Genomic DNA, 230,686 nt, shown 5'->3' with positions numbered 1-230,686 from the left:
CATATACGCTTGGGCGGAAGAAGGTACGGCCGGAATGAATGCGCCAATCAGCGTTCTTGCCGCAATCAGTAAAACAAGAAGAAGACCGCCGTTCAACAGATCGCGGAGTCCCGCATACATGACGGCGGTGAAGCACACATAGCTAATGAACATCCCGGCGAAACCGGCGAGAATGACCGGTCTTCTGCCGAATTTATCGCTCCATCTGCCCCATAACGGCGACATGACGGCCATGGCGACGGAGCCCAGCGAGATGATGATCCCGGAATGAACTTCGTTCAACCCCAACTCCCGCACGAGCGAGGGCATCACCGGCGCGATGATCATCAGCCCGACCATAGCGACGAATACGCTAAAAAACATGCCAAATCGAATATTCCCCATCTGTTCACACCTCCGGTATTCCGGCTGGCAGGCGACGCTTCGGAGCCGATAAAGGCCCCGTTTTCCGCTACATGAATGCGAATATACTCATTCATGTAGCGGAAAGCGCCCTACTGTCGCCGTTATACCTTCATTGTACGGAAACGGGCTTCGACTCCGCCGCTCCCGGACGGATTATCTTTAACGGTCGGCGGATTTATTTATTCGCCGCCGTCTTTCCGTTCCCCCTCAGACATTCGCTTGGATTGTGGCCGAACGTCCTACGGTAGGCAGCCGCAAAGTGGCTCAGATTCAGGTATCCAACGCGAAAAGCCGCTTGGCTGACCGTAGCTTCCCCCCCTTCCAATAAACGGCGGGCCTCGTTCAGCCTTAAGTGCCGGATATAACCGAACACCGTCGTGCCGAACAACTCTTTGAATCCCGCCTTCAGTTTGTAATCGTTGAGGCCTGCCGACCGCGCCAGCTCCAGCAAGCTGGGTGGCGTTCTCCAGCTATGGGCGAGCATCCCGCGGGCAAAGTGCAAGCAGCGGATATCTTCCGCACTCAATTTGGAACTCGAACGTCCTGAAGAAACGTTCATTTCCGCTTGATCGAGATAGGTGGCAATCAGTTCATAACATTTACCTTCAAGATAGAGATGGCGCAGCGGGCCCGCGTACGAACAATCCCTAATCTGCTCGAACAGCTTCACGATTTGCGGATGGCCGGGCAGTTGGCGGCTGAAAAATCCGCCGGGCGATCTGCGCGAAAGCTCCGACTTCAACGCTTCGAAACGGTGCAAATCGATACGAATCTCCATATGGGACAATGGCTCGACCGGGCTCAACTCCGCATTCAACCGATGATCCGACATGTACGCGAGCGTTGAGACGCCGGGAGCCAATTCGAATCCGGCCGAACCGTCCCCTGACCAGTTTCCGCAACCTGACATCGTATAAGAAATTTCCAAATGAGGGTACATCGTTTGGAATTGAAGGGAAAGCGGTTTGCTCAAGAAGCCTTCGTAGCTGCTAATCTCCAACCCGCTGCGCAAGTTTGTGCGAGTCGCTTTGACGGAACAGAAGGGAGCTTTCAGCGCATACGATCGCTGATTTTTGACCCGATCCTCATCCAACCGCCGAACGTTCGGGTACTCATACAAAGAGTCCAAATTATGAGTGATCACTTGAATGTTCAAAACAAACCCGCCCTTCCCCTCTCCTGACTGATGCTCAAATCATTTTGCATTTTTTTCGCCTCCTGTTGCCATGGCAACCGAGTTATCTCATACTCTCTACTACAATCCGCCTAAATGAGAACCATTCTCATCATTGTTCTTAATTATATCAAATGGGGGGAATCCTTCAATAGAAACTGGAGGGAACATGAACGAGATTATTTGCCTGATTTTAATCAAGCCCTACTTTGTACACGCGGTCGCACAGCCGATGAAGCAGGCTCTGCTCATGGCTGACCACAACGACGCCGATGGACCGGCTTTGGCAAATGTTCAAAAACGCGTGCCAAATTTGCGCTTGTGTAATGGCATCCAGCATGGTGGTCATCTCGTCGGCAATAATATATCGGGTATCAGGATGGAGCGCGCGAACGATGCAAAAACGCTGCTTCTCGCCTCCCGACAGCTCAAGCGGCCAGCGGTCCAGCCACTCCTTACGGATTTCAAAAGCCTCGAGAATTTCTGGGGAGGGGGTATAGGATTCGTTCAAAACATCCTTCATCCTCCACTTTGGATTGATCGCCTTTTCCGGATGCTGATAAATCAATTGCACCGGGCAAAAAGTGCGCCGCGCAAGCGGCTTCCCGTCCAGCATTACGCGGCCGGCGCGCGGCGGAACATAACCGGCGAGCATTCGGGCCAGCGTGGTTTTGCCGCATCCGCTGTAGCCCGACAATCCCAGTACTTCACCCGGTACAATCGTGATGTTTATGTCCTGCAGTATCCAGTTATCTTTCCGATAATAATAGCCCAGATTCTCTCCAACTAAAGCCAAGCTCGCTCAACTCCCCTTTCCTTCCATTCCAGATCGAAATCATTCTGCGGTAAAGCCCTCCAAAGCCGGCGCGTATATTCGGACTGGAGAAGTTCCCCGCTACCGTTAAATGCCGCCGCATCCGAAATTTCCACCGTCGTTCCGTCCCTCAAGACCGCCACCCGATCCGCAATTTCGAGTGCCGACACGATATCATGGGTAATCAGCATCACACCCGCCCCGTCGATCGCGAATTGCTTCAATTGCCGCAAGATTTCGGAGAGAGCCTGCGGATGGATTCCCGGTGTGGGCTCATCGGCGATCACCAGCTTGACTCCCTCACGAACGCTTGTAGCAAACAGCACTCTGCGCAGCATGCCACCCGACAATTCAAACGGAAAAAGGCGCCCGTCCCTTTCTTGCAGGCCGTATTGCGCGAACAATTCCTTCTGCTTTTTCTTTGCGGTTTTCCGGTCGAGCCCGATCTGAACCTGCCGCCCTACGCGCATCAGCGGATCGAGATAATTAACGGATTGCGGGATGAACGAAATTTCACTCCCCCTCAGGCGCTTCTTTCTTTCTTCCGTCAATGCTTCCCCTCTGTACAAGATTGTTCCGCTGCAGATCGCATTCCCGGGCAATATCCCCAACACGGCGTGAGCCAGCAAGCTTTTGCCGGAGCCGCTAGCTCCGACAACGGCCACGATTTCCCCCTCGCCAATTTCCACATGCATATTCGCTATGGGACGAATAATTCGCTTTTGTGCCCCCTTCAAATATTGTGAAAATCCAATCGACAAATCCTCCACTTTCAACAAAACATTTTTCTGAGCGCCTCCCATGATAACCTCCTAAAAGTTTTGTGAGCGTTACTTCCCTGATCAACTTCGTACAAGACTCGCTTCGGAAGCGTCGGCTCATTCGTGGGAACTGACCGGTTCCGTTAAAATGCGGAACTGTTCGCCGATACTGTCAAAGCTTTTGATGACCGTGACCAGCAGCAAGCCGGGAAACACGACCAACCACCATTTTCCGGTTGATATATGGTTCATCGCTTCCGACAGAATAATGCCTACAGCCGGCGTTTGCGGAGACAGGCCAAAGCCCAAAAAGGTCAGTGCCGCTTCATGCAGGATCACGTGAGGAAACATGAGCAGAAAGCCGATCATCATTTGCGGAAAAATCGCCGGCAGCATATGCTTTCTGGCTATATACCAAGAAGATTTTCCGAAGCTTTTGGAGATTTGAATATATTCGGCGTTTTTGATTTGGAGCACCTCCGCTCGGACGACTCTGGCCAGCGCCGTCCAATGCGTCAGCGAAATCCCCAATACGATGCCATACATGCCCCCGCCGGCTATAAAACAAATTAGCACCATAAAGACAAGATGGGGCATGCCGATAAACAAATCGATGACCCACGAAATGACCGCATCCACACCTTTACCGAACGTTGCCGCACAAATCCCCACGACTACGGCAATCAGCACACTGAGCAGGGAAGTAAACGCGCCGAGCGCCAGCGACAGACGCAAGCCTTTGATCGTCCGCGTGAACATGTCTCTTCCCAGCCAATCGGTTCCAAACAGATGATTGAAGCTTGGAGCCAGGTTTTTACCGCCTGCGCCCAAACGAAGATTGTCGTTACTCAGCAGGAAGCTGAGCAAGAGCAGCACAAACAGAAAACCGATCGAGGCGGCGAGCATCCGGATCATTTTTTTGCGAGCATTAAATCCTGCTTGTACGGACTGCATTACCGCGCCTCCTTCGTTCGGGGATCGATTACATTGTTCAGTACATCGGCAATCAGGTTTCCGGCAAAAACAAACAAGGAACTGATAAGAATGATCCCCACCATCAGCGGAAGATCGCCCTTCAAACCCGCCGTCGTTAAAGTGCTGCCGAGCCCGGGATAGGAGAATACCTGCTCGGCAAGCATAGAACCTCCGAACAGCTCGCCAAAATAGGCAAACTGGAGCGAAATCGCCGGAAGAATGGAGTTGCGGAAGCCGTGGTTTTTGAAGATTTGCCACCCGCTCTCTCCCCTGGCCCTGGCAAACACGACGTATTCCGAATTCAGGATGTCGATCATTTTCTCACGCGTGTGCATGGCGACATTGGCTACGCCCAAAATGCTTAAGGTTACCGCCGGCAAAACAAAGTGATGCAGCCGATCGATGAACCGCACCTCGCTTTCCATAACTCCCGCCGGCACAGCCAGACCAACGGGAAACCAATGAAGCCAAACCGCAAAAACGATCATCAGAATCAGACCCATCCAGAAAATGGGCGTTGACACCAGCGTATAGCTGTACCATTTGATCGCTCTGTCAATCATTTTCCCTCGGTTCATGGCGGCAATGCTGCCCAGAGCATATCCGATGACTCCGGACAGTACCCACGCCGTTCCCATCAGCGCCAGCGATGTTAAAAAGCGGCTTTGAATGATATCGAAAACCGGGCTGCGATACAGCAAAGAAGTGCCGAAATTGCCTTGCAATAACGCCCCCGCCCAGGAGAAATACTTCTCCACCGGACTTTGGTCGACGCCCCAATAAGCTTTGAACTTCTCGATTTGCTCCGGTGATGCCGAGCTGTCCCCGCCGATATAAGCATTCACGGGATCGATCGGCGAAAGTTGGACAAGCGAGAAGGTCAAAATGGATAATCCAATCAGCAGGGTAACTACACGAATGCAACGAATAGATATACTTCTGATCAAGCGAATCCCCCTTCTTTACAGATGATCATCGGCAGCGGACTAGTTCCCCCATGTCCATTCGGTTATATTGCCGAACAACGCCCATTCATGACCATGAGAGTGAACCGGCTGTTTGCCGAGATCCAGCTTTTCATCGGCCAGATACAAGTGGTCTACACGGAGCAGCCAAACGATCGGGGCGTCCCCGATTCCGCTGAAACCTGTCTGTCCGTCCCATTGCGCCAGCTTCCAGTATTTATTGGCCTCCTCCTGCGTGGTTGCCGTAAGCGCATGATCCAGGTACTCATCCACTTTGGCATTGCGGTAGTTGGACATATTGTTGTAGCCCGTGTCGATGACCTTGGAGGAATTCATGGTATACAGCTGGTGAGGATGATGCCTTCCGCCTCCCCATGCTACTGCGGCGGTTTTGCCTTTAACGTAAATTTCGTCCCAGGTGGCGCCGATCAGATTGATCTTGATGCCCAGTTCCCTGGCCTGGTCGGCAACGGCCAGCGAAAGGTCGGTGCGAAGCTGGTCGCCGGAACTGTAGAACATGTCAAACTCCGCCTTCAGGCCGTCTTTTTCCACAATGCCATCCTGATCGGCATCCGCCCAGCCGCCGCGGCCCAAAATTTGCTTCGCCGCTTCAATATCGCCGTCTTCTACAACCGTCTCTTCGTTAAACCAGGGCATATTATCACACAGGCAGTATGCTTTTTGACCGTATCCGCCCAGCGCTACATCCAGCAATTTCTGGCGGTCAAGCCCGATATTCAGCGCCTGGCGGATAGCCAGATCGGAAGTTACATCATTCCCGGCTTCCACTTCTTTGTCATTCGTTTTTCCCTTGCCGCCGCTTGGCACGGTGGGCAGCATGATTCCCCGGGAATCGATGCTTTCGAATGTGCGAAGCGTCATCCCTGGAACCTGTTGTTCCGCAAAGGTTGGCGGGACATAAACAATGTCCGCTTGCCCGGCTTTTGCCGCGGCCAGAGCCGCGTCTTCCTCCAGCAGCAGAAAGGTCAGTTTTTTGAACTGAGGCTCTTTCCCATACCAATACGGGTTATAGTCCATAATGATTTGTTGACCGTCATTATATTGAACGACCTTATAGGGCCCCGAACCGATCGGATTGTCGGAATATCGGTCGTTATAGTGAGCCTTGGGAACAATCCCGATCTCGGTAAGTTGGCTGACAAAGGTGGATCGCGGCTCGTTCAGATGAATGACGATGGTATTCCCGTCCGCGGCTTCGATCGACTTGACGAAAGACAAATCGAATTTGATGCCGTCTTCCTTGAGCATTTCGTACGTAAACTTGACATCCTCGGCCGTTACGGATTCGCCATTGGAGAATTTCACGTCTTCACGGAGCGGAAAAGTCCACGTTAGTCCATCCGCGCTGACGGAATAGGATTTGGCCAGATCTCCAATGAAGTTCAACTCGGAATCAATGGTCAGCAATGAACTGTGAGTCAGACGAATCTGGGCGTGCGTTCCCCAGCCCTTCTTCGGGTCGAACATCCCGATATCCACTTTTCCTACAGCTAACACTAATTCCTCCTTGACCGTATAATCATTGGGGCGCGCAGACGCATTTTCATGCCCGGTTGGTTCGGAAGAGCAAGCAGTAACAAGCAATAACATAATCAATAAGTACGCGAAATCAGGCAACGCCCTTCTTCCAAGGAACTTTCTTTCCAATATTCTCATATCTTCCTCCATGGGATAAATTTTTGTAGAGCCGGCATGGTCAAAGACGCAGAAATTCTGTTGCCCCCTCCATAATAGTAATAATTACGATTTAACGACTTAATTGTAATTATTACTATTATTAGTGTCAATCATTATTTCTTGTCTACCACAAAGGCGATGTCCCAGCCCCCGGTAAAACATAGCTCCCTTGCAGATGATCCCGGCCGTAACAGGAACCAACAAAAAAATAGCACCCCCGCCTGTTTTAGGTTGAGGTGCTATTCACGACTTTTTATATCAAAACACAACGGGTTATCAGCGCCTCATCCTACGTCCGCCACTTCATGAATCGGTAGTCCAGCAGGTCCACCAGCAGGAACAGGACGAAGCCCACCAGACTGAACAGCAGGATACCGGCGTACATTTGCGGATAATCCAGCCTCAGCCAGGCATCCATAATAAAGAAGCCCATTCCATGTTCGGTGCCGTAGATTTCAGTAAAGAACAGGACCGAAATGGCCGTGCCAAGCGAGATGCGGATCGTGCTGAGGATCACGGACAACGCGCCGGGCAGGGTAATATGCCAAAATTTCTGACCTGCCCCTGCGCCAATGCTTGTCAGGACATCATAGGTGCTCGCCGGAATGGCTTTTACCCCGTCCCGTACGGAAATGATAATCTGGAAAAGCAGGATCAGCATAATCATGAGAATCTTAGAAGTCTCGCCAAGCCCGAAGAACAGCATCGCCACCGGGAGCAAGGCGATCTTGGGCACCGGATAGGTCAAATACACCACTGGGTCCAGCAGCTTGTTCCAGAGCGCCGAACGCCCCATCAGAAGCCCGATCATCAGGCCGACGACCAGCGCCAGCAGGACTCCGGCAAAAATACGCATCAGACTATAGCCGACATTCAGCACAATATCCCTTCCGCCGAGTTGTCCCATCGCCTGATAGACCCCCAGCGGACTGGGCAGCATCGGATGATGCACCAGCAAATACGCCGCGTACCAGACCGCATTCATTCCCAAGAACACAAGCAATATTCTAAAAATATAGTTGAGCCGCCGTTTATTCACCATTTCTCCTGCATTACCTTTCTGATTCTCTTGATCTGGGTAAAAAAGGCATCACTAGCCCGCTTCTCCCCATGCTCCAGCCCAAATACCGCCTCATTGTCAATCATCTCCGGCGCCTCGCTCTTGCTTGACGGGAGCACGATGATTTTCTGCCCCAGCAGAATGGCCTCATCCACATCATGCGTCACGAACAACGCTGTGGCCGGGTTCGCCTGCCAATGCTCCAGGAACAATTGCTGCAGCGTTTCCCGCGTCATGGCATCCAGCGCAGAGAACGGCTCGTCCAGCAATAAAATAGACGGCACAATCGCAAACGCCCGCGCAATGGCCACCCGCTGCTGCTGGCCCCCGCTCAGCGACAGCGGATAACGCTCCGCCAGCTCCTGAATGCCCATCGCAGACAACCAGCGGTCAATCTGCGCCTCTTGGGCCTGCCTGTCCTGCCCCTTAGGATTAGCGATCTTCATCGCTACCCTGATGTTGGCCTTCACCGTCTTCCAGGGCAGGAGGCCGTAATTTTGCGGCACCAGACCGATCAGAACGTCCTGTCCGCGCAGGGACTGTCCATTGAACAGCAGCTCGCCCCGGTATTCCGGCAGGAGGCCGGACACGGCGCGCAGCAGCGTGGATTTCCCGCTCCCGGATGGCCCCAGAATGGTATAAATCCCATGCTCCGGCAGGGTGAAATCCACTCTGCCAAGCGCCAGCTCCCCGCTCTTGTATTCAACCTCAAGCTCCTTTACGCACAGTCCGTTATTATTTCTTGAACTGGACATCGGAGATCACTTCTTCGGGGGTGATGTTTTTGGTCAGCAGGCCCTGCTCGCGGGCCCAGGCAAACGCCGCCTCGACCTCTTTGACATCGACCTGATTGGCCGGGATGTAAGCCGGCACCTCGATTTGGTCCTTCAAGGTTTCCGGGTAGCCGACCTCTTTGATCACCAGGTCGATGTAATCCTTCTGGTCATGGGATTGCATATACGCTACCGCATCGTCATAGGCCGCGTACATGGCGCGGATCGCTTCCGGCTTAGCAACAATCGCGCTTTGCGGGAAAGCCAGCACAAACGGGTTCACCTGGGCCTGGTTCGTGGAGCTAAGCACGCGTAAGCCTGACGCTTTCCCCATCGTGACGAACGGCTCCGGCAGAATCGCGGCGTCCGCTTTGTTATTTTTCAGCAGCTCCAGCCGGGTGGGAATTTGCGGCACCTCCGTTATATGGATATCCTTCTCCGTCAGACCGGCCTGCTTCAGCATCATGGCAACGGTGTACTGCGTGGAGGTGTTTTTGGATAGAATCACGGTTTTCCCCTTCAGATCTTTCACATCCTGAATCTTGTTATTGCCGGTCAGCAGATCGAATTCCCCGAAGGTCGTGCTGGTGATTTTTACGTTCAGCCCTGCTTCATTGTAGATCGAAATGGCGACCAAATCGGCGCTTAGCCCGTCAACTTTCCCTGCTTGAAAAGCTACGTCGCGGTCTTTGGCGCTTTTGAACGTCTGAATGTTCAGGTTCACCCCACGCTTCTGATCAAAGCCCTGCTCATGGGCAATAATAAACGGAATCGCATCAATCGAAGGCAGGAGGCCCAGCGACAGCTCCGGCAACTCCGCCGTTGTATCTCCCGTATTCCCCGTCGCCGCCGCGGCGTTGCCCGCGCCGCCCGTGTTGGCATTCTTCGTCTTGCTTCCGCACGCCACGCCCACTATGCTGACGACAAGCACCAGCGCCAACAACATCATCATTTTTCTTGTTGCCCCAAACTTCATGGTTGTCCCATCTCCCCTATATGTCTATGTAGATTTGGCATAGCGATATGCCCGCTTTACTTGAGACCTCTCCCGCTAACTTGCACTTTTATTCACAAGCAGTATTACAAATAGACCATTCGTCCAGTAGCCTCAAGTAATGCCATTTTACACCCATCACTGCATTTTGTATATTTGCAAATTTAAATAGTTTACAAAAAAACAGATTGGGCCACGAAATGCTGCTCATCAGCTTTCCCCGATAAAATTCTGCGGATGTCATCCTCATGATGAAAAATGGTATGATTATTGAAAAAGGAACCCTTAAAGAGTTCCTTTCCGAAGATACCTTCTATGCGGATTTATATAACAGCCTAGTATACTTGTACAACTTCTTTAATATCATCGATTTCCTCAAGAATTGCGCGCTCAATAGCGGCCTTTAACGTAATCGTAGCACTTGGACAACCGTGGCAAGCTCCCAAAAATCTTAATTTGGCTACACCGTTCTCAGCCTCAACCAGTTCAGCATCTCCACCGTCACGCAGTAAGAAAGGACGTAATTTGAGAAGCACTTCCGAGACTTCATCGAATAAAATTCCATTCTCCTCCATTATGCCACCCTCCTCTCATTGTTTTAACAACAGTCAATTCCTTTTTCATTCCGGAGCGAGCGTAATGCCGACAAGCACCTGCGGTCCGGGGAGTTCGGCATGCCGCCACTCCAATTCAATCGAGCATTGCTCGCCTTCTTCCTGAATCCGCAAGGTTTCCGGAGGGCACATTTGCTTATAACGCACCATTCGGTTCAGCGCATCCCGGTAGTCGCGGGCGTGAAAGGTCGCCAAAGCAGCCGGCGGATACTGAGCGGTCTCGTACGCGGTCGCAAGTTTAACGTTCCCTTAGCGATGTTCCCGACTAATTCGGAATAGGCTTGCCAGATGGAATAATATTGTGCGGTCGTGACGAACGGTTCGGTGATGACGGTTAGCGGCAGACGTGCTTGGCGCGCTACCGCAATGGGTTCTACCCCTATTCCCCCCAGGCTGGTCCAGAAATCCGGCGCAATCTTGATTCGGTCTACAGAAGGAGCGTTCATAGTTGGTAATCGACCTCCAAGGACAATGTCCAATTGCATTCATCCACGGAGACCGTGGACCCTTAATTCTTCTGATTATAGCCTAAGCGTACGGGTGAGGCCACCCGGTTCATTCCGAGTAGATCACTGACAAGTCATCGACAGAAAATCATATATTCCGATTTTAGATCACTATGTTATATTGAATGACTTTCAACCAAATTTTCCGAAGAGCCAGAAAATAAAAGCTGCGTGAGGAATAAACAAAGGGGCCAAGCCTTTTTAGCTCGCGCCCCCCACCCTATTAATGATCTGCTATCCTTAAGCCTTTCAATTTCACTCCCGCTCAAGCCCTTGTCCATCCACGCGATGGCTCTCGATTAACTGCATAACCCACGTTTCATCAAATCGAAGCTTATCCAGCCGATGCCGGAAAAAGATCTGAATATATTTCTGCTCCCCGCCGGGAATCCGTTCGTCTTTGCTCGCATATTCCAACCGTTCTTCCTCGTGGCGGATTTCATAACGCAGGTAATCTTTGTATTGATGCAAAATTAAAAACTGCAATTCCTTGCTGATCAGTTCAAAATTTTTCAGTTTCGTATAAAAATGCAGTTCGTAATCCGGCGAATATGGAATCGGTTCTTCCATCAACCGAAAAAAACGTATTCTGCCTTCGTCCGTAAGTTTATAAGTCTTTATTTTTTTTCCTTTTCCTTGTTTGGCACCCTCCGGTTGCTCATCGGGAACCTGTTCGATCAGCCCATCCGCAAGCATGCCGTGGATCAGCGGATAAATCGCCCCCCAGCTGACTTTTCGCGTAGGACCAACGATCCCGTTCAAAATCTGATGCAGCAAATAGCCGTGCATCGGGTTATTCATCAATTCGCCGAGTATGAACAATTCGTACAAACGAAAGGCCCCCCCTTGTAAGTTTACTGCTTTTAAGCAAACAACAGTATAACATACGGCTGCCTGAAAAAACAGAAAAGCCGCAGGTCGCGGCTTTTCCAGGCCGCATCCGTTTGCGGCCGGTTCCGGTATTTCGCTTTATTACCCTGCCGTTACGCCGAATGCTGCTGCGCCATCACTTGGCGGTGTTTCGGCAAGAATGATACGGCGAGCAGGTTCGCAATCGCGATCCCCAACATGAGCAGAAAAACGGCATGCATTCCGGCAGTCAGCTCCGTTTTGGAGCCGATTATGGTTACATACTGGTTGTAAATCATGCCGAATACCGCGATGCCGACCGTTTGGCCCAGCGCACGGGCCAGCATGCTGGAAGCGTTGGCGACGCCGCGTTTTTCCCAGCCGACGACCGATTGCACGACAACGGTGGAGGGCGTCGCAACGAACCCCATTCCCAGTCCGATTAGCACGAGGATACCGATCCAAAATACGTAGGGCGAGTTCATCTGAAGCGCAATCAGCCAGATGGAGCCTGCCATGACCAGCGAAGAGCCGAATACGATCGATGCCTTCACCCCGACCCGGTACATGAGCCGGCCGGCGATGTTGGAGGCGAGCGGCCAGGCCAGCGACATCGGCATAGCGATCAGGCCCGAGCTTGTCGCGGAATTGCCGAGCACGGATTGAATCCAGATCGGCGAGTACACCGTCAACCCCGTCGTAATGCTGAACGTCAGAAAACCGCTGACATTGGTGACGTTCAATACGCGGATCCGGAAAATCGATAACGGGATCATCGGTTCCTCCGCCCGTTTTTCAATCCAGAGGAACAACATAAAACATACGGCCGATGCCGCGAACAGCCCCACGATCACCGGGGAATCCCAGGTATGCCGGGACCCGCCGCTCAGTAGCGCATACAACAGCGCGGAGAAGGCAATGGTAAACATAATCGCGCCGAGGTAATCGATTTTTTTCGCCTGACGTTCGATCGGCTGGTGCAAAAATACGACGACCAGCAGCAGGGCGATGATGCCGATCGGCACATTGATGTAGAAAATCCATCGCCAGGAAACTTGATCGACGAAGTAACCTCCGATTAGCGGGCCGAGAAGGCCAGCCACGGACCAAACGGACGAAAAGACACCCATCATTTTGCCGCGCTGCTTGCCCGAGAACAAATCGCCGATGACGGTAAAGCACACGGGCGCAAGCGCCCCGGCGCCAAATCCTTGCAAAGCCCGGAACCCAATGAGCCCCGTCATCGATTGCGCGGCTCCGCACAAGATGGAACCGAGCACGAATAAACCGATGCCGGCGGCGAACACGGGTTTGCGCCCGAACAAATCGGCGAGCTTGCCGAAAATGGGCGTCGCCACGCAGGTGGTCAACGTATAAATCGCAAACACCCAACTAAACAGCGTCTCGCCGTGCAAATCCTTGATCATATGCGGGGTAGCGGTGGCGACGACGGTCGCATCCAAAGCGCCAATAAACATCGCCGCCAGCAGTCCGGCGACAACCATGTTGACGTTGGTTTTCGAGGCCATGCGGAAAACGCCTCCTTACATTTTCTTTATGCCGCCCTTTGGTTTAACGATTGCAAACCAAGTAAAGGGTATTGCCTTCAGGATCGTTGAAATGCACGACATTGGCCGCCTTGCCTTCCACGGAATCGTGGAATTGAACGCCGCGGGATTTCAGCGTTTCGATGGCTGACTCCATGTCCTCCACCTCAAATCCTATGGACATGCTGCCCGATTTTTCCGGAAGGGAACCTTGTTCTCCGGCAAGATGCAGGAGACCGATCGTCAATCCAGGTGCCGCGATTTGCGCAAAATGCCCGTCACCGTGCTGCAGCTCCAATCCCAAGGTTTCGGCGTAAAATTTTACCGCCTTTTTCATATCCGCTACCATTACAGTCACATTGCCGCTTTTGAACATCTTATATTTCCTCCTTATTCGTTTGATCGATTTTATTATATCAAAATAATATAATAAGTAAACATATCTTTTTGATATATTCTATGAAAAAATGGTGAGGAGCTACGTAATAAAGAGAACGCCAAAGGGCGCTTTGTCTATCCGGGCAGCCTTGCGTCGCCCTCGATCCTGCTGGACGTGATGTGCCTTTCTCAATGATGGGAGACGTATGCTAGACTAAAACAGCCTTAGCCCGATGAGAAACTCGAGCTAAGGCTGCTGACATTTTGTTTTATTCCACCGTCTACTTGACGATATCACTAAAGGACGGCATTCAATCTTGACGTTATCCCATCATTACTGTCTTTGGAATGCGACCTTTAGGCCAAGTCCGATATAGATTGCTCCGACGAATTTGCTGCTTAGCCGGCTTATCCGGCTTATCCGGCTTATCCATGTCTTCCGTTTAACCAGTTTTCCAAGCGCAGAGATACTTAGTACAATTGAGGTTGTATACAATGCACTTAAGATCACAAAGACGACACCAAGGATCAAAAACTGCGTGGTGACTTGACCTCGTTCGTGATGAACAAATTGAGGCAAAAACGCCAGAAAAAACAGAGCCGTCTTTGGATTAAGAACTTCTGCAACAGTTGCCGAAAAGAATGACTTTAAAGCTCCTGCCGTTTTAACCATTGGAAGTTGCGGATCTGATGGCTTACTCATCATTTCGCGAACTCCCAAATATAGTAGGTATACCGCTCCTGCATATTTAACAATATTGAAAGCTAGAGCAGAGGTCATCAGTATAGTGGAAAGCCCGACAGTAGCAAATAAGGTGTGAAGAAAATCCCCGATTGCGATGCCAAGCCCTGCCATAATGCCTCCTTTTCGCCCGTTTTGAACTGTACGAGTAATGGTAAGAAGAACGGCTGGTCCTGGAATTAAAAATAGAAGAATGACAACGATAACATATGCCAATAACGTTGAAAAATCCGGCATCGGGCCTCCCCCTTCAAAAGCACTCAAAGTGAGATATTGTTACGGCTTTGCAACCATTGTTCGAATTCTTCGGGTGTGCTCACTTTATGGTCTAATACAGCCGTATAGATATCAAAGCTTTTCACCTGTTTACCATACTCGGCTCTCGATGCCCAGACGGTTTTGATCCGCAGGATAGAGAGAATCGCCTCTTCATGAAGACGACCGGGCAACGTACGAATATGCCGCAGATCAGGTTGTTTCTCAGGATCATCAACGAACCAAATATCCAGTGACCATTGGTTCTCGCTTTTAGATAAGTAATCCAATCCAATAAAATACCCGTCCGGGTAAGCCGGATCGGTGTTCCAGCTACCGGTATCGTTCATAAATTTCATCCGCCGAATCTGGGGATTCAATATCAATTGCGAAGCAATTCGAGAGATTACAGCAATGTCCAACTTGGAACAAACGACCGTCATATCAAGGTCTCTCCAAGTCATTAAACCGAGTGCCGCACTTCCAACTTTGACCGGCATGCCGGCTGCTTTTAGCGACTGGATAAGGTTCAATTCTTCCGCCACTGCAGCGGCCTCCGCTTGCAGCTGAAATTGACGAGCAAGCAGATCTTCACGTTCTACCATTTGTTCACTCCCTCTTGACGCGCTCATGCCATTTGTTCCTATAGTTTTTGGCTATAGTGGTCAACCGCAAAGCCAAAGATGACTTTCAACATAAATAAAAGACAAGTGATCAAAATATAAGGCGGGACGTGTCAATAGAATAACCGTTAAAAAAGGTGCCCCTTAAGCTGATCGATTGTAAAACCGTAAAATCATAGCACAGTCCAGTCAGCTCATACTGGGACGAAACCCATTCATGCTCCAGATGAGAATTCACGGTTTCGAAAAATATAAAATTGCCGGCAACGCCACATGATCAACAATCTCTTCCAATTTCTGATGCGACACCCATCCATTTTCAAGCATAAACGTATAGCGAATTTGCTCAAAAAGAATGAGTTTGGTCGCTTTAGGTGGGAGCATTGTGATTTCTCCCCGTTGTACGGCCTGTTGAAGAACGTAATCCATAATCTTAATATTGGAATCCGTTGCTTCGGCCAACATCTGGCTTGTCCGTTCTCGCTCCTGCTGGCTAATCATCTCGGAAAACAGCATTTTAAATAATTTAAACGGTCCATTGTCGGACTCCAAAATAAAATGCTGACCAACAGATACTAAATGATCACGGAGACTGCCCCTGTCGAAATCCAGACTCTTGAATATCCCTTCCGATTGTTGCATCCGTTGTTGGACAGCTGCAAACACTAAATCAAACGGAGTTTCCCAATAACGATAAACCACCGAGCGACTGGTATTCGCCTCACGAGCAACACGCGCAAAATTAATCGCACTGTACCCTTCCGTCTCCAGCAGACGATACGTTGCTGCATAAATATCATTTTGTAATTGGTCGCCGCGGCGGCGGCTTTTATTTGATTTCGTCATCACTCTTTCTCTCCTTGTACGTTCATTATACAGCAAACTGTATCTTAAATAAATAAGATCCAAACGTGTATCTAATTGACTTTTTAAGATACATTAATGTATCCTAATTATAAAATAAGATACAGTCATGTATTTAAGGGAGAGATAATCATGAAAGTTATTGTTTTAGGAGCATCGCACGGGGGGATTGAAGCGGTTGAAGCGTTACGGTTGATGTGTCCGAAAGCGAACGTTCAATGGTATGACAAAGGAGACTTCTCCTCCACTTCGGCCAAGGATCTTGAAGCCATTCAACAACAAGGAGTATCCATCTTCAGCAACACTGAAATAACTAAAGTAGAACCTGGCAAACACCAAGTGGAAATATTCAATCATATGACAGGGGATACGCGAACGGAGGGTTATGACAAAATCATTTTAAGTCCTGGTGCAAAGCCATTTATTCTTCCTGTCCCTGGACAGCATTTAAAAAACATCGGTACGATGAGCAGTCGACAAGATCTATTCAATATGAGAAAACATGCTGCAGATCCAGATATTAAAAACGTTGTAATTGTTGGCGCAGGATACATTGGGACGGGAGCAGCTTCATTATTTGCCGAATCAGGGAAAAAGGTTACGTTAATGGACATCAACAATCGTCCTTTAAGCTCCTATTTAGATCAAGAATTTACGGATGTACTTGAAAAAGAAATGAAAGATCGAGATGTGGAATTGGCACTAGGCAACTCGATCATCGAATTTGTCGGTGATGAAAATGATCGAGTCATCGAGGTTGTAACTAAAAAAGGCACCTATTCAGCTGACCTGGTCATCTTGTCTGCCGGCAATCGTCCCAACACGGAATGGTTGCGAGGCGCAGTGGAATTATTGCCGGATGGCAGAATTAAAACAGATGAATACATGCGTACAAGTGATCCCGATATTTTCGCCATTGGGGATGCAACAACGGTTTGGTACAATCCCGGTAAAATGCGGATGAATGTTTCATTAGGAACCAACGCGCGTCGTCAAGCACATTATGCAGTAAAAAACTTATACGAAGCCATTCATCCGCTTCCTGGTGTACAAGGCTCTTCAGGTGCGCATATTTTCGATTATTATTTCGCTACAGTTGGTTTGAATGATAAAACGGCAAAAAAGCTTGGCATTGAAATAAAATCCGTCTACTTGGAACAAGGGACAGCCCTGTTTTCTCCGGGGACGACCGTTATGTTCAAGCTGGTTTACGATCCAACAACTTTAGAGATTTTAGGGGGACAAATCATGTCTAAAGTTGATTTGACTGCTAATATCAATACGGTCTCCCTTGCGATTCAAACCGGATGCACATTAGAACAATTGGCCTATGCCGACTTCTTCTTTCAGCCAGAATTAAACACACCATGGAATGTAATAAATACGGCAGGATTAAAAGCATTACTACAAGAGAATTAATAGGTTATGGATTACCCGTTTGCTTCATGATCTTCCCTGACCCTGCATCATGTTGCCGCTCAGTTCCCCTGTCGGGAAACGAGCGGCTTTCTCTTGACCTTACAAAAGTTATTTACTTTAATTAAATTCCTTCTTAACAAAGTCAATAAGCTTGGACTTCAAGGCATCACCGTGCTCTCCCCTATGGTACATATCTGTTCCGTGATAACCACTCTCATCCACAATTAGCTCTTTATCCGTTGCTCCGGATGCTTGATATAATTTGCGCACTTCTTGTTCAATTGAGCCTCCATAATCGCCAGGTGAAAAAACAAACATGGATGGTGCTTTAATCTTCTCCACGCTCGGAATGGCATCAAGGGGCCCACATTGTGCAGGAGAAGAAAGAATAATCAGCCCCTCAATAGGCAGCGCCTGACGAACGCCTGCAATGATTGCTGTACTACCGCCACATGATGCTCCCGCCAAAAACACTCTTTTTGCACCCCATCGTTCGAGTTCACTTAAGGCAGCATCTGCATCACGATCTATATTCTGATTATCCTCCGGAAAATCCTGTGAGGCACCATGATTACGATATTCAGGAATAACCACCAGATACCCGCTGTCAGCCAGTTCAGTTCCCATGTCAAGAAAAGAGCAAATGTTATAGCCTTGCTCGTGTGCAAGCAGGACTCCTTTATCTCCGCTGCCAAGCACAAGTGCAGACAGATACACCCCATCACTGGTTGTTAAGGTAGTTGCTTTATCGCGCAGCTCATCCGGAACACAACTATTCACAAGATGCCCGTTAGAAGACTTCACCGAACGATCCGGCCAGGCAGGATCATATTCAACCGGTTTGTTTGGGGGGATGTTCTTCACTTCGGCAACTGGTGTTTCAGGCACAGCATTTTCTACAGGTTTCGTATCTTGAGGTTGATGAGATAGAGATTGATTTTCATTTGAAGATATCGGCATTGGGGTGGTGCATCCTGTAATCGTGACTAGTAAAAGGAGCAATCCAAATACCATTTTTGTTCCTTTAGAAAATACGTTCATTGATTTTTCTACACCTCCAACCATTACTGAAATTATAAGTGATTATTGAGCTCACCTACAAATCGGTTTCGTGCTGAACCTATCCCAAACACAAATAGGAAGACAGAAGCACTCAGTAATATAAGGAGTGGCAGGGTCCAGTTCTTCGTTATGTCATGCAAAAAACCAATGAGGGCCGGCCCGCTTGCCGCAAAGAGATATCCGATCGATTGCGCCATGCCGGATAGTTCAGCAGCCTGATGAGCATTCTCAGTACGTAAGCCAAAGAACATCATAGCCAAACCAAAGGCGAATCCTCCGCCAACTCCGAGCATGATGACCCATAACAAAAGAATAGAAGAACTTCCGTAAAGCAGCCCGAGTATTCCCGTTATAAGCAAAATCGCCGTGATGATCACTAACGATCGTTGGTTAGACATGCGACCAGCAATAACGGGCACAATAAAGGAAAATGGAAGAGGAGATAATTGCATGATCGAGAGATACCATCCAGATCGACTGGAGTCAATCCCCTGCCCATGTAAAATTTCAGGCAACCACGCGATAAGCACATAGAATATCATGGACTGAATGCCCATAAACATCGTTACTTGCCAAGCAAGGGAGGAACGCCAAACATTCACCTCTCTCTTCACCGTGTGCTCACCGGAAATCGTTGTTGGCTTGATTTGATTTCTTAACTGCGGTAACCAACAGAGGATGGACACAACACAGAGGATCCCCCAAATTCCCAACGCACCTTGCCATTTCAAACCTGCTCCAACTGCTAAGGGCACACTGATTCCTGAAGCGATGGCTCCGCATAAGCTCATTGAAATCGAATATACGCCTGTGATGGCGCCGATTTGATGAGGGAAATCACGTTTGATGATGCTGGGTAATAATACATTACAAACTGCAATTGCAGATCCAAGTATGGCTGTCCCAAGATATAAGTCTGCTGCCCCTGATAAAGAACGTATTACAATGCCAACGATTAAGAATAGGAGGGCAATCAATATGATGAGCTCAGCTCCAAATTTCCGTCCCAATTTAGGAACTAGAGGCGATAATAAGGCAAAAGCAAGTAAGGGTACCGTCGTAATCAAACCTGCCAGAGTATTTGAAATCTGAATGTCGTTCCGTATAAAGCTCACTAAAGAACCGACTGAGGTTAACGGTGCGCGTAAATTAGCTGCAATAACAATAATCCCCAGAACCATCAGCCATGTCGTAGCGGCTTGATTTTTCCTAACTTTCTTGATTGGATTCGGCATTTTTTCCTCCTGAATGTCATCTCATGATGAAGAAGAGTTCTCTTTCGACGATACCTTCTTATCGTTCATTGAAATTTAGAATACTTGTACAACCTCTTTAATATCATCAATTTCCTCAAGAATGGCGCGTTCAATAGCAGCCTTTAATGTGATCGTCGCACTTGGGCAACCGTGACAAGCTCCCAAAAATCTTAATTTGGCTACACCGTTCTCAACCTCGACCAATTCTGCGTCTCCCCCGTCACGCAATAAGAAAGGACGTAGCTTGAAAAGCACTTCCGATACTTCGTCGAACAAAATCCCGTTATCCTCCATAATGCCAGCTCCTCTCATTGTTTTAACAACATGAATTCATGCCTTTATCGTTCCGGATGGTCGGATTGATCCTTTGCCTTTTTGGTAAGAGAGGCCTCTTGATCTGAAAGTTCCATTAAAATCTTATAAATGGGATCCGTAGGTATCATCACACCACAACTGGCACTCAGTCCTAGGAGCATATTCAGATAGAATTGAATTTTCTTTTTCTCGCGAGTAATTTGCTCTAATTCTGAGATGTCCGAGTTATTTTTCTTCATTAAAACACACCCCATGCCACCTAATAAGTAAAACGCTTGATGGGTGTAAGGAATAAATTAACCGATGCTTCCTTCCATCTCAAATTGAATCAGCCGATTCATTTCAACGGCATATTCCATTGGCAATTCTTTGGTAAACGGCTCAATAAAGCCCATTACAATCATTTGTGTGGCATCCTGTTCTGTAAGCCCTCGGCTCATTAAGTAAAATAATTGCTCCTCGGACACTTTGGATACGGTTGCCTCGTGCTCCAAAGTAATCTGATCGTTTTTAATTTCATTGTACGGAATGGTATCTGATGTTGAGAGATTATCCAAAATCAACGTATCGCACTTAATATTGGATTTGGACCCTGCGGAATCGCGGCTGAAGCTGGACAACCCCCGGTAGTTGACTTTGCCGCCCTGTTTGCTGATAGATTTGGATATGATCGTAGAGGTTGTCTCGGGAGCAAGGTGAATGACCTTCGCGCCGGCATCCTGATGCTGATCTTTACCGGCTACGGCAATGGAAAGGATGGACCCCTTGGCTCCCCGTCCTTTCAAGATTACAGCCGGATACTTCATTGTTGCCTTGGAGCCGATGTTGCCGTCCACCCATTCCATTGTGGCGTTTTCCTCTGCCACAGCCCTTTGGGTTACCAAGTTGTAGATATTAGGAGCCCAATTCTGGATGGTTGTGTAACGGACACGGGAATCTTTCCGGCAAATAATTTCGATAACTCCGCTATGCAGGGAACTGGTACTATAAATAGGTGCTGTACATCCTTCAACGTAATGGACAAAACTCCCCTCTTCGGCAATAATTAATGTCCGCTCGAATTGGCCCATATTTTCGGAATTGATACGGAAATACCCTTGTATCGGAACCTCACACTGAACGCCCCGCGGAATGTATACAAAGCTGCCGCCCGACCAAACCGCACTGTTAAGCGCCGCAAATTTATTGTCGGCGGGCGGGATGATCGTACCGAAATATTGCTTGAACACTTCAGGATATTGCTTTAAGGCCGTATCCGTATCAAGGAAAATAACGCCCTGCTCCTCCAGTTCCTTCCGCATACTGTGATAGATGACTTCCGACTCGTATTGAGCGGATACGCCCGCCAGGAACTTTTGCTCCGCCTCAGGAATCCCCAGCTTGTCAAAGGTGGCTTTAATCTCGGAAGGAACCTCCTCCCAGGTCTTCCCCTGTTTTTCAGAAGGGCGAACGTAATATTGGATGTCATCCAGATTTAGCCCGGCCAAATCCGCTCCCCACCCAGGCATTGGCATTTTGTAGAATTGTTTCAAAGCTTTCAGCCGAAAATCGAGCATCCATTCCGGCTCTTCCTTGATTCGGGAAATTTCCCGGACAATCTCTTCAGTCAGGCCTTTTCCGGATTGAAAAATAGACTGGTGCTGGTCTCGAAACCCATACTTATATTCGCCCATATCCGGCGCTTTTTTAGCCATTAGTAACACTCCTTTTAACCTTTCAGGACTCATTTGATTTGCTAGGATCTGCCAAGCTTGCTCTCCACCAAATCTTGCAGACGACCGCGAACTCCCTCCAGCGGAATTTCCGAAATGACAGGAGCGAGGAATCCGAAAATAACAAGATATTCAGCTTCACTCCGTGATATCCCGCGCGACATCAGATAATAGATTTGTTCCGCATTGACCTGCCCCACGGATGCAGCATGGCCAGCGGTTACATCATCCTCATCGATCAGCAGGATCGGATTGGCATCGCCGCGCGCTTTAGGACTTAACATAAGCACGCGTTCGGTTTGCTGACCATCGCAATGGGTAGCGCCTTTTTCAATCTTTGTAATTCCGTTGATAATGGCGGTAGCTTCCTCAAGCATGACGGCACGCGTAATCATCTGGCTCACCGAGCTTCTGCCAAAATGCTGGGCTTGCGTGGTGTAGCTCGATTTTTGAATGCCCGTGCCAATCGCAATCACCTTCGTGTCGGATACCGACCCATTGCCTTGAAGCAATGTCTTGGTATCGCTGGCGGTATTCCCCTTATTCATTTCGCCGATAATCCATTCCACCGCGCCATCGGCAAGAACAACCGCTCGCCGCTCGGTGAAATCCGTTGTTCCTGCAGCAAGCTGATGAACCGAAGCGACTTGCACCTTTGAGCCTGCCCCCGCGAAGACTTCAACCACACCGTTATGCAACGCCTTAACATCATCCCCGCTCGACAAACAATGATCCACATAAGTGACCTTGCTGTTGCTCCCGGCCACAATTAAGACGTGAGGAGCGAAACGCACCCCGCTGGTATCGTTAAGAAAGATCGCCTGAATCGGCGCTTCAACCTCGACACCGTCCGGGACATATAGGAAAACGCCGCCACTCCATAAGGCGCTGTGTGCAGCAGATAAACGATGCTCTTCCGGCTTCACTGCCTGATAGAGATAACGTTGAACCAATTCCTCATGCTCTTTTGCCGCAGTGTGCAGGTCCGTTAAAATAACTCCCCGGGCGGCTAAGCTCTCGGCCAATTCCGTATACACTACATCCGAATTGGCCTGAACGATCAGTCCGCCTTTCACTGGAGAAGCAGCCAAACCTCGAACAACCTCCGGCGCCTCTTCCAAACTTGACCACGGCTTCTCCGCTTTGTAATCTCCGGTTTCGTAGAGATCCCATTTCTCAAGTTTCGTTTTCTCCACTTTAGGCAGCTCCAGCGTCCCTGCCAGCTTGAGTGCCTGAATCCGGCGTTCCAGCAGCCAATGAGGCTCACCTATAGCACTTGACCAAGCACGTAAAGCGTTCGCGTTCATTAAATTTATGGCTTGTGTCCCCACTTGCTTTTCCTCCTCAGCTTTTAAACTTCTTCTGCCACTGTCTCATCCGTAATCCCAAGCTCCTCTTTGACCCAATCGTACCCTTCAGCCTCCAGACGATGGGCAAGCTCCGGGCCGCCGGATTTGACAATCCGGCCTTGCATCATGACATGCACAAAATCCGGAGTGATATAATTCAACAGGCGTTGATAGTGGGTAATGATTAAAAAACCTCGATCCGGGCTGCGCATCTCATTAACACCATTAGCCACAATACGCAGAGCATCAATATCAAGCCCGGAATCCACTTCGTCCAGAATCACAAACTTGGGTTCAAGCAGCATCATTTGCAAAATTTCATTCCGCTTTTTTTCGCCGCCGGAGAATCCCTCATTCAAATAACGATGCGCGAATTCCGGATTCATCTCCAGCCCTTTCATTTTGCTCTCCATTTCACGGATAAAACGGATTAGGGAGATCTCATCGCCTTCTTCACGCCGTGCATTGATGGCGCTTCTGAGAAAGTCCGAGTTCGTTACGCCGGCAATTTCACTAGGGTATTGCATCGCGAGAAACAAGCCCGCCCGGGCACGCTCATCCACCTCCATCTCCAGAAGGTCTTCATTGTCCAGCGTCACCTTGCCATCCGTAACTTCGTATTTGGGATGGCCCATTAAGGCCGAAGCCAATGTGCTTTTTCCCGTCCCATTAGGTCCCATAATCGCATGAATCTCTCCGCCATGAATCTCCAGTGTGAGCCCTTTTAAAATCTCTTTCCCTTCAATCTTGGATCTCAAATCCTCAATCTTTAAGGTCGTCATTCTCCCTAACTTCCCTTCCGTAGAGTTGTTCGGCACGCGCCAGCAAATCACTCATAAATTTTCCGATCGTCTGTAACTCCGTCTCAGAATAGGATTCGATAAATCGGTAGAACCCCTCTTCTTTCTCTTGATGCAGCTTTTTATGCAAATGATAAACACGTCTTCCCTTATCCGTTAAGCTAAAATAAATCTCCTTCCGATTGTTGTTCAGTTGACTTTTCATAATAAAGTCCGTTTCCAGCAGCTTTGAACAAATATTAGTAATGCTTGCTTTGGACAAATCCATTTTCTTCACAATTCCGGTATGGTTTATAGGTTCATAATCACCAATGCAATCGATAACGTGTACACTTGTAATATTGTTAGAAAGCATGTCGATCTGGTGCTCTTTGGCTTGTTGCCGAAACAGGTCAATTTCATGTTCCGTATACAACTCGTTCAGATGCAGCATTTTTATATACTGCTCGTAAAGATGACCTTTAAAATGATTTGGAAACTCCAATTTCGCAATCCCCCTCTCTTATAGTTAGCAGACCAAGTTCAGTGACAGCACCAGACTGTTATCCTTTTTGTTCAGTACTGAACAAAATTTATATTAGCATATATGATAATGATAATCAATATCATTTGTGTTCCGTAAGACAAAATTCTGAAGACGTTTTTCATTGGTTCGTTATCATTGTCATCGGCCCGCCAAGGGAGCGTATTTCTTCGGTTTCATCACCAACGTCCTTCTGTTAGGCAGGTCTCCTGCCAAGAATGAACCGACCAAACAACAGCAGCAAGATACCCTCCGCCAGATCAAAACTGTGAAAAGAGGAAATCGGAAAGATTTTTGAATTTGAAGATCAGCTAAGTCTTATTCGTAGCACGGTAGTCTGAGATTAACTCCGTATTGGAGTTTAAGGAATTGCGAGGAGCAAGCAGTACGGGATGAGCCGGAGGATAAGCAACAAGCTGAAAATTTGGGTAAATCCGAAAGAATGGAACACTGATCCCTGATAAAAAAGAAAACCGCTCCAAAGGAACGGAATTTAGTAAGCTTGCTTATGTCAATCTTCAATAGTTCGGACAGAAAATTCGGCAGCTTCGCCAATGGATGAACCATCTATCCCCATCCTAATTTACGCTTTAAACACATCTCGCAACAACAGCCAATAAATCCCCCTACTTGGGGTATAGCGCAAAATGTCTATGTCTTCCGCTCAGACGATGGCCGGAAAACTAAATATAAAATAAAAAAAGCTCATCAGAGAATTTAATTCTCTAAATGAACTAATTATGGATGAAGTATGATGCCGGTGAAGGGACTCGAACCCCCACGGTTTCCCTCACGATTTTGAGTCGCGCGCGTCTGCCAATTCCGCCACACCGGCAAAAAATACGCGCCCTAAGAGATTCGAACTCCTGACCTTTAGATTCGTAGTCTAACGCTCTATCCAGCTGAGCTAAGGGCGCAAATCATGGAGCGGACGACGGGAATCGAACCCGCGACCCTCGCCTTGGCAAGGCGATGCTCTACCGCTGAGCCACGTCCGCATATCAAATTAACGTGAGCCATGAAGGACTCGAACCTTCGACACCCTGATTAAAAGTCAGGTGCTCTACCAACTGAGCTAATGGCTCGTACAAAACAAATTTCTCATCCCTTTTCAAGGATGAAATGGCGGAGCCGACGGGATTCGAACCCGCGGTCTCCTGCGTGACAGGCAGGCATGTTAGGCCTCTACACCACGGCTCCACACTTGGATAATAACATGGGGTCCCCGGAAAGTAATCGGAATAAGCTGCAAAGCATTGCTTCACTTTTTGGGGATAAGTTGCGGGGGCAGGATTTGAACCTGCGGCCTTCGGGTTATGAGCCCGACGAGCTACCGGGCTGCTCCACCCCGCGTCGATAAAAATGTTCTTATGGTGGAGGCTAACGGGATCGAACCGCTGACCCTCTGCTTGTAAGGCAGATGCTCTCCCAGCTGAGCTAAGCCTCCATGGGATACTTTAGTTTTCCCTACTTGATGCACTAAGCATTAATGAAAGCAATGACCCGTAGGGGATTCGAACCCCTGTTACCTCCGTGAAAGGGAGGTGTCTTAACCCCTTGACCAACGGGCCGCAATATAAATCCAAGCTGGCGGAGAGAGAGGGATTCGAACCCTCGAGACGCTTGTGACGCCTACACGATTTCCAATCGTGCTCCTTCGGCCAACTCGGACACCTCTCCATAAGAGTTGGTCTCCCCGGAAAGCACCGGAATGTCGATCCGCTTGCTTTCCGGGATAACTCCCCGAACAGGACTCGAACCTGTGACAACTCGATTAACAGTCGAGTGCTCTACCGACTGAGCTATCAGGGAACATTGCTTGGCGGCGTCCTACTCTCCCAGGACCCTTCGGTCCAAGTACCATCGGCGCTGGAGGGCTTAACGGTCGTGTTCGGGATGGGTACGCGTGGAACCCCTCCGCCATCGCCACCAAACGATTCAAGGTTAATCCTTGAAAACTGGATACGAAACTTGATTTGCGTGTTAGCCCCTATTCAGTTCCCGGGGTCCCCGAAAAGTAATCGGAATTACCTACGAAGCCTCGCGTCACTTTTTGGGGTATATTTTTGGGCCCCGCCAAAGTACTCGGACTCAGCTTCGAAGCTTCACGTCACTTTGGTGGGTAGAGTTTTGGATAAGCCCTCGACCGATTAGTACCTGTCAGCTCCATGCATTGCTGCACTTCCACCTCAGGCCTATCAACCTCGTCGTCTTCAAGGGGTCTTACTAATTGGGAAATCTCATCTTGAGGGGGGCTTCACGCTTAGATGCTTTCAGCGCTTATCCCGTCCGCACTTAGCTACCCAGCTGTGCTCCTGGCGGAACAACTGGTACACCAGCGGTGCGTCCATCCCGGTCCTCTCGTACTAAGGACAGCTCCTCTCAAATTTCCTGCGCCCACGACAGATAGGGACCGAACTGTCTCACGACGTTCTGAACCCAGCTCGCGTACCGCTTTAATGGGCGAACAGCCCAACCCTTGGGACCTACTTCAGCCCCAGGATGCGATGAGCCGACATCGAGGTGCCAAACCTCCCCGTCGATGTGGACTCTTGGGGGAGATAAGCCTGTTATCCCCAGGGTAGCTTTTATCCGTTGAGCGATGGCCCTTCCATGCGGTACCACCGGATCACTAAGCCCGACTTTCGTCCCTGCTCGACTTGTCAGTCTCGCAGTCAAGCTCCCTTTTGCCTTTGCACTCTGCGAATGATTTCCAACCATTCTGAGGGAACCTTGGGGCGCCTCCGTTACTCTTTAGGAGGCGACCGCCCCAGTCAAACTGCCCGCCTGACACGGTCCCCGTACCGGATCACGGTACCGGGTTAGAACTCCGATACGATCAGGGTGGTATCCCAACGGCGCCTCCATGGAAGCTTGCGCTCCCACTTCTTAGGCTCCCACCTATCCTGTACAAATCGTATCAAAGTCCAATATCAAGCTGCAGTAAAGCTCCATGGGGTCTTTCCGTCTTGTCGCGGGTAACCTGCATCTTCACAGGTATTAAAATTTCACCGGATCTCTCGTTGAGACAGCGCCCAAGTCGTTACGCCATTCGTGCGGGTCAGAATTTACCTGACAAGGAATTTCGCTACCTTAGGACCGTTATAGTTACGGCCGCCGTTTACTGGGGCTTCGGTTCACAGCTTCGGGTTTAACCCCTAACCGCTCCCCTTAACCTTCCAGCACCGGGCAGGCGTCAGCCCGTATACTTCGCCTTGCGGCTTCGCACAGACCTGTGTTTTTGCTAAACAGTCGCTTGGGCCTTTTCACTGCGGCCCCCTCGGGCTATAAACCCTACCGGGGCACCCCTTCTCCCGAAGTTACGGGGTCATTTTGCCGAGTTCCTTAACGAGAGTTCTTCCGCGCGCCTTAGAATTCTCTTCTCGCCTACCTGTGTCGGTTTGCGGTACGGGCACCTTCTCCTGGCTAGAGGCTTTTCTCGGCAGTGTGAGATCATGACCTTCGGTACTGTAAATTTTCCCTCCCCATCACAGCCCAGCCTTACGGTGTGCGGATTTGCCTACACACCAGCCTCACTGCTTGGACGGGGCATTCCATCGCCCCGCGTCACTACCCTCCTGCGTCACCCCATCGCTCATAGCGGATTACGGTGGTACAGGAATTTAAACCTGTTGTCCTTCGACTACGCCTTTCGGCCTCGCCTTAGGTCCCGACTTACCCTGAGCGGACGAACCTTCCTCAGGAACCCTTAGGCTTTCGGCGGATCAGATTCTCACTGATCTTTTCGTTACTCATACCGGCATTCTCACTTGTATGAAGTCCAGCGCTCCTTCCGGTACACCTTCAACCCTCATACAACGCTCCCCTACCCCTGAATCGACTTCACTCCTGCTTCGAAGTCCTGTGTTTAACCCCGAGGTGCATTTGGCCGAAACCTTTGAACAATATTCATCGGTTGCTTTCGGCAAAAATGTACCTGGTTATCACCGCCTCAAAGAAGCAGTGAAGTCGATTCAAGCCATAGCTTCGGTGGTGTGTTTAGCCCCGTTACATTTTCGGCGCAGAGTCACTCGACCAGTGAGCTATTACGCACTCTTTAAATGGTGGCTGCTTCTAAGCCAACATCCTGGTTGTCTGTGCAACTCCACATCCTTTCCCACTTAACACACACTTGGGGACCTTAGCTGATGGTCTGGGCTGTTTCCCTTTTGACAATGGATCTTAGCACTCACTGTCTGACTCCCGGTGAATCAGTCTATGGCATTCGGAGTTTGACTGAGCTTGGTAACCCTTGCGGGCCCCGCACCCAATCAGTGCTCTACCTCCACGACTGTCACACCGAGGCTAGCCCTAAAGCTATTTCGGGGAGAACCAGCTATCTCCGAGTTCGATTGGAATTTCTCCGCTACCCCCACCTCATCCCCGCACTTTTCAACGTACGTGGGTTCGGGCCTCCAGTGCGTGTTACCGCACCTTCACCCTGGACAGGGGTAGATCACACGGTTTCGGGTCTACGCCTGCAAACTAAATTCGCCCTATTCAGACTCGCTTTCGCTGCGGCTCCGCTTTCTCAGCTTAACCTTGCTTGCAAACGTAACTCGCCGGTTCATTCTACAAAAGGCACGCCATCACCCCTAAAATGGGCTCTGACTTCTTGTAAGCACACGGTTTCAGGTTCTCTTTCACTCCCCTTCCGGGGTGCTTTTCACCTTTCCCTCACGGTACTGCTTCACTATCGGTCGCTAGGGAGTATTTAGCCTTACCAGATGGTCCTGGCGGATTCATACGGGGTTTCACGTGCCCCGCACTACTCGGGATCCGTCTCGGAGGGCGGAGACTTTCGATTACAGGGCTTTTACCTTCTCTGGCCGGCCTTTCCAGACCTGTTCGTCTAACCTCCGCCTTTGTAACTCCATGTGAGACGTCCCACAACCCCGAAGAGCAAGCTCTTCGGTTTAGGCTAATCCGCGTTCGCTCGCCGCTACTGACGGAATCACTATTGTTTTCTCTTCCTCAGGGTACTTAGATGTTTCAGTTCCCCTGGTATGCCTCTTCACCACCTATGGATTCAGTGATGAGTGACTAGGTATTACCCTAGCCGGGTTTCCCCATTCGGACATCCCCGGATCGATGCTTGCTTACAGCTCCCCGAGGCAGTTTCGTTGTTCGCCACGTCCTTCTTCGGCTCCTAGCGCCTAGGCATCCTCCGTGTGCTCTTAGTAGCTTAACCATGATTTTTCCCGAAGGAAAATATCAAACCACTAATATCTTCACTTGTGTTGACACAAGTTCAGCTAAAAGGATTGTTCTAAAACGCAAATTTCGTTTCGTTATCCAGTTTTCAAGGATCAAGTTTCTTCGCCGTTTTACCGGCAGAATAATATCTTATCATCTCCTGCCTTACCGTTCAACCGGTAAGTGTTGGGAAGATAAGCTTGAGAGTTGAACTCTCAAAACTGACCAACGAGTGAGTAACAGGCCTAAGACCTGATTTTGTATTTGTACCGTTCCGTAACAGGAACGAGGTACTCCATAGAAAGGAGGTGATCCAGCCGCACCTTCCGATACGGCTACCTTGTTACGACTTCACCCCAATCATCTACCCCACCTTCGGCGGCTGGCCCCTTGCGGTTACCTCACCGACTTCGGGTGTTGTAAACTCTCGTGGTGTGACGGGCGGTGTGTACAAGACCCGGGAACGTATTCACCGCGGCATGCTGATCCGCGATTACTAGCAATTCCGACTTCATGCAGGCGAGTTGCAGCCTGCAATCCGAACTGAGACCGGCTTTTCTAGGATTCGCTCCATCTCACGACTTCGCTTCCCGTTGTACCGGCCATTGTAGTACGTGTGTAGCCCAGGTCATAAGGGGCATGATGATTTGACGTCATCCCCACCTTCCTCCGGTTTGTCACCGGCAGTCACTCTAGAGTGCCCAACTTTACTTGCTGGCAACTAAAGTCAAGGGTTGCGCTCGTTGCGGGACTTAACCCAACATCTCACGACACGAGCTGACGACAACCATGCACCACCTGTCTCCTCTGTCCCGAAGGAAAGCCATATCTCTACAGCGGTCAGAGGGATGTCAAGACCTGGTAAGGTTCTTCGCGTTGCTTCGAATTAAACCACATACTCCACTGCTTGTGCGGGTCCCCGTCAATTCCTTTGAGTTTCAGCCTTGCGGCCGTACTCCCCAGGCGGAGTGCTTAATGTGTTTACTTCGGCACCAAGGGTATCGAAACCCCTAACACCTAGCACTCATCGTTTACGGCGTGGACTACCAGGGTATCTAATCCTGTTTGCTCCCCACGCTTTCGCGCCTCAGCGTCAGTTACAGCCCAGAGAGTCGCCTTCGCCACTGGTGTTCCTCCACATCTCTACGCATTTCACCGCTACACGTGGAATTCCACTCTCCTCTTCTGCACTCAAGCCGTCCAGTTTCCAGTGCGACCCGGAGTTGAGCCCCAGGATTATACACCAGACTTAAACAGCCGCCTGCGCGCGCTTTACGCCCAATAATTCCGGACAACGCTTGCCCCCTACGTATTACCGCGGCTGCTGGCACGTAGTTAGCCGGGGCTTTCTTCTCAGGTACCGTCACTCTCCTGGCAGTTACTCCAGAAGACGTTCTTCCCTGGCAACAGAGCTTTACGATCCGAAAACCTTCATCACTCACGCGGCGTTGCTCCGTCAGACTTTCGTCCATTGCGGAAGATTCCCTACTGCTGCCTCCCGTAGGAGTCTGGGCCGTGTCTCAGTCCCAGTGTGGCCGTTCACCCTCTCAGGTCGGCTACGCATCGTCGCCTTGGTGAGCCGTTACCCCACCAACTAGCTAATGCGCCGCAGGCCCATCCGTAAGTGACAGCCCTGAATAAATTCAGAACCGCCTTTCCCAAGCCTCTCATGCGAGAAGCTTGATTATCCGGTATTAGCTACCGTTTCCGGTAGTTATCCCGGTCTTACGGGCAGGTTGCCTACGTGTTACTCACCCGTCCGCCGCTAAGTTAATCAGGAGCAAGCTCCCGATTAACTCCGCTCGACTTGCATGTATTAGGCACGCCGCCAGCGTTCGTCCTGAGCCAGGATCAAACTCTCCAATAAAGGTTGTTTGACTTGCTCATTTAGAAAAACTGACGAGAATTTTAATTCTCATTTATACTCACTCGTTGTTCAGTTTTCAAAGATCAACTTCGCTTTTCGTTCATCACCGTTGTTTCAGCGGCGACTTAAATAATATAACACACTGCCGAAAGTAATGCAAGCTTTTTTTAAAAATAATCTTAAATCAAATGCTTTCCCTGCGAGATTAATATTATCGCATTTCGCGGGGACATTTAATATAGCACATTACTAGGTTATACTCAAGCTATTAAGCATGTTAATTTTCGGAAATAAGAAAAAATAAAGAAGAGCGAGGGATTACCGCCCTCGCTCCATAAATCTTTAAGCATTAATCCACGGATTCCGGCGGCCGGACGTTTTGAGTTTGCCCGAGCTTTTTTTTCCGGCCCCATCTGATCTGGACTTGCCTTGCTTTTTGCGAGGTTTTACCGAATCCGGGCCGCCCGAGATTTTAACATTTTTAGCGGGGCCTGCTTGCTGGATTTCCGATGTTCCTGCCGGTTCGGCTTCCGCCTGGATTTCCGCCGTATGCGCCTCCCTCTGAGAATAACCTTTCATACTTTCCAGCGGGCTAACTTCGCCTTTAAGCGGTTCATTCCCCCAGGACGCCCCTTGAGTCAAAGGAGCCGGATAGTTTAAAGGATACCCCGGCATAAACGGCGCCGCTTGGGCCAAGGGTGAAACCGCAGACGGGTATGCCGGCATCGGCTGTCCATAATACGGCAGAGTTCCTGGGCCATGATGCCAGGGCGCTCCTTGAGAAAACGGCGCATTGGCATAGGATTCGGGAGACACATACTGCGGTTCAGGTGTCGGATAATGGTGCATGCTAAACATAGGATAATTGTTTTCTGCCGGGCTGGTATTCCCGCCTGCTTCCGGCATCGTGTACATCGGTGCGCCTGCATTCGATAACCCCGGATACTCCCCTTCCGGAATATGCCCCATTGCAGCCTGCACCTGCGGAAACTGCGGAATATTGGAGGAAGATACGGCTTCCGCGGGTACATTGTATTGGTAAAAAGGATGGTAGCTCTCCGGCTGCTGGTAGGTATGCGGGACATTCCCCGAACATCCGCATGGGGATTGAGTTGGATAAGCCATTGCGGGGAATACGGACGTAGGCTGAAGCGGTTGATAGTGCGGATATTGAGGGTTTGCATATTCAGGCAGCTGTGCCGTCGGATATTGGGCAGTTAAAGGTGCGTATGCCTGTGGCTCTGACTTCATCGGTTCATAGGCAGATGGACTTACCGGCCCATAACCGTACGGTTCCGATTTCATTGGCTCGTAAGAGATCGGGCCAAGGCCGGTCGACTCCGATTTCATCGGCTCGTAAGAGATCGGGGCGAGATTGGCCGGTTCGGATTTCATCGGCGTGTAAGCTACAGGCTCATACTTGGCGGGTTCATAATGCATGGGCTCATATTTTGCCGGCTCATACTTGATGGGTTCATACTTGATCGGCTCGTGTTTGATCGGCTCGTGTTTGATCGGCTCAACCTTCATAGGCTCCAGTTTGGTCGTTTCGTATTGGATCTGCTCGACCTCGATTTTAATCTCCATCGGCACCGTCTTCGGCTGCTCCGCCTGTATCGGCTGCAAATTTACAGGCTCCACATTCATCGGCTTAGGAACCTCCTCCTTCGGAGCTTCCTTGGGGGCGGGCTTAACGGCTTCCGGCGCGATATTGGTTTTGGGTGCCATTTCCGCCCCGGTAATAGGAGCCGTGCTCTTTTTGCCGGCCATGCCTGCGATGGGCGCCGTGTTTTTCTTGCCGGTTTGGGCCGGCATTGTCCCGATATTCTCCGGATTGGGATTCGGATTCGGATTGCCGTGCTCTCCCCAGGCCTGGCCTGCCCCCGCGGGAATGTTGACGATTTCGCCAACCGTCAGCTGGTTCGGATCTTTCAATTGCGGATTCGCGGCGATCAATGTCTGCAAGGAAAGTCCCCATGCATTCGCCAGCTTCCACAACGTATCGCCCTGCTTGACGACATGCTTATAAATTTTGCCCGTCTCCCCGCCGATCGGCACCGCCTCGGCAGGAATCTTCACCTTGTCGCCTACGTTCAATACGTCGGGATTTGCGATTTGCGGGTTGGCATCGATCAATTTCTGCAGAGGCACATTATACTTTTTTGAAAGCTCAAACAAAGTATCGCCTTTCTTGACAATATGAATTTTCACGCGCTAAAGACCTCCTAGGTATCTTCTCCGGAACGTGATTATCGCCCGGGGCCCATTTATAACATCCTATGCAGGAGCCCGGTTTTTGACATCCAACAAAAAGAAAAAATCCTACCTCCCTCTAAAAAAAGGAAATAGGATCGAAACGCTCCAAACGGAGCCGCGATTACCAGACTTTCAAACCGTCCTGATCGACGATCGCCCGGAACTCCTCCAGGAGCTTCAACGTCACCGGACCGGCATGTCCCTCGCCGATGATCCGGCCGTCCACTTCGCGAACGGCGATGACTTCCGCCGCGGTGCCGGTCAGGAACACTTCGTCGGCCACATACACGTCATGCAGCGTAAACGGTTCTTCTTTGAGTTTATAGCCTTTTCTTTCGCAAATTTCGATGATCGCCTGGCGGGTAATCCCTTCCAATGCGCCCAAATAACATGGAGGCGTTGTGATAACCCCGTTTTTGACGATGAAAATATTGTCGCCCGAGCCCTCCGTTACGTAACCTTGAGCGTTCATCATAATAGCCTCGCCCGCCCCGGCCAGGTTCGACTGGATTTTCACCAGCACATTGTTCAAATAGTTCAGCGATTTGATTTTCGGGTTCAGCGCGTCGGGCACGTTTCTGCGCGTGGAGACCGAGACGGCTTTCAAGCCGGTTTTGTAAGCTTCCTCCGAATAAATCGCCAGCTGCTCCACAATGATGACGACCGTTGCTTTGGGGCAGCGGTTCGGATCCAGGCCCAAATTGCCCGCCCCGCGGGAAACGATGAGCCGTATGTAGCCGCTCCGCAGCTCATTGCGGCGCAGCGTCTCCACCAGAGCATCCTCCATTTCTTGATAAGTCAGCGGAATGTCCAGCATGATCGATTTCGCGGAATCGTAAAGGCGATCCAAGTGCTCTTTGCACTTGAAAATATTGCCGTTATAAATCCGAATCCCCTCGAAAATCCCGTCCCCGTACAAAAAGCCATGGTCAAACACGGAAACCTTTGCTTGATCCTTTGTTACGAATTCTCCATCCAAGTAAATAACTTGTTCTGCCATTAATTTTGCACCTCCGCTGTTTGCTCTTCAAAAGAATAACTGGGGTAGCTCCCCAGCACGCGCACTCCACACCCCAAAGCCTCGATTTCGCCGATCGCCGAGCTGAGCAGCACCGATTCCAGCGGTTCAAGCACATCCATTAAAAAATAATAATTTCCCAATTTCTTTTTTGTTGGACGCGACTCGATCCGCGACAAATTCAGTTTGCGCCAAGCAAACGCAGACAATACCTGATGCAATGCCCCCGGAAAATCCTCAGGCAACGCAATCACCAGGTTCGTTTTGCTTTGGACGTTTTTGTTGTTCCCGCCGATCTTCAGCGGCTGCGGGCCGATCAGGACAAAACGGGTATAGTTGTTGTCATGGTCCGTCACTTTGCCGGCCAGTACATCCAACCCGTGATGCTGCGCTCCCAATCTCGTACCGATGGCGGTCCATCCCAGGCCGGGATGCTGCTTGACCACCTCTACCGCCTCCGACGTGCTGCCGACGTGCTCCAATTCCGCCTGAGGCATGCGGGAGCGGATAAACTGCAGGCATTGGGCCATCGCCACAGGGTGGGAAAGCACTTTGGTTACTTTGGAAAAATCGATGCCGTCGCCATCCGGTGTCCCGGCGCCGAATTCTTCCCGCCGGCCGATCAAGTTCTGAATCGACGGATATACCCATTCCACCTGCATCGGAATATCCACTTCGTGGACAAGCCAATCCATATGCAGGCTGACCGATCCTTCGATCGTATTTTCCACCGGAATGACGCTATAATCGCTTTTTCCGCTGGCCGTGGCTAAAAAAACATCGGAAATTTGCTTGAAATGAAGCAGTTCCACCGGCTCTTCCCCAAACAGGTGCAGCGCCGCTTCGTGGGAAACCGATCCTTCAGGCAGCAATGCTATACGTTTCATGTCCTGACTTCCCCTTTGATGTAATCCATAAATGAACCTTCCTTATCCATAGTAAGCTCCATCGCCCCGAATGTGCAAGGTTCGAGCCAGATCGTCCTAGCCCGGATTCCGTGCCCGGCAAGAACGTCCAAAAGGAAAACCTCCAGGTTCTGCCCCGTACGCTGCCGCCGATCGGCCAATGCCAGCAGAGTTGGCCCGGCGCCGCTCAAAGCGGCCCCGAGCGCTCCGTGTTCGGTCGCTTCCGCCAAAATCCGCGCCATGCCGGGAACCAGTTGAGCCCGGTAAGGCTGGTGAAGGCGGTCGCGCATCGCGGCCGGAATCAGATCGAGCCGGCCCGCGGCCAAAGCCGCGGTAAGCAGCGAAGTGCGGCTGACGTTATATACCGCGTCCTGCAAACTTACCTCGCGGGGAAGCGCTTCGCGAGCCTTGGAAGTGGACAGCTGAAAATCAGGAATTGCCACCAGCACCTCGAGATCGGCCGGAGGTTCAATCCGCAGCACATCCGCGTGGCTGCCGTCCCATACGGCCGTGATAATGCCGCCAAACAAGGAGGCCCCGACATTGTCGGGATGCTTCTCCATTGCTGTAGCCATGTCAAACAGCTTGGCCCGGTCGAGCGGCGAGCCGATCAGCAGATTGGCGGCGAACAGCGCCCCGACGATGGCCGAAGCGCTGCTCCCAAGCCCGCGGGTCAGGGGAATTTCCGAGTACATCGAAATATCCAGTTCAGGCAGCTCCACGCCGGCTTCGGCAAACACCGTTTGCGCAACTTGATACACCAGATTGCTTTTGTCTTTCGGCAGCCCGCCCATCTCGTCGCCGTAAAGATGAAACACGGTCGTCTCCGCCGGCTTCATTTCAATCCAGGAATACAGGGAAAGCGCCATGCCCAGCGTGTCGAATCCGGGACCCAGGTTGGCGGTGCTGGCCGGCACCTTGACCCGGACCCCGCCCTCACGAATCATGCGCGCGCCCCTTGCAGCTTGGCGATCGCATCCATGACCGCTTCCTCCGTATCCTGTACGACAAGCGGTTCACTGCCGATGCTCTTGATCGCGATATTCGGGTCCTTCAAGCCGTGGCCGGTAAGGACGCAAACTACGGTTTCGCCGCCTTTGAAATAACCTTCGCGCTTTAGCTTGTATACGCCGGCGATGGAAGCCGCCGAAGCCGGTTCGGCGAAGATGCCTTCACGGGCGGCAATGGTCCGGTACGCTTCGAGAATTTCGTCGTCCGTCACGTAATTGATTTGCCCGCCCGACTCTTCGGCTGCCGCTACCGCGGTTTTCCAGCTTGCCGGGTTGCCGATCCGGATCGCGGTGGCGATCGTTTCCGGCTCCAAAATCGGCTCGCCCTTGACGATGGCCATGGCGCCTTCGGCCTCAAAGCCGACCATGCGCGGCAGCGAAGATGATTTTCCGCGTTCGTGGTATTCCTTAAAGCCTCTCCAGTACGCGGAGATGTTGCCGGCGTTGCCTACCGGAATCGCCAGCACGTCCGGCGCCTTGCCAAGCTGATCGCAAACTTCGAAAGCAGCGGTTTTTTGCCCCTCGATGCGGTACGGGTTCACGGAGTTTACCAGCGTAATCGGATGTTTGGCGGTAATGTCGCGGACGATTTCGAGCGCCCGGTCGAAGTTGCCTTCGATGGCGATCACTTTTGCGCCATAAATCATCGCCTGCGCCAGTTTCCCCAGCGCGATGTTGTTGTTGGGAATCAGCACGATGCAGTCGATACCCGCGCGAGCGGCATAAGCGGCTGCGGCCGCCGAGGTATTGCCCGTGGAGGCGCACATGATCGTACGGCTGCCCTCTTCGATCGCTTTGGCGACGGCCATCACCATGCCGCGGTCTTTAAACGACCCGGTCGGGTTCAGCCCCTCATATTTGAAATATAGATCAAGCCCGAGCTCCCGCGACAAATTTTCCGCCCGCGTGAGCGGCGTATTCCCCTCCTGCAGCGTAAGCTTCGGCGTTTTGTCGGTAACGGGTAAATATTCTTTGTAGGTTTCCAGCAGTCCGAGGTATCTCATGGGATGAACTCCTTTTTTAAAAATAATTTTATCCTTCAACGCGGTAAACGCTTTTGATCCGATGAATCACATCAAGCGACTCGAAATGGTTGATCACCTTATCCATGCTCGCTTTGCTGGCGTAATGAGTAACGATCATGATCTCCGCCCCGTTCACGTTCGTGTTCGGCGACTGAACGACCGAATCCAGGCTGACCTCGTATTCGGCAAACACCTGGGTGATCCGGGCCAGCACGCCCGCTTTGTCGTCGACATGGAGCAGCAAGAAGTTTTTATAGGCGATCTGCTCGTCGGTTTTCAGCTTCTTCGGCTTGTAAGGTACGATTTGCTTCAGACCGTTGACGCCCAGCTTCAAGTTTTTGACGACGGCGACCAAATCGGCGACGACGGAGGTGGCCGTCGGCATCTCGCCGGCTCCGGCGCCGTAAAACATCGTCTCTCCCACGGCTTCGCCGTATACATAGACGGCGTTGTAGACTCCGCCCACCGCAGCGATCGGATGCGTATTTTTGACCATCGTCGGCTGCACGGTGATGCTGAATTCGTCATCCTGCCGCTCGGCGATCCCCAGCAGCTTCATTTCATAGCCAAGCCGTTTGGCATACAAAATATCCTCCCGCGTTACCGAAGAAATACCGCGGACATGAACGTCGCTGAGCTCGACATTGGTCCTGAAACCCAACGTGGCGAGAATCGCCATCTTTCGGGCGGCGTCAAGCCCCTCCACATCGGAGGTCGGGTCAACTTCCGCATACCCAAGCTGCTGCGCTTCCGTCAGCACATCCTCGTAAGAAGCGCCTTCTTGGCTCATTTTGCTCAAAATGTAGTTGGTCGTCCCGTTCACGATCCCCATAATTTTCATGATCCGGTCGGAGGAGAAGCCTTCGATCAGCGTCCGGATAATCGGAATGCCGCCGGCTACGCTGGCCTCGTAAAACACGTCGCATTGATTATCCAACGCTTTGGCCAAAATTTCCGAACCGTACAGCGCCATCAGATCCTTATTGGCCGTAACGATATGTTTGCCGCGTTCCAGCGCTTCTAAAATGTAAGTTTTCGTCTGTTCGACGCCGCCCATCACTTCCACGATGACATCGATCTCCGGATCGCGGATCACTTCCCACGGATCCTCCGTCAGCTTGGCCCGATCGATCGCGATGCTGCGGGGTTTCTCCAGATTTTTCACCGCAATCTTCTCGATCCGTATCGGAGACCCCACTTGACTGCTCAGATCCTCCTGATGCCCTTCCACGATCCGAACCACGCCGGTTCCCACCGTGCCAAGCCCAAGCAATCCAACTTTCACTGGTTTCACTTCCGATCCCCTCCTGTTATCCAATGCGCCTTAGGCACAAGCATTTTCTATGGTTTCGCTTCGCCCTCCCGCGCTCGTCAGCCTTAGCTTTGTCCGACGATTTGCGTTCTCCTGACGCCGGAAATGGTCTGAAGCGACTGCAGCATCGCATCCAGTTCCTCGGTGAGCCGGGAGGTCTCCACGGAAATCACGACATTGGCCCTGCCCTGGAGAGGAATGCTTTGGTTAATCGTCAGCACGTTGCCTCCGGAGCCCGCAATCGACGCAAGCACCTTCGACAAAATTCCCGAGCGGTGCTCAAGGTCAAAGGAGATGGTCACAATGCTTTCCCGATCAATTTGATTCAATTGATGAATGCCGTCTTTATACTTATAAAAAGCGCTGCGGCTCAACCCCACCTGCGCCACCGCCTCGTGAACCGTCCTGGCTTCGCCGGCGGCGAGCAATTGCTTGACTTGGAGCGTCTTGACCACCGCTTCGGGCAAAATGTCCTCGCGAACCAAATAATAATGCTCTTTCACAAAACGTCCTCTCCTTAGAGACTTTTGTTTTTACATAGTGGACATTATACCGGAAAGTCGAACAGGTGGCAATGCTTTTACCGTAAATACCGCGAATTTCCGCAGGTGCCGCTGATAGCAAGAAAAGCACCCCAAAGGTGCTTTCTTGATCAATAATAATAACTGCTGCCTTCCACAAACTCGAATTCGAAGTCGCCGATGCGTACAGGCGTACCGTCCTTGGCGCCGCGCTTGCGCAGCTCCTCGTCGACGCCCATGTGGCGCAGCGTCCGGGCCAGCTTTAAAATCGCGTCATGCGAATTGAGCTGCATCCGCTTCATCATCCGCTCGATTTTTACGCTTTCCACAATAAAAGTCTCGTTTTCCCGCCGGATCGTGAGCCCTTCGTCCTCGCGCTTGTCGAGCTTGTAGATTTTCCGCTCCTCAAGCTCAGTCACTTCTTCGATCGCCGGAGCTTCCGGAATTTGGTCGAGCAAATCGGCCGCGCGATAAACAAGCTCCTGCACCCCTTGGCGGGTTAACGAAGAGATCGGCATAATTTCCAGGTCCCCGCGAACCTCGCTGACCTGCTTGCGGAATTTCTCCAAATTTTCCGCCGATTCCGGCATATCCATTTTGTTGGCGGCGACGATTTGCGGACGATGCTCCAGATCGGCGTTATATTGTCTGAGCTCGTCGTTGATCTTCTGCCAATCGTCAAACGGATCGCGCCCTTCCGAGCCCGCCATGTCGACGACGTGGATAATGAGACGCGTCCGCTCCACATGGCGCAAAAATTCATGCCCCAGACCGACCCCTTCATGGGCTCCCTCAATCAGTCCCGGCAGGTCGGCCATCACGAAGCTGCGCCCTTCGCCGACTTCGACCACTCCGAGATTCGGCGCGATCGTCGTAAAATGGTAGGCGCCGATTTTCGGCTTGGCCGCCGACACGACCGACAGCAGCGTCGACTTTCCGACGCTCGGAAAACCGACCAGCCCAACGTCGGCCATCACCTTCAGCTCCAGCACCACCCAGCGCTCTTCGCCTTCTTCGCCGTGCTCGGCCAGCTCCGGCGCCGGATTGTTTGGCGTGGCGAAGCGAATATTGCCGCGCCCTCCGCGCCCCCCGCGGGCCACGATAATCTGCTGGCCATGGCGCGTCAAATCGGCGAGCACCTCCTGCGTATCGTCGTCGATCACGACCGTACCCGGTGGCACGCGGACGATCATGTTTTCCGCATTGGCCCCGTGCTGGCTTTTGTTCCGCCCTTTCTCCCCGCGCTGCGCCTTGAAATGGCGCTGGTAGCGGAAATCCATCAGCGTTCTTAAGCCTTCGTCCACCCGGAAAATGACGTCCCCGCCTTTGCCGCCGTCGCCGCCGGCCGGACCGCCCTCGGGCACGTATTTCTCCCGCCGGAAGGCGACGATCCCGTCGCCGCCGTCGCCTCCCTTGACATATATCTTCGCTTTATCTACAAACATGCATTCACCTCATTTAAGTTCCCGCAGGAAATCCGTAGCCGAAAAGCGGAAAATTCCGATTCAATCTGTTCGGCCCGAACCCGTTTGCCCTCTGCCCATTCCTCAATATGGCGCCTTAACGCTTCCTTGTTCCCCGATGCGCTCAGCGGATCGAAGCGGACCAGCACCTCACCGTTTTCCCTGGCGATGGACATTTTCAACTGAAGTATTTCTCCCCACGAAGACCGGCCGGCATACTGATAAGCTCTGACCGTTTCCACGATGGCTTCCGTCAGTTCCTCCGCGTCATCCGCCGTAAGCAGGCAGCCGAGCTGCAGGTCGTCCTCGATATCAACCTCCAACTGCACCGATCCGTTCACTTCGCGGAACGACTGCAAATAAAACACGAGCGACGGAATGCCGAGCCGCGATATTTTGCTCTCCACGGCCATTCGTCCTTTTATTCTTTCCACGCAGCCCGCCATTTTATCAATTTTGCCCATCTTGATATATCCGTACAAAATCTGCAGATCGTTCATCCAATCATGGCGATGGTGGCTAAGCGTCGCCGCAGCCGTCCGCTGCACGGATTCCAGCAAATGCTTCCGCTCGCTCTCCGCCTGTTTGCGGATATGCCGGACATACATCCAAAACAAGACGAAAAGACAACCGCTTATTACCGCATGTCCGATCGGCGACTTCACGAAATAATGGAGGGCCAGACTCGCGATCGCAAGCAGCACGCCGATCGTCGGCACCGTGAACCGATGTTTCATCATTTCCCCGTTCCCCTAACGAATTGGGTGAGCTTGCCACCCTGGCATCATAACCCAGTATAACATAAACCCGGCCTGAAAATCGCTCGACTTATGTCGTCCATGACATCAAAATACCGACATATTTAAAAAAGCCCTGGCACTTGATTGTGCCAGGGCTTTGCAGCTGCGTTCCGTACGGTCTTCGCCGCTTAGGCTTCAACCGTAGCCGCTACCGGAGCGGTTTCTACAGGGTAGACGCTCACTTTCTTGCGATCGCGACCCCAACGCTCGAATTTCACAACGCCGTCGACTTTGGCGAACAGCGTATCGTCGGAACCGATGCCTACGTTCGTTCCCGGATGAATTTTCGTACCGCGTTGACGAACGAGGATGCTTCCGCCCGTCACGACTTGACCGTCAGCACGTTTCACGCCAAGGCGTTTCGCGATGCTGTCGCGTCCGTTTTTCGTGGAGCCTACGCCCTTCTTCGAAGCGAACAACTGGAGATCCAATTTCAACATTGTAGTCTACCTCCTTCTTTAAATGATGACGTCCTGTATCTGAATATACTTCCCGTATGATTCTTCGATACTCTTCAGCATAACGACAAGGGAAGCAAGCAGCAATTGCACCTGTTCCTCGGCTTCCGGCCGAACCACGGAAGGAAGATTCGCGCTGAGAAAGCCGTTCTTCATCCGGGAATCCATCACGACCGCCGTCAGCTCCTCAATGGAGTTGACCGTACCTACGGTAATCGCCGATACGCCGGCGCATACGATGTCCTCCCCGGCCTTCGCGTAGCCGGCATGGCCTTCCACTTCAAAGCCTGCAATGCCGTTATCCTGCCTGCGCAAAATGGAGACGATAATCAATTACCGCACCTTCTTACGCCTGGATTTTCTCGATCGTTACTTTCGTGTACGGCTGGCGATGACCTTGTTTTTTGTGGTAGTTCTTTTTCGGTTTGTATTTGTAAACGACCACTTTTTGGCCTTTGCCGTGTTTTTCGACTTTCGCCGTAACAGTAGCGCCGGATACGAGCGGAGTTCCCGCCACCAAACCTTCGCCTTTGGATACTGCCAATACACGGTCGAACGTTACGCTCGCGCCGTCCTCTGCGTTCAATTTCTCGATGTAAAGCACATCGCCTTCTTGAACACGGTATTGTTTACCGCCGGTTTCGATAATTGCGTACATTTGCTTGCACCTCCTCATGTCTCAGACTCGCCTGATTCAGGTGCCGCCGTCCGAAGGAAAGCGGACTTGTCGACCCGACCGGAGCGGTTACAGCATGTGCACAAGACTGTACTTAGTGACACATACCTTACTATAATAGCATGTGATGCGAACAATATCAATTTGTTTTTCAGCCAAGATCATAACGAATTTTCCGCACGAATCCTTTTTCGCGTCATCTCCAACAGTCCGAGCCGCGTCCAGCCCAAAATATGATGCTGCGTCCGGTCGCCATACATCGATTGCTCCAGCCGCTCCCAAACGGCCGCACGATGCTCATCGCGGTCCATGTCGATGAAATCGATGATAATGATCCCGCCGGTGTCCCGCAGACGGACAAGCCGGGCGATTTCCTGGGCCGCCTCCAAATTCGTCCGATACACCGTGTCTTCCAAATCGGCGCCCCCGATGTATTTCCCCGTATTCACATCGATGACAGTTAGAGCTTCGGTCGTGTCCCAAACGAGATAACCTCCGCCGGGCAGCCAAACTTTCCGCTGGAAATCCTTGTCAAGCTGCGGCTTGACCCCGTAATGCTCAAACAGAGGCGGTTCGCCTTCGTATACGATGATCCGCGGCGATTCTCCGGGCAGCATTTTGCGCAAAAAAGCCAGCGCTTCGTCGGCCTGTTCCGGACAATCCACAATGAGCTCGTCCGTTTCCGGACTGTAGACGTCCCGCATCAACCGCTGCACGACGCTTAAATCCTGATGCAGCAAAGCGGGAGCCACAGCGTCCCCGGCTTCCTGCAGGATCGAGGTCCACTGCCCCCGCAGCAGGTCCAGGTCTTCACCGATTACCTCGCCGGCTTCGTCCTCGGCCACCGTCCGCAGAATGAGTCCTTCCTCCTCTTTCCTTAATTCCTCGCCAACCGTTTTCAGCCGGAATCTTTCTTCCTCGCGGCCGATTTTTTTGGAAACGGCGACGTAACCGGCGGTCGGCATATAAACCAGCCAGCGTCCGGGCAAGGAATAATGGGTCGTCACCCGCGCCCCCTTATTGCCGATCGCTTCTTTTACGACCTGAACGACCAACTCGTGACCGGGCTTCAACAGCTCAGTAATGGCCGGCTTCGGTTTTGGCTGTTTTTCCAAATGCGGATGAAGCACGTCATCAATATACAGAAACGCGTTTTTTTTCTGTCCTATATCCACAAAAGCGGCCTGCATGCCGGGAATGACATTAACGACTTTTCCTTTAATAAAGCTGCCGACCAGTCCTCTGTTCTGAGAACGCTCCGCCGCATACTCCACCAGCTTGCCGTTTTCCAGAAGCGCCACCTCGGTAGAGCCGGATCCGCAGTGAACAATCATCCTTTTCATGATCTCACCTTTCTAACGTTCTAGCAGAATCATACCTGTATCATTATATCAAAGAATCATTCAGCCGCGCTGAGACTAAAGATTCTTTAATCTTAAAAAGGAGGAAATGACGCGCTGTTCCGGTACAACGGCAACGATATTCCCTTGATGATTCATGACGTATATAAAATGGTATTTTTCTCGTTTAAATAGACGCAAGATATGGTCCAAAGGTTTCGCTTTTTCGGCAACAATCGGCTGGGCTAAAGTCCCGTTCATCAGATGCCTGGAAAAGCTCCGGTCCCGGTTCACGAGAAAGCGCAAAAACCGGTAAGGAATGTTCCGGTAATCGACGGCATTCGAATAGAACAAAAAAATGCCGATCATCAGCATGTTAAGCTGCGGTCCTTCCTTAAGCAGCAGGAGCGGCAGCAGCGCGTAGGCGATCAGCATGGCGCTGAACAGCAGGCTGATGCGGTGCGACCAGACCAGCGTGGCGTGGTAAGGAAGCAGGAGGCTGCAGAAGGCTTGGCTGATTTTTCCGCCGTCCAGCGGCAATATCGGCAGCAAATTGAACAAAGCGATCAAAATATTGCTTTGGATAAAATAGTCCAGAAAAGGCCCGTCCCACAAACCGGCCGCGTGCAGGAGCAAAGACGCGAGGATGAGCAGCGCGTTTTGCAAGGGCCCCGCCAAGGCGATGGCGATTTCCCGCCCGGCCGTCAGGTCTCCCGCATCCTCCATGACGGCAACGCCGCCGAAAGGAAGCATTTGCACGGACAGCACGCGGATTCCGTACATTCGCGCCGCGGTCACGTGGCCAAGCTCATGGATAAAAACGATCGCAAACAAGGAAAGAAGCTCCAAAAAATGACCGGTCAATACCGACATGAGCATAATGATGACAAACAGGGGATGAAAGGAAATCGTTATTCCGCTCCATTTAATCAAACGGGATCACATCCGTCGGATCAATATACCGGTCATCTTTTTGCAGTGCAAAATAGAGGGTAGGAAGCGGCGGTACCGTTCCCGTTGGAAGCGTGCCGACGATATCGCCCCCTTCCAGCCAATCCCCTTGTTCGACGGCAACCTGCTCCAGGCGGCCGTAGACGGAGATGAATCCATCGGCATGCTGGACCGTGACGGTCTCGCCCGTCGCCGGATCCCGGGTTACGCTGAGAACCCGGCCGGTTCCTATGGTTTTTACCTGAACCACCCCGTTCTCCGCCCGCTCGGGAATTATTTCCACCCCCTTCAAGCTGAGCGCAAACGAGCCGGCAGGGCTCCCGGAGACAGGAGCAACGAATCCGCTCGCTGCCCCGACCTTAACCCCGTTGTCTTCATGATGCTTAAAAATCGGAATAAACGACGGCGCGCCGCCGAAATAACGTTCATACCAGGCTTCTGCCGCCGAAAAATCCATCTCCACGGTAAGCGATTGCGCGACAAACGCTCGAATCGGAAGCGACCAGGAAGGTTCGTACCGTTCTATTCCCCAAATTCCCAGAAACAGCAGCGCGCTGATCACAAGCCGAGCAAACATCGTCGTCCAAAAAGAAGAACGGCCCCCTGCAGGGGACGGAGGATCCTCTTTGCCGCCAAAACCGCCGTAAAGCTCCTCCCAGCGCCCTTGCCCGCGTTTCCACAGCAATTCGGGATCGCGTTCGGGGCCGAATCCTGAAGTCCCGGTTGTTCCGGTTGTTCCGTTTCCGGTTTTCCCGGTTGCCCCGGTTGCCCCGGTTTCGCCGCTCTGCGGATGTCCTCCAGGACGGGCTCCTGCTTTGCCTCCCATCGAGCCCCCCGGCCCAGGCCGAGCCGTGCCGTAACTGCCGGAGTCCCGTCCCCCATCCGGGAGGAGAGGACCGGCCTCCATCGTCAGCTGTCTAATCCGCTCCGCTCTCCGTTTTTTCACATTTGATTTCACGTCCATCGCTTCAGTCCCCCCGGTCAAGTCAGGCGTTTCGTTGGGTGGCGTCCCCGAACCGCAGTAGCCCGCTCGAAATATCTGGTACTAGTATTTTTATGAAGGGCTTGGCCGGAATATGAACAAGAGACTATACGAAACGCAAAAGTGCAGGCGGTTCTTGTCGAAGCCTAGCGAAACAGGCGGTTCAAATACAGAAGTGCATTTGATATCCAGTCAAAGGATGCTTTTTTAGCGGATAGCCGTAAATCAGATGCACTTTCGGGGCTTTTGCATTTCGCCAGCTCGAAAATGGGGTTTGGGCGGAAAATCAAATGCATTTTTGCAGTTGATTCACTCCAGGGCGTACACAGCAAAAAAACCGGCGCCAGGCACCGGTTTGTTCACTCCACCTTATACTTTTCCTGATGCAGCATAATGCTGAACACCAGCCCGATACACAGCATGTTGATCAACAGCGAGGTCCCCCCGTAGCTGATAAACGGCAGCGTAATGCCGGTAATCGGCATCAGACCGATCATCATGCCGACGTTTTCGAAGATTTGAAACAGGAACATCGCCACAATCCCGACGATGATGTAGGCGCCTCTTTTGTCGATGCAGCGCAGCGCGATGAGGATCATCCTGTAAATAAACAAAAAATAAAGCAGCAGCAGCAGCGAAGAGCCAAGGAACCCAAACTCCTCGCCCACCACGACAAATATCGAGTCCGAGTAAGGATACGGCACGAATTTTTTGTTTTTCAGTTCGCCCTTCATGTACCCGTCGCCGAGCAATCCCCCGGAACCGATGGCGATCTTGGCATAGTTCGATTGGTGTTTGTCGTCGTTTGAAGCCTGGTCCGGATTGATAAACGTATTGATCCGCTGATACCAATGCACCTTCTTATGGCTTTCCAAATAATCGCGGATCTGTTCATTGTACGCGTTAAACAGCGTCACAAACACAATCAAGGCCGCAACGGCGGCCGTCAGGGCGATCAGCACATGGCTGTATTTTGCATTGCCGATCCACAGCATGCCAACCAATACCACCAGATAGATAATCGCGTTGCCGAGGTCCGGCTGGATAAGCACCAGAAAAAATGGGACCAGCGAGATTACTGAAATCGGCACGATATCGCCGCGGAAGCGTAAGGCCTGACCCTGCCTCTGGCCAAGCAGATACGCCGTGACCAGAATCAGGATGACCTTAACCAGCTCGGCCGGCTGAAACAGCAGGCTGCCGATCCGAAACCAGCTTCGCGCCCCGTTGATTTCCGGCGCAAGCAAATACACCAAAATAAGCAGCAGACAACCTGCCCCGTAACCATACCAACTGTAACGAAGCAGGAAACGATAATCGACCAGCGCCATCCCGAACACGACAATAAAGCCGAGGATATAAAAAATAACGGTTCTTAAATCATAGCCTTGAAATTCCGAATCGTACGGAGCAATGGCACTGCGGACCAAGAGGGTGCTGAATACCATGAACAAGGCCAAAATTCCGACCATCACCCAGTCCAGCTTTTTCAGTTTAAACAACAACGGAGATCAACCCATTCCGAAAAACTTCTTGAAGCGCGTAAATACGCCCTTCTTTTGATCGAGCAGCATCAGGGGCACCGTATCTCCCAAAATGCGCCGCGCGATGTTGCGATAGGCGATGGCCGCCGTCGAATCGGGGTTCATGACCGTCGGTTCGCCGCTGTTGGCCGCTTTGATGACTTTCTCGTCATCCGGTACGATGCCGATCAGATCGATGTTCAGCACCTGCAAAATCCCTTCGATATCCAGCATATCCCCGGCCTTCATCATGTTCACCTTGATCCGGTTGACGATGAGCTTGGGCGCGCCGATATGCGAATTTTCCAGCAGGCCGATAATCCGGTCTGCGTCACGGACGGCGGCGTGCTCCGGCGTCGTCACTACGATCGCCTGATCCGCTCCGGCAATCGCGTTTTTGAAGCCCTGCTCAATGCCGGCCGGGCAGTCGATAATGACATATTCGAAGTCCTTCTTCAGCTCAAGCACGATGTCTTTGACCTGCTCGGGCGAGATGGCGTTTTTGTCTTTCGTCTGGGCGGCAGGCAGCATGTACAGCTCGTCGAACCGCTTGTCCTTCACTAGCGCCTGGTTCAACCGGCAGCGGCCTTCGGCTACGTCGATCAAATCGTAGATGATCCGGTTCTCCAGCCCCATGACCACGTCCAAATTCCGCAGCCCGATGTCCGTATCGACCAGGCACACTTTTTTGCCCAGCAGCGCAAGCGCGGTTCCGATATTGGCCGAGGTCGTCGTTTTGCCGACGCCGCCTTTGCCGGACGTAATTACGATAGCTTCTCCCATCATTCACACCCCTTTAAACACGTTAAAATCCGGTCTGATCCGGGTCATATTGACGATTTTGTCGATTTGCATTTTCCCGTCCCGCAAAAAAGCGAACTCCATACTCGTCTCCCGGTTTTCCCATTCATCCGGAGGCCGGCTGATCGTCTCGGCGATCCTCAGCTGCGTAGGGGCCAAAAAGGAAGCGGCGATAACCGCTTTCTCGTTGCCGCTAAAGCCGGCGTGGGCCATCCCCCGCAGGGCGCCGAGGATCAAAATGTCCCCGGTAGCGCAAATCGTCCCGCCGGGATTTACGTCTCCGATAAACAGCAAATTCCCGTCATGGTGAAGCATCTGCCCCGACCGGACGATCCCGGCGAGCGTCTTCACCGCGCTTTCGTCTTTTTCCTGCGCGATCGCGGGCATTTCGATGGAACGGACAAGCAAATTGCCTTTTTGCTTCAATATATCAAGAATCATTTCTTTCTGATCTTCGGTAACGAGCCTCATGCCAAGCTTCACGTCCACGTGGATGATCGGCCCCGTCAAAATATGCTGATGGCTAAACTCCAATTTATAACGGAGTTCCTCCAGAAGACTTGAGAAATCGCACTTGTCGTCCAGCAGGAAAACCAGGCCGTCCTTGATTCCTTTGATCGTCACGTGGTTCGATTTCACCGTCATTAGCCTGTCCCTCCCTCCTAATCAATTCGTGCAGGAGCGGAAAAGTTCCTGCTTGGGCGGCAAGGAAAAGTACGCGGACGTCAAGCCTTCTCCTCGGGGGAACGCCGTTTGGCCATTAGTTCGAGCTGCTTGCGCAGGGGGACGTAAATCGCCAGCGCAAACAGAAACTGAACGAACAGATTGGGGATGATATGGTTCTGAAGCGCCCAGGTATACGGCCGATGCGTTAATTCGAACAGGGAATAAGTGCCGAACAGAATGGAATCAAACAGCAGGCTGCCGAAAATTACGATAATCATCATAAGCGGCATAGGCGCCCGCTGCGAACGGGATAAAAGGCCCATCAAATAGCACGACAATCCCATGGCGAAGGAATACGCCCCGATCAGCGCCCCGTAATAAACGACATCGTGAAGCAGCCCGAAAATGAGCCCCATAACCATTCCCGCATGCCGATGGTCATACACCGAAACGAACAAAAGGCAGATATAAACCAAATGGGGGACGATCCGCGCATGCCATGGGCCGGGAATCAGCCAAGGCACGATGGTTCCTTCCACGATAAACAAAACGAAGAGCAGCAGGATCAAAATATACTTTCGTTTATTCACTGCCTTCACCTTCCGGCATTTCCGGCATTTCCGGCGTGAACACGACGAACAGCTCCTTCCAGTCGGTAAAGCTGGCCGCCGGCTTAACGGTCGCCGTATACGTCAGGCCGTATTCGCCAACCTGAATATCCTTCACCGTGCCGATGATCATGCCGCGGGGAAAAGCGCCGCCGACGCCCGAGGATACGATAAGATCCCCTTTTTTAAGCGGAGTCCCGTCTTCAATCCGGGTCATGAGAAACATGCCCTTCTCCTTGTCATATGTTTCAATCATCCCAAACACGTCGTTTTCTTTGCCTTGCGCCGTCACGGCGATTCCGTTCGAATTCGGGTCTTTGGCGTCCATCGAGGTCGCCAGCCTTACGGTGGAAGTAAAGTTGCTCACGCGGCTAATCACGCCGACCAGCCCTTGATCCGAGTGAACAGCCATCCCTTCTTTAACGCCTTCGCGGGCGCCGATATCCAATACGATCGTGTTGTTCACCGGATCATCGTTGACACTGATAACATGGGCGATTTTCCAGTCATAGTTGTAAAGCTCTTTTTGCGCATTTGTAAAATCCAGTTCTTTCTGTAACCGCTTGTTCTCTTGATCAATCCAGTTATAAGTTGCCTTATCCCGGGTATAATGGGCTAATGCAATTTTAAGCTGCTCGTTTTCTTCCTGCAGCGCGCGCAGGTTCGCGATATCTTCAAACAAGCCCGCTATGTAGCTAGCGGGCTTGTAGAACACGTATTGCACGAAGCCAACCGTGTCTTTGACGAATTTTTCCGGCCAGGACAAGGAGGTTCTCGGCCCCAGCGTAAAACCCATAACCGCAATAAACAAAATAAGTCCCATGAGCAAAATGAACAATCTTTTATTGCCTAGCAGCTTAAACAGTTTCAGCACCCTCCAACCTTACGTTTTCTTGATTAAAACGGCATAGGCCGCCCAATTTTACAAGGACGGCGCCGCTTCGTGATAAGGGGTGTTTGCATCGTTATGGCGATGGATCAGCGTCTGGAGCGAAGAGCGGAACTGCTCTTGGATTTGAACAAGTGGATGTTGTCCAAAGCGCGGCCTGTGCCGATCGCTACGCAATCCAGCGGATTTTCGGCCACGATGACGGGCATTCCCGTTTCTCCGGCCAGCAGTTTGTCCAGATTGCGGAGCAAGGCGCCGCCGCCGGTTAACACGATACCCCGATCCATAATATCGGCGGCAAGCTCCGGCGGGCATTTCTCAAGCGTAACCTTGACGGCTTCGACAATCGCGCCGACCGTATCGCCGAGCGCTTCGGAGATTTCGTCCGAGGTGATCGTGATCGTCTTCGGAAGCCCGCTCACAAGATCGCGCCCGCGAATTTCCATCGTCTCCACCTGCTCGAGAGGCATAGCCGAACCGATGTCCATCTTCAGTTGTTCCGCGGTTCTTTCCCCGATCATTAAATTATATTGACGTTTGATGTATTGGATGATCGCTTCATCCATTTCATCCCCGGCCACACGCACCGATTTGCTCGTGACGATGCCGCCGAGCGAAATGACCGCCACTTCGGTCGTGCCTCCGCCGATATCGACCACCATGCTCCCGGTCGGTTCCCAAACCGGCAGATCGGCCCCGATCGCCGCGGCAAAAGGCTCCTCGATCGTATAGGCTTCGCGGGCTCCGGCCTGCTTCGTCGCGTCCTCGACGGCGCGCTGCTCAACCGCCGTAATTCCCGACGGCACGCAAACCATTACATTCGGATGGCGTTGGAACAGCGAACGCTGCTTCTGCGCCTGGTTGATAAAGTATTTAATCATCGTCGCCGTCGTATCGAAATCGGCGATAACCCCGTCTTTCATCGGTCGAATCGCCCGAATGTTGCCGGGTGTCCGGCCGATCATCTTTTTGGCGGATTCACCGACGGCGACGATATTTTTCGTGTCGGTATGTATCGCCACTACCGAAGGTTCTCTTACGATAATTCCTTTACCGCGCGTATAAACGAGCGTGTTCGCCGTCCCCAAATCGATTCCCAAGTCTTTCGTAAAGCCACCCAACATGCTGTTTTCTTCCTTTCCTTCTGTATCTAAACTATTATATTACATCAAGCCCTGCTCCTTCAAACTGACAAATTTTCCATCTCCGATAACGATATGATCCAGCACGTCGATGCCTACGATCTCTCCGGCTTCGCAAAGCCGGTTGGTCATCCGGATATCCTCGGCGCTCGGGGTCGGATCGCCGCTCGGGTGATTGTGCGCGCAGACGACCGAGGCGCTGCCGCATTTGATCGCGGCGCGAAACACCTCGCGCGGATGAACGATGGAAGCGTTAAGGCTTCCGATGGAAAGCGTCTCTTGAGCAATGATATGATTTTTCGTATTCAAAAAAAGACAAACAAAATGTTCCTTCTGCAAATAACGCATCTGTTCCATCAGCAGCTCCGCCGCAATATGCGGGCTGCGGATCGTTTCGGACTCCGGCAGCCTTGATTTGGCCAGCCGCCGTCCCAGCTCGATGCCCGCTTTGAGCTCGATCGCTTTCGCCGGGCCAATTCCCTTGAGTTGGACCATTTCGTCCAAGCTAAAATCAACAAGACCGCGAATGCCGCCGATTTCCGACAACACGCGCTGGGCCATGTGAATCGCCGATTCGCTGCGCGTGCCCGTTCGAAGCAATATCGCCAGCAGTTCCGCGTTGCTGAGCGCTCCCGGGCCAAACTCCATCATGCGTTCTCTTGGCCGTTCCTCCACGGGAAGGTCCCGGAGCATGTAAGAAGTGGATTTCATGCACAATCCCTCGCTTCCGATAGTTTATAAGCTAAGCCCGGGAATTCCCGGGCATGGCTTCAAAGCGTCTCGCGGAAGGATATGCTTTACCACTTCCAGGCGGCCTTTCGGCAAAAGTACGGTTGACCGCCGATCTCATTTAAATAAGTGTTCAAAAAGTCAGGTTTTCAGCACCGAGAAGGTTGGATGAAGCCAGGGACGTCAGGAGCGGAGCGTACGTTTTGGGTACGTGAGCAACGGAAGGCCCGGCTGAATTCAAGATTCGATGTCGAATCCGCATCATGACCTGCTTCGTGATCAAAAGATGACTTATTGAACTACCTCTTAAAGTACGCGAATGCCGAAATCCGCCAGCATGTCTACAAGCAAAGATAAAGGTAAACCAACGACATTAAAGTAGCATCCCTCAATGCCGGTCACGATCGTGGCCCCCAGGCCTTGAATGGCGTAAGCCCCGGCTTTGTCCAGACCTTCCCCGCTTCGGGCGTAGGCTTGGACCTCCGCTTCGGTCAACGCCTTCATCGTCACCAGGGTCGAACGGTATTCGACCTTCCTTCTGCCGGTTAAACCGTCCACGCAAGCCACGCCGGTAAATACGGTATGGCTGCGGCCCTGCAGGGAATGCAGCATCTCGGCCGCCTCGGCTTCATCCTTGGGCTTGCCAAGAACAGCCCCGTCGCGGACGACGATCGTGTCGCTTCCGACAATCACCGCATCCCGTTCGGACGATTCCAGCGCATGATAAACCGCATCCGCCTTTCGGCCGGCAAGCTCCATAACGATTTGCTCCGGAGCCCATCCCGGCGGCGTCGATTCGTCCGCATGGCTGGGTACGACTTGAAACGGGATTTGCAAGGAAGAGATCAATTCACGCCTGCGAGGTGATGTGGAAGCGAGAATAATCCGGCGTAATTGTGCGGTTTCCAATAGCGGACTCTCCTTCAAGGTTTCACAGGGCGGGGACAATCGACAACTTCCCGTTGTCAACCTCGCCATTTTTTGACACTTCCTTATTATAAGATTATTTGATGCTCAATACAAACAGAAAAAAGGCAGGGGAAAGTATTTCCATCCCTCGCCTCGAATATGCTTCAGCGGTTCTCCCCAGGGTTTACGCCGTGAATGATAACCTGTTCCGCCATGATGAAGCGCATCATCTCGTTTTGCACTTCCCAAAGCAGCGTTTTCGCTCCGCTTTTATTGAATTCTCCCAGGGCTTCTACCGCCCCGTTCATCGCCTTTTCCATCTCCCCGGCATAAGTTTCCAGAGCCGCCGGCCATTTACCCCGCACCGCGGCCGCGCTCTCAGTCCAGGATTGGTGCATGCGGCCCAATTGCTTAACCTCCTCGTCGCTAAGCGGCTGCGGACTCGCTTCGCTCAGCAGGGATGCCGACGCGGTACTCAGCAAACGCACGAGCTCGGCGCTTTGCGCCATATACCCTTCGAGCGCTTCCCGGTCGCCCGCAAACTCCGCGCTGGCTGTAGCGGGCAGAGCCACCTCATGCAAAATCAGGTGTACGCCGGCGGCTTTCAATTGGCCGCTCAGCAGTTTGGATTGTTCCCGGTCCGTCGATACGCCCGCGTAGACCCTCTTCTCATCGACCGTATCGCGCGCGGCCGCCAGCCCGGAAGCCTGCAGTTCCTCCTGCGCCAGCTGCACCCCTTGGGCCGTGCTGAACACCCCGTATTGGAGAAAATAATACGTCTGCTCCGGAAGCGCAAAGCTGATCCGAGGAAGCGATTCCTCTATTTTCTTTTCTTCCGCTCCGGTTTGGGCCATCGCCGGAACGCTGGCCGTCTGATCGGCCGCGCTTTGCTCCGGCGTGCCGATCCCTGGCAGCGGGAGCTGCATTTCCTGGTTAAACAGGGACAATACGACATAGCCGAATAAAGCGCCGGTAACGATCGCTCCGGTTAAGGAGCCCGCCACCTTCCAGCCGGACGATCTTGTGGGACGGGTGTAATAGGGCGTGTCCTCATACCGTGGGCCCCATGGATCGTCACCGTCGTCCCGTATGTTGTATGGCTCCGCCGTCTCTCCTCGCTCAAAATCGTCCGCTTCCCTCAGCAAATCGCCCTTGGCCCGCCCCCCCGGAAAAACCGTCAATCCCATGCCGGTATGATCGGTAAAAGGGTCGCCCCACGAATCCACGGTCTCCACCGCGCGGTATCGGGCAGGTCTCTCCGGCGGTACGACCTCGGGTTCTTTGTTCCATAACGCATCCTCTGTCGGCGCATCTTCTGTTAACGTATCCCCTGTTGGCATATCCCTTGTTGGCATATTTCTTGTTGGCGTATCTATTGCCGGGAGTTCAACCGTATGCCGCCACGCGGCCCCATCGTTTTTTGCATTGTCTTGATCCGGGAGTACGGCACGAACCTCCCGCCCGTTTTGGTCAAACCGGAATGTCATTTTCGCTTTGTTCACGGTCCGCACGCTCCTTGTCCATTCATCTATCCTACTTTATGAGAAAAGAAAGAATGATATGCCTTGGAGTTTGCTAAGACCTCCGTGGATCAAGTCAAGAAAAACCGCCGCCGATAATTCTTTGTCCGACGAGTGTTTGACGTTTCGGCACGAGGCGGTGCTCTCATTGTATTGATGCCGAATAAATAGCTGCAAAAAGCCAGTTTTCCTGAGAATCTACTGCGAAAAAAATAGGAGAAAAAATGCCGTTATTCCGGCGATAACAGTCATCTGAGAAATAGTGGGGATTTTTATCGCTATTTCCCTCGTGGCAAGAAAATTCCCGCTTTCCGGACCATTCTCAACCATCCACAGGAAAATAAGTGCATAAATTGTCCTTATTCCAGCGATACCAGTACATTTGGGAGAAATAGAGGCATTTTATACCGCTATATTCCCTCGTCGCAAAGAAATACCCGTTTTTCGGTCCATTTATTAGGAAATAAGGACATAAAATGCCTCTAATAGAGATAAACATACCTGGTCCCGCACAATAAGTACATAAAATGCCGCTATTTTGATGGCCAACGGTCGATCGTTCCATTAGCTCATTTTCAGCAGCTCATTCTCAGCAATTCATTCCAGCAGCCGGCTGTCCAGCGCCGGGTCCAGTGCCGGCCTCCGGGTTGAGCCGTTTTAAACGTAATGACCGTGGCTTCTGCACCGCTCGCAATATAACCGCGCCCTCCCTCTCCCCCGAATTTGACGAATTCCATAAATGTAAAAATGCTCCCCTAAGGGAGCACTTCTAGTGTTTTACGGTATTGCATGATGTTCCGCTTGGCCCAGCTTGGCCGTTAGCTGGACAATCCTTTGGCCAGCTCGTAGCCAACTTTATAAATATCCCCGGCGCCCATCGTGAGCACCAGATCGCCGGGTTGCAGCCGGCCCTGCAAATCCTCAAGCACGTCCTGCTTCGTCGGCAGGTAGCGGGCACCGGAGTTGCTGTTTTCCTTGATCAATTCCACCAGCTTTGCGGAATGCACCCCTTCAATCTCCTTCTCCCCGGCCGGGGAGTAGATGTCGGTGATGATCACTTCATCCGCGTCGCCAAACGCCCGGCTGAACGCATCGAGCAGGAAGAAGGTCCGCGTATAGCGCTGCGGCTGAAAGACGGCGATAATCCGTTTGCCCGTCGCTTTGGCCGCTGCGATCGTGGCCTGAATCTCCGTCGGATGGTGGGCGTAATCGTCGATGATGAGGATGCCGTCCATTTCCCCCAGCACCTGAAAACGCCGCTTCGCCCCATGGAATTTCCGCAGCGCCTCGGTAATATCCGCGAACGGAATCCCCGCCTCCAGGCAGACGATGATTGTTGCCATCGCATTATACGCATTATGCCGGCCCGGAACGGACAATTCGACCGTGCCGAGCTCCTCGCTGCCGCGTCTCATCTGGAACGTGACACAGCGATCGCCCAGCTCAATGTCATGGGCCGAATAATCGCAGGCCGTTTCGATGCCGTAAGTGATCATGCCGCACGAAAGGCTTGGCATCAGCTCCTGCACATTCCGGTCATCGCCGCAAACGACCGCCCTGCCTCCCGGTTTGATCTGGTTCAGAAATTGAACATATGCTTCCTTAAGACGGCCGAAATCGCCGCCGTAATTTTCCAAATGATCGGCCTCAATGTTGGTCACAACGCCAATCCAAGGATGATACTGCAGGAAGGAGCCGTCGCTCTCGTCCGCTTCGGCGACGACGAACTTGCCCTGCCCCGCTTTGGCGTTCGTACCGACATCCATCAGTTCGCCGCCGATAATGTAAGTGGGGTCCGCCCCGCAACTCTCCATCACCAGCGCGATCATCGACGAGGTCGTCGTTTTGCCGTGCGTCCCGGCAATCGCGATCCCGCTCCGTTCATTCAGCAGCCGGGCGAGCATTTGCGAGCGATGCAGGATCGGGATTCCCTGCTCCTGCGCTTCGATCCGCTCCACGTTGTCCTGCGGCAGCGCCGTCGAGTAGACGACCAGGTCTGCTCCGTGCACCTGCTCGGCCGTATGGCCGATATAGATTTTCGCTCCTTTGGCGGCAAGCTTCTCCGTTAACTCCTGGGCTGCGACATCCGATCCGGTGACGGTATAGCCCATTTCCAGCATGACGCGGGCAATGGCGCTCATGCCATAGCCGCCGATGCCGATAAAATGTACATGTTGTTCCGTAGTATTTAACAAAATGGTCACCAGCCTTTTTCAGAATCGGTTTGATGCAAAAGGGCCGCCCGCACGTCCGAAATCAAATACAACGTGCCCGTCACTACCCCAAGATCCTCCCGTTCCGTCCGTGACTCCAAAAGCGAAAGGGCCTTTTTCCAGTCACGTTCCACGATGATTTCCAACTCCGCTTTCGCTTCCGATCCCTTAAGTTCGGTCACGAGCTCATTTAACGCGTCGGCATCCATTTTTCGGCGAAAATCGGGCTCGGTCAGAATAAGCGTATCCACTATTGGTAATATATGCTTGAAGTAGCCGAGATGATGCTTGTTGGCTAACATCCCCATCATCATATGCAGCTTGCGGTAGCGGTAAACTTCCGGAAGGCTTTTCGCCAACGCCTCCGCGCCTTCCGGATTATGGGCTCCATCCAGCACGATGCGCGGCTCTTCCTTTACCAGCTCAAGACGCCCCGCCCAAAAAGCGGTGCGAAAGCCGTCCAACAGCGGCTCGTCTTCCAAAATAAAGGCCAGATACTGCCGCAGCACTTCGAGGACCATCATCACCCCGGCCGCATTTTTGCATTGATGCTCCCCCTGCATGCCGATGGCAATGTCCAGCTCGCGGAATGGGCCGCAGAAACGCATGGTTTGCGCGGTCGCCCCGACATCAAGACGCTCAAACTTGAACTGTTCGCCAAGCAAATAGAGATTCGCCCGCTTGCCAAGGGCCGTTTCCTTCAGCACGGCAATCGCTTCCGGCTGCTCCACGCAGCTTACCACCGGAACCCCGGGTTTGATAATGCCCGCCTTCTCGCGGGCGATCTGCTCGATGGTATCGCCAAGCACGTCCATATGATCATAACCGATATTCGTAATCAGCGAAACGATCGGCGTGACGATATTGGTAACATCCATCCTTCCCCCAAGGCCGGTTTCCCATACCACAACATCAGGATAACAGACCTCGGCGAAATAAAGGATCGCAATGGCCGTGCTGACCTCAAACATCGTCGGCGAGCCGAGCTCGGTTTCGGCAATTTCCCGCACGAGCGGCAACACCCGGCGCGCCAGCTCAAGGAGCGTCTCTTCGGGAATATCCGCTTCGTCGTATTGAAAACGGTTCGTAAATTTCGTGATATAAGGGGACGTAAACGTCCCGACATGGTATCCGCATTCGCGCAGCGTCCGGGTGAGAAAAGCGCAGGACGAACCTTTGCCGTTTGTCCCGGCGACATGTATAAATTTCAGCCTCCGCTCGGGATTTCCCAAACGCTCCATCATCAGCTCGATGCGTTCCAGTCCCGGGCGGATTCCGAACGGAATCAGCCCGTTTATCCAGTCGACCGCTTCTTCGTAGCTGCCCAGCGCAAGCGGCAGTATATCTTCGTCTGTAAGATCCCCCATGGTCTTCACCTTCATTTGAATAAATTTGCCCTTAGCCTAGCCCTTCAGTTCCTCGATCCGGGCCAGCACTTTGCCGCGTTTTTCGGCGTAATCGGCCATTTTGGCGCGTTCCTCTTCGATGACTTTTGCCGGCGCTTTGGATACGAACCCTTCGTTGGCGAGCTTCTTCTCCACCCGTTCCACTTCCTTGTTCAGGTGATCGAGCTCTTTGTTCAAACGTTCGATTTCCTGCTGGATATCGATCAGCCCGGACAGCGGCAAATACAGCTCGGCCCCGGTCACGACGGCGGTCATCGCCTTGTCCGGAACGGCCGCGGTCAAGGACGCTGCATATTCCGAAGCGTTGCAGAACCGGCATATATAATGTTCGTTGCGGGCGATCACTTCGAGCGTTTCGGAACTGCCCGGCTTAACGACAAGCTCGATCTTTTTGCTCATCGGCACGTTCACTTCGGCGCGGATATTGCGCACGGCGCGAATGATGTCGATCAGCAGATTCATTTCTTGAACGGCGTCCGGAGCTTCCAGAGCCGGATCGTACTCAGGCCATGCAGCCAGCGTAATCGTCTCGCCTTGATGCGGCAAATGCTGCCATATTTCCTCGGAAATAAACGGCATGAACGGATGGATCATCCGCAGCGTACGATCCAGCACAAAGGCCAGCACGCCTTGCGTTTTCCGCTTAGCCGCGGCATCTTCGCCGTAAAGGGACAGCTTGGCGAATTCGATGTACCAGTCGCAAAGATCGTCCCAAATAAAATTATACAGCAGGCGTCCGGTTTCCCCGAACTCGTATGCATCGATCAAACGGGTAATCTCTTTGGCCGTCTCGTTGAAACGGTGCAAAATCCAGCGATCGGCCGTCGCCAATTCTCCGCTGATATCGATATCTTCGTAAGCCACGCCGTCCAGATTCATCAAAGCGAACCGGGAGGCGTTCCAGATTTTGTTCGCGAAATTGCGCGCCTGTTCGACGCGTTCCCAACGGAAGCGCAAATCCTGCCCCGGCGTGCTGCTCGTCGAAATCATATAGCGCATCGCATCCGCGCCGTATTTCTCGATCACTTCGAGCGGATCGACGCCGTTGCCCAGCGATTTGGACATTTTCCGCCCTTCGCTGTCGCGCACGAGCCCGTGAATAAGCACGTCCTTAAACGGAATTTCGCCTTTAAATTCGAGCGACGTAAAAATCATCCGCGCTACCCAGAAATAGATGATGTCGTATCCGGTCACAAGCACATCGGTCGGGAAATACCGCTTCAGGTCCTCGCTGGATTCGTCCGGCCAGCCCAGCGTCGAAAACGGCCACAAGGCCGAGCTGAACCACGTGTCGAGCACGTCCTCGTCCTGCTTCAGATCGTCGCGGCCAAGTTTGGCGCGGGCTTCCTCCTCGCTGCGGGCCACGACCATCTCGCCCGTCGCCTCGCAGTACCAGGCCGGAATCCGGTGCCCCCACCACAGCTGACGGGAAATACACCAGTCGCGTACGTTTTCGATCCAGTGCAAATAAATTTTTTCGAAGCGGTCCGGTACGAAATTGACGCCTTTCCCGGATTTTTGCGCGGCGATGGCCGCTTCCGCGAGAGGTTTCATTTTCACGAACCACTGCGTCGACAAATACGGCTCGACCACCGCGCCCGTACGTTCGCTGTGTCCGACCTGATGCACGTGATCCTCGATTTTGACGAGAACGCCGAGTTCCTGCAAGTCCTTAACGATTTGCTTGCGGCATTCGCTGCGGTCCAGCCCCTGGTATTTGCCGGCTTCCCCATTCATCGTGCCGCTTTCGTCCATGACGCTTATTTGCGGCAGATTATGGCGGAGACCTACCTCGAAGTCGTTCGGGTCATGCGCCGGTGTAATTTTAACCGCGCCGCTGCCGAACTCCTTCTCGACATATTCATCCGCGATAATCGGGATTTCCCGGCCGACGATCGGCAGGCGCAGCGTTTTGCCGACCAGCTGCCGGTACCGTTCGTCCTCCGGATGGACCGCTACGGCCGTATCGCCGAGCATCGTCTCCGGACGCGTAGTCGCTACGGTGATGAAGCCGCTGCCGTCGCTGAGCGGATACTGCAGGTGATATAGGTGTCCGTTAACTTCTTTATATTCAACCTCGATGTCGGACAGCGCGGTGCGCGCGGCCGGATCCCAGTTGATGATATATTTGCCGCGGTAGATCAAGCCTTTTTCGTACAGCTTCACGAACACTTCGCGAACTGCTTGGGAAAGCCCCTCGTCCAGTGTAAAGCGCTCGCGCGAATAGTCAAGCGAAAAGCCCATTTTCGCCCATTGCTCGTGGATCGTGGCGGCGTATTGGTCCTTCCATTCCCAGACGCGTTCCAGGAACTTCTCGCGCCCCAAATCGTAACGGCTGACGCCTTGCTCGCGTAGTTTTTGCTCCACTTTCGTTTGCGTGGCGATCCCCGCATGGTCCGATCCCGGCAGCCATAATGCGTCATAACCCTGCATCCGTTTTGTCCGGATCAAAATATCCTGCAGCGTGAAATCCAGCGCATGGCCGATATGCAGCATGCCGGTCACGTTTGGCGGCGGGATTACGATCGTGTACGGCTGCGCGTCCTGACGCTGGCCGGCTTTGAAAAAGCCCCCCTCCATCCAATAACGGTACCACTTCCGTTCGGCCGATTTCGGGTCGTACGTCGTTGGCATTTCCGTTTGACTTTGTTGACCTTGGTTTTCCGTCATACCATTCAACCTCCGTTACAAATAAGCATCGCCTTCGCTTGCCGAAGATAATCCGCGTCCCATGAGACCGCGAGTATTCCCGGCAGCTTCCTGCAAAGCGCCCTTTGCGGCGGGACCTCGCTTTCTTCGGACCTTCGCCGCAAAAAACAAAAAAAGCCTTTCGTCTCAAAGGACGAAAGGCTTTACTTTCGCGGTACCACCTTTGTTTCGCGGCATTCAGCCTTCCTTCGCCGGCCCCATTGATCCGGCAAAAAAGTTGACTCCGCGACACTCAAGCAGATAACGGCTGCTACCGGTCCGTTCTAACGGCTATCTCCGCTCAAACGGACGACTCCCGGGCGACTTCGGCCAGCTAACATCCTGCGGAATCTTTCAGCGTGTGGGTTCCGCTCTCTGAAGGGTTCACTGCCCTACTCTTCCCATTCCAAGTCGTTGACGCAATCATTTTGCTTGAATCTATATTATCATAACTTGGAAACCCGCGGGAGTCAATATTTAGCCCTGCATAACGGATCAAACGCCTACGGAATGTACAAAATTTGCCCTTCGGCCAAGTGGTTTTCGGACAGGCGATTGTACAACTGCAGTTCGCGGGAGCTCAGGTGATAGCGCTCAGCGATGTCATCCAGCGTTTCTTCCCGCTGTACGATCACCAGCTTGACCTTGCGGAACGGGGTTTGTTCCTCGCCTCCGTGAACAAAAAGATTTTTCCACAAGAGCTCCTCGCCATCGCCAATCTCCGCCTCGTCAGACGCCGCCGGGGAATACGCCGCTTGCGACTGCAGATCGTTCTGCGGCCGCGAAGAAATCAGTTTCTTGAGGCCAAAAGGCTCGCTTTCTTTTTCTTCGGTGCTTTTTTTGCTGCCTAGCGCGATCTTCAGTTCTTTTTTCTCCTCCTGGTGCTGCAGCAAAGAATTTTCCGCTTCGGCCTGCGCCAGACTTTCCGACAACACGTTTTCCGGTTCCTGGACGGCCTCGGCTGCGGCTTTATCCGGCCCGGCCGCAGCTTTTTCCTCTACGGCTTCGGAGAACGAAGGAAAGGCAGCTTCTTGCGGTTCCGCCTCGCTTGCCGCTACGTTTGCCAGCTCGTTTTCCGGCGCTTCGAAATGCAGCGGTTCTTTTTTCGCTTCCTTTTTGGCGGCGTCGGTTTTTGCGGCTTCGCTTTTCACCGGTTCTTTTTTGGCGGCTTGGACGGGGGCGGCTTCGGGTTTCGCCGGTTCGCTCAAACGGTCCGCGGATTCCGGCTCGATAAAGGGGAGCATTTCCTGTTTGAACCATGCGTCATTAAACTGCTCAAACTCCGTTTGCTGCAGTATGCCTTGAACCGGGAGGGCGTATTCCTTGTCCGTCCACGGCCCGGCAGACGGTTCTGCGCTTTCCTCCTCCAACCATAGAGAGGTCGGCTCCGGCTCCGGCTCGGGGGCCGGCTTCGGTTTCGGCTCGTCCGGGCTCCGCTTCTCTTTCAGCGCTTCCTCCGGAAACGCCTGCCATTCCGTAAGTTTCGGGACTTCGGGTTCGAAACGGATCTCTTCTTGCTCCGCAAAAGAGAGGCCGCCCGCCTCCTCCTCGGGACTAACGCCCGGAACGACGTGTGCGGTCGTAAATTCCCGATCCTTCCAGCTATCGGCTTCCACCGCCAGCGAAGATGTCTCGACGCCCTTGAGCGACAAGACGCCGGTAATGTTCAAGCTGCGCGCGCTAAGCAGATCCACATCGAAGTTTTCAATTTCCACCGTGATATCCTCCAACCGGTTCACCCGGCTGAGCGGAATCGTAATTTCTACGGGGATCCAATGCTCCAGGCTGCGGGTCTCTCCTCCCCCCCGATACAAACCGGCCAGTAGCAAATGACCTCTTAATGAAGCATAGTCCTGTCCGGGAATGACCTGAATTTTCGGGAAAAGTTCAATTTCCTCCAGCTCTTCAATGCCGATCACATCTTCCGATAAATGAACGCGCTCGTAAATATCGAAACGAAGACCATAGGATTGATCAGCCAAAACGCTACCTCCTTTCAGCATATCCAAACATGATTCAGCATGCATATGTCATGATCCAAATCATCCTCGTTTTATCTATATGCCTTCGAAAAAGAGTGCATGCCAGCTTTTTGCTACCCGCGGTTTCTGCTCCTGGCCGCATTCATTAGCGTGTACTGCCCCTCACTGACCGCCCGAAAAACTCTTTTTGCCTGTTAACCTATAGAGTACGGGAATCAAGGCCAGCCCGATTGCGGCTACGGCCGTTATGCTAACCGCCTGTTCCGCCGTGAATCCTGCCTTGAAGTTATGAAGCACGGGATTAAACCATTGAAACACCCGCGAGACAATCCAGTACCGGGCAAACGTTTGAGATGCTTCCGGAAGCACGCTGACGCCGATAAATCCTCCGGTTCCGAAAAAGGTTGCGATCGACAACACGATGACGGTCGGTTGCAGCACCCGGTAATTTTTCAAAACCTGAGCCAACCATAGCCCGGCGCAAGCGCAAGCGATCATCACCGGAATCATCATCAGATAAACCTGAAGCAGCGGCGAGGTGTATATTTTCATTTTAAAGGCGAAAACCGCAAGCAACAAGGAAGGGATCGAACAGATAACGGCGGTGGTTACGGCCGCAGCTACATTCCCCAGACCAGCCAACCATAACGGCTGCGGGGTCAGAAGGATTTCCTTCTTCGTTCTGTTCTCGTTTTCAAAAGCATGCAGATTGCCCGCCGTTATCGTCGCCCCCATAAAGAGAGAAAGCAGCAGGCAGCTTCCGGCGATGTAAGATACTCTCCAAACATCATGCGGTTTTTCCGTGATCAGTTTCGGCACTACTCTGAGACCGCCGTTTAAAGCCAACTCATCCAAAATACTGTGCTCCAATCGCAGCCGTACATTTTTCATCATATCGCTATTGATGTTAAACGTCTCAATATAAACGTCTTTTGATTTCGCGTAGTCGGAAGGGATCCGTATCAGCAGTTGCAGGCGTCCTTCTCTGACTTTGGCTCTCGCTTTCTCCAAATCCCTCTCCACCACATTGTAATACTTCGTTATATTGGAATGACTTTGCTCGATGCTCCGCACAAGGGACTTCGATTCCGCGTTATTGGCCTCATCGACTAGCCCTACAGGCCACTGATCGCCCCCCGCTCCCATAATAACCGCCGTCAGGTACATTAAAATCAGCGGCAGTAGTAAAGGAGCGATGATTAGCTGTTTCTGCCTGCTTAAAATCTTCAAATTACGTACATACATTCCGACTGCCGCATATAAAGAAGTTTTCATTTTTCTAAGCCGCCTCTCCTACTGTCCTTGAGAATAAGACAAGTTTCTCTTTAACCGGAACACCGCCATGAAAACGAACAGCGCCGTGAGCGCAAGCATGAACAGCAAACCCTTAAACTCATACGCTGCCGCAGATGCAAGAAAGGTATTCCGCATATTTTCCACCACATCGGAAACCGGAATCCGGCTCGATAATCGCCACAACCATTCGACCGGTCCGCCGTAAGCGAACCCGCGAATGGAGGATTCATTGCCGCAAACCAAATAGAGAAAAATTCCAATCACGGCGGACAGAGTGATGATCGGCATCGACTTGCGCAGCCACACCCCGAGCATACTGCCGACCGCTCCGCCGAACAGGAACAACAGGGCAATCCAAAACCACAAAACGGGGGCCATTCGGGTAACCGGAAAAGACAGCGTAACACTCATAATCCCCAATACGAACAGGACGCTGATGAGCGTCTGCAAAAAGGCGGTAATCCATTTTCCCAGTACAAAAGGAAGAAAGCCGATGGAAGTAAGCACGATTTCCTTGCTCGTCCTTTCCTCCCATTCCCGCGCAATGAGCATTCCGGTATTGACCATGGATGTATACGATACGGCGAACATGAGCAGCCCGATGGAAATGTACAGTTTCATCGACACGTCCCGGGGAAACTTCGCGTATTGCTGGACGATCTCGATGTTATGTTCCGGGGCCGTTGCCTGTTGAAACAGATAGATGGCGTGCGACAACCGGATTTGAAAGTTTTTGGTGGCGTCCGAGTTGATATTATGAACATAGAGTTTAACTTCCGGAGCCGAGGTTCGCTGCTTGAGATCTTGGTCAAAAGCCGCCGGGATCTCGATCAGCGCTTCCGCTTCCCCGTTTTCATACCGCCGGAAAGCTTCGTCCGGGTCGGTCGTTTGGACAATAAAGTAGGGTCCGTCGACCGAACTCATGTCCGTCAACATCCGCACAAACCGGTCGCTGAACTCCCCTTCCGATTCCCGGGCGATCACGACGGGATTGGTAGCGGACACTTGAGTAATCAACGAATAAAGAAAAACGAATACAACGGGCACGATAATGCTAAGTACCATTAACGAAGGATTCCTCCAGGTCATTTTGAGATCCTTCCAAACGATCGCCTTGGTTCCTTTCAACATGGCTTTGCCCTCCGATCAGTTCCTTAATTGGCGTCCGGTAAAATGCAGAAAGACGTCGTTTAATGTCGGTTCCTTCCACTCAAAGCTGATGAGCCCGTCGTTCTCGGCATCAAACGATTTCAACATGCGCAGAGCGGTCTTTTTATCGGCAACGTTGACCAGCACCTTATTCGCTTCGAGCACCGCCGAGCATTTTCCGCCCAGCCGCACAAAGGTAGTCCGGGCATCATTTTCCCGTTCGAAAATCAATGCCATGGAATTATCGGTGATCCTCTCTTTCAACTGCTGTGGTGAACCGGAAGCCACGACGCTTCCCCGATCGATAATAACAATCCGGTCAGCCAGCGAATCCGCTTCCTCCATGTAATTTGTAGTCAAAAATACGGTTTTGCCTTCCCCGGTCAACTCCCGGATGCGGGTCCATATCGAGTTCCGCGACTGAACGTCAACGCCTAAGGTGGGCTCATCAAGCAAAATCAGATCGGGCGAGGTCAGAAGGGCCCGGGCTAACGCGAGCCGCCGCTGCATTCCCCCCGAATACGTTCCCACACGGTCATTCTGCCTTTCGCTCAGGCCGACCAATTCCAGCAGCTTGCCGATTTGCGAGGTCCACATCCGTTTTTCGATCCCGTAATACTGAGCGTGAAACAGCAGATTTTCTTTGGCCGTCAGATCATTGTACAGTGCAGTCTCCTGGGGGACGACGGACAGTTTGCGGCGGACGGTCCGCATCTCTTTCGCGGGATCGAGCCCAAACACTCGGACGTCCCCCCGGGTCGGCCGGGAGAGTCCATTGATGAGATTAATGGTCGTCGTCTTGCCGGAACCGTTCGGACCGAGCAAGCAGAAAACTTCACCCTGATTAACTTCAATGGATAACTGCTCCAGGGCGTAGAAGCGCTCCCGATTTTTTCGGGGATAGGACATTTCGACATGATTCAATGCAACAATACTCACAAAAGCTCATCCTTTCCATTTTACTTACTAAGTACTCACTCAATAATATAATTAAAAAAAATTAACCCAAGATCTTTAAAAACTGCTGGACCGTCGTACGAATATAAATTTCTCTTGTCTCTGCGTTCCGGGTAAACCGGTCATACAGCAGGAAATACATGACCATGGCCGTTTGGATGTTTCTTACCGCCAAACGCAGTTCTTCTTCATCCATGGCGGTACGGTCTTTTAACAGAAAATACAGCGGTTTGAGCCCCTCTTCAATCAGGCTGACAAGATATTCCCGGATTTGCGGTTTGCGCTGCGCCTCTCCGAAGAACATTACGATCAGGTCGGTCTTCTCATTCAGCCTGTGCAGGAGTTGTCCGAAGTATTTCGTCAGCAGCGATTCGAGCGGCACATCGGAATCCGCCTGAGCGGCGGTGTCTCTTAGGGACGGTATCAGCGAATGTTTGTCGACGACAGCCCACAGCAGCTCTTCCTTCGATTTGAAATAGTGATAAATCAACCCGTCCGTAGTTCCCGCTTCCTTGGCTATATCCTTCGTCGTGCTTGCATCGAAGCCTTTTGCGGAAAAAACTTTTAAAGCGGAATCAATTAATCTGTTTTTCGTTTCCAGACCTTTTTGCTGCCGTAAATTGAGTTTTTCCATTCGTTTCACCACTTCATTTCGCTTAATGATTACTCAGTAAGTTTAAATCAAATGCTTTTGCTCGTCAATAAAAAAAGCTGCGGCTAGCGAAGCTTCGCACGCAGCTTTTGCAGCCCGTCGGGCCAGGGATCTTCAACTTCCACGGTCTCTCCCGTGAGCGGATCGGGAAACGCCAGGCGTTCCCCGTGCAGCGCCTGGTTCGGCAACCGTGCCGTGCTTCCTCCATAAAGCGCGTCGCCGATAAGCGGATGGCCTGCGGCGCTCAGGTGAACGCGGATTTGATGCGTTCGTCCCGTCTCCAGCGTAAGCCGGACCAGACTGGCGCCATGAGCCGGATACACCTCGACGAGTTCCACCCGGGTCAGCGCCGGCTTGCCGGTTGGGGAAACCCGGCGCCGCTGATTGTGGTGGCGGTCCCGGCCGATCGGCTGATCGATCACCTGTAGCTCGGGGCTGACGATGCCGTGGACGAAAGCGATATACGTCCGCCCGATCACCTTGCGGCTCATCGCCTCGTCCAGTTTGAGCTGGGCGTATTCGTTTTTGGCGAACAGCACCGGCCCGGACGTGAAATCGTCCAGGCGGTGGATATGCGCGGCCGCCACCGCTTCTCCGCGGCCAGCGTACAGCGCGGCGACCATATTGGCTAATGTGGCTCGCGGGGCCCCCGGCTTCGCAGCCGCGCCAGTTCCGCTGCCGTCCGGATGGACCTTGACCCCGGCCGGCTTATGTACGACGAGGCTAAAATCGTCCTCGTACAAAACCGCAAGCTGCTCAGCTTCCGCTTCTAGCGGAGCGAATCCGGACTCTCTTGGCGGAAATACCCGCAAGCGCAGCCGATCCCCGGCCAGCTTGACGCCGCCTTCGGCCTGCAGCCGCCGCAGCAGCTTGGGGGGAGCGCCGTAGCTCCCCTCAAGCCAGGCGAGGGCGGCGGTAAGCCGGTCCTGCCCCTCGGCTGGCACCAGCTTGCCAGGCATCAGCTCCAGCCACTCGCCCCGGCGCACGGCGGAAATCCGCGCGTTCACAGCTTTTGCAGCGCGCGGCGGTGCGCTTCGATCGTCAGCTCGATATCCTCGTCGGTATGCACGCCGGATACGAACATGCCTTCGAACTGCGAAGGCGCCACATTGATCCCTTCCTCCACCAGCGCGGCGAAATAACGGCGGAACAGATCGAGGTCGCTGCTTCTCGCCGTTTCATAGTTCACCACTTGCCGGTCCGTGAAAAACGGGCACACCATCGAGCCCACGCGATTGATCGTGCACGGAATGCCGCGCTCCTTGGCGTTTCGCTCGAATCCGTCCGCCAGCTTGGCGGAAAGCCGCTCCAGCCGCTCGTACACCTCCGGCGTCAGCAGCGACAGCGTCGTGTAGCCGGCGGCCATCGCCAGCGGGTTGCCGCTCAGCGTGCCGGCCTGATAAATCGGTCCCGTCGGGGCGATTTGCTCCATGAATTCGCGTTTGCCGCCGTAGGCGCCGACCGGCAGACCGCCCCCGATCACCTTGCCGAGGCAGGTCAAATCCGGCGTAACGCCAAAACGCCCTTGGGCGCAGTTCATATGGACGCGGAAACCCGTCATGACCTCGTCAAAAATCAGCAGGCTGCCGTACTGGCTCGTGATTTTACGCAGTCCTTCCAGGAAGCCGGGCTGCGGCGGTACAACGCCCATGTTGCCGGCAACCGGCTCCACGATCACCCCGGCGATTTCTTCGCCAAAACGCTCGAAAGCCAGCTTCACCGATGCCAGGTCGTTATAGGGCACCGCAATCGTGTTCGCGGCAACGCCTTCCGGCACGCCGGGGCTGTCCGGCAAGCCAAGCGTGGCTACGCCCGAGCCCGCCTTGATCAGCAGGCTGTCGGCATGGCCGTGATAGGAGCCTTCGAACTTCATGATTTTGCTGCGTCCGGTATAGCCGCGAGCCAGCCGGATCGCGCTCATCGTCGCTTCCGTTCCCGAATTGACCATGCGCACGACGTCGATCGAAGGCACGCGTTCCGCGACCAGTCTCGCCATCTCCGTTTCCAGCAGCGTAGGCGCCCCAAAGCTCGTCCCTTTCGCCGCCGTCTCCTGCAGCGCTTTAACGACCTCCGGGTGTGCGTGCCCCATAATCAGCGGGCCCCAGGAGCCCACATAGTCGATAAAGCTGTTTCCGTCGATATCGTACACGCGGGAGCCGATCCCGCGGTCGATGTACATCGGCGTCAAGCCGACCGATTTAAACGCCCGCACAGGGCTGTTTACGCCGCCGGGCAGCACCTTTTTCGCCTCTTCAAAAGCCTGCCGGGAACGCTCTTCGCCCCGCCGTCCGATCGTGTGATTCATGCCGAATCCCCTCCTATGGATCTTATCTTCCTAACCAACAACCATCCTGATTAACATCCGGTTAACGTTTCTCGCGCAGCCACCGCGCCATGTCTTTGGCAAAATAAGTGATAATGATGTCCGCGCCGGCGCGTTTCATCCCAAGCAGCATTTCCGTGACGATCGCGCGTTCGTCGATCCAGCCTTTTTGCGCGGCCGCTTTCACCATCGAATATTCGCCGCTGACGTTGTAGGCCACCAGCGGCAGATCAAACTCGTCCCGCAGCATGCGCAAAACGTCCATAAACGCCAGCGCCGGTTTGACCATCAGCATATCCGCACCTTCCAGCACGTCTGATTCCGCCTCGCGCAGCGCTTCCCGCGCATTGGCCGGATCCATTTGATACGTTTTGCGGTCGCCGAACTGCGGCGCGGAATCGGCCGCTTCCCGGAACGGCCCGTAAAAAGCCGAAGCGTATTTGACGGAATACGACATGATCGGCACATGGGTGAAGCCCGCTTCATCGAGCCCCGTGCGGATCGCCTGCACGAAGCCGTCCATCATGTTGGACGGAGCGATGATGTCCGCGCCCGCCTTCGCCTGCGAAACCGCCGTCTTCACGAGCAGCTCCAGCGACTCGTCATTCAACACGTCCCCGCATACATGCCCATCCCGTTCATAAGTGTGCACCATTCCGCAGTGGCCGTGATCGGTAAATTCGCAAAGGCAGGTATCGGCGACGACGAGCAGATCGGGGTAACGTTTTTTGATCACCCGCGTAGCCTCCTGCACGATGCCGTTATCGACAAATGCGGATGTGCCCACGGCGTCCTTCGTTTCCGGAATGCCGAACAGCAGCACCGCCGGAATGCCCAGGTCGACGATTTCCTTTACTTCCTCCTCCAGCGTATCCAGCGAAAAATGAAACACACCGGGCATAGAAGGAATCTCGTTTTTCACGCCGCTGCCGTACGTCACAAAAATCGGCTGAATAAAGTCGTCCACCGTCAGCACCGTCTCGCGCACCATTCCGCGAATGGCGGCCGATTGCCGCAAACGGCGATGTCTTACAAATGGGTAGTTCATCGCATTAACCTCCTGTATTAAAATGGGAGCCTATCCCGTCAGTGCATTAAAAGCTGGATTTGAACAAAAGAATCGGCCGGTCTTTGAACCTAGCCCGGACCGGAGCGCCGTTTTTCTGCGGAATCTTAAGAACTGGAGCGCTCCACAAAACGATTCTAACGGTTGCCACAAACGCTATTTGTTCCAGAAACGTTGATTTCAAACTCTAACGGTTGCCACAGTGCTTATTTCACTTAAAACCGGCTATTTTGGCCCAGATTAAGGCAAATAACGTCGCTCACAACCGTTAGATTTCCGGCAGGCCCAGTTCTGGCTCGAAAACCTGAACTTTTAGGTCCGATCTGCCACCGCACCAGCCATCGAGCGCATACGGCCCGATCAATCACCAGACTGGCTGGACTGGCTGTTTTCACATGCTCCCTGATCATTCACCTTACTGGCCGATTACCGGTACGCTCCCTGATCATCCACCTTACTAGTAGAATGATCCGGAAATAATATGGCTTATCTACGGACAGGGGCCATGAATCACTTCGTTCTATATTAGACTTGTGCTCAGTATCGTCCCCATAAAATAGAGGAACTTTAGGGTCTTATATTCCGAATTTAAGCCTATTCATCACCATAGGGGAACTTTTGGGTCTTATTCTTCGATGAGCAGGTCGAAAGGCGGCCTTTCGCTACTAAATCGTGAAAATAGCGCCATAAAATTCCTCTATATCACGCAACATGGAGGATATCGCTGAAATAGCGCCCTTTTTTTCCTCTATGCTGTCACCCGAGATCTTTAATAGACTAATTTTGCCGTTTTCTCAAGTCTTCACTTGCCATCATGCTAACGTTATTTCCAGAATCGTCTACTAACCGTTAACCGCACGCTTCTTGATCATCCACCTTACTGACGATTACCACATGTTCCCCGATCCTCCGCCATCATAACCGACCGATCGCTTCGTGCCGGCCGCTAGACCGAGGCGCCCCGCTCTTTCCAATCGCAAAGGGCCTCGATCAGGCTGGGGATCGTCGCCTCCTTGGCCAGGATCGACACGCGCAGCCCCGCTTCCTCCGCCGTGCGCGCGGTGACCGGCCCGATGCAGGCGATTTCCGCGCCCCGCAGCGCCGCCACCGGATCGGCTACGCCCATGCCCGACAGCGCGGCCAAAAGATGGGTCACCGTCGAGGAGCTGGTGAAGGTCACGGCATGGATCCGGCCCTTCTCCAGCAGCTTGATGAGCTCTTCATCCTTTTCGCCGGCCGGAACCGTCTCATACATGACCGCCTCGGTGACGGCCAGCCCTTGATCGCGCAGCGCCTCCGGCAGCCACGCCCGGGCAAGATCCCCGCGCGGCAGCAGTACGCTTTGGCCGGGCACAAGCTCCGGGCCGTACGCTTCCAACAGGCCTTCGGCTTGAAACCGGCCCGGCAACTCCTCGGCAGCGATGCCGCGCTCGCGCAGCGCCGCCAGCGTGGCCGGCCCTACGGCCGCAATGCGCGCCTTATACAGCGCGCGAATGTCTTTTCCCAGTCTCTCCAGGTGCTTGAAGAAATAGTCGACGCCGTTGACGCTGGTGAAAAACGCCCAGTCGTACGTCTCCAGGCGGCTTAGCGCCTCGTCCGTCCGTTCCAGCGCCGCGCCGCTCGGCATCGAAATCTGGATGACCGGGAACTCGTACGGCTCGCCGCCCAACTCCTCGATGCCGCGGACGAGATCGCTCGCCTGGGAGCGGGAGCGCGTCACTAATATCCGCTTGCCGAACAAAGGCATGGCCTCCGCCCACAAGAGCTGCTCGCGCTGATTCACCACCTCGCCGACGACAGTGACCGCCGGCGGCTTAAAGCCGGCGTCAAGCACCTTTTGCTCGATGTCGGCCAGCGTCCCGGTCAGCGTCTCCTGCTCCGCCCGGGTTCCCCAGCGCACCAGCGCCACCGGCGTCTCCGGGGGCCGGCCGTGGGCGATCAGCTGCTTGCTGATATAGCCGATATTCGCCACGCCCATCATAAACACGAGCGTGCCCGTCGCGTTCGTCACCTTTTCCCAGTTGATGGACAAGTCCAGCTTATCCGGGCTTTCATGGCCGGCGATGATCGATACGGAGGAGGCCAAATCGCGGTGGGTAACCGGGATGCCGGCATAAGCCGGAACGGATATCGCCGCGGTGATGCCCGGTACGATTTCATAAGGAATCCCGTGCTTGCGCAGCAGTTCGGCCTCCTCGCCCCCCCGCCCGAAAACGGTAGGGTCCCCGCCCTTCAAACGCACCACGGTTTTCCCCGCAAGCGCCAAATCGACCAACAGCCGGCTAATATCCTCCTGTTTCATCGTATGCCGGTCGGTCCGCTTGCCAACGTAAATTTTCTCGGCTCCCGGCTTCGCTTTTCTCAAAAGGCTTGGATTGGCCAGGCGGTCATATACGATAACATCTCCCTTTTCGATGCAATCCAGCCCCTTTAGCGTAATCAACCGCGCATCCCCCGGGCCGGCGCCGACCAAATATACTCTCCCCGTCATGTCCATTCACTCCTCGGCTTCCTTAAGTAACGCGTCCGCCCCTTGGGCCAGCAGCAGCCCGGCAATTCGCTCGCCCAAGGCCACCGGATCTTCCCCTACGGCACTCTCCTTCAAAATAACCCGGCCGTCCGCCGAGCCGACCATGCCGGTCAGCCTGATCCGCGGAGCGCGGCCGGAGCCTGGCTCGCCGCCGCCCGCGCCGCCTTCTTCCGGCGCTTGTCCGCCCGCCCGCTCCAAATTCGCGTAAGCGCCGATCGGCACCTGGCAGCCGCCGTTCAGCACGGCGAGAAAACGGCGCTCCGCCGCCACGGTAAGCGCGGTGTCCGGGTCGTTGTACAAGGATAACAGCTCCCGCAGCTCGGCATCGTTTTCCCGGCATTCGATCCCAAGCGCGCCCTGGCCGACCGCCGGCAAACAAACGTCAGCGGACAGGTAAGCCGTGACCCGATTCTCCCAGCCCATCCGCTGCAGGCCCGCCGCCGCCAAAATAATCGCGTCGAACCCCTCCTCTTCAAGCTTGCGCAGGCGGGAATCGATATTTCCCCGGACCGGCTCGAGCACGAGATCCGGGCGGTAGGCCAGCAGTTGGCTGGAGCGGCGCAAGCTGCTCGTGCCGACGCGCGCGCCTTGCGGCAGCTCGTGCAAGTGAAGACCGCTGCGGGAGATAAGCGCGTCCCGCGGGTCCTTCCGCAGCGGCACTCCCCCGTTGATCAATCCTTCCGGGAGCACGGACGGCATATCTTTCATGCTGTGAACCGCCATATCGATTTCCCCGTCCAGCATCGCCTGTTCGATCTCCTTGACGAACAACCCCTTGCCGCCGATTTTCGACAGGGTCACATCCAGGATGCGGTCGCCTTTGGTGACGATTTTTTTGATCTCAAACTCAAACGGAAGTCCATGCGCCCGGCACAGTTCCTTCAAATCGCCGATCACCTGTTCCGTTTGCGTTAATGCCAGCTGGCTTTGTCTTGTCCCTACCACAATCGTACGCTTCGTCATCCGCTATTCCTCCGTTGTTCTTCTTCGATCCAGGCCGCGATCTCCGCTTCGCTCCACGGCGTGAAGCCGCCTTGCCGGATCGACGGCAAAATATCCAGCTCACCCAGCCTGGCCAGTAGCCGTTTGCGCCGCTCTTTATCTTCAACCTGCTGCTTGACCCGAGTCCGGACCAAGCTTAGAAATTCGACATATTGTTCATATGTATCGCCAAAACGCCGGTCGATCTCGCGGCATAATTCCCTGGCCGCCGCAGGTCCCGCTCCCGAAGTGGACACCCCGATCACCAGCTTGCCGCGGCGGACGACGCTGGGGGTGATAAAACTTCCCCGCGCTCCGTCGGCGGTATCGTTTACCGGAATCCCGAGCATTTCCGCCTCCTTCACGATACTATCGTTCACCTGCCGGGAATCGGTAGCCGCAAACACGAGAAACGCCCCTTTCAGGTCCCCTTCCCGGTACTCGCGCGCCAACCAGGCGATCTCCCCTTCCCGAACGCGGTCCTGAAGCCAGGCCGTCACGCCGGGGCTAATCACCGTAACGACCGCGCCGGCCTCCGTCAAAGCGGCCGCTTTGCGTGCGGCGACAGTACCCCCGCCGACGATCACACAGCGGCGGCCTTCCAAATTCAACATAACGGGCATATAATGGGGCATCGTTTTATCCACTCCCGGACATTTGGTTCATCACGTTAATAGCATACCCTACCCTGCCGTATTTTGCCATTGCCAGCCTAAAAACCGAGCTTCTCCGCACAAGAAAAAGCCCCGCGCCCCCCGCTTCTTTTCGAATTCCAGCCATGCAATTCGAAAAACCAAGCAGAGGGCTCAGGGCATTCCCGAGGGCCGTTTCTCTCCCTTATGCAAATGTTAAACCGGCACCTTCGCCAAAGGAAGTTCGGCTTCGCGCACAATAGGCGCTTCGGTCGGCCCGACATCTTCGTTTTCAAGGGAGGCGGCGCTTTCCTCTCCCGACGGCGCGGCCGCGCCCGCTTCCAGATGCTTCTCAAGCGCAAAGATCTGCGTAAACATCTCCAACGCTTCGGCCCCCTGTTTCCCGCCGGCCATTTCCTTGATCCGGTTGATCGGATCATGCATCATCTGGTTCAGGATGCTTTTGGTCAGCCGCCGGATCACCTTGCGCTGGCGTTCATCCAGCTCAGGCAGCTTATTAAACATACTGTCCAGCGTGCTTTCATGAATATGGGCGGCCTTTTCCTGCAGGGCGCGGATCACCGGTTTGACGCCAAGCGTTTGCAGCCAGTTCGCAAACACCTGCATTTCCTCTTCGATCATCTTATCGATTTTCACCGCTTCGGCCCGGCGCATCTCCAAGTTGTTCTCCACGATACCCTCCAGATCGTCGATATCATACAAAAACACGTTCTCAAGCTCGCCGATCTCCGGCTCGATATCCCGCGGCACCGCGATATCGATCATAAAGAGAGGACGGTCCGGGCGCCGCTTCATGCTGCGCGCGACCTGCGCCGACGTGATCACGTATCCTTCCGCTCCGGTGGAGCTAATCAGAATATCCACGTCCGCCAGCCGCTCCATCGCTTCCTGCATCGTGCACGGCGTGCCGTCAAACTTGGCGGCGAGCTCCTGGGCGCGGGCATAGGTCCGGTTGGCGACGATAACTTCGTCCGCTCCGCCCCCGCTTAAGTGCTTCGCGGTGAGCTCGCTCATCTTGCCGGCGCCGAGGATCAGCACCCGCTTGCCGCTAAAGCTGCCGAAGATCCGTTTGCCCAGCTCCACCGCCGCATAGCTGATGGAAACGGCGCTTTCGCCGATGGCGGTTTCCGAATGGGCGCGTTTCCCGAGCGTCACGGCTTGCTTAAACAGCATGTTGAACCAGGTCCCCGTCCCCTTCTCGCGCTGCGACAGCAAAAACGCGCTTTTAACCTGGCCAAGGATCTGCGTTTCGCCCAGCACCATCGAATCCAGGCCGCAGGCGACCCGGAACAGATGGCGTACGGCTTGTTCATCCTCATACATATATAAATGGCGGGTAAATTCTTCGCGCGGAACCCCAAACCAGCGTTCCATAAAGCTGCGGATAAAATACCCGCACATGTGCAGTCGATCGACCACCACATAAATTTCCGTCCGATTGCAGGTCGCGATAATAACGCCTTCCAATACACTTTTGGTGCGTAAGAGCTCCTGCAGCGCTTGCGGCATGTCTTTCTCCGCGAAGGAGAAGCGTTCTCTGACTTCCACAGGCGCCGTGCGATAGTTTAACCCGACTACGACAATGTGCATTGCAAGTTCACCTGCCTTCTTTTTGATGTTCAATCACCAACCGTAAACAAACTATGTTAATTATATCACAGAGGACGTCCATAACTCGTTCATTTCCGTGAGTTTTTTATGAATTATTTATGAAGTCGGCGATAACAAAACAAATAACCATGGAATTGTTCCATGGTTATCTTATTTTTCCCATATTTCCAAAATCTATGATGGATTACGCAAATTCCGCTTTTTTGGCAGGCGAATCTTCGACTTCCAGTTCGCCCAGCCCGCGAACCAGCTGCTTTGCGTAAATTTTCTCCGGTTGCAAAACGGACACCAGGTAATCGACGGCCAACCCGGGCTCCACCATTTCTCCGCAAGTGTAGCAATCGATGGCGGCAAACCCTCTCTCAGGATACGTATGGATCGAGAGATGGCTCTCCGACAGCATCACAAGCACCGTAGCGCCTTGTGGTTCGAACTGTCTCGATTGTATGGACAGCACCGTGGCTCCGCAAGCTTCGGCGGCTTCCACCAAATGAGCTTCGAGGAGATCCGCGTTGTTCAGTACATCGAAGTCGACTCCCCAAACATCAGCAGCAACGTGTCTTCCGAAAGTTGAATGTTCCATCTTCCGGTTCCCCCTTCCTAGGAATAAAATGTTTGGAAAAATTTCATCCGCTAGGACCTACGTCATTCACTTCCCGAGGGAAAAATCTCTCGCAACATCTCCATGTCCTGAGTGAATCCTGGTTCCTATATTCTTTTCAACGAGATTAAAAATAACATCTCCCGGGGACAATTGCAACCTTTTTTTTAAAAAAGCGCCGCGATCCCTCCTCCCCGCCCTTACCTGAAAAAAGCTACCCATAATCCGGGTAGCTTTCCTTAGTACTTTATGCCGTTATCAGATCAAGGGTGACTTGCCGCCGCACCGGCGAACCGAAAAAATTCAAGCCTCCAGCACAAACAATCTCCGGGAGCAGTCCCGCAATTCCGCGTCGATCCGCTCCACTTCCCCCGCATCCTGCGCGATAAAGCGGGCATCCAGCAAAGCGTTGATATTCCTGTGGATTCGGTCAATCTCGATCTCCGCCTCATTGCTGCGATAGATGCGCGCCAGCTCTCCCGCCGTATCCTTGAGTTCAAAAACAAGCTTGTAGGAATCCCGGGAATATTCGACGATTTTGCGAACTCGGCCTTCCTGATAATAATACATCATCATGAATCCATTATAAATTCTCGTTACCATGCCGCTGCCTTTGAAAGCCGCGAACAGCAGTCTCATCACGTTCGTGAGATGGGGTTGTTCCAAGCGGAAAGACAATTCACAGACGTAATATCCGTCTTTACGGTCAAAAGGCAGATGCACTTCCTCCCCGCCGTCATCCTCCAGCACCACCTCTTGCCCGCCGTTTTCGAGCACCTTCACCCGCTGGCGCACATGAGGATCGTACACTTTGTGAATAAACTGCGACATCTGAACTTCCGACAAACGCAAACTGGCGTTAACATACTCTGTGGCTAACCGCTGAGCCATAAAAATCTCCTCAATTCTTTTACAATCGCTTTATCATAATTATACACTACGATCAAAAGTGTTTGCTCAGCGGCCAAAACGTGAATTCACGCCATTTTTCAGAAAAAACCGGATTCAGCCGTTTTTAACCGCAAAAATCCCGCTTCATGCTCACTTTCCTGCGGAAACTGCTTCAAATCCCTTCCATATCCGTTGATTTGTTTATCAGCCCCCACAGCTCATCCTTCCCGATGCCTTCCTCCGAAGAGAACAGGATGACGGGATCTCCGGCCCGCAGGACCAGCGCTTCCTTAATGATTTTCAAATGCTTCGGCCAGCGCGTTTTCGGCACCTTGTCCGCCTTAGTGGCCACGACGCAAACCGGAAGCTCATACGCCTTCAGCCAATCGTACATCAGTTCGTCGTCCTTGGAAGGCGGATGCCTTAGATCGACGATCAGGATCACGAGCTTCAGCGTTTCCCGCTCCATTAAATACTTTTCGATCATTTTGCCCCAGGCTTCACGCTGCGATTTCGATACTTTGGCGTAACCGTAACCGGGGACGTCCACGAAATAGAGCTGGTCGTTGATGCGGTAGTAATTCAAATGCTGCGTTTTTCCGGGAGTTGAACTCGTGCGGGCCAAATTTTTGCGGCCTATCATGCGGTTGATCAAAGATGATTTGCCGACATTGGAACGCCCTGCCAGAGCGATCTCCGGCAAGGCGTCGTCGGGATATTGGTTTGGACCCACGGCACTGATCACAAATTCTGCTTTTGTCACTTTCATCGTTCCAAATCCTCTCTACAAGCGCAGTGATATGCTATTGGAGCAATATAAGGTTGAACTATTGATTATACGTGATAGGGCAGCCGTGTGAAATGTTCTTATGATCGCTGTTGTTCACGGATTTCTTTCCACTAAATTCGGAAGTTGTAGAAATCCGTTCACAAAGGCGACCACTGCCGTTTCTTCAGAATCATTTCCCACTCTTGCCTAACTCCAGCATTTCTTTAGTTCAACTTATACAGGATCTTAATCCAGGATCACAACCCAGCAGCTTAAGCCGCGTTAATGCACTTCGGGATGCTCCACAAGGGCGTGCTCAAGCACTTGATCCATATGGGACACCGGCACGAACTCGACCTCTTCCTTGACGCTTTCGGGGATATCCCGCAGATCGCGCTCATTGTCTTTGGGAAGCAGGATTTTCCGGTAGCCGGCCCGGTGGGCGGCCAGCGATTTCTCCTTCAGCCCCCCGATTGGCAGCACGCGGCCGCGCAGCGTAATTTCTCCGGTCATGGCCACGTCCTTAGAGACATGACGGTTCGTCAGCGCGGAAATGAGCGCCGTGGCGATCGTAATCCCGGCCGACGGGCCGTCTTTGGGGATCGCGCCTTCGGGAATATGGATATGGATATCGTTTTTCTCGTGAAAATCCAGCGGGATGCCGAGCTCCGCCGCTTTGGAGCGGGTATAGCTGAACGCGGCCTGCGCCGACTCCTTCATCACGTCACCCAGCTTGCCGGTCAAGGTCAGCTTGCCGCTGCCCGGAACGACCGTGACTTCGATCATCAGCGTCTCCCCGCCGACCTCCGTCCAGGCCAGCCCGGTGACCGTGCCGATCTGATCCTCCAGTTCGGCGATGCCGTAACGGTATTTCGGCACGCCCAAATAATCTTTGATATCGTCGGGTCCGATCGCGATCTTCTCCTTGCCCTCGGACACGATTTGCTTGGCCGCTTTGCGGCACAGCGCCGCAACTTGCTGCTCGAGACCCCGTACCCCCGATTCGCGCGTATATTCGCGGATCGTCTTAAGCAGCGCATCCTCCCCGATTTCCAGCTGTTCGGCCGCAAGGCCATGCTCTTTCTTCTGCTTCGGCAGCAGGTAGCGGGTAGCGATCTGCAGCTTCTCCAGCTCCGTATATCCCGGAATGAACAGCGTTTCCATCCGGTCGAGCAGCGGGCGCGGAATATTGTGCACCGCGTTGGCCGTCGTAATAAACATCACGTTCGACAAGTCGAACGGCACCTCGATAAAATGATCGCTGAACGTGTTGTTCTGCTCGGGATCAAGCACTTCCAGCAGCGCCGCAGAAGGATCGCCGCGAAAATCGGAGGCCATCTTGTCGATCTCGTCCAGCAGGAACACCGGATTCAGCGTCCCCGCCGACTTCATGCCCTGGATGATGCGCCCCGGCATGGCCCCGACATACGTGCGCCGGTGGCCGCGGATCTCCGCTTCGTCCCGCACGCCGCCGAGCGAAATGCGGACGAACTCCCGCCCTAGCGAACGGGCGATCGAACGGGCCAGCGAGGTTTTGCCCACCCCGGGCGGCCCGACAAGGCAGAGGATGGGACCCTTGAGCTTTTTGACGAGCTTTTGCACGGCCAGATATTCCAGCACCCGCTCCTTCGGCTTATCCAGCCCGTAATGGTCCTCGTCCAGCACCTGCTCGGCTTTGGCCAAGTCCAGGTCGTCTTCCGTTTTTTCATGCCACGGCAGGCTCAGCAGCCAATCGACGTAATTGCGGATTACGCCGCCCTCCGCCGAACTCGGGGGCATTTTCTCCAGCCGGTCGATTTCTTTCTCAGCCTTTTCCCTGACCTTTTCCGGAAGCCGCTTCTCCTCCATTTGCGCGCGCAGTTCCTCGGCCTCTCCGGCCCGGCCTTCTTTCTCGCCAAGCTCCTTTTGGATCGCTTTCATCTGCTCGCGCAAGTAGTATTCCTTCTGCGTCTTCTCCATCTGTTTCTTGACGCGTTGGCTGATCTTCCGTTCCAGTTCAAGCACTTCGCGTTCATTATTCAAAATGTCCAGCAGCTTCTCCAGCCGTTTCCGGACATCGATCGTTTCCAAAATTTCTTGCTTGTCCTTAATCTTCAAGGACAGGTGGCTGGTGATCACATCGGCGAGGCGCCCCGCCTCTTCGATATCCGATACCGCGGCGAGCGTCTCCGGCGTGACCTTCTTGGACAGATTGATATAATGTTCAAATTGGGTTAAAACCGTGCGCATCAGCGCGTCGATTTCCGGATCGACCGTTTCCTCCTCCGGACGCTCCTTGGCGATAACCTCGTAATATTCGTCATTATCCAGGTATTCGATAATTTCGGCGCGCTCCATTCCTTCCACCAACACTCGAATCGTGCCATTGGGCAGCTTCAGCATTTGGCGGACTTTCGCAACGGTCCCGATACGAAAAATATCTTCTTGCGTTGGTTCTTCAATGTTCACTTCGGATTGAGAACAGAGGAGAATCAGGTTATCTTCGACCATCGCTTTTTCCAGAGCTTTTACGGACTTCTCGCGGCCCACGTCCAAATGCAGAACCATGCTCGGGTAGACGAGAAGGCCCCGTAAGGGTAGCAAAGGAAAGCGCCGGCCTTTTGATTTATGCGGTCCCATCGCTTATGCACCTCCAAACGTTCTCGTTAGATATCATTGCTATTTTAGCAAATGTTACATAAAAACACCAACGAGGAGCGGCCGCTTAAGCAGCAGCCGCCCCCCGGAGCGCCATTCCCGGCAAGCCGCGGACGCGCGCCTACATCGTCCCGCCTTGCGACGGGGATTCCGCGTGCAAAAACGGCGCGGGCGCCGGAGTCGGGGCAAACAGCTCCCCGCCGGTCGAAAATCCCAAGTTTTTCTCGGCTTCCGGACCGAACACATGGCGGAACACCTCGGCCACCGTCTCGACGGGGATGACGCTTAAGCCTTCCAGCCCCTCGAACAGCGACTGCCAGTTGTCCTTCGGGATCAGTACGGTCGTCGCTCCCGCCTGGAACGCCGCTTCCACTTTGGCCACGACCCCGCCGACGGGCTTCACCTTGCCGTGGATTCCCAGCTCGCCGGTCATGGCGATCTGATGGTTCACCGGCACCCGCTTGATCGCCGAGGCGATGGCGGTGGCGATGGCGAGGCCCGCGGACGGTCCGTCGATCGGCGTTCCGCCCGGGAAATTAATATGAAGATCGTAATTGGAAGGGTGCAGGCCCATGCGCTGCAGAACGGTCAGCACGTTCTCCACCGATCCCTTGGCCATGCTCTTGCGCCGCAGCGTCCGGCTGCCCCCGCCGATTTCCTCTTCGTCCACCATACCGGTGATATTGTAGGTGCCCCTTCCTTTTTCCGCCGGTACCGCCGTCGCTTCGATTTCCAGCAGCGTTCCCATATTCGCGCCGTACACCGCCAGCCCGTTGACGACGCCTACTTCCGAACGCTCGGGGATTTTGCGGTCCGGCCGGGGCGCAAGCTGACTGCTGGTGGCCACCCACTCCAGATCCGAAGCGAGCAGGTGATCGCGTTTCTCCGTCAAGGCCAGCCCGGCGGCGAGCTGCACCATATTGACGGCTTCGCGGCCGTTGGTCGCGTACTTTTTAATGACGTCCACGGCTTCGGGACAAGGCTGAAAGCCGATCCGCCCCACCGCGTCTTCGGCGATCCGGGCGATTTCCTCCGGCAGCAGCGGGCGGAAATAGATTTCCATGCAGCGCGAACGCAGGGCCGCCGGAATTTCCTGCGGCGATCTTGTCGTTGCTCCGACCAGCCGGAAATCCGCGGGCAGTCCGTTTTGAAAAATATCGTGAATATACGCCGGCGTATTCGTATCTTCGGAATTGTAATAAGCGCTCTCGAGATACACCTTGCGGTCCTCCAGCACTTTAAGCAGCTTGTTCATCTGGATGGAATGCAGTTCGCCGATCTCGTCGATGAACAAAATCCCGCCGTGCGCTTTCGTTACGGCCCCCGGTTTCGGCTGGGGGATGCCGGCGACGCCCATCGCTCCGGCCCCTTGATAAATCGGGTCGTGCACCGACCCGATCAACGGATCGGCGATGCCCCGCTCATCAAAGCGGGCGATCGTCGCGTCGATTTCCACGAATTTGGCGTCGCTCTTAAACGGGGACACCGGATTTTTTTTCGCCTCTTCCATCACGACGCGCGCTGCCGCGGTTTTACCCACGCCCGGCGGCCCATAGATGATGACATGCTGCGGATTGGCGCTGCACAGCGCAGCTTTTAACGCCCGCAGTCCGTCCTTTTGCCCGACGATATCGTTCATCGTGGCCGGACGCGTCCGCTCCGCCAACGGCTTGGTGAGCGAAATGGCCCGCAGCTTGCGCAGCTTCTCCATCTCCTTCCGCGATTCCCGGTCCACCGCCACCCGGTTCCCTTTCTGGCTGCGCAGCTGATTCCAGAAATAGAGTCCGATCACGACGGCAAAAAACATTTGAACGGACATCAGGATGAGATTTAAATCCATAACGAACGCCTCCCTCACTTTTGACTGATACTTGGTAGTATAGCCTTTTCGCACCAAGGTAAAACGAGGTTTTTGCGGAGAGTTTGGAAAAAGAAAAAACTCCACTGAAAAATATAGAGGCAAAAAAGGTCGCTATTCCGGAGGTAACAGTCAATTTGAGAGAAATAGGGGAAATTTATGCCGCTATTTTCCCCGTCGCAAGGAAAACGACCACGTTCTGAACCATTCTTAAGAAAATAAGTACAAAAAATTCCGCTAATGAGGATGAACATGCCAGGCTAAGGGTAATAAGAACATAAAGTTCCGCTATTTTGAAGGTTGGCCAATAAGAAAAACGTAAGTTATACTTCCTGATATCAAAAAAACCGCAAGCCGCCTTGTCATCGGCAGCTTGCGGGTGGATTGTTATGATTTCACGCGGGCACGGTGTTCTTTGCGTCCGGGAATTTCCCCGGTCGCTTCGTACACTTCCACGATATGATCGATTTCTTTCTTCAATTCGTTAAGCAGTTCGGCTTCCGGCACCTTGCGGATCATTTCGCCGTAACGGAACAAGAGGCCTTCGCCCCGGGCGCCGGCGATGCCGATGTCGGCTTCGCGCGCTTCGCCCGGTCCGTTGACGGCGCAGCCGAGCACGGATACCTTGATCGGAACCTTCAGATTGGCAATGTAGGCTTCCACTTCGTTGGCGATGGAAAACAGATCGATATCCAGCCGGCCGCAGGTCGGGCAGGACACCAATGTAGCCGCATTGGAAATCAGACCAAACGTTTTGAGCAGTTCGCGGGCAACCTTCACTTCCTCCACCGGATCGGCGCTCAGCGAGATGCGCAGCGTCGAGCCGATGCCCATCGACAGCAGCGCGCCGATGCCGGCCGCGCTCTTCACGGTTCCCGAGAACAGCGTTCCGGCTTCCGTGATCCCCAAATGCAGCGGATAAGGAATCGCCTCCGCCGCTTTCGTATAAGCCGCGATCGCCATCGGGACGTCGGAGGCTTTCAGCGACACGATGATGTCGTGGAAGTCCAAGTCCTCCAGGATGCCGATATGGAACAAGGCGCTTTCCACCATCGCTTCCGGTGTCGGATAGCCGTATTTCTCCAGCAGGTGATTCTCCAGCGACCCGGCGTTGACGCCGATCCGGATGGGGATCCCCCGCTCCTTGCAGGCCTTCACGACGGCCTCCACCTTCTCGCGGCGGCCGATATTGCCCGGATTGATCCGCACCTTGTCGATGCCGTTCTCGATCGCCATAAGCGCCAGCTTGTAGTTGAAATGGATATCGGCGACGAGCGGGATGTGGATTTGCTTCTTGATTTCCTTGATCGCCGCAGCCGCTTCCTCATTATTCACCGTCACGCGCACCAGTTGGCAGCCCGCTTCTTCCAAACGGTGGATCTCGGCTACCGTAGCGGCCACATCCGCCGTTTTGGTCGTGCACATGCTTTGGATGATGACTTCGTTGCTGCCGCCGATCGTCAGATTTCCGACTTTGACCGGCCGCGTATCTTGTCTCAAGAATGTCATTTCAGGTCTCTCCCAAACGATCAAAGCTCCACCCCTGCAAAGGGACGCTCATGGAAGCGACCCTTAACGCAAAGGTGGAGAACCTTGACATCTATTTTGTCGCGCTATCCGGCCGCATCAGCCTTACGCGCTCTCTTCCTGCTTTTTATTTTTCTTCTTGGCCAGTTCCGGGCTGGTTTTCTCCACAACGACTTTTTCGGTGATGACGCAGTCCGCAATATCGTCGCGGGACGGCACTTCGTACATCACGTCCAGCATAATGCCTTCGATGATGGCGCGAAGTCCGCGCGCGCCGGTATTGCGTTTGATCGCTTCGCGCGCAATCGCCTCAAGCGCTTTGGGCTCAAACGTCAAGTTGACGTTGTCGAGTTCAAGCAGCTTCTGGTACTGTTTGACCAGCGCGTTTTTCGGTTCGGACAAAATTCGTACAAGCGTTTTTTCATCCAGCGGCTCGAGCGTCGAGATGACCGGCAAACGCCCTACGAATTCCGGGATCAACCCGAATTTGAGCAAATCCTCCGGCAGCACCATCGACAAATATTCGCCCGGCTTCAATTCTTTTTGACCGTCGTTAACGGCATTGAAGCCGATCACTTTTTTGCCGATCCGGCGTTTGATCATCTGCTCCAGGCCGTCAAACGCGCCTCCGCAAATGAACAAAATGTTCGTCGTATCGATTTGGATAAATTCCTGATGCGGATGCTTGCGACCGCCTTGCGGAGGAACCGAAGCCACGGTGCCCTCCAAAATTTTCAGCAGTGCCTGCTGAACGCCTTCGCCGGAGACGTCGCGGGTAATGGACGGATTCTCCGATTTGCGCGCCACTTTATCGATTTCGTCGATGTAGATGATACCGCGTTCCGCTTTTTCCACATCATAATCTGCCGCTTGAATCAGCTTCAGCAAAATGTTCTCCACGTCTTCGCCAACGTATCCCGCTTCCGTCAGGGACGTCGCATCGGCGATCGCGAACGGAACGTTCAAAATTTTCGCCATCGTTTGCGCGAGCAGCGTTTTGCCGGAACCGGTCGGCCCGAGCAGCAGGATGTTGCTCTTTTGCAGCTCCACGTCTTCGATCTTGCTTTGCGTGTTGATCCGTTTGTAATGATTGTAAACCGCTACGGACAACGATTTCTTCGCTTGCTCCTGGCCGATGACATACTGGTCCAAAATATCGCGGATTTCCTTCGGTTTCGGGATTTCCTTGAGGTCCAGCTCCTCTTCGTGCCCGAGCTCCTCCTCCACGATCTCCGTGCACAGCTCGATGCATTCGTCGCATATATAAACGCCCGGTCCGGCTACAAGCTTGCGTACCTGCTCCTGCGATTTGCCGCAGAACGAGCATTTCAATTGTCCTTTTTCGTCATTGAATTTAAACATGTAAACACCCCTTTATGATTTAATGGGCTGATGTGATGACCTTGTCGATAATCCCGTAGTCCTTAGCCTCTTCCGCGCTCATGAAAAAGTCACGGTCTGTATCACGCTCGATTTTCTCAAGGGGCTGACCCGTCCGCTCCACATAAATCTGGTTGAGCTTCTGTCTCGTCTTGATAATCCAGTCGGCATGAATTTTAATATCCGTCGCCTGACCGCGAACGCCTCCAAGCGGCTGATGAATCATAACTTCACTGTTGGGCAGGGCAAAACGCTTGCCAGGCGCCCCGGCCGTAAGGAGCAGCGATCCCATGCTCGCAGCCATTCCTACGCAGATCGTGGACACGTCAGGCTTGATGTATTGCATCGTATCATATATACCCATCCCGGCAGTGACAGAACCACCCGGCGAATTAATGTACAGGTGAATATCTTTCTCAGGGTCTTCGGCCGCCAAAAACAACAGTTGGGCAATCACGAGATTGGCAACTTCATCATCAATAGCGTTGCTGAGAAAAATGATGCGATCTTTAAGAAGTCTTGAATAGATGTCGTAAGATCGTTCTCCCCGATTCGTTTGTTCTACGACCATAGGTACCAGACTCATGCGACCAACCTCTTTTCTTTTTCAGATTCACTTTCGGTTTACAGAAACATTCTACCATGTTCAAAGCCTCATGTCATTTTTCACACGATACAGTTTATGTTGATTTCTACACATTATATAACCGCCGGCTTGTCAGGTGCCAATTGGAAATAAATGTATCGGCAAATGATGAAAAATTAAGGCACGCATTTGTATACGTGCCCTAACGTTTATCTTGATGTATCTCATGGGAGGCTTGTCTGTCTATAACCGAGAACGCCTCGCGGCGAGACTATTCCTCGTCCTTAGCCTCTTCCGCTTCTTTTTTGTCGGCGTCGGCTTTCGATTCGGCCGCCTTCGTCGATTTTTTCGCCGTTTTCTTGGCTGCCGGTTTGCTTCCTTCTTTCGCTTTCGGCGCTTCCGCTTGATCGGCCGGAACTTCTTTGCTGTTCTCCAGCAGGAAATCGATCGTCTTGCGGATGAGAATTTCATCATTCAAGCTGTCCAGCGAACGGTTGGCCGCCAAAATGTTGCGAATTTCTTCCGGCGTGCGTTTGTAAGCTTCGGCCATTTCCGCCAGCTCTTTATCAACGTCTTCTTCCGTCACTTTGAGCTCTTCGGCTTTGGCAATTTGCTCCAGCACCAAATTGTTGCGAACGCGTTTTTGAGCGTCGTCTTTCATTTGAGCTCTCATATCGTCAACCGTTTGACCAGAGAAACTCAGGTACATCTCCAGATTCATGCCCTGGGAACGAAGACGGTTGTCGAAATCGCGCAACATGTTCTCCACTTCATTGTTAATCATCGCTTCCGGAATTTCCACTTCCGCGCTTTCTCCGATTTTGTCGACGAGAGCCGCTTCACGGGCGCCCTTGGCTTCTTGTTCCTTGCGGGTTTGCAGCTGTTTCTTCAAGTCCTCTTTGAACTCGTCCAGCGTATCGAATTCGCTGACATCCTTCGCAAATTCATCGTCAAGCTCCGGGAGCTGTTTGCGTTTGATCTCATGGACTTTAACTTTAAATACAGCTTCCTTGCCGGACAATTCTTCAGTATGGTAAGTTTCCGGGAAAGTTACGGTAATGTCCTTGAAATCGCCGGTAGCCATGCCCACGACTTGATCCTCGAAGCCAGGGATAAACGAATTGCTTCCAAGCTCCAGGGAATGACGCTCTGCCTTGCCGCCTTCAAACGGAACTCCGTCAACGAAACCCTCGAAGTCGATAACAGCGATATCGCCATTCTTCGCAGCTTCTTCATCGATGACAATCAGTTCGGCATGGCGCTGCTGCAGACGCTCAAGCTCTTCGTTCAGCTCATCTTCGGTAACTTCCGCGTTGACCGCAGGTACTTCGACGCCTTTGTAATCGCCAAGCTTCACTTCCGGTTTAACCGTCACTTTCGCTTTAAACTTGAACGGCTGCCCCTTGGCAAACTGCTCAACGTCCACTTCTGGACGATCCACCGGGAAAATCTCCGCTTGGTCGACGGCTTCGCTGTATACTTCAGGAAGCAAAATGTCGATGGCGTCCTGATACAGACTTTCCACGCCGAAACGTGCTTCAAAGATCGGGCGAGGCACCTTGCCTTTACGGAAGCCAGGTACATTCGCTCTTTTCACCACTTTTTGAAACGCTTTATCGAGTGCGGCGGCTACACGTTCCGCTTCCACTTCGACCTCGAGAACGCCGAGGTTCTTCTCTATCTTTTCCCAGGTTGCTTTCATTTTATGCCTTCCCCTCCAAATTTCACATATACTAAAATACTGAAACCGAATCGCGTATAAAACAGCTATCATGGTTCCAGTATAGCTGTCCCTATGAACACGATCAGAATAACCATTATATTATAAACAACAATACATCTTTTTACAAGAGCCGATCGTAAAGCCGATCGTAGAGCCGGTCATTCGCCCGCGCCTATCTTTCCTGAACACCGCTCACCGCCACAACCTGGCGGATGGACCGGCTAACCTGCTCAAACCGAAGCCTATGTTCATCGGTAATCCCGTACAACGCGCGGATTTCCTCGTCGGTTTTGCCGTCCGGCAGGCTGTCCGCGACCAGTTGGTGAAGCGCCGCCGCCCAAATGTCGATAACCGTATCGTCACCGTCGATCAGCGAACGATAGTCCCTTCCGCCGTACAAACCCATCACAATTTGCGACCACAGCTCCTGGGCAAAATAAAACAATGTTGGATCGTGCACCTGAGTCTGCTCACCCACCCTTTCGGGCACTTCCTGCACGGCCGGAGGGAAATCATCGGGTTTCAGCGGAACCGACTCGATGTCAATCTCCACCTTTTCCCCTGCGCGCTCGATGGCAAGCGTCCCCACCGTGCCGCGGCGGCGCAGCGTCTGCAGCACCCGATACTGAAGCAGCGGATGGAGCTCCTCTTGATGCAACCATTCGGTCAGCGCCTCGTCCACTTCCGGACGATCCAAATAAGCAAGCTGGTCCAAAGCCAAAAGGGTTTGCTCGGACAACGGCTTATCTATTACCGCGCTCAGCAGTTTACCGGCATATTCCTGATCCTGTTCGAGCTTTGCCTCGACATGACGTCTGGCCAACGCTTCTTCCGTCTCATAGCCGTCATCCTCCGCGGCCGGGGAACCGTTCTGAAGCTCGGGAAAAGCGTCGGTAAGCCACTCCAGCAGTGCCCGCCATTCTTCATAGTGGCGCGGATCTTCCCCCTGGCACTGCAGCAGAAACCGCAAAAGATCCGCGGCTTCCCCGTATCTCTCGGTTTCCAGCATCCGGGTCAGTTCGATTTGGTAGTAATCGAGCGTTTTCGGAAACAATACGATGTTGTCCTTCTCATCGGGTCGAAAATGGCTGATAAGGGCACCTCCTTTCTTCCGCACTGCATTAATTGAGATTATAGCATAGACCCGGTCCAAGGCAAAAATCCCGGAGTTAAACTCGCCGCCGCCCCCCTCGTCCAACAAATTCATCGGGTAAACCGAGGGGGCGATAAACAACAGGTTGCTGAAAAAGTTGGGTCCGAAACAATGGGGGATGATACGGGAAGGCGCAGCTTCTCGAGTGGCCCTCTCAAGCGGATAACTAGCGAACATTTCGAGTGGATCGTATTTCTAACGGTTGCATTCACCGTTATTTCTATTAAATCAAGAATGGATTGGTCACCAGGTCTTGTGGTCAACACCGATTTATCGAGGTTGAGCCAAAAAACTGCGATCAAGTGCAAAATTTATATTGCTAACCCAAGCATCCTGTGATACAATAAATTTTGCTTGTAAATTTTATTTTATTTTGTCTCAGTAGCTCAGCTGGATAGAGCAACGGCCTTCTAAGCCGTCGGTCGGGGGTTCGAATCCCTCCTGGGACGTATAAAAGCTCTCTTCGGAGAGCTTTTTTGTCGTACAAAGGGATAAGAACTTCTTGAGAAGGTTCGCCGTAGTAAACCAACCGCGTTAGCTGGTGGAGTCTTGATCGGCAGCGAGAGCACACCAAATGGGACAATAATCATATTACGAGTGTATGTTCCTGTCCGGTACACTATTCATGTTGCCGTAACGAGGAATTGTCCGCGCGTTTCTTCATATATATCCTGGCGTTGAAGCCCGCCTGCTTCCGAAACCACCTTTGCGGTTTTCTTTTAAATTCGGCATATCCCAATTTCTCATACAAACGTACCGCTGCCGTGTTGGTGTCTACAACCTCCAAAATATATTCATCAAAATCCAGAACAGCGTGAAGGTGGTCATGCAAACGGGTGGCAACCCCCTTGCCTCTGGCCGCTTCCGCAGTTGCCACCGCTTCGAAATAGCACTGCCGGTCCTTCAAGCCCAGCGGCTTTTCCAGCTCCTGCCGGACGAAAGCATGGAACAGGCTTCCTTTCAGCCAGCCTAGTTCTTTGCGCAAAACGTCCCGATCCAACCGAAACGCCCGCAGCCGGCCCGCGGAAAACGCAAAAATACCCAACACTTTCCCATCCATTAACGCCACAAAAAAACGCTCCTTGACCAAAGCGTGCTCCAGCGCCCTAACCAACCTCGCCCGATCCTTGGAAAAAAACTGCAGAGATTGAAAAAAGCCGTCCACGAAAACTTCCGTCGCCTGCCTTAAACCGTCCTGTCCAAGCTCGGCCAGATTCCGGATGACAATTCCATCCATGATCCCATCGCTCCCATTTATTTTTTCTAACTATATAACAGGGAGCAAAAAGGTAGAACCGCCGCAGGAAGGAGCGAGCCATCCACCGTCGGGCTTACGCCGACCGGCTGACTTGCGCACTTGCTTAGTCAAAAAAACAACCGCCTCAAAACTAAGGCGGATGTCCCAAAAGTTAAACCGGCTTATAAGTGATTACCGCCGCTGCAAACTTTGGATCGCAGATTTAAGTATGCCGCAGGAATGCTCGAATTTATGCCGCTCCTCCTCCGCCAAATTCAGCTCCAAAATCTCCACAATACCGCCACCGCCGATAATGGCCGGCACCCCGGCGCATACCCCGGATTGCCCGTATTCGCCATCAAGGACCGCGGACACGGCGATAATTTTGTGCTCGTCGTTCAGAATCGAACGGACGATAAAGCTAAGCGCGTTGCCGATGCCGAATTGTGTATTGCCTTTACGGGTAAAAATCTCCCAGCCGGCATCCTTCGTTTTCTTGGCGATTTCGTCCAAATCGACATGGCGAAAACGCTCTTTGTGCTGGTCGAGAATGTGCAGCAACGGTTTGCCGCCGATCGTCACATGCGACCATGCCACAAACTGCGAATCGCCGTGCTCACCCAACACATAGCCGTTAACGCTGCGCGGATCGATGGAAAACACTTCCGACAGCAGCGTTTTAAGCCGGGCCGAATCGATCGAAGTGCCGGTGCCGATCACCCGGTTCCGCAGAAAACCTGACACCTGGCGTACAATATACGTAACAATATCAACCGGGTTGGCTGCGACGACAAAAATGCCGTCAAACCCTCCGTCCACAAGCCGGCTAACGATATCCCGAGTAATTTTTTCCGCGTCCCCAAGCACGTCCAGCCTCGTTTGCCCCGGCTTCGGATTAGCTCCGGCCGTAAGTACCACCACATCAACGTCACGACAGTCCTCCAAACGCCCGGCAACGACCTTCGTGCGCGTCGAGGTAAAATCCATGCAATGAGACAAATCGAGCGCATGCGCCACCGCGCGGTCATAGGTCCGGTCGATCATCATAATTTCCTCGCTGATGGATTGGTTAATCATGGAATAGGCACAAGCCGTGCCGACCAATCCGGAACCCACAATGGCCACCTTTCTGAACTTTTTTTCCATCTCGCCGCCTCCTGCCCTTCTCTTTGCTATATCTTATTCTCTAAACTATAACTGGAAGCCCAATATATGTGAAAATAATTGACATCATATTATCTTCCCTCAAATGCTCTTCAAAATGATGGGGGAAAGTTGACATAGAGTAGCCAAGCATCAGGAGAGTATAAGAAAAACGCCTGACGGCGCCCTTTTATGGCTCTGATTTCTACTTTGGAACGACTGGAGGCTCTTCCTAAGCTTTGGAGGCCGCTCTAACGGACACCAGCGACCTTATCAGCTCATTTCCCCGGTATTTCCCAGCCTGACGGTATCACATGACCCTGATCGGCTTTTTGGGCTGCTTCGTTGGTCAAGTCGAGCAGCTGTTGTAAGTCAACCAGCCAATCAAGTAGGCACCAGGTGAGGGGCTGTCTAAAGGGTCCGTGTCTTGGTGGTACCCCTGACTGCTGCCTGCCTTTGCACGATTATCCCTTTCGTCCAGGGAGCAGGGAGCAAGGGGACTAGAGTAAGGGTTCCAAAAAAAGAGAGAAGAAAAAAACAAAAAAGATGAGGAAAAAATGAGGCGGTTCAGGTGAGATTTTCGGCTTGATAAGGGAACATACGTTTGGTATAATGAAATAAATGGAACCTATGTTCGTATATTCTTGATTTGGGGGCGAGCCGATATGGAAGCCAATACGGGAACGGAACTTCAGCCATTCAGCAGCCGTTTTAACAGCGAACAGGACTGCATGGAGGCGCTGATCGCGATGAAGTGGCCAAACGGCTTTGTCTGCCCGCGTTGCGCTCACACCCGGTGCAGCCGTCTGACCTCCCGGCATATCCCCTTGTTCGAGTGCGGAAAATGCAAGCATCAAACATCGCCTTTGGTCGGCACGATTTTTGAAGGAACGCATCTGCCCTTGCTCAAGTGGTTCGAGGCCCTGGATTTATTCCTGCTGGAGGGCGGCATCTCGGCGCTGCGGCTGCGCCAGGTGATCCGGGTCACCTACAAGACCGCCTGGTCGATGCTGCACAAAATACGCCATGCCGTGGGGGAGTTCGATGCCCGGGAACTGCTCTCCGGAGACGTGAAGGTGAACAGCGATCAGTATGGGCGTAATCCGTCCCGGTGTCAGCTTTCGCATCCGTACGCCTCGGCGGTCGTAGCCGGCTGCACGGTCACGGAGTCGGGCGAGCCGGAGCACGTCAAAATCCGCCTGGTGCCGCATAAGCGGGGAGGCGAAAAGAGGGCAAACCGTCACGATCTAACCGCGTTTATTGGCGGGCATGTGGATGTCCGTACATCGGCGGTACAGTTGTTCCCTCAGGCCTTTCGGCTGTATGCGCCCTTGCGGAGAGTGGTGAGAGAGGCGTGGGAATCGCTGAAGAGTACGTATGGAGCCTTGGGACTGAAGCATCTGCAGGCGTACCTGAACGAGTACACCGTACGCCGCCGGCTGCGCCTGCCCAAAGCGGAAGAAACGATGCGGCAGAAGTTGCTGCAAATGTGTGTGGCGATTCCGGCGATCCCTTACCGCCGGCTGATCGCACGCCAACCGAACCAGCCCCTTGCGGCTGCGGCCTGATCGTGATGTTTGAACGGTGGGGGTTACTTGATGCGGATCAACTTAATTGGGTGTTGATTAGCATGAACAGTGCGGGCGTTGCTGCAGGCGGAAGAGTTCAGGCTATAGCAACATCACGGTCTTTTCGTTTCCCTCGCGTCCTGTCCTTGATCTCCTGTCTCGATCTCCTTCCGGTCTGCTTCACCTTCTATAAACCTGATTTCTTCTCCTATACCTGTCTAAATTATCTCGAACCTATCTACTTCTCCACGGATATTTTTTTCTCCCGAGCTTGCCTGTTTCTCTGCTGCCTGATCAAAAGGGATAATCGTGCAAAGCACCCGGACAAGGAGTGCTGATCTGCCGCCCACCTCACTTCCCTATCCTCAAGCTTTCAACGCAGGGGCCTAAGCTGATTTTTGCTCTACGAAAGTTGAGTTATGAATCTATAATGTCAAAAAAAACCGCCGGGATCCCTCCCGGCAGTTAAGCTAAATGATCAAGATTCCTATTAATTTTTCATCCGCGGGTCCAAGGCGTCGCGCAAACCGTCGCCCATCAAGTTGAAGGCAAGCACGGTGAGCATGATCGACACCCCCGGGAAAATAACCGTCCACGGAGCCGTGGCGATAAATTGCCGCGAGTCGGACAGCATTTTACCCCATTCCGGTGCCGGCGGCTGCGCGCCGAGGCCAAGGAAGCCAAGTGCGGCGGCTTCAATAATCGCCGTGGCGATGCCGAGCGTGCCCTGCACGATGATCGGCGTTAAGCTGTTCGGCAGGATGTGCCGCAGCAGAATGCCGCTGTTCTTCATCCCGATCGCCCGCGCGGCCGTAATGTACTCTTCGTTTTTCAAGCTGAGCACCTTGGCGCGGACCAGGCGGCCGTACGTCGGAATGTTGACGATCGCGATCGCGTACAGCGCGTTTTGCAGCGACGGGCCGAGGATGGCGACGATGGCGATCGCCAGCAGAATGCTCGGAAACGCGAGCAGGATATCAAACAGGCGCGAGATGATCATATCGATCCATTTCCCGTAAAACCCGGCGAGAATCCCGAGAATCGTGCCGAGGATAATCGATCCGATAACGGAAAACGTGCCAACCCACAGGGAAATCCGCGCCCCGTACAGTACCCGGGTGAACAGGTCGCGCCCCAGGTCGTCCGTGCCGAACCAATGCTCGGAAGACGGGGGTTTTAAGCGGTTCCCCAACTCCTGGGCCTTAAAATCATAAGGCGCGACCACGGGAGCCAGCAGCGCGATGATGACAAACAGCACAATCATGATCAGACCGATCATGGCGATTTTATTTTTGCGGAACGTTCTCCACGCATCGCGCCAAGGCCCGGAAACCTTTTCGGCCTGAATGGCGGAGTTGCCGCCTGTGCTTGCAGTGATTTGAGCCATGGTTTCCCTCCTTTACCGATAGCGAATGCGTGGATCGACCGCGGCGTACAGCAAATCCACAATCAGATTGATGAAGACGAAAATAAAAGCGATGATCAGAATGCCGGATTGAATGACCGGATAATCGCGCGAGCTGATCGCATCGTAGATATAACGTCCTACGCCCGGCCAGGCGAAAATCGTTTCCGTCAACACCGCGCCGCCGAGCAGTGCCCCGGTTTGCAGGCCGATGACCGTCAGCACCGGAATAAACGCATTTTTAAGCGCATGCTTGTAAACGACGACGAATTGCGATAACCCCTTGGCTTTCGCCGTGCGGACAAAATCCGAATTCATGACCTCCAGCATGCTCGAGCGCGTCATCCGGGCGATCACCGCCATCGGAATCGTGCCCAGCGCCACGCTCGGCAAAACCAAGTGCTTGATCACCGTCCACAGCTGATCCCAACGGCCGGCTATAATCGTGTCGAGCACATACAGATTCGTCACGGTTTCCACCGGATCACGCTGATTCATGCGGCCGATCGAAGGGAGCCAGTGGAGCTTCAAGGAGAAGATCCACTGTTCCATCAGACCGAGCCAGAAAATCGGCATCGACACCCCGATGAGTGCAATCAGCATGCAAATGTAGTCAAACCAGGAGTTTTGCTTCCACGCGCTAATGATCCCGGCGTTTACCCCAACGATGATGGCGAACAGCATCGCCGAAATGGTCAGCTCCGCGGTGGCGGCCAAATACGGCATGATCTCTTGGGAAATCGGCACTCTCGTGCGGATCGATTGCCCCAGGTCGCCCTGCAGCAAATCTCCCATATACGTAAAGTACTGCTGATACCACGGATTGTTTAAACCCAGTTGTTCCCGAAGCGCCTCTTTGGACTGCTCCGTCGCTTTCTGCCCCAGAATGGTTTCCGCAGGATCACCGGGAATCGCATGGATAATGGAGAATACGATAATCGTCATTCCGATCAGGACAGGAACCATGATTAACAATCGTTTAAAAATATAGGCTTTCAAGTTAAGGCTCACCTGCCAGAGGCGTTAACAAAAACGCCCGTTATTCGAAATAAATGTTGCTGTAGTACTCTGTCCCTGTCGGAGACGGAACGTATCCTTTTACATTGGCTTTGGCTGCAAGCAGCGGCGTCGTATGCACGAGCGGAATCCACGGTGCATCGGCTTTGATGATTTCCTGGGCTTTTTTGTACAGCTCTTCGCGTTTCGATTGCTCGGTTTCAACTTGCGCCTGCTTCAAAATCTCGTGCAGCTCATCGTTGGCGTAATAGCTGTAGTTGTTGGACGGAATGGCGTCTTTGTCCAGCAGCGTGTACAGGAAGTTGTCCGGGTCGCCGTTGTCGCCTTGCCATCCGAGCATGTAGATGTCGTCTTTGTCACCGGCTTGCGCATCGTCAATATAAGTCGCCCATTCCGGAGATTCGATGTTCACTTTAACGCCGATTTTTTCGAAATCCGCTTGAATAACTTCGGCTACTTTCTTGCCGTCAGGCATGTAAGGACGGGATACCGGCATCGCGTAGAACGTATACTCGCCCGGCAGGCCGTTCGGGTAGCCGGCTTCCGCCAGCAGTTGCTTCGCTTTTTCCAAATCGTATTCGTAATCCTGAATGCTGTCGTTGTAGCCCCATAGGGACGGCGGCATCGGGTTTTTGGCCGGCTGGGCCTGGCCCGCGAAGAAAGCGTCGATGATTCCTTGTTTATTTACGGCATAGCTAAGCGCTTGTCTTACTTTTACGTTGTTAAACGGTTCTTTCTTCAGGTTGAAGCCGACGTAACCCACGTTGTTGGACGGACGTTCGATTTTTTGCAGATCCGGGTTGCTTTGCAGCGTAGCCAGATCGTCTGGGGTCAAGTCTTCCATCAGGTCGATTTCACCGCTTTGCAGTGCATTAAAGCGCGCGGAGTTGTCCGGGATCGAACGAACGATAACTTTGTTCAGCTTCGGAAGCCCTTCCTTCCAGTAGTTCGGGTTCTTTTCCAAGGTAATCGAATCGTTGCGTTTCCACTCTTTGAACACAAACGGCCCTGTGCCGACCGGTTCGTTTTTGAAGTTTTCCTTCTTCTCTTTAATTGCCGTTGGGCTGGCAATCCCGAACGAGGTCATGGCCAGATTTTGCAGGAAAGGCGCCTGCGGCTGATTCAGCGTGAATTCCACCGTATTGTCGTCGATAGCTTTGACTTCTTTAATGACGCGTTTGCCGTCCGGACCAAACATCGAGTCATAATAATCGAAAGAGTCCCCTTCAAACTTGTATTCGCTTTTCGGATCGGACCAACGCGTGAAGTTAAAGACGACAGCTTCGGCGTTGAAGTCGGTTCCATCATGGAACTTGACGCCTTGGCGCAGCTTGAACGTGTATTTGAGGCCGTCTTCGGAAACCGTCCAGCTTTCGGCGAGGGACGGCTGCACTTCCGTTGTTCCTTCCTTGTACTCCAGCAAGGAATCAAACACCTGGTGCGTAATTTTAAGCGATTCGCCGTCGGTGACGATCGAAGGATCCAGGGATGCGGAATCGCCGCCGCGTCCGACGATCAATGTATCCTGCGCGGATCCTGCCGGAGCTTCCGCTCCCGTGTTCGCCCCCGTATTTGTGCCCGCGGCTTTGTTGCCTCCGCCGCCGTTGCCGCCGCAGCCCGTCAAGGCAACGGCCATGCTCAGCATCAATAGCAAAATGACACTGCTCCATCTCTTTGCTTTCATAAGTGTGGCTCCCTTCTTGACATTGAATATATATGGGTTTGTTTATATGAAGCCGGACGTTTATGCCGGCTATAAACCATTTATGCCTCTTGAGTAAACAGGTGGCAGGCCGTCAGATGGCCGGCTTCCGTTTCCGCGAGGTCGGGCCGTTTCGAACGGCAAACGTCCATCGCCATCGGACAGCGCGTATGAAAGGCGCAGCCGACCGGGGCATTCGCCGGACTTGGCACTTCTCCCTGCAAAATAATCCGCTCGGGCTTTTTGTCCGGATCCGGTTCCGGCACCGCGGACAACAGCGCCTGGGTATATGGATGCTGCGGCGCGGAATACAGCTTGTTTTTCTCGGCGATCTCCACAATCCGTCCGAGATACATCACCGCGACCCGATCGCAAATATGCTTCACCACGCTGAGATCATGCGCGATAAAAATGTAGGTCAGGCCGAATTCCTCCTGCAAATCCTGCAGCAGGTTGATCACCTGCGACTGAATCGAAACATCCAGCGCCGAGACCGGTTCGTCCGCGACGATCAGCTTCGGCTGGAGCGAAAGCGCCCGGGCGATGCCGATCCGCTGCCGCTGTCCGCCGGAAAATTGGTGCGGATACCGCTGCAGATGGCCTTGCGTCAAACCGACGACATCGATCAGCCGGTCGATGATGTTCCGGCGTTCTTTCGCGTCGCCGACGCCATGCACAATGAGCGGCTCCTCCAAAATGCGCTGTACGGTGTGGCGGGGATCCAGCGACGAAAACGGATCCTGGAACACGATTTGCATATCTTTGCGTTTTTTGCGCAGTTCCTCCGGGGAAAGCGCGGTGATATCCTCGCCGTTAAAAATGACGCGCCCGTCCGTCGGTTCGATCAGCCGCAGCAGCGAGCGGCCGGTGGTTGATTTGCCGCAGCCGCTTTCGCCGACAAGCCCAAACGTTTCGCCTTTTTGCACCGTAAACGAAATATCGTCGACCGCTTTGACGAACTGCTGTTTGGACTTACCGAACATCCCCCCGCCGATCGGGTAATATTTTTTCAGATGCTCTACTTGCAGTAATGGTTCGCTCATACGACATCCTCCTGTGGCGTTTCATGCAGCCAGCACCGGCAGCTGTGGGCCGTTTCGTATTCCCGCAGCTCGGGAAGCTGCGTGAGGCATGCCGGCATTGCATGCGGGCAGCGATCGGCGAAGCGGCAGCCCTGCATTTGCGTGCTAAGCACAGGAACGTTGCCGGGAATCGAAAACAGCCGTTTCCGCTGCTCATCCATGCGCGGCACCGATTTGATGAGCCCTTGCGTGTACGGGTGCAGCGGGTTTTTGAAAATATCGTGCACGCTGCCTTCCTCGACGACCTTCCCCGCGTACATGACGGCCACGCGATGGCACATCTCGGCCACGACGCCGAGGTCGTGGGTAATCATCATCACAGCCGTTCCGTTTTCCTCGTTCAGGCGCCGGATCAGGTCCAGAATCTGCGCTTGGATCGTCACGTCCAGCGCTGTCGTCGGTTCATCGGCGATCAGCAGCTCCGGGCTGCAGGAAATCGCCATGGCGATCATCACCCGCTGGCGCATCCCCCCTGACAACTGATGGGGATATTCGTCGATAATCGCTTCCGGCCTTGGAATGCCGACCTTTTTCAGCATATCGATCGTATGCGCCCGGGCTTCCTTTTTGCTGAGCCCCTTGTGCAGGCGAACCGCTTCCCCGATTTGCTGCCCGATCGTATACAGCGGATTCAGGGACGTCATCGGCTCTTGAAAGATCATCGAGATCGCGTTGCCGCGGATCGAACGCATTTCACGCTCCTTTAGCGGAACGATATCCCGGCCTTTGAAAAAAATCGATCCTCCGACGATTTTGCCCGGAGGTTGCGGAATCAGTTTGAGCACAGACAACGAGGTCACGCTTTTTCCGCAGCCCGATTCGCCGACGACCCCCAGCACTTCGCCGGGATTCACATACAAATTCACACCGTCCACAGCGGGGATTTCGCCGCGGTCGGTGAAAAAATGAGTATGCAAATCCTCAATTTGCAAAATGGGTTGAATCATGTAATAGCCTCTTTTCATGAAAAATTAAAGCTTGCAGCTACTTGAAAAATTTTGCGGAGCTTCATGAATATTTTTCATAATGTCCACATATAAAGGACTAGTGTTTATGTACCCTAACTTGCTGCAATTCGTTAAAGTAGCAGGATGCCCCTTCCCGATAGCTGCTTGTTTGACAGCAAAAACCACCGCCGATAAGTCCTTCATTGGTGGACACATGTTTACGGATACTTCTTCGCTGCATTCAAGTAAAGCGAAATTGTGACAAACAATCGAACTATGGTCAATTGAAGGTTAAAAAAATCCGCTAAACGAACAAAAAAACGGCTTGTTTAGTAACTTTACAGTATTTTTACATGATAGACAATAGAAAATTTATAAGATGTCAAGTCTGTGGAAGGTTTTTTCTATCGAAGCTATAATCGTTGGTGACGTAAATTGAGTTGTCCGCCCCATTTAGGTAGAATAAAGAAGAATGCTGTTTTGGCGTATGTTTCGCCATATTTTACGGAGGAAGGTGAGAAGATGAACATCTATGATTTTGAAGTTCGGACGATTGACGGCAAAGCCATGACCCTTAAAGCTTTCGAAGGGAAAGTGCTGCTGATCGTAAACACGGCCAGCGCCTGCGGTTTGACTCCGCATTACGAGGGCCTGCAGCGCCTTTATGACACGTATAAAGACCAGGGGTTTGTTGTGCTCGGTTTTCCTTGCAATCAATTTGCCGAACAGGAGCCGGGGACGGAGGAAGAAATCAAAGCTTTCTGTGAGACCCGATACCAAGTCACCTTTCCGCTTTTCAGCAAAATCGACGTTAAGGGAGAGCAAGCCCACCCGTTGTACCGATACTTGGTCGAAAATACACCGGAGCCTTACAAAACCGGAGATATCGAATGGAATTTCGTTAAATTTTTGATCGACCCAAAAGGCCGGATCATCAAGCAATACAGCGCACGCACCGAACCGGCCGCGGTCGAACCGGATATCCGCGGGCTGCTGGGCGCCGCTGAGACCGAGTAACTTCGACGCCGAATCCACTTCTTGACCTGCCTCGTGATAAGAAGATGGCTTTTTGAACAATCTCTAAAATTTATAAGAAGACAATCCGCCCGGATTTCGATATAATTTGAGATATATCGACAGAGCTGGGGGCCATCATTTTGATGTCTACAAAAAGAACTGATCCTTTTCGCTACACTTTGACGCCGCCTTTGGCCTGTAAGATGGAGATTACGCATATCGACGATATGCCTCTTCAAAGCAAGCCGGCAACGGTCGATCTCATCGACATCAACAAATCGGGATGCCGAATCGGGACCGGCCTTAATTTGCACGCTTCCACCCACCATATCCGGGCGGCCGTTCACGTTCAACTGAACGAGCACCTATGCGTGTACAACGGCGAAATTCGCTGGCAGGAGGAGATCGAGCCGGCCGTGTTCCATTATGGACTGTCTCTGGAGCTAAGTCCTGACGAGAAGGAGCAGTTAAACATCGAACTGCGCTCGCTGGCTGCTTCCGGACGGATTGTCGTTCTCTAAACGCGCCTGGCGGATGCTGTGGGAGGATATACTTGATCTTCCCACGGCAAAGGTGTATAATACTTATTGCTCGGCAAAATGCGGGTGTAGTTCAATGGTAGAATGCCAGCTTCCCAAGCTTGAGGCGAGGGTTCGATTCCCTTCACCCGCTCCATAATTGACTAAAGATAAGCACACTAACTGATGGTTACTCAACTATTAGAAGGTGTGCTTTTTTGGTACGCTTGCAAACCTGTTAGCGGCACCATGCTGCTTCTATGGGAAAATATGCTATAATCCATAATAAGAGTGATAGAAAAGGCTTGCAAGGGCGGTCGGCGCATCTTCCGGAAAGGGAGGTGAGGCCATGGAGGTGTAGCTTTGCTGACTTACCTCAAAAAGAAATTGACCGCCCTAGGGGAAGGTTGCGGTCTAATTTTCTAAATCATCCCTATTTAATCTGCCGCCCTTAAAAGCGGCTACTGCACGAAGGAGTCGTATCGCAAGTACGGCTCCTTTTAATGTCTTCATTTTTGCATTTCATGTAGTGTCTTTCAATGACACATGATATTTTTTACCTAGTTTATATAAATAAGGAGAGCGACGATGGAGCAACGCATTCTTCTGGTGGACGATGAAACCGGCATTCTCGATATGTTGGAAACGATCTTGAACAAAGAAGGGTTCCGATCCATTGAACGGGCGGAAACAGGGCAAAGGGCGCTGCAATTAGTTGAAGAGTTTGAGCCGCAACTGATTGTCCTTGATGTGATGCTGCCCGATATGAGCGGGCTGGAGCTTTGTATGGAACTGCGCAAGAAAACGGAGGCGCCCGTGCTTTTTTTGACGGCGAGAACCTCGGACTACGATAAACTCGTGGGATTTGCCATGGGCGGCGATGACTATATCACCAAACCTTTTAACGCCCTGGAGGTTGTTGCGCGGATTAAGGTCCAGTTAAAACGCTGGCAGATGTGTTTGAGCCAGGGACGGCCAAAAACATTGGAATTTGCGGATTTTGGCATCAACACCGAGTCGTGCGAAGTGATCCGAAACGGACAGCCTTTGGAAATGACGGCATTGGAATATTCGCTGCTGCTCTTTTTTGCCGAGCATCCGAACCGGATTTTTACCGCGGCCCAATTATATGAAAACGTATGGGGACAGCTGAATATGGGCGATGACAAAACCGTCGTGATGCATATTTCCAAGATCCGCAAAAAAATCGAGCCCGACGCCCAGGTGCCGAAATATATCAAGAACATTCGCGGACTAGGGTATAAATTCATCCCGCATAAACAGGGAGAGACCAGACAATGAAAACCTCGCTGAAAATGAGCATAAAAATCCTTGCCTTGATGGTAATCCCATTGATGGTTTATTTCCTTAGCTTAGGTTTGCTTACCAATCTTTTTAGTTTTGTCAAGCAAGCGATCCCCGTACTCCGGGCTATGGACTGGGGAATTTTTCGCCACACCGCAACGCTTCTTTCCGGGGCGGCTGTGGCTTACTTGTTTTTTCTGTTAATCATAAAGCCTATTCTGCACATTGTTCATTGGATTCAGGCGCTGTCGCAAGGAACTTTTCAGGAACCTGCCGCAACCGGTTTTTTATTTAGCGGAACCCCGATTTTTCAGAAAAGCAAACAGTTTTTATACAAAGACCTCCTCATCCAGATGCAGATTTTGACGGACAAATTAAAACAAAGCGAAACGGACCGAAGGACGCTGGAAAAAAGCCGCCGCGACTGGCTGGCCGGGATCACGCACGATCTGAAGACGCCGCTGTCCTATATTCAGGGGTATGCTTCGATGATTGCCGCCGAGCGGTACAACTGGTCCGAACGCGAAGTGAAAACGTTTGGCGCCAAGATCGAACAAAAATCCATGCATATTCAAAAGCTGATCGACGATTTAAACGCATCCTTCCAATCCGAAAACGGGAAAATCGCTTTGCAAAAAACGCGCACGGAAATGGTTGAATTTCTGCGGCGCATAACGTTGGATACGGCCAATTCTCCGCGCTCCGCAGAGTATGCTTTTGCTTATGAAACCGAGTTGGACACATGTTTTCTGGAAGCGGACACCGCGCTGCTGCAAAGGGCAATGCAAAACATCCTTGTCAATGCCGTCATTCATAATCCTCCGGGCACGGAAATTCGCGTATCGGTGAGCAAGAAGCCCCTTGTTTTTTGTATCCAGGTTGCCGACAATGGGACGGGAATGGACGAGCAAACCCGGAACAATCTGTTTGAAAGCTATTATCGGGGAATGCCAACGCACCAGCCGGCGGAGGGGTCGGGGCTCGGTATGGCGATCGCCCGCCAATTGATCGAGCTGCATGGCGGTTCGATCCGCGCGGAAAGCGCGCCGGAGCGCGGAACCTCCATTCTGATCGAATTGCCGCCGCCATAATACGATTTTACTTAGATTTTACTTTCGTTTACTTGAGAAAAAGACTCATGCGCAATACTCCTGCTATAACAAGAAAAACAGGAGGAGAAGCTTGTGTCCGGATATATCATTGAAACAGGCGGCCTGACGCGGCGTTTCGGCGAACGCGTTTCCGTCGATCAGCTTAACTTGCGTGTTCCGGAAGGGAAAATCTACGGATTTTTAGGGGCGAACGGCGCCGGGAAAACAACGACCATTCGCATGCTGCTCAGCTTGATCCGGCCGGACGAAGGCACGATTCAAATCATGGGGCGCTCGCTTTCGCATCACCGCGAAGCCATTTTGCGAAATATCGGTTCATTGGTTGAAGCGCCTTCCTATTACGGGCATTTATCGGCCTATCAAAATCTTAAATTGATTGCGAAGCTGTTGGACTTGCCGGAAAGCAACATTCGCGAAGCCCTGGATACCGTTCGGCTCACTCCCTATGCCAAGCAGACGGTCAAAGGATATTCGCTTGGGATGAAGCAGCGGTTAGGCATCGCGCAAGCCTTGATCCGCAAGCCGCGGATATTAATACTGGACGAGCCGATCAACGGCCTTGATCCGGCCGGGATTCAAGAAATCCGCCATTTGCTGCTGTCGTTATCCCGCGAACAGGGGATAACCATTTTTTTGTCCAGCCATATTTTGAGCGAGATCCAAGCCGTATCCGACTACGTGGGGATTATCCAGAACGGGAAATTGATTTTTCAAGACCGGATTCAGGAGCTTGAAAAGAGAAATAAGGTACGGCTGGCGATTATTGCGGACCGGACCGATGAAGCGTACCGGGTGCTTGCCGGCGGCGGGGCGGAAATCGAGCGCTACGGGAGCCAGCTGCTGATTACGGTTACCGAGCGGATGAGCCAAGCTGACATCTTCAAGCTGCTTCAACCGTTCACCTTACACCAGGTCAAGGAAGTCACCGCATCCCTGGAGGAAATCTTTTTGCAGCTGACGGGGAGAGGGGAAAGCTTATGATGCAAAGGGCGCTTTCCGCCGAGTATCTGAAGATGAAAAAAATCTGCCTATGGATTCCGGTCATCAGCGCGGTAATTTTGCTGTTGTTCAGCTGCATGGAATGGTACCTGTATTTTCGTCAGGGAGAAGCTGGCGTCTATACGGGGTTTAATGTGCTGTATATGTTTTTGTCCTTTACGATGCTGCTGACCATCTCCTTGTTGTGCAGCACCATGTCCGAACCGGAGCATCAAGCGCAAGGATTAAAGCTGCTGTTTTCCCTGCCCGTCAACCGAACGGCTTTCTATTTTGCCAAGGCGATCTGGATCGGGGCCTTGATGCTGGGATGCTGCGCGCTCATTATTGGCGGAACGGCAGGGATATGGCTCGCTTACACCGATTTGACACTTCCCTTCCCGTTTTTGGTTAAGCAGGTCCTGGGCTGCTTTGGCGCGTCCCTGCCGGTCCTGGGAATACAATTATTTCTGTCGCTACGCTTCTCCAATCAGACATTCCCGCTGGCGGTCGGCGTGCTTGGCGCCATCTCCAGTCTGTTTATCGCCAGATTCGGCGGAACACTCTTATATGTCCTGCCGTGGGCCTACCCTTCCATGGCCAGCCCTTTTATCGGCGGGTATACCCATTGGATCATGCTGGGAGCCGGGTTAGGATTGGTTTTGCTTTGGGGCGGAGCCGTAGGCTTTCGCGCCATGGAGATCAAATAGGAGGAAGATGGATATGCTAAGTTTATTTTTTGCGGAAGCCGGAAAAGTCAGATGGCTGTTGATTTTATTGTTGGTTCTCATGGACATAACGGCAAGCTTTGCGCTGGCCGCGGAACATGTCGCGTCTTTGACCGATTACTTTGCGCCCGATTGGACCACCCTTTATTTTCAAGCGGTTTCCTTACACGGGATGTTTATTCTGCCTCTGTTCGCCGGCATATTTGCGGCATTCCTCTGCTTCTATGAACATAAAAACGGAGCGTGGAAGCAGCTGCTCACCCTGCCGTTTCCGCGCTGGAAAATCTATTTGTCCAAGTTTTTGATGCTGGTCGTTTTATTGGCGATCGCACAGCTTGCCTTTTTGGCCGGGTACCTGGCAACCGGAAACCTCATTCATGTAGAGGGCGTTATTCCCTGGAAAACCGTGCTGACCGGCGTGACCGGCGGATGGCTGGCAGCTTTTCCCCTGGCCATGCTGCAGATTTACCTGTCGACCCGTTTCAAATCTTTCGGAATCGCCCTGTTGTTCAGCATCTCGGCGGTGATCCCGAATATCGTCATTACGGGTTTCGAAGGATTTATCGGGGCATGGTTCCCCTTCGCCCCGCCGTATTATGCCATGTTTCCGCAAGGACTGCCTCTCTCTCCAAGGCTGGAGCCCGGTTCGTTTGTCCTGATTCTCGCCTTCACCTTCCTCGTCTATCTTGCGGCCGGTCTGCGGCATTTTGTGCGCAGGGATTGGATGTGAGCAACTATAAGCTAAAAAGAGGCCCGTATCTACGGGCCTCGAGAAATATCGAAGGAAACGTCCCAGGAACGATTCGAACGCTCGACCGACGGCTTAGAAGGCCGTTGCTCTATCCAGCTGAGCTACTGGGACACAAATATGAATAAAAAAGGATGCGTTAATTATTATAGCGCATCCTTTTTATTTTTTCAAAGCCGTTTTTACAAAAAAATCCGTCATTTGGGAGGAAGCTCATTAATCTTTGCCGCGATCGCCTCGTGGGCAAGCAAATTTTCCAGGAATAGCCGGCGCTGCTTAGCTGGCTCAGGCCAGCCGGTATCCCCGAAGTTTTCTTCGGCCACTTCCGCATAAGCCTGGTGCATGTTGTTGTCGTACCAATCGATTTCCGGCTGGGCGTCGCTTCGGATCATGCGGATGATTTCCCAGCCAGCGCCTTGATCGGAACGGGCAATATAGACGAACAGATCGGGATCGCCTACCGCCCCCGGCCGCACCTGGATGACGGCGCAAGGACGCCCCAAATGCTCGTCCATCCGTCTGAATTCCGCGTCTTTGATGTAATACATGCTCGGTATCGTTCCTTTCCCGGAGCTTTAAATGGGCCAGAGCTTGCCCGGGTACCCCGCCCGCTCCAGCTGCTCCCTGGTCTCCGCCGTGCCCAGCCGGTAAATTTCCCGAAACAGGCCGCTCACAACGCTTTGATAGCTTTGGTTGACATCGCCTTCCGGCGTATCCGGCCAAGGAAAGGTGAAGGCCAAAAAAGTGCTTTCTTCCTTCTCGTCAAGCTGACCGAGCAGGTGCTTTAACGTATCGGCTTCCTCCGAGGTTGCCTCGACCGCCCATTCATAGGCCGCCGCGCCGGGATCGTCGAGCACCGAACGACCCTGCACGGAAACGTAGTACCGTTTCTTTTCCAACGCCATATCTCCCCTTTCTCCTGCTTGACGGTCATAGTTTTCCATGATGGACAGACATTTTATGCCTTTGTTCGGCATAATTTGTTAATACTTTTCGCCCGGTCGGCAAGCGGGGAACGTAAAGCAATGCAGAAAGGAGATTGCAAAAATGTGCGGAATAACCGGCTTTATCGAATGGAACCGGGATTTGACCAAAGAATCGGACCTTGTACAGACCATGACATCCTGTCTGGAAAAACGGGGCCCCGATGCGCAGGGAACCTGGATTTCGGGCCCTTGCGCTTTTGGCCATCGGCGCCTTAGCGTCATGGATCCCGAGAACGGAGCCCAGCCGATGATCATCCATGAAGAAGACGCGGTGTTCACCATCGTATACAACGGGGAGATTTATAACGCGCCGGAATTAAAGGCCGAGCTGCAGCGGCGGGGCCGCAAGTTCCAAACGACCTGCGATACGGAGGTGCTGCTGCAATCGTATATCGAATGGGGGCCGGATTGCGTATACCGGCTTAACGGCATTTTCGCCTTTGCCGTCTGGGACAGCGTTAGACAGCATGTTTTTTTCGCCCGCGACCGCCTTGGCGTCAAGCCGCTGTTCTACAGCGAGGTGGACGGAACGTTGATTTTCGGCTCCGAACCTAAAGCCATTTTGCAGCACCCCAAAGTCAGACCGGTCGTGGGAGCGGAAGGGCTTGCCGAAATTTTCGTCATCGGGCCGGCCCGAACCCCCGGCCATGGCGTCTACAAGGATCTCAAGGAGCTGCGCCCCGGCCACGTCATGATTTACAACCGGTCCGGACTGCGGAAATACGCCTACTGGAAGCTGGAGGCGGAGCCTCATACCGATGACGTGGAAACGACGGCCGCCGCCATCCGCCGGCTGCTGCAGGATACGCTGGAGCGGCAGCTGATTTCCGACGTGCCGGTCTGCACGCTGCTGTCGGGAGGCCTGGATTCCAGCGCGCTGACCGCGCTTGCCGTCGATTACTACAAGCGGACCGGCCAAGGCCGGGTGCACACCTACTCGATCGACTATGTGGATAACGACAAACATTTTAAAGCCCACAGCTACCAGCCGGGCGCGGATGGCCCGTGGATCAAGCGGATGGTCGAGGAACTGGGCACGGAGCATCACGCGATTACGTTCGACACTCCCGAGCTTGTCGCCGCCCTGCCCGACTCGACCGTCGCCCGCGACATGCCGGGCATGACCGATATCGACGCGTCGCTGCTGCTGTTTTGCCGGGAAATCAAAAAGGGGGCCACGGTGGCCATTTCCGGCGAAGCGGCGGATGAAGTATTTGGCGGCTACCCCTGGTTCCACCGCGAGGAGCTGCTGAACTCCGGGACGTTCCCCTGGTCGGTGGCGACCGGGCTGCGCGCGGATCTGCTGGCCCCGGAAATCCGCGAGTGGATCAAACCGGAGCAGTATATCGCGGACCGCTACAGCGAAGCCGTGGCCGAAGCCCCGAAGCTGGAAGGCGAATCCGGGGAGCGGGCCCGCATGCGCATCATGTCCTATTTGAACATCACCCGCTTCATGCCGACGCTGCTCGACCGCAAGGACCGCATGAGCATGGCCGCCGGCCTGGAGGTTCGCGTCCCTTACTGCGACCACCGGCTCGTGCAGTACGTATGGAATATCCCCTGGGAGATCAAGACGACCGGAGGCCGGGAAAAAGGCATCCTGCGCAAAGCGCTCGAGGGCATTTTGCCGGAAGACGTACTGTACCGCAAAAAAAGCCCATATCCCAAAACCCATAATCCGAACTATTTAACCGCCGTCCGCAGCGAAATGCTGTCCATTTTGGATGATCCGTCATCGCCGATTCTGCCGCTGATCGATAGCGGCAAAATCCGCTCCATCGCCGCTTCCGAGGAATCTTCCTCGAACCTGCCGTGGTTCGGCCAACTCATGTCCGGACCGCAGCTGTTCGCTTATTTGTCCCAGGTTAACCACTGGTTAAAAACTTATGGCATCGAGTTCCGCTAACGGAACTGACTGGATATCCGGATGAATAAGTGTACCTTTTACAACTACTGACCAGTAACCTCAAAAAAGAACGGGTCACGGGGGCAATTCCCCGTGAATCCCGTTCTTTTTCCCTTAAAATCCGTTTTTCCCGGTTTAGCGGGCTCGGACGTCAAATCAAGCCAAGTCAAATTTTTCCCACGGATTCGCCTTTGATCAAAGTAACGTAAATCCGTTCGTGTTCAACCTGCTCACCCGCCAAAATTTTGATTAACTGCTCGGCGGCGAGCGCCCCCCATTTGCGTTTCGAGTAATTGATCGTGGCCAGGCGCGGCTGCATATAGTTCGTCAGCTCGATATTGTCGAAGCCGATCAGATGAATATGCTCGCCGATCCGGTAGCCGGTTCCCTCCAAACGGTTCCAGAAGCCGATCGCCATTTCGTCGTTCAGGCAAAAAACGGCCGCCGGTCCGGAGTATTCCCGGATCACCTGCTCGGCGGCCCGCTCCCCGCCGCTTTTTTTGAAATCGCCGGCGATTTCGATCCATTCCGCTTCCCGGGCGCGGTCCGCCACCATTTTAACCGCCTTCATCCGCTGAGTCGAGTCGAACGAACCCTCCGGACCGGACACCACATATATCTTCCGGTGCCCTTGCTCCAGCAAATATTCGGCAGCCAACGCGGCGCCCGCTTTGTTGTCCAGCAGCACCTGATTGATGTTGGGATGGTCCAGCTCCCGGTCGAGCACGACGATTTTATGGTTGCGGTCCGCATACTTGAGCAGCTCTTCATTTTTAAACGTCTGGTCCAAAATAACGGCCCCGTCGATCATCCGCTCGGGAAGCATCCGGTGCGCCCTTTTGCCGCTGCATACGATCAGATCGTAACCCCGGCCGTTGCATACCTCTTTCATTCCGTCCAGCAGGTCGCCGTAAACATCCCCCTTGAAATCCGTTAAAAACACGCCCAAAATTCCGGACTCCCGCTTCTTTAACGTTCTCGCCGCCGCATTCGGCACATAATTCAGTTCCTTGGCAACCGCCAAAATTTTCGAGCGGGTCTCATCCGTCACCTTGCTGCTGCCGTTTAGGGCGTATGACACGGTTGATATGGAAACCCCGGCTTTTTTCGCGATATCCTTAATGCTTACCAATGCTCCTCGCTCCTTACGTTGTCACACCCTGCCTTGCGCCATTAGACTCGTTGATTTGTGCCAAAAAGTTCCGTTATCCTAACCTTAAATATTTTACATAAAAATCTCAACTATATTGTTATTTCTTCAGCCCTGGTCGGATCTTTTGCCGCGGCTTTCCCGTTGAACTGCCGGAGGACCTTCAGTTCAGCCGCCACAAGCGCATCCGTAACGTTAAAGTCCCCGGCCAACAACCACGGCGCCCCCGGCGATCTCCCGGATGCGTTTTTTGATGAAAACGCGCTTTGCTCAGAGGCAATTTTATACAACAACCCTAGCCGTATTGTCCCCTCATGTTCATATGAAAAAGAAGCACAGCACCGGTTTACCCGATTACTGTGCTTCTAAAACATCTGCCGCTCACGGGACCAGCTTGGCCGCCAGGTTGCGCAGCGCAGCGCCGCGGTGGCTGACGGCCTGCTTCTCCTCCAGGCTGAGCTCCGCGAACGTCTTCTCGTAGGCGGGCAGGTAAAACAGCGGATCGTACCCGAACCCGCCGCCTCCGGCCGGCTCGGACGTGATCCAGCCCTCCGCTTCGCCGGAGGCCTCCACGAACCGCCCGGTGGCCGGGTCGTACAGCGCCAGATGGCAGACGAACCGCGCCGGACTGAGCAGCGGCTGCTCGGTATCTTCCCCGAGCCGCTCCTTCTCCAGCTCCGCCAGCAGCTTTTCGTTGTTGTCCTCGTCGGAAGCGCGCTCGCCGGCATAACGGGCCGAATAAACGCCCGGCGCCCCGCCCAGCCGGTCAACGCATAACCCCGAGTCGTCCGCCAGCACCGGACGTCCCAGGTGATCGCCCACCGTTTTGGCCTTCTTGCGGGCATTTTCGGCAAACGTCTCGCCATCCTCGACGATTTCCGGAATATCCGGGTAATCGGCCAGGCTCCGCACCTGCTTGTTCAAGGCCTCCAAAGCATGGGCGAATTCCCGGACCTTGCCCGGATTCCGCGTGGCCACGACGATAACCGGTCCTTCAATCATCGTTTACACCGCCGATCCAGGCTGGCCGCTTTGAATGTGCAGGGCGACGGGGCCAAGCGCTTCGCGCTGCTGCTCGATCATCTCCCGGATTCCTTTTTCGGCCAGCGCCAGCATCCGGTCCAGGTCCTCCCGGGAGAACGGGTTTTCTTCCCCGGTCCCCTGCACCTCGACAAATTGGCCGCGGCCCGTCATTACGACGTTCATGTCGACCATCGCCTTGGAATCCTCGTCATAATTCAGGTCAAGAAGCGTCTCCTGCCCGACGATGCCTACGCTGACGGAAGCGATATAGTCGGTGATCGGAAAGACCGGCAGCGCATGCTTTTGGACGATCTTGTGCATCGCCAGCGCCATCGCTACGAAAGCCCCGGTAATCGACGTCGTCCGCGTCCCTCCGTCCGCCTGAATCACGTCGCAGTCAATCGTGACGGAGCGCTCGCCCAGCGCCTGCAAATCGACAACTGAACGGAGCGAGCGCCCGATCAGGCGCTGGATCTCCATCGTCCGTCCGCTCAGCTTTCCCCTTGCCGATTCACGCTGATTCCGGGTCTGGGTCGCCCGGGGGAGCATCGAATATTCGGCCGTCACCCAGCCTTTGCCTTGCCCCTTCATAAACATCGGCACTTTCTCTTCCACGGTCGCCGTACACATCACTTTCGTGTCGCCGACCTCAATATATACGGAGCCCTCCGCATATTTGTTGACGTTTACGGTCAACTTCATCGGGCGGCGCTCGTTCGCTTCACGTCCGTTACTTCTCATTCTGATGGCCTCCTACATTTTCTTGCTGTCCATATGCTTTTCCTATTCTACCAAAGTGTGGTCATAAAAGCATCATTCCATTCCTCCGGACGTGGTCCGCGCATGCCTTTCGCCATATAAAAAAACCCTGCGCCGCAGGGTTTTTCGTTCATGTTTTCATCCTCAAATCAGGCTGGAGTCTACAGCGGAATGGCGTTAATCGTTTCGGGCCGCATGACGGGTTCGCTGTATTTTTGGTTGTCCATGCCAACGACTTCCTTTTGCCCGTTGACCCAAATGCGCACTTTGCTGTCCTCGGCGTTTTGCGCCACGGTCAGCACGAGCGACTGCATCATCTGCGCCGGAAGCTTCTCGCCGGCTTCAAACATATCGTCCTGCAGCGATATCGTCACGACTCCATCCTGGGATTTTTCCACGCTTTCCAGTTTGGTATTGTCCGTCACGACTCTTTCCAGGCCATCGCCCCGCTGCGGACCTTGGAGCAGTTCGCCAAGCGCCGCCTTCACCGGGTCGTTCCCGGCGGGAACAAAACGTGTGACCGGCACAAAATACTGCACCCCGTCCGGCGTCGCCGCGGAAAAATACACGACCACCGGGCTCGATTGCGACAAGCTGGAGCCGTCGTTCAGCTGCAAATTGATGCCGATGCTGCGGCTGAGCGGGCGATCCAGCGGTGTGCCGCCGACCGGCATTTCGTTCAGCTTTTCCCCGTCCACCCAGAGCTGGACCTTCTCGACGCCGGGAGTTTCGGTTAACGTCCAGGTCAAAGCTTCGAGGATTTTCCGTTCATCCTCCTTCGCATAATCGGCAAACGCCCCGTTGAATTCGACGACAGCCAGCTTTTCGTCTTGCTTGACGGTCACGGCTTTGACCTCGGTCCCCGCCGGAAGCACCCCGGCAAAACCAGCCGGAATCAGGCTGTCGTACGGCCCTTCCTGTACGATCGTTTCCAGCATCCGGTTCAGTCTCAAGGATGCGTCGCCTTCCGGCAAATGCAGCGCCACCGGGGCAATCAGGCCGTGCTCGTTCTCCAAATAAACCGTCGAAAGCTCCTTCTCCGTCATGAAGCTTGTCTGCTCCGAGCTTGCCTTCTCGGCGCCGATCGACTCCAGCATTTGCGCCTCCACGTCCGCGGGCGGCGGATCGATTTGTGCGGATGAGCTGGCTCCGAACAGACTGCATCCCGACAGCAGCAGCGGGAACGCTAATACGCTGACGGCGGCCGTGTTCCGAAAACGGCGGTTCCTATTCATCGTCTTATTGGCTCCTCCCTAACATTTTTCTTAGGTTTGTATTACTATATATACGAGCCCTTCTTTGAAAAATAACTATATTTTTCCGGGAAGTGGACAAACTGCTTCATATCTGTGCCAAGAAGAACCAGATAGCGAGGGATATTATATGGGGATGGAACAACCAAAACAAAAAGCGCCTTATAGCCTGAACAGCAAAAAAGTCGCCGACGCCACCAAGGCATGGCTGCACAAACGGGGCGTTACGACCGAACAAATCGCGGAACTCGTGATGTTCCTGCAGCAGAAATATTATCCGAACCTGACGATGGAAGAATGCGTACACAACGTGGAGCAGGTGCTGACCAAAAGGGAAGTGCAAAACGCGGTATTAACCGGCATTCAGCTTGATGTCCTGGCGGAACAGGGGCTGCTTATCCCCGAACTTCAGGAGATGATCGCGAACGACGAAAGTTTGTACGGCGTCGATGAAATTTTGGCTTTTTCGATCGTTAACGTATACGGCAGCATCGGATTTACCAATTACGGTTATGTGGACAAGCTGAAGCCGGGCATTTTGGAAAAGCTGAACGATAAAACCCTCGGGCCGATAAACACATTTCTGGACGACATCGTCGGCGCCATCGCCGCTTCAGCCAGCAGCCGGATCGCCCACCGCAAGCAGGCCGAACGGGAGCACGGCGAGGACACGCTTGATGACGAGCGTTGATGCGGAGAATTCGCGAGCCTTATGTAGTTGAAAAAAGCCGCCGCAATCCATTGCCGGAGTTGACGCTGAATCGGAGGCAAACAGTGTCTTCCCGGCTTTTGGGGCTGCTTCGTTGATCAATCAAGCAACTGTTGTAAGGCAACCAGCCAATCGAGTGCGCCAACTTCGTCGCATAGCAAATAAAACAAGCCGCTATAAGGAACGTGCGTTGGACTTTACCGGGTTCGTGTCTTAATGTTCCTACCTGCTGCCTGCTGCCTGCTGCCTACCTTTGCACGATTATCCCTTTCTTTCAGGGAACAGGGGACGGAGGCTAGAACAAGGGTTCCAAAAAAAGTGAGAAGAAAAAAACAAAAAAGATGAGGAAAAAATGAGGCGGTTCAGGTGAGATTTTCGGCTTGATAAGGGAACATACGTTTGGTATAATGAAATAAATGGAACCTATGTTCGTATATTTTTAATTCGGAGGCGAGCGAATATGGAAGTCAATACGGGAACGGAACTTCAGCCATTCAGCAGCCGTTTTAACAGCGAACAGGACTGCATGGAGGCGCTAATCGCGATGAAGTGGCCAAGCGGCTTCGTCTGCCCGCGATGCGCTCATACCCGGTGCAGCCGTCTGACCTCCCGGCATATCCCCTTGTTCGAGTGCGGAAAGTGCAAGCATCAAACATCGCCTTTGGTCGGCACGATTTTTGAAGGAACGCATCTGCCCTTGCTCAAGTGGTTCGAGGCCCTGGATTTATTCCTGCTGGAGGGCGGCATCTCGGCGCTGCGGCTGAGCAAGGTGATCCGGGTCGCCTACAAAACCGCCTGGTCGATGCTGCACAAAATACGTCATGCCGTGGGGGAGTTTGATGCCCGGGAGCTGCTCTCCGGAGACGTGAAGGTGAACAGCGATCAGTATGGGCGTAATCCGTCCCGGTGTCAGGTTTCGCATCCGTACGCCTCGGCGGTCGTAGCGGGCTGCACGGTCAAGGATTCGGGCGAGCCGGAGCGGGTCAAAATCCGCCTGGTACCGCATAAGCGGGGAGGCGAAAAAAGGGCAAACCGTCACGATCTAAACACGTTTATCAATGGGCATGTGGATGTCTGTACATCGGAGGTGCAGTTGTTCCCTCAGGCCTTTCGGCTGTATGCGCCCTTGCGGAGAGTGGTGAGAGAGGCGTGGGAATCGCTGAAGAGTACGTATGGAGCCTTGGGGCTGAAGCATCTGCAGGCGTACCTAAACGAATACACCGGACGCCGCCGGTTGCGCCTGCAAGGAGGACGGCCCGGAGCGGCAGAAACGATGCGGCAGAAGTTGCTGCGCATGTGTGTGGCGATACCGGCGATTCCTTACCGCCGGCTGATCGCGCGCCAACCGAACCAGCCCCTTGCGGCTGCGGCTTGATCGAGACGCTGAAACGATGGGGAGGGAGTTTGATGCAGATCAACTTAATGGGTCCTTGATCTCTTGTTTTGATCTCTTGTCCTGTCTGTTTCATCTTCCCTAAACCTGATTCCTTTCCTAAGCCCGTTTAAATTATCTCGAACCTATCTGCTACTCCACTAAGTATTTTCTTCTCCCAAGCTTGTCTTTCTCTCTGCTGCCTGATTAAAAGGGATAATTGTGCAAAGTCTCCGGACAACAAGTGTTGATCTACGAAAGTTGAGTTATAAATTAAATTAAAAAACGGCCATAGGCCGCTTTTTGTATGTTTATCGCATCGTAAGATGAAATTCCACCGCGGCTTCCCCGCTTGTCAACCGCTCCCTGGCACGCCCGCGGCGTACCAGTTCGACCAGATGGGCCAGCGTTTCGGCCATGGCAAAGCGCATTTGGTGGATGCCAAGGTCGGTGCCGAACAGCGCGGCGCAAACCTCGAACCCGGTCTGCGGCCGCGGCCGCAGCAGCCCTTCGATCCGCGCCAGCCGCTCCTCGTGATGCTCCAGCAGCATGTGGACGCGTTCAGGGAAATGCTCGAACGGATGGCGATGCCCCGGAAAAGCGATCCTCACCTCATAGCTCGCAAACCGTTCGAGTGATGTGAGGAACGATTGCAGCGGCTGCGGGTCGCTGCCGGGCAAAAAGCTGATATTGGGGGAAATTTGCGGCAGTACGGCGTCGCCGCAAAACATCAGCTTGCGCTCAGGGTCATAGAAGGACAAATGCCCCGGGGCATGTCCCGCGCTTTCGAGCGGCAGCCAGCATCGCCCGCCCATCACCACCGCCTCCCCTTCCCGGATAAAGTCAACCTCGGGCGCCGGGGTCACCTGCGAAAAAAAGCTCCGGAGATGCGGCGGCAACTGGCCGCTCCAAACAGGCGGCATGCCGTGGCGCCGGAATAGGCGGGGCAATTCCTCGTTCATGACGCTGTCCTTCCCCCACATCAGCTGTGTCTCTTCGTAAGCGCGCCGGGACATGCGGACGGCCGCCCCGGTTATAGACTGCAAATATCCCGCCAGTCCGTAATGGTCGGGATGGTGATGGGTCACCATGATTTGCGCCACATCGCCCGGAGCGATGTCAAGCTGGCGCAGGGCGAGCAACCATTCCCGCTCGGTCTCGGCGGTCCTCGGCCCCGGATCGATGATTGTGATCCCCTCCGGACCGCGCAGCATATAGCTGTTCACCCAGCGCAGCGGAGGAGCCATCGGCAAGGGTACCCGGATAACGCCTTCTTTGTCCCAGGTTTGAATCGCAAGCATCGTCTTCATGGGCGGCTACCCGCCAAAATCATCCGAGGCGACGTTTCGGGGTCATAGCCGTCTTCGCCATAATCCCCATGGATTTGCTCCAAAACCAGTCCGGCCTCTTCCAGCATAACGGCAAATTCCTCTTTCGAGTACAGTTTGATCCGTTCCATGTATTCCCTTGCCCAGGCTCCGTCCGCTCCCGCTCCCGGGCCATTCTCCTTTGTAATCGTGATGTGCTTTTTGACATAACCGTCTTCGATGACGCGGCGTTCGGTGATGAGCTGACCCTCGTCCATTCGTTCGGACCGGGGCACGAGATGCACCGCCGTATAAGCCGGGTTCAAATAATCGATGACAAAGCGGCCCCCGGGCTTCAACATCCGCGCCACCTCCCGCAGCACCTGGATATGTTCATGATCGTCGTGAAAATAACCGAAGGAAGTAAATAAGTTCAAGACGGCGTCAAAACCTCCCGCGAGCGGCAGGTTCCGCATATCGGCCCGCACCCAGCGCACGATCCGCTTGGCATCGTTCCGCTTCGCCTCCCGCAGCAGCACCTCCGACAAATCGACCCCGGTGACCTCATAACCCGCCTCCGCGAAGACGAGGGAATGCCGCCCCATGCCGCAGCATAAATCAAGCACTTTAGCGCCGGGCGGCAGGTTCAGCCAAAAGATCAGCTTTTCCGCCTCGCGCCGGGCTCCCCACTGATCCCGATGCTTGTAGACGAGCAGATAATCTTCCCCGAAGCTCCGTTCATACCAATCCGACATGTCTTTTGCCTCCCATACAGCACCAGCCGATACTGCATTGCTCTATCCTTATTATACTCGAAAAAAACCGCCGAAACGTTATTGCTTCGGCGGCTCCATCCAACAAACTTGCGACATTTTCATATTATTGCGCTGCAGCGGCGCCGTTCGCGTCCGTGAGCGTATTCGTAATCTTCGATTTGCTGTGAAGGTTTTGCAGCCAGGCGTCCGACATTTGCGAAACCTGCTGGCTTACCAGCATTTTGCGGATTTTTTCCTTCTCCTCTGCCAACGTAGCCGTGTGCGCTTCCTTGCGGTCGGTTACCTTGATAACCTGATAACCCCCGCTTGTTTTCACCGGATCGCTGATTTCGCCCTTGGCCAGCTTAAAAGCCGCATCCTCGATGGCCGTTTCTTGCTGCCCGCGGGCAAAGAAGTCGATATCCCCGCCTTTGTCCTTCGTCGCCGTATCCAGCGATTTGCTCTTCGCCAGTTCCGCGAAGTCCGCGCCTCCATTCAACTGTTTGATGATGTTCTTCGCTTCGTCTTCCGTTTTCACAAGAATGATCGATGCCCGAACCTGCTCCGGAGTATTGAAGGATTCTTTATATGTCTCAAACATCTGCTTGATTTGGTCGTCGGTGACTTTCACTTGCGGCTCGAGCAGTTTGGTCAGCTTCAGCTGATTGGCAATCTCGCTCCGCAAATTGTCCATCGTCATCCCGTATTGAACGAGCGCCTGTTTCAGCGCTTCCTCGGAACCGAACTGAGCGATATAGGTATCTTTGATTTCCGCGTCGATATCGGCGTCGGTGATCGTAATATTCTGTTTCTTGGCTTCCTGGTCGATCAGTTCCTGGTCGATCATGCCGGAAAGCACCTGCTCGCCGCCTTGCGCCGCCATTTTGTTATACAATTGGTCTTTCGTAATTTCTACGCCGTTGACCGTAGCGACCGCTTCGGCTTTTTTCGCCGCGAACGGTGGCTTGATCAGTACGACGACGAGCAAAACGGCCAGCACCAGCGAAACGATCGGCCAAAGCTTGCCCCCATTTGACGTCTGCACTGGCGTTCCCTGCTCCGAAAAATCCTCGGCCTCCATCACCGGAACGTCTCCGCCATCGCGCCCGCCGGCATCCTCGGCGGTATGCTGCAAGCCGAGAGCCGGGTCGTATTCCGCTTTCGTCAGCTCTACGGCGCCGCCCGTTGTTTGGCCCTCGCCTTCTTGCTCACGCTGCCCAGCCGGTTCATCCGCGCCGCGGGCTTGTCCTTCAGCCTTATCGGCTGTATCCGCTGTTTTTGCAGTTTCTGCAGTTTCCGCCGTTTCGTCCTCCGGCCTTGGCGCCGCCTCGTCGGCCGCTTCCAGCTCCTTCTTCTCTTTGTCTTCCATATGTTCTTTACTCCCTTCTTCAAATAGCAGACTTTTTAACCATATTCTTGACTTTAACAGAAATCGTTGGGGTATACCTTAAATAAGGATAAAAAAACAGAGAGCGATTTTTAAGTTATTTTTAAGCTATCCGCCAAAAACCCCCCAAAATCCTGTTTCCGTCATTCGTGTTCTTGGCGAAAAAGGTGTAGAATATACTGGTAAATCCAGTTCGGGAGGAACAAAAAACGATGGACTACCAATCTTACTTTAGCAAGCATCGAGAACAACATTTGAATGAGCTGGGGGAATTGCTGAAAATCCCCAGTGTTTCGGCGCTGTCCGAACATAAAGGCGATGTGCTGAAAGCGGCCGAATGGATCGCCGACGCGCTTCGCCGGGCCGGCATGGAAGGCGTGGAAATCCACCCGACCGCCGGGCATCCGGTAGTTTACGCCGAGCATTTGCACGCTCCGGGCAAGCCGACCATCCTGGTCTACGGGCATTACGACGTCCAGCCGGTAGACCCGCTGAATCTGTGGGAGACGCCTCCGTTCGAGCCTTCGATCCGGAACGGCAAGCTGTACGCCCGGGGCGCCACCGATGACAAAGGGCAGGTATTCATGCACATCAAAGCGGTGGAAGCGCTCCTCAAACAGGAGCAGCAACTGCCGGTCAATATCAAGTTTTGCATCGAAGGCGAAGAGGAGATCACCAGCCCCAACTTGCCTTCCTTCCTGGAAGCGAATCAGGAGAAGCTGGCGGCCGATTGCATTCTGATTTCCGATACCGCGCTCTTGGCCCCGGGCAAACCGGCGATCTGCATCGGCCTGCGCGGATTGTGCGCACTGGAGATTTCCCTTTATACGGCCAACACCGATTTGCATTCCGGCACATTTGGCGGCGGCGTACCAAACGCCTTGCATGCGATGGCCTCTCTGCTCGCCTCTCTCCATGACGAGAAAGGCCGCATTACGGTAGAAGGGTTTTATGAAGGGGTGCCCGAGCTGACCCCGGAATTGCGGGAAGAATTCGCCAAGCAGCAGTTTGACGAAGAGAAGTTGAAACATGACCTCGGCTTGGAGACCCTGTACGGAGAAGAAGGCTATTCCTTCGTGGAACGGACAGGCGCCCGTCCGACGCTGGAGCTGAACGGGGTGTGGGGCGGATTCCAAGGAGAGGGCACCAAAACGGTGCTGCCGAAGGAAGCCCACGCCAAAATCACCTGCCGGCTCGTAGGAGATCAGGACCCGCAGGCCACGATTGACCGGATCGAACGCCACCTGCGCGCGCATTTGCAGCCTGGCGCGACCTTGAGCGTCAAGGCTACCGAAAAAGCCCGCGCCTTCTCGATCGATCCGTCGGACCCGATGCTGCAAAAAGCGGCAGACGCCTACGCCGCCGTATACGGGACCCGCGCCTTGTTCACCAAAGACGGCGGCTCGATTCCGATCGTCGAAACGCTGTCGCGCGTGTTGTCCGCCCCGGCCGTCATGATGGGCTTTGGGCTGCCGGATGAAAACCTGCACGCCCCGAACGAACATTTCAACCTGGAGAACTTCGACAAAGGGCTGCTGACGATCGTCCATTACCTCAAGTCGCTGTAAGCCAAATATCCAACAAAAGCTGTCCGGACCTGGACGGCTTTTTTGTTTGCGACAATATGTCGGTTCAAAGGGAGGGCTAGCGGCCACCCCCGACAAAACAAAAAAACCTCCTCTCCCTCCCGCTTCAAAGACGGAATGAAAAAGAAGGTTTACGGTTTTCTGTTCAGCCATATAGAATACCGTTAGATTTTTAGCTCCCCAAGCTTGATCAGCTCGACAACCGCCTGCGCACGACCTTTGACATTCAACTTTTGCATGACATTCGAAATGTGATTACGTACGGTTTTTTCGCTGATAAACAGCTGCCCCGCGATGTCGCGCGTCGTTTTATCCTGCACGAGAAGCTCGAAAACCTCCCGCTCACGATGAGTCAACAGAAATTTGCTGTTACGATCGCTGCTCTTCATAATGCGTCACCCCTCCTTGCTCGGGTTTTATGGTTTAACAAGGTTAAGGGATACAGTCAACACATCTTATGAAGAAACCGTAGTAATGGTGCGGTGCTGCGGCAAAATGGGCGATGCCCTACTTGAACGCCATGGTACATGGTATATAACATCATAACCCGGCGGCCCGAAGCGCGCCAGACCGGCGATGCCCCATTTAATTAAAATTTTTATTGACGCCGAAATCGCTTCTGATTAAGATGTTAGTTGGTGAAAGTGATAATCATTATCATTCGTAGTTTTGATGGCTTTTTCTCATAGCCATTCGACTAAGAAACTTTAGGTTAACCGATAAGGGGGCATTTTTGATCATGAATTATCGTTATACGGTTTCCACCGCTTTGATCTTATCCGCGGCATTGCTTTTGTCCGGCTGCGGGGACGGAAAACAAGCCGAAAACGGCAGCCTTGCCCAGACGGCGAGCGGCGGTGCGGCGAGCGGCGGCGCGGCCGGCGGGAATGGCGCCGACAGCCATAACGTCGCAAACGGAAACGGCGCGGAGTCCGCCAAGCCGGATTTTCAAACGGCCATCGGGCAATACCGGGAATACGTCATTCAGGAATGCGACGCTTTCGTTACCGAAACGGGTAAATTCGTTGAAGCCGTAAATGGCGGGGACATCGAAACGGCCAAAGCGCTGTATGCGCCGGCCCGCATGCATTATGAACGCATTGAGCCGATCGCCGAGGCGCTGGGCGACCTCGATCCAAACATTGACGCGCGCGACGGTGATGTCGACGCCGCGGAATGGCGCGGCTTCCACCGTATCGAAAAAGCGCTGTGGGAAGACGGATCGACGGACGGGCAGAAGGAGTTTGCCGACCGCCTGCTCAGCGACGCCAAACAGCTGCGGGCTTTGGTGGAGACGGTCGATATCCAGGCTCCCCTGCTCGTTACCGGAGCCGTCGAACTGTTGAACGAAGTGTCCACATCCAAAGTAACGGGCGAAGAGGAGCGGTACTCCCGCACCGACTTGTACGATTTCGCCGCCAACGTGGAAGGCGCGAAAAAAATCTACGAGCTGCTGTCGCCGCAGCTGGCGAAGCAGGACGCCGAACTGGATAAGCAAATCGCCGAACGGTTTGCCGCCCTGGAGCAAGAGCTCGCCCAGTTCAAAGAGGGTAAAGGATATATGAACTACGATCAGCTCAAGGAAGAGGATGTCCGCAAGTTAAGCCAAAATCTAGACGCCCTGGCCGAACCTTTGTCCAACATGGGCACGCTTTTGGGAGTTTAGAACGATGAAGAAAACGGACCTGAAAATAGACGTCCGGCAAGGCGCCCAAAAAAGCTCGGACGATCCTGCCGGCGGCTCCGGAAGCGGCGGCCTGCTTAACGAGCGGCTTAGCCGCCGCGATGTGTTGAAGCTGGCCGGTGCGGGCGGACTGGGCCTGCTGCTCGGAGGCGGCGGCGCGTACGGCGTGATGGCGGCCCAAAAAGCGCTGGCCCGCAAAGGCGGATCGTCAGCCGCGGCGGCGGGCGGCCGGGTGCCTTTTTACGGGAGCCGCCAGGCAGGCATCGTCACGCCGGCTCAAAACTTCCTTTGCCTAGCCGCCTTCGACCTGACGACCGGCTCACCCGCCGACGTGCGCAAGCTGCTTCAGGCTTGGACGAAAGCCGCGGCGGCGATGGCCAAAGGCGCGATGATCGGCGACAGCAACAACAAGCTCAACCTGCCCCCGTCCGACACCGGCGAGGCGGCCGGCCTATCCCCATCCAGGCTAACGCTGACGTTTGGCGTCGGCCCTTCCTTTTTTGACGGGCGCTTCGGCCTGGCCGTTAAACGCCCGGCCGCCTTCGCCGACTTGCCGGCGTTTAACGGCGACGCCCTGCAGCCGGAGTGGTGCGGCGGCGATTTGGCCGTGCAGGTGTGCGCCGACGATATGCAGGTGGCGTTCCACGCCGTTCGCAACCTTGCCCGGATCGGGCGGGGCACCGCCGTGCTGCGCTGGATGCAGGAAGGCTTCCAGGGAACGGTCGCGGTGGATCCGTCCGGTGGGACGCCGCGCAACCTGATGGGATTCAAGGACGGGACCGGCAATCCCGACGCTTCGGATGCCGCGGCGATGAACGAATCCGTTTGGGTGCAGCCCGGGGACGGTGCCGGCTGGATGGAAGGCGGCAGTTATATGGCCGTCCGCCGCATCCGGATGCGCATCGAGATCTGGGACCGCTCGTCGCTCGCCGACCAGGAGCAAACCTTCGGACGGTACCGGGATACAGGTGCGCCGCTGGGCTCGGCCGACGAATTCGCCCCGCTTGATCTTGCGGCCAAAGACGCCTCCGGACAACCTCTCCTGCCGATGACTTCCCACACGCGCCTGGCGCATATGGATGGGAAGATCAAAATATTGCGCCGGTCGTACTCCTACACCGGGGGGATCGACGCCAAAACCGGGCAGCTCGACGCCGGGCTTATTTTCATCAGCTTTCAAAGAAACCTGCTGCAGCAATTCGTCCCGATCCAGCAAACGCTGGCGCAGAGCGATAAATTAAACGAATATATCCTGCATATCGGCAGCGCCGTATTCGCCTGCTTCCCCGGCATCCGCGAAGGCGGATACATCGGGGAACAGCTGATCTAGGAAAGGAGGGCCATGTTTTATGTCAATTACACCGTACGCGCCGCAGCCTAGTCCGGTACGTTTTCGGGGCGATCGCCGGCTTTCTTCCCGTGCGCTGCGCCTCGCGGTATGCCTTATGGTGCTCGCAACCGTCTGCGCCTGCCTCGCGTCCGGGGCCGGGGCCGCCGCCGAAACGCCGAAGTCCGCCGCATCAGATTCGCTGCTACCGCTGGTCGGCGGCGCCCTCGTCGAAGCCGGCGGCGGCAATTGGGACGAGGCTTCCGCCGAACTGGAGAAGTTCGAGGCAGCGTGGGGACAAATCGATTCCGCTCCGGCAGGCGAGGCGGCAGCGGCGGTTTCCGAGGCGTTGACCGCAGCCAAGGAGGCGGTCCGGAACGAGGACGCGGACGACGCCAAAACCCGGCTCTCCACGTTAGCCAAGCAGGTTAACGAGTTTATCCAAAGCGGCGGGGATCGGGCGGAAACGGACGCTATGGGAAAAGAAGCTGCCGGGCGGCTGCTGAAGATGGTCAATAACACGTTAAAGCCGCTGGAAAACGGGAATCCCGACGAAGCCCAAAGCCGCTTCAAGCAAATTTTGGACGGCTGGAGCAAAATGGAGGGCCCGATCCGCAGCGGGCATTTCGGCGTGTACAGTGATGTGGAGACGCATATGAGCCTGGTCCGCATCGCGCTGCAAGCAGACCCTGTGAAAACGGAGCAGGCGGCTGGCGAATTGCAAAAGCTGGCGGATCTGCTGCAAAACTATATCGGCGGCAAGCTGGACGATTCGGCCGCCACAGCCCTCCCCGCGGCCGGACAAACCGGCCTTAAGGATGCGATCGCTTTGCTTAAGGCGGCGGCCCAGGCGGCCGCTGCCGGCGATGCCGCGGGGGCGGCGGAGCAAATGCAGGCCTTCATCGTCATGTGGCCCCGCGTTGAAGGCGAGGTTTCGATTTCCTCGCCGGCGGCATACACGGCTACGGAAAACCGTATGACCGAAGCGCAAAGCTATCTGCTGTCCAGCCCTCCCGATTTTATGCGCGCCGCGAACATCATCAGCCAAATGCTGAGCGATCTGGAGCCTCTGGCCGCTAAAACCTCCTATACCGCCTGGGACGCAGCGCTCGTTCTGCTGCGGGAAGGGCTGGAGGCCATCCTTGTGCTGGCCGCGCTCCTCGCTTTTGCGAAGCGGGCGAACCAGCCGGCCGCACGCCGGTTTATTTGGGCGGGGGCCGGGTCGGGCCTGGCGTTGTCCGCCGCGTTGGCAGTTGTGCTTACCTATGCCGTCGCCCAGGCGGTGTCGGGAGGCGCGCGCGAACTGCTGGAAGGGTTCATCGGCCTGGCGGCCGTCGTCATGATGCTGGCGGTCGGGCATTTTTTGCACAGCAAATCCAGCGCGCAGGCCTGGAACCAATACATCGCCAAACAATTCGGGGGCGCGATGGAGCGCGGAAGCTTGTGGTCGCTGTTTGTTTTGTCGGGGCTGGCGATCTTGCGCGAAGGCGCGGAAACCGCCGTCTTTTATATCGGAATGGCCCCCTCCATCGAGCTGTCCCAATTGCTGATCGGCATGCTTGGCGCGTTGGCCGCGCTTGCGGTGCTCGGCTTTGCGCTTATTCGGTTTAGCGTCAGGCTGCCGATCAAGCCTTTTATGCTGATGGCCAGCCTGTTCATCTATTTCCTGGTCATTCGCTTCACGGGAGAAAGTTTGCACGCCCTGCAGGTGGCGGGGGTGCTCCCCGCGCACAGCCGGAGCTGGCTGCCGGCCGCCGGATGGGTCGGCGCCTACCCGACCTGGGAAACGTTTTTGCCGCAAAGCGTTTTGCTGCTGTTTGTGCTTTGGCGTTTGCTGGCCGGGGAGAAGCAGGAGAAGCAGAAACATAAAAGAAACGTCTACCAACACACTCCTTAAGAGAAACAGACCGGGCTTTGGCGGCAGTTTTTCCCTGCGATTGAAAGAAACTGCCGCACCTGCTTTACCGAAAAGACCGCCGGATCAACCTTCCGGCGGTCTTTTGCATCTCCTCTTCTTACTCCCTTACTTGCCTTTTGTTCTTGCTGAATTTCTCCAGAATCCCCACCAGCACGTCCAGCTCATGCCGGTCCAATACGGACAAATGGGCTTTCAGCACCTCCCGGGACCTCTTCCGGGCTTCTTCGCATACCTCGGCGCCCCGCGTTGTCACCGACAGCAGAACCGACCTCCGGTCTTTTTCGTCATGCCGGCGTTCGACATATCCGTTTTGCACGAGCCGGTCGATCATCACCGTAATGGCGCTGGGCTTCACCTCGAGCTTGTCCGCCAAATAGCTGACGTTGCACGTCTTTTGCCGGTCGATCAGCGCCAGCATGTGAAATTGCGGTCCGGTCAGCCCCAGCTCCTGATGATGCATCAGCTCGCTTTTCATTTTGCGGAACGTGCTCGACCAAGCGGCTTCGATACGCTCGATGTACGTGTCGAGATCATCTTTTGACACAGGATTCCTTCCTCCCCCCACAGGGTCCAACCTAATTTAAGTGTATTATGCGGCCAGGCAGAATTCAAGGAAACTCTCCAGCTTTCGTCAACAAACGGCCTTGAAAACCGGTGAAGAATCCATTATGATGGAATCGAAATGATTTTCATGTATTATGTATGATATTTAAAAATAATTTTCACACTATCTACAGGAGGGGGTCTTTTTGACGCCAATACTGCACGCACTCTCCAGCCATTTGGACACGCTGCCGCCGCAGGAGCGCAAACTCGGGGAATATATTCTGGAATCGCCGGCGGCCGTTCTTCATTTGGGCATTACGGAATTGGCCAATACGTGCGGAGTCAGCCCTTCGACCATAACGCGTTTTTGCAAGACGTTTCATTTTAAAGGGTTCCCCGATTTTAAGATGAAGCTGGCCGGAGAGCTGGCGCATAAACCGGCGGACACGCAATATCAGGACATTATTGCCGGCAATGACCTGCAAAAAATCGTCGAGGCCATGGAAGCGAACCACCTCGCCTCCATTACCGACACCACCCGCTTGCTGGACATGAACCAGCTGGCTCAGGCGGTAAAGGCGTTGTGCGGGGCCAAGCGCATCGATTTGTACGGCGTGGCCACCTCATCGGTGGTGGCTCAGGACTTCTATCAAAAACTGATCCGCATCGGCAAAAACTGCACCGCTTTCGCCGATTCCCATATGCAGATCACCTCCGCGTCTTCGCTGGGAGCGGGCGATGCCGCGCTGGCGATTTCCTATTCCGGGGAAACGCCGGAGACGATCGATGCGCTGCGCTGCGCCAAAGACAGCGGGGCGGTGACGCTCTCCTTGACGCAATACGGGCAAAACCGCCTGGCGTCTTTGGCGGACATCGCGTTATTTTCTTCCTCCTTGGAGGAAGGAATGCGCCGGGGCGACATGGCATCGCGGATCGCCCAACTTCATGTCATCGATATTTTATTTACGGGAATGGTTAGCCTGGAGTTTGAAGACTATATTCCCAAGCTGGAAAGTTCATATCAAAACGTGCAGATTTACCGCAAAACACAAGGAGGGCAAAACTTATGCTGAACATCATCAAAACAAGCAGCGAGGACCATTTTAACGAAACCGGCGCAGGCATTATCGCCAGCCTGCTGCAATCCAATCCGCGGGCGATTCTCGGCCTGGCGACCGGTAGCACGCCGGTCGGCGTTTACGGGAAATTGATCGAGCTTTACCGGAAGGGCAGCGTAAGCTTCAAGCAGGCCACGACCTACAATCTCGACGAATACATCGGCCTTCCGGCCGATCATCCGGAAAGCTACCGCCGGTTCATGGACGAGAAGCTGTTTAACCATATCGATATTTTGCCCGAAAACACCCATGTTCCATCCGGCGTGGAAGCCGATCCGCAAAAAGCGGCCGAAGATTACTCGCGTCTGCTGGATGAAGCCGGCCAGATCGATTTGCAGCTGCTCGGTCTGGGCCACAACGGTCATATCGGCTTCAATGAACCGGGCGAGGAGCTGCAGGGACCGCCGCATATCGTCAAGCTAGATGAACGGACCCGCCTGGCCAATGCGCGTTTTTTCAACTCCATCGAAGAGGTGCCGACGCACGCGATCACGATGGGGATCGGCTCCATTTTGCATGCCAAGCAAATTTTGCTGATGGCCAAAGGCGAAGACAAAGCGGAAGTGATCGCCCGGGCGCTGAAAGGACCGATTACGACGAAATGCCCGGCTACGTTCCTGCAAACCCACTCCAATGTCGTTGTCGTCGTAGATCAAGCTGCAGGGAAGTGGCTATAATGAGCGGCCGGAATTTTATCCTGACCCATGCCGAAGTCGTTACGCCCCGGGGAATCATTCACGACGGAGCGGTTGCCGTAGAGAACGGACTCATCGTTTATGTCGGCTCCGCATCCGGCGCGCCGCTTTCGCTCCCGGCCGAATGTGAAACGATCGACGCAAGCGGCCATTACGTGCTGCCCGGTTTTATCGATGTTCATGTGCACGGCGGCATGCTCGAGGATTTCTCCGCACCCAGCCAGCGCGGCTTTGATGCGATTACGAAGCTTCATTGCAGCCAGGGCACGACCTCGATGCTGGCCACCACGATGACGATGCCGAAGCACGTAATCGAACACGTACTCGAGGAAGTGCATCAATATATGCAGGGCGATATGCCTTATGCCCAACTCGTCGGCGTCCATTTGGAAGGGCCGTTTATCAGCCCGAAATGGCCTGGAGCGCAAAATCCGGAGCATATCGTGCCGCCGAACCGGGAATGGATCGAAGCATGGGATACGCGCTATCCCGGGCTGATCAAACAGGTGACGTTCGCGCCGGAACGGGAAGGCTCGCACGAGCTGATCCGCTATTTGCGCAAGCGGGGCATCGTGGCGGCCGCCGGACATACGGACGCAACCTACGAGCAAATGATGGCCGCGTATGAAGTCGGGCTAAACCACTCCGTGCATATGTTCAACGCCATGACGCCGCTCCATCACCGGAAGCCCGGCACCGCCGGCACGATTTTAAGCACGCCCGGCATCAGCGCGGAAATTATCGCCGACGGCATCCATGTGCACCCCGCCGCAATCCGGCTGCTCGCCAGCGTGAAAACCGGCAGCAACCTGATGCTGATCACGGACGCGATGTCGGCAGCCGGTCTTGGGGACGGCGAATATATGCTCGGCGATCTGCCGGTCGTTGTGAAGGACCGGGTTTGCACCCTCAAAGATAGCGAAGGCACATTGGCCGGCAGCACGCTGACAATGATCCGCGGCTTCCGTTATCTGGTGCAGGAAGTTGGCTTGTCCGTGGAGCGTGCCTCCGAACTGGCCAGCGGCAACCCGGCCAAGCTGATCCGGATCGATCATTTGACCGGCGCGGTGGAAACCGGAAAACAAGCCGACCTGCTGCTTGTAAGCGGCGATCTGGAGCTGCAGCGGGTTTGGGTGAAAGGGCGGCTGCTAAACGGCGAAGCCGAAGAAGCCGAATAAGTCTTTAAAATCGTGATGGAGAGGGCTGTCTGACTACAAGTCGCATATTATAACTAATCAGAACTGCAAATATAGTAAACAACCCTTTTATTACCTGTACGGGTCGAAGGGCTTCCTGCCACATTCCTATATAGGGAAGGGGTATCCCACCATGAAATGCAAAAGTGCAGGCGAATTTCGTCGAAACTCCCTGAAACAGGCGGTTCAAATGCAAATGTGCAGTTCATTTCCGGTTAAAAGTCACTTTTTTATCAAATCGCGGATATTCAGATGCATTTTTGCATTTCAAACGCTCTAAAAGGATGAACTACGGAAAATAGAATGCACTTTTGCAGTTGATCTCAACGACCCGTCCTAGCAAACGACGAATCACCTTCAGTCTTGATGTCTTAATGTAATGGAAATACTTATGAGCAAACCACATAGTACATCAGCATAAAAATGAAGCCGCCTGGTTTTTAACAACCATTAGCGCGCTGGCGGTACGATTAGATTACGTTAGATTTCGTTAGCTTCGTTAGATTACGTAAAATTCCATCTGCGGGTTCTCGGCTACAATAATTAGGCCCCCTTCTGGCGAGAAAGGGGGCCTAGCCTGCATTGCTTTAATTTAGCCGGTTTCTCCGTTAACGGGTCGTGCCGCCCGAAAAACCGCCGTTGGTGCCGGTGCGAAGACCTCCACCGGTTCCCGTCATGCCTCTCGTACCGTTGCCCATGCCGGCATTCGGGCCGGTAGGCGTATACCCGTTCGGGCCGGTCATCGTCCCGGTGCGCCCCGGGAAAATCCGGTTGATCAACGTTTGGAAATCGCCGATGACGTTGTTCAGCGTCCCGCCTCCGCGCGTTTGGGTAGCATAGTTCCCCATGCTGGTTACGAAGTCGGGATTCCCGGAAACATACACGTTGCGGATATGAGGGGCCGTTTGCTTCACGACATGGGCAATACGGTCCTTAACGTCCTGAGGGACGTTATCGGTAACCGCGCCGTTGACATTAAAGCGGCCTGCGCCTACACCGTCATAAGTTCCGGCTCCGCTGCGCGTGCCGGTACCGTAAATCGTAGTGCCGCGGTTTACGCTGCTCATCCCCATATTCCCGGCGCCATTGTACATGGTCCCGGTTCCGGTTGTCCCATAACCTGTCGTTCCATAGCCGGCCGGACCATTTCCGGCGGTGCCGTATCCGGGTGTCCCGGTGCCGGTCGTGTTCGTTCCACCCATGCCGAACAAATTGTTGCCGCGAGTTCCGAAAAGACCGCCGGCTCCGTTAGGGGCCGTCAGCCCGCGGCCAAGCCCGTTGTCATAGGCGCCGCGCGTTCCGTAGCCGGCACCGTAAGGTCCGCCGAGATTCGTCGTTCCCGTACCGATGCCGGTGGAACGCATGCCGTAAGTGTTTGTCCGGCCCGCCGTATTCCCCGTGGCGGCGTTGTTGTTACCGTGGAGCGTAACAGCCACATATGCGTCGCGGTCCGTCACGACGACATGAGCCGTCTGCACATCGCCCAGCTGGGCGACTTTATTGCTTAGCGCAGGACTGTATCTCAAGGAGCGAATCCGCTGATCCTGACCGTTCCCCGCGCTACGCGAAAACAGACGGTTCCCGTTGGGAAGGGAGTTGACATCATAGTTCCGGTTGTTGTTGTTCCGAACGCTTTGCGTCCGTACGTTGTTCTTGGCTGTGCCGTCACCGCAGCCCGCAATGCCGATCACGCTGGCCAGCAATGCGGCGGACAACGACAAATTCACGATTTTGCTTTTGGCTCCAGGCATGTAGTCATCCCCCATCAAAGATTTTAATGTGTATGATTACATGCGTTAGAGTGCGCCGCATCCGTGAACGACATTCAGGGAAGTTTCACCGCAGCGGGAAAAAAAGAACTGTTCCCGAAAGCGTCCCTTTTAACGCAGGGAACAGTTTTTCTTGACGGTATGGTATATTAAATGGTTTGCAGCATGTTCATAAATTCCCGGCTGTATTTATCCGGATGAAATTCGCTTTTTACAAGCTGTAAAGCTTGGGTTTGTATCCCGTTTCGCAGCGGTTTGTTCAGCATCAGCTCGCGCCCTTCCCGAACGGCCTGGCCGATATCGCCAAGGACATAGCTTTTCCCCGTTTTATTATGCTTAATGCAGGAGACGACGCCGTCCGAACCGCTTGCCAGCACGGGGCAGCGGCAGCTCATCGCTTCGATGATGGACATCGGCGCTCCTTCGACTTTGGAGGTGCTGCACAGGAATCCGCCGGAATCGCCGATGGAGGAATAATAATGGATCATTTCCCGATTGGGCACATTGGAGCGAACCTTTAAACGGCTGCGAAGCTGCAGCCGGTCCACCAAACTTTCGAATTTTCCGCGCTCCGCGGGGCTCGATAAATAATGGTCTTCAAACATCCAGATTTGAATGCTCCGGTCATAAAAAAGCAAGGAATGGGCAATATAAAGAAACTCCCGCCAGTTTTTATTGTCCTCAATCCGTCCGACCCAGGCGACTACGGGTTCCTTTTGTTTTTGCGAAGGACGGTACGAAAAAGCTTTGGCGTCAAAACAATTATTTAAATAAAATTGCGGAATGGCCGGGTACAATTGCTGAAACAAGGCCGTAATATGAGGCGTTTTCGGATTCATTAAAGCGGCGGCATGCTGACGGACGATCGGGACTGCGGCGCGAAGCTCTTTTTCGGCGGTATCCACGGATCCGAATCCTTGGATTTCCAGCACGAGCTTGCCCTCGTAACCGAGTCTGCGAAAGCGGGGAAAGCTGGCGTAATCCGTCGTCACCACGATGCAATCGTAGCGGCGCGTTTGGATAAGCCGGCGAATTTCATCGTCTTCATCCGTGACATAAACCGGAAAGTCCGTTTTGTTTTGCAGCCCGGCTCCCCACCTGTAGTACAAGCATTCCGCCTCAATTCCAAAACGCCGCAATGCCCTGCACCGCTGGCGATTTACGGTTTCCATCCCCCCGCTCGGCACGTAAAACACGAACAGCACACGTTTATTCATACACCATCATTCCTGACTTATAGAGGTTTACCCGCGTTCACAACTCGCATAAGCGCTTGATTAATCCGGTGTCCGGGATGCGGTATTCCGGAGGCAGCTTGGCGGGAAGAGACGCCCGGAAAGCCTCGTCCCCTTTGGTTATGTCCGGGGTCAGGCACGAGCGGTTCATGACATAAGGCAGGCTGGAGAGCTCCGGATCGAGCGTTCGCAGAAAGCAAGGATCGGGGTAGTTGTAGCCTTCCGGAAGCTTGACCGCCAGCTTCTGCCAGAAAACGGGATCCGGCTTTTCGTATACGGTAAAGGAAAAAATCATCATGTTCTCACCCTTTGCAGCGCCAAATCATAAACCGCCAGGGTCCGCTCCAGCAGGGTGTCAGGGGACCATTGCCGATTCGCCCATTCCTTGGCCCGTTTAGCCAAAGATCGTCTCAGCGGCTGATCCTCCATCAGGCGGGTCAACTGCTGGGCAAGCTCCCGATCGTTGCCGGTTTCGAACAGCAATCCGGTTTCCTCATGCCGGATCATCTCCGGAATTCCGCCGGCATTCGAGGCGACGATAGGGGTGCCGGACAGCTGCGCCTCCATGATGGAAAACGGCAGGTTATCCTGCAAGGAAGGCAACACCATACAGTCGCTTTGCCGCAGAATCGCCGGCACGTCCCGGCGGTCGCCGAGCAGGGTGACGCGGTCAGTCAAGCCGGCTTCGGAAATCCAGCGTTCCACGTCGGCGCGAAGAACTCCGTCGCCGAGCAGCCAGCAATGCCAACGCGGATCGGAGCTTATTCGGCTTAGCGCCCCGATCAGGGTACGATGGCCTTTGACCGGGACGAGCCGGGCCGGGCAGCTGATCGTGAATTCCGCTGCTTGCGGAAGCGGCTCCGTAAGCGGCGCTTGCGATCTTTGCTCGAATTCGGCGAAATCCATACCATAAGGTATGACGCTGAAGATGTCCGGGGGCACGGAGAACCGGACCATTTCACGGCGAAGCCATTCGGTAGGCAAAATGGCGGCGTTCGCCGACACGCATCCGTAATACTCTTCATCGGCCACGTATTTCCAAGCCAAACTGTCCTTGCTTTCAATATCTCCGGCAATCATATGCTCCTTGGCCAGCAAGCCGTGAATGGTGGCGACCAGGGCGGTGCGGGACGGCTTGACGCGGGACAACGCCCGGGTGGAAATGATGTCCTGCGTATGAATGATGTCGTATTGATCCAAATCAAACAAGGCGGCGGCCAGTTCGTAGCAATAGCGCTCGACGTCGCGATAACGCACCCAAGGGTCGACATGGGCCAAATACTTCTGGTAGAACCGGATGACTTGATCATAAACCAGGTTTTTGATCTTCCATTTATTGATCTTTTTGTTTCCGTCCACAAGATAGTAGTGGGCCATATCCGGATGATGGGCCAGCACGTCGACTTGATGCCCTTTGCGCTCCAGCTCTTTTTTCAGCAGACGCACATAGACATCGACCCCGCCGACATGAGGCAAATACCAGTAGGTCGCCAGCAAAATCCGCTTCGGCGAAGCCGCGGCCGCAGCCGGAATATCACCCGCGGGGAAGGCCGGATGTGAATGAGCCTGTAAAGCTGCGCCGGAATCGGCCGCAGCGGCTTCAGGCAACGCAGGCGCATCCCGTTTACTGGCGGCTGGCGGCTCGGTGGACAGGAAATACACGCATCCGGACATAAACCGGTTTTGGTTCAAGCCCGAAACGGCGCCCACCGCAATTTGCGCTTCGTCCGTCCCGTACATAACCGCTAGGGAATGGCCGAACACCTCTGCTTCGTCGCCGTTAAACTCGTGAATCAGCTTGCCGTCCCGGCCCAGCAGATAGGCGGCCCCGACCCGCGATCCGGCAAGCACGGCCGGCTCCTGCCCGCGTTGGGCAAACGGGACAATATCGGTCCCCAGCTCTTGAAGGCCAAACCAGCCTTCCTTTTCCATCACCAGCTCTCCTGAGACCAGATTGTAGGCAGCCACCGCCCCGCCGCGGGTAAATTCGCCCCCAGCTTTGGGCGAGCCGATGACCAAATCGGCGATGCCGTCCCCGTCAAGGTCGAACGCGGCCACTTTGCGTCCGTGTTCGTCATAGCTTCGCTTTCCTCTGGACTCAAACATCGGCGCCGCCCCGCCGCGAAACACCAAGACGCGTCCGTTGCGGGTCATATCCGCGCCGGAATATAGCGGCGCGCTTACGATAAGCTCGGGTTTGCCGTCGCCGTCCACATCGCCGGAAGCGAGCGAAAGCCCCAAACCTTCCCCGTTCTTGCCCTCCCAGCTCTCCAGGATCGAATGATCCCGGCCGGAGTAAACGGTCACCCGTCCATCCCGGTCGGCCCCGTTCGGGTCCAAGTTATGCGAAGACACCGCCACATCCGGGATGCCGTCCTGGTTCCAATCCAAAACAGTCAGCGCCGCTCCCAAACGCGCGTAATTTTCTTCGCCGCTCCACTTCCCAAGCAAGTTCCCGGTACGTCCGGAGTAAACCGATACGGTTCCGCATTCCAGCAGGGAACCGGCGCTTGCCCGCGGGGCCCCGACGATAATTTCCGGGTTGCCGTCGCCGTTGATGTCCCCCAAAGCGACCGAAGCCCCGAAACAGTCGCCGTAACGATCGCCCTGCAGCGTGAAGAGCGGCTTCAGGTCGTGCGAATATACATAAACTTTTCCCCGGTAATAATGGGGGATCGGATTCACACCGTCTTCGTCTTCGACAAAGGTTGCCGTGCTGGCGGCAATGATCCATTCGTCCATCCCGTCCCCATTGATGTCTCCGGCAAGCACCACATCGCCAAAGCGGTCATGCTCCCGTTCACCCTCCAGTCGCTTCCATAAATAAAAAGGCAGCCGATTGCTCACCTCATCCCCTCCTCTATAGCGAAATGTCGATCCGGGTTGATTCGGCCGAAAGAACGGCGATTTTTCGCGTCTTCAGCCCAGCCTGGGGGTGGGACAGCGCTAATTCATAGGTTCCGGGCTGAAGATCGCAAATTTCAAACTGCCCGCCGCTGCCGCTCGCCGTACTCCGAAGGACGACGCCGGCCGTATCCAGCAAATGAATTGGGGTGTCCGGCAGCGGGAGACCCGTTTCGGCGTCGGCCACCGTTCCGGATAGGATGGAAAAATTCCGTATATGGCCGGCTGCCAGGCGTGCATTCGCCCAGTAATCATCGCTTAACCTGGAAACAAAGTCCTGCCTCAGCAGCGGCAGCGGCCGGCTGACGGTTGCCTGCCCGTAAACCTCGAACGTTTGCCCGAGCATGGCCATGTCGTTCCATACGGTTAAGGCATGTTTTCGCGCTTCGGCGGACTGCTTTTCCCGGAGCCGGTCATCCTCCACAAGCCTTAGCAGCTTTTCGTACAAATCAACGGCATTGCCCGGTTCCGCCAGCAATCCGTTGACCCCGTCCTGGACCATCTCCACGATTCCGCCGGTTCGGGAAGCGACGACCGGTTTGCCCAGGCTATGCGCTTCGATGATCGTAAACGGCAAGTTATCCTGCAGCGAAGGGAGCACCACGACGTCGGCGCCTTCAATCAACTCCGGAACATCATGACGTTTGCCCCAAAAGATGACATGCTTCTCAAGACCAAGCTCCTTCGTTTGCCGCTCCAGATCCTGGCGCATCATCCCGTCCCCAATCAGCCAGCAGACGACGTCGCTGCGCTTCTGCACAAGCAGCTTCATCGCGTCGATCAGGTATTTTTGTCCTTTGATGGCGACGAGGCGCGCAGGGCAGGCAATGATTTTGTTTGGCCGGACCGAGGAAGACACTCTTAAGTTCATTTGCTGCTTGTCTTGCCTGTCCCGGTACGCTTCCTGGTTCAAGCCGTAAGGAATAATGTAAGCGCGGGGATGCCGGATTCCGAACGTCGATAGTCTGCCCGACAACCAGCGGCTGGGCAAAATCAGACCGTCCGGGGACATGGAGCCGTAGTATTCTTCCAAAGACAGATAATGCTGTTCCAACGGAGAGCGAGCCTGAATCTCGTTACTTGCCGCCCATTCGGTAGCCAGACAACCGTGAATCGTCGCTACCAGAGGAACACGCCCCGGCTTGGCCTTGCGGAGTACAAAGGTTGAGATAATATCTTGCGTATGAATCAAATCATAGTCTTGCAAAGGAAGCCCTCGGCAGGCCAGCTCGAAAGCGTATTTTTCGCTTTCCCTCCAGAGCATCCATGGACTTAGCGGGATTTTACGCCGCCGGAACCGGGCTTTCACCGCCTCCTCCGCCTGCGGAAGAAAGTCTTGTTTCCAGAGCCGGAGCCCGCCGCGAACAAGATAGTAGTGTGCGAGGCCGGGATGCTGGGCAAGGATTTCCACCTCATGCCCGGCTTCCGCAAGCCGGGAACGAAGGATGTTCAGGTAGGTCGACACGCCGCCGATATGCGGAAACGGCCAATAGGTGGCCAACAAAATGTTCAAGCAAGACCTCCTCCTTCTATAAGAGGTAGTTCAAAAAGTCATCTTTTGATCACGAAGCAAGAACAAGGAGCGTATTCGGCATCGAATCTTGAATTCACCCGGGCCTATAGCGTATGCTTCCGAAGTATGTTTCCTGCGGAAACATTTCAGTTGCTCACGTAGGATCTTCCTACGCTTTCGCTCCTTTCGTCCCTGGCTTCATCCAACCTTCTCGGTGCTGAAAACCTGACTTTTTGAACTTTCACTAAAACTGAAACCGCGCTGTTTAAAGAAAAACCACTAGACATCATGTCCGGTGGTTAGATTAAACTCCCGTTTATTTTTGCAGGCTTTCTTCCTCGTTGTCCTCGTCTTCCTCCAACAGGTCTTCGAGGTCCATCTCCTCATCCAGCTCGTCAATCAATTCTTTATCCACTTCCACTTCATAGACGGGTGGCTGAACTTGTACGGGGGCCGGCTTAATGACCACAGGGTCGGGAAGTTCGTGGAAATATACGCCGGTGTATTCCTCCTGATACGCCTGGCGTTGACCAAAAGGAATGTACGGGGTAATATTGTCGCCCAGCAGCCCGGTTCCGGGGCCCGTTCCCGGGCCTGTTCCCGGACCGGTGAACAGCCCCGAACCCGGAGCTTTGTTCAGCCACATAAAAAACGGCTTCGTTCTAAAAATTCCCCGCTGCTCCTGTTCTTCGAGATAAGCTACTTTTTCTTCATCCGACAGGTCGGAAGGAATCATCCCGTGATAGACAGGCGGAATTTTGGCCAGCATTTTTTGAAGAACCTGACTTGCGTCTTCGCCTTTGTTTCTTGTGAACACGACATTCAACTCCTCTGCAAAATAATCTGCTTCAAAATCTTGCTTGCTACGCTAGTCAGTATATTCCGAGGAAAAATAGAATGGCAGGGACATCCGTTCGAATCAAAAAAAGAGGCGGTTCGATTAGTCTATAAGTTGAATTGTTGATAGAACGGATCAGGGCAGCCGTGTGAAATGTTCTTTTGATCGCTGTTGTTCGCGGATTTCTATGATCAACTAAATTCGAATGCTGTAGAAATCCGCTCACAAAGGCGACCAGTACCGTTCTTCAGAATCATTTCACACTTTTGCCTAACTCGCTTTTTTCAGTTGTTCAACTTATATATAAGAACCAGCCTCAAGGGGAAATATATAGTTTTAGAATAATAGTCTTCTACGATTCTTCGTTCGCGGCGCCGCTGCCAGGATTCGCAGTTTCGCTTCCTCCATCCGCAGGCTCGGAAATGGACGGAGGCGAAACCTCGGCGGCCAACGCCTGAACCGTCTCCGGACGAAGGACCGAGCCGATCGACTCATCCGATTCAACCTGTCTCCATTCATTGCCCAGTTCGACCGGTTCGGTGCCGGACTGCAAAATATGAATGAAGGCGGGATCGGGAATCATGGTTTCTTCCAGCACGATGTTTAGCTCCGGGGCGGCCCGTTCGGCCGGAGCGATTACGGCTACGGGAGCGGGTGTGAAATCAACTTCGCTCTCCGGTCCCGGTCGACTTGGCACAAGCGGCTCCGCGACGGCGACCACTTCGGCCGCGGCGAACATTTCCTCCGGAACCGCCGCCCCTGCCGGGTCTGCCGCAATAGCGGGTTCCGCCGGCTCCGGTCCGGGCGGCAGGACCTGCCCGATCCCCGTATCCACGGCAACCCCTGCGGCAGCCGGGTCACCTCCTGTTCTAAACGGATCCGGCAGGTGGATCAAGCCGCGATGCGCTTCCGCGGCAAAAGGATGTTTTAACGTGCCGGGATGTTCCGCCGGCGGCGTCAAAGCCGCTCCACCTCCGATATTCCCCGCGGCCGGAACACCGGCGGCCGGATTTCCGGCGGGCCGAATTCCGGCAGGTGCCCCGGGTTCTCCCGCAGGTTTCGCTAGGTTCTGCGGCGAAGTTCCCGCCGCCTGATCCGGCGCCGCAGCCGGATTCGCCGACGCGTTATGCCGGCGGTTCCCTGCCGCCGGCCGGCGGACGACAACACGCGCTAATCTCCGGTGAATTTTCCGCCGCTGCCCTTTGGCCCATCTTTTCCGTCTAGCCTTTCTTTTTCTCCATGCCGCAAGTTTCCGCGCCCTGAGCGACTTCCGTTTGGGCCGCTGCGCCGCGGATTTCCGGCGCGCTTTCTCCTCTTGAATTTTCTCGATGGTGGCGATCTTTTTGACTGCTCCGAGATGAATCAACCTTACCTGACCGCTTCGCCCTGCCGCAGGTTTTCCCCGCTGCGGCACAACCCTTCCCCGTCTCGGAACGGAGACTGCGCTTACCTCCATGCTTTATGCTCCCTCCCTATTCACAAACCGCCGTTTCATCACCGTATCGTACACCTTCAATGTTTTCTTCATCATCGTTTCGATGGACCAATGCTCCAGCGCCCACCGTTTGGCTTGCTCCCCTAACCGGGTTCTCAGCCTGTCGCTCTCCAGCATCCGGCGGAGGTTTTGGAATAGCGGTTCGCTCTGGCCGGCTGGAGATACAAGCCCGGTTTTGCCGTGCTTCACCATTTCAGGAATGCCGCCCGCATCCGATACGACCGCGGCTTTCCCGGCGATTTGCGCCTCCATAATGGAAAAAGGGAGATTATCCTGAAGGCTCGGAAGCACAAACACGTCAGCTTGGCTCAGCAGTTCCGGAACGTCCTGCCTTGGACCCCAAAACTGCACATGCGCTTCCAATCCCAAGCTCCGGACCTGCTCCTTTAGCTGGCTCTCCAGCGGCCCGTCGCCCAACAGCCAGCATTCCCAATCCTCGCGAACCCCTTTGAGCATGGCCAACGCTTCAATCAGATGCTTGTGACCCTTCACCGGAACGAGTCTGGCGGGGCAGATCAGAACTTTTTTTTCGGAGCGCGCCGGGGCAGGAGCGGATGCCAGCCGCTTCAGGAACGTCTCGACATCCATTCCGTAGGGAATGACCTGCAAATGCTTGCCGGGAACGGCAAATTCGCTCATGGATAGCGCTTTGAGCCAATCGGTAGGAACGATCGTGGCATCGCTGGAAATCGCTCCGTAAAACTCCTCGGCCGCGGCGTATTTCCAGAGCAGCGTGTCTTTTCCGGTGACTTCGCCGGAATAGATGAATTCCGTGGCCAAGCAACCGTGGATCGTGGCAATCAGCGGCGTCGTTTTGTTTTTGACGCGCCATAGCGCCCGGGTCGACACAATGTCCTGGGTGTGGATCAGGTCGTATTTTTGCAGCCCGAATACCGACGCCGCGGCCTCGAAGCAGTACCTTTCGATATCCCGCCAGCGAATCCACGGATCGACATGCTTCATCTGCTGCTCGTAGTAGGCGTAGACCTGCTCATAGATGCGGTCTTTCACTTTTGATTTTACCAAGGTGCGCCCGTTGTTCGGCATGTAATAATGCTGCATATCGGGATGGTGGGCGAAAATATCCACCCGGTGGCCGAGCCGCTCCAGCTCGCGCTTCAGCGTGTCCACGTACGTCGAAACCCCGCCGACGTGCGGCAGATAAAAATAAGTCGTTAACAAAATATTCATGTCCCCAGCCCTTCCTTGTGGAACTCCGTATATCCTATGTACTTACCTAATCCGCCGTAAGGGACATTCGACCAAATTGCCGAAGGACAAGCACGTTTATTTTCGTCTATACGAATCTATTGCGCCGGCAGGATATTCTACCATTTTTTCTATCACGGGTACTTCTATCTATATCAATGAAAGACTTGCTTGAGTAGGATATACCATCTACCAGAAAAGGAGTGAAAACCTATGAATCAGGCAAAAGCCAGCATCGCCGTCATCGGCCTCGGGTACGTCGGACTTCCGTTAGCTTCTCTATTTCTGCAGAATGGCCATACCGTTTACGGCATCGACGTGGATGCTAGTAAAATTGCCAAATTGAGAAACCTGCAAAGTTATTTATCCGATTTTACGTCCAGAGAGATTAGAGCCATGTTCGCGGGAGGACGGTTTCATGTCAGCGATTCATTCAGCGACATCAGCCGGGCGGATGCGGTCATTATGTGCGTACCGACTCCGCTGGACCGAAACTTTGAACCGGATTTAACCTATGTGCGGGGTGCCATGAACAACGCCTTACCCTATCTGCAAAAAGGCCAGCTGATCGTTCTGGAAAGCTCCACTTATCCCGGCACGACGGAAGAAGTGCTGCTGCCGATGATCGAATCGACGGGGCTCGTCGTCGGCCAAACCGCATTTCTCGCTTATTCGCCGGAACGCATCGACCCGGGCCCCGATCAGAAGGAACTGCATCTGATCCCGAAGGTGCTCGGAGGAGTCACCGAAAAATGCACGGAAACGGCCAAAGCCGTATACGAAAGCATCTTTGACCGCGTCGTCGTCGTCTCTTCCCCGCGTGTGGCCGAGTTTACCAAGCTGCTCGAGAACTGCCAAAGACTGATCAACATCTCTTTTATGAACGAACTAGCCATTCTGTGTGAAAAAATGAACATTAACCTCTGGGAAGCCATTGAAGCGGCCAGCACGAAACCTTACGGATTTACGCCTTATTATCCCGGACCGGGAATCGGCGGCCACTGCATTCCGGTCGACCCGCTTTATTTGCAGTGGAAAGCGAAGCAGTACGGGGGAGACTCGAAATTTATCGAGCTCGCCCACCGGGTGAACGAGTCAAAGCCGGATTACGTCGTGGAAAAGGTAACCCGCCATCTGTCCGCCAACAAACCGCTCGCGGAAAGCAAAGTGTTTGTGCTTGGAGTGACCTACAAAAAAGACGTTAACGATCTGCGCGAATCGTCGGCGCTGCCGATTGTTCAAAAGCTGATGGAAGCGGGCGCGACCGTGAATTTCCACGATCCTTATATCAACCGGATCGAAGTCGGCGGGCGTTCCCTTGACGGCGTAGCCTTAACCAAACGGAACATTCAGCAGCACGACTGCGTGCTCATCCTAACGGACCACTCTTCGATCTCCTATGAAAATCTCGCATCTTTTTCCCATTTGATATTCGACACCCGGAACGCCACCAAAAATATCGAGGACCGCAAAAATATCATTGTCATCTGAATTTAGAGGAAACGGGGTGTATATCCACGATGAATATATTAGTAACCGGCGGCGCCGGCTTTATCGGCTCCCATCTGGTGGAGCGGCTGCTCGAACAAGGGCATTACGTTTGGACGCTGGACGATATGTCTACCGGAAAACTGCAATTTTTGAATGAAGCGACGGAAAACAACCGCCATTCGATGATCTACGGATCGGTGACGGATAAATATTTGCTGCGCGGCCTGGTAGAGCGCTGCGATGTCGTATTCCACCTGGCCGCCGTGCTCGGGGTCAAAAACACGGTGGAAAATCCGCTCAAGGTGATCGAGGGCAACATCGACGGTACGCGTAATATTTTGGAGCTTGCCCACCAAAACGGGGTTAAGGTCGTATTCGCCTCCACCTCGGAAATCTACGGCAAAAACAACAAACTTCCGTTCAGCGAGGATTCGGACCGGGTATTGGGAGCCCCGTCCATCCACCGCTGGAGTTACGCCACAGCCAAAGCGATCGACGAGCATCTCTGTTTCGCTTATGCGGAGAAGGGACTGCGGGTCTCCGTCGTGCGGTACTTCAACGCTTACGGGCCGAGACAGACGTCGTCGCAGTACGGCGGCGTGGTCGCCCGGTTCATCCGGGCCGCGCTGCGGAATCAGCCGCTTGAGGTGTATCATGACGGATCGCAAATCCGCTGTTTCACGTATATCCGCGATACGGTGGAGGGCACGCTCGCCGCAATGGGCAGCCATGCCAACGGACAGGCGTTTAATATCGGCTCCGAACACGCGATTACGATCCGCGACCTGGCCCATAAAATCCGCGATTTGGCCGGGTCTTCCTCGCCGATCGTTTACGTGTCCTACGCTAAAGCGTACGGTCCCGGCTATGAAGATATGCCCGTGCGCATGCCCGACCTGACCCGCTCCCGGAACGTTCTGAATTACGAGCCTTCCGTTTCCCTGGACGAAGGGCTGAAGCTGTCGATCGACTGGTTCCGCGAGCAAATGAAGGACGGGAATGTGTCATGAAAATGCTCGTCACCGGCGGTGCCGGCTTTATCGGCTCCCATCTGGCCGAAGCGCTGCTCGCTCAGGGCGCCGAAGTTCACGTGATCGACAACCTTTCGACGGGAAACCGGGACTACTTGCCCAAAAACGCGGTTTTGCACACCCTGGATATCCAAAGCGAGGAGGCCGCCGGGCTGATCAAACGGCTGAAGCCGGACATCGTCTTCCATGAGGCGGCCCAGGTCGACGTCCAGCGCTCCGTCAAGGATCCCGCCTATGACGCGATCATAAACATCGTAGGAGCGGCGAATACTTTGCAGGCATGCTGTGAAGCCGGGGTCAAAAAGGTCGTGTATGCTTCCTCCTGCGCCGTTTACGGGGAGCTGACGACGGCACTGATTCACGAGCAGGATCCGGCCCGCCCCATTTCCTTCTACGGCATCTCCAAACGCACGCCCGAATTGTATTTGCGCGTATTCCACAAACTGTACGGCTTAAATTACACCATCCTCCGTTACGCCAATGTGTTCGGGCCCCGGCAAACGCCGAAAGGCGAGGGGGGCGTCATCTCCATCTATATGGACCGGATCAAAAAAGGAACACCCCTGGTCGTTTTCGGAGACGGCGAACAAACCCGGGATTTCGTGTACGTGAAGGATGTCGTCAGAGCCAACCTTGCCGCCGTCCGGCAGGGCGATGGCCAGATCATCCAGATCGGCACGGCCCTGCCCACTTCGATTAAGGAACTGCTCATGATACTGCAGGATATTCACGGCGAGCCTTTGCTGGCCGTGCACCAGCCCGAGCGGCCCGGCGATATCCGGCACAGCTGCTTAAGCAACATCCGGGCGTTCGAATCGCTTGGCTGGAAGCCGACGTACGACCTGTACCGCGGATTGCAGGAAACGTACCAGTATGTGATGAATCAAGGCTGAAATATCGATAAAGCCGGGCTAAGATATTATCTTGGCCCGGCTTTTTTCATTGGATAGCCAATATCCTATTTTCGAATAAACCCGCGCAAATAATAGCTTCCGTCCGGTTGCGGCACCCAATCGGCTTTGTATTCGTCCCCCCATTCCCGCAAGATTTGGTTATACAATTCATAGCGGTATTGGCGCCGCAGCGGCCGCGATTGCTCGAATTTTTTCCAGTTTTCCGTGTCTCTCCTCCGATGGTACAGGAATTCATTGATCCAGACCAAACGGTATTTTCGGGCAAGCCTTAAAGCGATTTGGACATCGTCGGCTATCCGGTCACCGTATACCTGCGCCATCCAGCCGCCGACATCCCGAACGGCTTCCGTCCGGTAAAAACGCGGCACCATCGCGTTGCTCATTTTAAGCATCAAGTCATAGCGGTCTTGGTATTGTTCAAGGATGATCGGTTCCTTCCTGACGACGCGTTCCTGGTTATCCAGCCAATAAGTGAGATGATTGCCGTAAAAAAGCGCAGCATGCGGATTCGCCTCAGCCGCTTCTACCATGATCCGGAGCGTTTCTTTGTCCAGCCAGTCATCGGCGTCAAGCTGCATGAAATAGGGAGAGGTTATCATCGTAAGCGCGTAGTTCAAAACATGGCATTGCCCGAGATTCTCAGCCAGAGGGACGATTCGGATCCGCGGGTCCCTGAATTGGCGCGCCTTGGCCACAGACCCGTCGGTGGATGCGTCGTCGATAATCAGAAGTTCCCAGTCCGAATACGTTTGTCGCAGCACGCTGCCGATCGCTTGATCAATGTAGCGTTCTTTATTATACAATGTGATGACAACGGTCACTTTTCCCATAAAGGATTACTCCTTTCCTTGGTTTGTAGGGGTGAGGACAACGGTTTGCCAAAGGTGGGGCGGGCCGATCATTTCGGCCCGGTAGCGGTCCCCCCAGCGTTTTAACGCTTTGTCCGTAAACATTTTGATTAACAAGTTATACGTTGCGGCGTTTCGAAATTGACTCAAATTATTGTGATGATAGCGAAATTGATACAAGTCACGGTCGACATGGACAAAATTGTACTGATCCAGCAGGCGAAGCAGCATTCGCCGATCCTCCAGCATTCTGCCGCCCGTCAGTTCATCGATCTCCCAACCGCCGACGTTTTTGACGCAGCTCGTTCTATAAAATCTAGGCTGCACCATTGAGCCGTAGACCACAAAATCGTAGCGGTCTTTAAACGGCCGATGCTTCATGGTTTTGAAATAATGGAGAACTCCGTTCTTCTCGTGCCAATGGCAAGTATTCGCATAAGCCAGGGCGACGTTCTCCGATTGGCGTTCCATTTCGTTCAGGAGAACCTCAATCGTTTCGGGGACGATCCAATCGTCGCCGTCCACCTGAATGAAATATTTCGTCTGGATCGTTTGCAGTGCCTGATTCAGTACATGGCAAATGCCTTGATTCTGCTTGCGTTCAATCACTTGCGTTCGAGCGGGGTCCATGACCCGTTTCACGATGGATACCGTATTGTCGGTTGAGCCGTCATCGACAACCAGCAGCCTCCAGTCCCGGTAGGTCTGATTTTCGATGGATTTCAGCGCTTCCTCGATATAAGCGGCTTTATTGTAGGTGGGTACAACAACGGTAACAAGGCTCATTTCTCATCCCTCCTATAATGTAGCCAGCCCTGTTCCCGGGCCGGTTCCCGGCGCGGTGCCGGGACCTGTATATGGTGCCGTACCGGGTCCTGTGTACGGCGCAGTACCGGGACCCGTATACGGCCCCGTTCCCGGGCCGGCATTGATATATAGATATTGCGGCACGGGTACCGCTTCGAAAGCGGGAACAGCGAATACAGGCTGCAGTGCCGGGACGGCAGGTTGGTCCTGAAGTTGGGGTACCGGAAGCGGCGAAACCGAAGGTGTGGCGGATCGGGCTTGCCAGGCTGGTTTGGCTTCGGGAGTTGTTATAGGTAATGCTGGAGTTTTCGTTGGCGATTCGGAAGCTTTTACTGGAGATTCGGGAGCGTTTGCTGGCGATTCGGGAACGTTTGCTGGGGACTCGGGAGCTTTTACGGATGAATCCAATTTCGGGTGCGCGGAGCTCGGCTGCGGCTTGGAAGAAACGGGGAGAACGGGGGATATTGGAATCAACCGCTCGACCGTTTTCCATCCGGTGGCCGCGTTTTGAGCAAACACCGGTTTATATCTTCCTCCCAAGCGTTCCAAAGCGTCAAGAGTGGTCCATTCCGTCATTTCCGCGTAACGTTCGGTTTGAAGGGCAGTGTGGTTTTTGCCGTGTTTGCGGTGAATATAAAGCATTTGATCTACCCAATGGAAGCGGTATTTTTCCATAAGCCGCAGCAGGATCCGTCTATCCTCCATTACCCTGCCTTCGTACGGATCGTCGGTCGGCCACCCGCCGACGGAACGGACGGCGCTGACCCGGTAAAACCGGGGCCAGACGGAAGAATTGGCCAGGAGAAAATCGTAAATATCCTTAAACTCGCGGCCTTTGTAGACCGCCGTTTTGATCCGGTTTCCGGAAGCGTCCTCGTAAACATACTGAATATTGCCGGATACCACCGCGATGTCCTCCGGCAGCTTTGAAGCTTCGTTCAGCAGCACGGTTAGCGTGTGCGGGTAAAACCAGTCGTCGCTGTCCAGTTGTATCATATACGGCGTTTTCACCAGTTCCAGGCCTTTATTCAGCGCTTGGGACTGGCCGACATTTCGGGGCAAACGGATTAAATCGACCCGTGAATCCGATAAGTACTGTTCGATTTGCGGCAGGTAGTTTTCCGTGGAGGCGTCATCGATCAGAATCAGCCTCCAGCCCTTCTCGATTTGTTTAACAACACTCTCCACAGCATCCTTGAGAAAGCCGGCAGGATTATAAAATGGAATCAAGACCGTTACCAAAGTACTCATTTATTAGAAACCACCTTTCTAAACATCAATGGGCGTTAAACTGAGGTTCCCGGTCCTGTGCCTGGCGCTGTCCCGGGAACCGTGTAAGGCCCGGTGCCGGGTCCGGCATTTTCCGTTCCATACGGTGAAATGTACGCCGGGGGCGTTGGAGCGTCGAAGGACGCGGCCCCGGGCCTTGCGCCGGCGAAACCGGCGGCTTGCTTATTGCGTCCGGCGGCTTCGCCGGCGGGGGCGCCGGACGGGCTGCCGGCACCGGCCTGCTTTACCCCCCGGGCGAGACGGGAATCAGCCGCTCCAACCTTTTCCACCCAATCCCGTAAGTAACAAACACGGGTTCGTATGTCCCGCCCCATCGTATCAAAGCTTGACGGATGGACCATTCCACCATCTCGGCGTATAAGGCGACCTGATTCGTATGGTTGTTGGGATGCCGGCGGTGGATATACAGCATTTGGTCGACCCAATGGAACCGGTAACGTTCAATAAGCCGCAGCAATACCTGCTTATCCTCCATTACCCGGCCGCCATACGGGTCGTCCGTCGGCCACCCTCCGACCAAGCGGATCGCGCTCGTCCGGTAAAAGCGGGGCCACAAGGACGTGTTGGCCAAAATAAAGTCGTATTTGTCGGTAAATGGACGGCCTTGGTTCGTCGTGGTAAACATCAGGTTGCCCCGATCGTCCTCATGGATCACCTGCATGTTTCCCGAGAATACCGCGACGTCTTCCGGCTGCTTCCGCGCTTCGTTGACCAGGACCCCAAGCGTGTGAGGGAAAAACTTGTCATCGCTGTCCAATTGAACGATAAACGGCGTATCCACCAATTCAAGCCCCCGGTTCAGCGCCTGGGATTGGCCGACGTTCTTCTCCAGTTTAAGCAGCTTGATCCGGGAATCCTGAAGATATTTTTGGATTTGCGAATGAACATTTTGCGTGGAGCCGTCATCGATCAAAATTAGCTTCCAGTCCGTAAACGTCTGTCCGATGACGCTTTCGACAGCTTCGCGCAAAAACCGCCCGGGGTTGTAAAAAGGCATTAATACCGTTACGGGCGTACTCATAAACGGACCCCCTTTTATTTACTGTAATGATCGCGGCATTTGCGAATAAATGCATACCAAAGCTTGGCAATTTCCTGGGGTTCCCCCCGCAAGCTTTCCTGGATCGCCGCTTCCGACAGGCGTTTCGCTTTAGCGGAGTCGTTGAGGAGCACGGACAAAGCGTCGGCGTACTTGTTCAACGACGGCTCCGTCCATTCGTACGGCCTGCTCGTGGCCGGCGGATGCCCCCATTTCATTTCGTCCAACAGCATTTGGCTTCCGGCGACTTCAGGCAGCGCCGCTACTTTAGCCGCGATAACCGGCACGCCGCAGGCCATGGCCTCCCGCACGTGAGTGGCTCCGGTCTCCCACTTGCTGCCGCATACCAACGCATGCCAGCGGCGTATGATTTCCGGCATTCTGGAGTGCGGAACGGCGGTCAAAATTTTAACGTTAGGCAACGGTTCCTTCATCCATTCATGTTTGAATTTTGGGGGTTCGGCATGGACCATCTCAAAGGTGACCTCCGGGAAGCGTTTGGCCAAATAGGGGATAACTTCAGCCCCCTTCGTATATTTGCTGGGGTGATCGTATCCGATCCAACCGACCACGGGATGGCCCGCTCGCTGGCCCGGATAAAACAACGTACGATCAATTATATTGGGGATGATTGTGACGAGATTCGGATCATACCCCTTCCAACGGTCGAGCAAATTCTTTTTCTGGAACTCTGAATATACCACCACGGGAACCATGGCTTTCGGCGGTTTGGATAACTCGATATTAGGTCCCACGCTCCAGCCGCGGCTTCGTGTTTCTTGATCGTACTGCCACGAATTGAAGAAATAGTGATTCCAATAACCGGGTTCGTTCATGGCAACCAGATTAACATACTCCATTCCCTGCGGCCGAGTATCTTCCTTCCGCAAAGTGAAAGCGATATTCAAATCAGCAGGACATAGGAGGGATAACCACTTTGCGCGAATCTTGGCTTCGATCACAGGGCCTTTGGCGGCTTCAAGCTTAATAAAATCGGTAACGAATTTGAAGGAAAACACCGCGGGATCGCCCTTTATTCCGGTTTGTTTCATACTGCCCCTCCTTTTTCTTGGGATTTCGGTTCAAACCTGAAGAATATCGGTAAACTTTAAAATCGCGAAGCGAAAATTTTTGAATTCTATGAATTGCCACCGCCAACCTCCTCTCAGATTTTTTAAGTTTCGTAGTTTACTATATTCTCTTAAAAAGTAAGAGGTTTGAGCCAAGCGCGTAATTCCGAACCCAGGCGCAAAAAAACGCGAGGGCCGGAAGCGTCAGCCTCCTGCTCTCGCGCTGAAATCTCTATATGTCATTAGAATGGTTAAAGTCCGGGATCACATGTTCATCAAGGACAAAATCCGGATTACCCGCTCCCGGTATCGGTTTTGAGTATGGACGATCTCCTGCTGGATCTGCTCGCGGTGCCGCAGCGTTCCCATTCCATCGTGCCAGCGGTAGCCGGTCAAAGATTCGTTCAGAAACGGAAAATACGTTCCGCTCAGAATCGCCCGGTACCAGAAATCGAGATCATGCGTATACGGCAGCGACTCGTCAAACAAACCAACGGCCGCGAACAGATCCCGCCGGATCATCACCGTGCAGCCGTTAACCGGATTCGCGTGCAGAAAACACCGGTATAAATCGGCGTTGTTCCGCAGCATACCGGGCGGGACGGCATGATGCCGCGTCACATTGCCCGCGCTGTCGATGCAATGAAAATTCGTATGGGATATGGCGGCGTTTTGCCGCTGCATGAAAGCGACTTGCCGGCTGATTTTATCCGGATAAAAAACGTCGTCCGAGCTGAGCCACGCAATATATTCCCCGCTGGCATGGCGGATGCCGTGATTGAGCGCCGAGGCCGTTCCGCCGTTTGCTTTTCCCAGATAATGAATATGCGGACGGTAGGTCGCAAGCCGCTCCGCATGACTGGTTGAGCCGTCGTCGACCACGATCACCTCCAGCGGACGGTAGGTCTGGTTCAAGGCGCTTTTAACCGCTTGCTCCACGTACGGGCAGTTATAGAACGGTATGATGACCGAAACCGTCGGTGTCATCGAAACTCTCCTTTCGTGCCGCGAAAATAACCAATGACGTCGGTTAGCGAGGCGGAAAACGGAATGAGCGGCTTCCAGCCCAGCCGGGACAGAAACTCCGGTTCGGCCGGTTTGGCCTCCCCGCCGGAGGGCTGCGGATCGGAATCCCCCCATTGCAGGGGAATCCGTGTCCCCGCGAGCTGCTGCACGGCTTCCGCCACCTCCAAAAGGTTCCGCTCCTGCCCCGAGCATACCGGATATTCCTCGCCGCTGCGGCCGTAAGCGAGCAAATATCCGTAAGCCCGGACCGCGTCGCGGACATCGAGGAAATCGCGCCGGACGAGCCGGGACGACAGCCGGAACGGTTCGTCCGTGAAACCGAGTTCCGCCCGGGCGACCCGCCGGGCGAGCAGGGAGCAAATCCCCGTCGACGGTCCCGGCCCGGTCAAATTGGACGGCTCCGCCACCATGATGAACTGGTTGAACAGCGCTTGCCAGGTTAGGGCGATCGCCTTCTGCAGGCTTTTGCTCAAGCTGTAGGGATGAGGCGGACGGTAAGGGGGCGCAAGCGGAACCGATAAGCGCGACCCCGCGATAAGCACGCGGCAGTCCGGAAACGGGCGCAGCGCTTCAAGCAGGGACAGCAGGGAAAATACGTTGGTTTGCATGTATAGCAGCGGGTCGTCCCAGGATTCGGGGACGGAATTTTTCCCTCCGAGATGCAGCACGTAATCGGGGGCCGCTTCGCGAACGATCGCCGGCAATTGCCGCGAGTCCAGCAGATCGCAGGAGTAATACCGGATCCTCGCGTCCGCGCCGGACGTATCCGGGATCCGGTTGTGAACGAGCCCGGCGACCTTCATGCCGAGCCCGGCAAAATACCGGCAGGCGTGAGCGCCGGTAAACCCTGCCGCGCCCGTGACGAGAATAGCGCGGCCTAGCAGTGCTTCTCCTTCGTCCATCGTTCCAACTCCTCCAGCATCTCGCGGTAATGAGGCACCTCGTATTTCCAATCGCTGCGGGTCTGGATCAGCGTCCGATCCTGAACCGGCTCGCCGCTGGGCACGACGGCGATATCCGTCCGCCCCCAAATCTCCCGGAACAGCAGCAGCAAATCATGTTTGCTGATCGGCTCCGGATAGGCGAGATGGATCAGGCCCGAAACCGGAGAGTCCAGCAGCGCGTCGACGGCTTTGGCCAGTTCGAGCGTCGTCACGCCGTTCCACAGCACCCTCCGGTATCCGGAAACCGTCCCTTTGCTGTTCATAAACCAATGCATCAGCCCGATGCCGCCTGGGCGGATTTCCGGGCCGATGATAGAGGTGCGGATCGTCACGTGGCCGGGCGCCCGGACTTCGCCGAGCGCTTTCGTCAGCGCGTAAACGCTTGTGCCGTCCGGCTCGTCATCCTCGCGGTAGCCGCCGCGCGTGCCGGAAAACACACAGTCCGTGCTGATATGGATCAGCCGGGCGCCGGCAATATCGGCCGCCCGGGCAAGGCGGTGCGGCAGGAAGCCGTTGATGTGATACGCGGCGATCTTGTCTTGCTCGGCAAACTGGTTCAGTACGCCGATCGCGTTGACGATGACGTCCGGCCGCACCGCTTCGACCAGCTTCTCGACGGCTACACAGTCGGCGGCGTCCATGATCAGCCCGTGCGGATCCCTGTGATCCCGCGTCGTGTAAAACACGCTGTGCCGCCCCTGCCGCCGGAAATAGTCCACCAAAATGTGGCCGGCCATCCCGTTCCCGCCCAAAATCAGCAGCTTCATGACAGGAACCCCCCGCGCCGCAGGATGTTCCGAATCTCCTCTTTCGACATCAGATTGTCGGCGGAACTGAAGCTCGTGAAGGAAACCGGCGGGCAATGCTTGTAGCGCTCCTTCAATTCGGGCATGTTAATCGTCGGCAAAATGACGAGATATTGCTCGTCGTAGACGACCGTCGACAGGCTTTCGAATTCGCTCATCAAAATTTCATGGATCTTCTCGCCCGGACGGATTCCCCGCTCCACCAGCTTGACGTCCGGCAAACCGGAATCCTCGATCAGCACCTCGGCGAGGTCGACGATCCGGCAAGTCGGCATCGTCATGACGAAAATTTCCCCGCCGACGCTTTCGATCGACGCTTTGAACAGCAGGGAAATGGCGTCGGGAAGCGTAAGGAAAAAACGCGTCATATTCATATCGGTGATCGAGACTTCGCCCTTTTGGCGGATTTGATCCTTGAACAGGTGCACGACGCTGCCGTTCGTTCCCAGCACGTTGCCGCCCCGCACCGTAACGAAGCGGGTTCTGCCGCGCAGCAAATTGGCGTAAACGATCAGCTTCTCGCCGATGGCCTTCGTCATCCCGTAAAAATTGGACGGATTGGCGGCTTTATCCGTTGAAATGTAAATCACTTTGTCCACGTCGTTTTCAAGCGCGGCCTCGATGACGTTTTGCGTGCCGATCACATTGGTCTTGAGCGCCTCGTAGGGCTGATCCTCGCAAACCGGCACGTGCTTCAACGCCGCCAGGTGAAACACGTAGTCCACGCCCTGGCAGGCGGTCGACAACGCTTCTTTGTCGCGGATGTCGCCGATGCAGAAGCTGAGCCGATGATCCTCGAATTGCCGGTTCATGGCGACCTGGGCGGATTCGCTTCGAGAATAGATGATGACTTCCCGGGGGTGCTGCGGAAGCAGCTGCTGGATGAGCTCGTGTCCCCAGGAACCGGTCCCCCCGGTGACCAAAATACGTTTATTCTCAAACATGCCGTTTCCCTCCAAGCAGAAATTTGACAACCTTTACCGATACATCCTTCGCCAAATAGCCCTGCGGGGGCTCCCAATCCCGAGGCAGCTCGATCATCGCCGCCGCCGACCGCAGGATGCTTTCGGCGTCCAGTCCGGAGACGATATTGCTTCCGCAATCGACCGTTTCCGGCCGTTCCGTCGTCCGGCGCAACGTTACGGTCGGCACCCCCATAATGCAGCATTCTTCCTGGACGGTGCCGCTGTCGGTCAAGGCGCAGCAGGTGTGGCGTTCCAGCTTGACGAAATCGAAAAAACCAAACGGCTCGTGGAACTCGACGAGGGGATGCATGCTCATCCGCAATTCCTCCGTCATCTTGGAGCGGGTGCGCGGGTGAAGGCTGCATATGAGGCGTCTTCCGTACGTTTCGGCGACCTTGTTCAGGCCGTTCAGGATTTCGCGCAAATGTGCGGGGCGATCCACGTTTTCGGCGCGGTGCGCCGTCACCAGAAAATAATCGCCCCCCGTCAGATTCAGCCGCTGCAGAATGTCGCTGCTTGAGATTTCACGTTCATAATGCTGAAGCACTTCGTAAATCGGGTTGCCCGTGAGCACGATGCTGCGGCTGGGGATCCCTTCGGCGAGCAGATGCTGCTTGCTTTGCTGTGTATAAGGCATGTTGATCGAAGAGACGGCATCGATGATTTTGCGGTTTTTCTCCTCCGGAACCTCCAGGTCGAAGCAGCGGTTGCCCGCTTCCATGTGCGCGACCGGAATCCCCATCCGTTCGGCCAAAATCGCGCATAAGGCGCTGTTCGTATCCCCCAGCAGCAGCACCCGGTCCGGCTTCTCGTCCTCCAAAATCCGCTCCATTTGCGAGAACATGACGGCAAGCTGGCCGCCGAGCGTCGTTTGGCGGTCCTGTAGGCAGTAGTCCGGTTCCCTTAAACCAAGCTGCCGAAAAAAAATACCGCTTAAACTGGAGGTGAAGTTCTGACCGGTATGCACCAAGACGTGGCGATCCGCGTACCGGTCGAGCAGCGGGATGATCAGGCTGAGGCGAATGATTTCCGGGCGGGTGCCCAGTATCGTCATGATTTTCACATTCTCACTCCCTGTTGTAGAATCGTTAAGGATGACGGCGTACGGGAGCGGAACGCCGGCGCTGCCGCCCGGGCTTCCGCGAACGAACGCTTCCCGCGGAGGAACGCGCGGGCCGGGTCCGGCGCCGATGTTTTCGCGCCGCCGGACCCGGCCTGCGCTTGCCGGCGGAACGGCTAACGCCCGTCCGCTTCTTGACCCCGGCAGGCCGCGGGCGGCGTTTGGCTTTGGCGGGGCGTGCACGGCGTTTTGCGCCAGGAGCGGGCCGGGGCGGCGCGCCATGCCCGGAAGGCGCAGGCTCCGCGGCCGCCGGCAACAGCGAAGGCGGGGGCGCCGCTTGCTCCCCCTCCTCCGCGGCGGCAGCCGGGGGCGAAGCCTCCCCCGCCGTCCGGTCTCCATCCGCAGGAGTATTTCCCGGAGCGGAGGTCAGGCGATGCAGCTGCTCCAAAAACTCGTGAAACCGGCCCATATAGGCGGCCGGGCCAAAAACCTCCTCCACCCGAATGCGATTGGCCTGGCCGACTGCCGCAATCGTGTCGGGAGAGGCCAGCAAACCGGATATTTTGGCCGACAGGCCGGCGATGTCCCCGGCCGTAACCAGATAATCCCCGTTGCCCGTACCATTTAAAATTTCCTGCAAACCGCCGGAGGCGTAAGCCACTACCGGTTTGCCGAAGATCATCGCTTCCATCGCGGTCATCCCGAACCCTTCGTTGATCAGGCTCGGAATGACCGTAATGTCCATGGCGCTGTAAGCCGCCTCGATTCTGTCCTCGTGGTCGACGAAGACGATGCGGCCGCTTCCCGCCTGAGCCGCCAGCTTGCGCAGAGAACGGTGGAAGGCGCGGTCCGCCTCCCCGCCGATGACGACGAATCGGGCATGCGGAAACGCTTTTTCCAACCCCAGGGCGGCTTGGATAAAATGATCGGGGCCTTTTTCGCGGATGAGAAATGAGGAGATATACCCAACCACCGTCTCCTCCGGCCGGACTCCCCATGCCCGCCGTTTGCCCAGCCGCAGCTGCGGCCAACTCCCGGGGGGCTGAAACTCCCCACTCTCCCAGGAAGGGAACAGCAGGTTCAGCTTATCGGCCGCTATCTGCCTGCGGAAGGGGCTTAACACCGCTTCGGATATGCCGACGATCCGGTCGCTGTAACAGTCGATCAGGCGAACCGGCTCTTCGGCATAGCCGTTATCCCGCACGACCTCGGTGATATGCCACACCACCGGAATGCCAAGCCGTTTGGCCGCGACCGGCGGGACGATATTGACGCAGGTATTGACGAATACGCCGTCCGGCCGATGTGCGGCAAGCAGGCCGGCGATCTGCTCGGCGGCCTTGCCGCCCATCAACCCCTCAGCGTCCCGGTTCAGTCCTTCATATGGGGAGCACATCCCGTACAGCAGCGGGATATCGCAAACCAGGACGCCGATTCCGCTGCGCCGGGCCAAATAGGTTAACCGGCCTTCCCCGGGGACGACCAGCGTGCAGTCAAAGCTGGCGGACAGCCTCTTGGCCAAAAACAACAACAGTTTTTCGGCCCCCGTAATGTTGCGGACATTGCTCACATGCGAGAACAAAAACAGCTTTTTTCGCTCCGGCAACGCCGTCACCTCCGTTTATGAAGATCCCGGACCTTGCCGTCATCCGAAAATGTGACGCAGCATTTCGTCCAGGCGATTAGCGTACGTATGATCGCGGTACGTTCTTTCCAGAGCGTTCAGCGCTATCTCTCGTCTTTCTTTTTCATGGTTCAGATAGAAGTGGATCTTATCCAGCATCTCTTGAGGGGAAGAGAACGTTTCGATTTCTTTGCCCGGCTCGTAAAAAAGCGCCAGATCATCGCGGGCATCCACCAGCTGCAGCGTGCCGCAGGCCGAGATTTCAAACGTCCGCGGATTCGGCGACACCGCCTGGACGCCGGCCGTATTGTTGTTGACCGATTCCTCGAACGGAGAGCGGTGCAGGTTCAGAACGATTTTCGTCCCGCTATAGGCTTCGGCCGTTTCCACCGGCCCCATCCATTTGTCGAGTTCGATCCGGTCGGCATACTGCGCATATTCCGGCAGGCGATCCCACCAGATGCCGTTTATAACCAAGCCATAATTCATCAAATCGCCGATCACCGGCTGCAGGTAAGTCACCCTGTTCCAGTAGGCCGAGCCGATAAAGCTGAGGTTCCGGCGGATCGGCGACGGCGTCAGCGTTGGACGGTAATGCTCCGTATGCGCTGCAAAAGGCAAATAATGCACGCGGCTGCAGCCGGCCGAGCGGTATAAATCGATGCAGTTGCGCTCGAGTGTAAACACGAAATCATAATGAGAGGAAAGTTCGACGGTCATATCCGTATAATAAGGATCGTCCGTGAACCAGACGGCCGTGGCAATGCCCATGGCCCGCACCGCGTCGATTTGTTCGGTCGGCATTTCCATGCCGTCGAGCACGAGTACGAGATCCGGTCGCAATGCGTTTGCGAGATCCGGGAGAAGCTGCCCCGGCTCGAAAACGATCACCTCGGTAACCAATGTCCGAAGCGTCGCCGTAATCGCTTCGTCGATCGGAGCATAGGGGAACCCTTTCCCGGAAGCGACATATACCACCTTGGCGTTGCGCACCGCAAAAGGAGGCCGTTCCCGCTGCATGATAACGCTGGCCCGGCCGCGCAAATATCCTTCGTGGTATCCGTCCTGCAGCCCGGAGCTTCTCCCGAGCTGCGCCGGATCGGCAGGGTTGCTTACAGGGGCAAAGATCACGGACTCTGGCGATTGTACTGTCAACATAATGTCACTCCTTCAAAAATTTGATCGTTAACGGCTGCCGTCGGCGAAGACGGCTTCGAGAAGACGTCCGATCCGGTCGCCGAATGTATGGTCGCGCCGCGTCGTCCAGAGAGCACGCCAGGCGATCTGCTGACGCTCCTGTTCACGCTCAAGATAATACGCGATTTTATCCCTAAGCTCGGCGGCATCGCGAAACGTCTCGATGTCGTCACCGGGATGATAATAGGAGGTCAAGTCGGATCGGACATCCGTGATTTGGAACGCACCGCAGGCGGCGATCTCATACGTCCTCGGATTGATGGACCCTCCCGTGATATTCAGGCCGTTCCGATTGTCCTGCCCCGTCAAGGTGGGGCGGTGAATATTTATGACGATTTTGGAGCCGTTGTAGTAAGGGACCGTCTCCTCGGGGGGGATCCAGCCGGGACGAATGAACCGGGCCAGCCGGTCGTAATTCGTCAGCCGCTCCCAATACCCTCCGGCGATCAGCACTTTTTTGTCCTGCAAAAACTCCGTTAAATGATCAAACAGCTCCACGCGGTTCCAAAAGGCGTTGCCGATAAAACAAACGTCAAACCGATGCTCCGGACCCGTCCGCACCGGTCTGAACACCTGCGGATTCGCCGCCAGGGGCAAATAATGAACCTCCCGGCAGCCGGCGTCCCGATAAAGGGACACGCATTCCATCTCATGAGTGAATACAACGTCGTAAAATAGCGACAAATTGCGGGTATCATCCGTAAAATAAGGATCATCGACGAACCAGACGGCCGTGCGCATACCCATCTCGCGGATCCGGGAAATCTGCTCGGCATGATCGGCGGGGAACACATGCAGCGCGTTCATCACCAGCACCAGATCGGGTCGGAACTGCTCCGCCTCCTGCAGCATCGTTTCCGGAGATGCGACCCTGCTCTCGTGCACCGCTTCCTGCAGGGCAGCCGCCACTCCGCCGTCGATCGCCTCAAATCCTTGAGGCACATAAAGTACGCGCCAGCCGCGTTTTTCCCGGGAAACCGCCGGAATGCGGTCCAGAACGGCCCGGCATCCTCCAAAACGGTATCCCTCATTATATCCGGCCTGATAAGCTTCGCCGGGAGCATTTGCCATCTCGTTCATCAAACTCTTCATCCTATCTTTGTGGGATTCCTGGGTCTTAATAAATATATGCCGAGGGGACACGTGCATCATGGACGACTACCCGGAAGCCTTAGAAATTGGCGAATGCCGCCCGTGAAATAACCTAGCCTCATTCCGTTTTTCCCGGGAAAATCCGCCTTTTCCCGGATACGGACGACGGGCGTTCGCTTATTTTGGCGTTTGCACTTTTGCGCAGATGTCCCCGAGGGCGGCTTGTCCAGGCAGATTTGAGGTAAGTAGGGTCATCTGTGCCGTTACATTTTGCAAACCTCCGTTTTTCCGCAAATAACGGTTAATTCGAAAACCGATCATGGCAAGAAACGCGGAAGGGAGTTGAAAGCTTGAGGATAAGGAAGTGGGGGGAAGGGCGGCAGATCAACACTTGTTTCCGGAGTCTTTGCACGATTATTCCGTTTAATCAGGTAGCAGAGAGAAAGACAAGCTCGGGAGATAAAAATATTTGTGGAGAAGCAGATAGGTTCGAGATAATTTAAACGGGCTTAGGAGAAGAAATCAGGTTTAAAGGAAGTAAAACATACCGAAAGGGAATCAAGACAGGGGATCAAGGACAAGACGCGAAGGAAACGAAAAGACCGTGATTTTGCTGTAACCTGAGCCCTTCCATCTGCAGCAATGCCTGTACTGTTCATGCTAATCCACACCCAATTAAGTTGTTTTGCATCAAGTAACCCTACCCGTTCAAGCGCCACAATCAGGCTGCGGCTGCAAGGGGCTGGTTCGGTTGGCGCGCGATCAGCCGGCGGTAAGGGATCGCCGGAATCGCCACACACATGCGCAGTAACTTCTGCCGCATCGTTTCTTCCGCTCCGGACAGGCGCAGCCGGCGGCGTCCGGTGTATTCGTTCAGGTACGCCTGCAGATGCTTCAGTCCCAAGGCTCCATACGTACTCTTCAGCGATTCCCACGCCTCTCTCACCACTTTCCGCAAGGGCGCATACAGCCGAAAGGCCTGAGGAAACAACTGTACCGCCGATGTATGGACATCCACATGCCCATTGATGAACGCATCGAGTTCGTGACGGTTTGCCCTCTTTTCGCCTCCCCGCTTATGCGGCACCAGGCGGATTTTGACGTGCTCCGGCTCGCCCGACTCCGTTGCCGTGCAGCCGGCTACGACCGCCGAGGCATACGGATGCGAAAGCTGACACCGGGACGGATTACGCCCATACTGATCGCTGTTCACCTTCACGTCTCCGGAGAGCAGTTCCCGGGCATCGAACTCCCCCACGGCATGGCGTATTTTGTGCAGCATCGACCAGGCTGTTTTGTAGGCGACCCGGATCACCTTGCTCAGCCGCAGCGCCGAGATGCCGCCCTCAAGCAGGAACAACTCCAGGGCCTGAAACCACTTCACCAGGGGGAGATGCGTTCCTTCAAAAATCGTACCGACCAAAGGCGATGTTTGATGCTTGCACTTTCCGCACTCGAACAAGGGGATATGCCGGGAAGTCAGACGGCTGCACCGGGTGTGAGCGCAGCGCGGGCAGACGAAGCCGTTTGGCCACTTCATCGCGATTAGCGCTTCCATGCAGTCCTGCTCGCTGTTAAAACGGCTGCTGAATAGCTGAAGTTCCGTTCCCGTATTGACTTCCATGCCCGCTCACCCCCGAATCAAGAATACACGAACATAAGTTCCGTTTATTTCATTATAGCAAACACACGTTCTCTAATCAAGCTAAAAATCTCACCCAAGCCGCCTTATTTTTTCCTCATCTTTTTTGGTTTTTCATCTCTCTTTTTTTGGAACCCTTGCTCTAGCCCCCACCCCCTGCTCCCTGCTCCTTAACGAAGGGGATAATCGTGCAAAGGCAGGCAGCAGGCAGGGACACCACCAAGACACGGACCCTTTAGACAGCCCCTCACCTGGCGTCGATTTGGGACACGGCTCGAAACGGCTACGGTGCAGAAAGTAGATCCGCTGACCCCGTCGGATCGTGACGCCTCTACATCGTTGGCGCTTCTTCTATGACTCCTTGCTTCCATGTTTGAGCGAAATCGCAGCAAGGCGGTCGAGTTGCTTGTCCGATTTAGAGATCATGCCACCGGCACGTTTTACAAAGGATCTCCTATGCTCACGATGGGCGGGTTGAGCGGCTACACCTTTTTGCCCCTCCACTTCACGCTACTTTAGCCCCAGCTGCCTCAAGGCTTGTCTGCCGATTTTTTGCTGCGAAAGTTGAGTTGTAAATTCTATAATGTAAAAAACCCCGCTACCTTAGACAGGCAGCGGGGGTTCAGACTCAGCCTTCACCGTTTTAAATTTGGTTTTTGTAAGTCAGCTTATGTCCATCCTCATACCCTTGCGCAAAACCGGCATTAAACCCTTCCTGATAAGCCCCGTTATATGCCTGTTCATAAGCGGCTGCTCCTTCCGGAGTCGTTATTGGAGGCGGCGCCGGCGCTGGTTCGGACGCCGGTTCGGGGGCCGGCTCCGGCGCGGGAGGAAGCGGCAGCGCGGCCACGCGCCGCCGGCGTCTCAGCCTTTTACGCCGAGGGCTCACTCTCCTGATCGTTTTTTTGCGGGCCCGTTTGCGGACGGCTCCCCGCCCCCGCTTTAACGTCAATTTACGCTTTTTTCTTAACCGGGCTTTTCTGAGCGCTGCGGATTTGACCCGGCGGCTGCGCCGGACTTTCGTTTTTGCCATCACTTCAATCCTCCTGTTCTCCTCGGGCGGCATCTTTTGCGGCAAAACATGAATCCGATATCCAGGGCAACGAAGGAGTTCCATAATAAACGCAATGGAAGGACAGCCCGCAGACGGTCCGGGCCATCGCTTCCTGATATTTCGTCAGCTTCTCGACGTTTTGAGCCAAATGCCTGGCGGTATCGCCGGACAATTCCGTCACATCGGCCAGGCTGCCAAGGATCCGGGCCATGGCCTGCTGGCTTTGGCTGATGGAATCGATAAGCCGAAGCTTGGCTTCCTCTCCGGCCTTTAGCGCGGATCTCATTTGTCGGAATCCTCCATATCAAAACCGCCGCCAAACAGGCCGCTGAACCCGCCGCCGCTCCCGGACAAGGAATCCTCCTCTTCTTCGGGCAATAAGCTCTTTAAATTGCTGCACAGCCCGTTTTGCAGCTTGGTTAAACCTTCGATCACTTCCACGAGCTGATCATGGACATCAAGCGGGTCGGACAACTGCTTCTCATGATCCTCAAAGCTGCTTTCCAGCACGTGGTTGAGTACCCAATTCCGGACCTTCTCCGCTTCAACCGCCTTGGCCTCCAAAATCATCGCGACATTCCACTGAATTTTGGCGGCCGCATCCAACATATTCAGATATGCCTGCTCCCTGCTCATGCCATCATTCCCCGCTCCCGCGCTTCTTCACTCTTCATCTTGGCTTTTCATTTCCTTAATCACAACACCCAAATTCTCAGCCATAGCCTCTTCCAAATCGGCGATGGCATTTAAATAAGAGATCACGCTTTTGTTGATCCGTCCCGCATTTTCAAGAATCCCGGACGTTCCCTCAAACGCGGGTTCGGCATCTGGAATGGCGTGCACGATCTGAGCCATCCGCACGGCAACCTGCCGTTCAGCGTCAATCACCCGCGCCATTTGCTGGTGGGAGTGGGACATATGGGCGATGATCTCCGTAATTTTCTGCTCCACCCTCATTCCTCCCTCATCAATGGGCTACCCGCATCCTCAACATAGCCGAGGATCTGCCCGCCTGTGCCCTGCATTAGCATATGCCGGTACGGATTTGCACGTTCCAAGCAGGATGAGTTTGCAAATCTTCATTACAAATCTTCGCTGATGATGCGGGGCGGGGGCGTAATGGGGAGGCCGGCCGGATATTGCTGCAGAATATGGGACGGAACCATTTCCGGAAAAAAGCGCAGATTCCATACACGGCAGGCGTATTCCGACATGATTTCCCGCCGCTGGCCGCGGTCGATCTGATATAAGCGTCCATCGGTGCTGCGGGCCACCGCCCCTTCAGGCAGGCCGGCGGTTTCTTCAGCCCGCGGTTCCGCCGGGGTTTGCGGCGCGCCAACCGGAATTTGCAGCAGATCGACAACCGACAGACGGACCGGGGGCGGGCCGCCCCCCGTCACTCCCGGCAGGGCTGCGGAAACCGGATGCCTTACCCCGTGCTCCAGCCAATACACCGTATCGGACCACCCTTTTACGTACGTATGCGTAGGATAAAAATCAACCGCCCTCTGCCCGTGCCCCGTCCGGGACTCGGGTTTGCGAAGGAGAAGTCCGTGCAGATCCCCCCACTTTTCGGCAAAATAGTCGTGATTACGGGCATTCACTTGCTCAAAGCCTTGCGCTCCAAGCGCTTTCATCGTGGAACTTCCGTAATGGTGAACAAACGTATCGCCGGCCATCACCATCCTTTTGCCCTGCAAAAGCAGTCTGGCCCCCCAATCGTCATCCTCATAATTGCCGATAACATATCCCTCATCAAAATAACCGGCTTGCTCCAGCGTACTGCGCGGAAACAGCAGGCAAAAGCCGACCAGGCGGTTTACCTCCCGCCATTTCCGGGGATCGGGGGCGTTATAGGCAGCGGCGAAAGCCGGCACTTCGGCGACGTCCTCATAGGGCACGTCGATCTGCTGGTCACCGCCGATGTAATTCGTAACCGGCCCGACGGCCGCCGCCCCGGTCAGCTTCAGACAGCCCAGCAGCTGATCCAGCCAGCGCTCAGTTACGAGCACATCGTTGTTGAGCAGCACGATCGTTTGTCCTTTGGCCATCATCAGCCCCGTATTCACCGCTCGCGCAAAACCGAGGTTTTGCGGATGAACGGCCAAACGGACCCGGTTTCGGCGCCGGCGCACTTCATCTACCGTGCCGTCGTCCGATCCGTTGTCCACGACGATCACTTCATAGGGCGGAGCGGTATGGGCCTCGATCCGGTCCAGGCATTCGGCCAGCAAGTCTTTGCGGTTGTAAGTCGGTATGATGATGCTCGTTCCTTCAAAGCCCGCGCCGAACGAACGTTTTCCTTCCACAATCCCGTGCGCGTAACCGGCGGCATACCCGTGTTCATAAGCGCGCCGGGAGTCTTCCTTGCGGTTAACATCGGGGCCGCTTAGCCCCTGGCATTTACCCGGTTTGCGGTTTCTTCCGAGCGCCAAGCGTCTACACCTCCTGAATCGGCGGCATAACCGCCTCTCCACTGATCAATTTGTTGGCCAGATGCCCAAGGTCAAGCGTCACCTTGCCGTGCTCTCTAGCGAGGCGTTCACAGAGAATGACGGCGGCGATTCCTGCGGCGGCGAGGGCAAGGTCAAACGGGATGCCGCGCGCAAGCTCCATTACCCGCGGCACGTCGCCCACCCCGTTGACCGGGGCGATGCTGCCGGCAATATCGGCTCCCCAAAGCCTCAAGACTCTCGCAAGGGCGAAAGCCTTATCGCCGATCAAAAGCACGCGGCGGCCTTTAAGCAGCCTGGCGAAATACCCCTCCTCGTTCAACTCGTAATTGATCGTAGAGGTGGTGAGCTGCAGCGTGCGGTAATCGATGCCGTAATGGCGAAACACCGGAAACAGCAAGCCCTGATAGGAGGGATGGCGAGATTGGGGGATACCGATGATGCCGGCGGCGCGGACGGCGGCGACAAGCGCCTCGCGCGCGGCCGGATCCGGCAGCTGTACGCCCGCATAGGGCAAAAAAGCGCCCCAGCGCATCGCCTCCTCCACCGGGAGGACGGTGTCATGGGCGAGCGTCAGCATTTCGCCGTCGCCAAGGCGCACGATGGACAGCGGCCGACCTTCGCTAAGGGCCCGCTCGGCGGCCGCAAACACGTCGGCAGCCCGCAGCAAAGGGGACAACGCCCCGGCGACGGCATGGAATCCGGCGGCGATGACATCGTCCACCGTCAGTTCGGGCAGCATCATATGGCGGGGAATAAGCCGCTCCAGCTTCGCCTCCCCGCCCGCGAACAGCCCCTCGCGGTACCCGGCGGCATAGGCCTCCTCGCGGGTTGCGAACTCCGCCGATCCGGGAGCGGGGGAAAGCTCGGCCGCCGATTCGGCGGCCGGGAAAGGCACGGCCGGGAAAGACGCCGCCGCTTTCGGCGAAGGCGAGGGCGGCGGGGGAGCCGTTGCCTTGGCTGGCTGCGGCGCGTAAGCACCCTGGCCCGCCGCCGTCCGCCGCGCCGCCGCGTTGCCCCGTCCGGCGGTACGGCGGCGCTTTCCGCTGGCGTACCGGCCGTAGCCGCCGCGCCTTCCGGCAGGGCGGGGGCGCTTCGCCCCCGCCGCTCTTCTCGCCGCTGTCCGCGTTTTGCGGGACAGGCCGGCTTTTTGAGCGCGATGTGCCATCCTCATAACGCCCCTTTCGCGTCCAATAACGGTCAGGGAAGGACGCCACGCATCCGGATGCTTGCCTCCTGCAGCGATTCCGGCGTTCCGGCGTCCCCCCACCACAGCTGAAGGACGTCGTATTCCAGCTTGCCCGCCTTGGCATAGCGGTTATTGACGTCCGTAATCTCAAGCTCGCCGCGGGCCGACCGGCCGATGCCGCGGATAATCCCGAAAACGGCATCATCATACATATAAATGCCGGTGACCGAAAAGTTCGATTTCGGCTTTTTCGGTTTTTCCTCGATGTAGGCGATCAAGCTCGGATCGGCCACGTCGAACACCGGAACGCCGTATCTGCGGGGATCGTCCACCGGCTTCAGCATCACCCGGGCGCTTCCCGGCGGTTGTTGCTTAAACTTTTCCACGTACGGGGTCAAATCGTCCAAAAACAAGTTATCGCCCAGCAGTACGACGAATTTGTCTCCGGGCGGAATAAATCCTTCGGCGAGTTCCAGCGCTTCGGCGATGCCTCCCGCCGACTCCTGTACGCGATACGTCAGGTTTACGCCAAAATTTTCGCCGCTGCCGAGATAATCCGCGTACAATCCGGCGGACTGCTTGCCGATGACTATGAGAATGTCGGTGATTCCGGCTTGACGCAGCCGTTCTATGCCGTAACAGACCATCGGATGATTCCCGACAGGAAGCAGATGCTTGTTGATTAACCGGGTCAGCGGGTATAAACGCGTTCCTGTGCCTCCCGCCAAAATCACACCTTTCATGAACTCTCCTCCCCAAAAAAAGTGATATAAGCTAGATAAACTGCCAGGGATCCACTCCCCATTTATCGATGAACTTTTTGCGGTTTTGCTCGATGATCCCGTTCCATCCTCCCGGATGACAGGCTCTGAAGCTTGCGCTGCCGGCATGGTAGACCAGCGTATCCCCGCAGATCAGCAGCCGGTAACCCTGCCGCCGCGCCCGGTAACAGTAGTCGTCGTCTTCATAATGGCCCGGCGAAAACCGCTCATCCAACAGCCCTACCCGGTCCAGCACTTCCCGCTTGAACAGCAGGCACATGCCCACCAGGCGCCGGACGTCCTGCCATTTGCCGGGATCGGACCGGTTGAACCGCTCGGCGGCCCGGAGGAAATCGTCCCGATCCTTCCAAGGGACGGCGACCTGCTGCCGGCCGCTGGCGTAATTCGTCACCGGGCCGACCAGGCCGACATCGTCCGCGCTGCCGAGGGCGGCCAGCATATTGGACAGCCATCCCGGGGCCACAATGACGTCGTTGTTCATTACGAGAAGCTGCTCGCCGGATGCGATCAATAGTCCCCGATTCACGGCAGCCGGAAAACCTTCGTTTCGCGGCAATGCCGCCAAAATAAGCTTTTCCCGTAGGCAGAATTGCGCGGTTTCGTCATCTGAACCGTTATCCACAACGATAATTTCATACGGTACCTCCGTATGCCTACGAATCGCTTCCACGCAGGGCCGAAGCAAATGCAGCCCGTTGTAGGTCGGTATGATAATGTTGGTTAATCCGCCTCCGCTCACAGCGCATTCCTCGCTTTCGCCAGCTCGTTCCTGGGCAGCGTAGTATGGCGCAGGCGTACGCCTTCCGTCTGCATCACCGCGCCCAGCGCTTCGATATGGTCGCCGATGATCATTTGGGCAACGTCGTTTCCGGCCCCGGTATTGCCCCTGCGAATCCGGTTTTTCCGCACGACGTCGACGGAATGCGGAGCGCCGACCGTGAGGCCGCGGGCGAGCGCCAGCGCCTGGGCCTTCGGAGGGACGATCAACGCCCCGGCTCCCACCGTCTGCAGCGTCCGGCGAGAAATCGCATGCGGTACCGCCGTTAGCGAGTTGGCTTGCAAATCGGGCCGCCCCAAGGCGTGGTTCAGGAACGTTTTGCAGCGCGTCACCTCATCCTGCTGCGGAAACGGAGGCAAATACGGCGACAGATTGTTCAGCGCGAGGTCCATTCCCTGGTCGACGGCGATCAGAAAAGCCGCCAAATCCTCCGCAGGCAAAACCATATCTCCGTCGGTAAACAGCAAAATAGGCTCCGAGGCTGCCGCAGCGCCTATCGCCCGTCCAATATCATGACCCAGCCGCTCCGGAAAATTCAGCTTCGTCACCCGGGGATCCCGTTCCACCGCGGCAAAGCTGCCATCGCTGCAGCCGTTAAGCACGACGATGATTTCCTTAAGCGGCAGCTTGCGCAGCTCCGCTAACACGGCGGGCAGCGTTCGTTCTTCGTTGCTTGCGGTGACGATCGCGGCTGCGCCCTCCTTTATCGGCAGTGGAATCCACGGGTCCGCGAGCCCGGATGCGTCTGCGTAACCCTTGCGGAAAGCGAGGGCGATCGGCAGTATTTCACGATAGGACAAACCTGCCGGGGCATGATCAAGATACCAGCTTTGAAAGCCCTGCTGCATCCGCTCCGGATTCGCGGGGCCCTGGGCCCCGTCCAATATGGCGGCACGGGTCCCCGCTTCCGCTGCCGCCAGCTCCAGCCGGTGGTTCTCGCCGGCCATAGGGGCCGCCCCGCCGGTTTGGGCGTGGCCTGGGCCGTCCCGCCGAACGCCAGGGCGGCGGCCAAAGCGATAGCCGCTTGAAGGCCGTCCGGCTGCGCGGCCCGGCTGCGCCTGTTTAGGGCGGCGTCTTTTGCGCGTCCGTCCCGGCAGGGGCCATGTGCGGCTGCGGCGGCGCTTTACCTGTTTTCTCGCATTCATTCCATCCACCTCACCCTGCCGCGCATACGGCCGAGATCGCCGTAACCGCCGCGCGGCCCTTTTTGGAGGGTCAGCCAATGCACGGCCGCCAAATGATCGCCGACAACCAGAGAGGTCAGCGGATCCTCACGTCTTCCTCCAGCTCGCCGCCGGGCCCTGACCGGATTTAATCTGCCCACGGGCACGGTGTGGACGGCCTGCACGTTTAAGCCGAGAAGCACCGCCTTGGCCTGGGCCAGCGGAGGGATCTCCAGCGTTTGAAGTCCAATGAGTTCCGCCCCCCGCCTGCTTAAAGCATGCGGAACGGCGGTTAATGATGCTCCTTTCAGATCGGTTCGCGACAGCATGCCGTTCAGTACATGCTTCGCCAGCACGACCGGGTGGGTCTTTTTGCTGGCAACCGGACCGGAATATCCGTTCAGCGCCACGTCCACCCCGGATAACACCGCCTCCGCAAAAGGGCGCAGCTCCTTTACCGGGATGACCATGTCGGCGTCGATGAACAGGAGCACCGACCCGCGGGCCGCCTCCGCACCGACGCGTCTGCCGACATCGTGCCCAAGCGGCTTTGCCGATCGGATCACGCGGGCTCCGCTTTTTTTGGCCAGCTCCGCCGTTCCGTCCGTCGAGCCGTTTGCGACGACGATCGTTTCGCTGCGGGGATGCAATCGTCCGGCTTCGCGCAGAACGTCCCGCAGCGTGGCTCTTTCGTTCATCGCCGGGATGATGATCGAAACAATCGGGTCCTGATGATTGACCAAACGCGGCATCGCCGGCTTGCTCTGAATCTTTTTACGGTTCAGGCGGCCTTGAATTTTGCGTTTATTGACCATGTCTCTTTCCTCCCAGATCGTGATATACCGGAGCATATACAACAGTGTATGTGATGCTGTCGGCGTTGTAACGGCAAACGTACAGCTGTCCTCCGGACCGAACTTGCCACTCTGCCCCTGCCGCTTCCGCCGCTATCACGGCTCTTCAGACAAGAAAAACCCCGGCCGGCGGCCGGGTCCTTATATGTTGCCCCTACGTTGATACAGAGATAGAACAGGTTAGGGAGCTATTTCAAAATACGGGTTTACGCACATTTGTACATTGCATTTCCGCTCAAAAGCAAAACGTACAACTAGATTACCGCGAACAAGCGCATCAGCACGTTTTATTGCATTTCCGGCAACTACTTCCATACATTATTGCCGGACCCTGCGAACCGTGCTTGTTTAAATGCAGGATTTGCATTTAAACAAGCGCCCCGCTCCATTTGCGAACAATAGCTGTATCTTTTGCGATTATTCGGCGGTACGTACGCGATATCATAGAAAAAGCCTGGCCGGCGGCCAGGTCTTTTCTAGTTCACCTGCATCAAGCTTTTTCCCGCTAAGGCTGCTGTTTCCATTGCGGGGCGTTTTCCGGAATGACCCTGCCGGCGCAGATCATCTCGACCCACCGCTCGGCCGTATGCTGCCAGCGGAAGCGGCTGCGGGCAAGCTCGTATCCGGCCAGACCCATCGTTTTGCACAGCGCTTCATCCTGCAGCAGCCGGATGATCCGGTCCGCCAACTCGCCAACCCTCCCTGCCGCGGGCACCAGAAACCCGGAATAACCGTCCGCGACGATTTCGGGATTTCCGCCCGTACGGGCCGCTACGACCGGCACGGCCGAGGCCATCGCCTCGATGTTGACCAGGCCGAACGCTTCTTCTTCGCTAGGCGGAACGACCAGGCAATCGGCGGTATTGTACCAGTCGGCGATTTTGGGATAAGGCGTAAACGGCAAAAAAACAACCCGGTCCTTAAAGGGCTCCGCCATCGCTTGGAGCTTGCAGACATAGTCCGTTTCCCGGTTGGCGCCGTAACAACTGCCGCCCACGATGATCAGCATGGCTTCGGGCACCTGACGCAGCACGCCCGGAAACGCGGCCAGCAAATGGTGCGCGCCTTTGGCCGGAAGCAGACGGCCGACGAACAGGACCACCTTCCGGTTTTCCCACCCGCCTTCGGCCAGCCGCGCCCTGCGCAGCGCTTCTCCGTCCGGCGTCCAGCGCGGAACGAAATCCTCCGGGCTGACGCCCGGCGGATTGACCCAAATCGGCGTGAAAAGACCGGGGAAGCGGAATAGCAGCTCCTGCTTCAAATACTCGCTGCCCACGACAATCCCGTCTACGCTTTCGAGCATTTGCTGCATGCGGGGTTTGGGGTGGCAGGAAGGGGAAATAAACGCGGTGGAATGAAGGGTAAGCAGCACCCGGGCCAGCGGCAGGCGGCTTTTTAACTGAAAAGCAAACAGCGGCCGATTGTGAACGTCAACGGTTCCGGGCCGCCATTTTCGCAAATGGCGCAAAATCGACTCCAGATAGAGCCGCCCGCCGGGCAAACGGTAAATCGGAACGTTTCCGATCCAGCCCTGGGAAGGCAAATGTCCGTCCGCCATGCCAAAAATGCGGATTTTTACATGTTCCGCCGCGAGCGGGACCATTTTTTCAATCATCCGTTCCACCGAACTGCTTTTGCCTGAAGGCGCGGCGAACGATCCGGGCGTGATCACCGCTGTCTTTTCCCGTTCCATGAACGATCCCCTCCTTCCTTTCGCTACCCTAAATATACGATACCCGCCCGGTAAATGTGACTGCCGGCCAGAAAGCGGGGTTTCGGGAAGCCTGCCCGAAAACAGGCGGCTGACGCAGAACAGTCGTCCACTCTTTTTGAACGGGACAACATAGATTAGAGGAAGAAGCAAGGGAGGAGGAACTACCTTTGAAGCAGGACTATGTAGGAATACTGCTGAACTCCGGGATGTTCCGGGGAATTCCGCAGCGAAAAACCGGCCAGGAGTCGATCTCCAATTATGAAGAGGCGGCCCGGGAACACGGCCTGATTCCCTGCTTTCTCCGCTTGGGCGATATCGACCTGTTCCGGGGAACCTGCTCCGGCTACGTATCGAATGGCAAAGAATACGTGATCACCGACCTTCCCCTGCCGCCGGTCATTCATAACCGGGCCTTGTATCCCGAGCCTGCAGCGCACCAACAGATCCGCAACCTGATCTCCCGGGGCATCGCGATTTTCAACGTCAACAACCGTTATGGCAAAGATGTCATCCACCGGCTGCTGTGGAACGCTCCGCATCTGCGCGGCTATTTGCCCGAGGCCGCTCCGGCCAAGCCGGCCGCACTGCGCGCCATGATGTCCAGATATTCCGACCTGATGCTTAAGCCGATACGCGGTTCCGTCGGATACGGAATCATGCGGCTGCGCCGCAATGAGCAAAGCTGGGAACTGATCTATGCGTCCAAAGACAAAAAAAATGAATGGCGAACCGCCAAGCTTCCCCAAGGAGACTTGCCGCTCTGGACGCGGCGCTTGCTGCAGCAGACCCCTTACCTCGTTCAGGAGCGCATTCCGCTGGCGGAATACGACTCCCGTCCGATAGATTTGCGCGTTACCGTCCAACGCGGCGGGCTCGGCGAATGGGCCGTCACGGGGCTGTTCGCCAAGGTGGCCCGCAAAGGCAGTTTTCTGTGCAACATCGCCAAGGGAGGGGAAGTGATTCCGGCGGCAGAGCTGCTGGTCCATGTTTTGTCCCCGCATTCAGCCTCCGCGGCCCTCGCCCATGCAGAGGCGCTGGCGCTGGCGATCAGCCGTTATCTCGGCAAGCAGTTGCCCCTGCTTGCCGATCTGGGTCTCGACATCGGCCTCACCATGAGCGGGCGTCCCTACTTTATTGAATGCAACGGACGCGACCAACGTTACGGATTCCGCAAAGCCGGGTTGACCGAGATATGGAAAAACACGTACCGTCAGCCGATGTCTTACGCAAGATACCTGCTCGATCATCCGCAAGGGCGGCCGGCCGCGCCAAAGCTGCCGCAGGAAAAAGCCTTATGATCGTCCTTGCTCACCTGACATCGGCAATGCCGAACAGCGGATACGTCCGTGAAAGCGCGAAGGCGGCCGCCACGGCAGCGCCTATGACGAGCAGCGCCAGCAGGTCATACCGCGAATAAGCGAAGCGGTAATAATAAGTGCGCGGCCGGCTGCCGTCGAAATCTTTGGCCTCCATGGCCACGGCCACGCGGTGCGCCCGGCGGATGCTTTGCGAGAGCAGCGGCACCGCGTAAAGCCGGGCCAGCTTGGCCCAGCCCCGCGGTCCCCGCGGCGTGCGCACGCCGCGGATGCGCAGGGCGCTCCGGCGGATCTGCAGCTCCTCCCAGACCATCGGGAGCAGCCGCACGGAAGCCATAAAGCTGTAAGCATATTTGGGCGCAAGCTTAACCTGCTGCATCAGCGAGTAAAACAGGGCGACGGACGAGGTGGTCAGCACGAAAAGCAAGCCTTCCGCCGCAAAGGTTACCGACTTAAGCCCGATGTGAACGCCGCGGTAAAAACTCTCCTCCGAAATGCGAATGAGGCCCCAGGACCACCATTCGTGCTCGCCTTTGCCGAACAAAATCATCGTAGAGGAAGACGAAATGAAGATGAGCAGAAAGGGCAGGACAAGCAGCGCGATTTTCCACGGCTCGTATCCGCTCAGCAGAAACAGGAGCAGCGTAAACAATACGGCTTGATAAAACATGAAATCGGGACGGTGCGTAAACAAGGTCACCAGAAACAGCAAAACGAACAGCGCCAGCTTGCAGGCCGGGTTGGCCCGGTGCAGCCAGCCTTTCGTTTTGGGGGCCAACAGCGGCTTCATCGCAGGGTCACCGCCTTTGGGGCGGAGCCGGAGGCGGCTCGGCCGGGGGCGGATGAAGCGCAGGAGCCGGCCGATTCGGACAGGCCCGTTCCTCCCGGCTCCGCCGTAATCGCGGCCATTGCCGCCCCGCGTTCCGTGTAGGAGCGGGAGACCAGGCGCCCTTCCCGCACTTCCCAGCGCTGTGTCGCTGCCGTGGCGGCAATCCACTCCTCGTGCGTGACCATCACGATCGCCGTCCCGCGCCGCCGCAGCTCTTCGCATAACAAAAGGATCGCAAACGCGTTTGCGGCATCCTGGCCAAAGGTCGGTTCGTCGAGCAGCAGCAGCGGCTGCTCGCGCACGGCCGCGCTGGCGACGCTAAGCCGCCGTTTTTGCCCCAGCGACAGCTGGTAGGGATGCCGCCCCTCGTACCCTTCCAGGCCGAACTGCCGCAAAATCCGCGCCGTACGCCCGCGAATTCCGGCCGCAGAAAGCCCGCCTTCCCTAAGCGAAAAAGCGGCTTCCTCGTCCACCCGGTCGGCGACAAATTGAAATTCCGGGTTTTGAAAAACGAAGCCGATTTCCTGCGCCGCCCGCTCCATCTGGCGCCGGCGGACGCGGCGGCCGACCTTGCCCCCTTGCATCGGAACGCCCCGCAGAAAGTATTCGCCCTCCGTTTTCAGCAGTCCCATCAGGCTGAGCAGCAGCGAGCTTTTTCCCGCGCCGTTCGGTCCTGTGACGGCGATAAAATCGCCGGGCATCACCGCAGCATGTTCGACTTCTATAACCGGCCTCCCCATCCTCAGCCCGCGAAATCCTTTAAGTTCGACAAGCGGCGCGAGGGCGGGGATTGGGCCGGAGAACGCGGCCGCCGAGAACGGAGCGCTCGAGGGAGTGCCCAAGGGAGCGCCCGGCGGCCCGGCGGAGGAACCGCCGCCATCCCCGCTCCGCGCCAAAGCCGGCACCGGCTCCAGCAGGCGCCGCCCCTCCGGCGCGGCCAGAAACTCCGTCCAAACCCCGGGATACCAGATGCCGAACTCCTTTAACTCCCGCCGGAACTCCGCAAAAATCGTCTCCGGCGATCCCTGGCCCAGCAGGCGGCCGTCCGGTCCGAACAACGCGACCCGGTCGACGAGTCCGAGCCCGAGAATTTCCTCGATCCGGTGTTCGACGATGATCAGCGTGCGGCCCTCGGCAATGCGGCTGACGGACTGCCAAATCTGCTCGCGCCCTTCGGGATCAAGCAGCGCGGAAGGCTCGTCGAGCAGCAAAACCTCCGGATCGCCGAGCAGCACCGAAGCCAAAGCGAGCCGCTGCTTCATCCCTTGCGACAGGGCCTGGATCGGCATGTGCAGCTCGGGCAAACGCAGCCCGACGTCCTCCAGCACCGCCTCCATCCGGGCGGTCATTTCCGGCCGGGGAACCCCCAGGTTTTCCAGCGTAAAAGCCAGCTCCTCATCCACAAAAGGCATGCAAAACTGGGTATCGGGATCCTGAAACACATAGCCCCAGGAGCGGGGCAAACGCTGCGACGCACAGCGCATCGGAACCTCCACAAGCCGCGGGATAATCCCCGACAGCACCTGGAGAAGCGTGGATTTCCCGCTCCCGCTGGGGCCGAGCAGGAGCACTTTTTCCCCGCGAAAAGCCCGAAAGCTCAAATCCTTAAACACAAACCGCGTCTCCCCCGGAAATTTCAGCCTAAGATCGCAAACTTCAACGGCCGTTTCCATGGTTAATCATCCAGCGCCGCATAATCTTTGGGATCGACGGGGCGCAGCAGGGTGGTCACGCCCGTGGCCTCCACGGCTTTGGCCAGCCCGTAAGCGAAGTAGCCGGCGATCAGCGCGGAGCTGACGGCCCGCATCGCGTATTTGGCGATCAGCAGCCAGGTTTCATAGTCCTGCACGTATCCGTAATAAATATCCGGAATGATGGAGCCTACCGCAGCCCCGATGCCGGCCAAAGCGGCGACGGAACCGGAAAATTTTCGGTACCGGAAAGCCGCGAATACGAGCTCCGCCCCCAAGCCTTGCAGCACACTGTACAGCACAAGCTGAACGCCCCATTCGCTGCCGAACAAAATTTCCACATGGGCCGCGGCCACTTCCGCGATCAGCGCCACCCCCGGTTTGCGGATCAGCAAAAATACGAGCGTCGGAGCCAGAAACCACATTCCGTAGACGATTTCATCGGCCTGCGGAAACAGCGGCGAGAACAAGTTATACACCGAGCTCCAGAAATGATAAACTACGCCAAGCACGACCGACACGAGCACGGTCACCAGCAGATCGCTCAGCTTCAGCCCGCGGCCGCTTTGTTTTGTTGCTGCTTCTTGCATGTTTTTCTCCCCTTTTCGAAAAATATATTTTTCGCAAACGACAAAAAACCGCCAGAATAAGCTCAGGCGGCGCTCAGGTCACGGGTATGTACGCAGGTATATCCCGGACATTCGATTCTCTACGCTGGCATTATCCAGATCAGATTAACGGTCCGCAGCGGAATATGCTGCCATCTCAGCCTGATTCACTCAAGCCCCCGTATCGTATGCGATTGTCTTTAACATACACCAACCGTTTTCAAGCATCAAGAACAAATTTTAAACTTTCAAGTTTCAATGCGCGGGAGAAACCGCTTTCATATTGATTTCGTCCCCGTTCTGTGTCAAGATAAGCGGAAGCGGCACATCAAGATTAGGAGGTTGCTTTCTTGGCGGCAGCATGGATGAAGTGGATGACGGAATTGTCCTCCCGCAAATCGGTTTGCAGGCTGATGGGAAAGTTTTCCCATTCGGAAATCAGCCGGCTGTTGATCCCTTTGTTCGCAAAATCGTACGCAATTCCACTGCATGAAGCGGAAAAAGAACTGCGGGAATACCGGACGCTCAACGAATTTTTTACCCGCAAATTAAAGCCGGGCATGCGTCCGGTTCATGCGGAGCAGGGCGGCATGGTCAGCCCCGTGGACGCGCTGATTACGTTTATGGGGGAAATCCGCTCCGGCACGATTCTAAACGTGAAAGGCCAGGATTACTCCGTTGAGGAACTGCTCAACCGTTCCCCGCGCATCGAATCGTATAAGCATGGCTATGCTTTTGTGCTATATTTGAGCCCGACCGAATATCATCGCATCCATGCCCCCGTCACCGGCAAAAAGCTGGAAAGCGAGCATATCAAAGGCCGGGTATATCCGGTTAACGACTTCGGCATGCGCCATATAAAAAAGGTGTTATGCCGGAACGAGCGGCTGATTACGTATATTTCCCATGAGCATGGAGAGGTGGCGCTCGTCAAAGTCGGGGCGATGAACGTCAGCAGCATCAAATATACCGACGAACGGGCGAAAAGCTGGAACCAGGGAGACGATCTCGCCTATTTCGAATTCGGCTCCACCGTGGTGCTGCTGACCCAAAACGGCACATTTGCCCCGCTGCCGGGGCTCGCACCGGGACGGAAGATCCGGATGGGCGAGCCGCTCGGAAGCTTTGCAGCCGCGGGCGCCAAGGTGAAGACGCCTCCCAAGGACGCGGATTAATGCTGCAGGCAGCGTACAAAGAGGATGATTTTGACTAAGCCGATGCATAACCACAGCACGCACAGGATAAAGGCGAGATGGCCAATACCTGCTTTGAGCCGTATTGTTTCGATAACTGTTCCAGTTTGAGGCTCATTGGTTAATTGAGACATTTGATCATCTGCCGGATTTTCTCGGTCCCGATAAAAACAACGGCAGCAACGATCACAAATAATATCATATCGAGCGTGGTTTTAAATATGAACCCGGGTATGGATGTATTATTGAGTGGATGCCGAAAAAAAGCGAGCTGCCTATAGGTTAAATCGCTAACGATATGGGCCAGCAAAAATTGCAGGGCAAACTTCCAAAGCGATTTCATATGATCATGTCATTCCTTTTATGAATAAAGGTCACGTTCTTTCTAGTAGACGATTCTGGAAATAACGTCAGCATAATGGCAAGTGAAGACTTGAGAAAACGACAAAATAATCTATTGAAGATCTCGGGTGACAACATAAAGAAAAAAAAGGGCGCTATTTCAGCCGATGTCCCCCATGTTGCGTGAATTAGAGGAATTTTATGGCGCTAGTTTCATGATTTAGTGGCGAAAGGCCGCCTTTCGACCTATTCATCGAAAAATAAGACCCAAAAGTTCCCCTATGGTGATAAATAGGCTCAACTTCGGAAAATAAGACCCTAAAGTTCCTCTATTTTATGGGGACGCCATCTCCTGAGCACAAGACTAATATAGAACAAAGTGATCCATGGCCCCTGTCCGCAGATAAGCCATACTATTTCCGGATCATTCTACTAGTTCTTTTATCAGCATACCTGACTATCCTTACATCCCCCTGTCGCCAACCTTAAATTAATCTTAAGAAGGTTCGCGGACAAGAGACCGGACAAGGCCTTCAAAGCGAATGGCGGCATTATCCGGCAAAAATAGCAAAGAACCCGGCATACCTTAAAAATCCTTAAGGCAACCGGGTCGCTTTCATTATCTGATTTCCGACGGACTTTTGCCGGTATACTGCTTGAATTGGCGGCTGAAAAAGAAAATGTCCCGGTATCCGAGAGCGTCGGCCACCTCCGTGACGTTCATGCCGGCATGCAGCAGCAGGTGCTGGGCGCGGTCGATCCGCGATTTGATGATGTACGATTGAACGGACATCCCGATGATTTCCTTGAACTTGATCGAAAAATAACGCGGGGACAACCCGGCGCGCGCCGCCAGGTCCTGCACTTTGTGGGGCAAGCCAGGATGCTGGAGCACGTAGTTGGCGACCTCGTGGATCACCTCATGCAGCTGGTTGCTGACTTTTTTCTCCATCGGCACCTGGCGCTCCTCGCGCAGCAACTGAATGAGCAGCTGTTTAAGGATGAGCCGCGCCTCCTCTTCGGCGGCGTAAGCCTTTACCAGAAACAGGCGGACATAACGTGACAGCATGTATTCAAAATCGAGGGTATCTTCTAGCACGCGGTAAGGTCCCGGCACTTCGGTCACCGGTTCACTGACGTCGAAATGGATATACGTGAGGACAAGCGGACGCTGCGGATTATGCGTGGCGCTCGTATGATCCCCTTTCCGGAACAGGAAGCAGCTTCCTTTGCTGACGGGAATCGGCTGGTCGTTCAGGACAACCGTTCCTTCGCCGCTCCAAACGTAAAACAGGTCGTAATTATCCAGCGGTTTTTCCCGCTTGTGCCATTTCCAACCGGGCTCGCATACGATTTTGGCAAAAGCCGGCTTCAATATAAACGAAGACGGTGAAACGTGAAGCATGTCCTTCCCTCCCGAAAAAAAAATCCTTCAAAATGAATGTTTATTCTCTTATTATACCCTTAATTCCCGTTCACTTGAATATCTATCCACGCCGCTTTCATGCGGTTCACCCCTTCGAGCAGCGCTTCCTCGTCCAAATGGGCAAAACAAAAGCAAGCGGCCGGCTCGCCCGGGGTCAACCGGTAGATGGCGGCGTCGCGGAACAACACGCCCCGCCGGGTCGCCGCGGCCTGAAAAGCGCGGTATTCCTCCGGCGACTTCCGCCAAAGCGCGTACATCAGCAGCCCGGCGTCGGCCGGCTGGAGCCGGAACAGGCCGCCCAGTTCGCTTTCCAGCCGGGTGCGGAACACTTCCTGCTTGGCGCCGTAATAACGCCGCATCCGGCGCAGATGGCGGTCATAGCCGCCCGTTCGCATGAACCGGGCCAGCGCCCGCTGCTCCAGCCGCGCCGGGGGCGCCGGCTCGTAGAGCGCCTTGGCGCTCGCCAGCGCCCGCACCAGGCTGCGCGGGAGCACCGCATAGCCGATCCGCAGAGCGGCGAACATCGTCTTGGAGAAGGAGCCGATGTAAATGACGCGCTCCTCCTGGTCCAGCGCCTTCAGCGGCTCCAGCGGGCGGCCGCCCCAGCGGAACTCGCTGTCATAGTCGTCCTCGACGATGACCGCGTTCCGCCGCGACGCCCATTTCAGCAGCTCGCGCCGCCGGGCGTGGGAGAGCACGGCGCCGGTCGGGAACTGCCGCCCCGGCGTCACAAACAGCAGCCGCGCGTCCCAATCGCGCGGCACGATGCCGTGGCCGTCCAGCTGCGCCGGGACGGCCACGCCTCCGCAGGCGGCGACCGCCCGGGCGATCCCGTAGTAACACGGATCTTCCAGCACCGCCGGTTCGCCTTCCCCCAGCAGCAGCTGGGTCAGCAGCGTTATCGCCTGCATCGAGCCGTTGAACAGGCAGATTTGCTCCGCATCTGCCGAGATGCCCCGGCTGCGCCGCAAATGTGCGGCGATCGCCTGGCGCAGCTCCAGCTCGCCGAGCGGGTCCGCGCCAGTGCGGCCGGGATCAGCGCTCTCCCCGGCCGCGCCGCCCGGATCAGCGCGGTCCAGGCCCGCACGCTTTGTGTCGGCGCGGCTTCCGCCAGCTCCGGCCGCGCCGGACCCGCACGCCCCGTACGCTCCGTACGCCCCGCTCACGCCCGCGTCGCTGCCGCCGTCGCCGCCCGCGCCGCCGGACTTGCCGCGCGCCGCCCAGGCGAGCGCGCTTTTCCACTCGGCGGCCGGGAACAGCGCTTCCCACGGCCCGCCGTCGCGGTAAGAGATCACGCCGGCCGGCTCCGGCGAAGCCACGGCTGCGGCCGCCGCGCCCGGGAAACGGCCGTCGCCGTCGCCGTCCCCCGCCGTCCCGCCGTCAAGCCTGGCGTCCCTTTGGTTCCCGGTCCTGTCCATCACTGACACCACCCGCCGCCCCCATGGCGACAAAACAACCTGCGCCTTGCGATCCGAGGTCTCCTGCCGAGGCGCGAGCATCCCGGTAACGAACGTCCCGCTGCCCACGATCGTGCGGACGTAGCCTTCCGCGTGCAGCATATCGTAAGCCTGGGAGACGCTCCCGCGCGACAGGCCGTACATCGCCGCCAGCTCGCGGGTGGCCGGCAGCCGCGTTCCTTCCGCAAGCGTCCCGTTATGAATAGCGTCACGGAGTGCATGGTACAAGGCTAAATATTTATAGCGGTATTTATCGCTGAACGACTGCAAAGCTATCGTAAAATCAGGCATCTCCAAAGTCTCCTCCCGGTCGCTTAACACTCGCCAATCCTAACGGACACCAGCGCCGCTATTTCGATGAAATCAACAGTTTTCAAAATGTAACGGACACCACAGGCCTTATTCGGCATTTCTGTGCACATATCCGGCCTTTTTCGAGCAAATAGCGACTCTCCTGTCCGTTAGAAATCAAACCGGCGTTTTTTCAGGCAAATAAGGGCGCTCATGTCCGTTGTCCTCCATACAAGTCGAAGCTGACGTCACCAACGTTCGCCTTATTTCATTCAGGAGCAGTCTACTGGTTCCCTTACGCTTAAATTGGCCTACTAATTTAAATGTAAATTGGTTCTTTTTTTATGTCAATTTGCGGCGTATGCTGAATATCAAAACAAACAGGGAGCGAACCATATGCGCAGAAAAGAATTTACGATGCAGGATGAAACGGAAGTCCAAGAGTTTTTGCGGGAGATGAGCTACGGCTTTCTCGGCACCGTCGGCGAAGACGGCTGGAGCCGGGTGACTCCGCTGAATTTTGTATACGACGGACGGTTCTTTTATTTTCACGGCAGTCTGGCCGGGGAAAAAATGAAGCAGCTAGCCCGCGATCCCCGGGTCAGCTTCACCGTGGCGAAGGAGTATGCGATTATTCCGTCCTATTTTACCGATCCGCTGCTGGCTTGTCCGGCTTCGGCCTTTTTCAAAAGCGTGATGGTCCGCGGAAGGGTGGAAAAGGTCGAAAACCTTCAGGAAAAAGCGGATGCGTTCACTTTGTTTATGGAAAAGCTCCAGCCCGAAGGCGGCTATAACCCGATCGATCCGGCCGACCCCAAATATGCGGGCCAACTCAAGGCGGTGGCGCTATGCCGGATCGTCCCGGAGACGATGACCGCCAAATTCAAATTCGGGCAAAATCAGAGCGAAGCGAAGTTTGACGCCGTGGTCGAAGGGCTGCGGCAGCGGGGCGGCGAACTGGACGCGGAAACGATCGAGCATATGAAAAAATACTGCCCGTTTCACCGCGAAAAATAGACCGGTGCGGCGGTTTTAGATCGTGACTCGTTCTGACCGAAATGATATAATGTTAGGCAGTTTAAGACGGTACTGCCCTAAATTATTAAACGGATCGGAAGGATGAATGTGATGAACCCACTTGCGGAGCAGTTAAACGAGAACATCAAATCGGGGAACAGCCACGTGTACGACATGCTGTCGGGGCTGGGCAAGGAAATTTATTTTCCGAAGGAAGGCATTTTGAGCCAGTCCGCCGAAGCTTCAGCCCAAGCTAAAAAATATAACGCCACGATCGGCATCGCTACGGAAAACGGGGGACCGATGCACCTCGCGGCGATCCAGGATACGTTGTCCGCTTATAAGCCGCAGGATTTGTACCCTTACGCGCCGCCGGCGGGCAAACCGGAGCTGCGCAAAGTTTGGCGGGCCAAAATGCTGCAGGAGAACCCGTCGCTTGCGGGCAAAAGCTTCGGCAATCCGATCGCGACGAACGCGCTGACCCACGGGCTCAGCATCGTCGCCGACCTGTTCGCGGACGAGGGCGACGCGGTTATTTTTCCGGATAAAAACTGGGAGAACTACGAGCTGACTTTCGGCATCCGCCGTCATGCCCGGATCGTCAACTTCCCCTTGTTTACCGATGAGATGACGTTTAACAGCGCCGGCTTGAAAGAAGCCCTGCTCGCCCAAAAGGACAAGGGTAAAGCGGTCGTCATCCTGAACTTCCCGAACAACCCGACCGGATATACGCCGGGCGCAAAGGAAGGCGGGGAGATTGTGGACGCGATTCAGGCCGCCGCGGAAGCCGGGATTAACGTGGTCGTCGTCACCGATGACGCTTATTTCGGCTTGTTCTTCGAGGACTCGCTTACGGAATCGCTGTTCGGCAAGCTGGCCGGCCTGCATCCGCGGATTTTGCCGGTGAAGATCGACGGGGCGACCAAAGAGGAATATGTGTGGGGCTTCCGCGTCGGGTTCATCACATTCGCGGCGGACGACGAAGCGCTGCTCGCCGCCCTGGAGCAAAAGGCGCTCGGCATCATCCGCGCCACCATTTCCAGCGGGCCGCATCCGTCGCAGACATTCGTGCTGAAGGCGCTGCAGTCGCCGGAGTTCGAAGCGCAGAAGGCGGAGAAATTCAAGACGATGAAAGGCCGCGCCAACAAGGTCAAAGCGTTGCTGGACAGCGGCAAGTACGGGGACGTTTGGGAATATTACCCGTTTAACTCCGGCTATTTCATGTGCCTGAAGCTGAAGACCGTTTCGGCGGAGGCGCTGCGCCAGCATTTGATTCACCAATACGGCGTCGGCACGATCGCGCTCGGCGGAACCGACCTGCGCATTGCGTTTTCCTGCATCGCCGAGGAAAATCTGGAGGAACTGTTTGATTTGATCTACCAAGGCGTTCAGGACCTGCAATCGAAATAGTCATTTTTACGTTTAGATCATCTTATGAATCATGGCCCGTATTCCTGCTCGGCAGGAGTGCGGGCCATTTTGCTTCAAACTTTATTCGTCCAGCTCTTCTTCCCGCCATTTGCGGGACCAAACGCTGCGGAGCGCCCAAGCAAACGCCAGGCCGGCGGCGAGGCTGCCGAACTTAAGCGCCGCTTCTCCCCCGGGAGTCAGGATCATCGGCAGCCAAAGCAGCACGGCCAGCGCGAACAGCAGGCGCGAGGTGATGCGCAGTGCGGCAGCCTTTCTGGCCCCGGGCGGGAGCGGATAAAAGGAAGCCGCCGGGGAATCGCGGTGCGCATGGCGCAGGGAAGCCAGCTGGGTTCCCGTCAGAAATACGAACAGCAGGTACAAAACCGTGCCCAGCCAGGTCCGCCCGTTCCAGCCGACAAGCAAGAGGCCGAGCAGCGTCAGCCGGATCAACATGCCCAGCAGCTCGCTGCGGACGAAGGTTTTGATCAGCAGGTAGCGGTAAGCGGCCGCAGGCGTCCAGGGCGTGCGGTTGCCGGCCGCGGACAACCAGCGGCGCCGGATTACCTTTTGCCCTTCCGCCGGAACGTCCACGAACCAGCCGAGCAGCAGCAGCACCTTGGCTTCGTTCGATTTTTCCGCCGCGATCAGGTTGTCCCAGGGCACGGCATGCTTCAGCGGAAAACGCAGCACGAGCACATAGTTCAGGCCGACGAGCAGCGTAAACAACGCGCTTTTCCAGGCGGGCTGCCACAGCCAAGCCGCGACCATCAGCAGGATGAAGCACCAGCGCAGCAGGCGGTAGCCCGTTCGGGCCCGCGCCGTCGTAATGCGCAGCTCCTGCCATGCGCCATAAGCGCTTAGCGCTTTAAGCAGCAGCAGGATGAGCATCATCAGCCACAGCGGCTGTACGATTGCGGAGCTCCGTATGTAAAGCGGCCAAACGAGCAGCAGCACGATATACAACCCGATCAGCTTATAAATAATACCGCTGCGAAAGGCGGGGGACAAATATTCCTTCATCCGCGTCTCCTGCGGCAGCAGGAAAATTACGTCCGCCGGCTCAACATAGGTCCGGAACCCGGAATAAGCCGTCAGCGGGCCAAGCAAAAGCAGCATGATCCAGGAAACCGGCAGACCGGGGGGAAGATTTTGCAAAAAAGCCGTATACCAGGCGGAAAAAGCAATGATCAGCAGGAGCAGCAGCACGGCGACACCGCTTTGGAACACATAAGGCAAATACGGGAGCACCTTGCCCCAAAACGCCGCTTTGCGCCGGCTCCGCAGCGCTCGAAGTTCCATAGGCTACGCTCCGTCCTTCACTAAAGCGTAAAAAATCGATTCCAGCGCGGCTCCCGGCATTTGGGCCTGCTCCCCGATTTCGGCCAGCGTTCCTTGCGCGATCACCTTCCCGCGATGCAAAACGATAAAACGGTCGCAATAATTCTCGATGGTCGACAGGATGTGCGAGCTCAGCAAAATCGACGACCCGCTCTCCTTCATCTCCAGCATGAAGTCGAGCAGCGAGCGGATTCCCAGCGGGTCCAGCCCGAGAAAAGGCTCATCGATGATATACAGCGGCGGCCGGGCGACGAAGGCACACATAATCATCACCTTCTGCTTCATGCCTTTGGAGAGATGCATCGACAGGCTGTCCGCCTTCTCCTCCATGCGGAACAGCTTCAGCAGCCGTTCCGCCCTGTCTTGGTAATCCTCGGGGCCGACCCCGTAAGCCCTGGCGGTGAATTCCAGGTGCTCCCTCACGGTCAATTCTTCATACAGCAGCGGGGATTCCGGCACAAACGCAAGCGAGGACTGGTATGCTTCCGGCGCCTCTTCCCGCGTCTTTCCGGTGACGTAAATGCCGCCCCGGTGCGGCGCCATCAGCCCGAGAATATGTTTCATCGTCGTGCTTTTGCCGGCTCCGTTCAGGCCGATCAGCCCCACCATTTCGCCCGGCCCCACCTCAAAGCTGACGTCATGGAGCACCGGACGGCCCAGGCTGTATCCCCCGCTTAGCTCCTCGACTTGCAGTACGGGCATTTCACTCAATTCAGAACTCCTCCCAACAAAGAAACGCGGAGCTTGGATAAGCTCACTGCGCTATCTTACTCATCGGTTCATAAAATTCGCTTTAACCGTGCGGCTTTTTGTTTTTCAGCCACCGCGGCGCGCCTTTGTTCTTACGGTCCTCCTGGCGCTCTTTCTTCCGCTCGCCCGCCGGATTCATCTTGCGCGCTCCCCCGCCGGCCGACCCGCCCAAAGCGGGGGCTGCGGCCTTGCGCCCGGATACGGGCAGGCTGCCGAAGCCGGATTTCCCCGCTGACGAACGCTCCGCGCTTCCGCGATCGTCTCGTTCCGGCAGCGCCCGCCCGGCGGTTTTGCCCCTGCGCCCTCCTTCGGCGGGATAGCGGGCGCCGGACGCAGCGCCGGGCCCTTCCGCCGCGTGGCGGCGGACAGCGCTCACCCCCGCCTTTTTGCCCGCGGACGGATGGCGGCGTCTCCCGGCCGGCGGCTGCTCCTCCAGCCCCAGCACTTCGCCCTGATACAGCGTCTTCGGCTCGATTTCAATGCCCAGCTCGCGGGAAAACTTGCGCATGATGAACTCTTCCTGCGGCGAGACGATCGAGACGGCCAGGCCGCGCTTGCCCATCCGCCCCGTGCGTCCGGCGCGGTGCACATAATGTTCGGCGTCGATCGGCGGGTCCAGATTCACGACCAGGGCGAGATCCTCGATGTCCAGACCCCTGGCGGCTACGTCACTGGCCACAAGCAGGCGGATTTTGCCTTCGCGGAATCGCCTCAGCGTAAGGCTGCGCGCCGCTTTGTCGGCATCGCCGTACAAAGCGCCGGCGCTAAGGCCGACGTAGTTCATTTTGCCTTCCACTTCGGCGATCTGGTCGGTGTGGTTGATGAACACGATCGCCCGGGCCGGATCGAAATGCCTGACGATCCGACGCAGCGTGTCGATTTTGTCGCGCGGTTCGCAGACGAAATAAATATGCTCCAGGCTTTTGGATGTCCGCTGTTCCGGTTCGATTCCGATTTCCACCGGGTTGTTCATCTCTTTGGCCGCCAGGGCCCGGATGTCCGGGGTGATCGTCGCGGACAGGAACATCAGCTGCCGGTCGCGCAGGGTCGCGCGCAAAATATGTTCCACATCGGCGGCGCCCCCGAGCTTGAACATTTGGTCGGCTTCGTCCACAACCACGGTTTTAAGCGCGTGCAGCTTCAGTTTGCGAAGGGCCAGGATCTCCCGGATCCGCCCTGGCGTTCCGACCACTAGCTGGGGATGCTGCTTCAGCCGCTCCAGCTGTCTTTTCACGGAGGCTCCGCCGATCAGCGCCTGGGACAAAATCCCGAGCGCTTCCCCGTATTTCTCCGCCTCCCGCAAAATCTGCATGGCCAGTTCCTGCGTTGGCGCAAGGATCAGGGCCTGCAGCGTTTTTGCCCCCGGATCGCTGGACTGCAGGATCGGCAGCAAATAAGCCAGCGTTTTGCCGGTGCCCGTCTGCGACTGCGCAAGCACATCGCGTCCTTCCAGCGCCGCGGGAATGCATTCCGCCTGTACCGGCGATGGTTCCGTAATGCCGTAGTCCATCAGCTTCGCGGACAACAGTTCTCCGATTCCAAGCCCGGCAAACGTCGTATTTGTCATATCCATTCATCCTTTTTCATTTATCGTTAACCACTCTTGATCATTGCTTAGAATGTTAATATTTTCATTATATGCGATATGCGGCGGTCACAACAAATAAATAACGTATGAAAAACGTCGATCGCGGTGCATTTCAGGTGGACAGAGCGCGTTAGGCGGCGGTTTTTCTTTCGATATAAGGATGCTGGTGCTCCGGGATTATGTGAAATCTGAAATTTCGTGGAATCGGACATTGTGAGTGAACCCGCCATTGTGTAAAATCCCGGTTCCACCAAACCAGGGATTATGCCAAATCCGGGTCTGCGTCCTAAGCTAATTTCTATGAAATGCAAAAGTGCAGGCGAATTTTGTCAAAACCTCCCGAAATGGTAGTGCATTTCATTCGCATGAAAATGGTGATTTACGAAAAATGAAATGCACTTTTGCATTTGATTCAGCTAATTCGCCCCCGCCATTCCAAGAAAACCCCTTCGCCATGATCGGCTCATGGCAAAGGGGCATTTTTCACTCGGTCTTCGGTTGTCTAGGCGGACAAACGGCTTACCCATGGGTCGCCGACATGAATTACGCCAGCATGGAGTACACCGCCGGGCTTGGCATCACTTAAGATTGACAATGTTTCCGGCCCCGCTTCAAAAGCGGGCGGCTCGGGAACGACCGGCGCCGGCTCGATTTCGGACGCTGGCTCCGAATCCGGTAAAATATCCGGAGGCGGTGATTCCGGCCCGGTCTGATTTTGATTGGGCTCCAAGCCGGCGGAACCCACCGCTTCCTCGGCAGACGCAGGGACGGTCGGCGCACCCTCCCGTATATTGCCATAGCTGCTGAAAGTCCATGTCCCTATCTCAAAAAAGTAATTTTTACCGTTATTGCTGTCCCAGTGCCCGCTGCCATTGCTAAAGCAAGCTTCCAGCCTTTGCGCCGTTCCGATGTCAACCGTCAGCTTGCTATAGCCCGCTGCTTCGGACGATTCCATTCGCACGCCCGGTACGGCTGTCCATTCGCCGCCTTCCGGACGGTAGTGCATGTACGGCGTGTTGAAGCCTTCCTTATAGTAAACGGTCACTTGATTGCCAGCACTCGGGTTTGGCGCGCCCGCGGTTATCTTGCCATTCCCGGAATACGTCCAGGTGCCTACCCCGAAGAAGTAGTTCCGCTGATTGTTGCTGTCCCACTGATTATTGCCGTTGTTGAAGGCGGCCTCCAGCCTTTGCGCCGTTCCGATATCGACCGTCAGCTTGCTGTAGCCCGCTGCTTCGGACGATTCCATTCGTACGCCCGGTACGGCTGTCCATTCGCCGCCTTCCGGGCGATAGTGCATGTACGGCGTATTGAAGCCGCGCTTGTAATATACAGTGACCTGATTGCCGCCGGTTCCCGCCGGTTCGGTCGTTACTTCCAGCGGATCGCTTGGCGCGGATACATTGCCCGCGGCATCACGCGCCTTGACAGAATAAACGTAAGCGGTTTCAGACGAGAGGGCCGTATCCGTATACGCGGTTGCCTCCGTGCTTCCGATTTTCTCTGTTCCCCGGAAAATATCATAGGCGGTCACACCGACATTATCGGTTGCAGCGGTCCAGGCGAGGCTTACCGTCCGATCCGTTACCGCGATCGCGCGGAGGCCGGTCGGAGCCGTCGGCGCTTCCGTATCCCCCTGACCGTCCGGATTCGAATCATGCCACCGTCCATCATACCAGCCGTCTGCGGCCAACGGGAAGCCGGGTTGGTTCTGTCCTGGATTTTGTCGTCCTTTGTCATCCCTGAATATAACCGTAGCGCCATCCACGCCATTAATCGTATAGGAATACCAGTCTCCCGTCCCCCTCGTCATGACCGGAGCTTCCGCCCAAGCAGGCTCGGCCACCTTAGGCGAAGTTTCATAGAAATAGAGGCGAGGCGTTCCCCAGTCAGCGGGCTTTTTGAAATGAACGCTCAACCCGGCATGCGGATCCTTTTTCGTAAAAATATACTGCTGTGTGGAAACACCATCTTCATTTACGGCATGCATTCTCAAGGTTAGCTTATCGTTGAACTCCATATTTTCGCCAATTGCGATCTCCGTCTCGTCGGTGAAGGCGATCCCTCCCTGCGGATCGCTGCCGTCCAGCGTGTATTTTCCGCTGTCCGCCTTCCTCACTTGCAGCTTAATCGTGAGCGTGTCCGTCTTAAAGTTTCCTCCCGCAGGATCGGCGAACAACAGCGGCAGCGGGGACTCCCCGATCTGTTCGATTAGGATCAGTCCGTTGGCTCCTGCCGTGAAAGTCGCTGTACCGCCGCTGACGACCGCCTCGTTTCCGGTGTAAGCGTCTCGAACGAGCGTTCCGTCCGGGAACACGGGCGATACGTTGACCGCAGTAGAACCGGAGGCGTTCATAGCCACGACAACCTTGTCCTCGATCCCGTTCTTGGCGTACGTCCGGCTGAACGTATACGGGCTGTCGGCGATTTTGACGTGCCGGCCCGCTCCGACCGCAATATGTTTGTTCCGGAATTGGCCGACTTTTTGCCAATGGGACAATACGTTCTGGTTGATATTGTCCCAATTCATCGCTGAACGCGTCCCCTGCTGCGGGTCGGAGCCGGTCTCCCCAAAAGGTCTGGCGGTTTCGTCGCCATAGAAAATTTGCACGCCGCCCGGCAGCAGAAGCAGCGCCGTTCCGGCCTGGGTCAGCCGTCCCCGGTCATACAGCCGGGTGTCGTGCGAAGAAATGTAGCTGAGCACGTTGAAGTTCGGATTTGCATTTAACTTTGCGGCGTAATCGGCATAGATGCTCTCGAGGGAATTGATGTTGGAATCCTGGAAGCTGAAGTTGATGACCGAATCGAATCCGTAGTTGAAATACTCGCTTTTGCCGACGCCGTGTCCCCAGACTTCCCCGGTCATCCAGAAATCTTCGGTCCAAGCCGCGCCCGGTTTGTCAGGATTGTTCTGCCTCCATCTGTGCAAAGCCGCGCTGGCCTCGGTTTTCAGTTGCTTCCAGCGGTTTAGTTCCACATGCTTGGCCGTGTCGGCCCGAAATCCATCGATCCCGAACTCTTCAACCCAGGCGGCAAGCCATTTGACGAGGTAATCCGCCGGAGCGACGCCAAGATCTTTTCTTAAAGGTACCGCCGCCGGAACGATCCACTGCTCGTAGCCCGCCGTTTCCTTAGCCCATTTCGCTTGCAAAAGCGGAGCCAGCCCGATGTTGTTTGTCACATTCGTGCGGAAGTCCGGCAAGTTGCCGACAAGTTGCGTAAGATAGTTCGAACCACCAGGCTCATAACCGGCAATGCCGGCCCGTACCCAGGTATTCCACCATTTTGACCAGGCGGAAGCGTCGTTATAGTTAATGTAATCGTGATAGCTGTGCCAGGTTTGCCCATTGCCCGGAGCCCAGTCTGCGCCGACCGTTTTACTGCCGAAGCCGTACTCCTCCATATCCTTTAGCGTGTTGTAGCCGGGATGGTTCATCACCACGTCAAGCACAACCCGGATGCCTTGGGCATGCGCCGTGTCCACAAATTCACGCATATCCTCGATAGTCCCCATGTTGCGATCCATCATCGTGAAATCGAGGGCGTAATAGCCATGATAACCGTAATGGGCAAAATCGCCCCCATTTCCTCCGCCAACAAACCCGTGAATCTGCTCATACGGAGCCGTAATCCAGAGAGCATTGACGCCTAAGTCCGTAAAGTACCCCTCTTTCAGCTTTTGTGTAAGCCCTTTCAAATCTCCGCCACGAAAAGTTCCAATATTTTTGCCGGTCGCATCCCGGGAAGGTCTTCCGTACGAATTATTGTTGCTTGGATTCCCGTCCTTGAAGCGGTCGGTTAAGACAAAATACACGTTGGCGTTATCCCAATTGAACGTCGGGTTTTTGCCGGAATCTTCCGGAACGCCGACCGTACCCGCGCCGCCGGCAATCAGCTCCGGGTTTGCCGGATTGAAGAGGGAAGCCGGTTGTCCGGCGGATATTGTTGTTGAAGCAGCCGAATCAGCTTGTGCGGAAGGCAGCGGATGGATAAAAAAAGATGTCGCAAAAAACATGGCGGCAACGAACAGGGCCGTTATTTTCCGAACTCTCTTATTCACTGCAAGATCCTCCTTCATAATTTAGGTTCGCAAGCATCGATTTTGGCTTATCCTGATGTATTTCCACTTTGTGCAAACGTTTGAATTTCGAGCGATATTGATCCCTAGCCTCATTTAAGCGCCAAACACCTTGTGCAAACGTTTGAATTTTGGGGCGTGCTTTACTCACCTCCATAACAGAATATACAGTTCCTTAAAACAAAGTTGGTGTAAGCGTATTCAAAATCGATTAACCCTAAATATGTTTATTTATGTAAGGAACTGTAGTTAGATTGTACCAAATATTTCTTGTTTTTCAATGTTTTTTTATGCGTCTTAGATGATGTCCCGGAAAAATAGCGGTAAATTATGGCCTTATTTTGTAAATTCACCTTGTTGTTCGCCAAATAGCGGAAATTTTTGCTCCTATTTTGCAGCAATCCTTCGGAAAGTCACCTTTTCCTCTCCTTTGGCTAAGAATAGCGGTAAAAAAATCCTTTATTTTGCCCCAGCTATCTTGCTCGCCAAAAATAACGCCCTTTTTTACCGCTATGGCTGCGTCTTCGGTAGCGTCCACAGTCCGCAGCTTCCGTAACCTCCGCAACTTCTGCAGTTTCTGCAACACTTCTGCAACTTCCACAGTTTCAGCAGTTTCCGGCAGTTTCTGCAACTTCCACAGTTTCTGCGCCTTCCACGCCTTCCGTATCTTGCACAGTTTCTGCAGTTTCCGGCAATCTCCGCAGCTTCCGCGCCTTCCGCGCCACGGCAAATCATAACCGCTTAATCGGACGCTTTTCATATACACAAAAACCCGCCCTCACAGGCAGGTTATGGTCACTTCTTATTCAGCAGCCGGTAGCTGATCCGATCGGCCAAGCCGGGGAACATCTGGTACCATTTTGTCCCCACCCCGGCGATCCAGGGAAGGTTGATTTCCGTGCGGCCCTTCTCCGCGGCGGAGACGATCGCTTTCGCCACTTTCTCCGGTTTCAGCATGAACCATTTGACGTTGCGTACGTAGTCCCCGTTCGGATCGGCAAGGTCAAAAAACGGCGTATCGATCGGCCCCGGGTTAATTGTCGATACCTTGATGCCGTACGGCCGAAGCTCCTGGCGCAACGCGCTGCTGAAGCCGACCACGGCGTGTTTGCTGGCGGTGTAAGCCGTCGATTTAGCGGTGCCGATTTTGCCCGCCAGCGATGCCACGTTCACGATCGTGCCGGAGCGCGCCGATTTCATGTACGGCAAAACGGCTTTGGCGCAACGAACCATTCCTATGTAATTTACGTTCATCATTTCCGCAAATTCGGGCAAAGGCATTTGATCGAAGTATTCGAACTTGCCGTACCCGGCATTGTTCACCAGGACGTCCACCCGCCCGTACTCGGATAACACCCGCTCAAATCCCGATCGCGTCGAAGCATCGTCGCCCACATCCATTTCAAGCAGCCGATACGGCCCCTTCATGCGCGATCCGACCTGTTTCAGCTTGTCCGGCGAACGTGCCGCAAGCACGACGACGGCTCCCCGCTCCGACAGCATTTGCGCCGACAGCGCGCCGATGCCGCTGGATGCGCCGGTAACGACAACGATCCGATTGTTCAAAGACATGGTCATTCATCCCTTCAAACCAGGATGATCCTATCTTAAGAGATCATCACCTGAATGTCCAGTTCGCCGATGCCGTCCATCAGCAGCGGTATGCACAGCGCTTTGCGCGGCAGGAAACCGCCTGCCGTTTCCGTCTTGATCACCTGCGGGGGCGTAATATCTACCGCAAAACCCTGGTTGGACAACAGCGTGCTGGCATTTCCGCTGATCATATTTCCCAGCTCCGAAATCGCGCTTTGTCCCATCTCGTCCATTTCCGTAAGCACAAATCCGCCCATCATCGCCGATACGATCCGGAGGGCGACATTTTCCTGCAGGCCGAACACAACCATACCGCTGAAATGGCCGGTCATGCCAATTTGAATCCAGATATGGTCCTGTACGGGGACCACATCTTTGACGCCCATGCTCCCAGTTGAAGGAGAAACTTGAACGACCTGTTCAATGACCGAACGCGCTGATTCAAGAAAAGGATTTATCACTTCTGCTTTCAAAATTATGCGCCCCTTTTCACTAGGAGAATAACTTATTCAATACAAAAGACCCAGCTTTTAGTTATTGCTAATTATACTTTATTCCTATTCATAAGTCATTAAAAATCGAAGATTTGCGTCGAATAGCACATAATAACGGAGGATGCTTCAGGTCCCAAGGCGGCCGATCATTGATTTACTTCGGGAAAATCACCTATAATTAATAAAATCAAAAGGAAGCCTCTATAGGGAAAACAAACCTACGGGAAAGGAGGTATGCTGTTGAATATCAGCCAGTTGGAAACGTTGATCACCATTTCCAAAACCAAAAGCTTCCGCAAAGCCGGCGAACTGCTAAACCTGACCCAACCCGCCGTGTCCGCACAGATCAAAAGCCTCGAGGACGAGTTCCGGACCGTGCTGGTCGACCGCAATCAACCCGTTACGCTGACCGACCGGGGGCAGGTATTTCTTGAGCAGGCGGAACGGATACTGGATATTGTCGAGGAGCTCAAGCAGAAGCTGTCCGATATGGAGCACACGCCGCAAGGCCATATCGTACTCGGGACCACGACGTCGATCGCTATCCAGATCCTGCCGCGTATTTTGTCCTATTTTCAAGACCAGTTTCCCCTGATCAAAACGACCATCCAGTCCATGCCGTCCAGCCTGATTTATCAAAACGTGGAGCAAGGGCTCGTCGATATCGGGATCGGTTATTTGATCGAAAACAACCCGCAGGTGTTGTCTTCGGTGCTTTACTACGATACGTTCGAGCTGGTCGTTTCGCCGCTGCACCCTCTGGCCAGCCTTCCCAACCCTTCGCTGGATTCGCTTCGGGAGGTTCCGCTGATTATGCTCTCTCCCGACACTGTAGGACGGCGGTTTATCGACGAGGTGTTCAAGAGACATGACATCGAACCCCATATCGTGATGGAGCTGTCCAGCAGCGAAGAAGTCAAACGGATGGTGGAGATCAATTTGGGGGCGGCGATTATTTCCAAGCAGTCAATTTTGCGGGAGCTGAAGCAGGGTTCCCTAAAGATCGTCCCGATCCCCGAGCTGGAGGTCACTCACCCGGTCGGGGTCATCTATAAATCCAGCCGGTACGTCAATTCGGCGATGCAGCAGTTTCTCGGAGACCTGAAGGGCATGCCGGAAACGCATTTCATCAGTTCCGAATAACCGGCAGTCCCTAACTGAAAGGAGCCGACAGAATCATGAAGTTCGACCTTCATACGCACCATTTCCGCTGCGGACATGCCGACGGCAATATCCGGGATTATATCGAGGCCGGCATCGCCGCCGGCTTGGCCGTGATCGGCATCAGCGACCATACCCCGTATTTCGGCAGTCCGGAAGACAGACCGTTCCCCCGGATCTCCATGGGCAAGAAGGAGTTCGCCGGCTACGTCGACGAAGTGTTGAAGCTGAAAAAGGAATACGCTGGCAAAATCGACGTTCTGCTCGGGATCGAATCCGATTTTTTCCCGGAACATGCCGAAGTTTATCGGAATACACTAAACCAGTATCCGTTCGATTATGTGATCGGCTCGGTGCACAGCGTCGGCGAGGTGAGCATTTTCAACAAAAACCGTTGGAAAGGCCTCAGCCGGCAGGAAAAAATCGCTACGAAAGAAGCCTATTACGCTTTGATCCGGCAATCGGCGCAAAGCGGAATGTTCCAAATTCTCGGGCATATCGACGCCATGAAGGGCAACTATCCGGCGTTTTCGGACATTCCCGCCGCGGAGGCGATCGACGATACGCTCAAAACGATCGCGGAAAGCGGGGTGGCCATCGAGATCAACACCTCGGGAAAAACCAAGCTGAGCGGCGGCTGGTATCCTGCGGACGCCATTCTCGAACGCGCGCTGCATTTTGGCGTGGATGTCACATTCGGATCGGATGCCCACATCCCTCAGCGCGTCGCCGACGAATGGGACGATGTCGCCGCGCGTCTTAGGGACATCGGCTTCCGCGAGTGGGTGTATTTCAAAAACAAACAAAAGGTGTCCGTGCCGCTGTAACTTATCCGGACAAAAAAAAGAGAATCCGCGCCGCATGCACCGGATTCCAAAAGAGAAAATATATATTCAAAAGGGGGTCATGTAATAAGTGTACCCTCTTTCTATTAGGGTTTGATCACAGCTATATTTCAATTGTGTAACAAATATCGTTCCTTTTGTTAAAGGAGCGGATTACGCTCGGCGATATACAGCAGCAAGTCTTCCCCCTGCCCCTCCCGCCCTCCGGCGGGCGGAATCTGCGTTTCACAGCGCATACCGCATTTTTGCAGCACGCGTGCCGACGCCGGGTTGCCGCTGCTGCAGCGGGCCTCGATGCTGGACAGTCCCAACGTTTCGAACCCAAAGCCCAGCACAGTCTGTGCCGCCTCGGTTGCCAGCCCCCGGTTCCAATAAGCCGGCGACAGCATATAGCCGATCCGCGCTTTTTGGCCGTCCAAGCTTAAGTATTGCAGGGAACACAGCCCGATGAACCGCCCTTCCCGTTTGTATTCCACCGCAAAATGAAGATCCCGCAAACTGCGGTAAGACTCTTCGAAATAACGGAACAAGCGCTCCGGAAACTGCAGCTTGTCCGGACGGATCGCCGCATGCCTGCGTACGGCCGGATCGGTGATGCAGTCGTATAAAGCGTCCGCGTCACGGAGCTCCAGCTTGCGCAAGACAAGCCGGTCGCTCTCCAGCACCGGAAACCGCTCCCGCAGCCTTTGCCTGATGCCGCTCAAAGTTCCCCCACCCGCTTTCGCATCGCCCCGGCCCCGTACAATACGACATAACAAAACAACGTTATGATAAATATCCACTTGCAGAACGCCAGCGCATGCGAAACATTTCCCGGATCGGCGAAGTAAGCCGCCGTCTCCCGCACCACATACATAGGGGATTTCAGCAAATCCCAGCTGTTCCAGCGGATAAAACGGCCCAGATAAATGCCGAAGCTGCTTAGCAGCAGTACCGCGATTGCAAACATCCACCCGGCGGCGGCGCCCCAGGCTTTCCGGACCAACTGGTGGACCGAGGCGAGGGAAACGGAAGCGAGCGCCAAACCGAGCAGCGCGACAAAAAACAAGGTAAACAGATGGTCCCAAAATGACATGTCAATCCAAAATTTTCCGGTTTCCGGGATCGGATACCGGTTGAAGGGATGGAGCATGTCGGTAATTAAATAAGCCGCGTTCGGATAAAAAAACAGCCAGATCAAACCGGCCGGCAGCATAAGCCCCCATCTGGCCGGACGGGACGGAATCAGGCTGATCAAATCAAGCGCAATCGCCAGCGCCAGCGGAATCCAGGCCAAAAACGTGTTCCAGATCAGAAACAGGTAGGGAGGACGACCTCCTCCGGGCAGCTGCGTGTCAACGACATATCTCATGCCGATCACGCTCGCGGCGAATAAGGCGATATACAAGTACAATTTGACGGGGTATCCCAGCTCTTTGAAAGTCTGCCGCATTTACGCACCTCCTGCTTGGTTTGCATAATCAATAAACGATGCGGGCGCGCAAATTGTTACGGCGTATCGAGGCCTGGCGGGAGGCGGGACCGGGAGACGGAGCCGGCGGGCGCCTATTCCATCGCTTCGTTTCTGAGCACCATATGGATGTGATCTTCCCACACCCCGTTGATGTACAAATATTTGTAAGCCAAGCCCTCATCGTAAAAGCCGCATTTCTCGGCGACCCGCAGGGAGGCCCGATTGCGCGGAATGATGTTGGCTTCGATCCGGTGCAGATAAAGCCCCGACTCGGCAAAAGCGTATTCCGTCACCCGGCGCACCGCTTCCGTCATATACCCTTTCCCGTGCTCTTGCCCGTCCAGCCCGTATCCCAAATGACAGGATTGGAAAGCGCCCCGCACAATATTGCTCAAAGCAACCGAACCCATGACCCGCTCCGGCTCCTCTTTCCGAAAAATCCACCACTTGCACAGGTCGCCGCTCCGTATTTTCACCGACTCCTGATGAAGCAGTTCGCGCTGGTATTCCAGCGTGTAGTATCCGGGTTCTTTTGTTCTCTCCCAGGGCGCGAGCACCTCCCTGTTCCGGAACAAATAATCGAGGACGGCTTCCGCATCCGGCGCGCCAAGCTCTTTCAAGATCAGCCTTTCGGAGTATAAAATAGATTCCATACGAACCACCTCAAGCCTTCCAAAAAATAAACAATGAATACGATGTGAAGGAGAGTATGCATCATGCAGCCGTTTACAGCCAAAGTGATTGAAGTTATCGCCGCCATCCCGCCCGGAAAGGTGATGACGTACGGCCAGATCGCCGCTTGCGCCGGAAGCCCGCGGGCCGCGCGGCAGGTCGTGCGGATTTTGCACAGCATGAGCCGCAAGCACGGGCTTCCCTGGCACCGCGTCGTCAATGGGCAAGGGCAGATTGCCTTGCAGGACGAGGAGTCCTTCCAGGAGCAGGTCTGGAATCTGGAAGCGGAGGACGTTGAGATACTGCCGCACGGCCGGATCGATTTAACCCGGTATCAATATCACCCGGATCAAGCGGCTATTTAAGCCCGTTCTCCTCCAGCAGCGAGCGGATTTCCCGGTTGATCGCCTTTACGTCCGGACCGGATGCCGGCTTTGCGTCCAGCGCGTATTTCGCTTTCAGCTTCAGCACGTTGTATACGCGGTCGTCCAGCACTTCGCCGGATATTTTTCCCGCAGCCACGGCTTCGCGAATCGCTTGAATCACCGCTTTCTCTTGATCGTAATCGTGCCCGACGAGCACGATATTGCCGCCGGCCAGCAGGAACTGCACCGCCGCCTCGCCGATGTCGTAGTTTTTGACGATCGCGCCCATCGTCATATCGTCGGAAATAATCGTCCCATCGAACTGGAGCTCCTCCCGCAGCAAACCGCGAATCACCGCTTCGGAGAAAGAAGCCGGATGGTCGGGGTCCAGCTTCGGCAGCAGCAGATGGGCGATCATGACGACGTCCGCGCCTTCCTTGACCGCCCGCGCGAACGGAACCAGCTCCAGCTTGCGCAGCCGGTTCAGATCATGCTCCACCACCGGCAAGCCCAGGTGGGAATCAACCGCCGTATCGCCGTGGCCGGGGAAATGCTTCACGACCGGAATGACGCCTTGCTCACGGATCCCGTTCATGACGGCAATGCCCATCTTGCTGACGATGTCCGGCTTCTCGCCAAACGCGCGGTCCCCGATGACCGGGTTGTCGGGATTGCTGTTGACGTCGAGCACCGGCGCAAAATCGAGGTTCAGGCCGAATCCGGACAGCTCCTTGCCGATGACTCCGCCGATTCGCCCGGCCAGCTCCTCGCTGCCGGTATCGCCAATCGCGCGCATCGCCGGCAGCTTCGCAAACTCCCCGGGCATCCGGCTGACGCGCCCGCCCTCTTCATCGACGCTCAGAAACAGCGGGACAGGCTGCTCCCGGTTCGCCGCTTTGAGCGCGTTAAACAACGCGAGCGCCTGAGCTTTATCCTGGATATTGTCCTTGTAAAAAATAAATCCGCCGACATGTTCCTTTTCGATCAAGTCGCGGGCGTTTTGACCGATCTCGGTGCCGTCCATGCCGACAAGCACCAACTGGCCGATTTTCTCGTCGGTGCTCAGCTTGCCGAGCTGATCGCGGACGGGATCAGCGGGCGCCGGTTCGGATTCGCCGGAGCCCGCGGCGTTCCCCGCCCCGCCCGATCCGTCCGCCGGCGGCTGCACATCCGCCCCGCCGCCCCCGGCGGAAGATTGCCCGTTCGTCCCGCCGGCGGCGCCTGACGGCGAACCGCCGCCGGGCGTCCCCGAACGGCCGGCGCACCCGGTAACGATCAGAACGAGCAGCAAAATTACGACCATGCCCCGGTAACCTGTCATCATTCCTGCCTCCACTTGGTCTCGGCGATCGCCGGCACAAAATTTTGCATTCGGGTGATCAGCTCGCCCGGGTCCTCGGCCATATTGATCAGCGACAAGTGGCCTTCATTGACAAAACCCGCATCGATGCAGGATTCCACCAGCCCAAGCAGCGGATCGTAATAACCGGCCGCGTTCAGCACGCCTATCGGCTTGCGGTGGATTCCAATCTGCAGCCAACAGAGCGCCTCAAACAGCTCCTCCAGCGTGCCGAAGCCGCCCGGCAGGGCGATAAAGCCGTCCGCCAGCTCGCTCATCTTCGCTTTGCGGGCGTGCATATCCTTGACTTCAATGAACTCCGTCAAGCCGGGATGGGCCGCTTCGCCGTGAATTAAACCGGTAGGCATCACGCCGATGACTTCGCCGCCGCCGGCCAGCGCGGCATCGGCCACGGCGCCCATCAGCCCGTGCTTGGAGCCCCCGTAAACGAGGCGGAAGCCGTGCTCGGCCAAATAGCGCCCAAGCTGCTCGGCCGCGCCGCGATACCGTTCATCCTTGCCAAACCTTGAGCCGGCATATACGCATATCGTTTTCATCCTCTTCCCCCTCCTATTCCATCATGGCCCGCCGGCCGCTCCGGCACCGCTTCGGTTTGGCCCGCAACATCCCAGCGATGCCTGTATTTCTCTAGCTTGGGATGCGGGACGGCAAGGTTATCCGACAACAATAATCTCAGTTTGACGATCCATTCTTCGAACGAAGAAAACCCCGCAAACCGGTTCGCCATGTCCGGCGTCATGTACAAAAAATAAGGGGCCGGATATTTTTCCGTCAAATACCGAAGCGCGGCATCCGCCGGTGTATATTTCTTCCGCTTCCCCTCCCAGCCTTCCACCAGCACCTCCACATCCGCGGCGCCGCGCTCCCGCTTCCACGCGTGCAGCCGATCCTCTCTTTGGTAAAACGGGCCGGCCTGCTCATTCGACATCCGCTTCACGGTGAGCTCATGCAGCGGGTACAGCACCAGCTTGGCAAACGCCCGGCGGGTCGCCTCCGCGGCCGCAAATTCCAAGTCCTCATCCGCAATGCGCATAAAGGAATCGTAAAAAATGACCGTACCTTTCCGGCTGGGGGCCGGAGGTTCATATCCAAAGGGCACCTGAATGTTTTGTCGCAAACGTCGTTCCTCCTTGGGGCAGCCAAAATTGGGATATAAGGATAGAATGCCCTTTTTGCAAAAAAATGCGTCTACACGATGCCGCGCTCGATAAAGTTGGCGGAAACGGGAGCCCGTCCCAACTCGCGGGACCACACCGACAGCTGGCCGATATGGTGAATTTCGTGGGCGATGACGTGCCGGAGGATTTCCCCGGCGGTGAAATGGCGGGTTCCATCGGTGACCGGGAGCCCCTCCATATCGTCCGTCCACGTGTCGAGAAAGTCCGCCACTTCCTTATGAAACTCGGCCGACAACGCTTTTGCTTTTGCCAAAGTATTATACTGCTCAAGCGGCTCCTGAAAATCCGGCTTCCCCTGAATCACGCGAATCCAGCTCCATTCCACGTCGGCGATATGAAACAGCGTTTCCAGAATGCTTCCAACGCCGCCAACCCGCTTCCGCCGCAGCTCCTCCTCCGGCAGATCTTCGCACCAGGCAAACCACTCGTCCCTGACTTGCCAGTTGTATTGGAACATTTTCAGCATACATTCGTCTCCTTTCCCAAACCGGCCTGTTCTAAGCCGTAGTACCCTGATTCTACCATAAGTCCCGGGCAAAATAATCCCGCGGAATGTAAAAAGCCCTTTGGCAGGGGCCAAAGAGCAATTGAGATTGAGAATAAACTATCGTTACTGCCGCGAAGCAAAAGCTTCCGCCGCAGCGTACGATAATACGCCAGCCCGGTCTGCTGGTTCTCCAGCATATTCCGGTGGAACTCGTCGCTTAGGAAAAACTTGGTCTGGCCCGCGAAATCGGCCGCCGTGACCGTATGCCCGTGCTCATTTAAAAAAGCCAGATGCCCTGCGATCAAACTTTGAATCGAATCGTCCAGGTGGCTTGCGTTTTCCCGCAGGCCTTTGGCCATCCGGTTCATGAACGCCGCCGCTTCGGCCGCCTGCTCGTTCATTTGCGGGACATCGATCGGGCCGTCGTCCACCAGCCGGACTCCATAATTTTGCTGCAAATGACGATCCTGCTCCCGCAGCGCCTCCTTCCATTCTTCCTCGCTCGCAAACCCTTTGAACATATCCTGACCGTTCATAGTTTCTCCTTTCTCCGCAGCGCGGATCGATTTCTCCAGCGTTTGAATCATCGTCTCCAGCCTTTGCTTGCGCTCATGCAGCAGCGCTTTTTGTTCCGACAAAATCGCCGCGCGGTCCGGCTCTCCCTCCAGCAGCAGCTTGATCCGCGCCAGCGGCAAGTCCAGCTCGCGGTAGAACAAAATTTGCTGCAAGCGCTCCAGCTCCTTCATGCCGTACAGCCGGTATCCCGCCTCGCTGATCTCACACGGCAGGAGCAAGCCGATTTTATGGTAATGATGCAGTGTTTTAACCGTTACGCCGGATAAGGCCGAAACTTCTTTGACGGTATACGGCATTTGATTCTCCCCTCCTTTCCGAATCTTGCATTTGCCGGCTCGTTTACAGCATAAAGCCTCCTCCAAGAGGAGAGTCAACGGCCTTCAAGAATAAATTGCATTAAGAAAACCCTCGCCGCTGGCGAAGTCCTTTGTCGTGCACTCCCATACCTTAGATGCGCAGGAGGGTCTAACGGACTCCAACGACCCTGATTCGTTCTAAACCAGTCCTTGAACTGAAGGTTTTCAAAGAATTAAGTTAGGCGGTTTGCAAAATAGAAAAACACTACTTCGTTTGGTAAAGCGAGTGTGACGAGCTTCTACTGCAGATCAACACTCGCTGTCCGGAGTCTTTGCACGATTATCCCGTTTGATCAGGGTAGCAGAGAAATAGACAAGCTCGGGAGAAGAAAAAATATTGGGTGGAGAAGCAGATCGGTTCGAGACAATTTAGACGGGCTTAGGAAAGGAATCAGGTTTAGGAAAGGTGAAACAGACCAGACAGGAAATCAAGACAGAGATCAAGGCAGGGGATCAAGGACCCATTAAGTTGATCTGCATCAAACTCCCCCACGGCATGGCGTATTTTGTGCAGCAGCGACCAAGCGGTCTTGTAGGCGACCCTGATCACCTGGCGCAGCCGCAGCGCTGAGATGCCGCCCTCAAGCAGGAACAACTCCAGCGCCTGAAACCACTTCACCAGAGGCAGATGCGTTCCTTCAAAAATCGTGCCGACCAAAGGCGACGTTTGATGCTTGCACTTTCCGCACTCGAACAAAGGGATATGCCGGGAAGTCAGACGGCTGCACCGGGTGTGAGCGCAGCGCGGGCAGACGAAGCCGTTTGGCCACTTCATCGCGATCAGCGCCTCCATGCAGGCCTGCTCGCTGTTAAAACGGCTGCTGAATGGTTGAAGTTCCGTTCCCGTATTGACTTCCATGCCCGCTCGCCCCCAAATCAAGAATACACGAACATAAGTTCCATTTATTTCATTATACCAAACGTACGTTCCCTCATCAAGTCAAAAATCTCACCTGAACCGCCTCATTTTTTCCCCATCTTTTTTTTGTTTTTTTCTTCTCTCTTTTTTGGAATCCTTGCTCTAGCCCCCATCCCCTGCCCTGAGCGAAAGGAATAATCGTGCAAAGGCAGGCAGCATGCAGGGACACCAAGACACGAACACCAAGATAGAACCCTTTAGACAGCCCCCTCACCTGGCGTCGATTTGTGACACGGCTCGAAACGGCTCTATGGTAAAAATAGTTAGATTCGAGTTATAAACCCTTGCGCGAAAAGAGCGAAAAAACGGCGGAACAGGCGAAGTCACTCCCCCGCCGGTTCCAACCGCCGCAGCGTTTTTAAAATGATATCCGTGTATTTATGGTGTGCCTCATGGTTCAAGACGCGAAAATACAAGCTTCTCAGAAAACATTTAACGTTCGTGCCAAGGACGTGGTCATCGGGAAACCTGCCCGGTTTCGGAGCCGTCCCGAAGCGCTCGATCCACCCCGCGATCTCATCATCGGCAAGTATGTTTCTGTCCAAGACAGTAACGACGGCGGCAACGGTGCGCTCATCTTCTTCGTTGATAAAGGTGTACTGATGGTTGCATATTTTCGCTTGAAGCGTATTTAATATTTCCACGAGCGCGGGCTGCCGCATATGTTCCGAGCGGGCCAGGTCCTCAAAGGCATCGGCGGCATGCGCCATGGCATGGGCCCAGCCCGTGTCCCCCGTGTATCCGCGGAGATCGTTTTCCATCAGGAGATAGGCCACCAACTCGTTTTTGATCATTTCCGTATCGCCGCCGCGCAAAAAAGGATTTTGCCTGTCCGCAAACAGGATCAACGGGATGAGCAGTACGGAAAACGAACGCGTAAACACGGAATCGGTGCCTTTTTCCCCGATTTTATAGAAAAGGTGATGCTTGTCGAGGCAGATGTGGAGCAATTGAAGAAGCTGGTCCGAGGTATACATCCCTTGCGTCACCCAATGCTGGAGGGTCGTATAGATCAATTCATCGCGCAAAAAAGGATCGGGAGCCCCGATATGATCCATCATTGACAAAGTAACATCAAAGACTGGGGCAAAAGACGGCGCCTGGTAGTTATTTTTCCGGATTTCTATTAACCGTTCTTTTAACGTTAAGGTATCTTCCATATTCGCACCTCATAATTTGGGATTAAAAAAAGAGAAGCCCTAAGGACTTCTCCTTTTTAACCGATTATTCCTGCCCGATCGGGGGCCGGCACGTTTCTCATTTACGGCTTGTTTGCGGCCAGCGGAGCCGGTTTGGGCAAAAGCCGCTCCACCTCGGCCGCGGCCTCCTCGACCGATGCGGCGCGGACGACCGTAAACTCCGCATCGGCGTACTGATCTTCGGTATGCGCATAACGCGGATCATAATAATACGCCAGCAGCAATTCCACTGCCCGGTCGTATTTCCCGGAGGTCAGACACGACTCGATTTCCGCGGCCACCGGGATATGAATCTTCGATTTGATTTTCCGGAAAGATTCCAGACAAGCCTCCGGGTGCTTCCAGGGCTCGTAATCTTCCAAAATAATCTTGACGCGCACCTCCAACGGCAGCTCCAGGCGAATATGGCGTCCCTGCTCTTTTTTGGCGGCGAGAAACTCCGGCATCACCGCTTTGCCGATCCGCTTGCTCTCCGCCTCCATCAGTACATACGGTTCGTCCCGGTAGCGGAGCAAATCATCGACCAGCAGGGAATCGAACATCTTCTGGTTGCGCGATTTGAGGCCGATTTGCCCAAACGCCGAGCCGCGGTGCCCGGCCATCTCCTCCAGATCGATCACCGGGTACCCTTTCTCCTTCAGCGTGCGAAGCAGCAGCGTTTTTCCGCTGCCCGTATTCCCGTGGATCACGATCATTTGCGGGGCGAAGGACATATTTTCGAGCGTGCCGACGACCCACTGCCGGTAAGCCCGGTAGCCCCCCGCGAGCCGATAGGCATGGATGTCCATCAAGGACAGCAGCGTAGCCGTTGTTTTGCTGCGCATGCCGCCGCGCCAGCAGAATACGGCTTTCCGGCCGGGAATTTCGGCGAACTTACGGATAAATCCCGGCAGCTTGGCCGAGACGATCTCCAGTCCCCGCTGCTTGGCGGCCTCCGCGCTGACTTGTTTATATAACGTCCCGATTTCGGCGCGTTCCCGGTCATCAAACAACGGGATGTTGACGCTGCCCGGAATCGTGGACTGGGCAAATTCCGAAGGCGAGCGGACGTCGATAAGCGAGAGGCCCTTCTGCCGCTGCTCTACCCATTCCTCCAGGCTCAGATCCTGAAACATGTTCAAAAACCCCTTCTTGATGTTAATCTCGGCCGCTTCATTAGACTTCGACAACGATCCGGCCGGCGGGGCCATCCGTCACTTCGCCGATCAGACTGGCCTCCACGCCTGCATCCACCAAGGCCGCGAGCAGCTTGTCCGCCTGCGCCGCGCTCACCGAGATAAGCAATCCTCCGGAGGTTACCGCATCGCACAAAATATAGCGGTCGGTCTGATCCATCGCTTCCGGGAACGAAATGTCGGCTTCCACATGAGCGTAATTATTTTTCGTGCCGCCCGGAACGAAGCCCTGCTCCGCCAGCTCTCTGACGCGCGGAAGCACGGGTACCGCGCTTTTGCGGATCGTGATCCCGGCGCCGCTGCCTTTGGCCATCTCCAGGGCGTGTCCCATCAGCCCGAAGCCGGTTACATCGGTACAGGCATGGACCTCGTATGGCTCCATGACCTCGGCCGCGGTTTTGTTCAGCGTCGTCATCACGGACGTCACCCGTTTCGTCTCCTCCTGGCTGAGCTGGTCCTTCTTGATCGAAGTCGTCATAATGCCGACTCCGATCGGTTTCGTCAGGATCAGCTTGTCCCCCGGCTTCGCGCCGGCATTCGTTCTGATCTTGTCCGGATGCACCAGCCCGGTGACGGCCAGGCCGAATTTGGGCTCCTTATCGTCGATGGAGTGGCCCCCGACCAGGGTGGCCCCAGCTTCCCTGACTTTGTCGGCCGCGCCGCGCAAAATGTCGGCCAAAATGCTTTTGTCCAGCGTGGAAATCGGAAAAGCTACTATATTAAGCACGGTAAGCGGTTTTCCGCCCATCGCGTAAATGTCGCTGAGCGCGTTCGCCGCCGCCACCTGCCCGAACGAATACGGGTCGTCCACGATCGGCGTGAAAAAATCGACCGTCTGCACCAGCGCCAAATCATCCGACAGCCGGTATACGCCGGCATCATCGCTCGTGTCCAGGCCGACGAGCAGATCGGGATTCGGTTCCGCGGGCGGCAGATTGCGGATAACCTGCATTAGGTCGGCGGGGCCGATTTTGCAGCCGCAGCCGCCTTTGCTGGATAAAGAAGTTAACTTAACGGAATCCATCGTTGACATGATCCTCACTATCCTTCCCTTGCGAGTTGGTTTCGAAAACCGTTTCTCTCTTATAAATCGTACTCCAGCTGCCGGGAAAAAGGCAACTTATCTTATTTGCCCGCCTGCCCTAGGCCAAACTCCCTTTGACCTTGCCCATCCGGCGGAGCGGAACTGTGTTATACTATAGCTTGTGCAAAATTTATGGATACTCGGAGGACATCATGACTTCTTCAAACAGCGAACACTTCCATTCGGCGCGTTCTTTCAACCGGAAGACCGTGTTTTTCGTGATTCTGTTTCTCATCGTAGCCATCGCCGGCTTAAGTTATGTCAAGTGGTGGCCCTATTATGAAAAAGCGCTCAAAAGCGCGACCAGCCACTCGATCGGCTCCTCGATTTTGGGTTCGGACACGGCGGCGGCCCCGTCGCTGGGAGCCGCGGCGGATTATGCGCTCGCCTACTTCAAGTCGGTATGGAAGGCGGCGGTGCTCGGCATCCTGCTCGGCTCGCTCGTACAGGTGCTGCTTCCGGCCCAATGGCTGTACAAGGTGCTGGGCAGCAGCCGCTTCAAAAGCACCTTCCTCGGCGGCGTCGCTTCCCTTCCGGGGATGATGTGCACCTGCTGCGCCGCCCCGATCGCCGCTGGCCTGCGCAAAAGAAACGTGTCGGTCGGCGCGAGCCTCGCTTTTTGGATCGGCAATCCGGTGCTGAATCCGGCGACGCTCATTTTTATGACGTTCGTGCTGTCGTGGAAATTCACTTTGCTCCGGCTCGTGTTCGGGATCCTGATGACGTTTGGGATCAGCTACTTGGCAAACCGGTTCGCCAGAGGCAAGGAGGTTCCCGCTCCGGCCGCAATCGAAGCCGCCGAAAGCAAGGACGAAACGCCGTTTGCGCTGCGCTGGCTGAAAAGCCTGGGGCTGATGATCCTGAACGTCGTTCCGGCCTACCTGCTGTCCGTGCTCGTGCTCGGCGCTTTTCAAAACACGCTGTTCCCGGTGGAACTGGGCGGCGGTTTCCTCGCGATCCTCGTGTTTGCGATCGTCGGCACCCTGTTCGTCATCCCGACGGCGGCCGAAATTCCGATCATTCAATCGTTTACCGCGCTGGGCCTTGGCGCCGGACCTGCGGCCGCCCTGCTGCTGACGCTGCCGGCGGTCAGCCTGCCGTCTATGCTGATGGTGGCGCATTCGTTCCCGCGCAAAGCGCTGATGTTCGTGTTTGCGTCGGTCGTTGTGATCGGCATCGCCGCGGGCATCGTTGGGGGATTGGTGCTGTAACGGAAGCAAAGTGGCAGCGAACGGCAAACAAAAGGACATGCCTGCAGGCCTCGGCCCGGCATGTCCCTTGCAATTTGGCTATAAAGGCAGAAAATGGCGTTATTCCGGCGATATCCGTCCATTTTAGAGAAATAGAGGAAATTTATGTACCTATTTTTTCCCCGTCGCATGGAAATACCCGCGTTCTGGACCGTTCATCAGAAAATAAGGATATAAAATTCCGCTAATGGGGATGCATGCTTGAAATCCGGATAATAAGGGCATAAAATTCCGCTATTTTGAAGGTCGGCGTTGGCTGGTCGCTTTAATAGCCGGCTGCCAAGCACGATTTCGAAGTTCAGCCCTTTTTACCGCTATTGCCTGCACCCTTTTCGGGCGAAGGGCGTCGGCAAAACTTCACGCCAATGCCCTCAGGCACAGCGACACTTCCACCCCGTCCGCCGCCGCTTGTTCCGAAGCGATCACCCAATTGACGGCCAAAGCTTGCTTTAAGCGGCCAAGCTGCGCTTCCGTGAGCCGCAGCCCTTCAATCCGGCCTTCTCCCACCGTAAAATCGGACCGGGAATCGAGGCGAAACGCTTCCTCCAGCCAGATCTTCAGCCCGCTTCGGGTGTTGAACGTCATCCGGTAACCGTGCTGAAGCGCCTGCTGCAGCGGTTCCCCATGTTCCTCCGCGTAATTGAAAATATCGCCGTATGTGAAATCTTCCGTTTCCGCCTCGCGAAAAACGGCCGGATCGCGAAAGTTGACGGCGTCCAGCAGCCGGCTTTCGCTGATGCCCGCTTTTCTGGCGTGCTCGAGCCTGAGGGCGGTATACTGGGATATTTTGACTAGCTCCATCCAAAAACGTCCTTTCTTATTGATTTTCCTGATACTAACTATTATTAAACTATAAATGCACAGTGCGTGACATCACCGTTTTTTCCGGCCGGGTGTGCTATACTCACCGAGCAAAACAAAGAACAAAGGGTGATCGTTACGATAGTCATTAAACGCGACGGGTCCGAAGTGGCCTTTAACCAGCAAAAAATCATCGACGCGATTTGCGCCGCCATGAACAGCACGGAGAAGAAAATCGACATGGACGTGGCGCAAAAGGTAGCCGACAAAGTGACCGCCAGAATCTCCAAGCTGGAGAAGGTGGATATCGAGCATATTCAGGACGAAGTGCAGTCCGCCTTGATGAACAGCCGCAGAAAAGACGCGGCCGAAGCGTATATCGGCTACCGCGAAATCCGCACGCTGAAAAGACGCGAGCGCAGCAGTCTGGACAAAAAGGTGCTGGGATTGCTGGAGCTGACGAACGAAGAAGTGCTCAAGGAAAACTCCAACAAGGACGGGGCGACCATTCCGACGCAGCGGGATCTGCTGGCCGGCATCATGGCCAAGGACTTCGCCCAGACCTACATGATTCCCAAACGGGTGGTCGAAGCCCATAACAGCGGGAGCCTGCATTTTCACGACCAGGATTACAGCCCGTATTTTCCGATCTACAACTGTATGCTGATCGACCTCAAAGGCATGCTGGAAAACGGCTTTAAGCTGGGCAACGCGCAGATCGAAACGCCCCGTTCCATCACGACCGCAACGGCGATCACGGCGCAGATCATCGCCCAGGTGGCCAGCCACATTTACGGCGGGAACACGATTAACGAAATCGATAAAATTTTGGCGCCTTATGTGGCGAAGTCTTTTGCCAAACATTATAAGAACGGCCTGGAGTGGCTGTATGAACTGGATGGCGCGGCGATCGCCGGGCTCGATATTTCCTACGAAAATACGAAGCTGCACGAACGTTACCCGAAATGCTTCGACTATGCCAAAAAGCTGACGGAAAAAGAAACCTTCGACGCGTTCCAATCGCTGGAGTACGAAATCAACACGCTCGTAAGCGCCAACGGCCAAACCCCGTTCAGCACATTCGGGTTCGGGCGGGGCATAAGCTGGGAGGAACGGCAGATTCAAATCGCCATTCTGAAGAATCGCATCCGCGGGCTCGGCAAAGACGGCAAAACGCCGGTGTTCCCCAAGCTGATTTTCGCCCTGGAAGAAGGGGTGAACTTGCGGCCGGGCGATCCGAATTACGACATCAAGGAGCTCGCGCTTAAATGCAGCACGCTGCGCATGTACCCGGACATCATTTCGGTGCCGAAAGTCAAAGCGATCACCGGGTCGTTCAAGTTTCCGATGGGCTGCCGCTCCTTCCTCGGCGCTTATGAAGAGAACGGACGGGAGCTGCATGACGGCCGCTTCAACATGGGCGTGGTTACCGCCAATCTGCCGCGGCTGGCGATTCAGGCGAAGGGATCGGAGCGGACCTTCTACAAGCTGCTGGACGAGCTGCTGGAAGTCTGCAAGGAAGGCCTGATGTACCGCATCGAGCGGTTGCGGGGCGTCAAAGCCAAGGTCGCGCCCATTTTGTACATGGAAGGCGCGGCCGGCAGTCGGCTCCAGCCCGAAGACACGATCGACCATCTGCTGCAAAACGGGCGGGCCAGCATCTCGCTGGGGTATATAGGCATTCATGAGACGATCTTGGCGCTATACGGCAATCACATCTTCGACGACGCCGCGCTAAGGCAAAAAGGCCTCGACATCGTGCGGTATTTGAGTGAGAAGACCGCCGAATGGAAAAATGAAACCGGGTACGGCTTCAGCCTCTACTCCACGCCGGCGGAATCGCTGTGCTACCGCTTCTGCAAACTGGACGAGCAGCGTTTCGGCGTGCTTGAAGGAATTACGGACAAAGGCTATTACACCAACTCGTTCCATCTGGACGTGGCCAAAAAGGTAACGCCGTTCGAAAAAATCGAATTCGAAAAAGCGTATCCCGTTCACGCGAGCGGCGGCTTCATCACCTACTGCGAGTTCGACTCGCTGGTGCAAAATCCCGAGGCGCTGGAAGCGGTGTGGGACTACGCCTACGAGCGGGTGCCTTACTTCGGGACGAACACCCCGACGGACAAATGTCTGGAGTGCGGATACGAAGGGGAATTCGAAGCGACCAACACGGGGTTTGAATGCCCGAATTGCGGGAACCGCAACCCCAAAACCTCTTCGGTCATCCGGCGCTGCTGCGGCTACCTGTCCGAGCCGAGCCAGCGTCCGTTTAACGCGGGCAAGCAGCGGGAAGTGCTCGCTCGCGTCAAGCATATGTGACGGCCGCCTATGCATATCGCGGACTATAAGAAATTCGACGTGCTTAACGGAAAAGGGCTGCGCAATTCCCTGTTCACCTCCGGCTGCACCCATCATTGCAAAGGCTGCTTCAACGCGGCCACCTGGAATTTCGCTTACGGTGTCCCCTATACACGGGAATTCGAGGATCAGGTCATCGCCGATTTACAGGTGGAGGACATCCGGGTGGCGGGCCTGTCCATCCTCGGCGGCGAGCCGTTTCAGAACGTGGACGGGCTGCTCGGTTTGGTGCGGCGGGTACGGGCGGAATGCCCGGGCAAAGACATCTGGATCTGGTCGGGCTACACGTTTGAGGAGATCCTCGCCGACGCCTCCCGCACGGAGCTGCTCGCCTATTGCGATGTGCTGATCGACGGCCGGTTTATGTTGGAGCGGCGCAATCTCAAACTAAAATGGAGAGGTTCGGAAAATCAGCGGGTGCTCGATGTCCGGGAGAGCTTGCGGGAGCGGGCGGCTGTCTGGCTGAAGTCGGAACGAGACGGTTTGTGAAGCTGGGGAGTTCATGCTGTAATGCAGGGAATACATGCTGTAAAGTAGGGAAATATGTGCAAAAAACAGGCGACCCGGCCTAAGAAGAAAAAGAAGCGACTCCAGCGAAAAAATAAGAACAATTATGGTCGTTATTTCGGCGAAAGCCGACCATTTGAGAGAAATAGGGGCATTTTATGCCGCTATTTTCCCCGGTTGCAAGGAAATGCCCTTGTTCTGGACCATCCATAGGAAAATAAGTACATAAAATGCCGCTAGTGAGGATCAATCTGCCAGGGCCCGGATAATAAGTACATTAAACGCCGCTATTTTGATGGCCGAAGACCGAAGACCGACGGCCGACGGCCCGCCTGCCGGCCGTTCCCGCAGCCGGCGGCCAAGCGCCGATTTCAAAGATAGGCGGTTTAGCGGACTATTCTTTTCCGTTTCGGCTGATCAGGCCGCGCAAAAGCTTCATGACCGCGTGGATTTCGGTATCGGTCAGCAAATAATAAGTGCTCACGGTCCAGGTTTCCTTGTTCTTAAGGTGAAAAATCAATTCCGGGAACTGAGGGAGCAACCACTTTCGGATCGAGGGACCATTGTAGCTGATGCCCGAAATGTCCGGCCAAGCGACGGTGCGCGTTCCATCCGAAATCGTTCGCTGATCATAGGTGAGCAGGCGCGGATCGGACCGCAGAGCTCTGGGGAAGCACGCAACGAAATAGCCCCCGAAAAACGGCAACCCGATTATGGCCGAAGTGATGCAAAAAAACAGGCGGACCGGGCTAACATCTATAAATATAGCCGCGTACAGCAAAAACAGACAGACGAGGACAAAAAGCAAGCTGCCCAGCGTTTTGCCCCATGCCACGGATTTCCGGTAAGAGATCGTCTTCATTGTCCAACGCCTTCCAAAGTCTTCGGGATTCTCCGTTCCCGTTCTGTCTATAGTGTCTAAAGAACCAGCCTCGTTCTTAATGACGTAATATGAGCCAGATGATGATTGCCGTGCCAGGCGTAAGTGCCGAGATTATAAGCCAGACTGGTTGTTGTGCCCGATTCGGGATGCTGGAATGTCCGCTCGTAATCCGCTTCGCTCAGCGCTTTCAGCAAAATCACCCATCGCTGGTGCAACGCCTCAAGCAGGGCCAGCGAAACCCCAATATCCGCCATGGAATCCGGCAGCTCCGCCCACCGGTCTTCGAAATAGGGGCGAATCGTCGGGTTGTCTTCCGTCAACGCCAGCTTAAACCGCGTATAAGCGTTGATATGGCTGTCGGCCACATGGTGCACGACCTGCCGCAGCGTCCAACCTCCCTCCCGGTATGGCAGGTTCAATTGATCCTCGCTAAGCCCTTCGACCGCCTGCCTCATTCTCGCGGGCAGGGTCTCGATTTCCCGGATCCATTGCTCCCGCTGGGCGGTGGAAATTTTCCCCGTAAATTCAAATTTGCCGATCGGATATCTATAGTCCATTCCTCGCTTCGCCTCCTTTATTAATGATTTTATGTATACCCTAATTTACCGCCGCTGTCGATACTATTGATGAAAAATTTGGCGTCCCTTTTTCTGATCACAAGCTCTGCCTGGACTATAGCCTGGGCTGGATTAGCGTTTGAATATAGCGGAACTTTATGTTCTTATTTTCCGAATTTGCGCACGCTTGTTACCATTAGCGGAATTTTATGGTCTTATTTTCCAACGGGTAGGGTAAACGGGGGCCATGTCCCTGCGATTCAGGGAAATAGCGCCATAAAATTCCGCTATTATATTTAAAATATATGATCGCGCCGAAATAGAAACATTTTTTTCCTTTATTTTTCGCTAAGCTAGATATCGTTGACCGGAGTATAGCCGTGCAGCCAGTTCAATTCGCTGTCCTCCATAAACCGCGACGGCCAGCTTCGTCCGTCGCTTCCCCAATCGGTAAACGTCTTGACGGACTGGTAAAACTCCTCGATATGATCGGCCGTCGGCGCTTTAAGCATCCGGTCGATTAACCCCAGCAAATCGTGCGGTTTATGCGGCGCATTTTCCAGTACTTTCAGGAACCATTTGTGATAAGGGTAGAGCATTTCGTTATGCGCCAAAATCAAACGTCCGCCGAACAGCACCAAATTGTTGACGGAATGCTGCAACAAATAAAGGTTATCATGCTTGAATGCCTCCGCGGAGTACCATTTCCACGCCTCCAGTTGGGCCAAAAAGCGGGCTATGTTTTCCTGCTTCCGTTCCACCGGATACCGGACAATCTCCGCGAGCAGTTCTTCCAGCCCGTCCACCTTCGAAAAAAAAGGGATCGCCCCCTCAAAAGCAAAGCGGGCAGGCTCGCTCCCTTTCTCCACCACCTGTTGCAGGAAGCCGTAGGAGATGTATTTTCCATCTACATAGCCGGATTCATATTCCGTCACTTCATTCTCCCAATAGGTGAGCTCGCCGGTACTCAAGCGCCGGGCGTATTCCTTGTCGGACACGACCATCATTACGTCTACGTCCGAGGAAGCTTTGGCGAATCCATGCGCAATCGAACCCGATATCAATAAAGCCAAAATGTCCTCTCTGTCGGCCAGCTTGGCTTTGAGCTTTTCGATGGACTCGGCGTGATGCTTGAACATTTCCCATTCCTCCTTTTAACTCCCGCATAAAAAATTATGAATCAAGCCTGCACCCGGTCGTTGCGCGTATTCGGCTGCGAATAGACGAGGAACTCGAGCGGGTGCTCTGATTTGTTGAACACCTGATGTGGAGTTCCCGGCCGGACCTCGATCCCTTCATGGGCTTGAAGAAGATGTTCCGTTCCGTCGACTTCAATGTGCATGTATCCGGATAATACGAAGAAAAACTGGCTTGCTTTGATATGAAAATGCCTGGTTTCACGGGTGTTTGGGGGCATTTTTTCGTGAATGACGCTCATTTCTTCCCGGTCCACCAGTCTCCATCCGTCGCAGCGTTCCCCCCAGATGTAATGCTCCGCGTTGCTTTTACTGATCATGCATACCACCCCTACTTACAAATTCGGCCAACCTCCGGTCCTCCCAATCGTACAACTCCAGCAAAGCGGCATAAGGGTCACCGGGCAACCCAAGCCAATCGGCAAACGCCGGCTCCGTTTTCATGCCCTGCCACCTTCTCTTGCGAATTTCCCGTGGCCCAGCGGGTCCGGCCATTTCCAAAATACGATGCTCAACCACCATATGTTTATAGGCATTTTGCCCGGTGACCGGCACGGACTGGCCAAAAATTTCGAACGGGAACCCGCCGGCCGCAAAATTCGCTACCGTCCGCATCATACCGTTGACAGTTTTCGACTTGCACCGGAAATCCTCGTACCTGCCAAACATTAGCTGCACGTCTCTCTGAAACTTGCCGTGGTCGTAAACCTCGCAGATGATGTCCAGATCGCTGGCCGGCAGGTCGATGCCGAGCGGAATCGTTCCGGCCAATACGGGATGGAAGGGTGCGAGCAGGTCCATAATCTTCAGGTCCGTCATTATCTTGTAAGCCTCTCGCTGCCTTGGGTTTCCTTCCAGCAAATATGCTATCGTCGAAAAATCTCGCATCGGGCGCTGCCCTCCCTAAAAGCTAGATTCACGGAACACTTTGTACCATTTCAGTATACCATTCTCCGCCTACTCTATCTTTTCAGAAACGTACCTAGAGTGATATAGTTAATTTAGCTTACAGATGGTAGAATCTTCTTGAATTTCTACTATATTCACATATAAGAAGGGGGGGCATTGAGTTATACCCGGTCCCATCGGCTTCATGCATGTGTAATAACCGCAACGCTCGTGAGTAACCAATTTTTGTTTCTGGGAGGAGATAGAGTTGATAAGCAGAATTCGTTTTCGTATATGGCTCATCTATTTGCTTGCCCTGGGGCTGACCGCCACAGGAGCTTTCCCCGGTACAACCGCAGCTTCGGGCTCGGCGCCCTTGCCGTCAATCGGTCAGGTTTCAACGTCCGCAACAGCAACAGCTTCGGAACCTCTCATATCGCCTCATATCGATACGTCATCCAAGGAACCGGTCAGAATTATCGTTCAGCTTGACGGCCAACCTGCCGCGGCCGGAAAATTTGCAGCCAAAGCCGGCATGCGTTCCTTGGCTGCAGTAACGACGGAAGCTACGGTCAACAAAGAACAGCAGAAATTTTTACATACCGCAGCCGATCAAGGCCTGGATCTGGACGTCAACTATCAGTACGACACCGTGCTCAACGGTTTTGAAATTACGATTCCGGCCAATGAAATCCCGAAGCTGGCGGACATCCCCGGCATCAAATCGATCCATGAGAACAGCACATGGTATCCGGTTCCGCTGGAAACGGCTGCAATAGAAGAAGGCGCTCCGTTCGAAATCAATCCGATCAAGCAAATCGGAGCCGACCTTGCATGGGAAAAAGGGCTTACAGGAAAAGGCCTGAAGGTCGGGGTGATCGATACCGGCGTCGACTACCTGCATCCCGATATCGCAGGCGCTTATAAAGGCGGCTATGACTCGTTTTACAACGACAACGACCCTTATGAGGAACCGCCGATCCCCATAGAAGATGATCCGCTGGGCACAGGGTTTGAAGGGACCTCGCACGGCACCCATGTGGCCGGAACGATCGTAGGGCGGGCCGCCAATACAGAGAGCGACGTCGTGCAAAAAGGCGTTGCTTACGAGGCTGAGCTATACGCCTATAAAGTGCTGGGAAGAAGCCAGGAAAATCCTTCCCAAACCAGCGGCTCCTCCGCGCAGGTGATCGACGGCATTGAACGGGCGGTCAAGGACGGGATGGATGTGATCAACCTGTCGTTAGGCTCCGACTCCGAAAAAGACGTCAATTCGCCGGATGCCGTCGCCATCAACAACGCCGTATTGTCGGGCGTCGTGGCGGTCGTCGCCAACGGCAACGCCGGGCCGGGGTATTACAGCATGGGCTCGCCGGCTACGGCTCAGCTGGCGATTGCGGTCGGCGGCGTAGACACCGACAGTCTGCATTATTCGGGCACCCTGACTTCCAAATTTGCCGATTTATCCGAATCGCCTGATTCGCCGGGCTCCGCTTCGTCCACGGCCACTTCGGCAACTTATGCAACCTATAATTTTAACGTCATGGCATGGGAAACGATGCAGGATGATTTTCGCAACATTTTGGGTACGAAGCCACTGGAGGTCGTCTATGCCAACCTGGGCAGCGATGAAGACTACGCGGACTTGGATGTCAAAGGCAAAGTGGTTTTGGTTTCCCGCGGCGCCCAACCTTTTGCCTACAAAATCGCCAACGCCAAGGAGCACGGAGCGGTCGCTATCGCCATTTTTAACGGCACGGCTGACGCCAGCGGCAAAAATGCCGAGTTAAGCGATGCAATCCCGGATGAGTACGACGGGCATATCAACCTGCCTCAAGGCGATTCTTTTGGCTATATTCCGACCTTTGACCTCAGGGGACAGGACGGACGCGCGATGGCCCGGGCCTTGACGGAAAATGACGGACTCGCCCTGAATTTTACCTTCAGCGGAGAGTATCCGTCGGAAATCGTTCCGGGAGACTCCTTGTACGCCTATAGCTCTTGGGGGCCAAACGCCGACGGCGACCTGAGCATCAAACCGGACATCCTCGCCCCTGCCGTCAACATTAGGTCCAGTTATCCGGCCTACGGCAAACTCGTGGAGGGCGCCGCGTACGACCAGGCTTATATGCGCAGCAGCGGCACCAGCATGGCGGCTCCGCATGTGGCCGGTTTGACGCTGCTGCTCCTGCAGGAGCATCCGGATTGGACGCCTTTTGACGTTCGCGCGGCATTAGCTAATACCGCCGATGTATTGGAAAACGGCGACGGCGGCTTGTATAAGGTATATCAGCAAGGGGCCGGGCGCGCCAATGTGGCAAACGCGGTCGAGACGCCCGCTTTGCTGCAGGCCGTTGAGCCGATCACGATCCTTGATCCGAATTTCAACCGCAAAAATGTCGTGAACTATAACTCATCCGCAAGCCTCGGCGTCGTTGCTCCCGGCTCGAGCCAAACCGATGTCCTGCAGCTGAAAAATACGTCGAACCAAGAAGTCAGTTATGAAGCATCTGTTGTGTGGCACGGCGGTCATGACGGCGTGGAGGCCGCGCTTGACCTAACTGCGTTGACCGCCGCCGCCGGGGAGAACGCTACGTTCCAGTTGACCTTAACGGCGGCTTCCGATGCCGCAAGCGGATTTTATGAAGGACAGGTCAACCTGGCGAATCCGGGCTTGCCGGAGCTGCATCTGCCATTTGTGGTTTACGTCGATAAGCAGCCGCCGGCGAACGGATTCGGCATTCAGGAGGCCAAGGTTACGAACTCCATCGTTTACCCGAACCGCAGCACGCAAAAATCGACCGATTTGAGCTTTAAACTGACGGCCGCGGATACGAATTTTTTACAAATTCGCGTGTACAATGTGAATGACGAACTGCTCGGGCTGATCGGGGATCAGGTTACCGAGGACATTAACGACCGTTTTGTGCCAGGGGTTTATACCTTCGAAGGAATCGGCAGCGCGTATTACCCCGTCGACGCGAACGGCAATTTGATCCTCGATGGTCAAGGCCAGCCGGTCACCCGGCACCTGAAGGACGGCATTTATAAAATTTGGATTTACGCTCTTCAGTTGGACAGCAACTATCAAATAGCCGTGAGAAAGGATGGCACGGCAATTATGTACAACAACGTCAACTCCTTCCGGGTGGACAACTCCACGGGAAGCAACGGCGGTGGCGGTGGTGGAAACGGCGGCGGCGGTGGCGGCGGTGGCCGCGACAAAGGCAATAGTTCCGTGACGAATCCGGCTGCTCCCGCCGCACCTTCGGCAAGCTTGAGCGCCGTAGCGGAAGCTGTCATTGCCCCGGGCCATAAGCAGGTAAATCTCACCGCCAAGACGACTGCGGACGGCGGCGTCACGGCAGCCACGGTGGGGGACAGCGAACTGAGCGCCGCGCTGGCTTCGGCCGGATCCGGCTCGCCGGCCGCGATCGTGCTTAGCTTGCCGGGTACAAACGTGACAAACGCCAAGGCGTCGTTCACAGCCGGGCAAGTCAAGCAGCTGGCCGCCCTGCATCCGCAAAGCGTGATCGTGTTTAGCGCAGCGGGCTCCGCTTTGGCTTTGCCGGTTAGCCTGCTGGGGCAAGCTCCGGCTTCCGCCTGGCTCGATCTGATCATCGAACCGTCCGAATCCGGCAAAGCCGCCTTTACGGAGCATGCTCCCGGAGCAACGGTCCTCGGAACGCCGGTTCTTTTTGCAGCGAACTGGGTTGCCGAGGCCGGAAGCACGCCGCTCAAGGTGCCGGCCGGCACCTTCATCAAGCGGGCGTTCACCGTACCGGGGCAAATTGAGCCGGGCACGGCCGGAGTCCTTTATGAAGAGAACGGTGAAGTCAGACCGGTCGCTTCGGTATTCACGGCCCGGGAAGACAAGACGACGCTGGTCACGGTAAACCGCCCTGGATTTTCCATGTACGCCGCCGTCACACGTACGATTCAATTCGATGATATTGGCGGTTCGCCTGCAGCGGAGCATATTCAGGCGTTGGCAAGCAAGTTCATCATTGAAGGAACTTCCGCCGGCAAGTTTTTGCCAAACGGCAACTTGACCCGCGCGGAATTCACATCCCTGCTTGTACGGGCGCTGGGCCTTAAAGCGCATGGCACTGCCGCCCGGTTCGGCGACGTGAAGACGACCGACTGGTTCGCCGAAGATATCGCCGCCGCTAATGAAGCCGGCATCATCCACGGCAAAAGCCAAAACGTGTTTGCTCCCGGCGCAAGCGTAACGCGTCAGGAAATGGCGGCGATTCTGGCAAGAGCTTTGACGTTTACGGGAGCCAAGCTGCCGCAGGCCGATTCGCCGGCCGCCGCTTACACCGATGCGGCGGAAATTGCCGATTACGCCAAAGACAGCGTTGGGGCGTTAACGGCCGCCGGTATCATCGGCGGTGTGGACGCTGACGGCGGAACCTACTTCCGCCCGAACGTCACCGCCACGCGCGAAACTGCCGCCTCGGCGCTGTATCTGCTGCTCAGCAAGGCGGGCTTGTCCGATTAACAACCGGATTCCGGCCAGGTAAGCGGCAATAGATTAACGGGAAAAGGCGATGCAGAAAATCATCTGCATCGCCTTTTCTTTATTTTTCAAGCAAGTACTTTAGGGACGGCCTTATAACTCATAACCGGATATATCGAGATTAATGAAATCTACGCACCACCGTGTTGACCATAGGTTATGACAGTAGGTTGATGAATAAAACTTGCGTCGGAAATAGCAAAAACTAAAAATACAAGCATAGCCGCTGCGATAGCTATTTTATTCTTCATACGACCTGACGCACCTCACTAACTATGTTCTTGTACTTTAAACATAATTCTTCAGACGCTATGTGTCTAACTTGTTCAAATAAAACCATAAACTTAATAATACTATCTTCTTTATTAATCATAACTGAATTTTCCAGACCCGGCATCATATATTTGAATCCGTTTTCGTAATCACCTTTACGCACATAATAATAAGTAAGATCGTACAAAAACTTGTTAAAGTAATCAGGTATCACCTGACTCATATAAAAATCATTTGTTTGCTGACGTTCATAAGCTTCTATTTCCGAACTAAATTGTTGGAGGATATGATCCACATCCATTTGATGTCGGTTAGCTGCATACAAAATATTAAATAATCCCTGTAGAATCTCTACCGGGTGTTGACGGAGATACTCTACATATTCCGGCAAAACTCCGATATCGCCTCCCATAAGTTTATTGGCATAGGTATTGGCCTGCGACCACTTTTGAAATAAATCCAACCAGTGCTTGGTATCCGCATCCGTTTCTCTTACCCAGCTTAAATCCGCGTATTCATAAGTATATTGCAGCGCTTTTTCAAAATCATTCCTACCTTCACAAACATCAGCACATAACAGTTTGGCATAGGCAATGTATACAAACAGCGGCCTGCTTAATTTGCGCTGCATTTCCTGAAATTTTGCCGCGGATCGTTTTTCGTTAAAGTATAATATTTTTGCTTTATGCTCCATCTCATGGGCTAATGCTTCAACTCGATCCCATTGGCGAACGGAACGATACAAGTTGGCCAAATCCTTCAGGGCATCCAGCTGCCGGACTTCATCCAGCCGGTCAACGAAGGGTTCAAATTGGTAGGCAAATTTGAGATTCCGCACTTGGTCTTCCCCGATCCGGATTTTGAACAGCCGATATTCACATAAGGCCAAGCGTTCTGAATACTGCCTTTTTTCGCTCATGGCCACATTTTCATACAGTATTTCCGCTGCCGCATAGTTGCCGTTTTCGAACAACTCTTCCGCCATATCAAATAACGGGGTGGTATACGTCAAATCATCTAATAATAAACTTACTGTTTCCCGGATACAGTCCAACTTGCCTATTTCCGCACATTTACGAAGGAAGGGACCAATCCTGCGCCAGTTGGGATCGAGATCTTGGAGATATTCATGAATATAGTTTTCATAAAAGTGTCCTTTGGGGAATCCCAATACTTCCGTAATCCGATCCAAATGATCGGCGGTTAGCGTTCGAGCACCATTTAACAAATAACTGCACGTTCCTACGTTAATATCCAGTTTCAAAGCAAACTGTCTTGTGTTTAAATAATTTTGTTTCATATATAACAAAACTTCTGCAAGTATCGTAGATGAGTTCAATTTAACCACTCCTTCCTATTTGTAATGGAGGATAAAATCCACAATATTGTTCGTATTGGAATTTTATGTATATTACAACTATATGCTTTTTTTTGGATACGGTCAATTGACTCTCCGAAACTCGTAGTCTACGACAGGCCTGTTGCATTAGGAATATTTTTGGGATTTTGTTCAATCCAATTTAAAATATTCCCATATCATAATCGGCCTGTTCAAAGAAAAGGAAAAGCGTTATATCTCTTCAATTCAATATCCAAATCCACTGGTGTATCGTCTATTATTCCTGGAACATATGGCTTACTGTAAAGAAAATCTTTATTCATATATTCACCCTACTTTCTATGAGCGTTATATTCCCCACCTATTTTTTCGGCAACTCTGTCAAATAGCATTGGCTAAAGGATCATTTCTTAGTTCTTTTTAAACATTTTGCACGATTATCCCGTTTGATCCGGAAGCAGAGAAGAAAATAGGTTTGGGAGAAGCAGATATGTTCGAGATCGTTAGACAGGTTTGTGAGAAGGAGGTTTAGGAAAGTTGATGCAGACCTGACGGGAGGCATGGGGGCAAGACACCGGGAAAAATGAAAGGACGTGACTAGCCCCAACTCTCCCCCATGAGCAAAAGGGATAATCGTGCAAAGCAGCATGCAGGGATACCAAGACACGAACGCTATCATAATTTATTTTGTCAAGCACTGATCTCGGTTTTGAGCCATCTTTATACTTACTTAAGTTTATAGACTACTCGCCGGCCATTGGATCCATACAAGAGTCTTACGGTTTTGACGGCATATTTCAGTTTGCAATTTAAACAAATGCCCGACTGCACTTCCGGTTAAATAACCGTAATTATCGATATAGTCCTAAAAAACAGGCCTTCCCCTCGCCTGCAGGAAGGCCACCTCATGGTCCGCTTCTTTTTTCACCAATCAAAATCCTGTTCATACCCCAAGTAAATAAGCAGTTCGCCCGCAACCTTTTTGAATGCGGCTATCGTCTCTGGGGTGTACGCCTTTTTCCATCTCCCTGGCGGCAAATGATGTTTAGGCTTCACCAGTTTCAAGCGGCTGATCCGCTGGAGATACTGCTCCTTCGTGAACTTCCGCCCCCCCTCCTGAAGATCGGGCCACACATAATCCACGACCCGCGCAAGCTCGCCGTGCAGCAGCTTGGGATCGCCGGCGGCCTGTTCATAACGAATCGTCAAGGTACCGGGATCGTCCATCCACCGCAAATACCGGTTGTAATGCTCATTGATGTCCCCATAGCCAATCTGCACCTCTCCGTACTGCTTGGAGACGGCCCGGCTTTCCATAAAACCGTTAATCATCCGGAGCAGACGCTCATCCATCGATTTAAAATGCTGGCGGAAATATGATTGATGCGGATGTTCGGGGTTCCTCAAAATGGAGAGAAGCATGCTCAAGATCATGTCGCGCGGATCCCTCACCATAAATATCCGGCGAACTCGCTGCGCATCCAAAAACCGCTTTATCGTCTCACTGTGGTAGAGGTGCCCCGAGCGGATTTCCCCGGATTTCAATTTCAACAGCTCTTCTTGAACGTCCCCCTCCCACTGGTTCACCCATTCTCCCTTGCGCAGGGGCAGCAGCTGCGCCAGCAGGTAATTCATCTCTCCAAGACCGGACTCCGGAACCCCGATCACAAGTAATTTTACCGGCATCCCTATCGCCAACTCCTTTCTTTTCCGTGTTCTCTATTAATCTATGTTTCTATCGAACTGCCGTGCTTGTACGCTTATCTCTGAAAATCAAAAACTAGTAATTTTTTTAAAAGTTCATATGAGCACCCAAGCAGATGCAGAGAATCTTGCATTTCATAGTATCAGAAAACGATAGAGCGAGGTGAGCGTGATAGAGCGGGAAACAGATTCATAGAAAAGCAGGTTGGCAGGAGCAGAATTCACGAAACAAGGAAAGGAGATGAAGAGATGAAACTGGCAGATTTAAAAGGCGGCTACGATGCGGTTTTCAGCTTGGGAGACCTATGTTTGTCTTCGCTGCAGCTCGAGAAAAACAATCTCCGTCCCTACGCCGGCGTATTCGACTGGGTGGCTTCGCCGAATCTTGACGATGTCTGCCGGCTGATCGACACCAGGTTCAAAGGATTTATGGAGCTGGAAAATTTACGGGTAGGCGGGGTAACGGAAACCGGGATGATCTGGGTGACGGATGACGCGAATTCCATCATTTCCAGCCACGATTTCGAAGCAGGCAAAAATACGGTCGCCGACCTTGCCGCTTATCCTGAGGTGAAGGCCAAATATGACCGGCGCATCCAGCGGTTTTTGCACAAACTCTCTACGAGCCGGCGGATTTTGTTCGTGCGCACCGAAGGCACTTTGGAGGAAGCCAAGCTGCTGGAGAAGACGCTGCGCCGCGCCGTCAAACACGATTTCCGGGTGCTGCTCGTCAATCACACACAGGTAAGGGGCATCGTAGAACTCAACTGGCCGCTCGAGAAAGTCTGCGCCATTCAGCTGTCCGATCTCGATAAATGGAGCGGCAATGACCAGCAATGGAAACAGATTTTACACGGAATTCGTTACGTATCCAATTTGAACGAGGGGGGAGAACAGTGAGAGACATCATTAAAAACAGCAAAATTTTGGTGACCGGAGGAACCGGTTCATGGGGATACGGGCTGGTGAAAAAGCTTCTGACGTACGAACCGGACCAAATCATCGTATACTCCCGCAACGAATCCCATCAGGTTAAAATGCACCGCGAATTGGCTCATCCGGCATTAACCTTCAAAGTGGGGGATATTCGCGATAAGGACGCGCTTATCGAAGCGTGCGACGGGATCGACTATGTGTTTCACCTGGCGGCCCTGAAGCATGTCGACATTTGCCAGAACCAGCCGCTTGAAGCGCTGAAAACCAACGTACTGGGCGTCCAAAACCTGATCGAGGCGGCGATCCGCGGCAACGTCAAAAAAGTGATCAACGTCTCGTCGGACAAAGCCGCGAATCCGTCCAATTTTTACGGGCTCACCAAATCGATCGGGGAAAAGCTGGTGCTGTACGCCGACTCGGTCAGCACTCATACGAGATTTATCTCCGTCCGCAGCGGCAATGTGATCGGAACGAGCGAAAGTGTGGTGCTGCTGTTCAAAGACCAAATCCGCCAGAACAACTGGATCGGCATTACCGACAAAGCGATGACCCGTTATTTCGTCACCGGCGACGTCACCTTGGAGCTGATGCTGGACGCTTTAACCGACGGGCTCGGCGGGGAAATCTTCCTTCCGGATATGCCGGCCTGCAAAATTACCGACCTGGCGGAAGTCATCGTGGAGAAATACGGCAAACGGGACACGGAGCTTAGGGTTGTCGGCATCCGCCCCGGCGAGAAGCTGCACGAGCACTTGATTTCCGATCATGAGGTGAAGTACACGGTTTTGTACGAAAAAGACGGCAAACGGTATTTCGTGGTCCTCCCCTCCCCGGACAACAAGGAGTTGTCCCGGCATTATGCCGCACACCCCCGGGCTCAGGAGAAGTCCTATTCTTCGAACTCTTCCGGCTTGATGACCAAGGATGAAATCGAACAGATGCTGAGAAACGGCGGATTTTTAAACTGAGGAGGCTGCGAATATGAAAATCCTGTTAGCCACTTACTGGGCCGTTCCTCACGTCGGCGGCGTTTGGCCTTTTATGCAGCAGCTGCAGAAACAACTGCAGGCCCGCGGCCACGAAGTCGATCTCCTTGGGAATGGCGGCGATCCGGGGGACCCTAACGTCTCGATCATCGGCAAAGCCAAGTTCCATAAAAGCAAAGTTCGTCCGCTGCTTGCGGAAAAATTGAGCAAAGAAACTTATCCCTTCATTCACCGGAACCAGCTCGTTTTATATACGGAGCTAGAACGGTACATGTTCGAGTTAGCTGCCGCATATTTAAACGTAGAGCGTTACGACGTCATTCACGCCCAGGACGTCATCGCCTCCGGCTGCATCCAGCGGGTCCGGTCCGGCGGCGCGGCGCTGGTCGCTTCGCTGCACGGCAGCGTGGCCCGAGAAGTGGAGCGCCAATTCGGCACCATTCACAAATCCTCCACCACCCCCGTCGCCAAAGCGTATTTTCATGCGCTTGAACATTTCGGCGCGTCTTCGCCGGAAGCGACCATCGTCGCCAACAATTGGCTCAAAAACATGCTGATCCAGGACTTCAACGTCCCCGCCCAAAAGCTAAGATTGTATCCGTACGGTTACGATCAAGCCGCTTTTACAGACCGGATGAAGCAAGCCTCCGACGTTCGCAAGCCGGCAGGCAAGAAAGTGATTATGTTCGCGGGACGGCTGATCGAGCTGAAGGCGCCGCATCATCTGACCGGTGCGCTCGCCGGACTGAAGAAGCAGCGGAGCGACTGGGTGTGCTGGATCGTCGGCGAAGGGGATATGCAGGTGAAGCTGCGCGCCCAGATCAAAGCGTTGGGCCTGGAGGACGACGTCGTATTCTGGGGAAAACGCCAGGACGTGCCGCAAATGCTGCAGCAGGCCGATATTTTCGTGCAGCCGAGCCTGCTCGACAACCAGCCTTTATCGGTCATCGAGGCGCAGCTTGCCGGGTTGCCGGTGATCGTCAGCGATTCCGGCGGCTTGCCGGAGATGGTGTCCCACGGGCAGACGGGGTTGACATATCCGGTAGGAGACATAGACTCTCTAGGCAATCATTTAAAAATGCTGCTGGAAAACGACGAGCTTCGACTCCGCATGGGGGCGAACGCCAAGCAATGGGCCGCCAGACACTGGGACCTGAATCAGATGGTCGATCATTATTTGGCGGTTTACGAATACGCCATCCAAAAACGCAGAGGAGGCGCACGCGGATGAAAAAACATTCTTTTGTCAGCGGCGACAAATACAGCCGGTGGTTTGCACGCCCGGTCGGCGATACCGAGAAACTTGTGATCGTGGACGGTCAGGTTTGGGACCAAGTCGTATCCTCAGTGCCAAGCGATTACCGGCTTCCGGACCCGGTTACCATCCAGGTGCTGGAACAGGCGCTGCGGGAATTGGACGCCAATGTGAAAGACAATTGACACAGGTAGTGAAAAAAAGGCAATAGCGGCCCCCGTCCGCGAGCTCTGATCTCAGGGCGGGGGTTTCTTGTTTTTGGGGGAATTTAATCGCGGGCGAGGATGTCCAGAATCAGTTTCTTTTGTTGCGCCGGCAGACCTTGTGGCCAGCGTCCCGGGTCACAGAACATATAGTCCGAGATTTCAACGCTGGGAGTAAACGTTCCGCCAACGATGTTTCCTCTAAAGACGAGATCGACTTTTGCCGGCTTCTTGTCATAAATAGCCTTGGCTAGTCCCGTTATTTGCAGCTTGAATCGGGTTTCCTCATAAATTTCCCTGACCAGCGCGGCTTCCGGCTGCTCCAGCTCCATCCAGCCTCCCGGTATGCCCCACGGCTCATCTTCGCGGTATGCGTGCTTCAGCAGCAGCACCTGCCCTTTCTCATTGGTGATCACGCCCACGACGGCAACCATAAATTTATGCTGGGTCCGGTAAACGACCCAGTTTTTGAATTTTTTTGACGGCATGTATTTATACATATAAACGAGCCAATCCCGAGGGATGAGGTTAACGAGTCTGGATAGCAAACAAACCACCGTCCTAGCTTCAGCCTTTCATGCACCATCCCGCTTGGAAAAATCCAATAGATTGGCGGCATCGACCGCAATATTGAAGCCGTGGGGATTCTGCCGCCCGGTCACTGCCGCAGATCCGGCTTCATTTAACAGTATAGCATTCGAGGTACTCCCGATACCATCACACGGAAAAACGCCCTGACCTTAGATCATTCTCTTCTAAGGTCAAGGCGTTATAATCTTACAGCCGCGCCGCCGTTTATTTCACGTTCATATAGCGGTCGTACGCGGCGGTGCGGATTTTCATCAGTTTGTCCAGGCCCATGTCGTTCAGCTTCTTCACGTAAGCCTCCCATTCTTCATCGATGCCGCCTTTCGTAACCCACTGGGCGCGCATCGCCGCCACATAACTGTCGATATCGGTCGTCAGGGTCGGCAGCTCCTGGAATTCCTCGGCCGTATACATGACGTTCGGGAACGGCGTAGTGACGTATTCGCTGCCCATTTTGTCGATCTCCAGCTTCAGACCGTCGCCGGCTTCGGGGTTCAGGACGATGTTTTTCTCGAAGGACGGGCTGACGTATTTCGGGCCGAAATCGCGCAAAGACTGCTCCCAGTACCAGGCATCGGCGCTGGTGCCTTCGGGCGGGTCCATCAGCGTGTAGGTTCCGTCGTCGTTTTTCCGGATGACCGTGCCGATCGCGCCCCAGAAATTTTGAATGCTCGCTTCGTTAGTGTAGAACTGGTCGGCCCAGCGGGCGGCCACCTCCGGATATTTGCACGACGTCGTGATCAGCAGTTCGTTGCGGTTAAAGCTCATCCCGTTCGGATTGCCCGGATTGTAACGTTTCCCGTCCGGCCCGGCGAGCGGCGGAATGGCCGCGTATTGACCGTTCCATTTGCCGAATACCGCGTCCGGCGTCCACTGGTTCGTAAACCCGACGATCGGAACATCGGCGTTTTGCTGCTTGGCCGATGTCATCGTGGCGTCCTGGGTGAACAGCTCTTTGTCGATCAAGCCCTCCGCGTACAGTTTATGCGCGTATTTGAGGCCTTCCTTGTATTCCTCGCTGACCGGGTAAAAGACGGGTTTGCCGTCCTTCACCAGCATGCTGTTGGCGTTGATGTCGGTGATGCCGAACGGATTCAGGAAATCCGGGGCCAGCCCGGTTTCGGTATAGGGAATCTCATCCTGCTTCCCGTTGCCGTTCGGGTCCCGCTCCTTAAACGCTTTCAGCACGTTGTAAAGATCGTCGACCGTATCGGGAACCTGCAGCCCCAATTTGTCGAGCCAGACTTTGTTGATCACCGGCTGGTTTTTCGTTTTCGGGCGCGAAGGCAGCCGGGTTGGCAGGGAGTAGATTTTGCCGTCCGGGAATGTGCTGATTTTTTTCAGCTCCGGGGTCTCCTCCATCGCCGCCTTGAGGTTCGGCATGTACTGGTCGATGTAATCGTCGAGCGGGCGGAAGTAACTTAAGTTGTTGACGATATCGGAATCGGAAAAGGTCTGATCGCCCAGGATGATGTCCGGCAGCGAGCCGCTAGCCAGCATGATCGATTTCTGTTCGCCCCAGTCGTTGGAGGACACGACCTGCCATTCGATTTTAACGTTTGTGTTCGTCTCCAGGTCCTTGAGCCACTGGTTTTGGGTGAACGTATCCCCCATATTGCCCCAGCGCATGGTTAGCACCTTAAGTGTTACGGGTTCGTTTACGATCGGCAGGCCTTCCTTGTTGAAATTGCCCGCCGCGTCCGGCTTGGAGCTGCCAGCGTTCCCGGCATTGCCGCCGCCGCAGCCGGCGAGTCCGAAGGCCAGCGCAGCCGCGAGCAGCAGCGGCACCCATTTTTTCGCCGCAAATTTACCGGCTTGTTTGTTCATAGAGCATCCCCCTTAATCATTGGTTTGTACTAACTTTTTACCGCGCCGATCATGACTCCCTGGTTGAAGTATTTTTGCAGGAAGGGGTATACGCACATGATCGGCACGGTGGCGACGATGATGACGGAATAGCGCATCAGGTTGGCCAGCCGGAGCGCGATTTGCGCGGCTTCGCCGGTGCCCATGCCGGACTGCATCTGGTTCGTGATCAGAATGTTCCGCAGGATCAACTGCAGCGGATGCAGGTCGGGATTTTTCAAATAAATCAAGGCATTGAAATAAGAGTTCCAGTAGCCGACGGCGATCCAAAGTCCCAGCACCGCGATGATCGCCTTGGACAGCGGCAGCACGATTTGGACGAAATAACGGAGGTTGCCGCAGCCGTCGATTTGCGCCGCCTCCCACAAATCCTCGGGAATGCTCGACTGAAAAAAGGTCCTGGCGACGATGATGTCGTACACGATGACGGAAAACGGCAGAACCATGACCAGAAACGTATCGTACAGGTGGAAATCGCGGACCGTTAGAAAGGTAGGAATCAGCCCGCCGCTGAAAAACATCGTAAAGATAAAAAACAAAGAGAGAAATTTCCGTCCAACGAGGTCTTTGCGCGACAGCGCATAAGCCGCCGAAACGTTGACGATCAGGCCGATGGCCGTGCCAACTACAGTATACAAAATCGTGTTCCGGTAGCCGATCCAAATATTTTCGTGCTTCAGCAGCTCCTTGTACCCGTCCAGCGTGAAGCCCTTGGGATAAAACCACACCTGCCCGTTCGCCACCGCGGACGGATCGCTGAAGGAGGCGACGACGATAAAATAAAGCGGATACATCAAAATGATCAGAAACAAGACCGCGAATACATACAGCGCCACCTCCATCACCTTGTCGGAGGATCGGTTGTTGACCGGCTGCGCGGCCGGACTTGCTTCCGGATGCCCTGATTCCATGTTCTTTTCCCTCCTTTACCAAAGACTGTTCTCGCTGTATTTTTTGGAGATCTGGTTCACCAGAATGAGCAGCAAGAAATTGATCACGGTGTTGAACAGGTTAACGGCCGAGGAAAAGCTGTACTGGCTGCTCAGCAGCCCGATTTTGTAAATGTACGTGGACAAAATTTCGCTGGCGGTAATGTTCAGGTCGTTTTGCATCAGGTACACCTTTTCAAACCCGACCCCAAGCAGTCCGCCGACCCGCAAAATCAGCAGCGTAATCGCCGTCGGCATCAGCATCGGAAGATCGATGTAACGGATTTTGTGCCAGCGGCTGGCCCCGTCGACCGTGGCCGCCTCGTACAAGCTCGGATCGACCGTGGACAGCGCAGCGATAAAAATGATGCTGTCCCACCCGACATGCTGCCACACGTCCGACCAGACGTACAAGCTGCTGAACCAGGCGGCCGAGCCTATCAGATCGGGCGCTTCGGCGCCGAACAATTTGTACAGATTGCCGACGAGCCCGGTGCTTGGGGAGAGCAATATAAGCATCAGCCCGACCATAACGACCGTCGAGATGAAATGCGGCATGTACGAGACCGTCTGGAAAAAACGCCGGAACCGGTTTGGGCGCATCTGGTTAACCATCAAGGCCAGCACGATCGGAATCGGAAACGTGGCGATGCTGTACAGGCTGATCACAATTGTGTTTTTAATCGTCGTGAAAAATTGATACGAGTTGAAAAATTTCTCGAAATGCTTGAATCCCGCCCACGGACTGTCCCCGATCCCCAAAGCCGGACTGTAGTCCTTGAAGGCGATAAGCACCCCGTACATCGGTTTGTACGCAAACAGCAGCGTAAGCACAAACGCGGGCAACAGCAGCAAATAAAGTCCTCCGTTGCGTTTGACCCGGCCGAGCGTCCGCCCCAGGCCGGGAGAACCGGATTTCATGACATCCCCTCCTTACTCTTCCAACAACCTAAGTATAAAGCCCCGCCTGGCGCGTTTACCGGACCGGAAACAGGCGCTAACCGGACTTTTTTTCGCCTGATCATGCGCTCGCACAAAATCGCCCTCTCCCGGCCGGAAGAGGGCGATAACGTAAACTGGACTATTATTGTCACTATTCGGACTTTGCGAAAATGCGATATCCCCACGGCGCCAGCGTAAAGCTCTGCTCAGCCCCGATATCCGTGTAAGATTGCCCGAAAACATCATAATAGCGGCCGGCGGAAGCTCCGGCCCGAACGGCCGCCGTGCGCGCCGTCCCCGACAGGTTGAGGAGCACGAACACCTTGTTCCCGTCTTTCTCCCGCTCAAACGCCAGCACCTGCCCGTCGTCCGCCGCCAAATATTTGATCGGCCCGCCTGCATTGCCGTTCCACAGCGCCGGATTTTCCCGTTTGGTTTGAATCAGCCGCTTATAAAAATCCTGCTTGGACAGATCGCTCCAGTCGATCTCATCCTTTTCGAAAAACTGCAGCCGTTTGTTCAGGCCCGCTTCCTGGCCTGAGTAGATCAACGGCATGCTGGGCACGGTAAAGCTAAGCGCGGCCATCAGGTTCTCCGCTCCGCCGAACATTTCGGAGGCGGTGCCTTCCCACGAGTTCGCATCATGGTTGGTAATGTAATTCATCGGGTAAGCGCCTCTAGGGTATTTTTTCGCCTGGGCCTCCAAAAAAGCTTTGACATCCGCGGCGCTGACTCCCCCGCCCGGAATCTGCTTCATGATATTGTAGAACAGCCCCATATTATAGTTCGAGTTGAAGGCTTGCCGCAGCAATCCAATTTGGGTATCGTCCTCGGCCAACATGTAAACCGGCTTGATTCGATCCAGTTCCCGCCGCGCCGTCTCCCAGAAATCCTGCGGCGCGCCGGAGGCGAAATCGGCCCGGAAGCCGTCGATGTCCGCTTCCCTTACCCAATAAACCATGGCGTCGATCATCGCCGCGCGCATGTCGCGATTGTCGTAATTCAGCTCGGCGGCGTCCGACCAGCCTTCCGGAGCGACGATGTTGCCGCCGGCGTCGGTCACGTACCACGATTTATTTTGTATCCACGGGTGATCCCAGCCGGTGTGGTTGGCCACCCAATCCAGCATCACCTTAAAGCCCATGTCGTGCGCTTTGTCCACCAGGTGCTGGAAATCGTCCATCGTCCCGAACTCCGGATTCACTGCCTTATAGTCCGCGACCGAATAATACGATCCTAACGTGCCGACCCGCTTCTCCTGCGAGATCGGGTGGATCGGCATCAACCACAAAATCTCCGCGCCAAGCTCCTTAAGCCGCGGCAAATGCGCTTCGAACGCCGCGAAAGTGCCTTCTTTCGTAAACTGCCGGACATTGACTTCGTAAATCACGGAATCCTGCGACCATGCGGGAAAATTAGCCTGACTGTCTTCCGGCCCGCCGGTAGGCGGCCCGGACGGCTCCTGGAGATACACCTCATCCGAACCTTCCTTGATCCATACTTCCTTCGGCCCCGACGCCGTCAACGCGACGTACTTATCGCCGCCCTCCTTGACCCCGTTCGTCTTGTCGACCACGATGAAATTAAGATGAGCGGCATTATCCTTGAGCGGGATGTCGAGATAAGCCCCGTAGCTTGTGGTTTGGTTGCCGTCAAAAGCGGCCGCCCCGCCCGGCCAGTTGCCGGCCTGCTCGGACGGCGTCTTTACGTCGCCCCACAACCACAGGCCCATATGGCCGTATTGCTGATCGGCGCGCTGATAGTGGACCCGCAGCGAGCCGTCCGGGACCGGGCCGGCGGCCTGCGTTACGCCCTCTAGGCTCGCCGCGCGGACGGGCTGAATATACGCGAAATTGCCCGCCATAAATACCGCTGCCATAAGCACCGCCACTACGGATGCCGTAAACGCCTTAAAACGTCTTGCCATTTTGACCATCTCCTTTTATTCCGCACCTATATACCGGTTGTACGCTTCGGTACGGATCTTCAGCAATTTCCAGCCCCATGTCGTTCAGCTTTTTCATGCATCATCCCCCGTTTCAGAATGAAAGCCGCCTGCTCCCATCCTCGAAAGTGTATTTTAGCCTGTGAATCCAAATGTTGTAAGTAGTTTTGGACACCTTCAGTATAAATGGTTACGGCCGGAAAAATCATAATGCAATTCAGACCTTCGTTTGCACTTTCCGGACTTTTCCCGCAAACCGCATGGACTCACGTATTCTTTTTTCGGCCAAAGGTTTTATAATAGGGTTAAACCTCCGTAAAAGCGCATTCATAGAAAAGCTAAGCGCGGGAAAGGATGCGGCGACTAGGAAGCCATGGCCAAACCAACGGAAAACAAACAGTATCCGCTCCGGCATTACGTGAACATCATGTTTCTGATTTCCTTCATCGTTCTTATCCTGGACTTTGCCATCAGCATTTCCGCGATCTCGATCGTCAAACAGCAGGCCACGCGGTATTTGCAGGATACGGCCGGCTTGTACCTGGACCGCATCAACCATGACTTTGCCTACATCAATCACTACACCGGGTGGACGCTGGCCAACGACGAAAGCCTGAAGGCGATGACTACGAGCCCGATGAACAGCCGGGAGTTTTTCGAGGCGAACGAAAATCTGCATAAACGGTTTACCGAGCTGCAAAAAAATTACGGACAGGAATACAATTTTTTCGTGTATTTAAAGAAGCAGTCGTTTTTTCTCAATTGCGCTCCGATCAGCATCTCCTATTCGGATTACCAGGCGCTGAAGGAACAGATTATCGCCAACGCCAGGCAGGATCGGAACGTTTACGAAAAGCTCTATTCCAAATGGACGCCGGTTCGGGTCAACGGTAAGTTTTACATTACGAACATTGTGCCTTATTACGACAGCTACATGATCAGCCTGGTTTCCGCGGATAACCTGATCCGCCCCCTGCGCGAGATAAATCTCGGGGAGAACGGCTTCGTGTCCCTGATCGCCGAGAACGGACAGAGCATCACCAGTCCGGTTTCCAACAGGGGCCAGGTGCTGAACGATGTTCCGCAGGCCTCTTCCTCCCCGGGCCTGTTCCAGGCCGGAACGACAGTGAATGGGCAGTTCACGAACGCTACTTTTCACGTCAAGCTGGTCATCCAGTTCGGAACCTTTGAAAAAATCATGATCGCCCAGCTGTTGATCCTGCTTTTGGCCGTGATCATTACCTGCAGCCTGGGGTTCATTTTGCTGTATTTCCGGAACAAGGTGCTGCGGCCGATCAAAAACTTTTCCTATAACCTGGCGTTTTGGACAGAAGAAGGCGAACCGCTGGAGTTTCAGGGCAGCAAAATCATTGAGCTGGAGAAAGCGAACAAGCAGTTTTTAAACCTGATCGGGCAGATCAAAAAATTCAAAATCGACCTGTACGAACGGGAGCTGGAAAAGCAGCGGATTCAGCTCGATTATATGAAGCTGCAGATCAAGCCGCATTTTTTCTTGAATTGCCTGACGTCCATCTACAGCATGGCGCAAATGCAAATGCACGAGGAAATCGAACGGATGGCGCTGTCGACCGCGAAATATTTCCGCTACATCTTCCAAAACGACGGGGACTTCGTCAAGCTGGGGGACGAAATCGAGCATGTGCGGATTTATCTCGAGATCCAGCAGCACCGTTATCAAAATGCCCTGGCCTACCGGATCGAACAGGAGGAAAATTTGGCGGAAACCGAAATCCCGCCGCTCGTTCTGCAGACATTCGTGGAGAACGCGGTCAAATATGCGGTGTCCCGGGTTGCGGAAGCGCGGATCGAGCTTGCGGCCGGCCTGCAGCTGGACGCCGGGGAAGAGCGCCTCGTGATTCGCATCTCCGATACCGGGC

At 54.6% G+C, this 230,686-nt stretch carries 201 protein-coding genes, 13 tRNA genes, 3 rRNA genes, 4 pseudogenes, 1 riboswitch and 2 other annotated features (2 of these 224 running past the window's edge); of the genes and pseudogenes, 41 read left to right on the top strand and 180 right to left on the bottom strand.

Features of this window, described 5'->3' with window-relative positions:
• From DYE26_RS31240 to DYE26_RS31155, 18 genes and pseudogenes are all read right to left on the bottom strand, one after another.
• A protein-coding gene (locus DYE26_RS31240; RefSeq protein ID WP_036620587.1) for an MFS transporter crosses the window boundary here: on the bottom strand, window positions 1-384 show its beginning. It extends 819 nt beyond the left edge of the window; 384 of the gene's 1,203 nt are visible here — the first part of the coding sequence; the start codon lies at window positions 382-384; its stop codon lies off the left edge, out of view.
• Between the two features lie 196 nt (window positions 385-580).
• Entirely contained in the window at window positions 581-1,561 is a 981-nt protein-coding gene (locus DYE26_RS31235) for a helix-turn-helix transcriptional regulator (protein ID WP_036620585.1), read from the bottom strand.
• Between the two features lie 211 nt (window positions 1,562-1,772).
• Entirely contained in the window at window positions 1,773-2,375 is a 603-nt protein-coding gene (locus tag DYE26_RS31230) for an ABC transporter ATP-binding protein (RefSeq protein ID WP_036620584.1), read from the bottom strand.
• Complete coding sequence (locus DYE26_RS31225) at window positions 2,366-3,196, bottom strand: ATP-binding cassette domain-containing protein (RefSeq protein WP_036620581.1); 831 nt, start codon at window positions 3,194-3,196, stop codon at window positions 2,366-2,368. The genes DYE26_RS31230 and DYE26_RS31225 overlap by 10 nt, the downstream gene beginning before the upstream one ends.
• A gap of 75 nt (window positions 3,197-3,271) precedes the next feature.
• Window positions 3,272-4,108 (bottom strand): ABC transporter permease, encoded by an 837-nt coding sequence (locus tag DYE26_RS31220; protein WP_036620579.1) that lies wholly within the window; start codon window positions 4,106-4,108, stop codon window positions 3,272-3,274.
• On the bottom strand, window positions 4,108-5,076 hold the full coding sequence (locus DYE26_RS31215) for an ABC transporter permease (protein WP_036620577.1): 969 nt from the start codon (window positions 5,074-5,076) through the stop codon (window positions 4,108-4,110). The genes DYE26_RS31220 and DYE26_RS31215 overlap by 1 nt, the downstream gene beginning before the upstream one ends.
• A 39-nt stretch (window positions 5,077-5,115) precedes the next feature.
• A complete protein-coding gene (locus DYE26_RS31210; RefSeq protein WP_218032591.1) occupies window positions 5,116-6,612 on the bottom strand; it encodes an ABC transporter substrate-binding protein in 1,497 nt (498 codons plus the stop codon).
• Window positions 6,613-7,081: 469 nt separating this feature from the next.
• The gene (locus DYE26_RS31205; RefSeq protein WP_036620572.1) at window positions 7,082-7,834 is read right to left on the bottom strand and encodes an ABC transporter permease; all 753 of its coding nucleotides are present in this window, start codon (window positions 7,832-7,834) and stop codon (window positions 7,082-7,084) included.
• Entirely contained in the window at window positions 7,828-8,607 is a 780-nt protein-coding gene (locus DYE26_RS31200) for an ABC transporter ATP-binding protein (protein WP_036620570.1), read from the bottom strand. Before DYE26_RS31200 ends, DYE26_RS31205 begins: the two co-directional genes overlap by 7 nt.
• A complete protein-coding gene (locus DYE26_RS31195; RefSeq protein ID WP_036620568.1) occupies window positions 8,588-9,601 on the bottom strand; it encodes an ABC transporter substrate-binding protein in 1,014 nt (337 codons plus the stop codon). Before DYE26_RS31195 ends, DYE26_RS31200 begins: the two co-directional genes overlap by 20 nt.
• Before the next feature lie 353 nt (window positions 9,602-9,954).
• A complete protein-coding gene (locus DYE26_RS31190; protein WP_036620565.1) occupies window positions 9,955-10,194 on the bottom strand; it encodes a NifU family protein in 240 nt (79 codons plus the stop codon).
• Window positions 10,195-10,248: 54 nt separating this feature from the next.
• A pseudogene (locus DYE26_RS34455) lies at window positions 10,249-10,679 on the bottom strand (AraC family transcriptional regulator ligand-binding domain-containing protein); the annotation flags it as partial.
• 315 nt (window positions 10,680-10,994) lie between these two features.
• Window positions 10,995-11,570 (bottom strand): PadR family transcriptional regulator, encoded by a 576-nt coding sequence (locus DYE26_RS31180; RefSeq protein ID WP_036620563.1) that lies wholly within the window; start codon window positions 11,568-11,570, stop codon window positions 10,995-10,997.
• 152 nt (window positions 11,571-11,722) lie between these two features.
• Window positions 11,723-13,117, bottom strand: a complete 1,395-nt coding sequence (locus tag DYE26_RS31175) for an MDR family MFS transporter (RefSeq protein WP_036620560.1) — start codon at window positions 13,115-13,117, stop codon at window positions 11,723-11,725.
• A gap of 43 nt (window positions 13,118-13,160) precedes the next feature.
• On the bottom strand, window positions 13,161-13,511 hold the full coding sequence (locus tag DYE26_RS31170) for a VOC family protein (protein WP_036620559.1): 351 nt from the start codon (window positions 13,509-13,511) through the stop codon (window positions 13,161-13,163).
• 336 nt (window positions 13,512-13,847) lie between these two features.
• Entirely contained in the window at window positions 13,848-14,492 is a 645-nt protein-coding gene (locus tag DYE26_RS31165; protein WP_036620557.1) for a LysE family translocator, read from the bottom strand.
• A 23-nt stretch (window positions 14,493-14,515) separates the two neighbouring features.
• Complete coding sequence (locus DYE26_RS31160) at window positions 14,516-15,115, bottom strand: hypothetical protein (protein WP_036620555.1); 600 nt, start codon at window positions 15,113-15,115, stop codon at window positions 14,516-14,518.
• A 252-nt stretch (window positions 15,116-15,367) separates the two neighbouring features.
• Window positions 15,368-15,979, bottom strand: a complete 612-nt coding sequence (locus DYE26_RS31155) for a TetR/AcrR family transcriptional regulator (RefSeq protein WP_036620553.1) — start codon at window positions 15,977-15,979, stop codon at window positions 15,368-15,370.
• Window positions 15,980-16,129: 150 nt separating this feature from the next.
• On the opposite strand from DYE26_RS31155, the gene DYE26_RS31150 reads away from it, so the two are divergent.
• Window positions 16,130-17,416: an FAD-dependent oxidoreductase gene (locus DYE26_RS31150; protein WP_036620552.1), complete on the top strand. Its 1,287-nt coding sequence runs from the start codon at window positions 16,130-16,132 to the stop codon at window positions 17,414-17,416.
• 117 nt (window positions 17,417-17,533) lie between these two features.
• Here the strand turns inward: DYE26_RS31150 and DYE26_RS31145 are convergent, their stop codons facing one another.
• The 71 genes from DYE26_RS31145 to DYE26_RS30800 all read right to left on the bottom strand — a co-directional run bounded on the left by DYE26_RS31145 (window position 17,534) and on the right by DYE26_RS30800 (window position 89,533).
• Complete coding sequence (locus DYE26_RS31145; protein ID WP_036620551.1) at window positions 17,534-18,457, bottom strand: alpha/beta hydrolase; 924 nt, start codon at window positions 18,455-18,457, stop codon at window positions 17,534-17,536.
• Between the two features lie 32 nt (window positions 18,458-18,489).
• Window positions 18,490-19,713, bottom strand: coding sequence for a CynX/NimT family MFS transporter (locus DYE26_RS31140; protein ID WP_036620550.1), 1,224 nt, complete (start codon window positions 19,711-19,713; stop codon window positions 18,490-18,492).
• 75 nt (window positions 19,714-19,788) lie between these two features.
• A complete protein-coding gene (locus DYE26_RS31135) occupies window positions 19,789-20,028 on the bottom strand; it encodes a NifU family protein (protein ID WP_036620548.1) in 240 nt (79 codons plus the stop codon).
• A gap of 44 nt (window positions 20,029-20,072) precedes the next feature.
• Window positions 20,073-20,288: a hypothetical protein gene (locus tag DYE26_RS31130; RefSeq protein ID WP_036620545.1), complete on the bottom strand. Its 216-nt coding sequence runs from the start codon at window positions 20,286-20,288 to the stop codon at window positions 20,073-20,075.
• 57 nt (window positions 20,289-20,345) lie between these two features.
• Entirely contained in the window at window positions 20,346-21,743 is a 1,398-nt protein-coding gene (gene sufB, locus DYE26_RS31125; protein ID WP_036620544.1) for a Fe-S cluster assembly protein SufB, read from the bottom strand.
• 41 nt (window positions 21,744-21,784) lie between these two features.
• Entirely contained in the window at window positions 21,785-23,068 is a 1,284-nt protein-coding gene (sufD, locus tag DYE26_RS31120; RefSeq protein ID WP_082207701.1) for a Fe-S cluster assembly protein SufD, read from the bottom strand.
• A gap of 44 nt (window positions 23,069-23,112) precedes the next feature.
• Window positions 23,113-23,892, bottom strand: a complete 780-nt coding sequence (gene sufC / locus DYE26_RS31115; protein WP_036620541.1) for a Fe-S cluster assembly ATPase SufC — start codon at window positions 23,890-23,892, stop codon at window positions 23,113-23,115.
• On the bottom strand, window positions 23,873-24,394 hold the full coding sequence (locus tag DYE26_RS31110; RefSeq protein ID WP_036620538.1) for a MarR family transcriptional regulator: 522 nt from the start codon (window positions 24,392-24,394) through the stop codon (window positions 23,873-23,875). The genes sufC and DYE26_RS31110 overlap by 20 nt, the downstream gene beginning before the upstream one ends.
• A gap of 794 nt (window positions 24,395-25,188) precedes the next feature.
• A tRNA-Leu gene (locus DYE26_RS31105) sits at window positions 25,189-25,268 on the bottom strand.
• An 8-nt stretch (window positions 25,269-25,276) separates the two neighbouring features.
• Window positions 25,277-25,350 (bottom strand) — tRNA-Arg (locus DYE26_RS31100).
• 6 nt (window positions 25,351-25,356) lie between these two features.
• Window positions 25,357-25,431 (bottom strand) — tRNA-Gly (locus tag DYE26_RS31095).
• Between the two features lie 14 nt (window positions 25,432-25,445).
• Window positions 25,446-25,518 (bottom strand) — tRNA-Lys (locus tag DYE26_RS31090).
• A gap of 38 nt (window positions 25,519-25,556) precedes the next feature.
• Window positions 25,557-25,633: transfer RNA gene (locus tag DYE26_RS31085), tRNA-Asp, on the bottom strand.
• Between the two features lie 79 nt (window positions 25,634-25,712).
• Window positions 25,713-25,786 (bottom strand) — tRNA-Met (locus DYE26_RS31080).
• A gap of 18 nt (window positions 25,787-25,804) precedes the next feature.
• A tRNA-Val gene (locus DYE26_RS31075) sits at window positions 25,805-25,880 on the bottom strand.
• A 52-nt stretch (window positions 25,881-25,932) separates the two neighbouring features.
• A tRNA-Glu gene (locus DYE26_RS31070) sits at window positions 25,933-26,004 on the bottom strand.
• Window positions 26,005-26,021: 17 nt separating this feature from the next.
• Window positions 26,022-26,113: transfer RNA gene (locus DYE26_RS31065), tRNA-Ser, on the bottom strand.
• A 59-nt stretch (window positions 26,114-26,172) separates the two neighbouring features.
• Window positions 26,173-26,245: transfer RNA gene (locus DYE26_RS31060), tRNA-Asn, on the bottom strand.
• 5 nt (window positions 26,246-26,250) lie between these two features.
• A 5S ribosomal RNA gene (rrf, locus tag DYE26_RS31055) occupies window positions 26,251-26,367 on the bottom strand.
• 196 nt (window positions 26,368-26,563) lie between these two features.
• Window positions 26,564-29,624: ribosomal RNA gene (locus DYE26_RS31050) — 23S ribosomal RNA — on the bottom strand.
• A gap of 306 nt (window positions 29,625-29,930) precedes the next feature.
• Window positions 29,931-31,496: ribosomal RNA gene (locus DYE26_RS31045) — 16S ribosomal RNA — on the bottom strand.
• The 16S, 23S and 5S rRNA genes sit together here with 10 tRNA genes alongside, the layout of an rRNA operon.
• 342 nt (window positions 31,497-31,838) lie before the next feature.
• The gene (locus DYE26_RS31040; RefSeq protein ID WP_036620537.1) at window positions 31,839-33,707 is read right to left on the bottom strand and encodes a LysM peptidoglycan-binding domain-containing protein; all 1,869 of its coding nucleotides are present in this window, start codon (window positions 33,705-33,707) and stop codon (window positions 31,839-31,841) included.
• 166 nt (window positions 33,708-33,873) lie between these two features.
• Window positions 33,874-34,752 carry a branched-chain-amino-acid transaminase gene (gene ilvE / locus DYE26_RS31035; protein WP_036620534.1) on the bottom strand — a complete coding sequence of 293 codons (879 nt, stop codon included), beginning with the start codon at window positions 34,750-34,752 and terminating at the stop codon, window positions 33,874-33,876.
• Complete coding sequence (pheA, locus tag DYE26_RS31030) at window positions 34,752-35,657, bottom strand: prephenate dehydratase (protein ID WP_036620531.1); 906 nt, start codon at window positions 35,655-35,657, stop codon at window positions 34,752-34,754. The genes ilvE and pheA overlap by 1 nt, the downstream gene beginning before the upstream one ends.
• Window positions 35,654-36,622 carry a homoserine kinase gene (gene thrB, locus DYE26_RS31025; RefSeq protein WP_036620528.1) on the bottom strand — a complete coding sequence of 323 codons (969 nt, stop codon included), beginning with the start codon at window positions 36,620-36,622 and terminating at the stop codon, window positions 35,654-35,656. Before thrB ends, pheA begins: the two co-directional genes overlap by 4 nt.
• Window positions 36,619-37,689 (bottom strand): threonine synthase, encoded by a 1,071-nt coding sequence (gene thrC / locus DYE26_RS31020; RefSeq protein WP_036620525.1) that lies wholly within the window; start codon window positions 37,687-37,689, stop codon window positions 36,619-36,621. The genes thrB and thrC overlap by 4 nt, the downstream gene beginning before the upstream one ends.
• A 28-nt stretch (window positions 37,690-37,717) precedes the next feature.
• The gene (locus DYE26_RS31015) at window positions 37,718-39,004 is read right to left on the bottom strand and encodes a homoserine dehydrogenase (protein WP_036620523.1); all 1,287 of its coding nucleotides are present in this window, start codon (window positions 39,002-39,004) and stop codon (window positions 37,718-37,720) included.
• Between the two features lie 83 nt (window positions 39,005-39,087).
• Window positions 39,088-39,525, bottom strand: coding sequence for an ACT domain-containing protein (locus DYE26_RS31010; RefSeq protein WP_036620522.1), 438 nt, complete (start codon window positions 39,523-39,525; stop codon window positions 39,088-39,090).
• A gap of 149 nt (window positions 39,526-39,674) precedes the next feature.
• Window positions 39,675-40,988, bottom strand: coding sequence for a GTPase ObgE (gene obgE / locus DYE26_RS31005; RefSeq protein ID WP_036620520.1), 1,314 nt, complete (start codon window positions 40,986-40,988; stop codon window positions 39,675-39,677).
• Window positions 40,979-41,746, bottom strand: a complete 768-nt coding sequence (locus tag DYE26_RS31000; protein ID WP_227872971.1) for a Spo0B domain-containing protein — start codon at window positions 41,744-41,746, stop codon at window positions 40,979-40,981. The genes obgE and DYE26_RS31000 overlap by 10 nt, the downstream gene beginning before the upstream one ends.
• A 188-nt stretch (window positions 41,747-41,934) precedes the next feature.
• Window positions 41,935-42,246: a 50S ribosomal protein L27 gene (gene rpmA / locus DYE26_RS30995; RefSeq protein WP_036620517.1), complete on the bottom strand. Its 312-nt coding sequence runs from the start codon at window positions 42,244-42,246 to the stop codon at window positions 41,935-41,937.
• 18 nt (window positions 42,247-42,264) lie between these two features.
• Entirely contained in the window at window positions 42,265-42,597 is a 333-nt protein-coding gene (locus tag DYE26_RS30990; protein ID WP_036620515.1) for a ribosomal-processing cysteine protease Prp, read from the bottom strand.
• Between the two features lie 13 nt (window positions 42,598-42,610).
• Window positions 42,611-42,922, bottom strand: a complete 312-nt coding sequence (gene rplU, locus DYE26_RS30985) for a 50S ribosomal protein L21 (protein WP_036620514.1) — start codon at window positions 42,920-42,922, stop codon at window positions 42,611-42,613.
• Between the two features lie 13 nt (window positions 42,923-42,935).
• Window positions 42,936-43,021: a sequence feature (ribosomal protein L21 leader region), on the bottom strand.
• An 80-nt stretch (window positions 43,022-43,101) separates the two neighbouring features.
• The gene (locus DYE26_RS30980) at window positions 43,102-44,283 is read right to left on the bottom strand and encodes an Rne/Rng family ribonuclease (RefSeq protein WP_036620513.1); all 1,182 of its coding nucleotides are present in this window, start codon (window positions 44,281-44,283) and stop codon (window positions 43,102-43,104) included.
• Between the two features lie 75 nt (window positions 44,284-44,358).
• Window positions 44,359-45,213 (bottom strand): M50 family metallopeptidase, encoded by an 855-nt coding sequence (locus DYE26_RS30975; protein WP_036620511.1) that lies wholly within the window; start codon window positions 45,211-45,213, stop codon window positions 44,359-44,361.
• Window positions 45,206-46,195 carry a M23 family metallopeptidase gene (locus DYE26_RS34630; protein ID WP_036620509.1) on the bottom strand — a complete coding sequence of 330 codons (990 nt, stop codon included), beginning with the start codon at window positions 46,193-46,195 and terminating at the stop codon, window positions 45,206-45,208. The genes DYE26_RS30975 and DYE26_RS34630 overlap by 8 nt, the downstream gene beginning before the upstream one ends.
• 377 nt (window positions 46,196-46,572) lie before the next feature.
• Window positions 46,573-47,718, bottom strand: a complete 1,146-nt coding sequence (locus DYE26_RS30965) for an FtsW/RodA/SpoVE family cell cycle protein (protein WP_036620507.1) — start codon at window positions 47,716-47,718, stop codon at window positions 46,573-46,575.
• A 6-nt stretch (window positions 47,719-47,724) separates the two neighbouring features.
• Complete coding sequence (gene minD / locus DYE26_RS30960; protein ID WP_036620505.1) at window positions 47,725-48,519, bottom strand: septum site-determining protein MinD; 795 nt, start codon at window positions 48,517-48,519, stop codon at window positions 47,725-47,727.
• A 3-nt stretch (window positions 48,520-48,522) separates the two neighbouring features.
• Window positions 48,523-49,182 (bottom strand): septum site-determining protein MinC, encoded by a 660-nt coding sequence (gene minC / locus DYE26_RS30955; protein ID WP_036620503.1) that lies wholly within the window; start codon window positions 49,180-49,182, stop codon window positions 48,523-48,525.
• Window positions 49,183-49,262: 80 nt separating this feature from the next.
• Window positions 49,263-49,793, bottom strand: coding sequence for a rod shape-determining protein MreD (gene mreD, locus DYE26_RS30950; RefSeq protein WP_036620502.1), 531 nt, complete (start codon window positions 49,791-49,793; stop codon window positions 49,263-49,265).
• Complete coding sequence (mreC, locus tag DYE26_RS30945; RefSeq protein WP_036620499.1) at window positions 49,786-50,685, bottom strand: rod shape-determining protein MreC; 900 nt, start codon at window positions 50,683-50,685, stop codon at window positions 49,786-49,788. The genes mreD and mreC overlap by 8 nt, the downstream gene beginning before the upstream one ends.
• A gap of 104 nt (window positions 50,686-50,789) precedes the next feature.
• Complete coding sequence (locus tag DYE26_RS30940) at window positions 50,790-51,824, bottom strand: rod shape-determining protein (RefSeq protein WP_036620496.1); 1,035 nt, start codon at window positions 51,822-51,824, stop codon at window positions 50,790-50,792.
• Window positions 51,825-51,863: 39 nt separating this feature from the next.
• Window positions 51,864-52,553, bottom strand: coding sequence for a RadC family protein (gene radC, locus DYE26_RS30935; protein WP_036620493.1), 690 nt, complete (start codon window positions 52,551-52,553; stop codon window positions 51,864-51,866).
• Between the two features lie 324 nt (window positions 52,554-52,877).
• The gene (locus DYE26_RS30930) at window positions 52,878-53,480 is read right to left on the bottom strand and encodes a Maf family protein (RefSeq protein ID WP_036620491.1); all 603 of its coding nucleotides are present in this window, start codon (window positions 53,478-53,480) and stop codon (window positions 52,878-52,880) included.
• Window positions 53,481-53,644: 164 nt separating this feature from the next.
• Window positions 53,645-54,982, bottom strand: a complete 1,338-nt coding sequence (locus tag DYE26_RS30925; RefSeq protein ID WP_036620489.1) for an SPOR domain-containing protein — start codon at window positions 54,980-54,982, stop codon at window positions 53,645-53,647.
• A 593-nt stretch (window positions 54,983-55,575) separates the two neighbouring features.
• Window positions 55,576-55,737, bottom strand: a complete 162-nt coding sequence (locus DYE26_RS33690) for a hypothetical protein (RefSeq protein WP_164815267.1) — start codon at window positions 55,735-55,737, stop codon at window positions 55,576-55,578.
• An 81-nt stretch (window positions 55,738-55,818) separates the two neighbouring features.
• Complete coding sequence (gene murC, locus DYE26_RS30920; RefSeq protein ID WP_051985831.1) at window positions 55,819-57,141, bottom strand: UDP-N-acetylmuramate--L-alanine ligase; 1,323 nt, start codon at window positions 57,139-57,141, stop codon at window positions 55,819-55,821.
• A gap of 59 nt (window positions 57,142-57,200) precedes the next feature.
• A complete protein-coding gene (locus DYE26_RS30915; protein WP_036620488.1) occupies window positions 57,201-58,580 on the bottom strand; it encodes a bifunctional folylpolyglutamate synthase/dihydrofolate synthase in 1,380 nt (459 codons plus the stop codon).
• Between the two features lie 36 nt (window positions 58,581-58,616).
• Window positions 58,617-61,289 carry a valine--tRNA ligase gene (locus DYE26_RS30910; RefSeq protein ID WP_036620484.1) on the bottom strand — a complete coding sequence of 891 codons (2,673 nt, stop codon included), beginning with the start codon at window positions 61,287-61,289 and terminating at the stop codon, window positions 58,617-58,619.
• 165 nt (window positions 61,290-61,454) lie between these two features.
• Window positions 61,455-61,725, bottom strand: a binding site (T-box leader).
• Window positions 61,726-61,810: 85 nt separating this feature from the next.
• Window positions 61,811-63,310, bottom strand: a complete 1,500-nt coding sequence (locus tag DYE26_RS30905) for a LysM peptidoglycan-binding domain-containing protein (protein ID WP_036627698.1) — start codon at window positions 63,308-63,310, stop codon at window positions 61,811-61,813.
• Between the two features lie 141 nt (window positions 63,311-63,451).
• Entirely contained in the window at window positions 63,452-64,564 is a 1,113-nt protein-coding gene (locus DYE26_RS30900; protein ID WP_036620483.1) for an ABC transporter permease, read from the bottom strand.
• Window positions 64,565-64,582: 18 nt separating this feature from the next.
• Window positions 64,583-65,716 carry an ABC transporter permease gene (locus DYE26_RS30895; RefSeq protein WP_036620482.1) on the bottom strand — a complete coding sequence of 378 codons (1,134 nt, stop codon included), beginning with the start codon at window positions 65,714-65,716 and terminating at the stop codon, window positions 64,583-64,585.
• Between the two features lie 15 nt (window positions 65,717-65,731).
• Window positions 65,732-66,673: an ABC transporter ATP-binding protein gene (locus DYE26_RS30890; RefSeq protein ID WP_115311360.1), complete on the bottom strand. Its 942-nt coding sequence runs from the start codon at window positions 66,671-66,673 to the stop codon at window positions 65,732-65,734.
• A gap of 61 nt (window positions 66,674-66,734) precedes the next feature.
• Window positions 66,735-67,325, bottom strand: coding sequence for a TetR/AcrR family transcriptional regulator (locus DYE26_RS30885; RefSeq protein WP_036620480.1), 591 nt, complete (start codon window positions 67,323-67,325; stop codon window positions 66,735-66,737).
• 83 nt (window positions 67,326-67,408) lie between these two features.
• Window positions 67,409-68,302 carry an RluA family pseudouridine synthase gene (locus DYE26_RS30880; protein ID WP_172531744.1) on the bottom strand — a complete coding sequence of 298 codons (894 nt, stop codon included), beginning with the start codon at window positions 68,300-68,302 and terminating at the stop codon, window positions 67,409-67,411.
• Between the two features lie 44 nt (window positions 68,303-68,346).
• Window positions 68,347-69,648 carry a glutamate-1-semialdehyde 2,1-aminomutase gene (gene hemL / locus DYE26_RS30875; RefSeq protein ID WP_036620477.1) on the bottom strand — a complete coding sequence of 434 codons (1,302 nt, stop codon included), beginning with the start codon at window positions 69,646-69,648 and terminating at the stop codon, window positions 68,347-68,349.
• Window positions 69,649-69,709: 61 nt separating this feature from the next.
• Window positions 69,710-70,714 carry a porphobilinogen synthase gene (hemB, locus tag DYE26_RS30870; protein ID WP_036620476.1) on the bottom strand — a complete coding sequence of 335 codons (1,005 nt, stop codon included), beginning with the start codon at window positions 70,712-70,714 and terminating at the stop codon, window positions 69,710-69,712.
• Window positions 70,715-71,678: 964 nt separating this feature from the next.
• Entirely contained in the window at window positions 71,679-73,223 is a 1,545-nt protein-coding gene (gene cobA / locus DYE26_RS30865) for a uroporphyrinogen-III C-methyltransferase (protein ID WP_036627693.1), read from the bottom strand.
• 6 nt (window positions 73,224-73,229) lie between these two features.
• Window positions 73,230-74,225 carry a hydroxymethylbilane synthase gene (gene hemC, locus DYE26_RS30860; RefSeq protein ID WP_036620474.1) on the bottom strand — a complete coding sequence of 332 codons (996 nt, stop codon included), beginning with the start codon at window positions 74,223-74,225 and terminating at the stop codon, window positions 73,230-73,232.
• Window positions 74,222-74,878 (bottom strand): precorrin-2 dehydrogenase/sirohydrochlorin ferrochelatase family protein, encoded by a 657-nt coding sequence (locus DYE26_RS30855; protein WP_036620472.1) that lies wholly within the window; start codon window positions 74,876-74,878, stop codon window positions 74,222-74,224. Before DYE26_RS30855 ends, hemC begins: the two co-directional genes overlap by 4 nt.
• 213 nt (window positions 74,879-75,091) lie before the next feature.
• On the bottom strand, window positions 75,092-76,486 hold the full coding sequence (gene hemA, locus DYE26_RS30850) for a glutamyl-tRNA reductase (protein ID WP_036620470.1): 1,395 nt from the start codon (window positions 76,484-76,486) through the stop codon (window positions 75,092-75,094).
• A 205-nt stretch (window positions 76,487-76,691) separates the two neighbouring features.
• Window positions 76,692-77,090 (bottom strand): adenosylmethionine decarboxylase, encoded by a 399-nt coding sequence (gene speD / locus DYE26_RS30845; protein WP_036620469.1) that lies wholly within the window; start codon window positions 77,088-77,090, stop codon window positions 76,692-76,694.
• A gap of 321 nt (window positions 77,091-77,411) precedes the next feature.
• Window positions 77,412-77,999: a hypothetical protein gene (locus DYE26_RS30840; RefSeq protein ID WP_036620468.1), complete on the bottom strand. Its 588-nt coding sequence runs from the start codon at window positions 77,997-77,999 to the stop codon at window positions 77,412-77,414.
• Window positions 78,000-78,171: 172 nt separating this feature from the next.
• Window positions 78,172-78,768: a ribosome biogenesis GTP-binding protein YihA/YsxC gene (gene yihA / locus DYE26_RS30835; protein ID WP_036620467.1), complete on the bottom strand. Its 597-nt coding sequence runs from the start codon at window positions 78,766-78,768 to the stop codon at window positions 78,172-78,174.
• A gap of 282 nt (window positions 78,769-79,050) precedes the next feature.
• Window positions 79,051-81,387, bottom strand: a complete 2,337-nt coding sequence (gene lon / locus DYE26_RS30830) for an endopeptidase La (RefSeq protein WP_036620465.1) — start codon at window positions 81,385-81,387, stop codon at window positions 79,051-79,053.
• Window positions 81,388-81,526: 139 nt separating this feature from the next.
• Window positions 81,527-83,245, bottom strand: coding sequence for an ATP-dependent protease LonB (gene lonB, locus DYE26_RS30825; RefSeq protein ID WP_036620463.1), 1,719 nt, complete (start codon window positions 83,243-83,245; stop codon window positions 81,527-81,529).
• A gap of 405 nt (window positions 83,246-83,650) precedes the next feature.
• Window positions 83,651-84,772, bottom strand: a complete 1,122-nt coding sequence (gene ispG, locus DYE26_RS30820; RefSeq protein WP_036620461.1) for a flavodoxin-dependent (E)-4-hydroxy-3-methylbut-2-enyl-diphosphate synthase — start codon at window positions 84,770-84,772, stop codon at window positions 83,651-83,653.
• Between the two features lie 123 nt (window positions 84,773-84,895).
• The gene (gene clpX / locus DYE26_RS30815) at window positions 84,896-86,152 is read right to left on the bottom strand and encodes an ATP-dependent protease ATP-binding subunit ClpX (protein ID WP_036620459.1); all 1,257 of its coding nucleotides are present in this window, start codon (window positions 86,150-86,152) and stop codon (window positions 84,896-84,898) included.
• Window positions 86,153-86,171: 19 nt separating this feature from the next.
• Window positions 86,172-86,756: an ATP-dependent Clp endopeptidase proteolytic subunit ClpP gene (gene clpP / locus DYE26_RS30810; RefSeq protein ID WP_036620457.1), complete on the bottom strand. Its 585-nt coding sequence runs from the start codon at window positions 86,754-86,756 to the stop codon at window positions 86,172-86,174.
• A gap of 271 nt (window positions 86,757-87,027) precedes the next feature.
• Window positions 87,028-88,458, bottom strand: coding sequence for a trigger factor (tig, locus tag DYE26_RS30805; protein WP_036620454.1), 1,431 nt, complete (start codon window positions 88,456-88,458; stop codon window positions 87,028-87,030).
• 193 nt (window positions 88,459-88,651) lie between these two features.
• The gene (locus DYE26_RS30800; RefSeq protein ID WP_082208023.1) at window positions 88,652-89,533 is read right to left on the bottom strand and encodes a hypothetical protein; all 882 of its coding nucleotides are present in this window, start codon (window positions 89,531-89,533) and stop codon (window positions 88,652-88,654) included.
• Between the two features lie 474 nt (window positions 89,534-90,007).
• On the opposite strand from DYE26_RS30800, the gene DYE26_RS30795 reads away from it, so the two are divergent.
• Window positions 90,008-90,081: transfer RNA gene (locus tag DYE26_RS30795), tRNA-Arg, on the top strand.
• A gap of 170 nt (window positions 90,082-90,251) precedes the next feature.
• Here the strand turns inward: DYE26_RS30795 and DYE26_RS30790 are convergent.
• Both DYE26_RS30790 and DYE26_RS30785 read right to left on the bottom strand, forming a co-directional pair.
• Window positions 90,252-90,869, bottom strand: coding sequence for a GNAT family N-acetyltransferase (locus DYE26_RS30790; RefSeq protein ID WP_036620452.1), 618 nt, complete (start codon window positions 90,867-90,869; stop codon window positions 90,252-90,254).
• Between the two features lie 192 nt (window positions 90,870-91,061).
• On the bottom strand, window positions 91,062-92,015 hold the full coding sequence (locus DYE26_RS30785) for an L-lactate dehydrogenase (RefSeq protein WP_036620450.1): 954 nt from the start codon (window positions 92,013-92,015) through the stop codon (window positions 91,062-91,064).
• A 662-nt stretch (window positions 92,016-92,677) separates the two neighbouring features.
• Between DYE26_RS30785 and DYE26_RS30780 the strand changes: the two genes are divergently transcribed.
• A complete protein-coding gene (locus DYE26_RS30780) occupies window positions 92,678-93,580 on the top strand; it encodes a transposase (RefSeq protein WP_115311359.1) in 903 nt (300 codons plus the stop codon).
• 490 nt (window positions 93,581-94,070) lie between these two features.
• Here DYE26_RS30780 and nikC read toward each other — a convergent pair whose 3' ends face one another.
• From nikC to DYE26_RS30755, 5 genes are all read right to left on the bottom strand, one after another.
• A complete protein-coding gene (gene nikC, locus DYE26_RS30775) occupies window positions 94,071-94,967 on the bottom strand; it encodes a nickel transporter permease (protein ID WP_036620448.1) in 897 nt (298 codons plus the stop codon).
• Between the two features lie 12 nt (window positions 94,968-94,979).
• On the bottom strand, window positions 94,980-95,984 hold the full coding sequence (locus DYE26_RS30770; RefSeq protein WP_036620446.1) for an ABC transporter permease: 1,005 nt from the start codon (window positions 95,982-95,984) through the stop codon (window positions 94,980-94,982).
• 40 nt (window positions 95,985-96,024) lie between these two features.
• The gene (locus tag DYE26_RS30765; RefSeq protein ID WP_036620444.1) at window positions 96,025-97,686 is read right to left on the bottom strand and encodes an ABC transporter substrate-binding protein; all 1,662 of its coding nucleotides are present in this window, start codon (window positions 97,684-97,686) and stop codon (window positions 96,025-96,027) included.
• A gap of 80 nt (window positions 97,687-97,766) precedes the next feature.
• A complete protein-coding gene (locus tag DYE26_RS30760) occupies window positions 97,767-98,747 on the bottom strand; it encodes an ABC transporter ATP-binding protein (protein WP_036620442.1) in 981 nt (326 codons plus the stop codon).
• The gene (locus DYE26_RS30755; protein ID WP_036620440.1) at window positions 98,744-99,733 is read right to left on the bottom strand and encodes an ABC transporter ATP-binding protein; all 990 of its coding nucleotides are present in this window, start codon (window positions 99,731-99,733) and stop codon (window positions 98,744-98,746) included. The genes DYE26_RS30760 and DYE26_RS30755 overlap by 4 nt, the downstream gene beginning before the upstream one ends.
• 522 nt (window positions 99,734-100,255) lie before the next feature.
• Between DYE26_RS30755 and DYE26_RS30750 the strand changes: the two genes are divergently transcribed.
• From DYE26_RS30750 to DYE26_RS30715, 8 genes are all read left to right on the top strand, one after another.
• Window positions 100,256-100,750, top strand: coding sequence for a glutathione peroxidase (locus DYE26_RS30750; RefSeq protein WP_036620438.1), 495 nt, complete (start codon window positions 100,256-100,258; stop codon window positions 100,748-100,750).
• A 143-nt stretch (window positions 100,751-100,893) separates the two neighbouring features.
• Complete coding sequence (locus DYE26_RS30745) at window positions 100,894-101,271, top strand: hypothetical protein (RefSeq protein ID WP_036620434.1); 378 nt, start codon at window positions 100,894-100,896, stop codon at window positions 101,269-101,271.
• 80 nt (window positions 101,272-101,351) lie between these two features.
• Window positions 101,352-101,425 (top strand) — tRNA-Gly (locus DYE26_RS30740).
• A 431-nt stretch (window positions 101,426-101,856) separates the two neighbouring features.
• Window positions 101,857-102,570 carry a response regulator transcription factor gene (locus tag DYE26_RS30735; protein ID WP_036620430.1) on the top strand — a complete coding sequence of 238 codons (714 nt, stop codon included), beginning with the start codon at window positions 101,857-101,859 and terminating at the stop codon, window positions 102,568-102,570.
• A complete protein-coding gene (locus tag DYE26_RS30730; RefSeq protein WP_051985313.1) occupies window positions 102,567-103,664 on the top strand; it encodes a sensor histidine kinase in 1,098 nt (365 codons plus the stop codon). Before DYE26_RS30735 ends, DYE26_RS30730 begins: the two co-directional genes overlap by 4 nt.
• 93 nt (window positions 103,665-103,757) lie before the next feature.
• On the top strand, window positions 103,758-104,666 hold the full coding sequence (locus DYE26_RS30725) for an ABC transporter ATP-binding protein (RefSeq protein WP_036620428.1): 909 nt from the start codon (window positions 103,758-103,760) through the stop codon (window positions 104,664-104,666).
• Entirely contained in the window at window positions 104,663-105,370 is a 708-nt protein-coding gene (locus tag DYE26_RS30720) for an ABC transporter permease (RefSeq protein ID WP_036620424.1), read from the top strand. The genes DYE26_RS30725 and DYE26_RS30720 overlap by 4 nt, the downstream gene beginning before the upstream one ends.
• 13 nt (window positions 105,371-105,383) lie before the next feature.
• On the top strand, window positions 105,384-106,118 hold the full coding sequence (locus tag DYE26_RS30715; RefSeq protein ID WP_036620423.1) for an ABC transporter permease: 735 nt from the start codon (window positions 105,384-105,386) through the stop codon (window positions 106,116-106,118).
• Window positions 106,119-106,176: 58 nt separating this feature from the next.
• Here DYE26_RS30715 and DYE26_RS30710 read toward each other — a convergent pair.
• From DYE26_RS30710 to DYE26_RS30700, 3 genes are all read right to left on the bottom strand, one after another.
• Window positions 106,177-106,250 (bottom strand) — tRNA-Arg (locus DYE26_RS30710).
• Between the two features lie 83 nt (window positions 106,251-106,333).
• Entirely contained in the window at window positions 106,334-106,684 is a 351-nt protein-coding gene (locus DYE26_RS30705; protein ID WP_036620419.1) for a hypothetical protein, read from the bottom strand.
• Between the two features lie 27 nt (window positions 106,685-106,711).
• The gene (locus DYE26_RS30700) at window positions 106,712-107,041 is read right to left on the bottom strand and encodes a hypothetical protein (protein ID WP_306308158.1); all 330 of its coding nucleotides are present in this window, start codon (window positions 107,039-107,041) and stop codon (window positions 106,712-106,714) included.
• Between the two features lie 142 nt (window positions 107,042-107,183).
• On the opposite strand from DYE26_RS30700, the gene asnB reads away from it, so the two are divergent.
• Window positions 107,184-109,028 carry an asparagine synthase (glutamine-hydrolyzing) gene (asnB, locus tag DYE26_RS30695; protein ID WP_036620416.1) on the top strand — a complete coding sequence of 615 codons (1,845 nt, stop codon included), beginning with the start codon at window positions 107,184-107,186 and terminating at the stop codon, window positions 109,026-109,028.
• Window positions 109,029-109,194: 166 nt separating this feature from the next.
• On the opposite strand, the gene DYE26_RS30690 is transcribed toward asnB, so the two are convergent.
• The 4 genes from DYE26_RS30690 to DYE26_RS30670 all read right to left on the bottom strand — a co-directional run bounded on the left by DYE26_RS30690 (window position 109,195) and on the right by DYE26_RS30670 (window position 113,195).
• Complete coding sequence (locus tag DYE26_RS30690) at window positions 109,195-110,160, bottom strand: LacI family DNA-binding transcriptional regulator (protein WP_036620413.1); 966 nt, start codon at window positions 110,158-110,160, stop codon at window positions 109,195-109,197.
• A 399-nt stretch (window positions 110,161-110,559) separates the two neighbouring features.
• Window positions 110,560-111,180 (bottom strand): XTP/dITP diphosphatase, encoded by a 621-nt coding sequence (locus tag DYE26_RS30680; protein WP_036620407.1) that lies wholly within the window; start codon window positions 111,178-111,180, stop codon window positions 110,560-110,562.
• 3 nt (window positions 111,181-111,183) lie between these two features.
• Window positions 111,184-111,942, bottom strand: coding sequence for a ribonuclease PH (gene rph, locus DYE26_RS30675; RefSeq protein WP_036620405.1), 759 nt, complete (start codon window positions 111,940-111,942; stop codon window positions 111,184-111,186).
• A 179-nt stretch (window positions 111,943-112,121) separates the two neighbouring features.
• Window positions 112,122-113,195 (bottom strand): GerMN domain-containing protein, encoded by a 1,074-nt coding sequence (locus tag DYE26_RS30670; protein WP_036620403.1) that lies wholly within the window; start codon window positions 113,193-113,195, stop codon window positions 112,122-112,124.
• A gap of 148 nt (window positions 113,196-113,343) precedes the next feature.
• Between DYE26_RS30670 and DYE26_RS30665 the strand changes: the two genes are divergently transcribed.
• Window positions 113,344-113,904: a phosphatidylglycerophosphatase A family protein gene (locus DYE26_RS30665; RefSeq protein ID WP_172531736.1), complete on the top strand. Its 561-nt coding sequence runs from the start codon at window positions 113,344-113,346 to the stop codon at window positions 113,902-113,904.
• 17 nt (window positions 113,905-113,921) lie between these two features.
• Here the strand turns inward: DYE26_RS30665 and DYE26_RS35040 are convergent.
• A pseudogene (locus DYE26_RS35040) lies at window positions 113,922-114,101 on the bottom strand (IS4 family transposase); the annotation flags it as partial.
• Window positions 114,102-114,382: 281 nt separating this feature from the next.
• On the opposite strand from DYE26_RS35040, the gene DYE26_RS30660 reads away from it, so the two are divergent.
• Window positions 114,383-115,297, top strand: a complete 915-nt coding sequence (locus tag DYE26_RS30660) for a transposase (RefSeq protein ID WP_115311358.1) — start codon at window positions 114,383-114,385, stop codon at window positions 115,295-115,297.
• 308 nt (window positions 115,298-115,605) lie between these two features.
• Here the strand turns inward: DYE26_RS30660 and DYE26_RS30655 are convergent, their stop codons facing one another.
• The 3 genes from DYE26_RS30655 to DYE26_RS30645 form a co-directional block, all read right to left on the bottom strand.
• On the bottom strand, window positions 115,606-116,604 hold the full coding sequence (locus DYE26_RS30655) for an MBL fold metallo-hydrolase (protein WP_051985312.1): 999 nt from the start codon (window positions 116,602-116,604) through the stop codon (window positions 115,606-115,608).
• Complete coding sequence (locus tag DYE26_RS30650; protein ID WP_036620398.1) at window positions 116,601-117,356, bottom strand: class I SAM-dependent methyltransferase; 756 nt, start codon at window positions 117,354-117,356, stop codon at window positions 116,601-116,603. The genes DYE26_RS30655 and DYE26_RS30650 overlap by 4 nt, the downstream gene beginning before the upstream one ends.
• 124 nt (window positions 117,357-117,480) lie before the next feature.
• Window positions 117,481-118,725 carry a peptidyl-prolyl cis-trans isomerase gene (locus DYE26_RS30645; RefSeq protein ID WP_036620397.1) on the bottom strand — a complete coding sequence of 415 codons (1,245 nt, stop codon included), beginning with the start codon at window positions 118,723-118,725 and terminating at the stop codon, window positions 117,481-117,483.
• A gap of 230 nt (window positions 118,726-118,955) precedes the next feature.
• Here DYE26_RS30645 and DYE26_RS30640 point away from each other — a divergent pair, with 230 nt between their 5' ends.
• On the top strand, window positions 118,956-120,311 hold the full coding sequence (locus tag DYE26_RS30640; RefSeq protein WP_036620395.1) for a dipeptidase: 1,356 nt from the start codon (window positions 118,956-118,958) through the stop codon (window positions 120,309-120,311).
• Window positions 120,312-120,493: 182 nt separating this feature from the next.
• On the opposite strand, the gene DYE26_RS30635 is transcribed toward DYE26_RS30640, so the two are convergent.
• Window positions 120,494-120,718 (bottom strand): helix-turn-helix domain-containing protein, encoded by a 225-nt coding sequence (locus tag DYE26_RS30635; RefSeq protein WP_009225122.1) that lies wholly within the window; start codon window positions 120,716-120,718, stop codon window positions 120,494-120,496.
• 350 nt (window positions 120,719-121,068) lie between these two features.
• On the opposite strand from DYE26_RS30635, the gene efeO reads away from it, so the two are divergent.
• Genes efeO through DYE26_RS30620 form a run of 3 tightly spaced genes read left to right on the top strand, consistent with a single transcriptional unit; the run spans window position 121,069 to window position 125,237 of the window.
• Entirely contained in the window at window positions 121,069-121,995 is a 927-nt protein-coding gene (gene efeO / locus DYE26_RS30630; RefSeq protein WP_036620393.1) for an iron uptake system protein EfeO, read from the top strand.
• A 4-nt stretch (window positions 121,996-121,999) separates the two neighbouring features.
• Entirely contained in the window at window positions 122,000-123,343 is a 1,344-nt protein-coding gene (gene efeB, locus DYE26_RS30625) for an iron uptake transporter deferrochelatase/peroxidase subunit (protein ID WP_082207698.1), read from the top strand.
• Between the two features lie 19 nt (window positions 123,344-123,362).
• Window positions 123,363-125,237, top strand: a complete 1,875-nt coding sequence (locus DYE26_RS30620; protein WP_240534104.1) for an FTR1 family protein — start codon at window positions 123,363-123,365, stop codon at window positions 125,235-125,237.
• A 118-nt stretch (window positions 125,238-125,355) separates the two neighbouring features.
• Here DYE26_RS30620 and DYE26_RS30615 read toward each other — a convergent pair whose 3' ends face one another.
• Window positions 125,356-125,802: a MarR family winged helix-turn-helix transcriptional regulator gene (locus DYE26_RS30615; RefSeq protein ID WP_036620390.1), complete on the bottom strand. Its 447-nt coding sequence runs from the start codon at window positions 125,800-125,802 to the stop codon at window positions 125,356-125,358.
• A 205-nt stretch (window positions 125,803-126,007) separates the two neighbouring features.
• Here DYE26_RS30615 and DYE26_RS30610 point away from each other — a divergent pair, with 205 nt between their 5' ends.
• Genes DYE26_RS30610 through nagA form a run of 3 tightly spaced genes read left to right on the top strand, consistent with a single transcriptional unit; the run spans window position 126,008 to window position 128,795 of the window.
• A complete protein-coding gene (locus DYE26_RS30610; RefSeq protein WP_036620389.1) occupies window positions 126,008-126,877 on the top strand; it encodes a MurR/RpiR family transcriptional regulator in 870 nt (289 codons plus the stop codon).
• The gene (gene nagB / locus DYE26_RS30605; protein WP_036620386.1) at window positions 126,871-127,599 is read left to right on the top strand and encodes a glucosamine-6-phosphate deaminase; all 729 of its coding nucleotides are present in this window, start codon (window positions 126,871-126,873) and stop codon (window positions 127,597-127,599) included. The genes DYE26_RS30610 and nagB overlap by 7 nt, the downstream gene beginning before the upstream one ends.
• Window positions 127,599-128,795 carry an N-acetylglucosamine-6-phosphate deacetylase gene (gene nagA / locus DYE26_RS30600; RefSeq protein ID WP_036620384.1) on the top strand — a complete coding sequence of 399 codons (1,197 nt, stop codon included), beginning with the start codon at window positions 127,599-127,601 and terminating at the stop codon, window positions 128,793-128,795. Before nagB ends, nagA begins: the two co-directional genes overlap by 1 nt.
• 626 nt (window positions 128,796-129,421) lie before the next feature.
• Here nagA and DYE26_RS30595 read toward each other — a convergent pair.
• The 8 genes from DYE26_RS30595 to DYE26_RS30560 form a co-directional block, all read right to left on the bottom strand.
• Complete coding sequence (locus DYE26_RS30595) at window positions 129,422-130,564, bottom strand: YhcN/YlaJ family sporulation lipoprotein (RefSeq protein ID WP_051985311.1); 1,143 nt, start codon at window positions 130,562-130,564, stop codon at window positions 129,422-129,424.
• A gap of 167 nt (window positions 130,565-130,731) precedes the next feature.
• Window positions 130,732-131,799: a glycosyltransferase family 4 protein gene (locus tag DYE26_RS30590; protein WP_036620383.1), complete on the bottom strand. Its 1,068-nt coding sequence runs from the start codon at window positions 131,797-131,799 to the stop codon at window positions 130,732-130,734.
• A gap of 37 nt (window positions 131,800-131,836) precedes the next feature.
• On the bottom strand, window positions 131,837-132,115 hold the full coding sequence (locus DYE26_RS30585) for a hypothetical protein (protein ID WP_127463450.1): 279 nt from the start codon (window positions 132,113-132,115) through the stop codon (window positions 131,837-131,839).
• Window positions 132,112-134,664, bottom strand: a complete 2,553-nt coding sequence (locus DYE26_RS30580; protein WP_051985310.1) for a glycosyltransferase — start codon at window positions 134,662-134,664, stop codon at window positions 132,112-132,114. The genes DYE26_RS30585 and DYE26_RS30580 overlap by 4 nt, the downstream gene beginning before the upstream one ends.
• Window positions 134,665-134,677: 13 nt before the next feature.
• Window positions 134,678-136,234: a glycosyltransferase gene (locus tag DYE26_RS30575; protein ID WP_051985309.1), complete on the bottom strand. Its 1,557-nt coding sequence runs from the start codon at window positions 136,232-136,234 to the stop codon at window positions 134,678-134,680.
• Window positions 136,235-136,550: 316 nt separating this feature from the next.
• Window positions 136,551-137,051 carry a hypothetical protein gene (locus DYE26_RS30570; RefSeq protein WP_036620380.1) on the bottom strand — a complete coding sequence of 167 codons (501 nt, stop codon included), beginning with the start codon at window positions 137,049-137,051 and terminating at the stop codon, window positions 136,551-136,553.
• Window positions 137,052-137,424: 373 nt separating this feature from the next.
• A complete protein-coding gene (locus tag DYE26_RS30565) occupies window positions 137,425-138,528 on the bottom strand; it encodes a hypothetical protein (RefSeq protein ID WP_036620378.1) in 1,104 nt (367 codons plus the stop codon).
• Window positions 138,529-138,531: 3 nt separating this feature from the next.
• Window positions 138,532-139,758, bottom strand: coding sequence for a glycosyltransferase family 4 protein (locus tag DYE26_RS30560; RefSeq protein ID WP_036620376.1), 1,227 nt, complete (start codon window positions 139,756-139,758; stop codon window positions 138,532-138,534).
• A 231-nt stretch (window positions 139,759-139,989) separates the two neighbouring features.
• Here DYE26_RS30560 and DYE26_RS30555 point away from each other — a divergent pair, with 231 nt between their 5' ends.
• Genes DYE26_RS30555 through DYE26_RS30545 form a run of 3 tightly spaced genes read left to right on the top strand, consistent with a single transcriptional unit; the run spans window position 139,990 to window position 143,191 of the window.
• Window positions 139,990-141,267 (top strand): nucleotide sugar dehydrogenase, encoded by a 1,278-nt coding sequence (locus DYE26_RS30555; RefSeq protein WP_036620373.1) that lies wholly within the window; start codon window positions 139,990-139,992, stop codon window positions 141,265-141,267.
• A gap of 29 nt (window positions 141,268-141,296) precedes the next feature.
• Window positions 141,297-142,277 (top strand): NAD-dependent epimerase/dehydratase family protein, encoded by a 981-nt coding sequence (locus DYE26_RS30550; RefSeq protein WP_036620371.1) that lies wholly within the window; start codon window positions 141,297-141,299, stop codon window positions 142,275-142,277.
• Window positions 142,274-143,191: an NAD-dependent epimerase/dehydratase family protein gene (locus tag DYE26_RS30545; protein WP_036620369.1), complete on the top strand. Its 918-nt coding sequence runs from the start codon at window positions 142,274-142,276 to the stop codon at window positions 143,189-143,191. Before DYE26_RS30550 ends, DYE26_RS30545 begins: the two co-directional genes overlap by 4 nt.
• Window positions 143,192-143,256: 65 nt before the next feature.
• Here DYE26_RS30545 and DYE26_RS30540 read toward each other — a convergent pair whose 3' ends face one another.
• From DYE26_RS30540 to DYE26_RS30475, 15 genes are all read right to left on the bottom strand, one after another.
• On the bottom strand, window positions 143,257-144,042 hold the full coding sequence (locus tag DYE26_RS30540; protein ID WP_051985308.1) for a glycosyltransferase family 2 protein: 786 nt from the start codon (window positions 144,040-144,042) through the stop codon (window positions 143,257-143,259).
• Window positions 144,043-144,048: 6 nt separating this feature from the next.
• Window positions 144,049-144,846 carry a glycosyltransferase family 2 protein gene (locus DYE26_RS30535; protein WP_036620367.1) on the bottom strand — a complete coding sequence of 266 codons (798 nt, stop codon included), beginning with the start codon at window positions 144,844-144,846 and terminating at the stop codon, window positions 144,049-144,051.
• A 12-nt stretch (window positions 144,847-144,858) separates the two neighbouring features.
• Complete coding sequence (locus tag DYE26_RS30530; protein ID WP_036620364.1) at window positions 144,859-146,118, bottom strand: glycosyltransferase; 1,260 nt, start codon at window positions 146,116-146,118, stop codon at window positions 144,859-144,861.
• Window positions 146,119-146,153: 35 nt separating this feature from the next.
• Entirely contained in the window at window positions 146,154-146,426 is a 273-nt protein-coding gene (locus DYE26_RS33225) for a hypothetical protein (protein WP_127463449.1), read from the bottom strand.
• On the bottom strand, window positions 146,381-147,178 hold the full coding sequence (locus DYE26_RS30525; RefSeq protein WP_051985307.1) for a glycosyltransferase family 2 protein: 798 nt from the start codon (window positions 147,176-147,178) through the stop codon (window positions 146,381-146,383). Before DYE26_RS30525 ends, DYE26_RS33225 begins: the two co-directional genes overlap by 46 nt.
• A 14-nt stretch (window positions 147,179-147,192) precedes the next feature.
• On the bottom strand, window positions 147,193-148,248 hold the full coding sequence (locus DYE26_RS30520) for a glycosyltransferase family 4 protein (protein ID WP_036620361.1): 1,056 nt from the start codon (window positions 148,246-148,248) through the stop codon (window positions 147,193-147,195).
• Between the two features lie 282 nt (window positions 148,249-148,530).
• Window positions 148,531-149,253: a glycosyltransferase gene (locus DYE26_RS30515; protein WP_036620360.1), complete on the bottom strand. Its 723-nt coding sequence runs from the start codon at window positions 149,251-149,253 to the stop codon at window positions 148,531-148,533.
• Entirely contained in the window at window positions 149,250-150,194 is a 945-nt protein-coding gene (locus DYE26_RS30510; protein ID WP_036620357.1) for an NAD-dependent epimerase/dehydratase family protein, read from the bottom strand. The genes DYE26_RS30515 and DYE26_RS30510 overlap by 4 nt, the downstream gene beginning before the upstream one ends.
• Window positions 150,170-151,003 (bottom strand): SDR family oxidoreductase, encoded by an 834-nt coding sequence (locus DYE26_RS30505; RefSeq protein ID WP_036620355.1) that lies wholly within the window; start codon window positions 151,001-151,003, stop codon window positions 150,170-150,172. Before DYE26_RS30505 ends, DYE26_RS30510 begins: the two co-directional genes overlap by 25 nt.
• Window positions 151,000-151,986 carry a polysaccharide biosynthesis protein gene (locus DYE26_RS30500; RefSeq protein WP_036620353.1) on the bottom strand — a complete coding sequence of 329 codons (987 nt, stop codon included), beginning with the start codon at window positions 151,984-151,986 and terminating at the stop codon, window positions 151,000-151,002. The genes DYE26_RS30505 and DYE26_RS30500 overlap by 4 nt, the downstream gene beginning before the upstream one ends.
• Window positions 151,979-153,070 carry a non-hydrolyzing UDP-N-acetylglucosamine 2-epimerase gene (gene wecB, locus DYE26_RS30495; RefSeq protein ID WP_036620350.1) on the bottom strand — a complete coding sequence of 364 codons (1,092 nt, stop codon included), beginning with the start codon at window positions 153,068-153,070 and terminating at the stop codon, window positions 151,979-151,981. The genes DYE26_RS30500 and wecB overlap by 8 nt, the downstream gene beginning before the upstream one ends.
• Window positions 153,071-153,095: 25 nt before the next feature.
• Window positions 153,096-154,673: a glycosyltransferase family 4 protein gene (locus tag DYE26_RS30490; RefSeq protein WP_051985306.1), complete on the bottom strand. Its 1,578-nt coding sequence runs from the start codon at window positions 154,671-154,673 to the stop codon at window positions 153,096-153,098.
• A 39-nt stretch (window positions 154,674-154,712) separates the two neighbouring features.
• On the bottom strand, window positions 154,713-155,849 hold the full coding sequence (locus DYE26_RS30485; RefSeq protein ID WP_036620349.1) for a CgeB family protein: 1,137 nt from the start codon (window positions 155,847-155,849) through the stop codon (window positions 154,713-154,715).
• A gap of 27 nt (window positions 155,850-155,876) precedes the next feature.
• On the bottom strand, window positions 155,877-156,980 hold the full coding sequence (locus DYE26_RS30480; RefSeq protein WP_036620347.1) for a CgeB family protein: 1,104 nt from the start codon (window positions 156,978-156,980) through the stop codon (window positions 155,877-155,879).
• A 721-nt stretch (window positions 156,981-157,701) separates the two neighbouring features.
• Window positions 157,702-158,604 (bottom strand): transposase, encoded by a 903-nt coding sequence (locus DYE26_RS30475; protein WP_115311357.1) that lies wholly within the window; start codon window positions 158,602-158,604, stop codon window positions 157,702-157,704.
• A 270-nt stretch (window positions 158,605-158,874) separates the two neighbouring features.
• Between DYE26_RS30475 and DYE26_RS35035 the strand changes: the two are divergent.
• Window positions 158,875-159,138: pseudogene (locus tag DYE26_RS35035) on the top strand (IS4 family transposase); the annotation flags it as partial.
• A 127-nt stretch (window positions 159,139-159,265) separates the two neighbouring features.
• Here DYE26_RS35035 and DYE26_RS34445 read toward each other — a convergent pair.
• The 11 genes from DYE26_RS34445 to DYE26_RS30420 form a co-directional block, all read right to left on the bottom strand.
• Window positions 159,266-159,655 (bottom strand): hypothetical protein, encoded by a 390-nt coding sequence (locus DYE26_RS34445; RefSeq protein ID WP_227872930.1) that lies wholly within the window; start codon window positions 159,653-159,655, stop codon window positions 159,266-159,268.
• A gap of 4 nt (window positions 159,656-159,659) precedes the next feature.
• Window positions 159,660-159,962, bottom strand: a complete 303-nt coding sequence (locus DYE26_RS30465) for a hypothetical protein (RefSeq protein WP_036620340.1) — start codon at window positions 159,960-159,962, stop codon at window positions 159,660-159,662.
• Window positions 159,959-160,312 carry an alpha-helical endospore appendage domain-containing protein gene (locus DYE26_RS30460; RefSeq protein ID WP_036620330.1) on the bottom strand — a complete coding sequence of 118 codons (354 nt, stop codon included), beginning with the start codon at window positions 160,310-160,312 and terminating at the stop codon, window positions 159,959-159,961. Before DYE26_RS30460 ends, DYE26_RS30465 begins: the two co-directional genes overlap by 4 nt.
• A gap of 27 nt (window positions 160,313-160,339) precedes the next feature.
• Window positions 160,340-160,627 (bottom strand): nucleoside-diphosphate sugar epimerase, encoded by a 288-nt coding sequence (locus DYE26_RS30455; RefSeq protein WP_082207696.1) that lies wholly within the window; start codon window positions 160,625-160,627, stop codon window positions 160,340-160,342.
• A 131-nt stretch (window positions 160,628-160,758) separates the two neighbouring features.
• Window positions 160,759-162,111: a glycosyltransferase family 2 protein gene (locus tag DYE26_RS30450; RefSeq protein WP_082207695.1), complete on the bottom strand. Its 1,353-nt coding sequence runs from the start codon at window positions 162,109-162,111 to the stop codon at window positions 160,759-160,761.
• Window positions 162,112-162,115: 4 nt separating this feature from the next.
• Window positions 162,116-163,297: a GT-D fold domain-containing protein gene (locus DYE26_RS30445; RefSeq protein WP_240534103.1), complete on the bottom strand. Its 1,182-nt coding sequence runs from the start codon at window positions 163,295-163,297 to the stop codon at window positions 162,116-162,118.
• A 32-nt stretch (window positions 163,298-163,329) separates the two neighbouring features.
• On the bottom strand, window positions 163,330-164,061 hold the full coding sequence (locus DYE26_RS30440) for a sugar phosphate nucleotidyltransferase (RefSeq protein WP_036620328.1): 732 nt from the start codon (window positions 164,059-164,061) through the stop codon (window positions 163,330-163,332).
• Window positions 164,062-164,092: 31 nt separating this feature from the next.
• On the bottom strand, window positions 164,093-164,839 hold the full coding sequence (locus tag DYE26_RS30435) for a glycosyltransferase family 2 protein (protein ID WP_036620327.1): 747 nt from the start codon (window positions 164,837-164,839) through the stop codon (window positions 164,093-164,095).
• The gene (locus DYE26_RS30430; protein WP_082207694.1) at window positions 164,836-166,023 is read right to left on the bottom strand and encodes a glycosyltransferase; all 1,188 of its coding nucleotides are present in this window, start codon (window positions 166,021-166,023) and stop codon (window positions 164,836-164,838) included. Before DYE26_RS30430 ends, DYE26_RS30435 begins: the two co-directional genes overlap by 4 nt.
• Complete coding sequence (locus tag DYE26_RS30425) at window positions 166,020-166,856, bottom strand: glycosyltransferase family 2 protein (RefSeq protein ID WP_115311356.1); 837 nt, start codon at window positions 166,854-166,856, stop codon at window positions 166,020-166,022. The genes DYE26_RS30430 and DYE26_RS30425 overlap by 4 nt, the downstream gene beginning before the upstream one ends.
• A gap of 544 nt (window positions 166,857-167,400) precedes the next feature.
• On the bottom strand, window positions 167,401-168,588 hold the full coding sequence (locus DYE26_RS30420; protein ID WP_036620326.1) for a glycosyltransferase family 4 protein: 1,188 nt from the start codon (window positions 168,586-168,588) through the stop codon (window positions 167,401-167,403).
• Between the two features lie 188 nt (window positions 168,589-168,776).
• Here DYE26_RS30420 and DYE26_RS30415 point away from each other — a divergent pair, with 188 nt between their 5' ends.
• Window positions 168,777-169,907 (top strand): YheC/YheD family endospore coat-associated protein, encoded by a 1,131-nt coding sequence (locus tag DYE26_RS30415; RefSeq protein WP_051985305.1) that lies wholly within the window; start codon window positions 168,777-168,779, stop codon window positions 169,905-169,907.
• A 10-nt stretch (window positions 169,908-169,917) separates the two neighbouring features.
• On the opposite strand, the gene DYE26_RS30410 is transcribed toward DYE26_RS30415, so the two are convergent.
• Genes DYE26_RS30410 through DYE26_RS30400 form a run of 3 tightly spaced genes read right to left on the bottom strand, consistent with a single transcriptional unit; the run spans window position 169,918 to window position 173,035 of the window.
• Complete coding sequence (locus DYE26_RS30410) at window positions 169,918-170,715, bottom strand: energy-coupling factor transporter transmembrane component T family protein (RefSeq protein WP_036620325.1); 798 nt, start codon at window positions 170,713-170,715, stop codon at window positions 169,918-169,920.
• A complete protein-coding gene (locus DYE26_RS30405; RefSeq protein WP_036620320.1) occupies window positions 170,712-172,427 on the bottom strand; it encodes an ABC transporter ATP-binding protein in 1,716 nt (571 codons plus the stop codon). The genes DYE26_RS30410 and DYE26_RS30405 overlap by 4 nt, the downstream gene beginning before the upstream one ends.
• 2 nt (window positions 172,428-172,429) lie before the next feature.
• The gene (locus DYE26_RS30400; protein ID WP_036620318.1) at window positions 172,430-173,035 is read right to left on the bottom strand and encodes an ECF transporter S component; all 606 of its coding nucleotides are present in this window, start codon (window positions 173,033-173,035) and stop codon (window positions 172,430-172,432) included.
• 99 nt (window positions 173,036-173,134) lie between these two features.
• Window positions 173,135-173,246: riboswitch (TPP riboswitch) on the bottom strand.
• A gap of 157 nt (window positions 173,247-173,403) precedes the next feature.
• Here DYE26_RS30400 and asd point away from each other — a divergent pair.
• Complete coding sequence (gene asd, locus DYE26_RS30395; protein WP_051985304.1) at window positions 173,404-174,228, top strand: archaetidylserine decarboxylase; 825 nt, start codon at window positions 173,404-173,406, stop codon at window positions 174,226-174,228.
• Window positions 174,229-175,207: 979 nt separating this feature from the next.
• Here the strand turns inward: asd and DYE26_RS30385 are convergent.
• Both DYE26_RS30385 and DYE26_RS30380 read right to left on the bottom strand, forming a co-directional pair.
• Window positions 175,208-175,993 (bottom strand): AraC family transcriptional regulator, encoded by a 786-nt coding sequence (locus DYE26_RS30385; protein ID WP_036620314.1) that lies wholly within the window; start codon window positions 175,991-175,993, stop codon window positions 175,208-175,210.
• Between the two features lie 59 nt (window positions 175,994-176,052).
• A complete protein-coding gene (locus DYE26_RS30380; protein ID WP_036620312.1) occupies window positions 176,053-177,762 on the bottom strand; it encodes an aminotransferase-like domain-containing protein in 1,710 nt (569 codons plus the stop codon).
• 396 nt (window positions 177,763-178,158) lie between these two features.
• On the opposite strand from DYE26_RS30380, the gene DYE26_RS30375 reads away from it, so the two are divergent.
• Together DYE26_RS30375 and DYE26_RS30370 are read left to right on the top strand one after the other, a co-directional pair.
• Window positions 178,159-178,779, top strand: a complete 621-nt coding sequence (locus tag DYE26_RS30375; protein WP_036620310.1) for a pyridoxamine 5'-phosphate oxidase family protein — start codon at window positions 178,159-178,161, stop codon at window positions 178,777-178,779.
• A 111-nt stretch (window positions 178,780-178,890) separates the two neighbouring features.
• Window positions 178,891-180,189, top strand: coding sequence for an aminotransferase class I/II-fold pyridoxal phosphate-dependent enzyme (locus DYE26_RS30370; protein ID WP_036620301.1), 1,299 nt, complete (start codon window positions 178,891-178,893; stop codon window positions 180,187-180,189).
• An 81-nt stretch (window positions 180,190-180,270) separates the two neighbouring features.
• Here the strand turns inward: DYE26_RS30370 and DYE26_RS30365 are convergent, their stop codons facing one another.
• The 7 genes from DYE26_RS30365 to DYE26_RS30335 all read right to left on the bottom strand — a co-directional run bounded on the left by DYE26_RS30365 (window position 180,271) and on the right by DYE26_RS30335 (window position 190,009).
• On the bottom strand, window positions 180,271-181,488 hold the full coding sequence (locus DYE26_RS30365) for an ABC transporter permease (RefSeq protein WP_036620299.1): 1,218 nt from the start codon (window positions 181,486-181,488) through the stop codon (window positions 180,271-180,273).
• A gap of 3 nt (window positions 181,489-181,491) precedes the next feature.
• Window positions 181,492-182,238, bottom strand: a complete 747-nt coding sequence (locus DYE26_RS30360) for an ABC transporter ATP-binding protein (protein ID WP_036620296.1) — start codon at window positions 182,236-182,238, stop codon at window positions 181,492-181,494.
• An 82-nt stretch (window positions 182,239-182,320) separates the two neighbouring features.
• Window positions 182,321-183,844: a DEAD/DEAH box helicase gene (locus DYE26_RS30355; protein ID WP_036620295.1), complete on the bottom strand. Its 1,524-nt coding sequence runs from the start codon at window positions 183,842-183,844 to the stop codon at window positions 182,321-182,323.
• Window positions 183,845-184,367: 523 nt separating this feature from the next.
• Complete coding sequence (locus DYE26_RS35030) at window positions 184,368-187,925, bottom strand: carbohydrate binding domain-containing protein (RefSeq protein ID WP_051985303.1); 3,558 nt, start codon at window positions 187,923-187,925, stop codon at window positions 184,368-184,370.
• A 367-nt stretch (window positions 187,926-188,292) separates the two neighbouring features.
• Window positions 188,293-188,703 carry a hypothetical protein gene (locus DYE26_RS30345; RefSeq protein ID WP_036620292.1) on the bottom strand — a complete coding sequence of 137 codons (411 nt, stop codon included), beginning with the start codon at window positions 188,701-188,703 and terminating at the stop codon, window positions 188,293-188,295.
• Window positions 188,704-188,738: 35 nt separating this feature from the next.
• Window positions 188,739-189,515: an SDR family NAD(P)-dependent oxidoreductase gene (locus DYE26_RS30340; protein ID WP_051985302.1), complete on the bottom strand. Its 777-nt coding sequence runs from the start codon at window positions 189,513-189,515 to the stop codon at window positions 188,739-188,741.
• Between the two features lie 35 nt (window positions 189,516-189,550).
• Complete coding sequence (locus tag DYE26_RS30335) at window positions 189,551-190,009, bottom strand: chemotaxis protein CheX (RefSeq protein WP_036620285.1); 459 nt, start codon at window positions 190,007-190,009, stop codon at window positions 189,551-189,553.
• Window positions 190,010-190,270: 261 nt separating this feature from the next.
• Here DYE26_RS30335 and DYE26_RS30330 point away from each other — a divergent pair, with 261 nt between their 5' ends.
• Both DYE26_RS30330 and DYE26_RS30325 read left to right on the top strand, forming a co-directional pair.
• Window positions 190,271-191,173: a LysR family transcriptional regulator gene (locus DYE26_RS30330; protein ID WP_036620284.1), complete on the top strand. Its 903-nt coding sequence runs from the start codon at window positions 190,271-190,273 to the stop codon at window positions 191,171-191,173.
• A gap of 35 nt (window positions 191,174-191,208) precedes the next feature.
• On the top strand, window positions 191,209-192,018 hold the full coding sequence (locus DYE26_RS30325; RefSeq protein ID WP_036620282.1) for a histidinol-phosphatase: 810 nt from the start codon (window positions 191,209-191,211) through the stop codon (window positions 192,016-192,018).
• A 158-nt stretch (window positions 192,019-192,176) separates the two neighbouring features.
• Here the strand turns inward: DYE26_RS30325 and DYE26_RS30320 are convergent, their stop codons facing one another.
• The 3 genes from DYE26_RS30320 to DYE26_RS30310 all read right to left on the bottom strand — a co-directional run bounded on the left by DYE26_RS30320 (window position 192,177) and on the right by DYE26_RS30310 (window position 194,142).
• On the bottom strand, window positions 192,177-192,740 hold the full coding sequence (locus DYE26_RS30320; RefSeq protein WP_036620280.1) for a GNAT family N-acetyltransferase: 564 nt from the start codon (window positions 192,738-192,740) through the stop codon (window positions 192,177-192,179).
• Window positions 192,737-193,468 carry a DUF1361 domain-containing protein gene (locus DYE26_RS30315; protein WP_036620278.1) on the bottom strand — a complete coding sequence of 244 codons (732 nt, stop codon included), beginning with the start codon at window positions 193,466-193,468 and terminating at the stop codon, window positions 192,737-192,739. The genes DYE26_RS30320 and DYE26_RS30315 overlap by 4 nt, the downstream gene beginning before the upstream one ends.
• A gap of 113 nt (window positions 193,469-193,581) precedes the next feature.
• Window positions 193,582-194,142: a GNAT family N-acetyltransferase gene (locus DYE26_RS30310; RefSeq protein WP_036620275.1), complete on the bottom strand. Its 561-nt coding sequence runs from the start codon at window positions 194,140-194,142 to the stop codon at window positions 193,582-193,584.
• Between the two features lie 63 nt (window positions 194,143-194,205).
• Between DYE26_RS30310 and DYE26_RS30305 the strand changes: the two genes are divergently transcribed.
• The gene (locus DYE26_RS30305) at window positions 194,206-194,526 is read left to right on the top strand and encodes an MGMT family protein (protein ID WP_036620274.1); all 321 of its coding nucleotides are present in this window, start codon (window positions 194,206-194,208) and stop codon (window positions 194,524-194,526) included.
• Here DYE26_RS30305 and nagZ read toward each other — a convergent pair.
• The 9 genes and pseudogenes from nagZ to selD all read right to left on the bottom strand — a co-directional run bounded on the left by nagZ (window position 194,519) and on the right by selD (window position 202,800).
• Window positions 194,519-195,847 (bottom strand): beta-N-acetylhexosaminidase, encoded by a 1,329-nt coding sequence (gene nagZ, locus DYE26_RS30300; protein WP_306308156.1) that lies wholly within the window; start codon window positions 195,845-195,847, stop codon window positions 194,519-194,521. The two genes, DYE26_RS30305 and nagZ, sit on opposite strands and share 8 nt — an antisense overlap.
• On the bottom strand, window positions 195,847-196,422 hold the full coding sequence (locus DYE26_RS30295) for an LOG family protein (RefSeq protein WP_036620270.1): 576 nt from the start codon (window positions 196,420-196,422) through the stop codon (window positions 195,847-195,849). Before DYE26_RS30295 ends, nagZ begins: the two co-directional genes overlap by 1 nt.
• Window positions 196,419-197,003 carry a hypothetical protein gene (locus tag DYE26_RS30290; RefSeq protein ID WP_051985301.1) on the bottom strand — a complete coding sequence of 195 codons (585 nt, stop codon included), beginning with the start codon at window positions 197,001-197,003 and terminating at the stop codon, window positions 196,419-196,421. Before DYE26_RS30290 ends, DYE26_RS30295 begins: the two co-directional genes overlap by 4 nt.
• A 71-nt stretch (window positions 197,004-197,074) precedes the next feature.
• The gene (locus DYE26_RS30285) at window positions 197,075-197,530 is read right to left on the bottom strand and encodes a DinB family protein (protein WP_036620268.1); all 456 of its coding nucleotides are present in this window, start codon (window positions 197,528-197,530) and stop codon (window positions 197,075-197,077) included.
• Window positions 197,524-198,423, bottom strand: a complete 900-nt coding sequence (locus DYE26_RS30280) for a MerR family transcriptional regulator (RefSeq protein WP_115311355.1) — start codon at window positions 198,421-198,423, stop codon at window positions 197,524-197,526. Before DYE26_RS30280 ends, DYE26_RS30285 begins: the two co-directional genes overlap by 7 nt.
• Window positions 198,424-198,949: 526 nt before the next feature.
• Window positions 198,950-199,342: pseudogene (locus DYE26_RS30275) on the bottom strand (transposase); the annotation flags it as partial.
• 383 nt (window positions 199,343-199,725) lie between these two features.
• The gene (locus tag DYE26_RS30270) at window positions 199,726-200,562 is read right to left on the bottom strand and encodes a DUF2785 domain-containing protein (RefSeq protein WP_036620265.1); all 837 of its coding nucleotides are present in this window, start codon (window positions 200,560-200,562) and stop codon (window positions 199,726-199,728) included.
• 101 nt (window positions 200,563-200,663) lie between these two features.
• Window positions 200,664-201,716, bottom strand: coding sequence for a tRNA 2-selenouridine(34) synthase MnmH (gene mnmH, locus DYE26_RS30265; protein WP_036627656.1), 1,053 nt, complete (start codon window positions 201,714-201,716; stop codon window positions 200,664-200,666).
• Between the two features lie 40 nt (window positions 201,717-201,756).
• Window positions 201,757-202,800 (bottom strand): selenide, water dikinase SelD, encoded by a 1,044-nt coding sequence (gene selD, locus DYE26_RS30260; RefSeq protein WP_371861058.1) that lies wholly within the window; start codon window positions 202,798-202,800, stop codon window positions 201,757-201,759.
• 212 nt (window positions 202,801-203,012) lie between these two features.
• Between selD and DYE26_RS30255 the strand changes: the two genes are divergently transcribed.
• Window positions 203,013-204,071, top strand: coding sequence for a permease (locus tag DYE26_RS30255; RefSeq protein ID WP_036620258.1), 1,059 nt, complete (start codon window positions 203,013-203,015; stop codon window positions 204,069-204,071).
• Window positions 204,072-204,467: 396 nt separating this feature from the next.
• Here the strand turns inward: DYE26_RS30255 and DYE26_RS30250 are convergent, their stop codons facing one another.
• Window positions 204,468-204,911 (bottom strand): hypothetical protein, encoded by a 444-nt coding sequence (locus DYE26_RS30250; protein WP_036620257.1) that lies wholly within the window; start codon window positions 204,909-204,911, stop codon window positions 204,468-204,470.
• Between the two features lie 129 nt (window positions 204,912-205,040).
• Between DYE26_RS30250 and nrdD the strand changes: the two genes are divergently transcribed.
• Both nrdD and nrdG read left to right on the top strand, forming a co-directional pair.
• Complete coding sequence (nrdD, locus tag DYE26_RS30245; protein WP_240534102.1) at window positions 205,041-207,230, top strand: anaerobic ribonucleoside-triphosphate reductase; 2,190 nt, start codon at window positions 205,041-205,043, stop codon at window positions 207,228-207,230.
• A gap of 9 nt (window positions 207,231-207,239) precedes the next feature.
• Window positions 207,240-207,758: an anaerobic ribonucleoside-triphosphate reductase activating protein gene (gene nrdG / locus DYE26_RS30240; protein WP_036620256.1), complete on the top strand. Its 519-nt coding sequence runs from the start codon at window positions 207,240-207,242 to the stop codon at window positions 207,756-207,758.
• A 412-nt stretch (window positions 207,759-208,170) separates the two neighbouring features.
• Here the strand turns inward: nrdG and DYE26_RS30235 are convergent, their stop codons facing one another.
• The 5 genes from DYE26_RS30235 to DYE26_RS30215 all read right to left on the bottom strand — a co-directional run bounded on the left by DYE26_RS30235 (window position 208,171) and on the right by DYE26_RS30215 (window position 211,300).
• Window positions 208,171-208,638 (bottom strand): DUF5381 family protein, encoded by a 468-nt coding sequence (locus tag DYE26_RS30235; protein ID WP_036620255.1) that lies wholly within the window; start codon window positions 208,636-208,638, stop codon window positions 208,171-208,173.
• Between the two features lie 56 nt (window positions 208,639-208,694).
• Complete coding sequence (locus DYE26_RS30230) at window positions 208,695-209,216, bottom strand: YfiT family bacillithiol transferase (protein ID WP_036620253.1); 522 nt, start codon at window positions 209,214-209,216, stop codon at window positions 208,695-208,697.
• Between the two features lie 353 nt (window positions 209,217-209,569).
• Window positions 209,570-210,355 carry a nucleotidyltransferase domain-containing protein gene (locus tag DYE26_RS30225; RefSeq protein ID WP_036620252.1) on the bottom strand — a complete coding sequence of 262 codons (786 nt, stop codon included), beginning with the start codon at window positions 210,353-210,355 and terminating at the stop codon, window positions 209,570-209,572.
• 41 nt (window positions 210,356-210,396) lie between these two features.
• Window positions 210,397-210,732 carry a cupin domain-containing protein gene (locus DYE26_RS30220; protein WP_036620250.1) on the bottom strand — a complete coding sequence of 112 codons (336 nt, stop codon included), beginning with the start codon at window positions 210,730-210,732 and terminating at the stop codon, window positions 210,397-210,399.
• The gene (locus tag DYE26_RS30215; protein ID WP_036620247.1) at window positions 210,722-211,300 is read right to left on the bottom strand and encodes a DUF4269 domain-containing protein; all 579 of its coding nucleotides are present in this window, start codon (window positions 211,298-211,300) and stop codon (window positions 210,722-210,724) included. The genes DYE26_RS30220 and DYE26_RS30215 overlap by 11 nt, the downstream gene beginning before the upstream one ends.
• A 268-nt stretch (window positions 211,301-211,568) precedes the next feature.
• Between DYE26_RS30215 and DYE26_RS34625 the strand changes: the two genes are divergently transcribed.
• Window positions 211,569-215,804: a S8 family serine peptidase gene (locus DYE26_RS34625; RefSeq protein WP_051985299.1), complete on the top strand. Its 4,236-nt coding sequence runs from the start codon at window positions 211,569-211,571 to the stop codon at window positions 215,802-215,804.
• A gap of 265 nt (window positions 215,805-216,069) precedes the next feature.
• Here DYE26_RS34625 and DYE26_RS30205 read toward each other — a convergent pair whose 3' ends face one another.
• Together DYE26_RS30205 and DYE26_RS30200 are read right to left on the bottom strand one after the other, a co-directional pair.
• Window positions 216,070-217,443 (bottom strand): transcriptional regulator, encoded by a 1,374-nt coding sequence (locus DYE26_RS30205; protein WP_227872927.1) that lies wholly within the window; start codon window positions 217,441-217,443, stop codon window positions 216,070-216,072.
• Between the two features lie 915 nt (window positions 217,444-218,358).
• Window positions 218,359-219,120, bottom strand: a complete 762-nt coding sequence (locus DYE26_RS30200; protein WP_036620240.1) for a sulfotransferase domain-containing protein — start codon at window positions 219,118-219,120, stop codon at window positions 218,359-218,361.
• Window positions 219,121-219,387: 267 nt separating this feature from the next.
• Here DYE26_RS30200 and DYE26_RS30195 point away from each other — a divergent pair, with 267 nt between their 5' ends.
• Genes DYE26_RS30195 through DYE26_RS30180 form a run of 4 tightly spaced genes read left to right on the top strand, consistent with a single transcriptional unit; the run spans window position 219,388 to window position 222,500 of the window.
• A complete protein-coding gene (locus tag DYE26_RS30195; protein ID WP_036620237.1) occupies window positions 219,388-220,038 on the top strand; it encodes a DUF1796 family putative cysteine peptidase in 651 nt (216 codons plus the stop codon).
• Window positions 220,039-220,043: 5 nt separating this feature from the next.
• Window positions 220,044-221,042, top strand: coding sequence for a polysaccharide biosynthesis protein (locus DYE26_RS30190; RefSeq protein ID WP_036627650.1), 999 nt, complete (start codon window positions 220,044-220,046; stop codon window positions 221,040-221,042).
• Between the two features lie 13 nt (window positions 221,043-221,055).
• Window positions 221,056-222,291 (top strand): glycosyltransferase family 4 protein, encoded by a 1,236-nt coding sequence (locus DYE26_RS30185; RefSeq protein WP_036620234.1) that lies wholly within the window; start codon window positions 221,056-221,058, stop codon window positions 222,289-222,291.
• The gene (locus tag DYE26_RS30180; protein WP_036620231.1) at window positions 222,288-222,500 is read left to right on the top strand and encodes a hypothetical protein; all 213 of its coding nucleotides are present in this window, start codon (window positions 222,288-222,290) and stop codon (window positions 222,498-222,500) included. The genes DYE26_RS30185 and DYE26_RS30180 overlap by 4 nt, the downstream gene beginning before the upstream one ends.
• Before the next feature lie 83 nt (window positions 222,501-222,583).
• Here DYE26_RS30180 and DYE26_RS30175 read toward each other — a convergent pair whose 3' ends face one another.
• From DYE26_RS30175 to DYE26_RS30155, 5 genes are all read right to left on the bottom strand, one after another.
• A complete protein-coding gene (locus tag DYE26_RS30175; RefSeq protein ID WP_227872926.1) occupies window positions 222,584-223,018 on the bottom strand; it encodes an NUDIX hydrolase in 435 nt (144 codons plus the stop codon).
• A 295-nt stretch (window positions 223,019-223,313) separates the two neighbouring features.
• Window positions 223,314-224,933 (bottom strand): extracellular solute-binding protein, encoded by a 1,620-nt coding sequence (locus tag DYE26_RS30170; RefSeq protein ID WP_036620227.1) that lies wholly within the window; start codon window positions 224,931-224,933, stop codon window positions 223,314-223,316.
• Window positions 224,934-224,962: 29 nt separating this feature from the next.
• Window positions 224,963-225,883 carry a carbohydrate ABC transporter permease gene (locus DYE26_RS30165; protein ID WP_036620226.1) on the bottom strand — a complete coding sequence of 307 codons (921 nt, stop codon included), beginning with the start codon at window positions 225,881-225,883 and terminating at the stop codon, window positions 224,963-224,965.
• Between the two features lie 15 nt (window positions 225,884-225,898).
• On the bottom strand, window positions 225,899-226,822 hold the full coding sequence (locus tag DYE26_RS30160) for an ABC transporter permease (protein ID WP_036620224.1): 924 nt from the start codon (window positions 226,820-226,822) through the stop codon (window positions 225,899-225,901).
• A 172-nt stretch (window positions 226,823-226,994) separates the two neighbouring features.
• Entirely contained in the window at window positions 226,995-228,770 is a 1,776-nt protein-coding gene (locus tag DYE26_RS30155; RefSeq protein ID WP_051985298.1) for an alpha-amylase family glycosyl hydrolase, read from the bottom strand.
• Window positions 228,771-229,161: 391 nt separating this feature from the next.
• On the opposite strand from DYE26_RS30155, the gene DYE26_RS30150 reads away from it, so the two are divergent.
• Window positions 229,162-230,686, top strand: the 5' portion of a protein-coding gene (locus tag DYE26_RS30150) for a sensor histidine kinase (protein ID WP_036620222.1). 224 nt of this gene lie beyond the right edge of the window; only the first 1,525 of its 1,749 coding nucleotides appear in the window; the start codon lies at window positions 229,162-229,164; the stop codon falls past the right edge of the window.

It is taken from the genome of Paenibacillus macerans (assembly GCF_900454495.1).
In the GTDB taxonomy this organism is placed as follows: Bacteria; Bacillota; Bacilli; order Paenibacillales; family Paenibacillaceae; genus Fontibacillus; species Fontibacillus macerans.
Note: the sequence above shows the minus strand (reverse complement) of the source record. Positions and strands in the feature narration are given on the sequence as shown.

Coding starts and splice junctions, on each gene's coding strand:
- DYE26_RS31140 (WP_036620550.1), bottom strand. CDS start 19,713: ATGCCGAATCCAATCAAGAAAGTTAGGAAAAATCAAGCCGCTACGACA.
- selD (WP_371861058.1), bottom strand. CDS start 202,800: ATGGATTCCGTTAAGTTAACTTCTTTATCCAGCAAAGGCGGCTGCGGC.
- DYE26_RS30915 (WP_036620488.1), bottom strand. CDS start 58,580: ATGGGGGATCTTACAGACGAAGATATACTGCCGCTTGCGCTGGGCAGC.
- DYE26_RS31130 (WP_036620545.1), bottom strand. CDS start 20,288: ATGAAGAAAAATAACTCGGACATCTCAGAATTAGAGCAAATTACTCGC.
- DYE26_RS30510 (WP_036620357.1), bottom strand. CDS start 150,194: ATGGACGAAGGAGAAGCACTGCTAGGCCGCGCTATTCTCGTCACGGGC.
- rplU (WP_036620514.1), bottom strand. CDS start 42,922: ATGTACGCAATTATCGAAACCGGCGGTAAACAATACCGTGTTCAAGAA.
- DYE26_RS30640 (WP_036620395.1), top strand. CDS start 118,956: ATGGACTACCAATCTTACTTTAGCAAGCATCGAGAACAACATTTGAAT.
- DYE26_RS31200 (WP_036620570.1), bottom strand. CDS start 8,607: ATGTCCAGTTCAAGAAATAATAACGGACTGTGCGTAAAGGAGCTTGAG.
- DYE26_RS30160 (WP_036620224.1), bottom strand. CDS start 226,822: ATGAAATCCGGTTCTCCCGGCCTGGGGCGGACGCTCGGCCGGGTCAAA.
- DYE26_RS30530 (WP_036620364.1), bottom strand. CDS start 146,118: ATGAGTACTTTGGTAACGGTCTTGATTCCATTTTATAATCCTGCCGGC.
- DYE26_RS30895 (WP_036620482.1), bottom strand. CDS start 65,716: ATGTTGAAAGGAACCAAGGCGATCGTTTGGAAGGATCTCAAAATGACC.
- DYE26_RS34630 (WP_036620509.1), bottom strand. CDS start 46,195: ATGGACGTGAAATCAAATGTGAAAAAACGGAGAGCGGAGCGGATTAGA.
- nikC (WP_036620448.1), bottom strand. CDS start 94,967: ATGGCTCAAATCACTGCAAGCACAGGCGGCAACTCCGCCATTCAGGCC.
- DYE26_RS30545 (WP_036620369.1), top strand. CDS start 142,274: ATGAAAATGCTCGTCACCGGCGGTGCCGGCTTTATCGGCTCCCATCTG.
- DYE26_RS30855 (WP_036620472.1), bottom strand. CDS start 74,878: ATGCCCCATTATATGCCCGTTATGTTGAATTTGGAAGGCCGCCGCTGT.
- DYE26_RS30670 (WP_036620403.1), bottom strand. CDS start 113,195: ATGAATAGGAACCGCCGTTTTCGGAACACGGCCGCCGTCAGCGTATTA.
- DYE26_RS30255 (WP_036620258.1), top strand. CDS start 203,013: ATGACTTCTTCAAACAGCGAACACTTCCATTCGGCGCGTTCTTTCAAC.
- DYE26_RS30480 (WP_036620347.1), bottom strand. CDS start 156,980: ATGAAGAGTTTGATGAACGAGATGGCAAATGCTCCCGGCGAAGCTTAT.
- DYE26_RS31135 (WP_036620548.1), bottom strand. CDS start 20,028: ATGGAGGATAACGGGATTTTGTTCGACGAAGTATCGGAAGTGCTTTTC.
- hemL (WP_036620477.1), bottom strand. CDS start 69,648: ATGAATCACACGATCGGACGGCGGGGCGAAGAGCGTTCCCGGCAGGCT.
- DYE26_RS30175 (WP_227872926.1), bottom strand. CDS start 223,018: ATGTATAAATACATGCCGTCAAAAAAATTCAAAAACTGGGTCGTTTAC.
- hemA (WP_036620470.1), bottom strand. CDS start 76,486: ATGCACATTGTCGTAGTCGGGTTAAACTATCGCACGGCGCCTGTGGAA.
- DYE26_RS30760 (WP_036620442.1), bottom strand. CDS start 98,747: ATGAGCGAACCATTACTGCAAGTAGAGCATCTGAAAAAATATTACCCG.
- DYE26_RS30520 (WP_036620361.1), bottom strand. CDS start 148,248: ATGAAACAAACCGGAATAAAGGGCGATCCCGCGGTGTTTTCCTTCAAA.
- DYE26_RS30590 (WP_036620383.1), bottom strand. CDS start 131,799: ATGAATAAACGTGTGCTGTTCGTGTTTTACGTGCCGAGCGGGGGGATG.
- DYE26_RS31150 (WP_036620552.1), top strand. CDS start 16,130: ATGAAAGTTATTGTTTTAGGAGCATCGCACGGGGGGATTGAAGCGGTT.
- speD (WP_036620469.1), bottom strand. CDS start 77,090: ATGGAACATTCAACTTTCGGAAGACACGTTGCTGCTGATGTTTGGGGA.
- DYE26_RS30310 (WP_036620275.1), bottom strand. CDS start 194,142: ATGGAATCTATTTTATACTCCGAAAGGCTGATCTTGAAAGAGCTTGGC.
- minC (WP_036620503.1), bottom strand. CDS start 49,182: ATGACGGTGAAATCGAACCACGTGACGATCAAAGGAATCAAGGACGGC.
- DYE26_RS30715 (WP_036620423.1), top strand. CDS start 105,384: ATGCTAAGTTTATTTTTTGCGGAAGCCGGAAAAGTCAGATGGCTGTTG.
- sufB (WP_036620544.1), bottom strand. CDS start 21,743: ATGGCTAAAAAAGCGCCGGATATGGGCGAATATAAGTATGGGTTTCGA.
- DYE26_RS30980 (WP_036620513.1), bottom strand. CDS start 44,283: ATGAAAAGGATGATTGTTCACTGCGGATCCGGCTCTACCGAGGTGGCG.
- nrdG (WP_036620256.1), top strand. CDS start 207,240: ATGCATATCGCGGACTATAAGAAATTCGACGTGCTTAACGGAAAAGGG.
- DYE26_RS30195 (WP_036620237.1), top strand. CDS start 219,388: ATGAAACTGGCAGATTTAAAAGGCGGCTACGATGCGGTTTTCAGCTTG.
- clpP (WP_036620457.1), bottom strand. CDS start 86,756: ATGAGTCTGGTACCTATGGTCGTAGAACAAACGAATCGGGGAGAACGA.
- sufC (WP_036620541.1), bottom strand. CDS start 23,892: ATGACGACCTTAAAGATTGAGGATTTGAGATCCAAGATTGAAGGGAAA.
- DYE26_RS30515 (WP_036620360.1), bottom strand. CDS start 149,253: ATGACACCGACGGTTTCGGTCATCATACCGTTCTATAACTGCCCGTAC.
- DYE26_RS30765 (WP_036620444.1), bottom strand. CDS start 97,686: ATGAAAGCAAAGAGATGGAGCAGTGTCATTTTGCTATTGATGCTGAGC.
- DYE26_RS30460 (WP_036620330.1), bottom strand. CDS start 160,312: ATGAGCAGGGAGCAGGCATATCTGAATATGTTGGATGCGGCCGCCAAA.
- DYE26_RS31190 (WP_036620565.1), bottom strand. CDS start 10,194: ATGGAGGAGAATGGAATTTTATTCGATGAAGTCTCGGAAGTGCTTCTC.
- thrC (WP_036620525.1), bottom strand. CDS start 37,689: ATGAGATACCTCGGACTGCTGGAAACCTACAAAGAATATTTACCCGTT.
- DYE26_RS30405 (WP_036620320.1), bottom strand. CDS start 172,427: ATGGAAACGGCCGTTGAAGTTTGCGATCTTAGGCTGAAATTTCCGGGG.
- DYE26_RS31145 (WP_036620551.1), bottom strand. CDS start 18,457: ATGAACGTATTTTCTAAAGGAACAAAAATGGTATTTGGATTGCTCCTT.
- DYE26_RS30720 (WP_036620424.1), top strand. CDS start 104,663: ATGATGCAAAGGGCGCTTTCCGCCGAGTATCTGAAGATGAAAAAAATC.
- DYE26_RS30560 (WP_036620376.1), bottom strand. CDS start 139,758: ATGAATATTTTGTTAACGACTTATTTTTATCTGCCGCACGTCGGCGGG.
- DYE26_RS30940 (WP_036620496.1), bottom strand. CDS start 51,824: ATGTTGGGTGGCTTTACGAAAGACTTGGGAATCGATTTGGGGACGGCG.
- DYE26_RS30475 (WP_115311357.1), bottom strand. CDS start 158,604: ATGGAAGTCAATACGGGAACGGAACTTCAGCTATTCAGCAGCCGTTTT.
- efeB (WP_082207698.1), top strand. CDS start 122,000: ATGAAGAAAACGGACCTGAAAATAGACGTCCGGCAAGGCGCCCAAAAA.
- DYE26_RS30345 (WP_036620292.1), bottom strand. CDS start 188,703: ATGAAAAGCGTCCGATTAAGCGGTTATGATTTGCCGTGGCGCGGAAGG.
- DYE26_RS30730 (WP_051985313.1), top strand. CDS start 102,567: ATGAAAACCTCGCTGAAAATGAGCATAAAAATCCTTGCCTTGATGGTA.
- DYE26_RS30420 (WP_036620326.1), bottom strand. CDS start 168,588: ATGGAACGGGAAAAGACAGCGGTGATCACGCCCGGATCGTTCGCCGCG.
- DYE26_RS30505 (WP_036620355.1), bottom strand. CDS start 151,003: ATGAAGCTGCTGATTTTGGGCGGGAACGGGATGGCCGGCCACATTTTG.
- hemC (WP_036620474.1), bottom strand. CDS start 74,225: ATGACGAAGCGTACGATTGTGGTAGGGACAAGACAAAGCCAGCTGGCA.
- DYE26_RS30900 (WP_036620483.1), bottom strand. CDS start 64,564: ATGAAAACTTCTTTATATGCGGCAGTCGGAATGTATGTACGTAATTTG.
- rpmA (WP_036620517.1), bottom strand. CDS start 42,246: ATGTTGAAATTGGATCTCCAGTTGTTCGCTTCGAAGAAGGGCGTAGGC.
- DYE26_RS30400 (WP_036620318.1), bottom strand. CDS start 173,035: ATGCAAGAAGCAGCAACAAAACAAAGCGGCCGCGGGCTGAAGCTGAGC.
- DYE26_RS30700 (WP_306308158.1), bottom strand. CDS start 107,041: ATGGCGTTGGAAAAGAAACGGTACTACGTTTCCGTGCAGGGTCGTTCG.
- DYE26_RS30780 (WP_115311359.1), top strand. CDS start 92,678: ATGGAAGCCAATACGGGAACGGAACTTCAGCCATTCAGCAGCCGTTTT.
- DYE26_RS30375 (WP_036620310.1), top strand. CDS start 178,159: ATGCGCAGAAAAGAATTTACGATGCAGGATGAAACGGAAGTCCAAGAG.
- nagZ (WP_306308156.1), bottom strand. CDS start 195,847: ATGACAGGTTACCGGGGCATGGTCGTAATTTTGCTGCTCGTTCTGATC.
- DYE26_RS30660 (WP_115311358.1), top strand. CDS start 114,383: ATGGAAGTCAATACGGGAACGGAACTTCAGCCATTCAGCAGCCGTTTT.
- DYE26_RS30215 (WP_036620247.1), bottom strand. CDS start 211,300: ATGCGAGATTTTTCGACGATAGCATATTTGCTGGAAGGAAACCCAAGG.
- DYE26_RS30645 (WP_036620397.1), bottom strand. CDS start 118,725: ATGGAAGACAAAGAGAAGAAGGAGCTGGAAGCGGCCGACGAGGCGGCG.
- ilvE (WP_036620534.1), bottom strand. CDS start 34,752: ATGGCAGAACAAGTTATTTACTTGGATGGAGAATTCGTAACAAAGGAT.
- DYE26_RS30445 (WP_240534103.1), bottom strand. CDS start 163,297: ATGGCACATCGCGCTCAAAAAGCCGGCCTGTCCCGCAAAACGCGGACA.
- DYE26_RS30355 (WP_036620295.1), bottom strand. CDS start 183,844: ATGACAAATACGACGTTTGCCGGGCTTGGAATCGGAGAACTGTTGTCC.
- tig (WP_036620454.1), bottom strand. CDS start 88,458: ATGAAAGCAACCTGGGAAAAGATAGAGAAGAACCTCGGCGTTCTCGAG.
- DYE26_RS31000 (WP_227872971.1), bottom strand. CDS start 41,746: ATGATGAAACATCGGTTCACGGTGCCGACGATCGGCGTGCTGCTTGCG.
- ispG (WP_036620461.1), bottom strand. CDS start 84,772: ATGACATTCTTGAGACAAGATACGCGGCCGGTCAAAGTCGGAAATCTG.
- DYE26_RS30735 (WP_036620430.1), top strand. CDS start 101,857: ATGGAGCAACGCATTCTTCTGGTGGACGATGAAACCGGCATTCTCGAT.
- DYE26_RS30750 (WP_036620438.1), top strand. CDS start 100,256: ATGAACATCTATGATTTTGAAGTTCGGACGATTGACGGCAAAGCCATG.
- DYE26_RS30880 (WP_172531744.1), bottom strand. CDS start 68,302: ATGCCTGGCAAGCTGGTGCCAGCCGAGGGGCAGGACCGGCTTACCGCC.
- DYE26_RS31225 (WP_036620581.1), bottom strand. CDS start 3,196: ATGGGAGGCGCTCAGAAAAATGTTTTGTTGAAAGTGGAGGATTTGTCG.
- DYE26_RS30305 (WP_036620274.1), top strand. CDS start 194,206: ATGCAGCCGTTTACAGCCAAAGTGATTGAAGTTATCGCCGCCATCCCG.
- DYE26_RS30655 (WP_051985312.1), bottom strand. CDS start 116,604: ATGAAGACGATGCTTGCGATTCAAACCTGGGACAAAGAAGGCGTTATC.
- murC (WP_051985831.1), bottom strand. CDS start 57,141: ATGAGCGCCATTGCCCGCGTCATGCTGGAAATGGGCTATACCGTCACC.
- DYE26_RS30155 (WP_051985298.1), bottom strand. CDS start 228,770: ATGGCAAGACGTTTTAAGGCGTTTACGGCATCCGTAGTGGCGGTGCTT.
- DYE26_RS30790 (WP_036620452.1), bottom strand. CDS start 90,869: ATGGATGGAATTGTCATCCGGAATCTGGCCGAGCTTGGACAGGACGGT.
- DYE26_RS30410 (WP_036620325.1), bottom strand. CDS start 170,715: ATGAAGCCGCTGTTGGCCCCCAAAACGAAAGGCTGGCTGCACCGGGCC.
- lonB (WP_036620463.1), bottom strand. CDS start 83,245: ATGGATTTAAATCTCATCCTGATGTCCGTTCAAATGTTTTTTGCCGTC.
- DYE26_RS30550 (WP_036620371.1), top strand. CDS start 141,297: ATGAATATATTAGTAACCGGCGGCGCCGGCTTTATCGGCTCCCATCTG.
- yihA (WP_036620467.1), bottom strand. CDS start 78,768: ATGAAAGTGACAAAAGCAGAATTTGTGATCAGTGCCGTGGGTCCAAAC.
- DYE26_RS30285 (WP_036620268.1), bottom strand. CDS start 197,530: ATGCTGAAAATGTTCCAATACAACTGGCAAGTCAGGGACGAGTGGTTT.
- sufD (WP_082207701.1), bottom strand. CDS start 23,068: ATGAACGCGAACGCTTTACGTGCTTGGTCAAGTGCTATAGGTGAGCCT.
- DYE26_RS30220 (WP_036620250.1), bottom strand. CDS start 210,732: ATGATCAGTAAAAGCAACGCGGAGCATTACATCTGGGGGGAACGCTGC.
- DYE26_RS30340 (WP_051985302.1), bottom strand. CDS start 189,515: ATGTCTTTGAACAATCGGATCGTTGTCGTTACCGGCGCATCCAGCGGC.
- DYE26_RS30595 (WP_051985311.1), bottom strand. CDS start 130,564: ATGCCTGGAGCCAAAAGCAAAATCGTGAATTTGTCGTTGTCCGCCGCA.
- DYE26_RS30185 (WP_036620234.1), top strand. CDS start 221,056: ATGAAAATCCTGTTAGCCACTTACTGGGCCGTTCCTCACGTCGGCGGC.
- DYE26_RS30385 (WP_036620314.1), bottom strand. CDS start 175,993: ATGCTTCACGTTTCACCGTCTTCGTTTATATTGAAGCCGGCTTTTGCC.
- DYE26_RS30230 (WP_036620253.1), bottom strand. CDS start 209,216: ATGGACTATAGATATCCGATCGGCAAATTTGAATTTACGGGGAAAATT.
- DYE26_RS30785 (WP_036620450.1), bottom strand. CDS start 92,015: ATGGAAAAAAAGTTCAGAAAGGTGGCCATTGTGGGTTCCGGATTGGTC.
- DYE26_RS30910 (WP_036620484.1), bottom strand. CDS start 61,289: ATGACGGAAAACCAAGGTCAACAAAGTCAAACGGAAATGCCAACGACG.
- DYE26_RS30200 (WP_036620240.1), bottom strand. CDS start 219,120: ATGCCGGTAAAATTACTTGTGATCGGGGTTCCGGAGTCCGGTCTTGGA.
- DYE26_RS30365 (WP_036620299.1), bottom strand. CDS start 181,488: ATGGAACTTCGAGCGCTGCGGAGCCGGCGCAAAGCGGCGTTTTGGGGC.
- DYE26_RS30755 (WP_036620440.1), bottom strand. CDS start 99,733: ATGATTCAACCCATTTTGCAAATTGAGGATTTGCATACTCATTTTTTC.
- DYE26_RS30680 (WP_036620407.1), bottom strand. CDS start 111,180: ATGATTGAAGGACCGGTTATCGTCGTGGCCACGCGGAATCCGGGCAAG.
- DYE26_RS30620 (WP_240534104.1), top strand. CDS start 123,363: ATGTCAATTACACCGTACGCGCCGCAGCCTAGTCCGGTACGTTTTCGG.
- DYE26_RS30465 (WP_036620340.1), bottom strand. CDS start 159,962: ATGAGATCCGCGCTAAAGGCCGGAGAGGAAGCCAAGCTTCGGCTTATC.
- rph (WP_036620405.1), bottom strand. CDS start 111,942: ATGAGAAGTAACGGACGTGAAGCGAACGAGCGCCGCCCGATGAAGTTG.
- clpX (WP_036620459.1), bottom strand. CDS start 86,152: ATGTTTAAATTCAATGACGAAAAAGGACAATTGAAATGCTCGTTCTGC.
- DYE26_RS30430 (WP_082207694.1), bottom strand. CDS start 166,023: ATGAATGCGAGAAAACAGGTAAAGCGCCGCCGCAGCCGCACATGGCCC.
- DYE26_RS30370 (WP_036620301.1), top strand. CDS start 178,891: ATGAACCCACTTGCGGAGCAGTTAAACGAGAACATCAAATCGGGGAAC.
- DYE26_RS30165 (WP_036620226.1), bottom strand. CDS start 225,883: ATGGAATCAGGGCATCCGGAAGCAAGTCCGGCCGCGCAGCCGGTCAAC.
- DYE26_RS30485 (WP_036620349.1), bottom strand. CDS start 155,849: ATGTTGACAGTACAATCGCCAGAGTCCGTGATCTTTGCCCCTGTAAGC.
- DYE26_RS31165 (WP_036620557.1), bottom strand. CDS start 14,492: ATGCCGGATTTTTCAACGTTATTGGCATATGTTATCGTTGTCATTCTT.
- DYE26_RS30885 (WP_036620480.1), bottom strand. CDS start 67,325: ATGGAAAAACTCAATTTACGGCAGCAAAAAGGTCTGGAAACGAAAAAC.
- DYE26_RS30745 (WP_036620434.1), top strand. CDS start 100,894: ATGTCTACAAAAAGAACTGATCCTTTTCGCTACACTTTGACGCCGCCT.
- DYE26_RS31155 (WP_036620553.1), bottom strand. CDS start 15,979: ATGACGAAATCAAATAAAAGCCGCCGCCGCGGCGACCAATTACAAAAT.
- hemB (WP_036620476.1), bottom strand. CDS start 70,714: ATGAACTACCCATTTGTAAGACATCGCCGTTTGCGGCAATCGGCCGCC.
- asnB (WP_036620416.1), top strand. CDS start 107,184: ATGTGCGGAATAACCGGCTTTATCGAATGGAACCGGGATTTGACCAAA.
- DYE26_RS31170 (WP_036620559.1), bottom strand. CDS start 13,511: ATGTTCAAAAGCGGCAATGTGACTGTAATGGTAGCGGATATGAAAAAG.
- DYE26_RS34445 (WP_227872930.1), bottom strand. CDS start 159,655: ATGGCAAAAACGAAAGTCCGGCGCAGCCGCCGGGTCAAATCCGCAGCG.
- DYE26_RS30235 (WP_036620255.1), bottom strand. CDS start 208,638: ATGAAGACGATCTCTTACCGGAAATCCGTGGCATGGGGCAAAACGCTG.
- cobA (WP_036627693.1), bottom strand. CDS start 73,223: ATGACGGGGAGAGTATATTTGGTCGGCGCCGGCCCGGGGGATGCGCGG.
- DYE26_RS31160 (WP_036620555.1), bottom strand. CDS start 15,115: ATGGTAGAACGTGAAGATCTGCTTGCTCGTCAATTTCAGCTGCAAGCG.
- DYE26_RS30555 (WP_036620373.1), top strand. CDS start 139,990: ATGAATCAGGCAAAAGCCAGCATCGCCGTCATCGGCCTCGGGTACGTC.
- DYE26_RS30525 (WP_051985307.1), bottom strand. CDS start 147,178: ATGAGTACGCCCGTAACGGTATTAATGCCTTTTTACAACCCCGGGCGG.
- DYE26_RS30665 (WP_172531736.1), top strand. CDS start 113,344: ATGGGGATGGAACAACCAAAACAAAAAGCGCCTTATAGCCTGAACAGC.
- DYE26_RS30635 (WP_009225122.1), bottom strand. CDS start 120,718: ATGAAGAGCAGCGATCGTAACAGCAAATTTCTGTTGACTCATCGTGAG.
- DYE26_RS31220 (WP_036620579.1), bottom strand. CDS start 4,108: ATGCAGTCCGTACAAGCAGGATTTAATGCTCGCAAAAAAATGATCCGG.
- lon (WP_036620465.1), bottom strand. CDS start 81,387: ATGGGACCGCATAAATCAAAAGGCCGGCGCTTTCCTTTGCTACCCTTA.
- DYE26_RS30295 (WP_036620270.1), bottom strand. CDS start 196,422: ATGAAAACGATATGCGTATATGCCGGCTCAAGGTTTGGCAAGGATGAA.
- DYE26_RS30225 (WP_036620252.1), bottom strand. CDS start 210,355: ATGTTCAAGCATCACGCCGAGTCCATCGAAAAGCTCAAAGCCAAGCTG.
- efeO (WP_036620393.1), top strand. CDS start 121,069: ATGAATTATCGTTATACGGTTTCCACCGCTTTGATCTTATCCGCGGCA.
- DYE26_RS30170 (WP_036620227.1), bottom strand. CDS start 224,933: ATGAACAAACAAGCCGGTAAATTTGCGGCGAAAAAATGGGTGCCGCTG.
- thrB (WP_036620528.1), bottom strand. CDS start 36,622: ATGATTCGTGAGGGCGGGGTCCGGGTCAAGGTGCCGGCCAGCACCGCC.
- DYE26_RS30705 (WP_036620419.1), bottom strand. CDS start 106,684: ATGTATTACATCAAAGACGCGGAATTCAGACGGATGGACGAGCATTTG.
- DYE26_RS31175 (WP_036620560.1), bottom strand. CDS start 13,117: ATGGCCTCGAAAACCAACGTCAACATGGTTGTCGCCGGACTGCTGGCG.
- DYE26_RS31205 (WP_036620572.1), bottom strand. CDS start 7,834: ATGGTGAATAAACGGCGGCTCAACTATATTTTTAGAATATTGCTTGTG.
- DYE26_RS30905 (WP_036627698.1), bottom strand. CDS start 63,310: ATGCTGAAAGGAGGTAGCGTTTTGGCTGATCAATCCTATGGTCTTCGT.
- DYE26_RS30315 (WP_036620278.1), bottom strand. CDS start 193,468: ATGCGGCAGACTTTCAAAGAGCTGGGATACCCCGTCAAATTGTACTTG.
- DYE26_RS30425 (WP_115311356.1), bottom strand. CDS start 166,856: ATGGTCAATAAACGCAAAATTCAAGGCCGCCTGAACCGTAAAAAGATT.
- minD (WP_036620505.1), bottom strand. CDS start 48,519: ATGGGAGAAGCTATCGTAATTACGTCCGGCAAAGGCGGCGTCGGCAAA.
- DYE26_RS30250 (WP_036620257.1), bottom strand. CDS start 204,911: ATGGAGCTAGTCAAAATATCCCAGTATACCGCCCTCAGGCTCGAGCAC.
- nagB (WP_036620386.1), top strand. CDS start 126,871: ATGCTGAACATCATCAAAACAAGCAGCGAGGACCATTTTAACGAAACC.
- DYE26_RS30585 (WP_127463450.1), bottom strand. CDS start 132,115: ATGATGATTTTTTCCTTTACCGTATACGAAAAGCCGGATCCCGTTTTC.
- mnmH (WP_036627656.1), bottom strand. CDS start 201,716: ATGTTTCAGGATCTGAGCCTGGAGGAATGGGTAGAGCAGCGGCAGAAG.
- DYE26_RS30325 (WP_036620282.1), top strand. CDS start 191,209: ATGAAGTTCGACCTTCATACGCACCATTTCCGCTGCGGACATGCCGAC.
- DYE26_RS30380 (WP_036620312.1), bottom strand. CDS start 177,762: ATGCCTGATTTTACGATAGCTTTGCAGTCGTTCAGCGATAAATACCGC.
- radC (WP_036620493.1), bottom strand. CDS start 52,553: ATGAAATCCACTTCTTACATGCTCCGGGACCTTCCCGTGGAGGAACGG.
- DYE26_RS30535 (WP_036620367.1), bottom strand. CDS start 144,846: ATGAGCCTTGTTACCGTTGTTGTACCCACCTACAATAAAGCCGCTTAT.
- DYE26_RS30270 (WP_036620265.1), bottom strand. CDS start 200,562: ATGGAAGATACCTTAACGTTAAAAGAACGGTTAATAGAAATCCGGAAA.
- pheA (WP_036620531.1), bottom strand. CDS start 35,657: ATGAAACGTATAGCATTGCTGCCTGAAGGATCGGTTTCCCACGAAGCG.
- DYE26_RS30500 (WP_036620353.1), bottom strand. CDS start 151,986: ATGTTTGAGAATAAACGTATTTTGGTCACCGGGGGGACCGGTTCCTGG.
- DYE26_RS30650 (WP_036620398.1), bottom strand. CDS start 117,356: ATGTCGGATTGGTATGAACGGAGCTTCGGGGAAGATTATCTGCTCGTC.
- DYE26_RS30440 (WP_036620328.1), bottom strand. CDS start 164,061: ATGAAAGGTGTGATTTTGGCGGGAGGCACAGGAACGCGTTTATACCCG.
- obgE (WP_036620520.1), bottom strand. CDS start 40,988: ATGTTTGTAGATAAAGCGAAGATATATGTCAAGGGAGGCGACGGCGGC.
- DYE26_RS33690 (WP_164815267.1), bottom strand. CDS start 55,737: ATGGAATTCGTCAAATTCGGGGGAGAGGGAGGGCGCGGTTATATTGCG.
- DYE26_RS30840 (WP_036620468.1), bottom strand. CDS start 77,999: ATGGCTCAGCGGTTAGCCACAGAGTATGTTAACGCCAGTTTGCGTTTG.
- DYE26_RS30540 (WP_051985308.1), bottom strand. CDS start 144,042: ATGGGAAAAGTGACCGTTGTCATCACATTGTATAATAAAGAACGCTAC.
- DYE26_RS30565 (WP_036620378.1), bottom strand. CDS start 138,528: ATGGAGGTAAGCGCAGTCTCCGTTCCGAGACGGGGAAGGGTTGTGCCG.
- DYE26_RS30180 (WP_036620231.1), top strand. CDS start 222,288: ATGAAAAAACATTCTTTTGTCAGCGGCGACAAATACAGCCGGTGGTTT.
- DYE26_RS30280 (WP_115311355.1), bottom strand. CDS start 198,423: ATGCCGTATACCGTCAAAGAAGTTTCGGCCTTATCCGGCGTAACGGTT.
- nagA (WP_036620384.1), top strand. CDS start 127,599: ATGAGCGGCCGGAATTTTATCCTGACCCATGCCGAAGTCGTTACGCCC.
- DYE26_RS31195 (WP_036620568.1), bottom strand. CDS start 9,601: ATGAAGTTTGGGGCAACAAGAAAAATGATGATGTTGTTGGCGCTGGTG.